Here is a 230,686-nt window from a genome sequence, read left to right on the forward strand (position 1 = left end):
GCCTGCGCGAATTCATCCTGACGCTGCGGCGGCTGGCCGAGCCGCATGGCCAGACCTTCCGCTACCGCTCGCCCAATTCCGACCTGCTCGGCATCCTGCTCGAGCGGGCGTCCGGCCAGCGCTTCAACGACCTGATGCGCGAGAAGCTGTGGCTGCCGCTCGGCGCCTTCAGCGAAGCCTCGATCGGCGTCGACATGGAAGGCACGGCGCGTACCGCCGGCGGCATTTCGGTGACGCCGCGCGATCTGGCCCGTGTCGGCGAAATGATGCGGCAAGGCGGCATGGCCAATGGCCAGCGCATCGTGCCGGAGGCCTGGGTGCGCGACACGACCAGCACCGGCGGCAGTTCCGAAGCCTGGCAGCGCGGCACGATGGCGCTGCTGTTTCCCAAGGGCCGCTATCGCAACAAATGGTACCAGACCGGTGCCGAGAACGGCGCCTATTGCGGCATCGGCATACATGGCCAATGGCTCTATGTCGATCCGAAGGCCGAAGTGGTGATCGCCAAGATGTCGTCGCAGCCGGAGCCGGTCGACGATCCGCTCGATGTCGAGATCGTCGCCTTTTTCGAGGCCCTGAGCCGGATGGTCTAAGGTGTGCTGATATTCAGGTGATGCCGGCCTGCAAACGACGGCTTTCTGCGCTTCCGGTGCTCACGGACCTGAATGTCCGCTCCGCTCCGGTTCTCGAAAGCCATCGTTTTCGCCTCGGCCTAACCTGAATCTCAACACACCTTAAGACCGCGCCTGAGCGCCAAGTCAGCCCGTGCTTTCCTGTGGACCGCCGGACTGATGGAAACGCGGCGGTTGGCGGACTGGAAGTCTGCGCCTATGGTCGCCGCTCTTTTCGACGAGAGCAGGAACGACATGGCATCCGACATCAAGCGCATCGCAGCCATCATCGCGGCCGAGATCGCCGCGCGGCCCGAACAGGCGGCCGCGGCGATCGAACTGCTCGACGAGGGCGCGACGGTTCCGTTCGTGGCGCGTTACCGCAAGGAGGTGACCGGCGGGCTGGACGATACGCAGCTGCGGCTGCTTTCCGAGCGTCTTGCCTATCTGCGCGAACTCGACGCGCGCCGCGACACCATCCTCGGTTCCATCCGCGAGCAGGGCAAGCTGACCACGGAGCTTGAAGGCAAGATCATCGCCGCCACCACCAAGGCGGAACTGGAAGACATCTATCTGCCTTACAAGCCGAAGCGGCGCACCAAGGCCGAGATTGCCAGGGAGCGTGGGCTGGGGCCACTGGCGGAGGCCATCCTCGCGAACCGCGCATTGGTGCCTGCCGAGCTGGCGCTCACCTATGTCACCGAGGAGGTGGCCGACGCCAAGGCGGCGCTCGACGGTGCGCGCGATATCCTGTCGGAACAATTCGCCGAGAATGCCGACCTGGTCGGCAAATTGCGGACCTACATGAAGGAGCGCGCCTTCATGCGCGCCAGGGTGGTCGACGGCAAGCAGGAGGCTGGCGCGAAGTTCTCCGACTATTTCGACCATGTCGAGCGCTGGGCAAATGTGCCGAGCCACCGGGCGCTGGCAATGCTGCGCGGCCGCAACGAGGAAGTGCTGTCGCTCGATATCGAGGTCGATGCCGATGACACCTCGCCGGTGAAGCCGGTCGAGCGGATGATCGCCAATGCCTATGCCATCGGCGGCAGCCTGCCGGGCGATCGCTGGTTGATGGAGGTCGCCGGTTGGACCTGGCGGATCAAACTGTCGCTGCACCTGACGCTCGACCTGATGCGCGACCTGCGCGAGCGGGCCGAGGAGGAAGCGATCCACGTCTTTGCCCGCAACCTCAAGGATCTGTTGTTGGCCGCGCCCGCCGGTTCGCGTGCCACGATGGGCCTGGATCCCGGCATCCGCACCGGCATCAAGGTGGCTGTGGTGGACGGCACCGGCAAGGTGCTGACAACGACGACGGTCTATCCGTTTCCGCCGAAGAACGATGTGCGTGGCACGCAGGCGGAACTCGCCAAGCTCATTCGCCTGCACAAGGTCGAGCTGATTTCGATCGGCAACGGCACCGGCAGCCGCGAGACGGAAAAGCTGGTGGCGGACATGCTGTCCGACATGCCGTCGGATTCAGGGCCGAAGCCGCTCAAGGTGATCGTCAGCGAAGCGGGCGCCTCGGTCTATTCGGCATCGGCGACGGCGGCAGCGGAATTCCCCGGCCTCGACGTGTCGCTGCGCGGCGCGGTGTCGATCGCGCGGCGCCTGCAGGATCCGCTCGCCGAACTGGTCAAGATCGAGCCCAAGTCGATCGGCGTCGGCCAGTACCAGCATGATGTCGACCAGTACCGGCTCGGCCGTTCGCTGGAAGCGGTGGTCGAGGACGCGGTCAACGCGGTTGGCGTCGATCTCAACACCGCTTCGGCGCCGTTGCTGGCGCGAGTCTCGGGTCTCGGCGCATCGCTGGCCGACGCCATCGTCGCGCATCGCGATGCGACCGGACCCTTCGCCAGCCGGCGCGACCTGTTGAAGGTGCCGCGCCTTGGACCGCGCGCGTTCGAACAATCCGCCGGCTTCCTGCGCATTGCCAATGGCAGCGAGCCGCTCGATGCCTCGTCGGTGCATCCGGAGGCCTATGGCGTGGCCAAGAAGATCGTTGCCGCCTGCGGGCGCGATGTCCGCTCATTGATGGGCGACAGTGCCGCGCTCAAAGCGCTCGACCCGCGTGTCTTCGTCGATGAGCGTTTCGGCCTGCCGACGGTGCGCGACATCCTGGCGGAGCTGGAAAAGCCTGGCCGCGATCCGCGACCCGGTTTCAAGACCGCGACATTCGCCGACGGCATCGACGACATCAAGGATTTGAAGCCCGGCATGCTGCTGGAAGGCACCGTCACCAATGTCGCCGCCTTCGGCGCCTTCGTCGATATTGGCGTGCACCAGGACGGACTGGTGCACGTCTCGCAACTCGCCGACCGGTTCATCAAGGACGCGCATGAGGTGGTCAAGGCTGGCGACGTGGTCAAGGTGCGCGTCGTCGACGTTGACATCAAGCGCAAGCGCATCGCGCTCTCCATGCGCAAGGATGGTGGCGAGGGTGGCGCACCGAAAGGCGGGCCGCGCGACAATGGCGGCGGCAGGCCAGCGCCACGTTCGCCGGCGCCACAGCGCCAGCCGGAACGCCCGGCCCAGCAAGGCGCGTTCGGTGCGGCGCTGGCCGATGCGCTGAAGCGGAAGTAGCTACCACGCCAGAACGGCCGGCTCTTTCTCAACCTGGCCCAGCAGCCAGTCACGAAAGCTGGCGACGGGCGGATGGCCGCGCTTGTCGTGGGGGACGACGAGATAATAGGCGCTGCGGCTCTGCATGGGCTGGCCGGGTGCCGGCACCAGCTGGCCGCGCTGCAATTCGCCAGCGATGAGGATCAGCGGCAACAGCGCCACGCCGAGTCCCGCCATGCAGGCCTGGGCGGCGGTGCCGAACTGTTCGAACTGCATGCCCGGCCCGGTCGGCGCGCTCAGGCCCTGATGCTCGAACCATTCGGTCCAGGCGCCAGGACGCGTCGCCATGTGCAGCAGCGGCAAGCGGCCGATATCGGCCGGGGTGGCGATGGCGCGGCCGGCGAGGAATTCGGGTGATGCGACAGGCGCCACCGTCTCGCGCACCAGCAGCGTCGAGTCGGCCTCGGGCCAGTCGGGCAAGCCATAGTGGATGGCGGCATCCAGCCGCTCGCGAGCGAAGTCGAAGCGGCCAACGCGAGTGACGAAGTTGATGGTGATATCAGGGTTGTTTTCGACAAAATTGGGGATCATCGGCATCAGCCAGCGCGTGCCGAAGGTCGGCAGGATGGCCAGGTTCAGGATGCCACTATGCCGATTGCTCATCAATCCGAGCGCTGCATCACGCAATTGGCCAAGCGCCGAACGCACCGCCTCGGCGTAGATTTCACCCGGTGCCGACAGCCTGACATTGCGGCTGTCGCGCTCGAACAGCCGGCGGCCGAATTGATCCTCCAGCAATCTTATCTGCCGGCTGACGGCGCCCTGGGTGAGGTCCAGTTCCTGGGCGGCGGCGGTGAAGCTGCCAAGACGAGCCACCGCCTCGAAGGCGGCAAGAGCGCTGATGTTGGGCAAAAGGCGGCGCTGGACATTCATCATCCATTACTAACGCTCATTGATCGGTGAAGCAATTTCGTTTGATTTTTTCAGGCCGCGGGCCGATAAGCCGGGCCAAGATTTTGCTTCACGCGTGTCGTTGTTCCCAAAGCCACTGAGCACTTTGGTCGGCATGCACGAGTCTGGGAGAACGCCATGGCCGCCGACAAGAATACATTCGTCTGGGAAGACCCGTTCCTGATCGAGGACCAGCTTTCGGAAGACGAGCGCATGGTGCGCGACGGTGCGGCGGCTTTCGCCGCCGACAAGCTGGCGCCCAGGATCGAGGACGCCTATCTCAATGAAAAGACCGATGCCGGCATCTTTCGCGAGATGGGCGAGGCCGGCCTGCTCGGCATCACCATCCCGGAAGAGTATGGTGGTCTCGGCGCCAATTATGTGACTTACGGGCTGGTGGCGCGCGAGGTCGAGCGCGTCGATTCCGGCTACCGCTCGATGATGAGCGTCCAGTCCTCGCTGGTGATGTACCCGATTCACGCCTATGGCTCCGAAGAGCAGCGCAAGAAGTACCTGCCCAAGCTCGCCAGCGGTGAGTGGATTGGCTGCTTCGGCCTGACCGAGCCGGATGCAGGCTCGGACCCAGGCGGCATGAAGACGCGCGCCGAGAAGACGGCGAACGGCTACAAGCTCAGCGGCTCCAAGATGTGGATTTCCAACGCGCCGATCGCCGACGTGTTCGTCGTCTGGGCGAAGTTGAAGGGCGAGAACGGCAAGGACGAGATTCGCGGCTTCGTGCTGGAAAAGGGCATGAAGGGGCTTTCGGCGCCGAAGATCGGCGGCAAGCTGTCGCTGCGGGCGTCGATCACCGGCGAAGTGGTGATGGAAGGCGTCGAAGTCGGCGAGGATGCGCTGCTGCCCAACGCCAGGGGCCTTGGCGGCCCGTTCGGCTGCCTCAACCGGGCTCGCTACGGCATCTCCTGGGGCTCGATGGGAGCCGCGGAAGATTGCTGGCACCGCGCCCGCCAGTACGGCCTCGACCGCAAGCAGTTCGGCAAGCCGCTGGCCGGCACGCAGCTTTACCAGAAGAAGCTCGCCGACATGCAGACCGAGATTGCCCTGGCGCTGCAGGCGTCGTTGCGGGTCGGGCGGCTGATGGACGAAGGCAAGATGGCGCCGGAAATGATCTCGATCGTCAAGCGCAACAATTGCGGTAAGGCGCTCGACATCGCCCGCCAGGCCCGCGACATGCATGGCGGCAACGGCATCCAGATCGGCTACCACGTCATGCGCCACGCGCAGAACCTGGAGACGGTCAACACCTATGAGGGCACGCACGACGTGCATGCGCTGATCCTCGGCAGGGCGCAGACAGGCATCCAGGCGTTCTTCTAAGCTGTGTCGATATTCAGGTGATGCCGGCCTGCAAATGGCGGTTTCCTGCGCTTCCGGTGCTCACGTCCGAAAAGTACGCTCCGCTCCGGTTCTCGGTATCAACCATTTTCGACAGGGCCTGACCTGAATCTCAACACGCCTTAAGCCGGCTTCGGCTGCTTAAATTAGGTGCACCGCAACATCTCTGCTTGGAGAATGGCCGGCAGATGTGTCAGGGTTCGGCGATCGAAACGCCGACTTCCGGGGCACCATGGCAATTCTGGCAGCCGTCTACCACCTGACCCACTACAAATATGACCGGCCGGTGGTTCTCGGCCCTCAGGTCATCAGGCTGCAGCCGGCGCCGCACTCCCGCACCAAGGTGTTGAGCCATTCGCTCAAGGTCGAGCCGGCAAACCACTTCGTCAACCTGCAGCAGGACCCCTACGGCAACTTCCTCGCCCGCTTCGTCTTTCCCGAGCCGGTGACGGAGCTGAAGATCGAGGTCGACCTCGTCGCCGACATGACGGTCTACAATCCGTTCGATTTCTTCGTCGAACCGTCGGCCGAGACATTTCCGTTCGAGTACCCGGAAGAGATACGCGACGATCTCACCATCTACCGGACACCCGAACCGGCGGGACCGCTGCTCTCGGCATTCCTGAAAACCATCGACACCAGCCCGAAGAACACGGTCAATTTCCTCGTCGACCTCAATGCCCGGCTGCAGCGCGAGATCGCCTATATCGTGCGCATGGAGACCGGCGTGTTCTCGCCGGAGGAAACGCTGGCCGCGGCCAAGGGATCGTGCCGCGATTCGAGCTGGCTGCTGGTGCAGATCCTGCGCAGTCTCGGCATCGCCGCGCGCTTCGTCTCCGGCTACCTGATCCAGCTCAAGCCCGATCTCGTCGCGCTCGATGGACCGCCGGGAACCGCTGTCGACTTCACCGATCTGCATGCCTGGTGCGAGGTCTATCTTCCCGGCGCCGGCTGGATCGGCTTCGACCCGACCTCCGGCCTGCTCACCGGCGAAAGCCATGTGCCGCTCGCCGCCACGCCGCATTTCCGCAATGCGGCCCCTATTTCCGGCATGGCGAGCTTCGCCAACGTGGAGTTCGGTTTCGAGATGCGGGTCGACCGCATCGCCGAGCATCCGCGCATCACCAAGCCGTTCTCGGACGAAAGCTGGCAGGCGCTCGATGCGCTCGGCAACAAGGTCGATGCGGCACTTGCGGCCGGAGACGTGCGGCTGACGATGGGCGGCGAGCCGACCTTCGTGTCTATCGATGATTTCGAGTCTGCCGAATGGAACACCGCCGCCGTCGGTCCGACCAAGCGCGAAAAGGCCGACGCGCTGATCCGCAAACTGCGCGAACGGTTCGCGCCCGGCGGCTTCCTGCATTACGGCCAGGGCAAATGGTATCCCGGCGAGAGCCTGCCGCGCTGGACCTTCTCGCTTTACTGGCGCGCCGACGGCGAGCCGGTATGGAGCGATCCGTCGCTGATCGCGCGTGAAAAGAGCGAAGCCGATATCGGGCCGAAGCAGGCCGAGAGCCTGCTCACCGCGATCGCCGGCGAACTCGGCATCGACAAGACCATGGTCAGCGAAGCCTATGAGGACCCGGCCGAGTGGCTGCTCAAGGAAGGCAAGCTGCCTGATAATGTCGATCCGTCCAATTCCAAGCTCGAAGACCCGGAAGAGCGCAGCCGCATGGCGAAAGTGTTCGAACGCGGGCTGACCAAGCCGTCGGGCTATGTGCTGCCGGTGCAGCGCTGGAACAGCCAGGCGTCCGGACCGCGCTGGCGCTCGGAAAAATGGAAGACGCGGCGCGGCCGGCTGTTCCTGGTGCCGGGCGATTCACCGGTCGGCTACCGCTTGCCGCTCGGCACGCTGCCCTATGTGCCGCCGGCGCAGTTCCCCTATATCGTGCCGGTCGATCCCTCGCTGCCGCGCGGGCCGCTGCTGGCACGCGAGGCTATTTTGCCCACCGTTGCTCCGGCAGGGCTGGAAGGCGCCGATGAAATGGCGCACCGCCAGCAGGCGGCGTCGTTCACGCCGGCGACCGGCCAGCAGGACCGGGTCGAGCAGGAGATCACCGAGATCGGCGGCGCGGTGCGCACCGCGCTTTCGGTTGAACCGCGCGACGGGCGGCTCTGCGTGTTCATGCCGCCGGTCGAGGCGCTGGAGGACTATCTGGAGCTGGTCGCGGCGGCCGAAAACGCGGCAAAGGCGATCGGCCTGCCCGTGCATATCGAGGGCTATGGACCGCCGCACGATCCGCGCCTCAACGTCATCCGCGTCGCCCCCGACCCCGGCGTCATCGAGGTCAACATCCATCCGGCTTCCAACTGGCAGGATTGCGTGGCGACGACGACGGCGATCTACGAGGAGGCGCGGTTGACGCGGCTCGGCGCCGACAAGTTCATGATCGACGGCCGCCACACCGGCACAGGCGGCGGCAACCATGTCGTGGTCGGCGGTGCAACGCCCAATGACAGCCCGTTCCTGCGCCGGCCCGATTTGTTGAAGAGCCTGGTGCTGCAATGGCAGCGGCATCCGTCGCTGTCCTACCTGTTCTCCGGCCTGTTCATCGGCCCGACCAGCCAGGCACCGCGCTTCGACGAAGCCCGTCACGATTCGCTCTACGAGCTCGAGATCGCCATGGCGCAGGTGCCGCATCCGGACAAGGGCGCGGCACCCCTGCCGTGGCTGGTCGACAGGCTGTTCCGCAACCTGTTGACCGACGTCACCGGCAACACGCACCGCTCGGAAATCTGCATCGACAAACTGTTCTCGCCGGATGGCCCGACCGGCCGGCTCGGCCTGGTCGAATTCCGCGGCTTCGAGATGCCGCCCAATTCGCGCATGTCGCTGGCGCAGCAGCTTCTGGTCCGTGCCATTATTGCCCGCGCGTGGAAGAACCCGCTCGACGGCCGCTTCGTGCGCTGGGGCACGTCGCTGCACGATCGTTTCATGCTGCCACATTATGTCTGGGCCGATTTTCTCGACGTGCTCGACGATCTCAAGCTCAACGGTTTCGAGTTCCGTCCGGAATGGTTCGACGCCCAGCTCGAGTTCCGCTTCCCGTATTGCGGCGAGGTGCAGCATGCCGGCATCAAGCTGGAGTTGCGGCAGGCGCTGGAGCCGTGGCATGTCATGGGCGAGCAAGGCGCCATCGGCGGCACCGTGCGTTTCGTCGATTCCTCGGTCGAGCGGCTGCAGGTCAAGACCGAAGGCCTCAATCCGGAACGCCATGCCATCGTCTGCAACGGCCGCATCGTGCCGATGAAGGTCACCGACAACCGCGAGGTGGCGGTGGCCGGTGTGCGCTTCAAGGCCTGGCAGCCAGCTTCGGGCCTGCATCCGGCGCTGCCGGTCAACACGCCGCTGGTCTTCGACATCTATGACCGCTGGTCGGGCCGTGCGGTCGGTGGCTGCGTCTACCATGTCGCGCATCCCGGCGGGCGCAACTACGACACCTTCCCGGTCAACGGCAACGAGGCGGAGGCACGGCGGCTCGCCCGCTTCGAACCGCGCGGCCACACGCCGTCCGGCTATGTGCTGCGCGAGGAACAACCGGCGGAAGATTTCCCGATGACCCTTGACCTTCGGCGGCCGGCAAGACTCTGATCAGCGATGGCAAAGGGGAATCACAAGAGGATACGCGGCAAGCCGCAGATCCACAGCCTGCTGGAACACTACCAGCCGATCGACGGCGTCGTCGACGAGATGGTCGATGCTTCAGGCAACCCCCGTCCGGTCTGGAAGGACTTCATCGAGGCGCTCGACGAATTGGGGCCTGAAACGCTCGGCCAGCGCTTCGCCCGCGCCGATCAGTATCTGCGCGACGCCGGTGTCTATTACCGTGTCTACGACAAGGCCGGCGCCAATGAGCGCGAATGGCCGCTGGCGCATGTGCCGCTGCTGATCGAGGACAAGGAATGGGCCGACATCAGTGCCGGCCTCGTGCAGCGCGCCGAGCTGTTCGAGGAAACCATCGCCGATATTTACGGGCCGAACCGGCTTGTCGAAAAAGGCATCCTGCCGGCTGGGTTGATCGCCGCCAGCCCGGAATATCTGCGTCCCGTTGTCGGCACCGTGCCGGCCAGCGGCCATTTCCTGCATTTCTGCGCCTTCGAACTCGGCCGCGGGCCCGACGGCCAGTGGTGGGTGCTTGGCGACCGCACCCAGGCCCCGTCCGGCGCCGGCTTCGCGCTCGAGAACCGCGTCGCCACCACGCGCGCGCTGTCCGACATCTATGGCGAGATGCATGTGCATCGTCTTGCCGGCTTCTTCCGCCGCTTTCGCGACGCGCTGATCGGCATGGCCGAGGAGACCGGCGGCCGGGTCGCCATCCTGACGCCGGGGCCGCTCAACGAGACCTACTACGAACACGCCTATATCGCCCGCTATCTCGGCATCATGCTGCTCGAAGGCGAGGACCTGACTGTTTCCGGCGGCAAGCTGATGGTGCGCACGGTTTCCGGCCTGATGCCAATCAGCGTGTTGTGGCGGCGGCTCGATGCTGCCTTCGCCGATCCGCTCGAACTGCGCCCGGATTCGCAGATCGGCACGCCGGGGCTGGTCGAGGCGATCCGCCAGGGCGCGGTTGCCACCGTCAACGCGCTGGGCTCGGGTCTGATGGAAACGCGGGCGCTGCTCGCCTTCCTGCCCAAGATTTCACGCGCCTTGCGGGGCGAGGAGCTTCTCTTGCCAAGCGTCGCCACGTGGTGGTGTGGCCAGGAGACGGAGCGTGCGCATGTGCTGGCCAATATCGACCGCATGGTGATTGGCCCGGCGCTGTCGACCCGGCTTGCCTTCGAGGATGACGATTCGACCAAGCTGGGCTCGGCGCTGTCCGCCGGCGAGCGGGCGGAGTTGGTGGCGCGCATCGAACGCGGCGGCGGTGACTTCGTCGGCCAGGAAGCGGTGACGCTTTCAACGACCCCCGTTTTTGTCGGCGGCTGGCTGGAGCCGCGTCCGGCGAGCCTGCGCGTCTATCTGGCACGAACCCCTGAGGGCTGGACGGTGATGCCGGGCGGCTTTGCCCGCGTCGGTCTGTCGCTCGATCCGACGGCGATCGCCATGCAGCGCGGCGGCCAGGCGGCGGATGTCTGGGTGGTCAGCGATAGGCCGGTGGAGCGCGAGACGCTGCTGCCGCAAGAGAGCGACAGCTTCACCCGCACCAGGCCGGGCAGCCTGCCCAGCCGGGCGGCGGAAAACCTGACCTGGCTCGGCCGCTACATCGAGCGCTCCGAAGACACGGTGCGCATCCTGCGCGCCTACCATGTGCGGCTGGCCGAAACGTCCGATCCCGACATGCCGCTGCTCGCCGACATCAGGGACTATCTCGAGCCGTTCGGCATCGATGTCGAGACGGCGATCCCACCAGGGCTGATCGGCACGCTCGATAGCGCCGTCTACAGCGCCGGGCAGATCCGCGACCGCTTCTCGCCCGATGGCTGGCTGGCGCTCAAGGACCTGTCGAAGACCATCCATCAGTTCGCGACGACGGTGGCACCGGGTGACGATGCGACCCGGGCGATGACGGTGATCCTGCGCAAGCTCGCCGGTTTCTCCGGCCTGCTGCACGAGAACATGTACCGCTTCGCCGGCTGGCGTTTCCTCGAGATCGGCCGGCGGCTGGAGCGCGGCATCCAGATCGCCCGCACGCTGTCCCGGCTGACCAGTGCCAAGGCGCCGGATGGCGCGCTCGACATGATGCTGGAGATCGGCGACAGCGTGATGACCCACCGCCGGCAGTATCCGGTGCAGACCGGCCGGCGCACGGTGATCGATCTTCTGGCACTCGACCCGCTCAATCCGCGTTCCATCCTGTTCCAGCTCGAAAGGCTGAAGGCCGAGATCGGCCTTTTGCCTTCGGTTGGCGGCGAGGGGCACATGTCGCCTGCGGCCAAGGAAATCCTGCAGCTCAACACGCAGATCGCCATCAAGGAGCCTTCGGACATGACGGCAAAGGCTCTGGACGATCTCGCCTATGAAATCGGCGGCCTCTACAACAGCCTCGCCAAGGCCTACTTCGGATAGCGCATGCTCTACGACATCAGGCTTCATCTCCACTATGATTATGCGGCGGCGGCCGGCGGCGGTCGCCATCAGATTCGCGTGTTGCCGTCGACGATTTCCGGCGTGCAGCGCGTCATCGCCGCATCCTTGTCCTTTGCGCCGGCACCCAATGAACGTTCTGACTTTTCCGACTTCTTCGGCAACAACGTCACCTCGATCGCCTTTCGCGACGCGCATGACGCGCTCGACATCAGGATGAGCGCGCGCGTATCGGTGTCGCGGCCCGAGCCCGGGCTCGACGTATCGCCCGATATCGGCCGGCTCAGGCAGGAGCTCGCCGCTGTGCGGTCGCTGGCGCCGTCCTCGCCTCACCATTTTCTGGCCGGCAGCGCTCATTCCGGCATCGACGGAGCGATCACCGGCTACGCGCAAGACAGCATTGCCAGCTCGGCCGCCGGCACGGCAATGAAGCTCTGCAATCGCATCCATCGCGATTTCACCTATGATGGCGAGGCGACGACGGTGCGAACCCGGGCCAGCGATGCCTTCCGGCTGAAACGCGGCGTCTGCCAGGACTTTTCGCACATCATGATCGCCGGCCTGCGCGGGCTCGGCATTCCAGCCGGCTATGTCAGCGGCTTCCTGCGCACCATCCCGCCGAAGGGCAAGCCCCGGCTGGAGGGCGCCGATGCCATGCATGCCTGGGTCAAGGTCTGGTGCGGGCGCGATGCCGGCTGGCAGGAGTTCGACCCGACCAATGGCATGCGGGCGAGCAACGACCATATCACCGTCGGCTATGGGCGCGACTATTCGGACGTGGCGCCGATCGTCGGCGTTCTCAAGACCACCGGCGGACAAGTCGGCGAGCAGGCTGTCGACGTCATTCCGGTCGTGCTCGAAAAGGCGTAGAACCGAACCCAACGGCCCCACCGGTACAATTCTAGGTGGATAAGACCGCTTCTCAAACATCGATGTGACCGCTAGTCTACATCCGTTTCGAGGTCGACAGTAATTGTATGTTCTTGGAACACATCAATGCGGGGTTTTGTAATTGAGAGCGGTCAGCGTCGTCATTCCTGCCTACAACGCGGCGACCACCATCGCGACAACGCTGGCGTCGCTTGGTAGCGAGGCCGTGGTCATCGGCGAGATCCTGCTGGTCGACGATGCATCGACGGACAGCACGGTGGCTGTCGCGCAGCAGGCCGCGGCGCAACTGTCCCTGCCGCTGCGCGTGCTGCCGGCCGATTGCCGCGATGCCGGCGGCGCCCGCAATGTGGCGCTGGCGGAGGCGCGCTATCCCTGGGTATACCTGATCGACGCCGATGACCTGCATCTTCAGGGTGGATTGCGCGCGCTGCTGCGGCAGGCGGAGAATCAACCGAAGGCCGATATGATCGTTGGCGCCTATCGGCGCCGGGTGAACGGCCAGAATCGGCAGATCAAGGTGCCGAACGGCTATCAGGCCGCCTGCCACGCAAACGCTTCGGCCTATGTCAAAGGCGATATACGGTCGGTCGCCGTTGGCAGCGTGCTGGCTTCGCGGCGCCTGATCGGCGAGACGCGGTTCCCGGTCGGACTGGCCTTTGACGAAGACACGTTGTTCTGGGCACGGCTGATGAGCAGGGCATCCCTGGCCATGATTCCCGACCCGGTCATGGTCTATGAGGTTTCGGTGGCGCGTTCCGACGACCGCTTTGCCATGAATCCGGTGCGGCGCTTCCTGGATTGGCGCCGTGAACTGCACACACTCACCGATTGCAATATCCCGGTATCGGCGCTCAAGACCAGGGAAGGGCTTGTCGCCCTCAAAATCGCCCGCGTCCACTATGCGCGCGGCGACCTGGACACCGCGGCGCGCTTCCTGGCGGTGGCCGCGGCCGCGCCGAAGCGACGGTCGGAGGCCTGGCGCTGCCTGCGCTACAAGTTCAAGCTCGCCGCGCGGCGACGCTTGTCCGCGCCATCGACCCAGCTGCAAGGCGCTCTGTAGGCGTTAGGCTCGTCAGCACCGCCGCTCCCGGCCGCCGACTTTTCGGACGATATGTGGAACCAGCAATCAGCCAGCGGCTTATCTACGGATATTTGCGTGGAGCGGACATGTTGCAAAGATCCGGGCTGTCGCACGGCCGGTCGGCTGACGAAGATGCCGTGGCGAAAAATGATGCGCTGAACAGTGGGGCGCAAACTTCGGCCGATCATGCCGCCCTGACCTATGTCAGTGATGCCGAGCCCGGTATCCGCCGGGTGAAGACGGGCAAGGGATTTTCCTACAAGGGACCAGATGGACGCGCAGTCTCGGACGCCAACAGGGCACGCATCGAGGCGATCGCCATTCCACCGGCCTGGACGGATGTCTGGATTTCGCCCGATGCCGATGGCCATATCCAGGCGACCGGCAGGGACCAGCGTGGACGCAAGCAATACCGCTATCATCCACAATGGGCCGACGAGCGTGATGGCGCCAAATATTCGAGCCTTGCCGGATTCGCCGAAAGCCTGCCCGAACTGCGGCGCCGGGTCGACGCCGATCTGCGCCGTCGCGGCTTGCCGCTCGAGCGCGTCGTCGCGGCGGTCGTCTGGCTGCTCGACAATACGATGATACGGGTGGGCAATGCCGCCTACGCCCGCGACAACAAGAGTTTCGGGCTGACGACCTTGCGCGACCGCCATGTCGATATCGTCGGCTCAAGCCTGCGTTTCGCTTTCAAGGGCAAGTCCGGCAAGCAATGGAAACTGAAGCTGGTCGACCGCCGCATTGCCAGGATCGTTCGCGGGGCGCAGGAACTGCCAGGTCAGAAACTGTTCCAGTATCTCGATGAAGACGGCAACAGGCGGCCGGTCCATTCCGAGGACGTCAATTGGTTTATCCGGGAGGCCGTGGGCACCGATTTCAGCTCCAAGCATTTCCGGACATGGGGCGGCACCATCCGTGCGGCGTCCCTGTTTGCACGGACGGAATTGCCAGAAAGCCGCTCGCAGCAAAAGCAGGTGATGAACGGCGTCATCGACAAGGTCGCCGAGCGGCTGGGCAACACGCGCGCCGTCTGCCGCAAATGCTATATCCACCCGCAGATCTTCGAGGCCTGGGCGCAAGGCCGGCTACTCGACGAAATGATGGAGGCCAACAAGCGCAAGCGCTCGATTGACGGTCTCGATGACGAGGAAGCGCTGGTGCTGAGGTGGCTGAAGACGCACGAGCGCTGACGCACGGCACGGCGGTCACCAATTCCGCGGCGCCCGGATTTTTTTATCGACGCACTGTCGGGATCGGTCCTAGTGTTTCGTCCTTTGACAGAGAAAAGGACCAGCAATGCTCTACGCAATCCTCTGCTATGCTTCCGAAGATGTCGTCAGCTCGTGGAGCAAGGCGCAGGACGACGACGTCATGGCCAAGCTCCTCGATGTCCAGGACAAGTACGCCAAGGCCGGCCGGCTTGGCCCGGTGGCACGGCTGCTGCCGACCACGGCGGCAACGACGCTGAGGAAGGTCAAGGGCGAAGCGGTCGTCATCGACGGTCCGTTCGCCGAGACCAAGGAGCAGTTCCTCGGCTTCTACACGCTCGAATGCGCCGATCTCGACGAGGCCGTGGAGTTCGCGCGCGAGCTTTCCGAGGTCAATCCGAGCGGTGGCTCCTATGAGATCCGGCCGGTGTCGGTCTTCAATCCCCGCAAGGTTCCCGCATGACCGAGCTCGCCTGGATCAGCTCGGCGATCAGCGCCGCCCGCCCGCAAGCGATGGGCGCGCTGCTGCGTTACTTCCGCGACCTCGATACCGCGGAGGAAGCTTTCCAGGACGCGTGTCTCAGGGCGCTGAAGAACTGGCCGCAAAACGGGCCGCCGCGCGATCCGGCGGCCTGGCTGATCTTCGTCGGCCGCAACAGCGGCATCGATGCGGTGCGCAAGCGTGCCAAGCAGGCGCCGATGCCGGAAGAGGACCAGATCTCCGATCTGGAAGACGCCGAAAGCGACATAGCCGAGCGGCTGGACGGGGCGCATTACCGCGACGACATCTTGCGGCTGCTGTTCATCTGCTGTCATCCCGATCTTCCGCCGACGCAGCAGATCGCGGTTGCGCTGCGCGTTGTCTCCGGCCTCACCGTCAAACAGATCGCGCGCGCCTTCCTGGTCGGCGAAAGCGCCATGGAGCAGCGCATCACCCGCGCCAAGGCGCGCATCGCCGATGCCGGCGTGCCGTTCGAGACGCCGGACGCTGTCGAGCGCTCCGAGCGGCTCGCCGCCGTCGCGGCAATGGTCTACCTGATCTTCAACGAGGGCTATTCGACCAACAGCGGCGAGGCACCGGCCCGCGCGCCGCTGTGCGAGGAGGCGATCCGGCTGGCCCGGCTGTTGCTGCGGCTGTTCCAGACCGAGCCGGAGGTCATGGGGCTGACGGCGCTGCTGCTTCTGCAGCATGCGCGCGCACCGGCCCGTTTCGACGAGAACGGCGAGATTGTCCTGCTCGAGGACCAGGATCGCAGCCTGTGGAGCCGCAAGATGATCGACGAGGGGCTGGCGCTGGTCGACAAGGCGCTGCGCCATCGCAAGCCTGGCCCCTACCAGGTGCAGGCGGCGATCGGCGCGCTGCATGCGCGAGCCGAGAAGGCCGAGGATACCGACTGGGTGGAGATCGATCTGCTGTACGGTCTGCTCGAACAGATGCAGCCGTCGCCGGTGGTCACGCTCAACCGTGCGGTCGCGGTCTCCAAGGTGCGCGGCCCGGAAGCGGCGCTTGCCATGATCGAGCCGCTCGAACAGAGGCTTTCCGGCTATTTCCACTTCTTCGGCCTCAAGGGCGGCCTGCTGATGCAACTCGACCGGGGCGAAGAGGCGCGCGTTGCCTTCGACCGCGCCATTTCGCTTGCCAACACGGCGGCGGAGGCCGCCCATATCCGCATGCATATCGACCGCTTGATGAAAGACGGTGCGGTGCGGGGGGCTGCCCGCTCGGCAAAATGACGCGGCTGCCTCTGGTTCAACGGTCTGCGTCCGGCTTGGACCATGCCGGGGTGGCGATTTTGCCCTGAAACGAGTAATGCCACGCCATGACAGCGCTGATGTGCCCGTCGGCACACAGAGCGCAAGGCTTTGACCGGAGCCATATGATGGCGAACGGATCTGAAAGGGACAAAAATGACGATTGCGAAGGAAACGACCGAACTGCTGGCGAAACTGGGCGTTGCCAGGGAGGCGCTTGTTGGTGGCGACCTCGTCGTGCGCAGCCCGGTGACGGGCGAACAGATCGCGGCGCTGAAGACCATCTCGCCGGCTGACGCGGCCAAGACCATCGATGCCGCGCACAAGGCGTTCCAGTCCTGGCGGCTGGTGCCGGGTCCGCGTCGCGGCGAGCTGGTACGCCTGCTCGGCGAGGAACTGCGCGCGCACAAGGCCGAGCTTGGCCGGCTGGTGTCGATCGAGGTCGGCAAGATCCCGTCCGAGGGCCTCGGCGAAGTGCAGGAGATGATCGACATCTGTGATTTCGCCGTCGGTCTTTCCCGGCAATTATACGGCCTGACCATCGCCACCGAACGTCCGGGCCACCGCATGATGGAAACCTGGCATCCGCTGGGCGTCGTCGGTGTCATTTCCGCCTTCAACTTCCCGGTCGCGGTATGGTCGTGGAACGCGGCGCTGGCGCTGGTCTGTGGCGACGCGGTGGTGTGGAAGCCGTCCGAGAAGACGCCGCTGACGGCGCTCGCGTGCGAGGCGATTTTCGCGCGCGCGGTCAAGCGTTTCGGCACGGATGCGCCGCAGGGGCTGGCGCCGGTGCTGCTCGGCGATCGCGCCGTCGGCGAAATCCTGGTCGACCATCCCAAGGTGCCGCTGGTCTCGGCCACCGGCTCGACCCGCATGGGCCGCGATGTCGGCCCGCGCCTGGCCAAGCGCTTTGCCCGCGCCGTGCTGGAACTCGGCGGCAACAATGCCGGCATCGTCTGTCCGACCGCCGATCTCGACATGGCGCTGCGCGCCATCGCCTTCGGCGCCATGGGTACGGCCGGACAGCGCTGCACGACGCTGCGGCGCCTGTTCGTGCATGACAGCGTCTATGACGCCCTGGTTCCACGTCTCAAGAAGGCTTACGAAAGCGTGTCGGTCGGCAATCCGCTGGAGACCTCCTCGCTGGTCGGGCCGCTGATCGACAAGGCTGCCTTCGACGCTATGCAGAAGGCGCTGAAGGAAGCCAGCGCCCATGGCGGCAAGGTGACTGGCGGCACGCGGGTCGAGAATGGTCATCCGGATGCCTACTATGTGCATCCGGCGCTGGTTGAAATGCCGAAGCAGGTGGCCCCGGTGACGGAAGAGACCTTCGCGCCGATCCTCTATGTGATGAAATATTCGGATTTCGACGCCGTGCTCGATGAGCACAATGCGGTGGGCGCTGGCCTGTCGTCGTCGATCTTCACCCGCGACCTGCAGGAATCCGAGCGCTTCCTCGGTGTCGACGGTTCGGATTGCGGCATCGCCAACGTCAACATCGGCACGTCGGGAGCCGAAATCGGCGGTGCCTTCGGTGGCGAAAAGGAAACCGGTGGCGGCCGCGAGAGCGGCTCGGATGCATGGAAGGCCTATATGCGCCGCGCCACCAACACGGTGAACTATTCCAAGGCGCTGCCGCTCGCCCAGGGCGTCTCCTTCGACATCGATTGAGAACGCCGACGCCTGCTCGTCGCTAGTGCGTGACTAATCGCCGAGCGATCAGCTCTGTGCATCCCCCGCATGGGGGATGCCGCACCGATCAACTGCCTGCGCTGACCGAGCCAGCCGCCACTGCCGAGGTCTTTCGGCATGGGTTCGCGACAGCTTGAGCCATGTGGCGAATTGCCGATTGGCGCCGCCGCCAGCCGCAGTCAGAGGGAACGTTCAGCCGATCCGGGATGCCGGAAAACAGGCGTCGAAAGCGGCATCGACAATGGCCAGCTTGGCGGCCTGGACGGTCATGTATTCCTGGAAGAAGGTGTTCGAGACCCACATCACCGAATGGCCGCGCTGGCCGAGCCAGCCGATGCTGCCGAGATTCTCGGCATCGCGCAACTTGCGGGCAAGATGGGTCCGCGAGAGCTTGAGCCATCTTGCGAAGTCGCCGATCGAAACCACGCTGGTCGGGATCCGGTCCAGGCCGGCATCATCGGGATCGATGCCCGACATCAGCCAGTCCATGACGATGCCGCCATTGTTGAGCCAGATGAACAGCGAAAAGGTCTGGTTGGGTTCGCGCACCGGCTTGGAGGCAAGCAGGCCGTCCGCCACCATGGGCTGCAGCCTGGAAACCATGTCGGGCCGCTCCAGGAACCTGGCCAGCCGGTCGCCACCATCGAGATGATCCAGCGTCCGCAGATGGGCAAGAACCCAGCCCGTGAATGTCTGCACGGTCGCCGCAGTCGGCTGCAAGGGGTGCGTGCGCCCGTCCCCGCCCGATACATACTCGGCGATGTTGTAGTGCAGCATCTCCTTGATGAAAGCGTCCGCCGTGTTGCGGCTGGCCACCGCGTGCTGGTGCACGAACTCGATGAAACGCGATACCGTCAGGTCCTTGCGGCGGTCGTTCGGGTCCCGCCTGAAATGCATGGCAAGGCCGACATGACCCATCAGCCAACGTTGCTGCGTGGCAAAAATAGAAGCGAGCCGCGGGCTATCTTCATAAATTCGGATCAGCGCCAGCGACTGTTCCTGAACGCAACGGTGCAAGGCCGGATGGCCGGCAATGTCTTCCAGATTCAGCGCTATGCTCCTCGTGTTTCTCTTCAACTCCGACAACGGAGTCGTGTTCCCCATTTTTCAGCCTTCAAAACGTGTGTCCATACGTACCAAATGCGGAGAACAGGCATTGTCGATCACGACCGGTTGATGGCCGGTGCGCTTGACGGCGCTGCCGGCGACCGCGACTCGGGCGAGGCTGTTGGAGTCTATGCGATCGGGCAGGTCACCACCACCGATGCGGCCAATTCGAACCACGACACCGGCGTCGTCGCTTCGGATTTCATGGCGGATGCACAAAGCCGAACGCAAGGCATGCCCATTCCGCCGCCCATCGATGCGATTGGCGGTCTGGGGCTGGTCAATGGCGGCACAGTTGGTGTCGCGCCGTCCACGCTGGCGACGCCGGTGAACGGACCCGGCAACCCATGCCATCGCGCAAGGCAGCCTGATCATCCCGGCCATCGCGGCGAGTGGACGGATTCAGCCTGGCCTTGCCGGCCGGCCATTCGTCTCGGTTGCCGCTATCACGACCCTTTGGCGGGCATGCCGGCTACATGCGCATCAGCAAGCCGCCATCGACAGCAAGCTCGATGCCGGTGATGTAGCTCGCCGCGTCGGAAAGCAGGAACAGTGCCGCGTTGGCCATGTCCTGCGGCGTGCCGATGCGGCCGAGCGGTGCGTAGCTCGCCACGGCCGAGCGCTTTTCCTCGGTGTCCCAGCGCGCCTGCAGCGGGGTCAGCGCCATGCCGGGGCAGATGGCGTTGGAGCGGATGCGCTCGCCGGCGAGCTGCATGGCGAGCGATTTCGAGAGCGCGCAGACGCCGGCTTTCGATGCCTGGTAGGCGTCCTGCGGGTTGGCATCGCCGCGATACCACTGGATGGTCGAGAAGTGCACCATGGCACCACCGCGGCCGCCCGAGCGCATATGGGGGACGACCGACCGCGCGGTGTGCACGAACGACTTCAGATTGATCCTGAACACCTCGTCCCACACGTCGAGATCCATCTCGAGAGCCGACTTGTCGCGACCGAACCACAGCACGCCAGCGACATTGGCGAGATAGTCGATGCCACCGCGCTCGCGGCCAGCCGTGCCGACGACCTGTTCGACGAAGGCGGCGTCGGTGAGATCGCCCTGCGCGAAGGCGACCCTGTCGTCATAGGAGGCAAGCGACGAAGGACGTGGCTTCACGTCGATGGCGGTGACGGAGGCGCCGGCATCGAGCAGCGCCAGCGTGATGGCTTCGCCCATGCCGCCGCCTGCCCCGGCGACGACCGCATGCCTGCCGGTGAAATCATAAACGATCATCTGCAACCCCTCATGTGCTCCGCCAACGCGCGATGTCGGGACAATAGGGGCGGATAAAAATTCCATCAAGCGGTATTAGAAAAAATTTGCCAAAATGGAAAATAGCGATATCGTACCGGGATCGATCCTCTCTCAGCTCGAATGGATTTCACGACCATGGACCTGCATTCCGGCGCGCGGACCTTCTCCGTGACCTCTCCCGTCGACGGTTCGACCTACACGACGCGTGCCTATGCCGACGGCGCCGCAATCGAGGCGGCGCTCATCCGCGCCCGTGCCGCCTTGCCGTCCTGGCGGCGGATAAAGCTGGCCGACAGGCTGGCGATCCTGCTGCGCTTCGGCGAGGAGATGAAGGCGCGGGCAACGCCGCTGGCCGAGATGGTGGCATGGCAGATCGGCCGGCCCTTGTGGCAGGCCGACGAGACGCCGCGCCTGGCGCTGGTCGGGCAACTGCTTGCCGACATCGCGCCGGAGACGCTGGCCGACGTGCCTTACCCCTCGGACGAAACCCTCCGCCGCTATGCCCGGCCGACGGCGGGGGGCCTGCATCTGTCGATCTGCGCCTGGAATTACCCGACCGCCATGCTCGGCTATCTCGTCACGGCGCCGCTTGCGGCCGGCAATGTCGTGATCTTCAAGCATTCGCCGCAGACGCCGCTGATTGCCGAGCAGGCTGAGGAAGCCTTCCGTGCCGCCGGCGGTCCCGAGGGCGTGTTCCAGAGCCTGCATCTCGATCATGCCGATGCCGAGCGCCTGATCGCATCGGGCGCCTTCAACGCGGTGAACTTCATCGGTTCGGTCAATGGCGGCCGGCGCGTTCATGCCGCCGCCGCCGGCACCTTCACCCAGGTGCATCTCGAACTCGGCGGCAAGGATCCGACCTATGTCCGGGCCGACGCCGACCTCGAGGCGACGATCCCGCAGATCGCCGAAGGCACCTATTCCAATGCCGGGCAGTCCTGCTGCTCGGTCGAGCGCATCTATGTCGACAAGGCCATCCATGACCGCTTTGTCGAAGCCCTGGTTGCCGAGACGGCGAAATGGACCATCGGCCATCCCTTTGACGAGAAGCCGATGATCGGCCCGGTGGTGCGCGCGAGCGCCGCCGACACGATCCGCGATCTCACCGAACAGGCGGTGCGGGCAGGGGCCCGGCGCCTGATGCCGCAGGACGGCATCGCCAAGGCTTCTGGCCTCGGGACCGCCTATGTCGCGCCGGAGGTGCTGGTCGGCGTCGACCACAGCATGCAGATCATGCGCGACGAGCTGTTCGGGCCGGTGGCCTGCGTCCAGTCCGTCAGCGGCGACGAGCAGGCGATCGGCCTGATGAACGACAGCGATTTCGGCCTCAGCGCCAGTATCTGGACCAGGGATGTCGAGCGCGGCGTGGCGCTGCTCGACGACGTCGAGGCCGGCACCGTCTATCTCAACCGCTGCGACCACGCCGACCTGCACCTGCCCTGGGGCGGCATCAAGAATTCCGGCCTCGGCCGCACCAATGGCCGCGCCGGCCTGGCGGAAGCGACAGCGGCGAAGGCCTATCATGTCCGCTCCGTCATCGGTTGATCCGGGGAGTGGCAAGATGAACGTGGCGAGCCTTGCAGGGCTTGATGATGCGACCATCACCACGCTGGCCGCGGCCGGCGTCGAGCGGCTGCGCACGGAGGCGGCCAGCCCCTATCTGCTGATCGCCGAACATGCCGGCAATCTGGTGCCCGCGCCATGGCATGATCTCGGCCTGGCAGTGCCCTATCTCGGCACGCATTTCGCCGTCGACATCGGCGTCGACGCCTTGACGCGCCGGCTCTCGCAAACGTTGCGGGCGCCGGCCGTGGTCGCGCATTATTCGCGGCTGTTCCTCGACTACAACCGCCCGGCCAGCGAGTGGGACTTCATGCGCCCGGATCTCGGCGGCATTCCGGTGCCCGGCAATCTGGCGCCCGACGCGACCGACCGCCGGCTGCGCACCCTTGTTGCCTGGGAGCCGGTCGAACAGGCGGTCATCGAGGCGGCGGCGGGCAGGCAGGCGCTGATCTCGGTGCATTCCTTCACCCCGGTGATGGGCGGCGTGCGGCGTAACGTCGACATTGGCGTGCTGTGGCGGGAGCCGTCCCCCTTCGTCACCTCGGTGCTGAAAACCCTTGGCGCGCAGGGCGCGGAGGCCGGGTTGAGGATCGGCGACAACGAGCCGTACGACTGGCGTCAGGCCGTCGGCTACACGCTGAACCGGCACGGGCTCGCGCAAGGCAGGCCCTGCCTCTATCTCGAAGTCCGCAACGACCTGCTTTCCGATCCGGAAACATTCGAACTCGTCAGCCGCACCCTGGAGGGTGTCTTTGCCACCGTAGCGATGTCGTTATGGCCGAAACCAGCCATAGCCGTCTAAAGGCTGGACGCCCCCATGCCACGCCGCTAGAGCTTGTCGAATTGGAAACACGACAGCCAAGGGCGTGGGCGATGCAGGGCAGTGTGGGCAGCAAGATCCGTGATGCGCGCAAGGAACGCAACATCACGCTGCGCGACCTCAGCGAACGCTCCGGCCTTTCGGTGTCGCAACTGTCGAAGCTGGAGAACGGCAAGGCCCGCCTGACGGTCGACGTCGCGCTGATGATCGCCGGCGTGCTGCATGTGCCGGTGGCATCCTTCCTGTTCAGCCCGAAGCCGGGCATGCAGGCGCGTCGCTCGATCACGCGCGCCGGCAGCGGCATCCTACATCAGGGCAATGCAATGGAATTCGAGGTCCTGTGCAGCGATTTTCGCGACAAGACCAACATTTTCTGGCGCGTCACGCTGCGGGCGAAGAGCTTCGAGGAAAATGGCGGCTGGCGCAGCCATTCCGGCGAAGAGTTCATCCACGTGCTCAGCGGCAACCTGGAACTGCACACCATCCACTATGATCCGACGGTGCTGCAGCCGGGCGACAGCATCCTGTTCGACGGCGAAATGCAGCATGCCTATGTCGCCCTGGGCGGCGAGCCGGTCGTCATGCTGATGTCGAACACGGTGCCACGCGACGGGCTTCCCGCCGGCGCTGGGGCCTGATCCTGGTCGGTCGGACCGGGTGGAATTCCGGTCGGAACAGGCAGTGCCTCAAGAATATTTTCTAAAATGGAAAAAAATACTTGTTATGGAAAAGTCGGAGGTCTAGCATCCTGTTGACCGGCCGACAGGAGAAATAGCCATCGGCCGGGATGGGAGATGTGACCGATGCTGTCGGTTGAGTCAGTCAGCAAGACCTTTGGCGGCGTGCAGGCGTTGCGCGGTGCCTCGCTGTCCTGCGAGGCCGGCGAAATCCTCGGCCTTATCGGCCCCAACGGCGCCGGCAAATCCACCCTGATTAATGCCATCTCCGGCGTGCTCAAGCCCGACACCGGCAGTGTCCGACTGGCAGGCAGGGAAATCACCGGTCATGGTCCCGAATATTGCGCACGGGCGGGAGTCGCGCGCACGTTCCAGACCATTCGGCTGTTCAGGGAATTGACCGTCCGGCAGAATGTCGAGGTCGCCCATATCACCTGCCAGTCCGTTCGGCCGGATGCCGCGGCACGCATCGGCGTCGACCAGTTGCTTGCCCAATATCAACTGGACGGCTTCGCCGACGTTCCGGCCGGCACGCTGTCCTATGGCAGCCAGCGCCGGCTCGAAATCGCCCGCGCGCTGGCGCTCGGTCCGTCGCTGCTGCTGCTCGACGAGCCGGCCGCCGGCCTCAATGAAGGCGAGTCCGAGACGCTGGCGCTGGCGATCGAGGGCATCCGCCGCGATGTCGGCTGCGCCACCATCGTCATCGATCACGATCTGCGCTTCATCAACCGGCTTTGCGACCGGCTCTGCGTCATGGACCAGGGCCAGGTGATCGCCTCCGGGCAGACCGAAGCAGTGTGGCGCGATCCGCGCGTCATCGAGGTTTATGTCGGGCAGTCCGAGACATCGTGACGGCGCCCCGGAACGGCAACAACAAGGGAGAAGGAGGGGTTCAATGGACAAGATGATTCTGGGAGCCGCGGTCGTCGCGGCGGGACTTTCGCAGGTGGCGCATGCCGGTGCCGCCGACCTGAAGATCGGGCTCGCGGTGGCGATGACCGGCACCTACGCACCCTACAGCGAGGCCGAAGGCGCGCGCTGCATGGCCGACGGACTGAACAAGGCCGCGGGCGCCGGTGATCCCAAGATCGAGCTGATGATCGAGGACAATCGTTCCGATCCGCAGCTTTCGGTTTCGCTCGGCCAGAAATTCCTCGATGCCGGCGCGCAGATCATCACCGGCGTGCCATTCCCCGACGCGCTGATCCCGACCGCGCAGATCGCGGCGCCTTATGGCGCCACGGTCTTCTCCGCGCCGAACACGCAGCTCGAGATGCAGCAGGCCGGCCTCGACAATTTCATCGCCGGCGCGGTGCCGGATCCGATCAACGGGGCGGCCACAGCCAACGCGCTCTACGGCAAGGGCGCGCGCAGCGTGGCGCTGATGGTCTCGCCCGATGCCGGTTCCTATTCGGAAAAGCTGCCGGAATGGTTCGGCGAGGTGTTCGAGCATCTCGGCGGCAAGGTTGTCTCCAAGCTCAACTATTCCTGGGGCACCACCGACTGGTCGCCGCAGATCGCCAGCATCAAGGCCTTGCCGCAGAAGCCGGACGCCATCCACATCTGCGGCGTGCTGCCGGATGTCGGCATTTTCATCCGCCAGTTGCGCGCCAATGGCTATGACGGCTGGGTCGCCGGCTGCGACGCCTTCGACGACAAATCGCTGGAAGGCACCGTTGGCGATCCGGCGTCGCTGGAAAAGGTGATGTTCGCCACCCATGGCGCGACCGGCGTCGACAGCCCGATCGACAAGTTCCTGGCCCAGTGCAAGGCCGATGGCTACAAGATCAACGGCATCTTCGACGCACTCGGCGCCGACATGGTGCAGATCAGCTACGAAGCGGCGAAGAAATCAGGCACCGTCGAGCCCGCCGCCTTGCGCGAGGCGATCCGTGCACCGGGTGGCTATCCCGGCACCACGGCGCCGGTCATTTCTTTCGCCGAGAAGAAGGGCTACCCGGTCAAGGCGGTGCCTGTGATGGGCTTCTCGAACGGCAAGCGGGTGCTGATCTCCGATACGCCACCGACCTTCGTTCCGGCGCTGAACTGAGGCAGGCAGGTCAAGTGATGATGGATCGAGCCTTCGCAGCGCAGGCCCAGTCGTGCTGACGGTCGACAATCTGATCGTTCGCTACGGCGCGGTGACGGCGGTGCGTGACCTCAGCCTGAAGGTTGGGCGGGGCGAGCTTGTCGCCCTGCTCGGTCCCAACGGTGCCGGCAAGAGCTCGACCATCAACGCACTGACTGGTCTGGTCACGCCGGCCTCCGGCCGCATCGTTCTCGACGGCCAGGACATCTCGCGGGTCCGCACCGAGGACCGCATTCGCGCTGGGCTGACCTCGACGCCGGAGGGCCGGCACATCTTCGCCAATCTGACGGTCGGCGAGAACCTGCGGCTCGGTGCGGCGACACGGCGTGACCCGAAGGGCGTACGCCAGGACATCGAGCGCTTCCTGGCGCTGTTTCCGGTGCTTTCAGAACGCTACGGCCAAGCGGCCGGCACGCTTTCGGGCGGCGAGCAGCAGATGCTGGCCATCGCCCGGTCGCTGATGTCGCGGCCGAAGCTGCTTCTGCTCGACGAACCGTCGCTCGGGCTGGCGCCGAAGATCGTGGTGCAGATCTTCGATTTCATCGGCGAGCTCAAGGCGGAGGGGCTGACGCTGCTGGTGGTCGAGCAGAACGCCAAGCAGGCGCTTCGTTTCGCGGACCGCGTCTATGTCGTCAGCGCCGGTACGCTTCGCCACAGCGGCCCGCCGGCAGGCCTCGCCGACGAACACGGCCTCTTCAATCTCTATATTGGCGGGTAGGCGGCGACATGGACTATGCCTTGCAGCAGCTTCTCAACGCGCTGGCTTTCGGCGCGGAATATTCGCTGGTCGCGCTCGGCCTCGCCGTGGTGTTCTCGATCATGGGCCTGGTCAATTTCGCGCATGGCGAAATCATCGGCGTCTCCGCCTACAGCGTGCTCCTGGCGGCGGCCCTTGGGCTGACGTCGCCAATCGTCGCCGTACTCCTCGCCGTTGCCGCCGCCGCACTGGCGGCGATAGCCTTCGAGCGGGTGGCGTTCCGGCCGGTGCGCTACGCGCCGACGACGACAGGGTTGCTGACCGCTTTCGGCGTCAGCATCGTCGTGCAGAACCTGTTCATGCTGCTGATCTCGCCAAAGCCGCAGTCAGTCTCGATCCTCAACGGGTTGAACCAGATGTGGTTCTTCGGCCCGTTCGCGGTGTCGTCATTGCAGGTGATGGAACTGGTCGTTTCCGGCCTCACCATTCTGGCGCTGGTGCTCTTCCTCAACCGCTCGACGCTTGGTCTGGCCATCCGCGCGGCATCGCGCGATTTCGCCACCGTGCGGCTGATGGGGATCAGGGCTAACCGGGTGATCGCAACGGCCTTCGCGATTTCGGGCGCGCTGGCAGGCATCGCCGCCGTGTTCATCATCGCGCGGCGTGGCAGCGTCTCGCCCGATCTCGGCTTCAGCCTGGTGCTGAAGGCATTCGTCGCTTGTGTCATCGGCGGCTTCGGCTCGCTGCCGGGAGCGGCGGCTGGCGGCATGCTGCTCGGCTTCATCGAGGTTGGCCTGCTAGTCGCGCTGCCGCAGGAATATGGGGGCTTCAAGGATGCGCTCACCTACGTGATCATCGTCGCGCTGCTTGTCTACCGGCCGGAAGGCCTGCTCGGCCAGCGGGTCGAACTCGGCGACAAGGAGATTTGAGGGTGGCGAGATTTGAAGTGTCGCAGGCAATCGAAAGTACCGCGCCTCCTGCCGCCGCCGTCGCGCAACCCGGCGGTTCCCTCACGCGGTCGCTGATCGGCGGGCTGGTGACGTCGCTGCCGGTGCTGATGGTCGGGTTGCTGATCCTGAATTTCGCACCGACCTATTACACCTATCTGGCGCTCGGTGCCTTCGTGAACCTGATCGTGGTCGTTGGCCTGCAAGTGTTCATGGGCAACAGCAACATCGCCAATCTCGGCCATAGCGCCTTTGTCGGTCTCGGCGCCTATGGCGTCGCCATCCTCTCCACGCCGCTGGCGATGAAGAAGCTGTCGATCCCCAATGCACCTTTCGGCTTCGCGACGCTGCAGCTCGATCCGGTATCGTCGGCGCTCATCGCGCTTGTCGTGGTCGGCATCCTTGCCGCCGTCAGCGGCAAGGTCATCAGCCGCCTGTCGGGCGTCGCGGCGACCATCGTCAGCTTGGCGCTGCTGATCATCGTCCATTCGGTGTTTCTCAACTGGACCGATCTGTTCAAGGGCAATCAGGCCTTCTTCGGCATTCCAAAGGTGGTTGGCCTGCCGTGGATGATGGTGTTCTCGGTCGTGGTGATCGTGCTGGCGCGGCTGTTCAAGGACAGCCGCTGGGGCCTGCAGCTGAGGGCCAGCGCCCAGAGCCCGCAGGCCGCCGCCGCACTTGGCATCGACGCCCGGCGCCTGCGGCTGATGTCATGGGTGCTGTCGGCGCTGATCTGCGGCCTGGCTGGAGTGCTCTACGCCTATTTCGCCGGCACGATCAGCCCCAAGCTGTTCTACTTCCAGATGATTTTCAACACGCTGGCGATGCTCATCCTGGGCGGCATGGCGACGGTGACAGGTGCCGTGACCGGCGTCATTGTGCTTTCGGTCGGGCTCGAATTCATCCGCAGCATCGAATCGGGCGTGACGATCGCCGGCATCCAGCTGCCGCAACTGCTCGGACTGTCGGGCGTGGCGCTCGGCGTCGTCATCGTGCTTTGCATGGCCTTCCGGCCAAGCGGCATCAGCGGGCGCTACGAACTCGACGAACTCTTGTCGCGATTTTTCAGGCGCAGCGCGAAATAGCGCAGCCCCTTGGTTTTCCTGGTGGAGGTTTGAACGTGGAATTTGAGGACAAGGCCGCGGAATACGCGCCGAAGCTTGAGGCGTTGCAGCGCGAATTGGCATCGAGCGGGGTCGAGTTTATCGAGGTGCACACGGTCGACACATCAGGAGCGTTCCGCTCGAAGATCGCGCCGCTGAAACTCTCGACCTATGGGGAATCGATCAACGCCATCCTCTATTGTGTCACCCATGGCGACGGCCAGCCGATGGGCGATGTCGCCTTCGCATCGCCGAGCGCCAATGAGGAGAACGGCTTTCCCAACATCAAAGGGATCATCGATCCGGCGACCGTCGTCCGCCACGGCTGGAAGCCGAAATTCGCCTCGGCCATCACGCGCTCCTACATGCTCGACGGAGCGGTCTGTCCGTTCGATCCGCGCGGCGTGCTGGCTCGCGTCGAGGAACGCGCCAAGGCGCTTGGCTACGAGCCGATGTTCGCGCTCGAATACGAGTTCGGCATCTTCCACGCCGACCACGACCTGATGCGCGCCGGGCGCTACCGCGAGCTGAAGCCGTGGGGGCATTCGCTGATCAACTATGATCTGGTGCGCAGCGGCGAGTACCAGGATTTTGCCGCTGAATTCATCACCCGCATGAAGAGCATCGGCATCGGCGTCGCCTCGCTGGTCACCGAATATGGCTATGGCATGTATGAATATGCACTGACGCCGAAGAGTGCGCTGCAGGCGGCCGACGACGCCATGCGCGCCAAGCTGCATCTGCGCGAACTCTGTGCCGAACGTGGCCTGGTCGCCACTTTCATGACGCGCTTCCAGCCGCCGGGCAAGGAAAGCGCCTGCGGCGCGCATCACCATGTCAGCCTGTGGCGCGACGGCAAGCCGGCCTTCGCCGCCGGCCCGAACCGGCTGACGCCGGTCGCCCAGAAATTCCTCGCCGGCGTGCTGAACCGGATGAAGGAGACGCATCTCCTGTTCCGGCCGACGGTCAATTCCTACCGCCGCTTCGACCGTGGCGCCTGGTCGCCGGAAGACGTCGCATGGGGTTTCGAGAACCGCACCGCGCCGATCCGCGCCATCACCACGCCGAACGACGGCGCCTGCCGGCTGGAGCACCGTGCGCCGGGAGCCGACATCAACCCTTATCTGTCGATCGCGGCGATTCTGGCGGCGGGCTGCGAGGGTATCGAGAAGGAGCTGCCGCTCGAAGCGCCAGTGACATCGAACCTCGCCAATCTCGACAAGCCGAAACTGCCGCGCACGTTGAACGCCTCGATCGAGGCGTTCGCCGCATCAGACTTCTGCGCCGACGCTTTCGGCGAGACCTTCCGCGACAATTACGCCGAGAGCCGGCGGGCCGAGCAGGCGGCTTTCGATGCCTGGCAGGCGTCGCATATCACCGACTTCGAGTGGCAGCGCTACTTCTGCTCGAGATGCAAAACGAAACCGGCCAGCTTTCACCGGCCGGTCTGGCTGGAGCCTGATCAGATCAGCCGCAGACGCGGACCTGCTCGATCACCCTGTGATGGTGGCGCCAATGCTTGATCAGCTCGATATGGCAGCGGTGATGCCGGTGATGGCGACGGTACTGGCCGTCATTGTAGTCGCCGTATTGCACATCGCTGTTCTGATCGTTGCCATACTGGTTGTCCTGGTTGTCATAGATCCGCCGGTCATGATGGCGGCGAATGACGATCTGGCCGTTGTCGGACTGGTCGTCCGGTGAATACTGGTTATTGTCGTCGGACTGGATAATCACGCTTGCGGCCTGCGTTGGCGCTATGACGGCGGCTGTGGCGGCCAATGCCACCATGGAAGCCAGGAATAACTTTTTCATGTCTCGTCCTCTCGCGGTTTCAGCTACATCAACTCGCGGAAGGACTTAGCGTTCCAATAGCGACCCATAAGCTTTTCAGGGCGGAGGGCGTCAAGCTCGTCATCAACGGCTGGGGCCATGGCCCTACAAGCGAACAAACGCTGTCAGCGGCAAGTGATCCGAGGCAACCCGCGAAAGCGGCGTGTCGTGCGCTTCCACGGCCGAGATCATCCCGTGCCGGTTGGCCATGATGCGGTCGAGCGCCAGCAGTGGCAGGTTCGACGGGAAAGTGGGTACCGCCGGCGGCAGCGGTCCGAAGGTCACATGCAGCGTCTTCAGTGACGAGCGATTGCCAAGCCGCCATTCATTCAGATCGCCGAGCAGCAGCGTTGGCGTCTCGTCGGGGCTGTTCATGATATCCAGCACGACCTGGGCCTGCTGCGATCGCGACCGGCGCAGCAATCCGAGATGGGCCGCAATGACCCGCAAGGTCCGGTTTCCGTCAAGATCGATTTCCGCCACCACGGCGCCGCGCGGTTCCAGCCCCGGGAGCCTGATCTGATGCACGTCGCGAACGACGCCCTTCTTGAACAGCAGGACATTGCCGTGCCAGCCGTGCCCTTTGCCATTGGCCGCGATCGGCACCGGCACCAGGCCGGTTTCCAGTTCGAGACGGGACAGGTCGAGAAGCCCGACGCGGTCGCCAAAGCGGTTGTCCGCTTCCTGCAGTGCAATGACATCCGGGTCGATTTCGCGGATGACGCGGCTGGTCCGCTCGGGATCGAACTTCCTGTCGATGCCGATGCATTTGTGGACATTGTAGGAGGCAACCAGCGTTCCGGTCGTACCCGCCCTCTTGGGGGCGCTGGCGTTTGCCTTCTGCATCCGCCTGTCGCGGATGGACAGAAGCATGCTTGCCGGGAGGCTGCGTCCAGTTCTCTGCATGTCTGTGCTGCTCGTCCTTGCTGGCTTCAATTCAGAACCTGGATACCGTCAAAATAGAATCCGTCGGCGTATGTTCAATGACGGCGGGCTCCCGAACAAGCCAATCTTGCCTAGAGATAGGGTGAGCCGAGCCACAATACCCGGTCAAACAGTCGAATGAGGAACGGCCGGGCCCGCAAGGAGTCCAGCGTGACCGGCACTGCGGAGGCGATTGCCGACCCGATCCGCGTCTCGATCTCGCTGGCAAAGCCGGTGTCGAGGATCTCGAGGTCGATCTCGAAATTCAGCCGGAGCGACCGGGCGTCAAGATTGGAGGAGCCGACATAGGCCCACACGCCGTCGATCGAAAGCAGCTTCGAATGGTCGAAGGGCCCCTCCTTGCGCCAGACGCGGCAGTAGTGCTTGAGGACCTGATCGAGCTGCGCGGTCATCGCGCGATCGACCAGGAAGAGGTTGTTCACCGCCGGCACCACGATGTCGATCTCGACGCCGCGCCTTGCCGCGGTCGTCAAGGCGCTGATCAGTTCGCGGTCCGGCAGGAAATAGGGCGACATCAGGCGGATCGATTTGCGGGCGACTGAGAATGCGCCGATCAGCAGCTTGTGGTTGGTCTCGATGCTGGCGTCCGGACCGGACGCCACCGCCCGCACCAGCATCGGCAGGCCGGGGGCCGGCGTCAGCGGGGCAATTCGCCAGGCATCGCCCTTCAGCGCCTCGTTGCCGGCGAAGCGCCAGTCCTCGGCGGCGACCGAGAAGAGATCGGCGACAACCGGGCCGGTGACCCGAAAATGCGTGTCCCTGGCGCTGCTGGAGCCGGCGAACTCGGCAGAGAAGCTCTTGCGGATGTTCATGCCGCCGGTAAAGGCAATCGTGCCGTCGACGACGAGGATTTTCCGGTGCGTCCTCAGATTGGCGTAGGGCAGGCGCAGGCCCATGACGATGTTGCCGTTGAAGACATCGGCGGTGATGTTGGAATCGCGCAGATGCCCCAGGATGCTTGGCACGGAGTAGCGGGCGCCGACGGCATCGATCAGCACGCGGACGGTGACGCCGCGCTGGACTGCGCCGGCGAGCGCTTCGACGAAGCGCAGGCCGACGGCGTCATTGTCGAAAATATAGGTCTCGAGCAGGATGCTGCGCTCGGCTCCATCGATCGCGGCGCACATGGCGGCATAGGCCTCGTCGCCCGTCTCCAGCACCGTGATCGCATTTCCCGGCTTGAGCGGGCGCCGCGCCACCCTGTCGCCCAGTGTCCTCAAGCCGGTGAACCGTGGCCCGTATCGCTCTATGATCAGGGCCTCTTCAGCGGCGATGTCGCGGTCTTGCTTGGCGGATGCGGCGTCGTTGGCCAGCGGGCGCTGCGCGCTGATCGAGGCGCGACGAATGCGGTTTATGCCGGCCACGGCATAGATCAGCACGCCAAGGATCGGCGACAGCACCATCACGCCGACCCAGCCGGTGGCCGCGCGGACATCCTCCTTAGTCATGACGGCGTGGATAATGCCGACGGTCGCCATCACCACGGAGATGATCGCGAGGATTTGCGGCCAGTGAGTCGCCAGGGTCTGCAACATTGCCGGGACTATCCAGCGAGCGGTTGCAGAACGCAATGCGGCCGATCATGCCCAGCATGCTTGCCGCCGGCCTGGCCAGCGTCTCAGGCCGGAATCGGTGGCGCAGGATTTGATGATATCGGACAGGCGGCGATAAATACCCCAGCGCAGAGCCGCGTACCGGACAACTGGTCCCAGTGGGTCGGCGCGGAATCGGCGATCACGATGCCGAGGCCGGTGAAGACCCCGCCCAGGTTTCCGCGATGGCGACGATCGCGGCGTTGATCGGTCCGCTCGGGATCGTCGGCATCACCGACGCGTCGACGACAAAGATGTTGTCGAAGCCGTTCAGCCGCAAGTCGGGGTCGACGACGGCGTCGGCATCCTTGCCCATCCGGCACGTGCCGGCGGGGTGATGATGCGTGGAGGCTGCCTTGGCGATGAAAGCGTCGAGATCGTCGTCCGATTGCACGGATGATCCCGGCAGAACCTCCACGTCGCGCCATTCGTCCAGTGCCGCATGATGGCCGACCATGCGCGCGGTCTTCAAGGCCATCCGGAAAACCGTGCGGTCGTGTTCGGTTTCGAGATAATGCGGGTCGATGACCGGCGCATCTTTACGGCCCGCCCCGCCCGGTGCGATGCGCCCACGGCTCGTTGGATGGGTGACGCCGCACAGGATCGTGAAAGCGGATCCGTAGGACGGGGCATTCAGGCCCTCGGCCGCTGAGGGAGCGACGACGCAGCCGAGCACGATGTCGGGACTTCCCGCGGCACGTGTCAGGTCGTCGCTGTGCAGGTACATCAGCGATTCGGAGTGCTGCAGGCGGGATGGTGGCACCGGCTTTTTCGCGGCGTAGACATTGCCGAGCGCCAGCAGATGGTCCTGCAGGTTGCGGCCGACATCGCGCCGGTCGGCAAGGCAGCGGATCCCCGCCTGCTTCAGCGCGTCTGGATCGCCGATGCCCGACCGCATGAGGACAAGCGGCGAGGACACCGCGCCGGCACAAAGAACGATCTTGTCGGCGCAGACCGTCATGGGATCTCCATTGCAGACGACGGCCACGCCGGTGGCCCGGTGACCATCCAGCACCAAGTGCTCGACCTCGTGGGCCGTGAGCAAGGTCAGGTTCGGTCGCGCCATGACCTCCGGGGACAGATAGGCGTCGGCGACGCTCAGGCGCTTGCCGTCGCGGATGTTGAGTGAATTGGGGCTGGTGCCGACCAGTTCGCCGCTGTTGTGGTCGGTCAAAGTGGGGACCCCCATGGCTCGCCCGGCGGCGATGTAGGCACGCACGACCGGACTGACCTCGGCGTCCGGCAGATACACGTCCAGCGGTCCGTTCCGGCCGCGCGTCGGCGCGTCGAAGGCCGTGAAGGCTTCGCTGCGGACAAAGCCCGGCAACAGTCCTCGATAAGACCAACGTTCGCCGCCGGCTTGCGCCCAGGTTTCGAAATCATCGGGATGGCCACGCACATAGGCCATGGCATGCAGGCAACTCGAACCGCCGACGATTTTTCCGCGCGGCCATTCATGGACGCGGTTGGCGGTAAACGGTTGCGGCACGGTCCGGTAGGCCCAGTCGTAGGCGCGGCCTTGCAGCATCGTCCATTTCAGAGGGTCGGCGATATCCGGATCGGACGGCATGACGCCGGCCTCGATGAGGCCAACCTGGCACGAGCTGTCCTCGCTCAGCCGGCTGGCCACCACCGCCCCGGCGGATCCCGCGCCGACGACCAGCACATCGAAATGACGCGTCAATTTGAAAGTCCCCGCGAGCAGGCTGATTGGCTAGAACGTGCAACGATCACGCGGCAAAAGCGCCGGCATTCGACCGTTCCGTGATCTGTCTTTGCACGGACAGCAAATGCGCGCGCATGGCGGCTTCCGCCGCCTCGGGATCGCGCTGCGAGATCGCCTCGGCAATCAGACGATGTTCGCCATCGCGCTCGGCGATCCGCTTGGGGCAGGTGGGTGCGGCGGTACGTGCGATCTTCACCCGTGCATCGACCCCGACCTGACGCAGCATCTTGTAGAATTCCGCGGCGAGATGGTTGCGGGCAGCGGCGACGATGGCGAGATGGAAGGCGAAGTCGACCGCGCCCGAGGGGGCGTTCTCCGGCGTGGTTGCGGCGTCCATGATCCGCGCCGTCTCGAAGGAGGAGGCGCGCAGCGATGCCAGCCGGGCGAGACCGGGCTCCATGAGCAGGCGCAATTCCAGAACCTCGATCGGGTTGGTTACCCTGACCAGTTCCTCCCCATATCTTGGCAGGGCGGTCGGCGCCCGCCTGGCGCGCGCCGGCTTGAGGTCGCCTGAATGGCGCAGCACCTCAAGCGCCTTGCGAAGCTGATGGCGCTTCACGCTCAGATGTTCCGCAAGATCGCGCTCGGACGGAAGTTTGCCGCCGCCTTGTTGCAACTGGCGGACCGCGGCAATGATGTCGTCGAGATCCGATGGTTCGACCTGCGGCTCGAATGCGCTCAAAACCAAATCTCCTGTCCGATCGGCAGGTGCCGACTCAACGTCCGGTTATCATATTGTGACACGAAACCTGATGGAAACGGCACTCAACCAATTCAACCAATCTACATCTGCATGCGATGGTTGACAACACCAGTTGCGCGATGGTTGACTGACTTCGTTGACGGCCGCCATCGCGGCTGTCCTTCTCCCGAGGATCACGCATGCCGGCTGGCGAAACCTTTGACTACGTCATTGTCGGCGCGGGTTCGGCCGGCTGCGTGCTGGCAAACCGGCTGAGCGAGGACCCCGCGATTTCCGTGCTGCTGCTGGAGGCAGGGGAATGGGACCGCGATCCGATGATCCACATCCCGCTCGGCTGGGGCAAGATCCTGACCGAGCGCCGTCACGACTGGATGTATTTCTGCGAGCCCGAGGCCAATGTCGGCGGGCGCAAGGTCGAATGCGCGCGCGGCAAGGTCATCGGCGGCTCTTCATCCACCAATGCCATGGCTTACGTGCGCGGCAATCGCGGCGATTACGATCGCTGGGCGGCAAGCGGACTGACCGATTGGTCGTTCGACAAGGTGCTGCCCTACTTCAAGAAGCAGGAACGCTGGGAAAAGGGCGAAAGCCGCTATCGCGGCGGCAGCGGGCCGCTGAGCACCCAGTTCTGCCGCTACAAGGATGAACTGATCGATGCCTTCGCCACGGCCAGTCGGGATGCCGGATATCCGCAGACCGACGACTACAACGGCGCCATACAGGAGGGGTTCGGCCGCCTGCAGATGACCATTGCGAACGGCCGCCGCTGCTCGACCGCGTCCGCCTATCTGCGTCCAGCCATGCGCCGCGGCAACGTCAAGGTGCTGACCGGCGCGATGGCGACGAGGATTCTCCTGAGGGACGGGCGTGCGACGGGCATCGCCTACACCAGGGGTGGCGCGACACACGAGGTTGTGGCACGGCGTGAGGTCCTGCTTGCCGGTGGCGTCATCAATACGCCGCAGCTCATGATGCTGTCGGGAATCGGTGACAGCGCCGAACTTGCGGCACATGGCATCGAGACCAAGGTCGATCGCCGGCAGGTCGGCAAGAACCTGCAGGACCACGTTTCTGTCATCCTGATGTATCGGCGCAAGCAGCCGGGACCGTTTCTCAAGATGATGCGGGCCGATCGCATCGGGCTCGATTTCGTCAAGACCTATCTCACCGGAAAGGGCTTTTCGGGAGATGTGCCTGGCGGGGTCGTGGCGTTCCTGAAAAGCGATGCAAGCCGGCCGTTGCCGGATGTCCAGCTGCTTTTCACCGCGGCACCTCTTGCCGCGTGGCCCTATATGCCGCCGTTCAAGGCACCCTTCGCCGATGGCTTCGCGACACGCATCGTCGCCGTGCAGCCGGAAAGCCGCGGCAGCGTCAACCTGGCGTCGAGCGATCCGCTCGCCGCTCCGCTGATCCATCAGAACTTCCTGTCTTCGCAGCGCGACTGGCAGTCGCTTCGCGCCGGCTTTCGTGTCGCGCGCAACCTTGCCAGCCAGCCGTCCATGGCTCCGTTTGTTGGCGCGGAATTCTTCCCCGGTCCGAAATGCGAGAGCGACGACGAAATCGACGAGCATATCCGCAAGACATCGATCACCGTGCATCATCCGGCCGGCACCTGCCGCATGGGCGTCGATGCGGATTCGGTGGTCGATCCGGAATTGCGGGTGCGCGGCGTTGCCGGACTTCGTGCCGTGGACGCTTCCGTGATGCCGGATCTCGTCTGCGGCAACATCAATGCGGCGGTCATCATGATCGCCGAAAAGGCCGCGGATCTGATCCGCAGCCGCGCTCAACAGAGCGTAGCGGCCTGACAATGGCGGCTGGAATGCAACCAAAATCTTTTGGTTGAGATTAAAATCTGTATTGGTTGAGCTGCCATGTGATCGTGCATGGCCGTAGCGGGGTGGTCGCAACTCGCATCCACTAGCTTGTTTTGTGCGCTCTTTAGCCATTTTCTGCCTATTTTCGGGCATTTGCCTCTCGAAAACGCACCTCAACCAAAAACTTCAAAATTTCGCAATTTGGGGATTGTCGAGCAAAACCAATGCGAATACGGTTGAGTTGGTTAGAAGCATTTTCTTCGCGATGAGAGGTGTCCGATATGTCCCTGGCGCAACCAGCTAACGATGGGCTGACCAACAAGAAGGCGGCCCTCAAGGGCCTCTATGACGCTCTCTACGAAAAGAACATGTTTCCGTTCTGGGCGACGTCGGAAGGCGTCGACCATGACGAGATCAAACAGCTGATGGCGACGTCGAAGGCCATTCCCTTCGTTTGGTCCTATTCGGACATCGAGCCGCTGCTGCAGCGCGCCGCCGAACTGGTGACCATGGACGACAGCGAGCGCCGTTCGCTGATCCTGGTCAATCCTGGCCTTGCGCCCAAGCGTGCATCGGTCAGCACCATGTACACCGCCTACCGCCTGAATGATCCGGACGAGATCATGCCACCGCACAAGCATTCGCCGAGCGCCATCCGCTTCGGCCTGACCGGCAAGGGCAACTTCACCGGCGTCGAAGGCGAGGACGTGGTCTTCGGCCCGGGCGACATGGTGCTGACGCCCAACGACGCCTGGCACAATCATGGCACCGTCGGCGGTGAGCAGGCGGTCAACCTGTCGGTGCTCGACCTGCCGCTGGTCGAGACGCTGCACGCCGTCCATTTCGACCACAAATACACCGAGATGGTCGATGGCAAGGAAATCGAGAAGAAGGTGCAGACCGCGCGCTATCCGAACGACTACTCACAGCGCATCTATGGCGAGGGTGGCCTGATGCCGCGCTTCGTCGACCACAAGCGCGGCGGCGGCCTGTCGTCGCCGATGTATGTCTATCGCTGGGAGAAGATGGAAGCGGTCCTCGACGCCCACAAGGATTGGGATGGCGACCCCCATGAGGGCATCGTCGTCGACTACATCGATCCGACCACCGGCGGACCGGTCTTCCGCACCATCAATTTCTACGTTCAGATGCTGCGTCCAGGTGAGAAGACGCTGCCGCAGCGGGAGACCGCCAGCCTGCTTTTGGCGCCGTTCCGCGGCAGCGGCCATTCGATCATCGACGGCAAGCGCTACGACTGGAACCAGTTCGACACCATCGCCATTCCGGGTGGCTCGTGGGTCGAGCACGTCAATGGCTCCGCGACGGAGCCGGTGATCTTCTTCGGCGCGACCGACGCGCCGACCCAGAAGGCGCTGCTTCTCTACAAGCGCTGGGGCCGCAACCAGGCCGGCGATCTGCTTCGCCTCGCCTGATCCCGGTCCTCCGGCAAGCAATGTCCGCGCCGCCAATGGCGGCGCGGACATCGAAAAAGACGTTTCAGCAGCAAGGGCGTATGCATTTGGTTTCGGCGTTCAACACCAAGCAGATCGGCCATGTCGACTGCCCAGGCGGCGGCCAGGTCTGGGTCGACGGCAACATCCTCTATATCGGCCACATGCGGCCGCCGAGCGGCACGACGCTGGTCGACATTTCCGACCCGCGCAATCCGCGCAAGATAACGACGATCGATGTCCCCCCCGGCTGGCACTCACACAAGGTGCGCGCCAAGGACGGGCTGATGATCATCAACCACGAGCGCTTCGGCAGCGAAGGCCCGGCCGACTTCGGCGGCGGACTGGCGCTTTACGACACCACCAAGCCAGCACAGCCCAAGCTCATCTCGAAATGGGTAACCGGCGGCAAGGGCGTCCACCGCTACGACTTCGACGGCCGTTACGCTTACATCTCGCCGACCGCCGACGGCTATGTCGGCAACATCGTGATGATCCTCGACCTGATCGATCCCACGAAGCCGGTCGAGGTCGGACGCTGGTGGATTCCCGGCCAGTGGACCGGCGGTGGCGAAGAATACCCCTGGCATGACTATGTCACGCCGCGTTGCCACCATCCGCTGCGCATGGGCGACCGACTCTATGTCAGCTACTGGCATCACGGCCTGTTCATCCTCGACATTTCGGACATCACGAAGCCGAAGCTGGTCTCGCACGTCAATTCAAGCCCGAGCTTTCCGCATCCCACGCACACATGCCTGCCCATCCCGCAGTTGCTCAAGGGTCGTAACATCATGGTGGTGGCAGACGAGGATGTCGCCAAACTCCGACCCTCGGCGCCGGCCTTTACCTGGATCTACGATATCACCGACGAGACGAACCCCTTGCCGATCTCGACCTTCCAGGTGCCGGGCCTCGACCCGGACGGCGCACCGCAACCGCCGATGACGGGATGCCATCAGCCTTCCGAACGGTTCAAGGGCACGGTCATTCCGTTTGCATGGTTCGCGCAGGGGCTGCGGCTCGTCGACATCGCCGACCCATTCGCGCCAAAGGAGGTCGGCCATTTCATGCCCGACGCGCCGGAAGGTGCGGAGCGGTCCTCGTCCAACGACGTGACCATCGATGACCGGGGCATCGTCTATCTGATCGACCGCATCCGTGGCGTCGACATCATCGAAACCAGCGTTCTCTAGGAGCAGGCATTGAGCGACAGCACGCGAAAATCCGCCAGCCACTACGCCATCGGCAACAAGAATCCGAACCTGCCGTTTCATCCGGCGGTGCGTGCCGGCGATTTCATCTTCGTCTCCGGCCAGGTGCCGAAGGACGAGAACAACAACATGATCAGCGGCACGATCGAGGAAGAGACGCTGGCCACGCTGAAGACCATCGCGCGCGTCATCGCGCATGAAGGCGCAACGCTGTCGGATGTCGTGCGGATCACCACCTATCTCGAGGATACGCGCGATTTCGGCCGCTACAACAAGGCGTTCCTCGAAGGGATCGGCGACGCGGTGCTGGCGCGCACGACCGTCGAGGCAAAGGCGGTCATCAACACCAAGATCGAAATGGACGCCATCGTCTACAAGCCGCTGCCGGCGGGCAAGTAGGCCCTGGACACAATCGAGGAGACGATATGTACAAGCTCTTAGGCCGCCAGACATCAGGCAACGTTCAAAAGGTGCTCTTCATGCTCGAGGAGCTTGGCGCCGCGTACACGCGTGAGGACTACGGCCGCCAGTTCGAGAACACGCAGACGGCGGAATACAAGGCGCTCAACCCGACCTCTAAGGTCCCGACGCTGGTCGACGGCGACACCGTGATCTGGGAATCCAACACCATCCTGCGCTATCTCGCGGCATCCGGCGGCGAACACTTGAATGGGGCCACGCCGGCGGAAAAGACCGAAGTCGAGCGTTGGATGGATTTCCTGCTGGCTGCTGTCAATCCTGGCTATCTGGCTGCCTTCAAGGGCGCGAAGCTCACGCCCGAGGAACAGACCGCCGAATACAAGGAACAGGTGAAGGACCTTGTGGCGCAGCTCAAGATCATCGACGGCCACCTGGCCGGCAAGGATTTTCTGGCGCTCGGCAAGCTGACCCTTGCCGACATCGCCTGCGCGCCGATCCTGAAGCGCTGCGTCGACTTCAAGATAGACCGGCCATCGATGCCCAATCTGGAGCGTTGGGTGGCCGCGATCGCCGCTCGCCCGGCCTTCAAGGCGGCGACCGCCGCGGCCCCGGCAAAGGCCGCATGATGATCAGGCGCGCCGCCCTCATCGGATTGGGTACGATGGGTCCGGGCATTGCCGCGCGGCTTTCGCGTGGCGGGCTCGATGTCACGGCGTATGATGTTTCGCCGGGGGCAGTCGAGCGTGCCCGGGGCATGCTTGATCTTGCCGGCGGCGTGCTCGACCGTCTCGACATCAAATCGCCAGGGACAGGCGCCGGCAGCGTGCGCTTCGTCGAGACGATCGCCGAGGCCGTCGATGGCGCCGAGCTGGTCATTGAGAACGTGCCGGAGACTATCGACATCAAGGCGCAGACCTATCGCGACATCGATCCGTTGATCGGCCCGTCGGTCATCGTCGCGTCCGACACGTCGGGCATCCCAATCACCAAACTGCAGGCGCATATCTCGCATCCCGAGCGGATGGTGGGCATGCACTGGTCGAACCCGCCGCACATCATTCCGATGATCGAGGTGATCGGCGGCGAAAAGACCGCGCCTGAAACCGTGGCGACGATCCGAGACCTTATCCGCTCGATCGGCCTGCTGCCGGTGGTGGTGAAAAAGGATGTTCCGGGCTTCGTCGAGAACCGCGTGCTGTATGCGCTGCTGCGCGAGGCGGTCGATCTGGTCGAGCGCGGCGTCATCGAGCCGGAAGATCTCGACACCTGCGTATCCTGGGGCATCGGTTACAAGATCGCCGTCATCGGACCCATGGCGCTGCTCGATATGGCGGGGCTGGATATCTACAAGTCCGTCTCGTCCTTCCTGAATGCCGACCTCTCCAACCGCGACGATGTCGCGCCGATGGTGCTGGAGAAGACCGGCGCGTCGAAGTTCGGCATCAAGTCGGGCGAGGGGATGTTCTCCTACACACCCGAGCAGACAAAGGCGCTGCAAGGCGAACGGGCACGCAAGCTCGTCGCGGTGCGGCGCATCCTGGAAGGCCGAGAGTAGCCAATGTCACACAGCGCGCGGAGGGCCGGCCGGTTTGGTGAGTTCCGCCGTTCGGCCGTTTGTGCGAAAGCCGTCTTCGCAATCAGGACGGCACCGGCACGGCCGGGAACAGCGCGCGAGGCGACCAGCCATGCGCATTGAAACCATCCGGGCCGCCGGCGACAGACCATCCCACATCCGCCATGACGACCTCATCTCGACCAAGGGCGTTTCGGTGGTCATGGGCCGGCAACTGGTCCTCCAGAACATCGATCTTTCGGTGCCGAAGGGATCGTTCGTATCCCTCATAGGTCCTTCCGGTTGCGGGAAAAGCACTTTGCTGAAGGTGCTGGCCGGGCTGGTGCCGCCGAGCCAGGGCAGCGTTTCGATCGCCGGGCTCGCGCCGGCCGAGGCGACGCGTAAGCGGATGATCGGCCTCGTCTTTCAGGACGCCAACCTGCTGCCGTGGAAGAACGCCGTCGACAATGCCTCGATGCTGCTGGGCATCGCCGACAGGTCGCTGTCGCGCTCGCAGTTGCGGGCGCGCGGGCAGGAGATGCTGGAGCTGGTGGGGCTGGGCGATTCCGCCCACAAGCGCCCAAACGAACTGTCGGGCGGCATGCGGCAGCGCGTCGCCATCGCCCGAGCCCTGGCGCTCGACCCGGCGGTGCTGCTGATGGACGAGCCGTTCGGTGCGCTCGACGCCATCACCCGCGATTCCATGGGCCAATCGCTGCTGGAGATCTGGCAGCGCACCGGGAAGACGATCGTGCTCGTGACCCATTCCATCGACGAGGCCATTCACCTGTCGCGCCATGTTCATGTGCTGGGGATCAAGCCGGGGCGGATCACCGAGAGCCTCGATATCGCGCTGCCCTATCCGCGCGACCTGTCGGTCACCGAAGATCCGGAGTTCGTCAGGCTGGTGGTGCAACTGCGCACGATGCTGCGCTCCAGCCATCAGCCGGGAGGCGCGTCTTGAGCGAGCAACCCATCACCAATCTTTCCGAACCGCGGCTCGTCTCGGGCTGGAGTGCCGCGACGGGCAGCTGGCTTCCGGCAGTCATCCTCCTGCTGGTGACGATCGTGATGTGGGAAGCCGCGGTGCGGATCTTTGCCATATCCTCCTTCGTCGTTCCCGCCCCGACCGAGATCGCGCAATCGCTTGTCGCGCAATGGGGTACGCTGATGCAGGCGACGCTGGTGACGGCAGGCGAGATCCTGTTCGGCTTCCTGGTATCGGTCGTGGTCGGCATTGCCATCGCGCTGGTCATCGTGCGTTTCGATTGGCTGGGTCGAGCGCTCTATCCACTGGTGGTGCTGTTCCAGAATGTGCCCAAGGTGGCGCTCGCGCCGATCTTCATCCTGTGGTTCGGGTATGGGCTCGCGCCCAAGATCGGCCTGATCCTCGTCATTGCCTTTTTCCCGGTGACATTGTCGATGCTGGCCGGCATGCAGTCGGTCGACCGCTCGCTGCTGTCGCTGATGAATTCGGTCGGCGCCAGTCCGACGCAAATCCTGTTCAGGATCCGCGTTCCGCACTCGCTGCCAAACCTGATGGCCGGAACCAAGATCGCCGCGACCTTGAGTGTGATCGGCGCCATTGTCGGCGAATTCGCCGGCGCCTCGGACGGTCTCGGCTACGTCATCCAGTTCGCTTCGACCCAGCTCGATACGGCGCTGGTCTTTGCGGCGCTGCTGCTCGTTTCCGTGCTCGGCATCGCCTTCTACTACGCAGCCGAAATTCTCGAACGCATCGTGGTGCCGTGGGCGCCGAAATTCAGCCAGGCCTAGGCCCTCGAACAACCAACGCCACATAAGGGGAAAAAAAATGCTGAGACGCTCATTTATCAAGGCCGCTGCCTTCGCGGCGTTTGTCGGAGCCATCGGCTTCTCCAGTGCGGCCCTGGCGGCCGACAAGGTCAACGTCCAGCTCGACTGGGTCGTGCGCGGCAATCACGCCATGTTCTTCGTCGGCAAGGAAAAAGGCTTCTTCGCCAAGAACGACATCGATGTGGCCGAGATCCGCAAGGGGTCGGGCTCGCCCGACGCAATGCGGCTGGTGGGCAACGGGAACGCGGATTTCGGATTCGGCGATCTTCCCACGCTTGCCGTCGCACGGTCGCAGAATGTTCCGGTCGTGGCGCTGGCGGCCGTCAACCAGCACTCGCCGCTGGCAGTCATTTCGCTGGCCAAGACGGTGAAGCTCGCAAAGCCGTCCGATCTCAAGGGGCTGACCATCGGCATTCACCCCGCCGGCTCCACCTACATTTTCTTCAAGGGCTTCCTGGCCGCCAACGGCCTGACCGAAAAGGATATGACGCTGAACAGCGTCTCGCCGCCCTATGAGAGCTACCTGCTGCTCGGTCGTGTCCAGACCGTGGTCGGCTATGTCGATGCCGAGGTTCCCGAACTGGAGGCCAAGGCCGGCGGTCCCGGTTCGCTCAGCATCATGATGGGCTCGGATTACGGCTGGAAGGCCTATGGCTCTGGCCTGTTCACCTCGCAGAAGATGATCAAGGACAAGCCCGAAATCGTGCAGCGCTTCGTCAAGGCCTACAAGGAAGCCTTCGACTATGTCGTTGCTCATCCCGAAGAGGCCGCCGAGATCACGGCCAAGGCCGCCCCGGGTTATGCGGACAAGAAGGACGTCTTGCTGGCGCAGATCAAGGCCGACATCGCATCGACGTTCACCAGCCCCGATACCAAGGAACACGGTCTCGGCTGGATGACGAAGACGCAGTGGGAGGAAACCTTGAAGACGCTCATGGATCAGGGCGTGCTCAAGGCAGCCCTGTCCGCGGACGACGTCTTCACCGATACATTCCTGGCGAAAGAATAGGGGCGCGTGGTGTTCGAGCGGACAGATCGATGACCGCCTACCGGCAGACCAGGCTGTCCTGCGCCATGGCGCAGGACACGGCACGCTCGCCTCTGGCGGCGTCGGCGCGATCCAGTGTGATCTGCACGCGGGTGGCATATGCGCGGCCCGACAGGCCGCACCAAAGCCGCTCGACGGGCAGGTTTTCGCGCTTGTCGTTGAGAAGCGTAAACGTGCCGGTCTTCGCATCGAACCAGAGTTCGACGCGGGCGCTCTTGCCCGGTTCGACCGTCGCGATCCCGGCTGAATACCAGTGGGCGAAGTCGGCGTTGCAGGACAGGCCTTCGCCGCCCGCATTCGAAATCGTCAACGGCATCATGTCGAGCCCGTCAGTGCCGGTGCGGACGGTGACATGGTGCAACTCAACCGCGTTGGCGGAGGACGAGAACGCCAGCATCACCGGAAGGACATGACGGATTTTCACTTTGCCTGAGCTCCATATGTAATTTTCTTGGGCAGTCTATCTCGCTTTCGCGCAATAACAATAAGAATATTGATTGGTAGATCAAACAGAGAGGGTAACATGTTAAAGCTTCTTAAGAGCAGTGTAAGTGCGGTTATATTGAGCAGCGTCCTGATGAGCGGTGCGCTTGCCGCCGAGATCAAGTCGATTGCTATCCTGACGCCTGAAGAAGGCACGGATTATGGCTGGAACCAGCAAGGCATCGACGCCGCCAAGGCGGCGGGCAAGGCCGCCGGCGTCGAAGTGGTCGTGGCCCAGGGCCTCGGCTATGGCGATGTTCGTCCGACATTGCGCGAACTTGCCTCCGACGGCGCCAGCCTGCTGATTGCCCACGCCAGCGGCTACAACACCTCGGCGCCCGAGATCGCCAAGGAATTGAAAGTTCCGGTGGCGATCGTCGACACGCCGAATGGCCTGGAGAAGGGTCTCGTCGCCGACTACACGCTGAGCGGCCACCAGGGCGCCTATCTCGCCGGCCGTCTCGCCGCCAAGATGTCGCGCTCCAAGTCGGTCGGCATCGTGGTGTCGGGTGAGCCGCCATCGTGGAATTCGCAGTCGGCGGCGTTCGCGCAGGGCGTGAAGGCGGAAAACCCGGCCGTCAAGATCACCTATGCGGTGATCGGACCGGCCGCCTACAGCGATGCGGCCGGTGGCAAGCGCGTTACCGAAAGCGTGATTGCATCGGGCGCCGACATCATCTTCGGGCAGGGCAACGGTTCGAGCTTCGGCATGCTGCAGGCGGTCGAGACGACCAAGGCAGCCGATGGCGGCAAGGTCTATTTCATCGACGTCATCGGTGACAAGTCGCCGATCGACAAGGGCTTCCTGCTGTCGTCGGTGGTGTGGAACATCGAGCCGGTCTACGCGGCGATGATCGCCGACCTGAAGGCCGACACGTTCGGCACCAAACACTATACGATCGGCCTCAAGGACGACTCGGTCAAGCTTCTCAAAACCGCCGCGATCCCGGATAATGTCTGGGCAGAAATCCAGGCGCTGCGCGAAGACGTCATTTCCGGCAAGATCGCGGTCGATCCGGTCTATGACGCGGCGGCCGTCAGGGCGCTGATGACAAGCGTCGCCCAGTAAGGCGACCAAGGTCGGCTGCCGGAGGGGTGATCCATTCACCCCTCCGGACGATTCCCATTTTCTGGTGCTGGGTTTTCATGAGCGGTTTTTCTTCATCGTCTGCTTCCGGGCGCGACATCGTCGCGCTCGAAGGCGTGACCAAACGGTTCCCCGGCATCGTCGCCAATGACAGCATCGACCTGGCGATCCGTCCGGGCGAGGTGCATGTGCTGCTTGGCGAGAACGGCGCCGGAAAATCGACGTTGATCGGCATGCTGTCGGGCCTGCAGCAGCCGGATGAGGGACGCATACTGGTCGATGGCAAACCGACCCCGATCACCTCGCCACGCCATGCGCTGGCACTCGGCATCGGGACCGTATTCCAGCACATGATGCTGGTGCCAACGCTGACGGTGGCGGAAAACCTCCTGCTTGGCGGACCGTGGTGGCAGCGCCCCAGGACGGAGGAACTGGCGGCGCGCGTCGCCGAGATCACGAGCACGCTCGGCATCACCATCAAGCTGCATGCCAAGGTATCGGAGCTTTCGCTGGGCGAGCAGCAGCAGGTCGAGATCCTGCGTGCGATGGTGCGCAACAGCCGTCTGCTCATTCTTGACGAGTCCACCTCCATGCTCACGCCGAAGGGCATCGACGAACTGGGCGCGCTGATGCGCCGCCTCGTCGAGCAGGGCCTGGCGATCGTCTTCATCACCCACAAGCTGAAGGAGGCGGCGGCTTTCGGCGACCGCATCTCGGTGCTGAAGCTCGGCCGCAAGGTCGGCGAGATCCCGCCTGAGCGGTTTCGGGCACTGGGCGAGCAGGAGATCATCTCGGAGATCGTGGAGTTGATGTTCGGCAAGCAGAAGGATGATCCGGAAGCTGTTGAGCGTCCGGTCCGTACAGTCCACGCCGAAGCGGCTCCGCTGCTTCAGGTCGCGGATCTGGCGATCGCGCCGACGGACAATGCACCAGGCCTGTCGTCGATCTCCTTCGACATCCGCCCAGGCGAGATCCTGGGCATAGCCGGCATCGACGGCAACGGCCAGAAACAGCTGGCGGAAGCGCTGGCCGGCCAGCGCGCGACCACCGGCGGTTCGGTGCGGCTGGACGGCGCCGCCATCGAGACGCTGAGTGTCGGTGAACGCCGCCAGCGCGGCCTTCGCTACCTGACCGACGACCGGCTGGGCGAGGGCACTGTCGGCACCTTCCCGGTCTCGATCAACTTCTTCCTCAAGCAGGTCGGCGCGGCCCCGTTGTGGCGCAACGGCGTCGAGCAACGCGCGGAGATCGACAAGCGCGCCGCCCAGCTCGTGCGCGAATACGACGTGCGCACGCCAAGCCTGAAGACGCCGGTCGCCCGGCTGTCGGGCGGCAACATCCAGAAGGTGCTTCTGGCGCGCGAACTGGCAGAGGGCGCCAAGGTGGTGATCTTCAACAAGCCAACCTATGGGCTCGATCTCGCCAACACACTCGCGTCGCGCCAGCGTATCCGCGACACGGCGGCGCGTGGCCTTGCCGTGCTGCTCATTTCCACCGACCTCGAGGAATTGCTGAGCATGTGCGACCGCATCGCCGTCATCGCGAACGGAGCGCTGGTCGGTATCGTCGACAATGCCGACGACGCCCGCACCAAGGTCGGTCGCCTGATGATCGGACTTGCCGCATGAGCATCGACACCGCGCCCACAGTCAGTGCGACCGCACTCGATGCCACGAGCGGGGCGGCGACGCGCCGCGACATCCTGCATCGGTTGCTGATGACGCTCGGCCCGATCCTTGCCGCTCTCGTCATCGCCGGCTGCATCCTGCTTGCCGTCGGCGTCGACCCGCTCGCCTATTATGGCTACGTGCTGGAGAAAGGTCTGTTCTCGCCGCTCGGCATCCAGCAGACGCTGACGCGCATGGCGCCACTGCTGTTTCTTGCCGCCGGCCTCATCGTGGCCTTTCGCGCCGGCATGTGGAATCTCGGCGGCGACGGCCAGTTCCTGCTCGGCGCGGTGACGGCGGCGGCCAGCGCCCCAGTGTTCGTTCAGATCATGCCGGCCTGGCTGGCGCTGTTCTGCTCGTTCCTCATTGCCATGGTGGTGGCGATGACCTGGTCCCTGGTGCCAGCGCTGCTGCGTGCCTACCAGGGCGTCAACGAGATCATCACCACGCTGATGATGACGTTCCTCGGTACGTCGCTCGCCAATGTACTGGTCAAGCTGGTGTTTCGCGATCCAGGCACGACCGTGCCGCAGACCCGGACGCTGCCGGTGGAAGACCGGCTGCCGCGCCTGTTCGAAACGACCGTCACCAGCGGCCTGCTGCTTGGGTTGGCGGCGATCATCATCGTGCATCTGGTGATGACGCGCACGGCGTTCGGGCTGAAGCTGAGGATCGTCGGCGCCAACCCACGCGCGGCGGTTCACTCAGGGCTTGGCGTTCCCGGCCTGACCATCGCTGTCTTCGCCATTTCGGCCGGGCTGGCAGGCCTTGCCGGCGCCGTCGACATCATCGGCGTGCAGGGCAATGTCCGCGCCGACTGGAATCCCGCCTACGGGCTTGCCGTGATCCCCGCCGTGTTTCTCGCCCGCATGAACGGCTTTGCGGCCATCGGTTTCGTGTTCCTGCTTTCGGTGCTGTCGATCGGCGGCGAGAGCGCGGCGCGGCGGCTTGGCGTGCCCAATCATTTCACCCTGGTGCTGGTCTCCATCGTGCTGATCGTGCTCGCTCTCGCCGAGTATGTCGATCACCGCTACAGCCAATCGAGAAAGGCCTGAGGCATGACCGGGCTGTTCAGCGAAGTCTTTCTCAGCGCGCTGCTGTTTGGCGCGGTCACCGCGGCAATCCCGCTGCTGCTTGCCGGACTTGGCGAGCAGATGTCGGAAAAGGCGGGCGTGCTCAACATTGGCATCGAAGGCATGATGCTTGCCGGCGCCTATCTCGGTTTTGTCGGCGCCTTCTATTCCGGGTCGCTGTGGCTGGGCTTTCTCACCGGTGCGGCCGGCGGCGTCGCGGTCGCGCTCATCATGGCGCTGCTTTGCGTGCGCATCGGGCTGAACCAGATCGTCATTGGTATCGCGTTGACGTTGGGGCTGGAAGGCCTGACGGCACTGCTCCACCATTTCCAGTTTTCGCGGAGCTATCCGCGCCTGCCGGCGGCTGAAGTGACGGTCATCCCGCTGCTATCGGACATTCCGGTGATAGGGCCAGCGCTCTTCAAGCAGCATCTCATCGTCTATCTGGCGGTCGCGCTGGTTTTCGGCATGGGGTATGTCTACCGGCGCACGCAGCTGGGCCTCAACCTGCAGGCCGCGGGCGACAAGCCGGCAGCGCTCGATGTGGCCGGCATCGACGTCGTGCGAACCCGCACCGTCGCCGTGTTGACGACCGGAGCGCTGGCCGGGCTTGGCGGCGCCTATCTGGCCAATGTCGGGGCCGGGCTGTTCATTCCTTTCATCACCAATGGGGCGGGCTTTCTCGGCATCGTGCTGGCCATGCTGGCGCGCGGTCGCCCGATATGGGTGCTGTTCGGCGCGTTGCTGTTCGGCGTCTGCCTGTCGTTGACGACGGCGATGCAGGTGGCCGGCATCAACATACCGACCGACATCATCCAGATGCTGCCGTTCCTGGCGGTGATGATCATGCTGGTGCTGTTTGGCCGGCGTGCCAGCCTGCCGGCGGCGCTTGGCATTCCATACGAGCGCGGCGCGCGCTGACGACAATTCATGCGCGGACGGGACCCGCGCCAAAACAGGAGGCAAGAATGTCGGATACCAAGGTCTACCTGCTCGACGGCGGCTCGCTCGTTCTCGACGGGTATCACGTGTTCTGGAACCGGGGCCCTGGCGGCGAAGTGCGCTTCCCCGTCTATTCGATCCTGATCGAGCATGCCGAGGGCCGGTTTCTCATCGACACCGGCTATGACTACGATCACGTGATGAAGGTGCTGCCCTTCGAAAAGCCGATCCAGGAAAAGCACCAGACCATCCCCGGCGCCCTGGCGCTGCTCGGCCTCGAACCGAAGGACATCGACGTCGTCGTCAATTCGCATTTCCACTTCGACCATTGCGGCGGCAACAAGTATTTTCCGCATGCCAAGAAGATCTGCCACCGGAGCGAGGTGCCACAGGCCTGCAATCCGCAGCCTTTCGAACATCTTGGCTATTCCGACCTGAGCTTCTCGGCGGAAGCGGCGGAGGCGCGTGGCGCGACCGCGCAGTTGCTGGAGGGCACGACGCGGGCCAACTCGACCTTCGAGGGCATCGACGGCGACGCCGACCTCGCCAGGGGCGTCAAGCTGATCTCGACGCCCGGCCACTCGATCGGCCATTACAGCCTGCTGGTGGAGTTCCCCAAACGCAAGCCGATCATGTTCACCATCGATGCCGCCTACACGCAGAAGAGCCTTGAAACGCTGTGCCAGGCATCCTTCCACATCGATCCGGTGGCGGGCGTCAATTCGATGCGCAGGGTGAAGAAGCTCGCCGAGGACCATGGCGCCGAGCTGATGTATTCGCACGACATGGACAACTTCAAGACCTACCGGACCGGCACGCAATTCTACGGCTGACCGTCACCAATGCGGAGACAAGACCATGCGCTATTCCGACCATGCCGAACCGGTCATCACACTCACCTCTGGGCCGGTGAACGCCTATCCTGATGTACTGCGCGGCCTCGGTCGCACGGTGCTCTACGACTACGACCCAGCGTTCCAGCTGTTCTACGAGAAGGTGATCGACAAGGCGCAGAAGGCGATGCGGCTGTCGAACAGGCCGGTCATCCTGCATGGTGAGCCGGTGCTTGGCCTGGAGGCCGCCGCCGCCTCCCTGATCGCGCCCGACGACGTCGTGCTCAACCTTGCCTCCGGCGTCTACGGCAAGGGTTTTGGCTATTGGGCGAAGCGCTATTCGCCACACCTGCTCGAGATCGAAGTGCCCTACAACGAGGCGATCGACCCGCTGGCGGTCGCGGCAATGCTGAAGGCGCATCCGGAAATCACCGTCGTTTCCGTCTGTCACCACGACACGCCGTCCGGCACCATCAATCCGATCGACGCCATCGGCGCGCTGGTTTCGGCGCATGGCGGTTATCTCATCGTCGACGCCGTCTCGTCGTTTGGCGGCATGAAGACGCATCCGGAGGATTGCAAGGCCGATATCTATGTCACCGGCCCGAACAAATGCCTGGGCGCGCCTCCCGGCCTCACGATGATGGGCGTCAGCGAGCGGGCCTGGGCCAAGATGAAGGCCAATCCCCTGGCGCCGCGCGCGTCGATGCTGAGCATCGTGGACTGGGAAAATGCGTGGTCGAGGGACGAGCCGTTTCCGTTCACACCGTCCGTCTCCGAGATGAGCGGGCTCGACGTCGCGCTCGACCTCTACCTTGGTGAGGGGCCGGAGGCGGTGTGGGCGCGCCACGCGCTCACCGCCAAGGCCATGCGTGCGGGCGTCGCCGCGATGGGCCTGTCGATCTGGGCCGCCAGCGAAGAGATCGCGTCGCCAACCACGACCGCCGTCCGCACGCCCGAAGGCGTCGACGAGAAGGCGCTTCGCCAGGCCGCGCGGGCCCGCTACGGCGTGGTGTTTTCGTCGGGGCGCGGCGAAACATTGGGCAAGCTGACGCGCATCGGCCATATGGGACCGACCGCCCAGCCGATCTACGCGATAGCGGCGCTGACAGCACTTGGCGGCGCCATGAAAGCGGCAGGGCAGAATCTCGCGATCGGCCAAGGCATTGATGCGGCGCTCGCCGTGATCGACGCCGACGCCTGAACAGACATCACCAGATCACGGATTGAGGGAGTATTTTCATGACTGAACGGCTCGCGGGAAAGACGGCCCTAGTTACGGGCGCCGCGCAGGGTATAGGCAAGGCGATCGCGGCGCGGCTTGCCGCCGACGGGGCAACCGTCATCGTCAGCGACATCAATGCCGAAGGCGCGAAGGCGGCCGCCGCAGCGATCGGCGGAAAGGCGAAGGCGATCGCCGCCGACATTTCCGATCCGGCATCCGTCAAGGCACTCTTTGCTGAAATCTTGGCCCTGACCGGGGGCATCGACATTCTGGTCAACAATGCCAGCATCGTGCCGTTCGTCGCTTGGGACGATGTCGATCTCGACCATTGGCGCAAGATCATCGACGTCAATCTGACAGGCACCTTCATCGTCAGCCGCGCTGGCACGGACCAGATGCGTGCGGTGGGCAAGGCGGGACGGGTGATCAGCATCGCCTCCAACACCTTCTTTGCCGGCACGCCAAACATGGCGGCCTATGTCGCGGCCAAGGGCGGCGTCATCGGCTTCACCAGGGCGCTCGCCACGGAGCTCGGCAAATACAACATCACCGCCAACGCGGTAACGCCTGGCCTGATCGAGAGCGACGGCGTCAAGGCGAGCCCGCACAATGAAGCGTTCGGCTTCGTCGAGATGCTTCAGGCGATGAAAGGCAAGGGCCAGCCGGAACATATCGCCGATGTGGTTTCGTTCCTGGCCTCCGACGATGCGCGCTGGATCACCGGCCAGACGCTCAATGTCGACGCCGGCATGGTGCGCCACTAGAGCGCGCCGCGTCCCAATACCGCTGCACATTTTTGGGCGACCTGCATCGGGTCGCAACGGCGGATGGGCTTGGCCAAAAGCCTACCCGCAAGGCCTGACATGGACGGCCAATCAAGGGGAATATCATCGTGAATTTCGGGTTCGACACGTCGATGTTCGACGGGCTGACGATTGCCATGCTGGTCGCCGGCATGGCTGTGACCGGGGTGGCGTCCGGCGTGCTGGCCGGCCTGCTCGGGGTCGGCGGTGGCATCGTCATCGTCCCCGTGCTGTTCTGGGTGCTTACGTTGTTTCACTTTTCGCCGACGGTGATCAGTCACCTGGCGGTCGCGACGTCGCTTGCGGTCATTATCCCGACCTCGATCTCATCGATGCGGTCGCACAACAAGCGCGGCAATGTCGATCGGCCTCTGCTCGATCTGTGGGGGCCGGCTATTTTCATCAGTGCGCTCATCGGCGGCATCATGTCGAAATTCATCCCGGGCGCCGGCTTGCGGCTGGTTTTCGGCGTCGTCGGCCTGCTGGTGGCCGTCAACATGGCGCTGCCGAAGAACCTCGTGATCTCCGATCACTTGCCGCAAAGCGGGTGGATCAACCGTGCGGTTGCCTCTGTCATCGGCTTTGTTTCTTCGCTGATGGGAATTGGCGGCGGCACGCTCTCGGTGCCGACGCTTTCCAGCTTTTCCTTTCCGGTCCATCGGGCTGTCGGCACCTCGTCGGCGCTTGGCCTTCTTATCGCGCTTCCAGCGGTGGCCGGTTTCATCTGGTCGGGTCTCGCGGTTGCTGGCAGGCCTCCGCTCAGTCTGGGTTACGTCAGCCTGCCAGCGGTAGCCATCATAGCGCCCGTGAGCTTTTTGTTCGCTCCCCTGGGCGCGAGGCTCGCCCACGCGCTCAACCCGCGCTACCTGAAACTTGCCTTTGCGTTCTTCCTGGCGATCACGGCCGGGCGGATGTTGCTTACCTGAATCCTGGCCTTGGTTCGGGAGCGCAAGCTGGTCTCAATCGACGCACAACGGAGCCCGAGCGTGATGCCGTCCGGCTTGGAGGCGAGCACGGTTCCGCCTGAATCAGGCCAACTCCGCCTTGGGTGTTTCCGTTCGAGACCCGGCTTCAGATCGAAGGGGCGGCCTGCCAGCCGGGCTTGCCATGGGCGTATCCATCGACGAGCGTGCTGGGCAGATCGAGGCACGAGAGGATGAAGCGGGCAGCCTTGGGATCCTCTCTCCCATCGGCAAGCGCTCTATAGGTCTTTGCCACCTCGACCATGTCGCATGTGTGCGGAGACAGGCGGATACGCCGGACGCTCCTGGAAGTGAGATCCGCCGGTGCCGGGCAGAAGGCCTGCACCCGGTTGGAGAGCGTCTGCACGCCATTGATCGCGAGAAACTGCTGGTCGTCGAGCGTGTCCACGGCAAGACCATCTGGGTCTCGTTCGCAGGTAAACTGGCAGGAATCCTTGTGCAGGCCGTGGATGCGCGCGTGATAGCATCGGCCGGAAAGCGCCAGCGGCAGCCGACCGAAGACGAAAATCTCGAATTCCGCCTCGCGACATGCGCCGGCCATGGCGCCGACGGCGGCGAGCGACAATTCCACGGGCGGGCATATCGTTGTGGCACCGCGCTGGATCAGGAACCGCGCGGAAGCCTCATTGTAGACGTTCAGGAACGGACCGGTCACGAAGGGCTTGCCGGAGCGTGAGGGCAGGGCGGTGACATCGTTGATCTCCACCAGCCGTTCGTCGGTGCAGAGGTCCGCAATGCTTCTGCGTTCTCGAACGGTTGCCGGGGCCGCCAGCGTGGACAGCACCACTTCCTTTCCCGCACGCTCGAGGCGATCGATGATCTCGGGCCATGCCGGGTCGGAAAACGGCATCCGCTTGCCGCATACGACTTCGCCGACATGGACGCGGTCGATCGGAGCCTCGTCTGCTATCCTGCGGTAGAAGTCCAAGAGGCGGTCGGGCGACCAGTGGAAGAAGACCGGCCCAAGCGTCAACGCAATTGCGGACAAGATGCTATCTCCACTTCTTGCTGTACGCTCCTGCCGTCTGCCGGGAACCTTCCGACTGGCCAGCAAGAATCCGATCGATCTCGATCGCGTCGCCACCTTGCTCGACGGCGTCAACGGCCTTCCGGAAGGCACGGACCACTTCCGTCACGTAACCTTTGCCACGCTGGCGTCCTTCGATCTTCAAGGCGGTTACGCCGGCGGCTTTCAGCCCGGCAATCATCCCGCCGGCGTTCAGGCTGACGGGATCCTCGAACAGATAGGAGGTCTTGCCGCCGGCCTTGAATTTGCCCTTACACAAAGTGGGGTAGCCCACCGGCTCGCCTGGCTCGTAGCGGTCGATCGTGAACCCTGAGAGCCGCGCAGCCGTGCTGTTCGGCTCGTCGTCGTAACTCACCATTTCGGGTGGCGAACAGACGCCATTCAGATTTGGCGATCTTCCTGTCGCGTATGAAGAGAGATAGCAGCGGCCTTCGATCATCACGCAAAGGCCGCCGAATACGAATGCTTCCGTTTCCACGTCGATCGCACGGTTGAGCGCCGCGATCTCCTGAACCGAAAGCACCCGCGGCAGGACGACGCGACGGATGCCGAAACTGGTCGCGTAGAATCCGATTGCCTCCGGCGTCGCGGCCGCGGCTTGCACAGAGAGATGAAGACGAACTTGCTTGTGGTTTTTCGCGACGTGATCGAGGACGGCGATGTCCGCCGCGATGATCGCGTTTGCGCCGCATTCGGCCGCCGTGTCCGCGGCCTTCTTCCAGAGGTCGACATCATTGACCCGCGCGAAGGTGTTGATAGCGACCAGAACCTTGCTGCCGTGGTCATGCGCGAAGCGGACGCCCTCGGCCAGTTCTTCCCCAGAGAAGTTGAGTCCCGGGAAATTCCGGGCATTCGTTTCGTCGCGAAATCCGCAATAGACGGCGTCCGCGCCTGCCTGAACGGCTGCCCTCAACGTAGCGGGGGTTCCGGCCGGGCAGACAAGTTCCATGCGTCCGCTTGTCATGCCTCTGGTGCCTTGCGTCTGGAGTTGCGATCGGCCATTTGGCGCGCGACATCCAGCGCACCGAGAATTCCCGTATCGACAAGACGTGCCAGTGCGCCGCGCAAGCCGAGCAGATCCGCCGGGCGAAGCTCGGCATCCTCGATCGTGTTCCTCAGCGCGAGCACCGCCTCCGTGCGGCCGCTGATCGAGATGATCCGGCTGAAGAAAAGCGCGTCGCCATCAAGCGTGCCGTCGAGCAGGCTCAACAGTGTCAGAATAGGTCCCCTGATCTGGACGCTTGATGTCGCGGCCTCACTTTTCCCGACGACACGAACGATCGAGCGCTCCGCGTCCGGTACCACGGTAAATGCGAAGGCGAGGTCGATCGGGTCGATGAAATAGCAAGCTGTTCGATGTTCGCCGAGGCGATCGAACAATCGAGGCTGTCGCCCGGCCAAAGAGCGCAAGGACAGCGTGAGCAGCGGCCCGAGTGGCAGGCCGGCGAAGGCCGGGAAAAGATAGCGAACGACCGCCGGCAATCTCGGTTCCGTGTTTCCGGTCACCATTCAGTGCATCCTTCCGATATGGGGGGCGCTCAAGCGGATTTCGCGGCGGATTACGTGCTGCGTCCGTTCTCGAGCAGATCTGCAAAATTCTGGCTGTTCGGACAGAAATCCTGATAGTGGCTTTCGAAATCGAAGGCGGCCAGGTGATCATGACACTGGCGGCGATGCGGGCAGGTGATGCAGGTGCGTGCCATGAAACCGTGCGCTTGCAGCGATTGAAAACTGTCCGGATCGATGCCGGCTGAACGCATCGCCGAAGAAAGCAGGTCTTCCGAGGCGTATGGCAACCGCATGGCATCGTCGAATTCGCTTGGCGACAGACCGATGTCATTCAGAATGCCCGTGCACTCATCCATACCCATTGCCCAGAATTCCCTTGTCGCTGCCCTGCTCCGCCGGCGGTCCGCGAGAAGGGAAATTACGGACCGCCAAGCTTCGACAGTTTCACTGATGAGATTGCCGGCCATGTAAATCCCTCATTATTGCCCGGCGCCGCCAACGATGGTCTGCCCGCCTTCGCTGTCGGGGGGCGACCGCTTCCGTACGGCACCAAGTTCGAAAATTAGCGCGGACGGATCGATCGCTCTTTGCGCTAGCGCAAAGTTTCTCGTCAGCGCGCATGGCAGAATTGTCGGCCCGACGATCCGGTCGAGCCGGAATTCACGATGCATCACCGCTGCCTCCCGTCGTTTTCGGACCTCGGCTCATTCCTTTCGTACCTGGATGGGAATGGACAACTGCAGGAGGTCGGGGTGCCTGTTTCGACACGGCTCGAACTGACCGAGATCCACAGGCGGGTGATCGCCGCGAAAGGCCCGGCGCTGCGCCTGACCACGCCCATCGACGACCGCGGCGTCAGGTCGGCCTTTCCGGTCGTCGCGAATCTTTTCGGTACCCGGGAACGCGTCGCTTGGGGCCTTGGCACCGACCTTCCTGGGCTGGAAACCCTCGGCGCGCTTCTTGCGTGGATGAGATCGCCTCGGGCCCCACGGAACCTTCACCAGGCCCGACAGATGTTGCCGGTGGCGCGCGGGGCCTTCGCGGCGCGGCCGAAGATCGTTGCCCCGCCCGGAGGGTGGCGGGACGCCGATCCGGATTTTTCGCTTCTTCCCGTCCAGACTTGTTGGCCGGGAGACGCCGGCCCTCTCATAACCTGGCCCGTGGTTGTCACTCGCCCACCTGGTGAGGACGATCCGAGCACATACAATCTGGGCGTATATCGCATGCAGGTGCTTGCTCGTAATCGCGCCATCATACGATGGCTGCCCATGCGCGGTGGCGCCGCCCACCATCGCATGTGGCAGGCGCGAGGCCTCGAGATGCCGGTGGCGGTTGTCATCGGGGCGGACCCCGCCACGTTGATCGCGTCGGTGATGCCGGCGCCCGAAGGCGTGTCGGAGCTGGCACTGTCCGGGATGATCAACAATCGCCGAGTCGGATTGGCGCCCTGCAAGAGCATCATGCTTCACGCGCCAATCAGTGCGGAAATCGTGCTCGAAGGTGTCGTCTCTCCAACCGAGACAGCGCTGGAGGGGCCCTTCGGCGACCACACCGGATATTACAACGCGCCGGAACGATACCCCGTATTCAACCTCAAGCGCGTTCGCGTCCGTGACGGGGCAAATTACCTGACCACCTTCACCGGGCGCGCGCCCGACGAGCCCTCGGTCCTCGGCGAGGCGCTGCTCGATGTCTACAGGCCGCTCCTGCGCCAACAGATACCGGAAATCGTCGACGTGTGGCTTCCGCCGGAAGCCTGCTCCTACAGGATTGCCGTTATCTCGATCGCCAAGAAATATGCCGGGCAGGCCAGGCGCGTGATGATGGGGTTCTGGTCCCTGCTGCCGCAGTTCTCGATGACCAAGATGATCGTCGTGGTGGATGACGACATCGATATTCGATCATGGCCGGACGTGATGTGGGCGGTCGCCACCCGCATGGATCCCTCGCGCGATCTGATGCAGGTGGATCGGACCCCCATCGACCAGCTCGATTTCGCGTCACCGCTCGAGGGGCTTGGAGGCAAGATCGGGCTCGATGCGACGCGCAAGATTGGATCGGAGACCTCTCGCGAATGGGGAAAGGAGCTGACGATGTCAGCCGATATCGAGGAGCAGGTATCCCAACGATGGAACGAGTTTTTTTCGCAAACGACCGCTCGGAGGCAAGAATGACCAAACGGCTGATAATCGGTGTCACCGGTGCATCCGGCTCCGTGCTCGCGCTGGAGACCATTCGTCAACTGGTCAGGGCCGGGGTGGAGACGCATCTCGTCGTTTCCAAGGGCGCGCGATTGACCGTCGCGCATGAGCTCGGCGCCGACGGCCTTGCCCAACTGACGTCTGTCGCAAACCACGCATATTCCTATCAGGACCTGGCCGCACCCATTGCCAGCGGCTCTTTCAGAACGGATGGCATGATTGTCGTTCCCTGTTCGATGCGTACCTTGGCGGCGATGGCGCATGGGTTGGGCGACAACCTTCTTACAAGGGCCGCCGATGTCGTGCTGAAGGAAAAGCGCCGGCTGGTCATCGTGCCGCGCGAGGCGCCGCTCCACGAAGGGCACCTTGACGCGATGCTCAGGCTGGCCCGGATGGGGGCGATCATCGCGCCGCCAGTGCCGCCATTCTATGTCAAGCTTGCCTCGGTCGAGGAAATGGTGGTCGAGATGGCTGCCCGGCTGGTTGGCTGGGCGGGCGTGGACCCTGGCAACAAGCTGACACGGTGGGGTGAAGATAACGTCAGCGTCGGATAAGCTCTATGGATGCGCACTTTGGGGCCTCCTCATGCGAGCCTATTTCAGGAATTGACGAAAGCGGCGAAGCGAAAAGGCAAATAATCCAGTGCCAATGGCCAGCAACGCCGCAAGCTGCGGCCAGACGACGTCCAGGCCAGCGCCGCGGAACAGGACGGCCTGGGCCAGTATGACAAAGTGCGTGTTCGGCGCGGCGAACATGATGGCCTGGATGATCTGGGGCATGCTCTCACGCGGCGTGACGCCGCCGGACAGCAACTGAAGCGGCAGAAGCACCATCATCAGCAGCAACCCGAATTGCGGCATCGAGCCCGCGATGGTCGCAAGGAAGATCCCCAGACAGGTCATGGCGAATATGTCCAGGGCCGCTCCGGTCATGAACAGCAGCGCGGATCCGTTCGTGGGCACGGAGAGCAGGCCCTGCACGACTAAGACCAGCGACAGGCCGGAAGCCACCAGCACGACGAGACCCATCGACCAGACCTTGCTCATCATGATTTCGAACGGCTTTACCGGCATGACCAGCAAATGCTCGATCGTTCCATGCTCGCGCTCGCGGATGAGTGCCGCGCCGGTCAGGATGATGGAGAGCATGGTGATCGAGGAAATCACGTCGGTGATGGCGCCAAACCATCCCTTGTTGAGTTCGGGATTGAAACGCGCGCGCAAGTCAAGATTGACAGGCAGCACGGTCTCGGCGCGATAGCGATCCAGAAATTCACTCACTTCCCCCGATACGATCGACTGGACATATCCCCCGCCGGTGAAGGCCTGCGACATGCGGGTCGCGTCGATATTGAGCTGGATCGTGGGCGATCTGCCGGCCAGGAGATCGCGCTGGAAGTTCGGAGGGATATCGAGCGCGAATGTGTCCATGCCGGAATCCATGCGCCTGTCCATTTCGGGCTGGGAGATGAGCCGGGGCGCCGTGAAGAAGGGAGGGTAGAACGCGGTTACGATGCGCGAGGACAGCGGCGACTGATCTTCGTCGACGATCGCGATCGGCGCGCGATTGAGGGTTTCCGGCATCGCCTTGGACGCTGTGTAGATCGCCAAGGTGAAGGCATAGGCGATCAGCACGAGCAGCATCGGATCCCGCGCAAGGCCGCGCAGTTCCTTGATGCCGAGCTGGAAGATGTTGGCGAAACGCATTTCAGCGGGCCTGTTTCCTGAGAAGTGCCGCTCCGAGGCCGAGCAACACGGGGATGGCGATGAGGAGTGGCAAAAACGCGCTGGAAAGGTCGTCAAAGCCGAGTGCCTTCGAGAAGGCGCCACGCGAGATGATGACAAAATAGGTCATCGGATAGATCTGGCCAATGAAGGCACCCACGCCCTGGAGCGACGAGACCGGATCGATCATGCCCGAATATTGCGAGGCCGGGATCATCGTGATCAGCGCCGTTCCGAAGATCGCCGCGATCTGGCTGCTCATGAAGGTCGAGAGCAGCAGCCCCATTCCCGTCGTGACGATGACATAGAGAAACGCGGCGGCGGCGAAGGTTGCAAAACTGCCGGTGAACGGCACGCCAAAGATGAAGACGGCAAAGGCTGTCAGCAGCAGGAAGTTCAGCATCGCGAGCACGACATAGGGAATCTGCTTGCCGAGCAGGAACTCGAACCGCGTGACCGGCGTGACGTAGAAATTGATGATCGAGCCGAGTTCCTTTTCGCGCACGACGCTCAGCACGGCCAGCATGGACGGTATCAACAGGAGAAGCATCGGGATCACTGCCGGAACAATAGCATCGAGGCTCCGGACATCGGGGTTGTAGCGGTAGCGGATCGCCAGCTGAAAATCGCTGACCGTGGCCGCGTCGCCATAGATTTCGCGTGCCTTCTGGGCAAGCCAGCCTGCGTGCATGCCCTGCACGTAACCGCGCACGGTCTCGGCACGCGTAGGCATGGCGCCGTCGATCCACGCGCCGATGGCAACGTTGCGGCCGCGCGCCAGGTCGCGACCAAAGCCGGGCGGAATCTCGATCGCCAGGCTGAGCTCGCCGTCTCCCATGCGTCGGTCAAGATCGGCGTAGTCCGAGATAGGCGCCTTTTCGGTGAAATATCGCGAGCCGGCGATTTGCTGCACGTAGTCGCGGCTGATTGCCGTATCGTCGTGATCGAGGACGGCGAAGGTCATATTCTCCACGTCCATGTTGATGCCGTACCCCACGACGAGCATCAGGATGAGCGTGCCGACGATGGCGAGCGTGGCGCGGATCGGATCGTGCACGAGTTCGAGCGCCTCGCGCCGCGTATAGGCGAACATACGGCGGGGATCGAAGACGCGATTGCCACGCTTTTCCCGCGAATGCCTAGTCCACCCTTGCGGCGCGCCGGTGGCGTGTGCCGGTTCAGTCCCGGTATCTGGCGGTGCGGTCTCCGTCGCGGCGGCCGCGCTTTCCAGATAGCGGATGAAAGCCTCTTCAAGCGTCGGCGCCGCGCGATTCTGGACGATCATTGCCGGCGTATCGGTGACAAGAACCCTGCCGGCATGCATCAACGAAACACGGTCGCAACGTTCCGCCTCGTTCATGAAGTGCGTCGAGACGAAGATCGTCACGTTCTGCTTGCGCGATAGCTCGGACAGGATCTGCCAGAACCCGTCGCGGGCGACCGGGTCCACGCCGGATGTCGGCTCGTCGAGGATCAGGATATCGGGGGAGTGGATCATCGCCACGGCAAGCGACAGGCGCTGCCGGATTCCGAGCGGCAGGGCATCGGGAAGCGCGTCCACATGGCCGGCGAGATCGAAGCGCTGCGCCATCTCCGCGATCCTTTGCGGGATGGCGTCTGGAGCCAGGCCGAAGAGCCGGGCATGAAGCTCGAGGTTCTGACGGACCGTCAGCTCGGAATAGAGCGAGAATCCCTGCGACATGTAGCCGACGCGCCGCCGAACTTCGATGTCGTTCGGGTCTATCTCGCGTCCGAAGAGCCGGGCCTTGCCTTCGCTGGCCTGAAGCAGACCGGTCAGCATCTTCATGGTGGTCGTCTTGCCGCAGCCATTCGAGCCCAGGAAGCCGAAGATCTCGCCACGCTCGATACGGAAACTCACGTCGTCGACGGCGGTGAAATCGCCGAACCGCATGGTGAGATGTTCCGCCTCGATGGCAGTTTCGCCATCGGTGCCCGCGGATCGGGGCGGGATCACCACCTGCTGATGGCCGTCCCGCCTTTCCCGCGGAAGGAGTGCGATAAAGGCCTCGTCGAGGTCAGGCGCGCCAGTCCGCTCAAGCAGCTCCGACGGCGATCCAGAGGCCAGCACGCGGCCCCCGTCCATTGCGACCAGCCAGTCGAATCGGGCGGCTTCCTCCATGTAGGCGGTTGCAACAATGACGCTCATTCCAGTGCGACCGCGGCGGATCTGGTCAATCAGCTCCCAGAACTGGCGACGCGACAAAGGATCGACACCGGTCGTTGGCTCGTCCAGGATGAGGAGGTCGGGATCATGGATAAGGGCGCAGCAGAGGCCGAGCTTCTGCTTCATGCCACCGGAAAGCTTGCCTGCCTGCCGGGCAGCGAAGGGCGCCAGCCCCGTGCTCTCCAGAAGCTCGCCGATGCGGCGCTCCCGCTCATCCCGATCGTGCCCGAACAAGCGGCCGAAGAAGTCGATGTTGTCGAAGACGGACAGCGTCGGATAGAGGTTCTTGCCGAGGCCTTGCGGCATATAAGCAATCCTCGGGTACGTGGTCTGTCGATGGCGGACGTCGGCCATGTTGCCGCCAAGCACCGCGATGCTCCCTTGCTGTATTGCCCGCGCTCCCGCGATCAAGGAAAGCAGGCTGGACTTGCCGACGCCGTCGGGCCCGATCAGGCCAACCATGCAGCCGGCAGGTATGTCCAATGTGATGCCGTCGAGCGCCCGGGTCCTGCCATAGGAATGGCCAACTCCCTCCAGCCGTGCGACCAGCTGTGAAGGAGGACTTGCGGTGGCGCCCGGCCACGCGCTCATTGAGCGAGCTTTCCCTGGAGCTTGGCCGGCCACGGAACCTGCGGATCCAACCGGATATAGGCCACGCCCGGCAAGCCGGTCTTCACCTGCTGGATGTACTTACGCAGCAGGTCCGGTGAAATCTGCGCCTTGATCCGGAACATCAGCTTCAGGCGCTCTTCCTCGGTCTCGACCGTCTTTGGCGTGAACTGGGCGACATCAGCGACGTAGATGGCCTTGGCAGGGATCACATATTGCGGGGCGGCGTCGAGCACGAGGCGGACCTCCGTGCCGATCGCCACACGGCCTGCCTGCGCCGTCGGCAGGAAGAAGGTCATGTAGACGTCGCCGAGATCGACGAGATTGAGCACGCGCCCACCGGCGGACAGGACTTCTCCAGGCTCCGCCACCCGGTACTGTACCCGTCCGTCGCGCGGAGACTTGAGCGTGGAATCGTCGATGTCGGCGTCGATGCTCTCGATCGCGGCCTGGGCCGCGTCGACGGCCGCCTTGGCGTCGATGACCTGAGCCTTTGCCGCGTTGATGGCGGCATCGCTTGCGGCTTGCTGAGCTTGTGCCGCCGCCACCGCAGCCTTTGCCCCCTGCGCGGTTGCCCGGTCGTTGTCGAGAACCTGCTGGGAAATGGTGTTGTTGGTGGCAAGCTGCTCGGTGCGCACCAGCGTGCGCTCGGCGGCATCCAATTGGGCTTCGCGCTGCGCGACGACCGCGGCCGCGGCCGTTCTTTCGGCTTCTCGCTGCGTTACCAGGCTATTGGCGGTCTCCACGCCGATCACAGCGCGTTGCAACTGCGCTTCGGCCTGACGGCGCTGGGCCTCCAGCTGCACCGTGTCCATGCGGGCAAGCACTTCGCCAGCTTTGACGAAATCGCCTTCATCGACAAGGATGTCCTTGATCCGGCCCGCCGCTTTCGTCGACACGTCGATCTCGACCGCTTCTATGCGGCCATTCCCGCTCGCGATGCCTTCCGGCAGATCGCCATCCTTGGATTTCTGCCATGCGTAGTAACCACCCGCGCCAAGAACGATCAGAAGGCCGGCGATCAGCCATGTCCGCCGAGAGTTCATCACCGCAGGACTCCCGTAGCACCTGCCGGCTTCGGAAAAACTCTTCCCGGATTCGGGGCCTGTTCCTCGACAAGGGCGCGCGCGATCTCGTTCCCCAGCCATCGCCGCAGTTGGGGCGAAGCGGATCTGATTTGTTCAGGGCTTGATGTGATATCGACCATGGCGAGGGACTCCGCTTGGGGTGGCTGATTTTCACGAAGCCAAAACAGAGAGCCGCCGCGACGGCCTTGATCCGCGTCAATCGTGGGGGGCCTGAACTGCCTGGGCGCGGACATCGTTCGCCGCGGCGCTTCGATGTTGCCTCAAGCCGGCCGATTTGAGCCATATCAAAGGCTCGCGGCCGATAAGGCCTAACTGTGGGTCTTCGACGGCGCCACGCACTCGTTGCCGTCGATCCAATCAAGGTTTGACCCGTGAAATTGCAGGCGTTTCTCCCTCTTGTCACATACCCTGACAGCAACTCGGATGCGATCGCATCCAACGCGACGGCGATTGCGGCATATTTGGGCGCTGAACTTCATGCCGAAGTTATCAGCGCCCATATCTCAAACGCCTCGACCGTCATGTCGCGGCTACTGCCCAAATTGCCGGAGCTCATCCGCGAGGCCGAAGCGGCGAGCCGCCGGCGCGGCGAGCACCTGCTTGAGAAGATTCGTGAAGAAGCCGCGAAGAAACCGGTGAAGCTGACGACTGGCGTGTCGTCGGCCGCGCTGTTGCTGACTGGCGAAGCCGCGGCGATGGAGGCACGGTATTACGATATCTCGCTGCACGGATGGGAAACCGGCAACTCGACTTCACGGGCGACGGCGGAAGCCGTCATGTTCGGTTCCGGCCGTCCCGCCATCCTCTTGCCGGAGGCACTGACCATCGGAACGATCGGTCATGTTGCCATCGCCTGGGATGGGAGCCGCGTTGCGGCGCGCGCGGTCGCGGACGCAAAGCCCTTCCTTGAAAGGGCGTCCAGGATCACCGTGTTCACCATCGTCGACGAGAAGCCGCTTACGGAAGAAGATGGCGCCGAGCGCCTGGCCGGGGGGCTCAGGAGGAGAGGGCTGGCCGCCGAAGCGGCCGCCATCGACATTGAAGACCGCCCGGTCGGGATCGGCCTGCAGGTGCAGGCGCTTGAGCGCGGGGCCAATCTGTTGGTGATGGGCGGTTATGGCCATTCTGTCATTCGCGACTTCGTGTTGGGTGGGGCAACCGAGGATGTGCTCGATGATCTCAGGCTGCCGGTGCTCTTCTCACACTGAACCGAGCGTGCTGACGCGTTGTTCATGGTCGTTTGTCGGTTTCCGTGGTCGATACATTGGCCTGCCCGCCGACGGCAGCTCCGCCGTGAGGCATGGAAGTTGCCCCTTTGTTGGGAAACCCGGTAGGCTCGCTTACCTGCGAGACGGCGAGAGATGCCAAAGCTGAGACAGATGTCCGACATGAAACAGATACCCGACAGGAAGCAATTGAGATTGCTCGGTGTCCTGGCCGCGACGGCGATCTGCCTGTATGTCTGCTACCTGCTGGCTCTGCCGTTCTTGCCCGCACTGACCTGGGCGCTCGTGCTGGCAATCGTCCTTTATCCGGCCCATCGATGGGTCGAGGGACGGCTCGGAAATCGAACCCTGGCCGCACTCATATCAGTAAGCGTTGCGGCGGTCGCCGTGGGCTTGCCGCTGGTCTTCGTAGCGCAGCAGATTGTTCGAGAGGCGATAAACGGAGCCACCTATCTCGAGGGGGTCATTCGTGGTTGGAACGCGGATGGCTTCGTGTCGAACTATCCCACGCTTTCGGCCATTGTCGTGTGGATCGAGGACCGGCTCGATCCGGCCGGATCGGTCGCCGCGTTCGCACAATGGCTGACGGGACAAAGCACGTCGCTGTTGCGCGGTTCGATCAATCAGGTCGTGATGTTTGTCCTGACATTCTACCTGTTGTTCTATTTTCTGCGGGATCGCCAACAGGCCCTTCGAGGCGTCGAGAGCCTCTCACCCCTGGACGCGCCGGAGACGGCCTATATCTTGTCCCGCTTTGCCGAAACCGTACATGCGACCCTTCTCGGCACTGTGTTCGTCGCCGCCGTGCAGGGGACTCTGGGCGGCCTGATGTTCTGGTGGCTCGGCTTGCCCACTCCGGTCTTCTGGGGCTTGGTGATGGGACTTCTGGCCATCGTGCCTGTACTGGGCGCGTTCGTGATCTGGGTGCCGGCGGCTATCTATCTCGCGCTGGAGGGGGCTTGGGCCAGCGCCGTGACACTGGCCCTGTGGGGCGGCGTCATCGTCGCCGGCATCGACAATCTGCTCTATCCGATGCTTGTCGGGAACCGGTTGCGGCTCCACACGGTGGTAGCCTTCATTGGCGCGGTCGGCGGCGTCGTCCTGTTCGGAGCATCCGGGCTCGTCCTCGGCCCCGCGGCAATAGCCGTCGCCAGCAGCCTCATCGACATCCTCAAGAAGCGATTGAACGACCAACCCAAGACCGGGTCGGTCTCAGGAGGCGACACAGAGCTATCGCATCAGGCTGGAGCCGACTGAGCGCCCGTTGCATCCCAAGCTGCATGGAAGCCGATGCGTGGGCGATGGCTTCACGGTTCTCGGAGCGGCGGAAGGAAAGGCCCTCGCTTGGAAGCAAGGCCTCGACGCGTTTTTTTATCCGGCGTACTGGCGAGGAACTTGTCCAGATAGGCCCCGTCTTCGGGCCTGCCCACGCAGGGTCGAAACAGATCGTTCGGCAGTCGCGCATGCCAGCCGTGGCGGCGCTTGATCGATGTCAATGACACCTGCTCTGTACGGCGCGAGACGTAAGCTCTGACCTGCCGGGAAAGACGTCGAGCGCCATGCGGCACATCAAGATTGCATTCTGGGGCCTGCTGGCATTGCTGAGCGTTCTATGGCTGGCTGCCGAACCTTCGGTATTCCAACCGGAGAGTTTCATGGCTCTTCGCGGTGCAATGGTCCAGTACAGCGGTGTCATCGCCATGGGCGTGATGAGCGTCGCGATGGTCCTGGCGCTGCGTCCGCGCTGGCCGGAACGGTGGTTCGGCGGGTTGGACAAGATGTACCGCTTGCACAAGTGGCTCGGCATCGCGGCATTGGTTGGCTCCGTGGTGCACTGGCTCTGGAGCCAGGGGCCGAAATGGGCGGTCGGGTGGGGCTGGCTGGAGCGTCCGGCACGCGGCGAAAGGCCAGCCGTCGAAAACCCGGTCGAGGCGTTCTTCATGAGCTTGCGCGGTTCCGCGGAAGGGCTGGGCGAATGGGTATTTTATGCCGCCGTGCTGCTGATCGCCTTGGCGCTGATCAAGTATTTTCCCTACCGGCTCTTCTACAAGACACACCGCCTTCTCGCTGTCGCCTATCTTGTTCTGGTTTTCCACGCGGTCGTGCTGACCGAGTTCAGCTACTGGACCTCGCCGATTGGCGTGGTGATGGCGCTGCTCCTGGCGGCGGGCACCTATGCGGCGGCGATCGTGTTGCTTCGTCGCGTCGGTGCCAGCCGGAAGGTTCAGGGCAGGATCGCCTCGCTTCACTACTATCCTGGCGTACGAGCTCTCGAGACCGAGATCGAGGTGCCGCACGGATGGCCCGGCCACAGGCCCGGTCAGTTCGCCTTCGCGACATCGGACAGTTCCGAAGGCGCGCACCCCTACACCATCGCCTCGGGCTGGAACGACAAGGATCGCAGGATCACCTTTGTTACCAAGGAACTGGGAGACCACACCAGCCGGTTGCGCGAAAAGCTGCACATCGGGCAAGCTGTAAAGATCGAGGGGCCATATGGCTGTTTCGACTTCGACAACGGCCAGCCCCGACAAATCTGGATCGGTGGCGGCATCGGCATCACGCCGTTCATTGCCGGCATGAAGCACATCGCGCTGGAGCGGCATGCGAAGCCGGATCGGCCCTCACTGGCGATCGACCTGTTTCATACGACCGCCGACTATGACGAGACAGCCATCGCCAAGCTGAAAGCAGACGCCGAGGCCGCGAACATCAGCCTGCATGTCCTGGTCGACACTCGCGACGGGCTCCTGACTGGCGACCGCATCCGGGCCGAAGTGCCGGAATGGCACGCGGCCAGCATCTGGTTCTGCGGTCCCACGGGCTTCGGCGAGGCCCTGCGCAAGGATTTTGCCGCGCACGGGTTGCCCGTGGAGGAACGGTTTCATCAGGAACTGTTCGCCATGAGATAAGGGTGATCGCAAGCTTCTCTCCAGTCCGGCAGAAGCGGTATTCTTGACGGTCTGTCGGGGAGGAGGGGCTGTTCGCATACCGCATGAACTCACGACCATCCGTCGGTGACCTGACCGCCGCAGGGACGCATTTTTGCGGTGGATCAAAGCCCGACTCGTCCATGGCGGCTAGGAATGTTGCGAACGGTGGCCGTTTGGCCCTGCGGCAACGGAGGCGAAATCCAATGAAGCTTATGGCAACCCTCTGTCTGGCGACCTATCCAGATGCGAACTCCCCGGCCATTGCCGCGAACTCGGTTGCCGTCGTGAAGCAGCTTGACGCGACGCTTCATGCAATCGCCGTCAACGTCGATATTCCCGACGTCTCGAACGCGTTGTCACGCTATTTGCTCGATCTCCCTAGCAAGATCCGGGAGGTCGAGGCGACCAGCCGCAACAATGGCAAGACCTTGCTGGAGGCCGTGGCCAAGGAGGCCTCACAAGGCGCGGTGGCCCTGACCACGCAAGAGATCGCGGCGGCGCCGGCCCTGATGGGCGATGTTGCCGCAAACCAGTGCCGCTACTTCGATCTCTGTCTTGTCGGCCTGGCAGCTGACAATCCGGCGGCGCGCATGACCGCCGAGGCCATACTGTTCGGTGCCGGCCGGCCGACGCTCCTTCTTCCCGACGCAACGGATGTCGGTGTGCTTGGCCATGTCGTCATCGCCTGGGACGGCAGCCGCGTGGCGGCAAGGGCCGTCGCCGACGCACGGCCGTTCCTGGAGCGGGCCTCGAGGGTAACCATCGTCAGCGCGACCGACGAAAAGCCGCTGCCTGGAAAGGATATCGGCGAACGCCTTGCCGAGGGCCTGAGGATGCGCGGGCTGACGGTCGATGCCGCGTCGATCCAGGCTGGCGATCGTTCGATCGGCGTCGCTCTCCAGGAGCATGCTCTCAAGATCGGCGGCAAGCTGCTCGTCATGGGTGGATATGGCCATTCGCGGGTCAGGGACTTCGTGCTCGGCGGCGCAACGGAGGGTGTCCTAGCCGACCTGCGCCTGCCTGTCCTGCTGTCGCATTAGGGATCGGTGGCATGAATCCCATTCTACGCTGCCACGGCGCCGCCCACGGCGTTACCGGCTCTTGCTATGAGATCGAAACGCCGCGCGCGCGGATTCTCATCGACTGCGGCCTCTTCCAGGGGTCGAAGTCCGAGCGGGCATTGAACTATGGCGCGTTCCCGTTCCCGCCGGAGGCGGTTGACGCCGTCATCCTGACGCATGCGCATATCGACCACAGCGGACTTCTGCCGAAGCTGGTCAAGCAGGGTTTTTCTGGTCCGATCCATACGACCAGGGCCACGATCGACCTTTGCTCGGTCATGCTGCCGGATGCCGCCCATATCCAGGAGACGGAGGTGGAACATCTGAACCGTCGCAACGCGCAGCGCGGGCTGCCGCAGGTCGAGCCGATCTACAGGCTCCAGGATGCCGCCGCATGCATGACCTTGTTCCGGGCCCTGGAATATGGCGAATGGACCGCTGTCGCCGAGGGCCTTCGCGCCCGCTTCTGGAACGCCGGCCATCTGCTCGGTTCCGCCTCGGTCGAGCTTGAGATCGATCTCGATCCTCAGGACACACCGATGCGCCTGTTGTTTTCAGGCGATATTGGACCCGGGCACAAGCTGCTGCAAACCGATCCGGAGGGTCCGGCTGGTGTCGACTATCTCGTCTGCAGAATCGACCTATGGCGACCGGGACCGCCCGGATGTCTCGCCGGAACAGCGGCGATCCATGCTCGGCGACGTGGTGCGCGGCGCTGCCGAGGCGAGCGGCCCCCTTATCGTTCCCTCCTTCGCCGTCGAGCGGACACAGGAACTGCTGGTGGACCTCTACCAGCTCATGAAGTCAGGAGAGGTGCCCACAGCCTCGATCTTCGTCGACTCGCCGCTGGCGACCCGGGCCAGCGCGATATTCGAGCGGCATGCCGACGACATCGAACAGGGCGACGTGCTGCGTCAGGCTCTCGGTTCACCCCAACTGCGCTTCACCGAAACCGTCGAACAAAGCAAGGCGATCAACCGCCTGACCGGCTTCTTCGTGGTGATCGCCGCCAGCGGCATGTGCGACGCGGGGCGCATTCGTCATCATCTCAAGGCAAACCTGTGGCGCAGGAACGCCACGGTGATGATGGCCGGGTACCAGGCCCAGGGGTCGCTTGGCAGGATCCTGCTCGACGGCGCGCGGCGCGTGCGCATTCAGGGCGAGGAGGTCGAGGTCAAGGCGCGTATCAGCCTGTTCGACCTTTATTCCGGCCACGCCGACGCCGGCGAACTGGTCGCTTGGGTCAAGGCCCGAAGTCCGGTGAAGCAGGCGGTGTTCCTGACGCATGGCGAGGAAGCTGGACTCGGTGGCCTGCGCGCAGGGCTCGCAGGCTTGATCCCCGACGACAGGATCATCACGCCGAGGCTGGACGATGCTTTCCAATTGACACCCGGAGGCTGTTTGCCGATCGACGTCAATGAGCCGCGCCGCCTGAAGCCGGAGAAGATTGCCCGCCTTGACTGGCACAATGATCTCTCAAAGCTTCTCCTCGACGTCACCGAGGTGGTCAATGCCGCGGCCGACGACCGAGGGCGCGCCGCCGTCATCAGACGAATGCGGCGCGCGCTTGAAACCGACGGTCCGTAGAGGCTGCTCGAACATGAACCGATTGGCGCGCGAGATCATCGGCCTCAGTCGCGGCCTAGAAGCTTGGCGCTGGCAAGCCAGAAGGGTGGCAAGCAGAGCGGGACGGCGGACAGCAGCAGGATATCCTCCTTCACCATGATGCCGATCCGCTCGGCGACAAACCGGCGGCGCGCCTCGAACCGCTTCGCCAGCGCCGGATGACGCCGTGTGATTTCGGCACGCAGACCGGCATCGGCGAAGGTCACCGCGTCCTCGCAATTGAGCGTCCATCCATCGGGCATCGGCACGGGTATGATGTCGACCTGGAACGGCATGCCGGAGACGATGCGTTCGGTCGAACCGGGACGGATCGGCGAGTTCATCCACTCGTCGAGACCGACGAGATGGCCGGGATTGAGGGCTGGGCGCAACTTGCCACGTGCCAGGGTCGAAATCACCGCCTCATGGATCGCGCCGCCCTCGGCACCAATGCCAGCCGTCTCGTACCAGGCGATCAGGCCGCGGAAATAGGCCTTGGCCACCTCCAGGAATGTGTCGTCATGCTCGGCGATCAGGCCGCCTCGGGCGGTCAGCCCGCCCCAGTAGCCGACCGCCGTGGTGGCGCCGTCACCACGCTTAGGCACCCGGGCCGTAGGACTGCGCAAGCCCATCACCTGGCCGGATGCATCATTGGTCGCAAGCATCGGATGGCAGCTCATCGGCTCGCCGGCATAACCCATGCGCGAGGCCGCCATCATCTCGGTGTCGCCGAGCGTGAATCCGCTCAGGATACGCCACACGGCCATTGAAGAGCGGGCCGCACCCCATTCGGCCTCGGCGATTTGATCGGCATCGACGACGGCGCGCAGCCCGTCGGTCTGGTGCATCAGTACCGGCGTCGCGTCGGTGATCGACGACGCGGGCACGATCGAAGCGATCGCGTCGACGATGAAGGCCGGCACGAGGAAGGTCGGTCGCTGCGCGGACCATTCTTGCCTCTCGAGATATTTCCAGCCCACCAGGCCGACACTGTCGCCCGACGCGATGCCAGCCTCGCGCAGCACGGCCACGAGGTCCGGCTTCTGCATGCGGTCCTGCGCCATCAGGCTCAGGGACTGCGCCAGCATGGTGATGATCCCAGGCAGTCCGGCGATAGGCGTATAGCCGAGATTCTCGTTGCCGGTGACGACGATGCGCTGGCCCGATTTGCCGAGCAGCAGGATTGCCTCCTCGAAACGCGGCTCGAAACCGGTCAGGAAGGCGATATTGGCGGCATGCTCGCGATCGGCATAGACGGCGAGCCAGTCCGTGCCGGCGCGCTCAAGCGCCTTGACGCAACGTGCCTCGTAAGTCGCGGCCGGAATGGCGGGACGCTCGACAGGGATGCCGAAGTCGGGGATGTCGACGGTGCGAAGGCTGATGGTCATCATGTCGCTCGATCTGTCAGGGAATGCGGATTTCGGCCGAAGCCGACAGTCAACTTGAGTATGCCGGCGACGGATGCCGTCCTATTCATCGGCAAGAAAGCCGATGCTCGCGGGCAGCACGCTGCAGGTGACCTTGCCACCGGCGGCGATGTCGCGAGCCGCCGTCGAGGATGCCAGGACCAGGAGTTCCTGGCCGTCCGGGGTGGATACGGTCACGCGCTCGGACGAGCCGACGAAGGACACGTCGGCGACAACAGCGGGAAAGGCGATGGCCCCAGGCCGCGGCTCGCCAATGGCGATGTCTTCCGGCCGCATCCAGACCGTGAGCACCGATCGGCCATGCCGTGACGCATCGTATCCCGCGGGCATCGGCGCCCGGCTCCCGAACAGCTCGATCCCGCCATCAACAGCACGCGCCGAAACGATGTTGTTGCCGCCGAGGAAGCCCGCGACGAAGCGCGAGGCGGGCGCGCGGTAGATGTCGCGCGGGGTGCCGACCTGGACGATTGCGCCATTATGGAAGACGGCTATGCGGTCCGACATGGCATAGGCTTCCTCCTGGTCATGGGTAACATAGACGAAAGTCACGCCGGTTTGCCGATGCAACCGCTTGAGTTCGCGTTGCATGGTGTCGCGCAACGTACGGTCGAGCGCCGACAGCGGTTCGTCGAGCAGCAGTATCTTCGGCCCGAAGGCCAGCGCGCGGCCGATCGCCACGCGCTGCTGCTGACCGCCCGACAGTTCGCGCGGCTTGCGCGCGGCCAGCGTGTCGAGGCCTACAAGGGTCAGGATCTCTTCCACCCTCGCGGCGATCCTGGCCTTGTCCCATTTGCGGACCCGCAAGGGGAAGGCGATGTTGTCCGCGACGTTCAGGTGGGGAAACAGCGCATAGCCCTGAAAGACCAGCCCGAAATTCCTCTCCTCCGGGTCGACGCGCGTGATGTCGACGCCATCCAGCAGGATGGCGCCTTCGTCCGGCTTGGTGAACCCGGCGACCGACATCAGCAGCGTCGTCTTGCCCGACCCCGAAGGGCCGAGCAGGGTCACGAACTCCCCCGCCTCGATCGACAGGTCGATACCGTCGAGCGCGACGGCGGAGCCGTAGGTCTTGCGGAGGTTCCGGACGTCGAGAAAGGACATTCAGATCGGATCCCGGGCGAGTGGACCCGTCGAGCAGTGAATGCCACCCCCGTTCAGCTCGATGCATTCATAGTCCAGCGTCAAGATCTCGATGCCGGCGGCATCGAGCCGGTCAGCCAATCGCGGCGAGCGTGTGGCGTGCATGACGACCCTTCCGGGGGCGATCGCCAGGCAGTTCAAAGAGAAGGCGTTGTCCTCCGGCGGCAACTCGATCAGCTTCATGCCGCGCTTGTTCAGATAGTCGATGAAGACATAGGGCAACTCGTTGATGTTGATGATCGCCGTCTCCCGGTCGATCATCATGAAGCTGCCGTCAATGTGGATGCGATAGCCGGGCATCGGCACCTTGATCAGCTCGACGCCCAGACTGTTGAGGATCATCTCGACCTGTCGCACGCCCTCGGCGTTGCAGGCGACGGAGACGGAACAGACGGCCGTCTTGTCGTCGAGGAGCGCGAACCCGCCGCCTTCGAACACCGCCTCGCCATGCAGCGTGCCGAGGATCGGGCAGCCGGCCTTGGCTAGCGCTTGGGTGACCATCAATTCCTCGCCGCGGCGCGCGCGGCGGGCAAGCCGGGTGACGATCGCGCCGCCCTTCACGCCGATGACGCTGTCGCGGCAGAAGGTCGACTTGAGGGCGCCGGGCGCAGCCTTCTCGGTGAGAATGACGTCGACGCCCTCGGACCGCAACAGCTTGGTGAAGGCATCATGGGCGGCCTGCATTGCGGCGAGATCCGGCGGCGTCTTGCCCATGAAGTACCAGCCCTTTTCCGGATCGCCGAAGCCGCCGATCTCGGGCATCGGCTTGTTCTTGTCGACGACATTGATCTCGTCGCCCGGCCGGTGCATCAGCACGGCGCGCAGCTTGCCGACATCATTGCTGCAACCCCAGGGGCGCCCCCAGACGCGGGTCTGCTCTTCCGGGTCGTGGAAAGCCGGCGTTGGGACGGAACCGAAGGTCTGGAAGAACTTGGCCTCGCGGTATTCGTGCTCGCTCATTGCGGCGCTGTGGGCAGTCATGTGTTCGATTTCCTTTCTGAAACAAGCGAAGCTGTTGAAGGTCGTGTCATGACCGGCGCTGGGCAATTCGGTCCCAGATGGTCATGCGCAGGATGAGGCCGACGATGGTGACCGCCAGCATGACGGTAGCGATCGCGGCCAGCGCGGGGTCGACGGCATCGGCGATGCTCGTCCAGATCTTGCGCGGCAGGGTGACGATGCCCCGGCTGGTGATGAACAACGTCACCGTGATCTCGTCCCAGGAGACGATGAAGGCGAGGATAGCTCCGGCAACCGTGCCCGGCACGATGTTGGGCAGGATGACGCGGCCGAAGATCGTCGCCGGGCGCGCGCCGAGCGAGCGGGCCGCCTGAACCAGCCTCGGATCGAGGTTCGACAGCGAAGCGCCTATCGCCAGGACCGCGAGCGGCATCGCGAGGATCACATGGACGATCGAGACACCAAGCCATGTGTCGAGAAGCCCCAGTTTCGACCACAGGCGCACCATGCCGACTGCGTAGATGATCGGCGGCACGATCAGCGGCGAAAGCAGAATGACGCGCAGAATCGACGGCCAGCGCCCGACATAGACCCAGGCCCCTATGGCAAAGGCCGCCGAAACGGTCGTCGCTATGACGCTTGAGGCCACGGCGATGCCGAGGCTCGTGAGTATGCTCGGCATCCAGCCCGCGCGCCAATTGGCCAGGGTCGCGAAATGATCGAATGAAATGCCGTTGTTGGGCAGGGACAGATAGTCCCGGTCGGTCAACGCCACGGGAATGACGACGAGCACGGGAACGAACAGGAAGGCGAGCAGCAGCCAGGCGAAGAGCTTCGGCAGCGCGCGTTCGAGCATATGGCGCGCGCGCGGCGTCATTTGTGGCCACCTTCGAAGGCAGAGCGCAACGCCGGGCTGCGCATGGCCAGTGCGACAAGGATGCCGACGACGAGCAGGAGCATCGTCGACAGGGCCGTCGCCACGCCCCAGCGCAGCGTCGAGGATATCTGCACGGAGATGTATTCGGCGACCATCAGCACCCTACCGGCGCCCAGGATCGCCGGCGTGACGAGGAAGCCGAGCGAGAAGATGACGATGAACAGGCCGGCGATGGCCAGGCCGGGCATGCTGAGCGGCACCCAGACACGAAAGAAGATGGTGACCGGGCGCGCGCCAAGCGATCGCGCCGCCTGGATGATCCTGAGATCGATCTCCGACAGGTTCGCGTAGAGCAGCATGATGGCGAAGGGCATCATGTAATGCACCATGCCCACGACCACGCCGAACTGGTTGTAGACGAGGTCGAGAGGCTCGCTGACGGCTCCACTGGCGACGAGGGCCGAATTGAGCACGCCATTCCGGCGCAGGATGGTGATCCAGGCAAAGGCGCGCACCAGCACCGATATCCAGAACGGCACCATGACCATGAACAGCGCGACGCGGCGTGTCGCCGGCGGCATATGGACCAGCGCGAAGGCGACCGCATAGCTCGTGACGATCGTAAGCACTGTCGTCACCGCCGCGATGAAGACGGTCGTGCGCACGACACGGCCGATCGCGGCGTTCTGAAACAGAGCCACATAATTGCCGACGCCGAGGGTCGGCTCGGTGAAACTGAGCGCCAGCACCTGAAGGATGGGCAGCACGTAGAGACACAGGGTCAAAAGCGCTGCCGGCACCGTCAGGCAGAAGGCCCAACGCTGGAATGACGTCATGATGTTTCGAACCACCACCGGCCGTTGGCCGGTGGTGGTTTCCGATGGTTAGCGTGAGATGAAGTCGAGGAACTTGTTCTGCAGTTCGGCCTCGTTGTCGGCATAGTATTGCGCCGAGACCGGCAGACCCGTCTTGGCGTTCTCGGGGGCCAGCGAATAGACCGCCTTGTCCTCATCTGTCATCAGCGCCAACGCCTTCGGGTTCGATGGGCCGTTGCCCATGAGGCGCAACAGCGTCACCTGGCCTTCCGGGTCCATCGACGAATTGATGAAATCGAAGACCTTCTTGCCGGCGGGATTGCCCTTCGGCACCGACCAGGCGCTGGCGAACATCAGGTTCTGGTTCCAGGTCCAGGTGTAGTTCGGGTTCTCCTTGCGCAGCAGGTTGGCGCGCGTATGCCAGATATTGCCCATCACCACCTCTCCGTCGCGGAAGAGTTGCTGGCTCTGCGCGCCCGAGTCCCAGAAAATCAGATTGGGCAGCAGCGGTTCGAGCTTCTTGAAGGCGCGGTCGACGTCGAGCGGATATATCTCTTCCGGCTTGACGCCATCGGCGAGCAGTACGGCTTCGAGCTGCCCCTGGATCCACTTGCACATGGTGCGCTTGCCGGGAAACTTCTCAAGATCGAAGAAGTCGTTCCAGCTTGAAGGGGGAGTGGCGCCGACCTTCTTGGCGTCATAGGCCAACACGTTGGAGTAGGTGTAGTTGCAGATACCGAACTCGGCCGCGAGACCCTCGCCGACAAGAGACTTGTCGACGATGGTATAGTCAATCGGCTCGACATAACCGCCCTTGCCGAGCACGACGGCGTCCGTCATGCCGCCATCCGTGGCGTCCCAGGTGACATTCTTGGAATCGACCATGGCGCGGATCGCGCCGGTCGCCGGGCCGGTGCCGTCGATGACGACGTCAATGCCGGACTTGGCCTTGAACGGCGCGCCATAGGCCTTCTGAAAGGCTTCGAGGGCAGCGCCGCCCCAGTTGCAGACGACGATTTCCGACACCTCGGCGGAAGCCCGGCCCGGCTTGAACGCGACTGCGATGCCAAGTCCAGCCATGGCGGTCATGAAGCCTCGGCGGTCGATCTTCCCAGTTCTGAATTTATCAAGCGCAATCAACGCTGCGTCTTGACCAAAGCGATTGATGGACATGTTTGTTCCCCTTTCACGTCCGCGGAAGCGGCTAACTATCTTGCTCTTCCTCCCTGGCCGACACCGGCAGCCCATCAGGGCTTCCAGGGTCGGTATGCGCTATCGAACGTCCTGACGGACGGCCGTGTGGCGGTGCCACCGAACTGCGTATGACGAGTTCGACACCGACCCTTTCGATCACCGTTTCGGATTTCCTGCCGGCGATGAAATCGAGCAGCATGTTGACGCCGCGCGTACCGAACTCGGCCGCCGACTGACGCACCGTGGTCAGCGCCGGCGCGAGCAGGTCCGCATTGTGGATATCGTCGAAGCTGACGAGCGAAACGTCGTCCGGAATGCGGATGCCGGCCTGCCGCGCGGCCCGCATGGCGCCGGTGGCCAGCATGTCGCCGAAGGTGAAGATCGCGGTGGGCGGCTCGTCCTGCTCCAGAAGGTCGAGAAACGCGATCGAGGCTGGCGCCTCCTCGTATTCGCAGAACCTCAGCAGCGCGGGATCGGCATCGAGACCGGCCTCCGCGAGCGCCCGCCTGAAACCGTCGAGACGTTCGGTGGTGCTGAGAAGCCCTCTCGGCCCTCCGATAGCGGCGATGCGGGTGTGGCCGCGCGATATCAGATGGCGTGTCGCCAGGAGGCCGCCATGGACGTTGTCGGCGAACAGGCGCGGCGCCTTGGCGCCCGGCACGTCCTCGTCGAGAAGCACGACGCTTCCGGTCTCGTTGATCCGGCGCAAAAGCCGCCCGTCATCATGATGGTTGGTGAGCAGCAGGATGCCGTCGACCTGTCGGTCCTCGATGCGCGACAGGAAGGAGACTTCCTTCTCCGCCAGGTTCCGGCTGTTGAACATCAGGAGATTGTAGCCATGCCTCGCGGCCTCGGCCTCCGACGCGCTGGCGATCTCGGCAAACAGCGGATAGGCGATGTCGGCGGTGATGAGACCGAGTGTCTCGCTCCTGCCGCTGCTGAGCCTGCGGGCGATCGCATTGGGACGGTAGCCGAGGCGCATCGCCGCCTGCTCGATGCGGCCCGCCGTCGGCTCGGGCAGGCTGATCAGCCCGTTGAGATGACGGGAAACGGACGTGACGGACACGCCGGCTGCCCGGGCGACGTTGCGAATGGTGACTTTCAATCTTCCCGACAAGCGGCCGAACTCCCGCGAGACATGTGCAGATAACCGGTTAAGTAAACCGGTTTCATAAACGGCCCAAAAAAATCTCGCGCGCCTTCCGCAACGGTACGGGAGCGAATGACGGTGGCGCTCACGAGAGGTCTCCGGCCCGGAAGAATTCCTGATGATCGCGCTTCAAGTCCACCTGATCCAGGTCGGCATTTCGGATGTGCGCCGCCATGAGCCGTGCGGCCTCGCCCATATTGCCGGCCCGGACCTGGTCGAAAATGGCACGGTGCTCGGCTATGATCGAGCGGATATGATCCGGCTTCATGCCGATCAGGAACTGGACGCGCATCATGTCGGCCGAAACGTGCTGGCACGCCGTCCACGCCCGAGGATGCGCGAAAGCGCCAAGCAGGCCTGCATGGAAGGCCATGTCGGCGCGGTGCAGGGCGCCCATGTCGTCGCCGTGGAGGAGGCGCTCTTGCGCCCGAAGCGACAGTTCGATCTCATCCAGCAAGGCCGGATCGGGCCTGATGCCGCTGTTGGCAATGACCGCACTTTCGAGCGTGGCGCGAATGAACACCGCCTCGCGGACGCGCGCCATGTCGATCAGCGAGACGCGGGTGCCGGTCTGGGGTGAAATCTCGATCAGGCCCTCGTCGAAAAGCCGCGTGAAAGCCTCATGCACAGGGGTACGACTGATGCCGAGCGACTGAGCGACGTCCGTCTCCGAAAAACTGGCACCGGGCGCGACGCGCGCGGTGATGATCGCCTCACGCAGCTCGACATAAGCCTTGGACGAGATCCTGTTCCGACGCTCGTTCTGATCTGCAAGGAGTGAGGTGCCAAGGTTCAGCATGGCAGTATGCTGGCATTCAGGGTCATTTCGAGTCAAGCACATTCTTTGTGCAGCTGCGAGATCAGCTCAATTTTCGGCCAGCCTTCCAGGCCGGACCAGGCCTGGAAGCCTGCGACCCTCTTCAAGCGCCGTAATGACGGCGGCAATAGACGCCGCGGCGCCCTGCGGTGTAGGCAGGCCGGCACGATGAGGCGTCATTCGGATGCGTTCGTGCCGCCAGAACCAGTGCTCGGGCGGCAGGGGCTCGACGGCAAAGACGTCCAGCCATGCGGCGCCGAGCCGACCCCGGTCGAGAGCGGCACGTAGCGCCTCCTCGTCGAGGTGATCGCCGCGGCCGAGATTTACGACATAAGCACCGTGTGCGAGGCGGGAAAAAAGCCGGTCCGACAGGATGCCCTTCGTTTCCTGCCTCGAGGGCAGGAGATTGACCACCACGTCGGCGCCGTCGACGCAAGCGCCGAGCCCGTCGTCGCCATGCAGGCAAGCGACGCCTTCGACCCGACGAGGGTTTCTCGACCAGGCAGACACCGGGAAGCCGGCGGCCGAGAGTCCTCGCGCGACATGCAGGCCGAGCGGACCCAGCCCAAGGACAGCCGTCCGCAGCGACCCGCGTGTCCGGTTCTGGCGATCAGGCGGGCGCCACAGGCGAGCATGCTGGTCGGCTCTGGTGACGACGTCGTCATGCAGGCGCGCCAAGACCGCATGCATCGCATAGTCCAGCAGTTGCTCGGCCTGGCCTTGGTCCTGCAGGCGCGCGATCGGGAGGTCGGCGGGGATGCGGGGGTCATCGAGAAGCTGATCCGTTCCCGCACCGAAACAGAAGATGGCACGCAGCGACGGCGGCAGCGCGATCATGTCCTTCGGCAGATGCCAGGCGACCAGAAGATCGTATTCCGCGCCGACCGCCAGGTCGGGCCAGCGTACGAAGTCTGCCGACGGAAGAGCGTCGCGCAGGGCGCGATCGAAGGGGACGCTGTAGGCAAGCGGATCGGCGATGACGATCCGCATGGATCAATGCCTGTCGATGGGCATTCCCGCAAGCCGGCGCAGCGCCAGCCATTCCAGTTCCGCGGCGCCGTCTGGGTCCGCTTCATACTGCCGGGCGGTGCGCTCGCACACTTCCTTGCTCGGCAGGCGGATGGGACGCCCGCTGCCCATGGCGGAAAGCTGGATGCGACACGCCTGCTCGAGGTTGTACATCAGGGCGAAAGCCTCCCCGACGGATCGCCCGACGGTCAACAGCCCGTGGTTTCTCAGGATCATGGCACGATTGGCGCCGAGATCGGCGACCAGGCGCTCCTGCTCCCCGGGGTCGAGCGCGATGCCCTCGAACTCATGATAACCGACCTGTCCGTAGAAGAGCAGCGACGTCTGGTTCAGCGGCAGGAGTCCTTCCTCAAGGCAACTGACCGCAACACCGGCGACGGTATGCGTATGCATGACGCAGACCGCATCAGGGCGGGCGGCGTGGACCGCTGTGTGAATGACGATGCCCGCCGTGTTGATCGGCACCTGCTGGCCGCGCATCTGCTGGCCATGGTGATCGATCACCGCCAGCGATTCCGGCGTCACCTCTGCAAAGAGATCGCCGTAGCGGTTGATCAGCAGGAGTTCCGGCTCTTCGGGCAGACGCGCGGATATGTGCGTGTGGATAATGTCGTCCATCCCGAACCGGGCGATCAGCCGATAAGCCGCCGCCAGATCCTCGCGCATGGCCATTTCAGCTGTCGATATCATACCGGATCGCCTTTTCGTTGACCCTGGCGCATACTTGAATTCCTGTATGCAGTCAACAAACCGAATGCGTTGGCGGACGGCAATTGGCCAGACTATCGCGGCGCATCGCTGCGCCAAGCGTCAGGTCGCGGCGCGTCGAACTGACGTCGGTTCAGCTGCTGATCTCAGGAAGGCTCGCAAACCGCGGTCACCGCGGCCAACTTTGTTGGCTATCGCAGCCATGCCTCAACCGACCTCTCGATGGCCTGGGACCGTGTAAGGGCACTGGAGACAGCAACGGCTAAGGCGACCCAGATGCGCATGAGGCGCCTAAACCTTTGATTTTAATGAAATAAATTTTGTGGTGGGAGACAGCTGCAGTGCACGACCCATTACTGAGGGGGGGTCCTTTTCTATCGTCGGCATGCAGCATGACAGCTCGTCGGAATCGATTGGAGGCTCGAACGTTCTGTTGCGCCGTAAGGCGCGGGGTTGACGAATGTCCAACTTAATGAAGGAGGGGCGGTGGTGCTAACCACCGCCCCTATCTGGACCTCAGTTCCGGCAGTCGGGACTGACGGGGTCGTACATTCTCGGGCTGACCCCGAGGCACTTGGACGTGTTGATAGCGCCGACGCTCCCGCCGTATCCCGTCTGGACGGGATCCACCATTCCGAATGAATGCTGGCTTTTGACCGTACCCGCACCCCAGGTATCGAAATCACCATTGTCGGCACGAAGGCTGTGGACGTTAGCGAAGGGGTTGGGCGAGTCCGCAGCAAGCGCCAACGAAGGCGCAGTGAGGGCAAAAAACGCCGACGCCACGATGATGGCTCCATTTGCATTTTTTGCAAGGCTGTAGAGAGTCTTCATGGTTATTCTCCTTCTGGTTATGTTTCGTCAGTATTATGCCGGATATTTTGATGTGCGTAGAAGAACAAGTTCATCACTTGGTTCTATATACGCTGCATCAATCTACGACACTGTCGAGCTTTTGAGAGTGAGTTCGCTCACCTTGCCAAATTTATTTGGATTTCTGATTTTCTGGCCGCAGCGAATTCTCTTTCTTGCGCCACTCGGCCACGAGAAGAAGCTCTGGGCAGACGGCTCAGGTGGAGCCGTTGGCGCTTGGCGGTTCACATCCTTGGATTGCCTAGCCGAAGCCCTCGATAAATAAGGTTGCCTATAAGGGGCTCGGGTGACTTAAGAGCGCATACGCTGAGTATCGCGACAATTACGAACGGAAAAGTGGACGGTAAAGCTTCCGAAGCGACGGAGATTTCCACGTGCGACTAAATAGAGAAACCGAATTACGGAAGGGATTGCTTCCGTCCTTTGCCAAAAAAACGAAGTTCCATCTAATTCACCGGATAACTATTTTCTCTAACTTTTCCAGATTCAAAATTGTAATCTCTTCTCGAGAAAGTCTGACCACCCGCCCCTTCGACCAGATTCGCAACTGCTTGTTTACCATCTCCCGGGAAAGTCCCGCGATTTGTGCCAACTGCCGCTGTGTCATCTGGACCCTGAAGGGAATTTCGGAATCGCCGACCAGTTTCAGAATTGTTCTGGCAAGCCTGCCTGCCAAATCGAGAAACATGAGATCCTCCACCTGCTCGGTGGTTTGGCGAAGACGCCCACAAATGATCTCCAGCAGCCTTTTCATCAATTGAGGTTGATCCAGAAGGATGGGAACAAAATCCCGTCTTTCAATGACAATGAGGTGACAGTCAGTTAGAGCGGTTGCATTCGCGGTACGCGGCTTGCCGTCAAGAAGGGAAATTTCTCCGAAAAACTCTCCAGCTTTGATCAGGTTGAAAACTGCGTCTTTTCCGTCTGGCGATTGCGAGTCAATTCTCACGGTCCCATCAACAACCAGAAATAAGCGCGAATCGGCATCGTCTTTTCTAAATAATGTTTTTCCGACATGACAGCTTACATTCTTGATATACGGGTCTAACTGCTTCCAGGCTCGCTCCGAAAGATTCTGGAAGAACGGGTGATGAGCTAATAAGGACTTTGCATCCGGCTCTAAATTGCGTGGTCGGGTCGCGCCGGCAGAAATGTCCGTTGTTGCTTTAGGCATTTATGCGGCTCCGGAGGTTCCCGAATGGCGCGATGCAAGGGTTCATTTGACAAAGTATACGCCTGAATACGGGTGCGGAAAGGGCCTCTCGACCGGCCACAAGTTTGGGCCGTCTGGATGCTCTTAGCCGATCGAGCTCACCCCCAACGCCATCCTCGCCTGGGCGGATCGGAGCCGCGTCAAGCCAATGCAGAATGGCCTCATCTAGAGCTTCAACGGCCGATCGCGCGATGAGCCGCTCAACGAAACGCTGTTTACCTCGCTGGCTCAGCCGCGCGGAGCCACCGCCCTGTGGCACGCCGACCACAGCACCGCGCGGCCGCCCGAGTTCAGCGACGGTCGTCGCGCTGCGCTATGCCAAAGGCTCAGCGCCAGCGACCTCGCTTCACTCGCCCAGCAGGGCACAGCCCGCGCCGGAAACGACTCAAACCTGGAAAGAAACTGAGGGCAACGTCAGTTACTATATCGGTCGGCTCCTCCGGGAGGCCGTGAGTTATGCGTGTCTCCCAGGGGGGGCGTCTCCAAAGGTCGCTGGGCATCAGATTTTGAGAAGCGTATACTTACTTTCGGACTGCGGTAGGTAGACCAACGCCTGGTTTGGCGAAGGAGGATCATCGTGTGCGGAACGAGACCCTACGCCCTCAAGCGAAAAACTTGGGCGGTTATCGTGGCGTTATTGACATTGGGTATAAATTTCGGCTTGGCGGAAGATTTAAACTCAGTTCGTATCATGAATTCGAATGTCTCTTGCAAGTCAACAAATGTTGCATTTTTGACAATCCGACGAAACGTTAACATCGAAGACTATGATTGTATAAATACTCCAGATGACTTACAAGTTACATCAGACGGAAAGTACATTGCATTTGTTCTAGCAAGCAAAGTCGTCGTAATTTCTTCGAAGAACAAATCGGTTCTCAATGAGACCGAGGTGAGCTGGTCCCCGCGCTGGCATGCCCAAGGCCACCAATTAAGTTACCTAATCGTAGATAAAAATAACGATGTACATATTATATATCGAGACATAGTAAATCTTACGTCATTCGTAGTCAAGCGCATAGCGGTAGGTAGTTATTTCGGTGATCTAAACCTCTCACCGGACGGCAATAGCTTGCTATTTTCCGGGGAAAAATTGGCGGCGGCCATAAACAAGAGGACCGGGGAAAGGGAGGCCAGCAATCCCTGCATGTGTGGCTCTCGATGCCCACAAGCACCTGAGGCTGCCAACGTGCGACCGAACCAAGATTGCGATCCAAGCACCGAGCCCGGGCCTATTGTAATAAACGCGCTTCAATTCAAGGACGGCGACGGTTACGTATCGGAGAATTCGCGGGATCGTATCTTCACGCAAGTCCTCGGATCTGACGCTCCGGTTCAGCTTACTGGCGACATGCCGGATGGCAAGGCAGGTATGAATGAAGACTCGCAGCCGACCTGGTCGCCTGATGGAAGCCAAGTTGCGTTTATTCGCGAATACCCGAATGAACTGAGATATCGCAGCGAAATCTGGGTCACGCCCGCAAAGGGCGGAAAGGATAGCTCTGCGATACGCCTGACGCGCGATTCGGCGGACAGGCGTTCCCCCGCCTGGAGCAACGATGGAAAAAGCCTAGCCTATCTGTCAGCGGCCGAGCGCCACGGTCCATACGCTGTCAGGCGATTGGCGATGGTATCGGTTGCCACTCAAAAGGAAATAATCCTCACGCACGGTTCTCGACAGAACGTGCTGGGATTTCGCTTCTCGCGCGACGGAAAGTTTTTATACTATCTTTACGCAAAATCGGGAGGCCAATATCTCGCGCGTGTCTCACTCGAGACCAACAATTCCGAGGACCTGCTAAGCGGCGACCTCTTCCTTACAAGCTTCGATGTGAGTTATGACAACCAGCCTGTCGTGGTGATGAGCGGGCTCAACACCGCCGCCGATGTCTACACCATGCTATCCCCCGGAAAGTTCGATGCTGTCACAAATTTCTATGGAGCTTATCTCAATGGGCTCAACGTCGCATCCAAGACGCACATGTCGGCGCGTGCGGCAGACGGGACAACATTCGACATGTTCGTCACAAAGCCCGCGGATTTGGATCCGAAGCGGAAGTATCCGGCTATACTGAATATCCATGGGGGGCCTCAGGACGAGCAATTTCACTTCGGCTTTGATATCGTATCGCAGCTGTACGCCGCGAGCGGCTATATAGTGATCGAGCCGAACCCGCCTGGTTCCCTCGGACAGCCACAGGCGGTTGTGTCGCAGATCTTTCGCAACTGGGGTTGCACTAACAGGCCTGCTGTCCTCTCTGCCCTTGACCAGGTGATAGCTCAAGGTCAGGTCGATCCTAAAAAGTTGTTCGTTACCGGCTATTCCTACGGAGGCTATATGACGAACTGCGTCATCGGACGGGCACCGACGCGGTTTCGCGCAGCGGCATCGGGGGCGGGCCACAGTTTTGTGGCCGCGAATTTCGGGCCCGACATGTGGCTAAAATGGTATGTGCGGGAACTCGGGCCGCCTTGGCGCCATTCTCAATTCTACGATGCGCTTTCTCCAATGCGTTTCGTGAATAACATGCGGACGCCCACTATATTTCTGGGAGGAGATGCCGACTGGGACGTCCCTATTTACAACTCTGAACTGATGTATCAGGCACTTAAGCTGAAAGGTGTTGAAAGCCAGCTCGTTGTATTTCCGCGCCAGGATCATACCAACTGGAGCTCAGCGAGAAGCAAGTATTACTATTCCGCAGTGCTGAATTGGTTTCGAAAGTACCTCTAGTGCATTTCTGTTTTCCGCGACCTTCTGGCACGTCACTAGGTGTGGATCGGCACCGACCGTTAAGACTGGAAAGTTTATATGGAAATTAATACAGCTTTACGGCATAGCGACCGAATCGAAATGAGATGGACACATGGCAAGGGTCGGGGAGTCTTTGCGTGCAAAGAGATAAAAAAAGATCTATTATCGAGGTGGTTCCTGTGATTACAATGCCGGCGGCAGAGGTACATGCGTGGAACTCTAATTTTGGACTTTATGATTATGTATTTAAATGGGAGGAGGGGACAATGGCTATTGCTCTCGGATATGGATCGTTATACAATCACAGCTTCCTTCCGAATGCAGAATTTAGTGTGGGGACGGGGCTCACTATAATATTCAGCGCCATTCGGCGTATTTGTGCCGGCGATGAAATCACCATTAACTACAACGGACCACCTAGTAGCCGGGCGGGAATGGATTTCCCGGTTCTGGGATAAGCGGCAAAAATGGGAGTCCTAATACCTCAGGGCCAAGTTCGTTAAGAAATCGATTATCTGTCTTCCGTTTCAACGGGGCCGATATCAACTGACCCTAGCTGAAACGCCACCGGCAGATCGTTCGAAAATGGCCAAGGCGCAGCTATATTTTCAGCGATATTCCGAAATCGCGGATCGGACCATAACATCGCCATTTGGTTCCGTGGCATGCGTCGGATCACATTTTGTGCCGACAAGTTAAGAAAATCGTATCCAAGAGCCTCACCTACAGCGGAACTGGAATTTTGCAGGCATAAGATTGTTTTTTGTGCGGCCAAAGATATGTCGCCGATGAGCATTGCGTTGCGGCTATCTTTGTCGAGCTTGGACCACAATGGGCCTCTATAGATCCAATCTGCTATCAGAGAAAGGCAGTTCGGCAGAGATACGTAAAACCCACCTACGCCCACGTAGTGTTCGAGGGTGATGACCTTATGCGTGAAGTTGGCCGGAAGAAACAGGGTGTCGTTGGGACCGACAATGCACCAACCCGCGCTCGGCATGGAAAGCCAAGCCTTTATGTCGAACCGCGGGATTGTTGTCAGCAGCAAGCGCTCTGCGTCCTGAAGGCCGGCCGCCAAGCCGGTGTAAGTATCCCAGAAGATCCACAGCTTCGTTCCCTCTAGGCAAAAATTGCTACTGTCAGGATCGTCCGAGTGAGAGTCTGTAACCATGCCCTCGGCACTAATGACAAAGCTAAACATCTCCTGGCTTCTTGCGCGGCGTGAAGCTTTGAGCAGCAAATTAAAATTGCTGAGCCCCGAAGGGTCGATAAGCTCCTCCATAAACGTATTTCGAATGTATAAATCCGTAATGCCGAAGACTTCGGTCTGCTGGTACCACAACTTCGCAATCTCGCATGGCCGAAGTTGTACCTTGCGCCCATCGGCACGCATCGTAACGGTATAGGTCGCCTCATCGCTGCTGTCAGCGATACGTTTAACAATGCGGCTGGCGGCATCGCGTAAGCTGAGCACATCGAGAGGAGACCTCACAGGCGACGGATGGCCCACTAGAACCGCCGGTTCGCGGTCCGCCATAGCCTTGAATAGACGCTCTCTGGAATACGCGCGAGGGGGCACATACCGCGCCATCATCTGATCAAAATCTATACGGGAAAGATCTATACTGGCATCAAACGAGCGCGCCTTCGAGAGGCTTTCCCACAACGCTTCCTGGCCCTCGTCCCGCACATTAATTCCCCCAAAACGCCGCCTGAGAGCGCAGCGATTCAAACAAGACGCAAGCTTGTTAGCGGTGCCCTATCACGCGGATCCATCGCTATCCGGCCTTGTAGCCCTTGTCGCCCTTGCTGCCACCCTTGCCGCCCTTGTCGCCACCCTTGCCGCCCTTGTCGCCACCCTTGCCGCCCTTGTCGCCACCCTTGCCGCCCTTGCCTGCTAAGCGAATAGGCGCGGATTTGAGCTCAAGATCCATCTTGCCACTTAATATCAACTCAAGGTCATGCAAGCGTGAACTCATCGAGATGATCTGCTGCGCTTGTTTGCTGAGCAGTCTGCCCAGTCGATTGACTTCCGCACTTACGGTCTCAATAGTTTCGCCCTTATCGCCAACCATCGCTTTCCTCCACCGAGAGCTGATTAGTACATCCTCTGGTCTCGACATAAATAGAACGAATTGGCCTGCTGCCGGTTTCGTGGACACCGAGATAAGGTGTTTAACGGAACTGGAGAGTGGGAATGCAGAGAAGGAAGTTCAGCCGCGAGTTCAAGCTTGAGGCGGTGAGATTGATCGAGGATCGGGGCGTTGCGGTGGCCCAGGCTGCCCGCGACCTCGATGTCCACGAGAATGTGCTGCGCAAATGGGTGCGCGAGCTATCGGCCGATCCGCAGCGTGCGTTTCCCGGTCATGGGCAGATGAAGCCGGAGCAGCAGGAGATTGACCGGCTGCGTAAGGAAGTCGCGAAGCTGAAGGCGGAGCGCGACATCCTAAAAAAGGCCGCAGCCTACTTCGCGAGGGAAGTGACATGAGGTTCGCTTTCATCGCGAGGCACCGGAACATCTGGCCGGTGGCATGGCTGTGCAGTGCGCTGGATGTGTCCCGCTCGGGCTTCCATGCCTGGCTCAACCGCAGCCCTAGCGTTCGCTCCCAGCATGACGAGATCCTCGTTTCCAGGATCGACCGAAGCTTCAAGAGCAGCGACCGCACCTACGGCGCGCGTCGGGTCTGGCACGACGTTCTGGCAGAGGGGCTTTCCTGCGGACTGCATCGCATCGAACGCCTCATGCGGGAGAACGGCCTCCGGGCACGTCCACGCCGGCGCGGACTGCCGAAGGATACCGGCGAGCGAGCCGCCGTGTCGGACAACCTCCTCGATCGCGCCTTCGAGGCATCGGCCCCGAACCAGAAGTGGGTCGCCGACTTCACCTATATCTGGACTGCGGAAGGATGGATCTACGTTGCCGCCGTCGTCGATCTGTTCTCCCGCCGTGTCGTCGGCTGGGCGATGAAGGCCGAGATGACCGCGCAGCTCGTCACCGACGCTCTCATCATGGCGATCTGGAGGAGAGGCAAGCCCGACAGCCTGCTGCACCACTCCGACCAGGGATCGCAATATACGAGCGAGCAGTTCCAGCGACTGATGGCCGACCACGGCATCACCTGCTCGATGAGCCGGTCGGGCAACGTCTGGGACAACGCTGCGATGGAGAGCTTTTTCTCGTCGCTCAAGACCGAGCGGACAGCCCGCAAGGTCTACAGGACGAGAGATGATGCGAGGGCGGATGTGTTCGATTACATCGAGCGCTTCTATAACCCTCGGCGAAGGCACTCGACGCTGGGCTATCTGAGCCCCGTGGAGTTCGAGGAACAAGCTATGTTAGCTTAACCTCGTGTCCGAAAAACCGGCAGCAGGCCAAATAGCGCACTCTTGGTCGCGTCGATGCTATGATAGAATATGAGCTTGCGCCTAGCTCACTGACGCATCCGCCTACCGGGATCTATGTACACGCGATCATCGACACTGGCCTCAACACCGGTAACACAGATCGACAATTTCACAAAGTATACAAAGGTCGAGGCGACAACCCACAAAAGGCGTGACAAGCCGTCGCCGGCGTCGAGAAGTCAGTGGAGACAACCGTCGATGGCCCAATGGCTTCGGATTGTGTCGGCGGCGGTTCATTGCGGCGAGCGCCCGGGATATGCTGACTAGAAGCGTGACCTCAACGAGCGGTGAAGGCCGGCTTGCCAGCGCTGTACAGGGCTCAGATCCTCATCGATAATTTAAGTTGGCATGTATTCAAACGTTGAGCTAGCTTTCACTCCCATGTGACGCGAGCTATGACAACTTTGCGAAATGGTAAACGCACCTCTCAATCAGCGCCGTGTCATCTCGATTCTCCACGTCGACATCGTTAACTCGACCTCCTTCGTAGAGAAGCGGGACCCAGAGCGTATTCGTGAGATCCTGCAGGCCTATTTTCGTCGTTGCGATGCGCTCGTTGAACGTTATCGGGGGACGATAGGTCACCATACGGGCGACGGGTTTCAGGCTTTTTTTGGCTACCCTTCCGCATCCGAAGATTCGGCATTCATGGCTTTAAGTGCAGCACTAGCTTTGCGGGAAATGCTGGACTCTTTTAGCTCGGTCGACCGGTTCACTTGCAGATTGGGGGTCGCGACTGGGAAAGTGATCGTCGATGCTCCTTCCGACGGAGAGGGGAAGAAGGGCCTGATGGCGTTCGGCACAACGGCACACATGGCGGCTCGCCTCGAAGAAGCCGGTCTTCCGGGCCAGATTCTCGTGGACGATTCAACGATGCGACTTTGCTCGTCAAGATTTTCCTTTCAATCGTTCGGGACTCTCAGCTTGAAGGGATTCTCTCAAAGTTTCACCGTTTGGGAAGTGAAACATCCACTTCCACATGCTTCACGCTTCGTTCCGCTGCATCTCAGCCCCTATGTGGGGCGAGTCGAAGAGCTAAACCTGCTCAGAAGCCGCTTGAAGGCGGTCAGCGACGGCCAGGGACAGGTGGTAACGATCATCGGCGAGCCTGGAATTGGAAAATCACGTCTCGTCTATGAATTCGTCAGGGATTTGCCGAAATCGAGAGTTGTAGCTCTGAAATTTCAGTGTGACAGCCAGTATAGTTCTACGCCGCTACATCCTTGGATCCACAGTATAGAGCGCTTGGCAGGTATTGGGTATGCCGATGACGTCTCCGCTCGCACCGCCAAGCTACACGCCTACTTGCGCAAGGTCCTCCTGTTTGACGAGCTACTTACAGAATATGTCTGCAATTTGATGGGGGCGAGCCAAAATTCTGTTAGTGACCACCCGCCACGGCAGCAGCTAGCAGAGCTCCAAAGGCGGTTGATCAATATAATTCTGCAAGCGGCTAGAAATTACGCGTTGGTGCTTATTGTGGAAGACATCCAGTGGAGCGACGAATCAACGCTGGAAACCATACAAAAGCTGATCGACCTTATAGAAACTGAAAAAGTCTTTGTATTGTTGACAAGCCGGCCAACGGTTAATCCACTGCGTAGTGTGTCGATGACGCTCCTTTCCCTCACACGTTTGGATTCGGAGTCGACACGATATCTGATCTCCAAGTTGAGCAATCGCGGATCAGGGATATCAGACGCCACGCTCGAACGGATCCAACGAGCCAGCAGCGGCAATCCGCTGTTTATTGAACAATTGACCGAGCATTGTGTCGTCACAAGCGATTTGCGCGAGGCGCAACCTCAAGCGAACGGAGCGTTGCCGATTCCAAACCCGCTCCAAGGAATATTGATGGGTCGATTTGATGCGTCGGGAGATTGCAAACTCGTCGCTCAGCTTGCATCGGTTCTGGGCGATCGCTTCAGCGAGAACATTCTCGCTGAAATCATCGGGGCCGAGCTCGACTATGTGAAACGCCGAATCGAAACGCTGATTGAAATGAGAATATTCAGGAGAGTTTACAGTGAGGGTGTATATTCCTACGAATTCTGCCACGCTCTTGTGCGCGATGCCGTATATTCTAGCCTACTCAAATCGGACTCGCAGCATATGCACCAAACCATTGCAGAGCATTTGGCTATGCATTGGGACGGCATTGTTCCCGATGAAATAGTTGCGCATCATTATGAATGTGCCCATGATACTGTCAATGCCCTGCGCAAGTGGCTCTCGGCAGGCCGCCGCGCCTTACGGACTGGCGCCACTAGCGAGGCATCGGCGCTGCTTAGAAGAGCGCTTTCGCTGGCCGAGCAATCGCCCAACGAGGAGCCGATCTTGGCCGATTTGCAACTTATCTACCTATCATATGGCGTTGCACTGAACGCGTCCCAAGGCATTGCGGCGAACCCGCTCGCCTACATGGTGCGAGCTGAAGAAGTCAGCACCCGCCTCGGAAATGACACTGAGACGTTTGAGGCGCTCACTTGGCAGTTTGGTTTGCATTTCAACGCCGGCGACATCGTCCAATCGATCCGGCCATGTGAAAAGATGAAAACCCTAGCGGCAAAGGTCAATGATCAGATTGCAATGGCGAGTGCATGTCAAGGAATGGGAATGGCCGAGTTCATGTTAGGCAACTTTCAAAACGCCCAAGCCGAATTTGATCAGGCCTTGGCAGTCGCGGCAGGCATGAAATCTGACGTGCACTGCTTTCCCAGCATGACGCTCAGCTATCTTGCATGGACACTCCTGCTATTGGGCTTCGACAAGATGGCGACAGATTGTGCAGAGAACGCAGTTTTAAGCGCGCGAACCGAATCCTCCCACGCCCTGGCGACCGCTCTCAGCAACTGCTGCTATGTGTTCCAGTGCATGGGCCGGATTGATAAGATATACGAATTGAATTCCGAACTCGTCGAACACACACGGAAGTACGGAGAGCACATCTATCTAAGGCGGGCGATCATAATGCGAAACTGGGCGGACGCGATAAGCGGCAACGACATGGGCGCGCTCGATGAGATGTCCAGCCACATACTGTTCCTTGTGCAGTCAAAAGAAGAGATTGAAACGACGTTTCTATATTCTCTTCTAGCACAGGCTCAGCTTAAGTTCGGAAATTGTGATGACGCCAAGCGAAATCTTCATATCGCGATGGCCATCTCCGAGAAAAACCATGAGCGATTTTACCTACCTGAAATCTATAGACTGATGTTCGAGGCAGAAAACATGAAGTCGTCCGACGCAGGCCGGGATGCGGGGCTTCACTACCTGCAGCTGGCCAAAGAGACGGCATTGTCTCAGGGCGCCCGTTGGTGGCTCGCGAAAGAACATATGGAATAGGTCGCCTGAGCCACCACCTTGCGCCCCGAGGTGCGCGTGTCTTGCACAACGTCGACCTCTGCCGCTCCTGAAGCTATGAGCGAGGCCGCCATCAAGGTGATGTTGCTAGGAAACTGAGCCTCACGTTGCAGCCGTGTCGCAGTCTTCGTCAGGAAAGCGATCGAGCCTCGATCTCAGCGACTGGCGGTATCGTCCTCGAAAAGAGGCCATACGTGTCGAACGTAATCATAATCGAGCTGTGCCCCCATGAGTCTGAACACGCTTCGTCGAGAGCTTCTGTTCGATGAAGAGGCTCGGTGCCGCATGACGCAACGCATGAAAGGCGGCCGCCACAATGCGGCCACTACGCACGATAGTGGGTTTGAAGTGGTAGCGGGAGAGCGCTACCGCCTTTCCCCCCATCCTGAAACCCTGCGATATTTTCTACGATGTTGGGCATGATGGACCTGTCTCGGTGCTGGAAAGACCGATGGAGAACGGAAAGTCTGACCCGAAGCCGACTTACGCCTGCCGCGACGTGAACGGCTGCTTTGCGCCTATGTCGGTCGTTGAGATCAGACGGGTCAAAGCCTGGAAGCAGATGAAGTGATGGCTCCCGCTTCGCAGACCTTAGGAAACAGCACTTATTGATCGGGACAGTCGCGAGCGCGAGGTTTATAGTCTCGCCAGAAACCGTTTGTGTGCTTGGCGTCGTCTAGATTTGACTGGCAAGCAAGTCTCTAATCGCCTTTTTGGCAACCTTTCCATAACCAGACTTTGGCAGTTCGCTCCAGAACAGATACCGCTTCGGCAGCTTGTAGCGCGCAATCTTGTCCATCAGCCAAGCATCGATGTCCAAAGTTGCGACGTCGATGCCAGGCGCACGGACACAAACGGCGATCCCAACTTCGCCCCAAATTGGGTCCGGGAACCCGAGCACCGCCACCTCGCTGATGCCGGGATGGGTGAGGATCTTCTCCTCGATTTCGCGCGGGTAGATGTTCGAGCCACCGGAAATATACATATCCGATACCCGGCCGGTTATGTACAAAAAGCCTTCGGGATCCATGTGCCCGACGTCACCGGTGCGGAACCAGCCATCCCTAAATGCCTTCGAATTCGCTTCTGGATTGTTGAAGTATCCAGGAAAGACGGCGGGGCCGATCACGCAAATTTCTCCCGTTTCGCCGAGTTCGAGCTCTTTGCCCTCGGATGATTTGATGGCAACCTGCATCCCTGTTCGCTCAAAGCCACACGTGCCGATCCTCGCATCGGGACCGTCACCCAGTCGATGGTGGTTGGGCGGGAGAACTGTGATGTTGCCCGTCACCTCGCCGAGCCCGAAATATTGAACCAGAACAGGCCCGAGCTTCGTCAGGGCCTGCTCTTGATCCGTGCGATACATAGGGGCTCCGGCATAGATGACATGGCGAAGCGATGAGTGATCATACCGATCCACAGCAGGATGCTCGACCAGCATCTTGAGGATTGTCGGGACGGTGAAGACGTTGGTGATGCGCCACTTTTCGATCAGAGCCCATGCCGCTTCGATGTCGAAGCGATCTGTCGCCAGCAGCACTGTCTTAGCGCCTCGCGCCACTTGTGTCAGCTGGTGGACACCTGCGCCGTGAGACAGTGGCGCCACCACGAGCGATGCGTCGTCTTCTGTCGTCCCTGGCATGAGATCGCAGAGATGGTTGGTGATGACGAACGACATCTGGCCATGCGTCAGCGCCGCCGCCTTTGGCCGACCCGTCGTGCCTGATGTGAAGAGGAACCAGCAGGGGTCGTCCCGCTCAACTGCTGCCGTTTCGACCTGCTTGCCGTCGTGCTGCGAAACCACCTTGTCGTAATCTGCACCGAAGGCAGCTTCGCCTATGGATATAAAGAAGCGGAGAGGTGCGGAGGAGGCCGCACAAGCGGTCTGATGCTGCGCAAACATGTTGCCGCAGATCATCCCTACGGCACCGCTTACCTCTGCCTGGTAGGCTACTTCTTCCGGTGTCTGCCGAAAATTGGTTGGCACCCACACCGCGCCAATGCGGAAGCAGGCGAACATGGACTCGAACATCTGATTGCAGTTTTGCGACTGCACGAGAACGCGATCGCCTTTCTTTACCCCGTAAGTTTCAGCAAGGGCGCAGGACATCGCATCGATCCGCCGATCGATCTCCCGCCATGTCCAGCATTTGTCTCCCCAGACAAATGCGACTTTTTCGGGAAATCGCCGGGCTGCCTGGGTGACGAACTGCGACAGGTTCATCACGCGCTTGGACACAGGCTCGATTGAATGCTCAGTCGCCCCGTTCATCGTGACCGCTCCAGGATTGAGACGTAGTTGGTGACGGCAGCACCCCCCATGTTGAAGACACCGGCAAGGCTCGCATTCGAAACCTGCATTCCGCCGGCCTCGTTCATCAGTTGTTGTGCCGCCATCACATGCATGGAGACGCCGGTGGCGCCGAGCGGATGGCCGCGCGCCTTCAGGCCGCCAGAGGGATTCACCGGCAGCCGGCCGGAGCGTTCCGCGACCCCTTCGCGAACGATGCGAAACCCCTGGCCGGGCAGCGCCAGGCCCATCGCCTCGTATTCGATCAGTTCCGCGATGGTGAAGCAGTCATGTGTCTCGACAAGGTCGAGATCGTCGATGGCCAACAGGGAGGTCCCGAGCGCCGTTGCCCAGGCCCGCCGCGCGCCATCAAAGGCGATCGGATCGCGCTGGCTCAGCGCCATGAAGTCATTGGCATGGCTTCTGGCGCGAAATGCGATCGCACGAGACATGTGGGCCGCGGTCTCCTCGTCCGCTATGACGATGGCGACAGCCCCGTCCGACACCAGGGAGCAATCGGTTCGCCGCAGAGGGGCGGCGACATAGGGGTTGCGCTCCGATACCGTGTTGCAGAAATCGAAGCCCAGATCCTTGCGCATATGCGCAACCGGGTTGGCGACTCCGTTGCGATGGTTCTTCGCGGCGATAATCGCCAGTTCCTCGGATCTGTCGCCATAGCGCTGGAAATAGGTCTTCGCGATGCGCCCGAATACGCCCGCGAAGCCGCCTTCCACATCCGCCTCTTCCTTGCGATAGCAGCCGGACATCAGGACATCGCCAACCTCGCTGGAGGGCAGGCCGGTCATCTTTTCGGCGCCGATCACCAAAGCGATGCGTCCGCGGCCGGCCTCGATGAAATCGAGTGCGCCAAAAAGCGCGGCTGAACCGGTCGCGCAGGCATTTTCAAAGCGCACAGCAGGTGTCGTGGCAAGGCCGTGATGACTCATGCCGACAAGTGCGGCCTGAAAATCCTGACGGGAAAAGCCGTTATTGTAGACGCCAACGAAGATGCCATCGACATCCGCTGGTCCGACGCCGGCATGGTCGAGCGCCGGGCCAGCGACCTCCGCCATCAACGTTTCGGTGTCGACAGCGGCGGACTTGCCGAAATTGCTATGAGCCCATCCGATCATCTGTGCTCTGGCCATATCAGTTCCTTTCGGCACTCGAAGAGCGCCGTCCAATCAGCCCGTTCTTTGCTCGCGGCATCCATTGCCGCCATTGCGGTCAGGCCCTTGCGCACCGTTCCGGCTTCGCCGAAATCTCCCTCTCGAAAGCGCGGATGCCGGCCGTGAACGATTCTATCAGTTCCTCGATTTCCGCTTCGCTGATCGTCAGGGGAGGACAGACCATCAGCCATTCTCCAAACGAACCGCCGGCGGTGCGCCGCGAGAACAGCAGCAGTCCGTGGTCGCGGCAGATCATTCCAATCCGCTCGCTCGCCCGCATCTCTGCCGGGAACGGTTCCTTGCTTACCTGGTCTGCGACGATCTCCACGGCCATGTGCAGCCCAAGCCCGCGAATGTCGCCGATGATGCCGGTCTTGCCTTTGATGTCCTTCAATCGGATTTTGATCAGCGCGCCCAGGTTCCGCGCCCGCTCCATCAGACCGTCTTCCTCGACAACCCTCAGAACCATGTCGGATGCAGCGCAACTGACGGGATTGGCTGAGTAGGTATGACCGTGCTTGAAGCCGCCCGAACGGCGCACATCGCTCACCATGTCTGCCGACGCCAAGACCACGCCGAGTGGTGCATACGAGCCGCTGACGCCCTTTGCCAGCGTGACGATATCGGGCCGGCAATCCGGCCAATGATGGCCGGCGAGAAACTTGCCCGTCCTGCCGGCGCCGCTCATGATCTCGTCGTAGATCAGCATGACGCCAAAACGGTCGCAAATCTCGCGGATGCGGGTGGAATAGCTGTCTGGTGAGACCAGGGCCCCCGTCGACACGCCACCGACCGGTTCGATCATGAAGGCGAGGATGGTTTCAGGGCCTTCCCTGAGGATCGTTTCTTCCAGCTGCCGCACACAACGGTCGACGACATCCTGCTCAGTTTCGCCGGCCGGGCGCCGATACATAAGCGGCGCCTCGATCTTTGGCATGTCGACAAACATCGGCTTGTAGGCTGCCGCATAGTCGGGGTCACCGGTAATGCCCAGAAGAGCCGTTGTCGCACCATGATAGGAAGGGATGCGGCTGATGATCTTGAAGCGTGATGCCTGACCCCGCGCCACCGCGACCTGACGGGCGAATTTGATCGCGGCCTCATTGGCCTCCGAACCGCCGGAGACAAAGAAGGCGGCGCCATAATTCCAGTTGCTCAAGCGCTCAAGCCTCGCAGCCAGCCGCTCGTTGGGGTCGTTGTCCCATCTCATGCTGTGCGCGTAGATGATGCGCCCCATCTGGTCGCGCATCGCGTCCAACACTCTGGGATGGGCATGGCCGACATTGACCGAAATGGCGCCAGACGATCCATCCAGCAGACGGCGACCAGTGCTATCCCAGATATAGACGCCTTCACCGCGGACGACTTTCGGAAATTCCTTCGTGCCTTCGGGCGTGATGAAATGTTGATAGCGTAGTGTCATGAGAGTCCTCGCACGTTGCCTGCGGGGCGGGTCTTTTCAGGACCGCTAGGCAGGAAAAGAGAAACCATTGAGTGGGGAATTCGCTGTCAGGAGCTTGGGGTCGGGGTCAGAACCAAACAGCATCCGATGGCGGGTAAAGGCCAAGAGTTCCGCTACGTGCTCGTCATTGCGCGGATCGTCGGGGAACGCCGTCCCAAAAATCTCGTCGACATAGATACGGATCATGATCTCGTCGGCGAATGCACTGGTTGCGTGCCCGATGAACCGATCAAAGGCTGCGGGAACCGGCTGCTTGGAGTGATCCCTGGCGATGGTCGAAAGTATTTCCGCCCACTGCGCCGTCAGCCTCAGCCAGACGGCGTTGGCTTCAGCGTCCTGCCGTTTCATCTGGAACAGCGACCGAAAGAACATCCGGCGGCGGCGGAACGCTCCCACGATTTCGATGAATGTCGCCTTCATCTGGGAGAAGAGGTCGACAAATTCGTCGCCCTCGGGAATCGCCGGCGCAATGTCGACCGCGGCGAACTCCGAAAAGACCTCAAGCACCAGGTCGCGGATGCTGTCGAAATGCAGGTAGAATGTTCCCGCCGCGACCTTTGCCTTTCCGGTGATCGAGCCAATCGTGAGGCTGGCAAGGTCGCTTTCCGTCAAGCAATCGAACGCCGCCCGCTTCAGTTTTGCGCGTGTCCGCGCGCTCTTGCCTTCGCCACCCGCGCCCTTGATCTGCGCATTGAGCGCGGAGACGTAGCGATCACCCAATGCCAAATGCGCTCCGGCGGAGGCCGTCTGGCTCCGGCCTGACGAGGTTCGAGCCGGCGAGGCATTTGGCGCGTTCCGATCCGTCATCTTGTCCCTCATCAGGAAGCCGCCGCGAGGAGCGTGCGGTCAGGCAGTGCCTCGCCGACCAGTCGCTCGAATTGGCCGGCCAACTCGGCCAGGTCGAGCGCTGCTTTTTTCTCGCCCGACAGATCCATCACCACCTTGCCGCGATGCATCATCAGCACTCGATCCGTGTGGCTGAGCGCATGGCCAAGATCATGGGTGACCATGACCGTCGTAATGTCTTGCGCGCGCACGATCTCCCCGGTTACGTCAGCCACGATTTTCGCGCGCTTGGGGTCGAGCGCCGACACGTGCTCATCCAGCAGCAAAACGCGCGGATTGCGGACCGCGGCCATCGCCATCGCCACCGCCTGGCGCTGCCCCCCGGAGAGAGTGCCTGTGGATTCGCCAAGCCGGTCTTCCAGTCCCATGCCAAATCGCTGGAGAGCGCTTCTCGCGGCCAGCCTCACGCTATCGCGGTCATAGCGGCGAAGGCGGAAGGCACGCTCCCTTCCCATCACGGCCAGTGCAAAATTCTCCTCGATACTGAGCGAGGAAAGCACGTTGTGCTCAGGGTTCTGGCGAACGAGCGCAATCTTGGAAGCCCTCTGCCACGAGGGCTTCTCGCTCATGTCCTCCTCGTCAATGTGCAGGGACCCCTCATCAAGGAGCAGTGTGCCCATGAGGATTGAAAGCAGGGTGGACTTGCCAGCGCCGTTGGAGCCGATCAGCGCAACGTACGAGCCGCGTGCGATATCAAGGGTCAGATCATCCAGCGCGGTGAAGACTTCCTTTTTGCCAAGGCCCGCAAAACGCTTCGTCGCGTGGCCAAGCCGGATGGCTGCTGGAGGGCTGGCGTTGCATCGCTCAGAGAAGGGTGGTGACACGATCGTTCTCCAGGAATTGCACATGTTTGCGCCGGCGGGCCCGCCAGCTTTCGAACCCGGAAATCGTGAGCGTGCCCTTTCCGTGGATGCGGGCTGCGATGAAGGCGAACACCAGGAGCGCGGTGATCAACCGAACGGAGTTTGGCGGAATGCCCATTCTGAGGCTGAGCGCCACGATGCAGCGATAAATGATGACGCCGATGATAACAGAGGTCACCCCAACCGCGACTTTGTCGGAACGAATGACGCTGGTTCCGATCGTCAATGCTGCCAGGCCGACCACGATCACGCCGCCCTGGATAGAGACATCCATGAAACCCTGGCTCTGCGCCACCAGCGCCCCCGATGCAGCCGCCAATGAATTGGCCAGCATGAGGCCGAGAACCTGATGCATCTCTGTGCGGATGCCGAGACTTCGTGCGGTCTGTATGTTCAGCCCACTTGCGCGTGTCGCGAGGCCGTATCCGGTATGCAAGAGCCAGACCAGGAACGTCGCGAAGATCAGGGTCACACCGCCCGCCACAAGGATCGAAGCGGACTGATTGCGGAGCCCCGAATTCTCGGCCCAGGTGAACAACGTATCCACCCGGACGAGAGAAACATTACCTGTGCCCATCACCGCGATGCTGACGGACCAGGCTGCCGTGGTCATCAGAATGCCCGCGAGCAGAACGTTCATCTGAAGGAACACGTGCAGCAGGGCTGTGACAAGTCCTGCAAGCGCGCCGGCACACATGCCGAGCAATAAGGAGCTGATCGGATCGAAGCCCATGAGAAGGCTGCTCGCCGCGGCCGCACCACCAAGGCCGAACGAGCCTTCAAGTGTGAGATCCGGCAGGCTGAGCACGTTGATCGCCAGGTAAATGCCCAGCGCCAACGGTCCATAGAGGAGCCCAATCTGGGCTCCGATCACGAGCACATCGATCAACATCAGCATCCGCCTCAGTAGGTTTTGACTGCGGAGGTCATCATAGTCTCGGGAATCTTGAGCCCCAAGGCGCCCGCTTCGGTCTTGTTGATCTCGAAGCCGGCAATCTTGGGAATGATGACCGGTGTCGTGGCGGGGTTAGCACCCTTCAGCACCGCCACCACAAGGTCGGCCGCCCTCGTTCCAACAGTCACATAACTGTAGCTGCCTGCCAGGATCGCCCCACCCTTGACCGCGTCGGACGTGCAGCCGAACACTGGAAGCTTGGCGTCCTTGGCAACCTTCAGCGCTCCTGCCATGCCAGAGATCGTTGTCGTGTCACAGGGGAACTCGATCGCCTGAACGCGTCCGACAAGCGACTGCGCCGCCTGGGTGGTTTCGCCAGCATTGGCGATACCCGCGGTGACGTGCTTCAAACCCTTGCTTTCGATATGCGCGACAGCGCGCGCCGCCAGAGGATCGCCCGCAGGATCACCAACCTTGTAGATAAGACCGATCGTCTCGATAGTGGGCAGGATACTCAACATGCCGTCGATTTCCGATTCAACGGGAAGGGGATCCGAGACTCCCGTCATGTTGCCGCCTGGCTTTTCGAGGGACTGAACGATGCCCGCCTCGACGGGTGTTGACACGCCGACGAACACCACAGGCACAGTCTTGGTTGCCTGCTGTATGGACTGGGCGGCGGCGGTGCCAATGACCACGATGAGATCGCAACCACCATTGGCAAATTGCTGCGCTATGGTTTGCTGTGTTGCGGCGTCAGCCTCGGGGTTTTGGATGTTCTGGACGATCTTTTCGCCGCCCGACGCCTTCAGGCCATCGCTCATCCCTCTCAGAATATCGTCGATGACGGGTGCCGACGCATATCTGTTCACACAGACTGTCTTGCCGGAAAGCGCTGCATCCTCCGCCTTCGCAATTCCAGAGCAGGCGAGAGTCAAACCTGCAACCGTCGACAGTGCGATCATTGCCTTCATGTCAGTTCCCCATGTTTGGCCGCCTTGCCAGCAGCGCTTGTCAGTTCCAATTATGAAACTGAATGCAGTTTCATAATTTGTCAATCCACACAGCGAAGGATTTGCCAGTTGAGATCCTCTGCTTCCAGCGGCGTTGCCGCCGCGCAATCATGTTTCCTTTCGAGCGCGCGCGTTCGACACGGCATCGATGCGGTCAAGGCGCAATTGAACTGAGCGGCTGATTGCGGTTGCGACCTGTAGACAGGACAATCCCGAGGGCTCGCAGTTTCTGATGATAGCTATGGGATCGCTATCTCCGACATTGCAATGTCGCCGGCTCGTTTCGAAAGAGCGCTACACCCGCAGTCCAAGAACTCAATACTGATCTATCGTTTCATTTGCCCAACCAATGGGCAAGTTGGCCATCTCTTTGGTCACTTTGCTCCCTTCAACCCTTCAAGCAGCTCGTCAACATTCCCTCATCGCTGGTGAGAGGACGTTGCTATGACACAATATAATATCGCACTCATAGGTTTCGGTGGGGTCAACCGAGCCCTGACGCAGTTGATAGCGGACCAAAACGAGAGTTGGTACGCCGAGCTTGGATTCCGACTGAACATTGTCGCCGTCACGGATCTTTTCCTCGGGTCAGTGATCTCTCCAAACGGCATCGACGCCCGTATGCTGGTGGAAACCAAATTCGCCAAGGGCGGGTTCGGGCAGTTATCCGGCGGGAGCACAGAAGCTGACAGTGAAAGGGTCATCAAGCGAGCACCAGCGGATATCGTCGCCGAAGCAACCTTCACAAACTCCGTGGACGGAGAGCCTGCTGTTTCCCACTGCCGCTGGGCATTATCCAGTGGCAAGCATGTCGTCACAACGAACAAAGGCCCTGTGGCTCTGGCATGCGCTGAATTGAAGGCGCTTGCAGCGCAGAACGGCGTGATGTTTGAATACGAGGGAGTGGTGATGAGCGGCACTCCCGTCATCCGCATGGTGCAAAAAACGCTTGCCGGCGTCGGCGTTCACGGGTTCGAGGGCATTCTGAACGGTACGTCGAACTTTGTGCTTGGCCGAATGGAAGGCGGGTTGGGCTTTGCCGAGGCCGTGAAGGAAGCTCAACACCTCGGTTATGCTGAAGCCGATCCAGCCGCCGACGTCGATGGGCATGATGTCCGGCTGAAAGTCGTCATCCTGGCAAATGAGCTGCTTGGCGGAAAGCTGACACCACAAGATGTATCCTGTGAGGGCATATCAGGTCTGAGCAGGGCCGATATCGATAAAGCCTCCCGCGAGGGTCATCGCTGGAAGTTGATTGGTTCAGCGTCCAGGGCCGAAGACGGACGCATTGTCGCGGAGGTCGCTCCGCAACGCATATCGATCGACCATCCGCTTGCAGCGGTTGGCGGAGCAACCAACGCTGTCTCATTCAAGACCGATCTCCTGGGCGCCGTTACCGTTGCCGGACCTGGTGCCGGAAGAGTTGAGACCGCATATGCGCTGCTTTCGGACATCATCGCCATCCACCAATGCCCGCTAGAGGCCAACAAGAAGGAGGCTGCATAGTGACCGTTGCAAAGCTCCATCTTGCATGTGACGCCAATGACGTCGACGTGTGCAACCCCTATAACGGCGCTATCGTAGGCAGGGTGCCGACGACAAATGCCGACAAGGTCAGTGCGCTCGTTGAGCGCGCCAGAGCCGGAGCCGCATTATCGCGAGCGTTGCCGAGACACCAGCGCGCGACGATCCTCGAAAGAGCGGCCCGGGCTGTCGAGTATCGGCGCGAGGAATTCGCCAAGCTCATTGTCCTGGAAGCCGGAAAAACCATTGTGCAGGCGCGCAAGGAAGCGTCGCGCTGTGTCAACACACTGAAACTCTCTGCAGAGGAAGCAAAGAGGAACGCAGGCGAAGTGATCCCGTTCGACGCTTATGCAGGCTCCGAGAGTCGGCAGGGCTGGTTCACGCGGGAACCTCTTGGGATCATCGCGGCAATCACGCCATACAACGACCCGCTAAACCTGGTCGCCCATAAACTCGGTCCCGCGATTGCCGGCGGCAATGCGGTCTTGCTGAAACCGTCCGAATTGGCTCCTCTTTCGGCAATCCGCCTGGTCGAAACGCTGGTCGGTTCCGGCTTGCCCGAGGAGATTGTTACGGTCGCGATCGGCGGCGCCGACTTAGGCAGGGCGATCGTTTCGGCCCGAGACATTCGTATGGTCTCGTTTACCGGAGGATTTGCGACTGGCGAAGCGATCGCGAAATCTGCCGGTCTCAAGAAGCTCGTCATGGATCTCGGTGGCAACGCGCCGGTCATGGTGATGAATGACTGCAATTTCCAGAAAGCCGTGAATGCTTGCGTCTCCGGTGCCTATTGGGCCTCGGGCCAAAACTGCATAGGAACCCAGCGCATCCTGATCCAGGCGCCGCTCTATAAACGGTTCCGTGAAGCGTTCGTCGCGGGCACGCAAAAGCTCTTGGTTGGAAATCCGGAACATGAAGATACCGACGTCGGGCCAATGATATCGGGGCGAACGGCCGAACGGGCAGAGACGATGGTCAACGACGCGCTCGCAGCCGGCGCGACGCTTCTGTGCGGCCATAGCCGGCAAGGAACGCTCTATCAACCTACCGTGCTGGAGGGCGTGCCGCCGACCTGCAAACTTTGGATGGAGGAAGTCTTCGCGCCCATCGTCGTACTCCAGCCCTTCGACGCTCTGGGTGACGCGATCGCGATGGCCAATAGCCCCGAATACAGCCTGCACGCTGGCATCTTTACCACCAATATCGACGACGCATTTCATGCCGCAGCAGGCATAGAAGCGGGCGGCATAATGATCAACGACTCGTCTGACTACCGCGTCGACGCCATGCCGTTTGGAGGATTCAAATACGGGAGTATGGGCCGGGAGGGTATACGCTTCGCCTACGAGGATATGACGCAGCCGAAGGTTGTCTGCATCAATCGTGGTTAGCTTGCCCACTTCTCCGCGCAATTGGCCGACTTTCGCGAAAATGCCGCGCGAGAGAGAGAAATTGCGCGGGGAAACCGCGTTTGGGAGCGATACAATCGGTCCCAAGCAACCATGAAAATGCGATGGATCCAGAGGACATGACGAAACAGGCTCCTCCCGCGCTGTCGCAAGGCGGCACTGTTGGCCCAAACGGCATTTGCCTCGGACACGCAAGTCTCAGCGAGGTTGCGGAAGCTTATGGATCGTTCGACAGTACCCAGCTTGATCGGATTTTCGTCACCCCGCAATTGGTCGCATCTGGGTTGCAGCGCGACTGAAAGCGGGAATCTCCGGCATGGCTGTGTTCACGGATCTTTCAGATGATGATCGCAACGAGATCGCGGTCGCCTACGGCTTGGGCTCGCTGACGTCGGTAATCGGCATAGCCGATGGCGACACCGAGACGACCTATCTGTTTCAATCCTATGGCAAGGAATTTATTGTCACCCTGTTCGAGAGCGACGTCGAGCCCTTGGAGCTTGAGCGCGCATTTCGCACCATGGAAATGTTGTTCGCTGCCGGTATCCCTTGCCCCCGGACGTTCCGCACGAAAACCGGAGATGCCACCATTTCCGTTTCAGGAAAATTGGTAGCGGTCGTCAGTTTTGTGGAGGGCTCGCAGTCCGAACTGGCAAATGCCGCGAAGTGCGCTGATCTCGGGCGGCGTGTCGCGCAAATTCATAGAACATTGATGCGTCCCAACGGCCTAGCCATGCATAGCTTGCCCCGAGGCCCCATCCACGGCGCTCTTTGGCGAAACAACGTGTTCTTCATTGGTGACGAGATTAGCGGCCTTATAAATTTCAGGCTTCGCCACGATGATGTTCTGATTGATGAACTGGCGGAAGTGCTCGTTCATTGGACCATGCGTGAGGACGGAGAGCTTGACGAGGGACGTGCGACAGCCGTCCTTTCCGGCTACGTTAGCGTCAGGACACTGCAGCAGAACGAATGCACATGTCTGCCGGCTTTTGTTCTCTCCGCTGCCGCAAAGCACCTCGCCACTTTAGGAGGTGAAGCCGTTCTTTTGGAACGCGTCCAGAAGGCGTTGCTCTCGGCCCAGAAGCTGATGGCGCCCTGGATGGAGGGTGGTCCTTGAAGCGCGTTCTAGATCGTTCGGATGAACGCATTCTCGCCGAGTTGACCAAGAATGCGCGCATTGCCCATGCCGAGCTTGCCGCAAAGGTAAGCCTCTCGCGCAATGCCGTGCGTCAACGAATCGAGCGCCTCGAGCGCGACGGCGTTATACAAGGATATACGATAATCTTAGGTGAGGGACGTCCGGCGCCCTCGATGATGGCTGCGATGATGTTTGTTTATCGCCGAGACCGGATGCGCGGCAGTGATGTGATCCAGGCCTTGCGGCGTATCCCTGAGGTCGTCTCTTGTGACGTAATGAGTGGTGAATTCGATCTGGTCGTACGCGTGGAAGCTGCTGCGGCAGATCGTATCCGACAGATTTGGCAGGAGATTTCCTCACTATCCGGTGTCCAAGACACGCTAACGGCATTTGCCTTGTCGTCAATGATCCGGCGATGAAACGAACCCGCTGGCCACTATCCGTGTTGCGCTGATGCAAACCGCGCCAGACTTAGGGGGCAAGAATGATCGGCGAGCCGTCGTAAAGGCAATCAAGACGGAAGTCGCGCAGGTCCATTGGGTCACAAATCCTATGTCCAGTGGAAGGGGTGTGAAATACAGGCGCCCGTCTCGGCGCCTGTATTGCTGCCGGTTTCGCAATTAGGTGCGAAGCGCGTTGTCCAAGTCCTCGATAATGTCTTCTACGGATTCGAGGCCGACAGACATCCGAAACACGCCATCGCCGGCGAAGGAGACGTAGTCGGACAACTGCGCACCCTTTAATTCGTAGGTCGCAGTGTTCATGTCCTCGGTGCCAAGGAACGCAACCAAACTCCGCTGATGCCCCAATGAGACCGCGTAGTGAACCAGCCGCGTGTTCTCGGACAACTGTCTTGCGGTGGCTTGAGGATTATCGACCTGGAAGGTGAGCATTCCACCGAAAACGGCCATCTGGCGCCGCGCCAGATCGTGTTGCGGATGCGTTTCCAGGCCTGGATAAATGACCGATCTGACCTGCGGGTGTTTCGCAAGAAAGGATGCAATCTTCCCGGCCGAGTCCGAGATTGTACGGACGCGTGGGTAAAGCGTATCTATCCCGCGCATAATCAACCATGCGCTGTGTGCTGAAAGGGATGCACCGAGATAGACCCCGGCCCGCGAGCGAATGGCTTCAACCAGGTCCTTCCGGCCGCACACGATTCCACCCAGCGCGTCTCCATGCCCATTGATGTATTTGGTGAGGGAATGAATGATAAGATCGGCGCCGAGCTCGATCGGTCTTGTGGCGACCGGGGTGGCCAGCGTGGAGTCAACCACGAGCAACGTTCCATTGTCACGCGTCAGTGTTGAAAGTGCGCGGATGTCGCTTAGTCGGAGTATTGGATTGCAGGGGCTTTCGCATAGAAGTAGTTTCGTGTTCGACCGCAAGGCATTTTTTACTTCGTCAATATTCGATGTATTCACGGCGGTCACTTCAATACCGTATTCAGGCAAGAGCCTGCGCGTAAGCTCATTGGCGCCTGGATAGCAAACGTCGCTAACGATGGCATGGTCGCCACTGCGGAGAAAGGTGAAGCATGCGGCAGCTATCGCGGCGATACCGGTCGCTGTGGACACGGCATCTTCGGTACCCTCAATGCTGGCCATTCGCAGTTCGAGTTGCCGTGCGGTAGGATTGGTCCATCGTGCGTAGAGGTAGGGCAGTGTTGTGAGATCGCCGTTGGCTGCCGCAGAAAATGATCCGGCATCTGGTGCCAGAGCGTAGTTCACAGACATCGAGATGTTCGGAGCAATTGCCCTCGTTATTGGGTCGATTATCAATCCACCATCGACGGATAGCGTTTCTGGGCGAAACGCGCGGTTCGTTAAGTTGTTTGGAACACCATGAATATTCGAGGTCATACTATTGCATCTCCGGAGCATCACGCAGACAATTTATCCGGTGGGATAGATTATTGGCCGCGAAATTAGCCGATAATTGCCGCCAAGGCGCGCGCGAAGGCGCTCGCTTGCGCTTTGGCGGCGAGTTTGAACGTCACAGAAATAAAGAATTGTTCCGTCCGCATGATGCAGAATCTCCCGAGATTCATCGATCTAAGGCTGATGAGCCTTCCATGCACGCCGGCGGAGGCGCACGTGGTCAGACTTGGGCTCAATCCCTTACCGAATACTATGAGGTCGGGCATTGCCCCCAATCAGGGGCGTCGACGCCATCGATCGGGACGAAGAGGCTGGACTTCAACGTCCGAAGAACAACATTTGTGCTGATGCGACGGATGTGCGGATTATTGTGCATTATGCGCGCGGCAATAGCATCATATGCGTCCGTATCTTCGGCTATTATTACGAGGATGAGATCAACGTCCCCGGTGACGTAATATATTTGTTGTATCTCATCCCGAGTGCTCGCCCATTTTTGCAGTCGAGGGATGGCATCGTAGTTATCCCGCTCAAGCTCGACACCCGCAACAAACGTGATGGCCTTCGAAAATGTCTTCGCATTAACGACTGCCGTTTCGGAAACGATGATCCCCTCGGATTTCATCCTCTTGACGCGTCGCTGAACTGCCGAAGCTGAGAGGCCAACCATTTCACCGATGATTTCCGCCTTCAGCTGACAGTTCCTCTGAACGAGGTCGAGGATTTTCCTATCGAAGCTGTCTAGGTCGCTGATCATTACCACACGATATCAATGTGAAAGTGGAACTGGCTGCATATTCGTCCCATAAAACGCCGAAAACAAGCGCATTTGCAGCCCTCTGTGCGGCAAATCCGCATCGATGGTCGACTGGCTCCGATCCTTTATGCACCTTGGGGACGCTAGGAAAGGATCAAGATCCCGCATGTGCAGCGTCCGATTTCAAGGGACAGAACCGATGCCATCCGTTGCAACGCGCGGATGGCATCGGTCGTCATTCCAGCCATGAAGAAAAAGGAGGAGGCGGGGAGCCGACCGGCTTCTACTGTGTTTCGGCGTGGAATAAGGACCCCGTTTCAGGGGTGATCGGCGTCCAAAAAGGACCCCTGTAACGCGGGGTTGTCACACTGCCTCCGGGTTCATCGGAGGCATTTGTTTTGGATGTTGGTTGTGGAGACGATTGCGAAGATACGCCGGCTGTCGCTGGTTCATGGGAAGTCGATCAAGGAGATTTGCCGCGAGTTGCGGATCTCCCGGAAGGTCGTCCGCAAGGTTCTGCGATCTGATGCGACTGAGTTCCGTTACGAGCGCGAGCGGCAGCCGATGCCGAAGATCGGTCCCTGGCAGGGTCAGCTCGATGGATTTTTGAACGGCAATCACAGCAAGGTTGGGCGCGAGCGGCTAACGCTGATCCGGATCTTTGAGGAGCTTCGCGGTCTCGGATACGACGGCAGCTACGATGCGGTTCGCCGATACGCCAAGAGCTGGTCGAAGGCGCAGGGATCAGCGACGGCGGAAGCCTATGTGCCGTTGTTCTTCCCGCCGGGCGAGGCCTACCAGTTCGACTGGAGCCACGAGATCGTCCTGATCAATGGCGTGACTGTGACCGTGAAGGTCGCCCATGTCCGGCTCTGCCACAGCCGCATGATGTTCGTCAGGGCCTATCCGCGCGAGACGCAGGAGATGGTGTTCGACGCGCACGACCGCGCTTTTGCCTTCTTCGGTGGTGCCTGCACGCGCGGCATCTACGACAACATGAAGACCGCGGTGGAGACGGTGTTCGTCGGCAAGGACCGCCAATACAATCGCCGCTTCCTGCAGATGTGCAGCCATTATCTGGTGCAGCCGGTCGCCTGCACGCCGGCGTCGGGCTGGGAGAAGGGTCAGGTCGAGAATCAGGTCGGGCTGGTGCGCGAGCGCTTCTTCACGCCGCGGCTACGCTTCAAATCCTATGACGAACTCAACGCCTGGCTGCTCGACAAATGCATCGCCTACACCAAGGCGCACCGTCATATTGACCAGCCGGAGCGCACGATCTGGAACGTGTTCGAGGAAGAGCGCGGCAAGCTTGTCGAGTATCGTGGGCCCTTCGATGGATTCCACACGGTCCCCGCCTCGGTGTCGAAGACCTGCACGGTGCGCTTCGACAACAACAAATACTCGGTGCTCTCGACGGCCGTCGGCCGCCCCGTCGAGGTCCAGGCCTATGCCGATCGCATCGTCATCCGTCAGGACGGCAGCCTCGTCGCCGAACATGTCCGCTCGTTCGGGCGCGGCGAGACGATCTACGACCCCTGGCACTATGTCCCAGTGCTTGCCCGCAAGCCCGGAGCGTTGCGCAATGGCGCGCCGTTCCAGGGCTGGGTTCTGCCATCGGCAATGGAGCGGGTCCGGCGCAGATTGAAGTCCGCGGACGACGGCGATCGGCAGATGGTGGCGATCCTGGCTACCGTTCTCAGTGACGGTCTCGACGCGGTCGAGGCGGCCTGCCAAGAGGCACTCGACCAGAACGTCTGCTCGTCAGCCGTCATCATCAACATCCTGGCACGGCAGCGCGATCCGGCGCCGGCAATCACCGTTCTTACTCCGGACGCGCTCCGCCTGCAGCATGAGCCGCAGGCCGACTGCGCCCGCTACGACAGCCTCAGGAGGGCAAGCTGATGGAACGCACCCAGGTTCTGGATCTTATGGGGACGCTGAAGCTCTATGGCATGCGCAGCGCCTACGACGAGGTCATGGCGACAGGCATCAAGCGCCAGCACGAGCCGCCGAGGATCGTCGGCGATCTGCTGTCGGCCGAGATCGCCGAGAAGCAGGCCCGCTCCATCAAATACCAGCTCACTGTCGCCAAGCTGCCGATCGCCAAGGACATCGATGAGTTCGACTTTGACGGCACGCCAGTCAACGAGGTGCTGGTCCGGGACCTTGCCAACGGCACCTTCGTTGCCGATCAGCGCAATGCCGTTCTCATCGGCGGCACCGGAACCGGCAAGTCGCATCTGGCAATCGCCATTGCCCGCGCCCTGATCCGCAACGGCTCACGTGGCCGCTTCTTCAACGTCGTCGATCTCGTCAACCGGCTCGAGATCGAGCACCGTGGCGGCAAGCAAGGCCGCATCGCCGACTACCTCACCCGGCTCGACTTCGTCGTGCTCGACGAGCTCGGCTATCTCCCGTTCGCCCAGGCCGGTGGGCAGTTGCTCTTCCATCTGATCAGCCGGCTCTACGAGCGCACATCGATCATCGTCACCACCAACCTGGCATTCGGCGAATGGCCCGCCGTCTTCGGCGACCCCAAGATGACCACCGCGCTGCTCGACCGTCTCACCCATCACTGCGAGATCATCGAGACCGGAAACGAATCCTGGCGCTTCAAGAACCGCGCCTGATCACCCCATCACGCCGATCCGCACTCGCCGGGCTGCGCAACCCAGACCAGCTCCGCCCGGCGAGCGCTGACCATTGTGCCTCAAAAAAGGGGTCCCTTTTGCGAGCCGATCCAGGGTCCCAATTGCGGGCCGATTGACAGCGGACGAGGCGTGCAAGAGGGTCTGGGCGGAAAGCCGCCGACGTTTCCTGAGGCCATCCCGCCCCGTGGCACCCTACGCGGTTCCATCTGCAGACAAAGACCAGAGCCGGTTGCTGCCCCTGCAGCCGGCGACACCGCAGGGTACGGAAGACCAACTTCGCCCAAACACGGTGTCGCCATGAATGACACCGGCGTCATCGACCGTTTCCTGGATACCTTTACCCGCTACATCGATAGCGGATTCGGCCTTCTCGGCGGCGAGGTGGCATTTCTCACTTCCACGCTGATTGTCATCGACATCACTATCGCTGGCCTGTTCTGGGCATGGGGCGGTGACGAGGACGTCCTGCATCGGCTGGTGAAAAAGACGCTCTACATCGGCTTCTTCGCCTTCATCATCGGCAACTTCAATCGTCTCGCCGGCATTGTGTTTGAGAGTTTTTCCGGGCTTGGCTTGAAGGCTGGGGGATCCGCCCTTTCAGGTTCCGCGCTTTTGCAACCGGGCCGCGTCGCGCAGGTCGGCATCGACGCGGGCAACCCGATCCTGGAGGCCGCCAGCCAGTTGATGGGCTACGTCTCCTTCTTTGAGAATTTTGTTCAGATCGCCGTGCTCATGATTGCGTGGGCGATCGTGTTGATCGCTTTTTTCATTCTGGCAGTGCAGATTTTCGTCACCCTGATTGAGTTCAAGCTGACGACGCTTGCCGGCTTCGTGCTGATCCCCTTCGCGCTGTTCAACAGGACCGCTTTCCTCGCGGAAAAAGTGCTCGGCAACATTGTTGCTTCGGGGGTGAAGATCCTCGTGCTTGCCGTCATCGTCGGCATCGGCTCAGGCCTTTTCGGCGAGTTCACGCAAGGTTTCGGCGCGGACCAGCCGACGATCACCGATGCGCTGTCACTTGTGCTGGGTGCTCTTTCCCTGATGGGGCTTTCGATCTTCGGTCCCGGCATCGCGACGGGTCTTGTTTCCGGCGCGCCGCAGCTCGGCGCGGGTGCTGCCGTCGGCACCAGCCTCGCCGCCGTTGGCCTTGGTGCTGCCGGCGCCATGGGCGCGCGCGGCGCGGCGAGCGTCGTCAGCGCAGGCGGAGGAATGACCGCGGCGGCGATGCGCGGAGGCGCGCATCTTGCCGGCAGTACCTCGACTGCTTGGGGACTTGCCACAGCCACGTCCGGAGCGAGCGGTGCCGGTTCGGTGGCGGCTGGCATCGCCGGTGTCGCCAAGGCCGGTGCCGGCGCCGCCGCCCAACCGGTGAAGCAGGCAACGGCGCGCGCAGCTTCAGCGCTGTCTTCCAGCCGGCAGGCTGGTCGCTCTGCCGCATGGACCGCGACTGGAGGCGGGCAGCCGTCATCAGCAACCTCCCCAGGAACGGCCCCGACCACCGACTCCAGTGCTGGTTCGCCGCCGGAATGGGCCAATCGCATGAAGCGCGGTCAGGCCATGAGCCATGGTGCGAGCATGGCCGCGCATTCAGTCCGCTCAGGCGACCACGGCGGCGGTTCGATGAATGTTTCCCTCAATCAGGACGATCGCCGATGAACCTCTTCAAACGATCCTCCGTTCGTTACGGAACGACGCCTCAGCCGGAGACGCCATATCAGCGTGCCGCCCAGGTCTGGGATGAGCGTATCGGCTCGGCTCGTGCGCAGGCGAGAAACTGGCGGCTAATGGCCTTCGGCTCCCTTGTGCTGGCCGGCGGCTTCGCTTCCGCCTTGGTCTGGCAGTCGACGCGCGGCTCCGTTGTTCCCTGGGTCGTTCAGGTCGACAAGCTCGGCGAAGCTCAGGCGGTTGCTCCTGCTGTTGCGGACTATCGGCCGACCGATCCGCAGATCGCCTGGCATCTCGCTCGCTTCATTGAGCAGGTGAGAAGTATCCCGGATGACCCCGTCATCGTCCGCCAGAACTGGCTGCGCGCCTACGACTACACCACCGACCGCGGCGCTGTTTCTCTGAACGACTACGCCCGTGTGAACGACCCTTTTGCCAAGGTCGGCAAGATCCAGATCGCGACCGAGGTCTCCAGCGTCATCCGTGCCTCGCAAGACTCGTTCCGCGTCGCCTGGACCGAGCGCCGCTATGAGAACGGCAGCTTGGCCAGCACCGAACGTTGGACCGCCATCCTCACCATCGTCATTCAACAACCCCGCGATGCCGACCGGCTGAAGGCCAATCCGCTCGGGGTCTACGTCAACGCCATCAACTGGTCGAAGGAGCTTTCATGATGTGTGCGGCACGAACATGCAGAACGGCGAGACAGACCGGCCGCGACATCACAACGATTCGCGTGCTTGTGCTGGCATTGCTGTCGGCGACGGCGTTAGCCGGCTGCGCCTCGAAAAAATACATTCCACCCGAGATCGAATACGACGATGCTGCTTTGCCTGCCGTGCGAAAGGTCGATCCGCCTGGTCCGGTGAAGGTGGTGGAACTGCCGAAGCCGCTTCCGCTGCCGGGTCAATTGAAGCCCGTTGAGATCAGCAGGGCGAAGGCAGAGCCGACCGATCCCAAACAGCGGATCAGCCAGGCGAATGAGGCAGCCCGAATGCAGCCGGTCCGCGACGGTTTCATCAACGCGATCCAGCTCTATCCCTGGAGCGAGGGCGCGCTGTATCAGATTTATGCCGCGCCCGGCCAGGTCACCGACATCGCCCTGCAACCCGGCGAGCAGCTCGTTGGCTCTGGGCCCGTCGCCGCCGGCGACACCGTGCGCTGGATCATCGGCGACACGCAGAGTGGGGCAGGGGACCGGCTTCAGGTGCACATCCTCGTCAAGCCGACGCGTCCCGATCTGCAGACCAATCTCGTCATCAACAGCGACCGTCGCACTTATCATCTCGAACTACGCTCGACCGAAAAGACCTACATGGCCTCTGTCTCCTGGCAATACCCGCAAGACCAGTTGATCGCGCTCCGACGCCAGAACGTACAAGCTTCGGCCGCGCAACCGGTCGCTTCCGGCATCGACATCCAGAAACTCAATTTCCGCTACCGCATCGAGGGCGACGCGGCACCGTGGAAGCCGCTCCGCGCGTTCGATGACGGCTCAAAAGTCTACATCGAGTTTCGGTCCGGTATCGGTCAGGGCGAGATGCCGCCGCTCTTCGTCATCGGCCCATCGGGCGGCTCGGAACTGGTCAACTACCGCGCCCGGCAGAATTATTACGTTGTCGACCGGCTGTTTCCCGCCGCCGAACTGAGGCTAGGCGACAAGACGAGCGAGAAGCGTGTCAGAATCGTGCGCACTGACGGGAAAAAACCACAGCGCAGCACGGGGCTGTTCCGATGAGCGACGTTGCAAATCCCCCGAACGCGGACATCAGGGCCGAACTACGTCTGAGGCCCGAGCCCGCCAGGGTCACGCGCCTTTCGCGCAAGGTGCTGATCGGTCTTGGTGGAGTGGCCAGCGCTGCGATCCTTGGCACACTGATCTGGGCGCTCGACACCAGGCGGCGCGGCAACGATGGGCCGTCCGAACTCTTCACCACTGAAAATCGATCGACCGCCGACGGGCTACAAACCTTGCCGAAGGATTATGCCGGCGTTCCAAAACTCGGCGCGCCTTTGCCCGGCGATCTCGGCCGCCCAATCCTGCGTGCGCAGGAGCGCGGCCAGTCGATCGAGGTGCCCAACGTCAGTACGCCGCGCGCCGATCCGGACGAGCAGCGTCGCTTGGCAGAGATTGAGGCCGCGCGTGTCGCAAAGCTCTTTACCGACACCAACACGCGAGCGAATCCTGCGCGGCAGGATACTGGTGCAGGAAATGCCGTGGCGAACGCCATGTCCGGCTTGACACCACCGACCGAACAGCCGCCGCTCGATCCTGGCGCTACGCAAAACATGCAGGATCGCAAGCTCGCCTTCGTCAACGCCGAACCGGATCGACGCACCGTCAGTCCTGATCGTCTCGCCGGGAAGGCCTCGCGCTATGTCGTTCAGGCCGGCACGGTCATTCCGGCTGCACTCATTACTGGTATCCGTTCCGACCTTCCCGGTCAGATCACCGCTCAGGTCACGGAGAACGTTTACGACAGTCCATCAGGATCGTATCTGCTGATTCCGCAGGGTGCGAGGCTGATCGGTCAGTATGACAGCCAGGTCGCCTTCGGTCAGTCACGCGTGCTGCTGGTCTGGAACCGACTGATCATGCCGGACGGCACCTCGATCGTGCTGGAGCGCCAGCAGGGCGCTGACGCAGAGGGGTTTTCCGGGCTGGAAGACGAGGTCGACCATCACTGGGGTCGGCTCTTCCGGGCGGCGGCGCTCTCGACCCTCCTCGGCGTGGGGACCTCGCTTGGTTCCGGCGACGGTGAAAGCGATATCGCTAAGGCCATCCGCGAAAGCGCACAGGATTCGGCTTCCAATGTCGGTCAGCAGATCGTGCGCGACCAGCTGAACGTCCAGCCGACGCTTACCATCCGCCCCGGTTTTCCGGTTCGGGTCATCGTCAATCGTGACCTTGTGCTGGCGCCCTATGGCACGGCAAAGGAGCCGTCATGATCAAGCTGAAGCTTTCCGCCATTCCTGATGATCGGCCGGTCAAGATCACGATCGAAGTGCCCGCCGCCGTTCACCGCGATCTCGTCGCCTATGCTGAGGTGCTCGGCCGCGAAACCGGACGGACCGTCGCCGATCCGGCAAAGCTGATTGCACCGATGCTGGCGCGGTTCATGGCGACAGATCGGGCGTTCAGCCGAGCCCGAAACGATCCTAAAGGCGGCTGATTTCGTGCGCGGATGATGAAGGGTGTCAGGACGCAGGAGACCGCGTCCGGAGCAACGCGATGAAGGGAGCCACGTTGGGATCGCTGCCCATCGATCCAACGACAGCGTTGAGAAACGCGCAATGGCAAAGGGACGCACCCACCCCGGTCGATGGCTGGACACTCCGCCCCGACCCTGTTGCGTCAACCTGCTCGAGCGCTTCATCCAGATCGTTCAGAATGCGGCGGAGGTTGGCCAGGAAGCGTTCGCCGGCAGCCGTCGTGGTGACCCCGCCCGGATGGCGTTCGAACAAGGCCACGCCCAAGGTCAACTCGAGATGCCTGGTGCGCCTGCTGAGCGCGGAATGATGAATTCGCAGTCGCCGGGAGGCACCGAGAAAGCTGCCTTCCTCGGCGATAACGATCGTACAGTAAAGCGTGATCAGCTGAATGGAGCGCCACATTGCAACTCCTTTTTGCGGAAACGATGTCTCCATCTCACGAGATTGAGCTTTTGATGCCTGGGCTGCGCGTCTCGCGAAGCCTTTGCAGCGTGCGCTCATCGAAACGCGCCGTCACCGCGACTGTCTCTTCACCGCCGATGAGCCTCGGAAGCCCCAGCGGTGTCACTCTGAAATGCAATTGAACCAGGCGCAGCAGCCAAAGCGGGTTCATTTCGATGATGATTGTGTCGACGCCGCTGCCCAGGCCCCACTCGACAATGCCGGACAAAAGCGCATTCGCGACAGGACTGAGCATGCGTCCGCGTTCGCGAAATTGCGGTTCGACGCAGTAGCGCGTCCATTCCCAGATGTTTGCGCCAACCGGCCGCTCGCCTTCGCAAAGATCCAACAGGACCTCCGACAAAAGGTGCGGTCGCGTCGAAGGCAGCATGCGTTGGTAGCCGACAACGTGATTTTCGGTGAGAAAGAGCATGTGAACTGCGTGCTCATCGTCGAAGCGGTCGATCTCACGACCGTCTTCGCGGCGCAGATCAGTCCAGCCCTTTTCTTCGACAAATACCGTGTGGCGCAGGCGAAATGCCTGATCCAACTCCGCTTGATATTCTTCCGCATTCTGCGCTGTAACGATAAGAAGCACCTTAGTTGTCCTCCAGTTTCGAGGTCAACCAATGGTCGTTTCCGGTAGAAGGCGGCATCACGCAATTGCGTGAGTTAGGCGATCAAACCGTGGCGAAAAGCTTCCGCGACAGCGTGTACGGTGTTTGCTACTCCGAGCCTCTCCCGCGCCGATCGCAGATGAGTATCTGCCGTATTGCGGCTGATGCTGAGGCGATCAGCGATTTCGTCCACGGTGAAGCCTTCCGAGGCCCAGTGCAGGACGTCCCTCTGTCGCGGGGACAGGCGCACCGGTTTCGAATCCCATTTTCTATCCGCGAGAGTAACCGCGCAGCCGAAAGAGCAGGCGGCAACGAACTGAAAAGCGAGACGGTCGTGAGGGTCGGGATCCAGCTTTTCACCGGCGACGGAAAAGCCAACCGCCTGTCGTTCCAATGTCGCGAACGGTATAGTGAAACCTTCGCACAATTTGAACTCGGTTGCTTCGTCCATGACCCGCCGACCGACAGGACCCACCCTGCACATCTCATCCATTTCGCTCCAGCGGAAAGGGCTGCTACCACGACTTACGAGTTGAATGGTTGGATCACGATAAAGATAGCCCTTTGAAAAATAGCGCTCGGACCATTGTTCTGGCCAAGCGTCGAGCAGGACATGTGAAACCTGCTCACGCCTTAAGGCACGAGGTGGAGGAATTGGTCCTGCCAGCAAGTTCGTAGCGCCAAATCGTTCGGCGTAGCAAAGCAGGTGCCGACATATTTCTTGTTGGGTTGAACTCCGCCGAATTCTACACAGAAACTCGAGCGTATCATCAAGACGTCTGCGCCAAACTGCAGTTTCTCTCATAACGATCAGATGTCATCCCTGCGAGACGGGAGCGACAACCTCAGTCGTCGCGTGTCGCCCTCCGGCCCTGTAATTTCCCACAGACCCCAGTGGTCTCTCTCAGTCACACCGGCCGTCTCGCTCCGCCGGGATTACGCCAGTACACATAGCCAGTTCCACATCCGGTTCTCCTCTTCTTGCATCGCCAATCGGGGCGGAATCACATGACGGGTAGGCTATGCGATGGCATCGTTTTGCGCTCGAATGGGGTGCCGGTGGGCAATCAGGGAGGTTTTATGCCCACCGGCGTCCTGGCTCGGCCGCCGCGCTGCCAGGATAGCGGAATGACGATCGACCGAGGCGCATACGGCTACAGTCCACAGTTCTTCCAATAACCCTTTAGGCCCTCCAGGTGTTCGATCTTCGGGCTTGCCCGCGCAAACTGCGCGGATGTGCCAATCGGCGGTCGGCCCGTACGCCTACACACGTTGGTCACGGTGCGAAACTCGAGTGACATTTTGATCCGCGCGATCGCGCGCCTATAGACAATCTGCCAATAGCGGCGGTAGCGCACTGACATTCAGTCAAATTCTGCTTGAGTGCATCAATTGGCTTCTCTCGGAGCCGTCTGAATTCACTCAGATTGTCACCTTTGCGTATTCGCGTTCGCTGTCGGCACACCAGTTCCCAACATTCCAGGATCCATAGGAGCCGAGATTGCTCACGTCGCTCCCGGCATCCCAATATACCGGGACATGCACCAGCGACAGGCCGTCGTAGGAATGTGCCGCCTTGAGCGCGTTGAGCAGTTCCTCGCGGCTATAGCCACCGAAATGCGTGGACAGTCCCGGGATGACCTTGGCCAGTGCCACATAGTCCACGGCAACGGCGTCATTGGTGGCGTAGATGTTGCCGAACTGCGCCGCCTGCAGGCCGCTGATGGCGCCCATCCTGCGGTTGTCGAGCAGAACGATCATGCCGCGCACGCCATGTTCTATCCCATCGGTCAGCACTTGCGGATTCATCCAGAAGGCACCGTCGCCCGACACGGCAATGCTGTAGCGCGGCTTGTCCGCGATGGCTGAGGCCACCAGAGAACTGACGGCAAAGCCCATATAAGAGGCCCCGCCTTCACTCATGGTGTCGAACGGCCGGTCGTCCTCGCAGATCTGCAGCGCGTTGCATTGCACGTCACCGGAATCGAAGAATTTAACCGCATCCACCGCCTTGGCGAAATCCACGATCTGCTTGATCGCCACTGGCTGGGTCAGAACCGTCCTCTGCCAGACCCGGTCATATTGCGGCTCGACCGCGTAGCGTGTCTCGCGCAGCTCGCGCCATTCCTTCTTTTTGGCCTGGCAAGCTTGGGTCCAGGTCGCCCGCCCGGCGAGGTCGAGGTCATCCAGTCGCTTCAGTAGCGCTTCGATGCTGGCTGCAAGATCGCCCACCAGCGCGACTGTCTTGTTGTAATGGTTCACATCCGACCAGTCCGCATTGATGTTGATGACCGCCTTGGCGTTCCTGTAGCCAAGCCCCGAGCAATCCGCCTGACAGACCGAGCGCGAGCCCGCGACGATTACCAGGTCAGCCTCCGACATGGCGAAATTGCCTGAAAGCGAGCCCTTGGTGCCGCCCACATGCAGGTTGTTAGGGTGCAGATCCGGTAAGATGCCGGAACTGACGGGAGATGTAATAACCGCGGCGCCCGTGCGTTCGGCGAGGTTGCGGATAGACTCGCCGTGGCGCCGGCTGCCGCCGCCGGCCTTGATGACGATACGGTCGAATTTCCGAATCAAAGCGGCGGCGTCGTCCAGATCCGGCTCGGAGGCCGCGCCAAGTCTCGCCGACATTCGCTGCGGCAGCGCCAGCAGATTCAGCCCATGGATTGTGCGCGGCTGGATGTTCATCGGCACATGGACGAAGAATGGGCCGGCGTGGAAGGGATGGAACACCCGCGCGCTGCCGCGCCTCATCATATCGCGCAGAGCCTCGGGCGTGTGCAGGAGATAGGATTCGGAGGCCAAAGCTGTCATGCGGCTGAAGATATGTTGCTCTGTCGGTTTCGGGATGCCCTGGAAGTTCTGTCCTTCGCCATGGGTCGTTTCGTCCCCGTAGATATGATAGAGGCCAACCCCGTTGGTGATCGATGTAAGCGCCCCAGCCATGGCCTGCAGTGGTCCGGGCCCGATTGAGGCCACCAGCGCAACCGGCTCGTCGTAAAGCCAGCGCATCGTGGTGGCGGCATGCGCCATCGAGACCTCGTTGTGGAAGGCGTAGGTTTTCACCAGCCCCGCCTCCTCGTAGATTCGCAGCATATCCCCAATCGAGGTCGAGCCATGGCCGAAGATCGCCAGGTATTTCCTCACGCCCTGGCGCAGCAGCCCGAGCACGATCCCCTCCGACACCGACGCGTCCACAAATTGCTCTAACGTGCCCGCCTCTATGGCCGCCTCGATGCCACCGGCAGCGGCGATGGCGGCAGCACGCGTCTCCGCCGAGAGACCAGATCCATCCATGACATTCATTGTAATGATCCTCCCACGTCGCTCGATCCACGATCCGAATCCGACGCTATTATGACAACACATATTTCAATATAAGAAACGGTCAACAGCTGTCAGTCAAGAAAGTTCTGGATTTGCGGTTCAGTTTATGCATTTCTAAAATCAGAATTGTGACTATGACAACTGACGAAAAGGGAGGGAAGCGAAATGAAGCTGTTATCGAGAGCAATCGGAATGACCGCGGTTCTGGTCGGGCTGGCTGGCGTGACGCCGGTGCCTGCGATGGCTGAGGACGCGATTGGTATCGCGAGTTCCGGCGGGATAATGCTTGAGGCAGGCCGGGCTGCGCTTTGGGGTCCCGCGACCGAAAAGCTCGGCCTGAAGTACCTTGAGGATACAATCGATGAAGGTCTGAACGCCGTCCGGCTGCAGGTGAATGCCAACAACGTCACCTATGATCTGGTGCAGATGGCAAACTATGAGGCAGCGCTCGGCGGCAAGGAGGGGATCCTTACGCCCATCGACTATTCGGTGGTCAACAAGAATGGCTTCAACGGAACCGCCACCGACTACTGTGTGGGTTACCAGACCTATACATTCTCGCTAGCCTGGAACACCAAAACCTATGGAAAGAAGGGTCCGCAGAGTTGGGCGGACTTCTGGGACGTGAAAAAGTTCCCGGGAACCCGCGCCATGCGCGCCAATGCCGAAGCGCAGCTTGAGGCAGCACTTATGGCCGACGGCGTCGCGCCCGAGAATGTCTACAAAGTACTCGCGGAGAAAGGCGGGGTGGAACGCGCCATCGCAAAGCTTGAGGAACTCAAGCCTCACGTCGCGGTCTGGTGGACGAGCGGCGCACAGGTGGCGCAGCTATTGCGGGACGGCGAGGTTGACATGACAACCGGCTGGAATGGTCGCTTCCAGGCCGTCCAGAAAGACGGCGGGCCGGCAGACTTTACCTGGAACCAGGGCATCCTGGGGGTGGACTGTTTCGCCATACCGAAAGGCGCGCCGCATCTCGAGAAGGCCATGCAAATGCTGGCCTACATGGCTGAGCCCGAACCTCAGGCCAGGATGGCAACCCGCACGAACTATGGGCCTGGAAACAGCAAGGCTTTTGACACCGGGATCATATCCCAAGATACCGTCAAGCTGCTGCCCAATTATCCCGAGAACTCAAAGACACAGATTACGCTGGATCCGGACTGGTGGGCGGCGAACAACAACCGCGCTCAGAAGCTTTTCGACGAAATGCTGACCCGATGAGCTCGAGGCATCGATGACGAAACCGGCAACGATTTCCATTGAAGCGCTGGGCAAGACTTACGGGTCGTTCCATGCCCTTCGCAATGTCTCCCTGGAGGTCGGGGCCGGCGAATTCCTGACCCTGCTCGGCCCATCGGGGTCTGGCAAGAGCACCTTGCTGATGGCGTTGGCGGGCTTTGTCATTCCGGACCGCGGTGCCATCCGCATCTCCGATAAGAACGTCGTGGATCGCCCCGCCAACAAGCGCAACATCGGAATCGTCTTCCAAAGCTACGCGCTGTTTCCCCACATGAGCGTCTTCGAGAACGTCGCGTTTCCGCTGCGGTTGCGCAAATGCAACCGCGCGGAGATCGAAGCGCGTGTAGCCGCCACGCTGCAGCAGGTCCAACTGGCGGACCTGGGCGGACGGCGTATCTCCGAGCTCTCGGGTGGCCAGCGTCAGCGCGTGGCGCTGGCGCGTGCGATCGTGTTCGAGCCGAGAGTGATGCTCATGGATGAGCCTCTCTCGGCGCTCGACAAGAAATTGCGCGAAGAGATGCAGATCGAAATCCGAGAACTCCACCAGCGCCTGGGCGTGACCACAGTTTACGTTACGCACGACCAGCGTGAGGCGCTCACGCTCTCGGACCGGATCGCGATCATGAACAAGGGCGAGATCGTGCAGATTGGCACCGCCCGGCAGATCTACAACGAGCCAAAAGACGACTTCGTGGCCGATTTCATCGGCGAGGCGATTGTTCTAGAAGCTGGGCTTCTGGCTTTCTCGGGAGCGAGGGGTTTCGATCCCTCGGTGCGGCTCGCCATTCGCGCGGAGGACCTGCGGTTGTGTGCCGCTGAGACAATGGAGGAGCATGCCACGCTGCAGGGGAAACTGGAGACGGTTGTGTTTCAAGGCGACAGTTGGCTGCTCAGATTGTGCTTGCCGGGCGGAAGGCAGATTTACTCGCGCGTGCAGAAACCCGATGAGCATCTCATTTCGCTAGTCTCTGTAGGCGATTCCATCACCCTGCATGTCCCCCAGCGCAAGCTGCGCGCGCTGCAATAGGCAGAATGGTGCGTTGATCGAGTTGATCGACGGGCGCCTGTCAGAATTGCGGGTGAATTTCGCCGATTCTCTGTTGATAGTAGGTTTGCCATGTCGGCAATAGAAAATACGGTGCAAGAGCGAGCATTTATGCGGGCACCTAGCCGTGCATACAGAGCCGAGCGGCGTAGTCACCTTGTGCATATTGCCCTTGTGGCGCCTAGCCTCGTGCTTGTTGCGGTGCTGGTGCTGGTGCCTTGCTTCTGGCTCTTCTGGCTCTCCGCCTTCGACCTAGACGGTAACCTCAGCTTTGAGAACTACCGTACGGTGTTTGAGTCAGCCGGCTATCGAAGCGTTTTCCTGACTACGTTTCTGGTTGCCTTCGCAACCGTGCTGGTCACGATACTGGTCGGGGGTCCTTTTTCGTTGTTCTTGGTCAATATCCAGGAGCGGAAGGCGCGCCTGCTGTTGACGGCCGTGATGCTGTCCTTCTGGACCTCGGTTCTCGTGCGGGCATATGCCTGGCTGGTGCTCCTGCAACGAAACGGGGTCGTCAACTCACTCCTGATCGACCTCGGGGTGATTGGTGATCCGCTGCGTCTCGTCTTCAATTTTTCCGCGGCGGTGCTGGGCATGGTCCACATCATGTTGCCGGTCTTCATCTTGCCAGTCTATGGCGTGATGTCGCGGATCGACCCTGACTTGATGCGCGCGGCAGCGAGCTTTGGAGCTTCCCGGGGGCAGGCGCTGCGGCAGGTGTTCCTGCCGCTTGCCATGCCCGGCATTGCTGCTGGCGGCGTCCTGGTCTTCGTGATGAGTCTGGGATTCTACGTCACGCCGGCCATTCTGGGTGGTGGACGCGTCTATATGATAGCAATGCGCATCGAGCGTTCGCTGTCCAATTTCACCAGCTACGGGGCCGCGAGTGCCCTGGGTGTCCTGTTGCTTGTCGCCACGGCGATCATCCTGGGCCTGAGTTATCTCGCAACGCGCACGGTATTGAAGGTCAGATAGAATGAACGACGGATTCCCCCAGAACCGGACGCTCCGCATCCTGTCCTGGGCGTTCGCGGTACTGACCACCTGCTTTCTCGCCGCGCCGTCCTTCATCGTTGTTCTGATGTCCTTCTCGGGCAGCAATTTTCTCGAACTGCCGCCCCGTACCTGGTCGCTCCGCTGGTATGAGGCATTCATGTCCTCTGAGCGTTGGCTTGGCGCCGCGGCAACCTCCTTTTTGCTGGCAGGACTGGTGGTGATAGTTGCCGTGCCCATCGGGGTGCTGGGCGCCTATGGTGCCATGAAGATGAGCCAAGGATGGCGCTCCTTTGTGCAGGCCTTTATGCTGATGCCCGCCGTGGTGCCGGCGATCCTGATTGCCGTCGGACTTTTCTTTTTCTATTCCCGGATCGGGCTCGTGGGGACCCTGACGGGGCTGGTGTTTGGACACGCGGTGCTTGCGCTGCCAGTCGTGTTCCTGGTGATGAGTGCCGCATTCGCCAATTTCGATTTCGATCAAGTCCGTGCCGCGCACAGTCTTGGGGCCGGAGAGGTGACGGTCTGGCGAATCATTATTCTTCCGCAGATGATCTACAATATCCTCGTCTCCTCGCTTCTGGCGTTCCTCACATCTCTCGATGAAGTCGTGATCGCGATGCTGTTGTCGGTGGGGCGGCGCACCACAATGCCCAAGCTCATGTTCACGTCCTTGCGCGATCAGATCGACCCCGTCATCGCCGTGGTATCGACCCTGCTGCTCGTCCTTGCGACAGTGGTGGTGATTGTTCTTCAGCTACGTGGGAACGCCGTTCGGAACCGATGAAGAAACTCTGATCAGTCAAAAAACGTCATAGAGCGCTTGGGATTTGCTATTTGCCCAATCGTTGATCTCGCGGGTTTGATGAGATTGAGAACTGGGATCGATATCGAAGGCTGTTTTGAAGTGTGTTGAGGCGCGGATCAGCGTCTTTGGCTATCCCGATCACCCGCAGCCTTTCCACGATTATCGCTGTGGGCGTGTTGAAAATATCAACCCGTATTGCGATATAAGCTATACTATCGGAGAGCGAAGCAGATATAACGGGAACGGCTAGGCCCCGTCATGGGACTCCGGCGATTGATTTCTGCAGGCGGATCGAAGGCGATATGGACAAGATACCGGACCGAAAGGGTGCCGTCGATATAGTTGAGGGCTCCGTAGACGAGCAGCCGGGCGTCAAGACCCTCGACAAGGGTTTGCGGATCCTGGATTTCATCATCGGAAGGCAGCGCAGTTTCGGCGTCAGCGAGATTGCCAACGAATTCGGGATGGACAAGGGCTCGGCCTACAGGTTTCTGACGACATTCGATCGCTACGGCGTGCTGCGTCAGGACAAGCAGACCCGCAAATATGGTCTTGGCACGAAATTCTTGGTCTGGGCCTCGCGGGCGAACTCGCTGACCACCATTGTAACCGTGGCGCGTCCCTCGCTGGAGGAACTGGCGCGCCAGACCGGCCTTGAGGCGCATCTGGCGTTGATGTCGCATCGCACCGCGGTGCTCGTCGATACCGCCTTCCCGAATACGCCAATGTCGACACGCAGCCTGATCGGGCTCGAAGAGCCATTGCACAACACCGCTCTCGGCAAGGCACTGCTTGCCTTTCTCCCCGAGGACGAAATGAACGCTTTGGCGGAAACCATTCCCCTGACCAGGTCGACAGACAGGACGATCGTCGATCGTGCCGTACTGGCCGAGTCCCTCATGGAAATCCGGCGAACCGGCGTGGCAACCGACCGCGGCGAGTTCTTCGCGTTCCTGACCTGCTTTGCAGCACCGGTCTTTGACGAAACGGAGCGGGTCGTGGCGTCAATCGGAGTGTCCGCCGTGGCCGATTCGCTGACGGAGAAGGCAGAGCGCGAGATTTACAAGAAGCTCCTCCAGATTTCGGATGGTCTTAGCCGGCAGTTGTCTGGCTGATACGTGCACCGGGACGAACTAGAGTCGCCCTGCCTCAATGATCCGCTGCAGGAAAGCACGGGTTCTGTCTTGTTTCGGATTGCCGAAAATCTCCGACGGCGGGCCCTCTTCATGCACCTTGCCGTCGGACAGGAAACAGACCTTACTGGCCACCTCTCGCGCAAATCCCATCTCGTGCGTGGCAAGCAGCATGGTCATACCTTCGGCTGCGAGGTCACGCACAATGTTGAGGACTTCCGAGACAAGTTCCGGGTCGAGAGCCGAGGTAATCTCGTCGAGCAGCAACACCATCGGGTTCATGGCTAGCGACCGGACGATGGCGACGCGTTGCTGCTGACCCCCGGAAAGGCGATCCGGGTACTCCTTGGCTTTGTGTTCTAGGCCGATGGGTCTCAGGAGGTTCATCGCGTTCGCCTCCGCTTCAGCGCGGCTCTCCCCCAGGACCTTGATAGGTGCAAGGGTGACATTTTCCAGTACGGTCATATGTGGGAATAGGTTGAAGCTCTGGAAGACAATACCGACATCACGGCGCAGTGCATTGACGTCAACACCTGGACCGGTCACGCGATCGCCGTGGATGCAGATCTCGCCGCCTTGAATGTTTTCCAACCCGTTCATACAGCGAAGTAGCGTCGACTTTCCACAACCGGAAGCGCCTATCAGGCAAACCACCTGATGTTCATCGACTTCAAGGTTCAAGCCGTCGAAGACCTTGTGGCTACCGTAGCTCTTGGAGATGCTGCGAATTTCGATCATCGCCATGATGTGGCTAACCTTAACTGCCGCCGCGGATACGGCGCTGGTCGCGTTCCAGCACCTTATCGACGAAACGCGCCTGGGGAATGGTGATCAAGATGAACAGGATGGCGACGGTGGTCACCGGTGACAGGTTGAAGTGATTGCTGGCGACGATTTTCGCCTGGTTGAAGGCATCGATCGAGCCGATGACATTGACGAGGGCGGTATCCTTCTGGAGACCGATAAAGTCGTTAAGGAGCGGTGGGATGATGCGCCGGATCGCTTGCGGAACGATTACGTAGCGCAACGTCTGCAAGTAGCTGAGGCCAAGCGAACGCGCTGCCGCCACCTGGCTCCAATGAATGCCTTCGATGCCGGAACGATACACTTCGGCGACATAGGCGCCATAGGTCAGGGTAAGCGCAAAAATGGCGAAGGACTCTCCCGAAAAGTCCTTGACCCACGGCAGCCCGGTCAGTGGGAGGCCGAAGCCTATCAGGTAGATATTGATGATCGCCGGTGAGCCGCGAAATATGTCCGTATAGATGGTTGCCATAACGCGCACAGGCCGCCCGGCCTTGCCCGGAACAAGCCTGGCTATGGCTACGACCAGGCCCCAGATCAGCACCAGAATCTCCGCCACGACGAAGATGTAGATATTGGTCCAGAAGGCTTTGAGTATCAGCCAGAAGGAACTGCCGATCAGCGGCAGCAGCATGAAGGTCCGACTGACAGCGAGGTCGTTGGCGATGAAGAACTGGACGACAATAAGCAGCGTGGCTAAGGCCGCGGAGAGACCCAAAGTATAATAGGCGTGATCGCGCGCGGCCGCCGTGAAGACCCTGGCATCGACCAGTTTGTCCTCGGCAAATGCTGCCTTCGCCAAATGCGACTGGCGAAGGCTCTGGATCGCTGGCCATGTAGGCAACAGCAGGCAAAGGCCACAGATCACCAGGATCGCATCGGCCAGGAGCCCGTCGACTTGCAGATTGACGGTGGCCGCCCGGGCATCCAAAAGCGTCTTCCAACTGCCGGCAACAACGAGGAAACTGATGACGAGGACCGTTGCCGCCAGGTTGGTGACATCTTTCGGCGGCGTCCCCGCGCTCCAGCGACGCTCACCCCCGAGAAGGCCGAGTGTCTGGCCTTCTCGGTTACCGATGATAGATGACATCAGGTGATCCCAAGTTGCTCGATTAAGGCTTCAGGTAGGGAACTTTGGCCGGATCGGCGCCCCAGGCTGCGGCCAGATACTTGGCTGAGATTTGCTGCAGGGTGCCGTCCTTGATCAGCGCGTCGATGATTTTATCGATGGTCGCGGCGTTGGGGGAATTCTTCGGATAGATGGCGCCATAGGTTTCGCCGGTTGAATATTGGCCGGCTGCTACAAGCGTGCCATTTGATTGCGAGGCCACGGCCAGCACATTTGCCGTGTCAGTCATGGCTGCATCGACTTGACCAGCTGCCAACGCCGCCCACATGCTGGGCCCGTCCGGGTAGACCTTGGACTCAGCTGGCTTGAGAGTGTTGGCGACGAAGTCGGCCCCAGTAGAAGCCTGTTGCACGCCAATCCGCATCTTCTTGATGGAGTCGCTATCGACGGACACACCTTTTTTGACAAGAACTCCGATATCAGAGTTGAAATAGGGGATCGAGAAATCAACGACCTTCTTGCGCTCATCGGTGATGGAAATCCCCGACAAGGAGAGATCGAAGTCCTTGGTCTGACCCGCGACCAATGCATCCCACGCGACATTAACGACCTTGACTTTATCCAGGCCCCCGCGATGGGCGATATTGGCGGCCATGCAATATTCATAGCCGTCTTTGATGAGCTCTGGTGCATCCCCGTTCCACCAACCGGGCGCCGGAAGACTGACTTCGACAGTCAACTCCCCAGCCTCGACGGGAGTGAAGGGAATGGAACCTCTGGTTCCGGTGACTTCGCAATTGCCTATCATATCGGCAGCGTCAACCGGTGAGATGGAAAGAGAAATAATTGCTGCGGCAATAGCAGGCCGAACGCGAACAAGAATGGATTCTAGGTGCGGTGTAATCATGCTTTTACTCCCACTAAAGCTTTAAGGTGATTTTTATCCGTATTGAAATACTATGAGCTGACATGGTCTCTCCGGCCTCCCGAAAACACTGCTCTCTTTTTCTGTTCGCTATTGACTACTCTCGCCGAAGGCCGGCGACAGATTCACATTGCAGTAGCGTTGCGCCTCGCTCATTTCACACCCCGAGGTCGCGCAGAAAGGCACGCGAACGTGTCAGAACGGTCATGGGGTCAATTTCCCAGCCGAAGTAGTTCGCCTCGTATTCGATGGTTAGTGCGCCGGCATAGCCAATGTCGCCCAGCGCGGCGATCAGCTTCGGGAAGTCGATCTCGCCCTCACCCAATGGCGGGAAGCTGAATTCGGGATAGCGGCCTTTGGCGTCCTTGATGTGGACGTGGCGGATCAGTGGAGCCAGCCGGTGAACGGCCTCAACAGGGTCCTCGCCGATGGCCTGGAAATGGCTCGGGTCAAAATTGACGGCCAGTTCCAGCGGCCTGAGCGCTTCGGCTAGTTCAAGATAGCGGCCGCACTGAGGGTACATGTGCGGCGCGGCTGATTCGAGGCCCACGCTCACGCCCTTTTCGCCAGCCTTCCTCAAGACCGCCTGCATGGTTTCGATGAACAGCGGCATCATCGCCATTTCGTCCTGCCCGGGCGTCGGCCGGCCGGAGCAGAGATGGACATAGTCCACCCCGATGGCCGCAGCGCGGTCGATCATCGCACTGACATGGGAAAGGCCCCGCTGCCGTTCCGCCTCGTCCTTGGCGAAGAAATAGAAGTTGACGCTCATCGCAGGGATTGAAAGCCCTGCGGCACACACGGCTCCGGCCAGTTCGCGGCATTGATCGAGGCTCATCTCCGGCGTCACGTGCGGCGCGAACTTCGACGGAATGCCGTCGCCGTTGATCGCAAGATCGGTATAGCCCGCATCGGCAACGACCGTTGCTGCCTCTGGCAAGGAAAGGTGCGAGAGCATCGTGCTGTAATATCCGGGGCGCATGGGATGGTCCTTCGTAGAAGCCGGAATGCCAGTGTCCGGAGTGTCGCCGGCAGGATGGTTTTGCCTTGATGTTGCGTATTTTGCAATAGAGATTTTTTATATGAGGCAGCCGATGCCTGCCAATTTGTGGCATTTGACGATGAATCGGCACCAAAATGTTTGCTATTTAGCAAAACGGTTCTTTACTAATAACAACGCTTGGCGCTACAAACGTTCGGAACGCGGCCAGCAAAGGGAGGGGTCGAAGCGGCGCGCGGCCAGCGCACTCCGACGACCCGGATAGACATGAAAATTACCGGTATCAGTTCGATTGTCGTGAACGCGAAGATGCGCAACTGGGTGTTTGTTCGGGTCGATACGTCCGTGCCGGGCCTTTATGGCTGGGGTGAAGCGACGCTGAACTGGAAGACCCGCGCCGTGACCGGCGCGGTCGAGGATCTGGCGCAACTGATGCTCGGCACCGATCCGCGAGACATCGAACAGGCCGTGCGGCGGATGAACAAGCACAGCTACTACCGCCTGGGCATCATCGGCGCCTCGGCGATCAGCGGGATCGAGCACGCGCTCTGGGACATCTCGGCCAAGGAGCTGGGTGTGCCGGTCTGGCGGTTGCTGGGTGGAAAAGTGCGCGAGCGCGTGGATCTCTACTCGCATCCGGGCCTTGGCGAGATGAAGACGCTCTACGAAGACACCTTCGACCCCAGCAAGCTGGTCGAAGCCTCGCAGAAGGTGCTTGAAAAGGGGTTCCGTGCGGTCAAGGTCGTCTGCATTCCCTATTCCCACGCGACAACCACGCGCGCCGCCTGCCGCAACCTCGAGCGGTTGGGCATCGCGCTTCGCCAAGGTCTGGGGGACGACGCGGCGATCATGGTGGATTTCCACGGCCGCGCCGCCACCGTCAGCGCAACGCTCGAATATATCAAGGCGCTGGAGCCCATGGGCCCGATGTTTGTCGAAGAGCCCGTTCAGCCCGGCGACACCAAGGCCATGCGGGAAATCGTCGAACGCTCGCCGGTGCCGATTGCTACTGGCGAGCGCCTGGTCGGGCTGCGTGAATTCGACGAGCTGTTGAGCGCGCGGGCCTGTCACATCGTACAGCCCGATCTCAATCATTGCGGCGGCCTGCTTGAGGCGAAGAAGATCGCCACCCTGGCCGAGATCGCACAGGCAGGCGTTGCGCCGCACAATCCCAACGGCCCCTTGGCGGCCGTGGCTTCGCTCCATTACGGCATCTCGACGCCGAACTTCGTCATCCTCGAGGCGATGCCGGGCGCCGTGCCCTGGTATCACGACGTTGTCGAAGGTCTGCCCGAGATGGTCGATGGTCGTTGGGGTGCACCCGACAAACCCGGCTTTGGCATCGAGGTGAACGAAAAGGAAGCTGCCAAGCATCCTTTCCAGCAAGAGGTTCTGCACACTCAGACCGCGGTGCTGGACGACGGCACACTGGTGGATTGGTAAGATGCGGAGCGGCGAGACCATGGCCTATCCGGTGCTTGGCCCGATCATCGGCGGTGTCCGTCTTTCTCCGCCGGGCCGCAAAGTCATCCCGGTCGAGAACCCGGCGACGCTGGAAAGCCTCGGCGATCTGGCGCTGGCCACGGACGCCGATCTCGAGGCGGCGCTGGCCGCTGCGGACAGAGGTTTCGCGATATGGCGCCGCACTTCGCCGCTGGAACGTTCGCGCGTCCTGCGGCGAACGGCTGCGCTGCTACGCGAGCGGGTCGAGGACATCGCGCGTGTCATGACGATGGAGCAGGGCAAGGTGCTGGCGGAATCGCGCGCCGAGATATTGGCCTCCGCCGAGATCTTCGAATGGAGCGCCGAAGAGGGTCGCCGCACTTATGGTCGCGTGATTCCGGCGCGAGAGGCGGGCCAGCATTTCGAGGTGCGGCACGAACCTATCGGCCCGGTAGCCGCCTTCAGCGCCTGGAACTTCCCGATGGTTCTCCCAGCCCGCAAGGTTGCGGCGGCGCTCGCGGCGGGCTGTTCGGTGATCCTCAAGCCCTCCGAGGAGACACCAGGCGTCGGCTCCATGATGGTCCAGGCGATCCTCGACGCGGGGCTGCCGCCGGATGTGCTTTCGCTGGTTTTCGGCGATCCGCCGCATGTTTCGGCAAAACTCATTGCCTCGAATGTGATCCGCAAGGCGTCAATCACCGGGTCGATCCCGGCAGGGCGAGCGGTGGCAGGGCTGTGCGGGCAACATCTCAAGCGCTGCACGCTTGAACTGGGCGGGCACGCCGCGATCGGCGTGTTTGCGGACGTCGATATGGCGAGCGTCGTTGCCAAGCTCGCAGCCACCAAGTTCCGCAACAGCGGGCAGGTCTGCGTCTCGCCCACGCGGTTCTTCGTGCAGAAGGCCATCTATGACGATTTCGTCGACGGCTTCGCGCGCTACGCGAAGGGCCTGAAGGTCGGCAACGGGCTCGACCCCGAAAGCCAGATGGGTCCGCTTGCCAATGCGCGGCGGCTCGAGTCGGTTGAGCGGATGATTTCCGACGCGGTTCAGAGGGGGGCAACCGTGGCCGCAGGCGGCAATCGGATCGGCAATGTCGGCTATTTCCACGAACCAACCGTGCTGGTGGACGTGGCGGACGATGCCGTCGTGCTCACCGAGGAGCCCTTTGGCCCTGTCGCCACGATCCTGCGGTTTTCCGAGGCTGAGGAATTCGTGACCCGCGCCAATTCGCTGGAATTCGGATTGGCATCGTCGGTCTTCTCCAACGACCTCAAGATCACCCGCTATGTCTCCGAAGGGCTGCAGGTCGGCATGGTCGGCGTCAACGAAGTGGCGTATGGCCTGGCCGAAACGCCGGTCTGTGGCGTCAAGTCCAGCGGTATGGGCCACGAGGGCGGAATTGAAGGCGTGGCCGATCACATGGTCACGAAATTCATCACAGAGCGCAGCTGAATGGCCAAATATACCGCCGCCCATTGGGGGGTCTATGAGATCGACGCGAAGGGGACGCCGGTCCCCCTGCGCGACGATCCGGACCCTTCCCGGATCGGCAGCGGCTGGCTGAGCGCGGCGCGGGATACCGCCAGTCGCATTGCGGCGCCGGTGGCACGCAAGGGCTGGCTTGCCGGCGACCGTGGCAAGCAGCGTTGTGATGACAGTTTCGTGGAGGTCGGTTGGGCCCGCGCTATTGAACTCGTGGCCGGTGAGCTGGAGCGCGTCCGCGGCACATATGGCAACAACGCTATTTTTGCGGGCTCTTACGGCTGGGCGAGCGCGGGGCGCTTTCATCATCCACAAGGGCAGATGCGCCGCTTTCTCAACCTGATCGGCGGGCATGTCGGTAAGCGGGATTCCTATTCCTTTGCCGCCGCCGAGGTGCTTTTGCCGCGCATTTTGGGTCTGTCGAGAGAGGCGCATGAGGACAACATGACCGGCCTGGAGCTGGTGGCGAAGGAATGTTCGCTGCTGGTGGCCTTTGGCGGGTTCTCCGGGCGCACCGCGCAGGTGGATTCAGGCGGTACTTCTAACCACCGGTTGCGGAACCTGCACGCGCAGATGGCCGCGCGCGGGGCGGAACTTGTTTCTATTTCGCCCCGGCGGGACGATTTTCCAGGCGCTGAACGAGTGTCCATTCGACCCGGCTGCGATACGGCGATGATGCTTGCCCTGTCATACGAGATTCTGGCGGCGGGCAGGCAGAACGAAGCATTCCTGGCACGCTACACCAGTGGCTGGCCGGAATACCGCGCCTATTTGCTGGGCGGCCACGACGGGCAGAAAAAGTCCGCTGACTGGGCGGCGCCGCTTTGCGATGTGCCGGCGCAGTATATCCGCCGCCTCGCTCTGCGCATGACTGAGGCTCGCACGATGATCTCGATAACTTGGTCGTTGCAGCGGGCAGAGCATGGCGAGCAACCGCTATGGGCGGCGCTGGCGCTGGCGACGATCCTTGGCCAGATGGATCAACCAGGGCTGGGATTCGGCTTTGGTTATGGGTCCAGTAACGCGGTCGGCCGCACACAACGGGGGTTCCGCTGGCCCGCCTTTCCGCAAGGGCCGAATCCGGTGAAGGATTTCATTCCCGTGGCGCGGATCACGGACATGCTGCTTTCGCCAGGGGCAGAGTATACCTATGACGGCGAGACGCGCCGCTACCCCGACATCCGGCTGGTCTACTGGGCCGGGGGCAATCCCTTTCATCACCATCAGGATCTGATCCGGCTTGAAGGCGCGTGGACGCTGCCAGAAACGGTGATCGTGAACGAACACAGCTGGACCGCGACCGCGCGGCGGGCGGACCTGGTGCTGCCCTGCACCACGCCTCTGGAGCGCACGGACATGATGATCAACAAGCGCGATCCGGCGCTGTTTTTCATGTCTCCGGCTCGGGCGCCCTATGGTCAGGCCAAGGACGACCACGAAATATTCCGCCTTCTTGCCCGCCATTTCGGGGTGGAGGAGGCATTCACGGAAAAGCGCGATATCGAGGGATGGCTTCGGGCGCTGTGGGACGGGACGCGCCGCGAGGCCGACCGGCACGGCATCGCATTGCCGGATTTCGACGCGTTCCGCCGAGAGGGACGGATCGACATACCCCCTCCTGAAAAATCGCAAGTGCTTCTGGGGGATTTCTTCGCCAACCCGGCGGCGGCGCCGTTGAAGACGGAAAGCGGTCGGATAACTCTGTTCAACCGCGCCATTGCCGATCTGGGGCTGGCCAATTGTCCGGGCCATCCGGCCTGGATTATGCCGACCGAAAGCCTGCTGACCGCCGAAGCAGGCGAGCTTCATCTGATCTCGGGCCAGCCTGATACTCGGCTGCACGGTCAGAATGATCGTGGAAAAGAGTCCCTGTCTGAAAAAATCAAGGGCCGGGAGCCCTGTGAGTTGCATCCCGAAACGGCTGCCGAGCTTGGACTGGCAGCAGGCGATATCGTGCGGATCTACAATGATCGTGGAGCTTGCCTCGCAGGATTGAAATTGGACGCAGGGCTGCGACGCGACTGCGTTTTTCTGGCAGCGGGCGCCTGGTTCGACATGCAGACCATAGACGGCAGCCGGATCGATGTGCATGGCAACCCCAATACCTTGACCCGAGACAAAGGCTGTTCGGATCTGACCCAAGGTACGTCCAGCCACAGCTGCGTGGTGCGGCTTGAGCGTTGGACTGGCGATCTGCCGCGTCTTTCGATCGACAGCCTCCCGCTGATCGAGCCCTCCTCGAAGAATTCTGGGTCCGCTTCGTCCTATGGCAGCGTTGCCACTTCGCAACAACCACATTCTTAGTTAGGAAAAGCTGAGCGCTGGGGATTTCTTGCGACAACGCAACGATCTTCATGCTCGCGGTGTCGAAGGTTTCCTAATATTTCGACCGTCCGCCGACCCGAGCTGGCCTGCATGACGTCAACACCTTCAGGGTTTTCGCCGAAGTGCGCAGGATTTCGCAGCGGTTGGCCTGCCTTGATCGTGCTCCTCACCGATTACCTCAGAGTCAACGCCACCGGCCGGAGCGATTCGTCGGTTCACGGAAAATCGAAACCGCAAGGTCTTCAAGAGCGGGGGCCGGTGGCTCCGCCCGGATCAGCTATATTTGGGCAGTATCCACGGTGCGCCGTCGGGCTGTGGCAGATCCACCCAGCGACGCTCGTTTTGTGCAGTGTAGGCAGCGTGCATCACCTCGATATTGTGCACCCCGTCCTCCAGCGTGCAGAGGGCGATCTCTGGCGTCTCGCCCCGCAGGAGCTGGGCAAAGGCCCGAATCTGGTTCACATAAGAACTGCGCCGCGGTGGGTAGAGAAGATACCAGCCGTCGGTCTTGCGCTGGTTGTGATAGGCAGCAAAGCGCGGCCGTGCGTTTTCCTGTAGCACGCGCGGCAGTTCCTCGAGCGGACGATCCGAGAAGACCGCGAGCGGCGCCACAGTCGTGCCGCTCATCACGAGCTGAGACAAATGAAGCGAACCCTCGGTGCCGTAAAGATCGGTGGTGAAATGATGCGTGGGCGAAAAGCGATCGGAGGAGAACGTGCCCGACGTCCCATTATTCATCTCGGCCATGAGGTGCACATTGTCGTCCACTGCCTTGGGCATCACGCTATGGCGCAAGCTTGAAGCGACGGAAGCATAGTCGCCGCCGATCAGATAGCGCACCAGATCCACCGAATGGCTGGTAATATCCATCATCGTCGCGCCCCCGGAGAGTTCCAGGTTCCAGCGGTAATCGTCGATCGAGACCACCTTCCAGCTATGCGAGAACACATTGCGGAAGGAATGCACTTCGCCAAGCGCGCCGCTCCGGACGATCTCCCGGGCCAGGATGCTCGCGTCCTGGCACCGCTCGTTATGGCCGACCCGCACGATCTGTTTCGTGGCGGAAAAGGCGTTCAGCACCTCGCGCGCGGTCGCGAAATCATGCGATACGGGTTTTTCCAGCAGCATGTGCTTGCCGGCCTGAGCCGTCGCAATAGCCACGTCGCGATGGAAGCGGTTAGGCACCGCCACGATCACCGCGTCGATGGCGCTGTCCGACAGCACTTTTTCGGGATCGTCCGAGACCTCGGCGATACCGTGCTTCGCGGCCGCCTGTTCGGCCTTGTCACGCACCACGTCGCAAACCGTCTTGACAGTCAAACCGTCTACTTGGGCGATTGCAGCGATGTGAGTGGCTCCGATCAATCCTGTGCCAATCACGGCGACATTGATGTTGTCTTTCGACATTAGTACCCTTTCCGAGTTGATCTGATTGCAAAAGAAGCAATTTGGCCGCGGGAAATCGCTCTCATGCTTCGCTGCCCAAGCCAGGGCGAGGCTCATTTGATTTGAGCAACTGCCTGATCGCGAGGAAACTAACCGCAGTTGCCGTTGCGAGCACTATTACGACGATCGCGTTCACAGATGGCGCGAAACCAAGGCGCATCATCGCCCAAAGTCTCATTGGGAAAGTCGGCTCGCCGCCGGAGATCAGAATGGTCACAAGCGTTTCGTCGAAGGACAGCGCGAAACATAGTATGAACGCGGCCGCAATGGCGCTTTTAAGGTTGGGTAGAACAACCATGTAAAAGGCTTGAAAATGCGATGCGCCCAGATCTAGTGCCGCCTCGGTCAGCGATGCGCTCAACTCGGTCAGACGGACGACAATGAGCCGATGAGCGATTGCCAGCAACAGGATGACGTGGCCGATTACCACGGTTAGCAAAGACCGATCAATCCCGATGTCTCGGAAGAAAATCAACAGCGCCAACCCGGTGATCATTGGCGGCATTACGAAGGGGACGAAGATCAGAAACTGCAGAACCGAGCGATCGAGGCTCTTGCCCGACGCGTAGTACAGGCTGGTGAGAATGCCGATGATGACGGCTAGGCTGGATGCCGTAAAACCGACCAAAAGCGTGTTGCCGAGGGCGTGTGCCACAGATTTGTCGGAACCCAGCGAGAAGAATGACTCCAATGAGGGTTCGGACAAAATGATCGAGCCGGCATTGGTCTCGAAAAACGCGCCAGCGATAGTCACGGCTATCGGTCCATATATAACCGCCATGACGAGGGCAGCCAGACCGATGAGCAAGACCCAGGTGATTACGGGGGTTTTCATCGCTTTGCCCGCCTTGGGGAGAAAAGGGCCGGGACCGCAAGCGCAGCGAGCACAAGGACCATCAGCACGATCGCCAGTGCAGAACCGAAAGGCCAGTTGAAGGCTAGGCCAAACTGGCTGTACACGACCCGTCCAAGTGTGAAGCCGTTGGGACCGCCCACCATTTGCGGTGTAACGAAATCGCCGATCGAAAAAACGAATGCAAACGCAAATCCAACCGCCACGCCCGACATGCTGAGCGGGAGGACGACCCGTAAAAAAGTCTGGAGTCGAGTTGCTCCGAGATCGTAGGCTGCGCTGAGCAGGGAGTTCGGGATACGCTCCAATGCGATGTAGATCGGCAAAACCGCGAACGGCAGAAGGATGGAGACGAGAACCAGGAACACAGCGTTGAGATTGAACACGAATAGCGTCGTAGGCGTATCCGACAACCCGAGCGCCATTATCAGCTGATTAAGAAGTCCTTTTTGCCCCAGTATCGACCGCATTGCGTAGATTTTGATGACGTAGTTCAACAACAGGGGGATCACGACAAGGCACATTAACACATATCGTTTTCCGCCGCTCAGTATCGCGAGCAAGTAGGCAATCGGATAGCCGAAGAGCACGCAAACCAACGCTATCGATATGCAGAGAAACAATGTCGTCCAGATGACATCGAAGTAAAGCGGATCCGTGGCAATCCGGGTAAAGTTCTTGCCCGTAATGGTCATGACGATATCGGGGCCGTTCACCTCGCCAAGACTTAGATAGAGGAAGGACGCGAACGGTATCGCAACAAAAAAGATCGGAACGAAGAAGACGGCAAGCGTGAAGGCAAATCTGGCGAAAACAGCGCGTAACCGCGTTCTCGGTTGCGTGTCGATCGAGACGCTCATTGCTTTATCACCCAAGCCTCGCAGTCAGCCCAGGAAACGCCAACCTTAGCTCCCGGACGAATGCCTGCGCCGTTGACCCCGCTGAGACTTTTGGCCTCAATCGATACATTGGAGTCTCTGCATGAGCGGATCTTGAAAGCCGTCGTCGATCCGACAAACTCAATCTGCTCGACGTGTCCGCAGGCCGGACCGCCTGTGGCAGGGATTACCTTTATGGCTTCCGGCCGCACAGCCAGATTAACTGCATCGCCCTTACGAAAAGAATGTCCCGACGGTACCGCGACGCGGCATTGGCAAAAGGGCGTGTCCAGCAGAACGTCGGAATTCAGGGCATCCGCGACGACGCCAGGGATAAGATTATTGTCGCCGAAGAATTGGGCGACGTAGCGATCGGCCGGCCGGTAGTAGAGTTCCCTCGGCGTCGCCACCTGGCGGATGTGGCCATGGTCCATGACGACGATTCTGTCGGCCATCGTAATCGCCTCTTCCTGATCATGGGTAATGAACAGGAAAGACACACCGACTTCGCGTTGCAGTTCCTTCAGGAACCGCTGCATCTGATGTCGCAGCGATGCATCCAATGCCGCGAGTGGTTCGTCCAATAGTACAAGCCTAGGCTTGCAGACAATCGCGCGTGCGAGCGCTACCCGCTGGCACTGCCCGCCAGATAATTCCGATGGATATCGTGATCCCAAGCCGTCGAGTTCAACCAGACTGAGAACGCGATTTGTTTCGCGATCAATTTCCTTTCCTGGCACTCCGCCAACCTTCAGGCCAAATCCGATGTTTTTGGCGACGGTCATGTGTGGAAAGAGAGCGTAATCCTGAAAGACCGTATTGAAGGGTCTCCTGTTGATCGGGATGTCAGACAAGGGCTGGTTGCCATCTAGAAAAATTTCACCGTCCGTGGGACGCGTGAAGCCACCAATCATTCTGAGGATAGTGGTCTTACCTGAGCCGCTCGGCCCCAGGATGACGAGAAATTCGTTGCGCCCAACGCTCAGGTCGATCCTTTTCAGGACTTCGACGGCACCATAGCGCTTCGTCACTCCGCGCAATTCGACGAGGCTTTCACTCATGAAATCGATCCGCTGACCTTTAGGTTGAGGAGTGACGCGCAGGCGCCACTCCATATTCTCATTGCGCAGCCTTGATCTCGTTCCAAAGGTCACTGCGGCGGGTCGGATCTTCGACCGATTTGACCCAGAAGACCTTGTCGTTAGGGGAAAGTACCCCGGTATCGATAATTGTTGAGCCGAAGTGCATGCGGTCGACCATCGCTTGAGCGATCTTCTTATTGAGAATGAAGTTGATCCACTTGTGCGCAAGCTCGACCCGCTCCGGTGATGCGCCGGCGGTGATTGCCATGGCGTCCAGCCAGACTGGCGCACCCTCCTTTGGGAAGACGGGCTCAACATTCGCGCCGGCGTCCCGGATGGCCTTGATCATCTGCGGGCCATAGCCGGCGATCATTACAGCTACATCGTTGTTCTTGTACTGCTGCACGGCCTCGTCCGAGTATGAGTAGAACGATAGAAGCTGCCGCTTTAGCTCGATCAGTTTCTCTTTATATTTTTGCAGCTGCTCTTCCGAAAGCTTGTATGGATCCTTTGCTCCGTCCAAGATCGCAGCAATGGTGAAGTTGTATTCGTAAGAGTCGTGAGTCAGCACCTTTCCCTTGTACTTAGGGTCCCAAAGCACGCTCCAGGACGTCGGAGCCGGACTGACGAGGTCAGGGTTATAGGCCAGCAAGTAGGGGCCGTAGAGGAATGGGATCATGAATACCTTCTTGTCATGAACCACTCCCGGAACATTGCTTAGATCGCGGAACCTCCCCAGGAACGCAGCCTGGTTCGGCACCTTGTTCAAGTCGATGGGCGCGAGCAAATTCGCTTCGACGTAGCGCTGAAGCTGGCCCACATTGGTGCAGATGATGTCGGCATCCTGGCCGTTGGAGCCACGGACCTTTGCCCAAATCTCAGCGTCGTCTCCTACGAAGGTGACCTCAACCTTCGCGCCCGTCTCAGCTTCGAACTCCTTAATGTAGTCTGGGTCGGCATATCCCTCCCAGGTCATGATACGCAGCGTTTCGGCGGATGCAGGACCGGCCCACATCACCGCAGCCAACGCCATTATTAGCGTCGATTTGATCGCGGTTCGCAACATTTCTCTCTCTCCTCCACTGGGGCCGCCCTGCGTAAGCGCAGGACAGCACCGAGCAAGAGGTAACCTTATCGTTTGCAATGTGTCAATCGGTGTGTTTGTATTAGCAACGATTTCGGGCGGAGCATACGATGAGGGCGGCTTAGCGCCGAAGGAAAGTGGAGACGTGCATGAGCGTGAGGATTGCGATTATCGGCGCCGGATTGATTTCAAACTGGCATATTCCTGCCGTCCAGGCTGCGACAGGCGCTGAACTGGCCGGGATATGCGACAAGGTCCAGGAAAGGGCCCGCGCCGCCGCTGAGAAGTTTCGGATCAACAAGGTCTATGCCGATACCGACGAGGTTTTTGCGGACCCCAACGTCGATGCTGTCGTCATCTCCGTGCCCAATCGTTTTCATCACGATCTTGCGATCGCTGCGGCGCGAGCCGGAAAGCATATTCTGCTTGAAAAACCAGTGGCTCATGATCTTGACGCAGCGAAATCAGTTCTGGCTGCGTGCCGCAAAGCCGGCGTAAAAGTCGCGGTCGGGCATCAGGCCCGCTTCCTGGACGTAGCGGGAATTGCGCGGTCGCTTGTCGCCCAAGGCGTGATTGGCAAGGTGCACTCTTTTCGGAGTGTCTTTTCGGAAATCTGGGACGTTGTTTCCATCGATGATTACAGATGGAATCTTGCCTTGTCCGGTGGTGCGACGCTCATGGACTTGACGGTTCACCGCATGGATATCGTCCAATATCTTTTGGGCGGCGCCTACACATCTGTCGCAGCGAGCCTGCGTCACAAGGCAATGCCAAAACCGGTTGACGATAATGTTCACCTGATTGTCGATATGTCCAACGGCGCGACTGGCACTTTCACATCCGATCGGTTCACGCCTTCCTTCAATGACGTCACCGACTTTTATGGGACCGAAGGGTCACTGCATTTCACACTCGAGTCCGTAGGCGCTTTCAATACGTCGCCGCTGTCGGTTTACTCCAAAAAGCCCCTTGAAGAGTTGCCGCAATCGCTGGCTGAAATGGCGCGCATCCCCGCCCACTATCATAAGAAAAATGTTCAGCACGATGGCTGGTTTGTCCTGATGCCGGCCAACGCCGACCCTTACAACAGGCAGATGCAAGGGTTCGTCGACTTGATCTCCGGCGGCGTGCCCCAGATCGAGATGGCATCGCTGGAGGATGGCGTCCATCTGCTCGAAGTGGTTAAGGCGGCATACCTTGCCCAGAGAGAACGCAAGTGGGTCGATATCCCGCTTTCGAGCGACGCGCCCTGGACCATTGTCGACTTCGCTTAAACGCCGGCTTTTGGGCTTTGGCGGCCGATCTCATCCGTAAGACGACTAGAAAGACCGTTTGAACCATGTCCATGCAAGCAAGCTACTACTCGACAATGCTCTCCAGGCATCCGCTGAGGGAGGTTGCGGAGATGGTCAAGGCGGCCGGATACGGCGCGTTGGCTATCAACTGCGACGGTATCCCGTCGCCTGCGACGCCCCATATTACCCCGGAAAATTCGATCAGCGAGTCCGTCGCGCTCATCGATGGTGTACGCAAGGCCGGATTGTCGGTTCCTGCGCTCAGTACCAACTACTTCTTCTTCGCCCAAGATGCCGACGATGACGCGCGCGGCATTCGCTATGTCAAAGCCATGATCGATCGGGCTGCGGCAGCAGAGGTCGCGTATGTCCACCTTTGTTCGCCGTACTTACCCTCGTCAAAGGGCGACGACGTGTTTGCCGACTTTGTCGACATTCTGCGAACCATTCTTCTGCATGGCAAAGCCAAGGGCGTTGCTGTTGGTCTGGAGTCCCCCGCACCATTCCTTTACCCGCGGATCGCGGATTACCAACGGATCATCGACGCTCTGGGCGATCTCGATTTGATGGTGAACTACGACCCCAGCCATTTCGCTGCTCATGGAGAGGATCCTGTTGCCGCGGTTTGGGCCTTTGCCAATCGCATCCGGCATGTACACATGAAGGACGCGGCGGGTCTTTATCCGAACTTTACCTTTCCGCCCCTCGGCAAAGGCGTGGTCGATTTCGAGGCGGTTTTGAGCGCGTTGAAGGCTGTCGGATATGACGGTTCGCTCACCGTCGAATACGAGGCCAATGAATTCGGCTGGAATATCGGAGAAGCCGAAGTGCTCGCTTCAAGTCGGGCATTTCTAAGCGGCCTCGGCATTTCGGAAAGCACGCAAAAGAAGCCCTGACCCAGAAGCCGCTCAAGCGAGGCGCTTTATCCTCGCCCTTACCTTTGCCGGTTGCGTGGCTCGGTATCACCTATGACGGCGGGGAGGAAACATGGCACGGAGATTTACCGCATCTCACTGGGGCAACTACGCTCTAACCGATGGCGACAGACCGGAATTGGTGCCCGATCCGTCTGATCCACAGCCATCCCGCATTGGGCGGGGGTGGGTCAGTGCGGCGCGCGATCCAGCCTTACGCATCGCGCGGCCTGCTATCCGCAAGGGCTGGCTCGAAGGAGACAACGGGGCTCGCCGTAACAATGACAGCTATATTGAAGTCAACTGGGATCGCGCAACCTACTTGGCTTCTTCTGAGCTAAGGCGCGTTATCAATCGGTATGGCAACGGGGCTATATTCGGCGGGTCATATGGATGGGCGAGCGCGGGTAGGTTCCATCACGCACAATCTCAGCTTAAGCGATTTCTGAACCTGATCGGCGGTTATACAACACACCGCAATACCTATTCACACGGAGCGGCCGAGGTAATACTGCCCCGCATAGTCGGGGTTTCCAATGAGGATTTTCTGGACGGTGCGACCAGCTGGCCGCTCATCCTCGAAAATTGCACCCTTCTCTTGGCCTTTGGTGGCATTTCTCCGAGAACCGCGCAGATCGAGCCAGGTGGAACGTCCCAACATGAAGTGGCTTCGCAACTGAATGCAATCGCCCAACGCGGCATAAAAGCGATAAACATTTCGCCCATTCAGGGCGATCTGGCTGCAGTCTCGAATGCCCGTTGGATGCGGATACGTCCAGGTACGGATACAGCGCTGATGCTGGCGCTGGCATTCGAGCTCCATGCCAATGGCTGGCACGACGCCGGATTTCTGGATCGCTACACAAGTGGGTGGCCGAAGTTCAAAGCCTATCTAACCGGTGACGTCGACGGGCTGCCGAAAACATCCGACTGGGCCGCGCATATTTGCGGAATATCGGCGCAAGAGATCCGCGATCTTGCGGCTGAGATGGCGCGAGAGCGGGTCATGATCTCAGTGTCTTTTGGCGTTCAGAGGGGGGACCATGGGGAGCAACCGGTATGGGCGGGTATGGCTCTAGCCGCGATGCTGGGTCAGGTGGGGCGGCCGGGCACCGGGTTTGGATTCGGCTATGGCTCGCTGACCGCGGTGGGCCGGCCGCAGCGCATCGTACGATGGCCGTCTTTTCCGCAAGGATCGAATCCGGTCCGAGACTTTATTCCGGTGGCCCGCATAACCGACATGTTTCTCAATCCCGGAGCGCCCTATCAATATGATGGAGGAACGCGGACTTATCCCGATATTCGGCTCGTATATTGGGCGGGCGGGAACCCGTTTCACCACCAGCAGGATCTGAATCGGCTCAGCGAGGCCTGGACGCAACCGGAGACCGTTATCGTCAATGAACATTCATGGACTGCGACCGCGCGGCGGGCCGATATCGTGCTCCCCTGTACGACACCGCTGGAGCGCGAAGACATGATGGTCAACAGGCGAGATTCATCGCTCGTCTACATGAGCCGTGTGTTCGAGCCGTTTGCCGAAGCGCGCGACGATCACGCAATCTTCCGCGACCTGGCAAATCAAATGGATGTCGGCCCGGATTTTCATGAGAACCGCGACACGGAAGCATGGCTCAGGTGGATGTGGAACCGGTGCCGCGAGGTGGCCGAGAGAGAAGGCTTCGCTCTTCCATTTTTCGACCAGTTCCGAGAGATCGGCAAATTCGATATCCCCCTCGAAAACGAGCCAAGGACTTCACTCGGAGAGTTTGTGCGTGATCCTGAAGGGAAACCACTGCAGACGGAGAGCGGCAAGATAACCCTTTATAATGAGGCGATCGCGCACATGAACGCCGAAGATTGCCCGGGCCACCCAGCGTGGATGGAACCGGCGGAATGGCTCGGTAATGCGCAAGCAGGTCAATTGCACCTGATTTCGGGTCAACCGGACACTCGGTTGCACGGCCAGCTTGACAATGGAAGCGAAGCGCAAGCCACCAAGATTCACGGCAGGGAACCTTGCACGCTTCACCCGCAGACCGCCAAAAACCTGGGGGTCGAACATGGCGACATCGTCAGGCTTCACAACGGACGAGGCGCGTGTCTCGCAGGGGTGACGGTGAGCGAAGGCATTCATCCAGATTGCGTCTCACTTGCGACAGGCGCCTGGTTTGATCCGCAGTCTATATCAGGCGAGGTCCTCGAGGTGCATGGCAATCCCAATGTGCTCACCCTCGATAAAGGCACCTCGTCCTTAGCCCAGGGAACGATAGGCCACACCTGCTTGGTCTACGTTGAAAAATGGACGGCTGCTCTTCCAGAGCTCAGCGTAAATGTTTCTCCACACTTCTACCATTCCCAGGACATGGGCGAGTGACCCTGAAGCGTTGATTAGGCCTCTATCATGACAAGGGCAACGCGAGCTCGCTGGCGCAGGGCGCTTATCGCGCTGCCCGTCGAAATCAGTCTTGGGATTTGTCGTTTCGCTTTTTGCAACGCGGGTGGCGTCTGCCTCACGATGTTGATAGCGAATGTGTCGCCGCCCGCTACCTAGCAACGATTTTTTTTAGCCTTGTGTGTCAAAATCGTCGAACTGGCTAGCAAAATCCGCAAAACCAATTGACATATTTGAAACAAATGTGGCAAATTTCCAGGCACGGAACGATTGATTGGCCGGGTAGAGCCAACTGACTGCAAAGCAAACGAATGGGAGAAATCGATGAACAACTATCGTAATGACGTCTTGATGAAGGGGCTGTCGGAAGCAGCCCGCACCGGAAAAATCTCGCGCCGCTCATTCATGCATTACGCGATGGCTGCCGGGTTGACGGCTACCGTTGCAACCGGCGCGTGGACCCGCTCTGCCAGCGCGGAGCCGAAGCGGGGAGGCACGTTTCGCGTCGCATCGCACGACGGCAGCGCATCGGATTCACATGACCCGGGAGCATATTTGAATTTTTCGGTCTATCTGCTTGCCAACGCATACCGCTCCTACGTGACCGCAATCCAATCCGACTCGTCGTTGGGGCCTGACATCGCCAAGGAATGGCATGCGTCCCCTGATGCAACGGAATGGACTTTCCAACTTGACCCGCGTGCCGTTTTTCACAGCGGCAAAAAGGTGATGGCCGACGACGTCATCGCCTCGTTGAACCATCACCGTGGTGACAAATCCACGTCAGCGGCGAAGTCAATGCTCGCCGCCGTGAAGGACATAGTCAAAAACGACGATCATTCGATCACCATTAGAATGAATTCCGGCATGGCAGATTTGCCATGGTTGTTGACGGACGTTCATCTGGCAATTTGCCCTGCCAATCCGGATGGAACACTCAACTGGCAATCGGGTGACGGTTCCGGCCCCTACAAACTGGTCAGCGGCGATTTCGGCAGGAATTTCGAACTGCAACGCCATGACGGCTGGCATCTGGAGGGCGCCTATTTCGATGCCGTGTCGATCGTTGTCGTCAACGATCCGAGTGCCCGCCAGGCGGCGCTGATTTCAGGCGAAGTCGATGCTGTAACGCAACTCGAGCTGAAAACCCTGGCATTGCTGAAGCGGGATCCCAACATCAATGTCCACAATCTTCCGTCGGGATCGGCAATCACGATGCCGATGCATACGAACGTCGCACCGTTTGACAATGTCGACGTCCGAAACGCCTTGAAATATGCCATCAACCGCAAGGACCTCGTCGACAAGATCGAATTCGGTGCGGCTTCGATTGGCAATGATTTTCATCATTCTCCGGAGATGCCATATTACCCGAAGGATATTCCCCAGCGGGAATATGATCCCGATCAGGCGCGCTCATTGCTGAAGAAGGCCGGTGCCGAGGGGCTGAAAGTGAATCTCAGCACCGCGGACAGCGTGACATCCGGAGCCGTCGACATGGCTGTCCTGTTCGCCGAACATGCAAAGGCTGCGGGCATCGAGATAAACGTCGTTCGCGAGCCCAACGACGGATATTGGTCAGATGTCTGGCTCAAGAAGCCGTTCTGTGTTGCGCAATGGGGTGCGCGCCCCACACCAGACGTCATGTACAGCACGGCCTATAAGGATGACGCCGCCTGGAATGAATCGAAATGGAACAACCCCCGTTTCAATGAACTTCTTCTGAAGGCGAGAGCTGAACTGGACAACAGCAGGCGTGCCGAAATGTACCATGAAATGGCGATGCTTTCGCGGGATCAGGGCGGAACCATTCTGCCCATGTTCCTGAATGTGGTGTTCGCGTCCAGATCGAATGTGGCGCATTCGGATCAGATGGCAGTCAACTGGACGTTCGATGGTGCCCGTGGCACCAGCCGTTGGTGGTTTGCCTGAAGCAATTCCGGAATTGCTTTCAAAACAAAGAGATGGAGCGGCTCTGCGTTTCTGTGGAACGCTGAGCCGCTCGATCATAAATAGCAGCACTCCTCCCCAACTTGGCGACAGACTTGTTCTGTCGCCAGTTTCTGATTTCGTAAAAACAAGTTTCCGAACGACCCCGTGTCTGATGGGTGTCGCCCAAGATGCGCAGCCGCTTTGACATAGCGGCGTGCATAAAAATAAAGACTGCGACGGGCCTCAAATCAGAGGAAATGCCGTCCTGGACAACCCGCCATCCACCAGCAGATTTTGACCGGTCATGTAGCCATTGGCGTCGCTTGCGAGCCATGCAACGATTTCGGCAATCTCTTCGGGTTTGCCGTAGCGGCCCAACGGGATGACTGCGGCGTCTTTGGCGATGCGTTCTTGCGAGAACCGCTTCGCAACGGTGTCTGTCAGAATATAGCCGGGCGCGACCGCGTTCACGAGAATCCCGTGTGGTGCGAGCTCCGCCGCCAGCGAAGCCGTCAGCCCATCCAAACCGAATTTTGAGGCGCAATAGGCAGCATCATTGCGCTGGGCACGCACGGACCAAAGCGATGTAATGTTTACGATCCGGCCCCAGCCGCGCTGTTTCATGTAAGGAACTGCCGCTCGAGACAGCGAGAAGGGCGCCTTCAGGTTGATGGTCATCAGCGCATCGAAATCGGCGTCGGCAAACTCATCCGTGGGGCCGCCAATGTTGATCCCCGCATTGTTCACAAGGATGTCGATCTGCAACGCCGAGATCGTATCGGCCAGCCGTGCCACGTCAGCGGGCAGGGTCAAGTCAGCGACCAGGGTCTCTGCGCCTTCGGGAGCACTTTCGCCGGATGATTCCGTCGTGCCGGTGACAATACATTCAATACCCGACTGTATCAGGCGTAGTGCAATCGCGCGTCCCATGCCGCGCGTGCCTGCGGTGACCAGTGCCTTCATGAGTTCTGCCTCTTGTCTCTGGCCTGCGCGAGGCCTCCGGTTTCCACCAATAGATCAATCCGCTAAGGCATTCGCGCACGGAGGCGGAGTGCGGCGCACGGCAAATAGCGTCCGCCACTTAACCGATGTTTGTGTATTTTGACAATCCCGTTGCCATATTGCCAAAAACATTATAGCGTTTTTTACGGATTGCCGACCCAGATACCTTGTCAGCGGTCATTAAAGGCACGAGCCGCTCGACCACTTTCCGGTGATCGCGACAAGAGGGCGACGGCAGGGCAAACCGGGCGGAACATCGGCCAGGAGACACTGGAGAGGCTATTGTCTGACATCCTATCCCTCATCATCAGGCGGCTGGGCTTGGGGTTGCTGACGATGTTGATCGTGTCGTTCCTGATATTTTTTGCCCTTGAGTTGCTTCCGGGAGATTTGGCGCACGCCGTTTTGGGCCAAATGGCGACCGACGAGACGGTAGCGGCCATGCGAAAGCAACTGGGTCTCGATGTTCCCGCCATCATTCGTTACTTTTATTGGCTGGAGGGCGCTGTGCACGGCGACTTCGGCACGTCGCTGATAAACAAAGCCGACGTTGGCCATGCGATTTTTGGCCGGCTTGCCAATTCGTTTTTCCTGGCTGGTTTCGCCGCGCTCTTTGCCATCCCGCTGGCAGTCTCGCTGGGTATTGCAGCGGCCCTGTTTCGGGACACGCTTTTCGACAAGGCCATCAATGTCGCATCGCTGACGGCCGTTTCCGTGCCTGAATTCCTGTTGGGGTATATCCTGGTTCTGTTTTTTGCGGTGTGGGCGCATGTGTTTCCCCCGATGGCGGACATCAAGGATCACACGGAGTTCGGCGAGCGCGTCTATCGCAGTTTCCTGCCGGCAATGACCCTTGTCCTGGTCGTCACGCCTCACATGATGCGCATGACACGCGCCGCGATCATCAACCTCCTTGCGAGCCCCTACATCGAGATGGCTCGCCTGAAGGGGACACCGCCGTGGCGGGTGATTGTCTGGCATGCGCTGCCAAACGCATTGGCCCCAATCATCAACGTGGTGACGCTTAACCTGGCATATCTGATCACGGGTGTAGTGCTGGTCGAGGTGGTCTTCGTCTATCCCGGGATCGGTCAACTGCTGGTCGATTCCGTCGCCAAACGGGATTTCCCGATCGTCCAGGCTTGTTGCCTGATCTTCGCGGCGACATTCATCGTGTTGAATATCGCCGCCGACGTCGGTTCGATCATGACAAATCCCCGCCTCAGGCACCCGAAATGAGTGACTTTGTATCTGGGGATTTCCTGGTGGAATTTATCGCCCTGATTTGTCTCGCGACAGGTTGGTACATTTACCGTGGAGAAAAAGGCAGGTGGTCGATCGCGGTGCTGCTTGCGGCAGCAACCGCGATAATCTGGTTTGCGGCTGGCAGGGGTGGGGTCCATACGCTTGCTGTCCTCGTCGTCCTGATGAGCGTAGCGATAACGGTCTGCCACGCCTTGCGATGGCTTCTCGTCAGGCTGGCACCGTCATCTCTTGCCCCAACATTTCGCTCGGCGCCTCTTACGGCCATGTTCGGTTTCATTGTGATCGGTGCTTGCCTTCTGATGGTTATTTTCGCGCCGCACATCGCACCGTTCAGCGAGTCCGAAGTCGTATCGGCGCCCTACGCGCCGACTGACGCAACCTATTGGCTGGGTACCGATCAACTCGGGCGCGACATGTTCTCACGCATGGTGTTTGGTGGGCGACACTCGATCCTTTTGTCTTTGATCGCGACCGTCGTGGCCTTCTCGCTGGGCATGTTTTCAGGCCTCTTCGCCGCTATCAGAGGCGGCATCATTGATCAGCTTTTAGGGCGTCTGGCCGATATCTTCATGTCGGTGCCCGCGCTGATCCTGGCGCTGTTGCTCCTGTCGATCCTGGGCACGAATCTGGTCGTCTTGGTTGGTGTGGTAGCGGCCATCTACGTCCCTCGGATCTTCCGGCTGACCCGCTCCGTTGCCGCCGGGGTGGTGGTAACCGACTTTGTCGAAGCCTCGCGTGTGAGAGGCGAGGGCGACTGGTACCTCATCCGAAGGGAAATTCTGCCAAACACGGCAGCGCCGCTGATCGCGGAGTTCGGACTGGAATTCTGCTATGTGTTCCTGCTCATCGCTGGACTGTCATTTCTTGGCCTGGGGATACAGCCGCCCATGGCTGACTGGGGTTCCATGGTGCGAGAAAACGCGGTGTTGATCTCATTTGGCGACATCACACCTTTGATCCCCGCGATGGCAATCGCGCTGCTGACGGTTGGGGTGAATTTCATCGTCGACTGGATGTTGAAAATCACCGCTGGACTGAAGGACAATTCGTGATGGAGATTGGCGACAAGCGGCTGCTCGAGATCCGGGGTCTGCGCATCGAAGCCGTGGCCGGCGATGCTATTTCCGAGATTGTCAAAGGCATCGACCTCGACCTCAATCGCGGCGAGGTGCTTGGGCTTATTGGTGAATCTGGTGCGGGAAAGTCCACGATCGGGCTCGCTGCGATGGGATTTGCCCGCGCCGGTACACGCATTTCCGGCGGCCGGATCCTGTTTGACGGACAGGACTTGCGGGCGGCGAGCGATGCACAATTGCGCGCCTTGCGCGGCGCACGAATTGCCTATGTCGCGCAATCAGCGGCCGCCAGCTTCAACCCGGCCCACACGATAATCGATCAGCATGTCGAAGCGCCCGTGTTGCACGGATACCAGTCCCGCTCCGCGGCGCAGGATGATGGGATCAAGCTTTATGCCAAGCTCCGTTTGCCGGAGCCGGACGTTATCGGATTCCGGTATCCGCATCAGTTGTCGGGTGGGCAATTGCAGCGCGCAATGACAGCCATGGCGATGGCCTGCCGTCCGGACCTCATAATATTCGACGAACCGACGACCGCGCTTGATGTCACCACGCAGGTCGAGGTCCTTTCCGCGATACGCGATGTCGTCGAACAGTTTCGCACCGCCGCCATCTACATCACCCATGATCTGGCGGTGGTCGCCCAGATGGCCGACCGGATCAAGGTTCTTTTGAAGGGCGAGGAGGTTGAAGAGGCGTCGACCGAGCAGATGCTGGCTCATCCCAAGGGGAGCTATACCAAGAAGCTCTGGGCCGTGCGGAGTTACGAACGGCCTGAAAAGTCGCGGGTCTCGGACACCGCTCAGCCGGAACTGTCGATACGCGGACTCGAGGCCGGCTATCATCACGGGCCAAAGGTTCTGCACAACGTCAGTTTCGATCTTCATCGCGGTATGACTGTCGCCGTGGTTGGAGAATCCGGTTCTGGCAAATCGACCACGGCGCGGGTGATCATGGGGTTGTTGCCAGCCGCCAGCGGTGAAATCCGACTCCGGGATGAAGCTCTGCCGCCGAGTTTTCGCGCGCGAAGCAAGGATCAGCTGCGCCGCATTCAAATGATCTATCAATCCGCCGAGACCGCACTTAATCCCAGAATGCGCGTCAGCGAGATCATCGGCAGGCCAGCGCAGTTTTACAGGAACCTAAAGGGCTCTGTCCTGCGCAACCGCGTCGAGGAACTGTTATCGCTGATCGAGCTTGACCCGGCAATATTCTATGATCGTCTCCCATCGGAGTTGTCCGGCGGTCAAAAGCAACGCGTCGGGATTGCCCGCGCGTTGGCAGCCGACCCCGACATCGTCATCTGTGACGAGGTTACCAGTGCCCTTGATCAGATTGTGGCAGAGGGCATTTTACGACTGCTGGACCGGCTGCAAAGCGAGATCGGCCTCACCTACATGTTTGTCACGCATGACCTATCCACGGTCCGTGCGATCGCGGACGAAGTCGTGGTCATGCAGCGCGGATGCGTGGTGGACAGCGGCCGGAAGAGCAAGATCTTTGCGCCTCCGCACCACCCCTATACCGCCCAGTTGCTCGCATCCGAACCGAAAATGGACCCGCACTGGCTGGATGCGCACAAAAAGATCCAGACTTTGACAGATACATTTGCGAAGCCGACCGGTACTTTGAGCGCAACGAATTTTCGTTAGGCTCTTCCTCGTTCGCGCGACTCAACATCCGTCTATTCGTTTGATGGCAAGGCATTTGTTAGAATTCCCAACGATTGGACCGGTTCTAGGTCCCGAACTTTCCAGCGTTCGATGAATGCAGACAAATCTGGCGTGGGCGAACTCGACCAAAAATGCTCGGCCCGGAGGAGGGCCGCATCCGAACCGAACGCACCCAAGCCATAGGCCGGGAAATTCAGGACCTGGGCCGAGACCCGAACACGCCCCTGGCATACGCGGATTTTGAAGTCCGGCTCCGGGCCCTACAGGAGCTCGGGTTCTATCCCGATAGGTGCCTGGACTCCATTGTGGCGTAGGCCATCAAAGCCTTGCGGCGGATCAGGCCCGAGACAGCCCTGCCCCTCCCTGAACTGCGTCTCCATGTCGAACGCCATCAACATCCACGCCGTTTACCTAGGTGAAGATGGACATCTTCCTGTGCGTTTCTGGACTTTCTGAGTGAGAAAGTCTCGATTTCTTGATCGCTGCTTTCGCCCTTTCGTCTCCGGGAGCGTTGGCAAGCGAGAACGAAGTGCGGTGGACCAGCTCAGCGCCGCCGCAACTTACCGTCGGTCGAGTGGTGCCGATCAAGCCGGAATGGATTTCTCAAATCCCCTGATTAGGAGACGATTCAAAACGAGGCGTACTCTGGCAAGATCAGAGTTCCCGGTTGGGTATCGAGCGGGATTATTCGTGGAGACGAATTGGCCCTTCATATCGCTACCATCAGCGAGTGTCGGTATCGGTGGTTGCGCCTCCGCGATTTGAACCTGCGGTTTTTTGCCAACAAGGCTGAACGGAGAGCAACCGATCAGGCTCGCGGATTTCCGAAAAGCACGCCTTGCTATCCCTTTCTGCGACCGATCGATTTGATGGCTTCTCTCATCTCCCGCATGTGCACATCTTGGGAGACATGGACCAAGATCATGATCTCGCCAGGATTGAAGGAGGCCACGCATCCTGCGGACTGCTATTTTCCGCAGGAGCACAGCCGAGCCGTAGCGAGCGCTACTCGCAATGGTTGTGAAATCCCGAAAACAGGCCTTGCTCCGAGCGCCTGACAGAGCGATTCTGCGCCTTGCACACGCACTCGCGCGCCAAGCGGCCCGCGAAGATCACGAGCGTGAACAGGCCGAGAAAACTCACCATGAATCGAACCGCGATCTACGCACGCTTCTCAACCGACCTCCAGAATGAGCGATCGATAGACGATCAACTCGCTTTATGCCGAGCGTACTCAGAACGTGAGGGGTTGAACGTTGTCGCAACGTTTGACGACCGAGCGCGCTCCGGCGGCTCCGTCATGGGCCGTGACGGTTTGCTTCACCTCATGGACAAAGCTCGTGAGCACGAATTTGATGTTCTCGTTGTGGAGGCCCTTGATCGGCTCTCGCGTGACATGGAAGACCTTGCCGGCATTCACAAACGCCTTTCGTTTCTTGGCATCGAAATTCGTGCCGTCCACGAGGGCGTGGTGAACACAGTCTTGGTCGGGCTTCGCGGTCTTGTTGGGCAACTCTATCGAGAGGACATTGCTCACAAAGTCCGTCGGGGCCAGGCCGGTCGAGTCGGCAAGGGGCTCCATGCCGGTGGATTGACCTACGGCTACTCCTACGTGCTAGGCGACCCTGGGAAGCGACTGATCGCTGGGAAGGAAGCGGACATCGTGCGTCGTATCTTCAGGGAGTATGTCGATGGACAGACCCCGCGTGATATCGCGCACAATCTAAATAGAGACCGCATACCGCCGCCTCGTGGTCGAGCCTGGAATGCCTCTACTATCAATGGAAATGCGCAGAGAGGGACGGGTCTGCTTCATAATGAGCTTTATGCTGGCCGCTTGATCTGGAACAGGGTCAGAATGATCAAGGATCCTGATACGGGGAAACGTGTCTCGCGTCCGAATCCCAAGGGTGAATGGCGAACAGTCGAAGTACCCGATCTTGCCATTGTTTCGTCCGACCTGTTCGACGCAGCACACGCGCGGAAGAAGGCGCGCGCAACCACCCATCCAAGCCACCAGCGCCGACCACGGCATATGTTGACCGGACTCCTGAGGTGCGGTGCCTGCGGTGCGGGAATGTCGTCAAAAGGCATGGACAAGTCCAAGCGCATTCGCATCCGCTGTTCGGCCGCGACAGAAAGCGGAACATGCGCTGATCCTAAAACCTTTTATTTGGATACGGTCGAAACTGCAGTTCTGAACGGGCTTGCCGCCGAGTTGCGCCATCCTGAAGTGATTGCCCGGTACGTGCAGACGTACCACGAAGAACGGAAGCGCTTGGCAGCCGATACCGATGCCAGGCGCACTCGTTTGGAGCGACGGCTTGGAGAACTATCTCGGGAGATCGAGCGGCTGGTCAACGCCATTGCCAAGGGTCACGGCGACCCAGCCGTACTGGGACCGCAATCAACAACGCTGAATGAAGAGCGTAAGGGCATTTTGGCCGAGTTGGATCGGGTGCCCGCCGCGACCGGAGTGATCGCGCTGCATCCTGCGGTGCTGGCACGCTACGAGGAACAACTGAACCAACTTCAGACAGGACTTGCCAAGGGCATTGCTGCTGGCGACTCCGAATGTGCCGAGGCGATGCGGGACTTGGTCGAAACCGTCACGGTGTTTCGAGATCCATCGAGGATCGGCGGGGTCGAAGTCGAAATCGCTGGGCGGCTAACGGCACTCTTGGGCGAGGGTGCCTTCCCCCACGGCGTCAAAGGAGTGGGGGGAATGGTGGTAGCGGGAGAGGGACTTGAACCCCCGACCCCAGGATTATGATTCCCGTGCTCTAACCAACTGAGCTACCCCGCCAGGGCGGCGAAAAGCCCGAAATCCGCCTCAAATCGAAAGGCATGTCCGGGCGTTCGCCAAGGTCGCGCGGATATAAGGTTGGGAGGGTGAGCCTGTCAAGCTTCGAAGCAACCGCCGCGCCGGCTTATTGTCGCCGCCGAAAAGCTTTGCCGCGCAGACATTTGAGCGCGGCCGTCGGGGTTGAGTTCAAGGGGACACGTCGCTATGTCTCGGCCACGACTTCTTAGAGTTTTGAAAAACAGATGAAACCGCGCATTGCAGTCCTCGGTTGCGGATACTGGGGCAGCAACCACATCCGCACCCTGAAGGCGCTTGGCGCGCTGCACGCGGTCTCCGACCTCAACCGTGCCCGCGCCGAAGGTTTCGCCAGCGAGCAGGACTGTCTGGCGATCGAGCCCGACCAGCTGTTCATCCGTGACGACATCGACGCCATCGTCATGGCGCTGCCGCCGCAGTTCCATGCCGACCTTGCCGTGCGCGCCGTCGAGGGCGGCAAGGATGTGCTGGTGGAAAAGCCGATCGCGCTGACGGTGGCGGACGCCGAGCGCGCGGTGCAAGCCGCCAAGGACAATGGCCGCGTCTTCATGGTCGGGCATGTCTTGCGGTTCCATCCCGCCTTCGAGACCCTCAAAGGGTTGATCGACAATGGCGAACTCGGCGAAGTCCGCTATATCCACTCTCACCGGCTCGGCCTGGGCAAGTTTCACACCGAGAATGATGCATTGTGGGACCTGGCGCCGCACGATTTGTCGATGATCCTGGCGATCACCGGCACGGAACCGATCGAGGTGCGCGGCGAGGGCGCCGCCCTGCTCGACAATCTCAGCGACTTCGCGCACCTGCACATGCGTTTTCCCAACGGCCTGCGCAGCCATCTCTTCGCCTCGCGGCTCAATCCCTATCGCGAGCGGCGGCTGACCGTTGTCGGCACCAAGGCGATGGCGGTGTTCGACGATGTCGAGCCATGGGAACGCAAGCTTGCCGTCTATCGCCACGCGGTGTGGCAGGACAGCGGCCAATGGGCCTTCACCACCAACGAGCCGTCCTATGTCGCGGTAGCGCAAGGCATGCCGCTGACGCGCGAGCTGGAGCATTTCATCCAATGCATCGAGACGCGGGCCGAGCCGCGCACCAGCGGCGAGGAAGCGATCAGGGTGCTGCGCATCCTGACGGCCGGCACCGTCACGCACACCAAATCCTGAGCGAGCGCCTGGAAATACTATTCTGGCGGCCAGAGCGAATTTCGAAACGGTCTCTGAGAGGGTAGCGTTTTATTCGGCGGGAATCTGCGCCGGCCTGGCGGCAAGCCGGGTCAGCATGGCCTCGGCCTCGGCGCCACGCTCGGAACGCTCGATGAAGCCGCCGCCGAACACGCGCGCCTCGTTGCCGTCATCGGAATAGAGCACGCAGGCCTGTCCGGGCGCGATGCCGGACTCACCATCGACCAGTTCCACCCATGTCGCGCCATCGCGGTGATGCAATACGGCCGGGCGGGGCGGGCGCGTCGAGCGGACCTTGGCGAACAGCTCCAGGCCGGCGGCAGGAACATCGGCCAGCGGCCCGTCGCCCAGCCAGTTCATGTTGCGCAGATAGATCTTGTGCGTCTCCAGCGCCTCGCGCGGACCGACGACGACACGGGCGCGGTCGGCATCGAGATGGACGACATAGAGCGGCTCGCCCGAAGCGATGCCGATGCCGCGGCGCTGGCCGATCGTGTAGCGCAGGATGCCCTCGTGGCGGCCGAGCACGCGGCCGTCGATATGGACGATGTCGCCGGGATTGGCCGCAGTTGGCCTCAGCTTGGCGATGATGTCGGAATATTTGCCTTGCGGCACGAAACAGATGTCCTGGCTGTCCTGCTTGGCGGCGACCGTCAGTCCCATTTCCTCGGCGATGGCACGAACCTGCGGCTTCGACAGGCCGCCGAGCGGAAAGCGCAGATAGTCGATCTGCGCCTGCGTGGTGGCGAACAGGAAATAGCTTTGGTCGCGGTCGGCGTCGACCGGCCGGTAGAGCGCGCGGTGGGCGCCATTGGCGCCGGAACGGATATAGTGGCCGGTGGCCAGCGCTTCTGCGCCAAGCTCCTTGGCGGTGGCCAGAAGATCGGCGAACTTCACCGTCTGGTTGCAGGAAACGCAAGGGATAGGCGTCTCGCCGGCGACGTAGCTTTCGGCGAAGGGATCGATGACCGCCTTGCGAAAGCGTTCCTCGTAGTCGAGCACATAGTGGGGAATGCCGAGCGTCTCGGAGACGCGGCGGGCATCATCGATGTCCTGCCCGGCGCAGCATGAGCCGGCCCGGTGTGTCGCCGCGCCATGGTCGTAGAGCTGCAAGGTGACGCCGACGACATCATAGCCCTCGCGCTTCAGCAGGCCAGCGACGACCGATGAATCGACGCCGCCCGACATGGCGACGACGATACGGGTGTTTTCGGGACGTCCGGGAAGATCGAGGCTGTTCATGGTTCTTTCATTCCGCCCGGCGCTGAATGCCAGTGGCTGGAATATAGGTCAAGCACCACGGCTGCGCCAGCTTTGAGGGCCTGCCGATTTTGTGTCCGAATCCGAACCAGCCGCGAGGTGTTTAAAATGCTGACCAAAAGACTAACGCGGCGTTCATGATCCTTACCTAGTCATTAGGGTCTGCTTAGGCAAATTTTAAAGCTGTGGCGGTAACGTGGCGGGGATTGGGTCTTTGAGTTTTTTGTAGAGAGTACGATGACCGATCTGGTTAGACCGAGAGTCAAATATGTTATCGGGCCTGACGGCAGCCCTCTTACGATTGCCGATCTGCCGCCGACGAACACACGTCGCTGGGTTATCCGGCGCAAGGCGGAAGTGGTTGCGGCGGTGCGCGGCGGGCTTTTGAGCCTCGACGAGGCATGCCAGCGCTACAAGCTGACCACCGAGGAATTCCTGTCCTGGCAGGCGTCGATCGACGAATATGGCCTTGCCGGGCTGCGCACCACGCGCATCCAGCAATACCGGCATTAGCAAGTTTGCTTCCGGAACGGCGATCGTGGGTCAAGGGGCGGCGCAAGCCGTCCTTTTTTTCGCGAGCGGGCACGCTGATTGATCGCCCACTACTACGTAAAGTCGCGTGCCGACCTGCGGGTGCGAGCCATGGGGCGGCGCGCCCTCCTTCGGAGTCCCACAGGGCGAGGCTAGGGCCGCTTCCCGGTCGGCATGACCGGACTCTAGCTCACAAACGAGCCAAGAAAGTCGTTGACCAAATCCTCCCTCGTCTCCGAAAAAAGACTTTCGATGGTCAGGTCCATCTCTTTTTGGGCGATGATGGCGTCGATCTGCGCGGTTGGGAGGGGATTGCTGAATCGGCAACTCAGCGTGTGCTGTGTTCTTTGAACCAGATAGCAGCTCACGAGTTCGGATTTTTCGTCACCAAATTGCAGGTAAAAGTAATCCGGACTGCCTGAAAAGCCGCCGACATACAGCGCCGCTCCGCCTTCAGACAGGTCCAGCATGCGGAAATTGGCGCTCTGGACCTCCCGCAGGCCGTGTGACGGGAAGATGAGGCGAACAAGGAAATTGACGTCCCTTCGAACCCATCTGCGTTTTTCCTTCGTGTTCTCAGAATACTTCACGGGTTTTCCCCAAAAAGACTTAGATGTCCAAGTATTCCTCAGCACCCACTTTGGGAGCATGGAGTGAAAAGGCTTAAGGATCGATAAGAGGTTCCGTTCGAATTGGTTCTTCCTATGTGACGTTGGGAGAGCCCATCCGCTTCTTCAACATCATTGATCGCGCCTTGTGGCCGGGCCGAGGCGAGACGCTCGCGCCGCAGCAGGTTTCGTCCGCGTCCGCGCGCCTGAAACAAGGGCGGCGAGGGCGCGGCGATCCTAGGAGCGAGTCTTTTGACGCTCAGGCTGTCAACACCACTTTGCCGATCGGCTTGGTGGCGAGAAAGGCGTGAGCGGCGCCTGCCTGCTCGAGCGGGAAGCTTTTCGCCACATGGACGGCGAGCTTTTTGGCATCGATCAACTGGGCGAGTTTCAGCAAGCCCTCACGGTCCGGCATGACGGACATGCGCTCGACCCGGACGCCCTGCGCGCTGGCCTGCGTCTTCGTCGCATCGCTGACATTGAGCAATGACACCAGCACGCCGCCACGCTTGAGCACCTTCAGCGAATGTTCTGCATGGTCGCCGCCAACAGTCTCCAGCACGAGATCGATGTCGCGAAGCTTGTCCGCGAAATCGCCCTGGGTGTAGTCGAGAACCTCATCGGCGCCGAGCGAGCGGGCGAAATCGAGCTTCTGCGGGCTGGTGGTGGCGATGACGTAGGCGCCGTGCGCCTTGGCGATCTGCACCGCCAGATGGCCAACGCCGCCGGCTGCCGCGTGGATCAGCACGCGCTGGCCCGATTTCAATCCGCCATGGCGGACGAGGCCCTGCCAGGCGGTGAGGCCGGCCAGCGGCAATGCGGCCGCCTGGATGTGGTCGGCGCCGCTGGGCTTCGGCGCGATTTCGTCAGCGGGCACCGCGGCCAACTCGGCGTAAGCCGCCGCCTGCTTGGGGAAGCGCGGCATGCCGAACACCTCGTCGCCGATCTCGAAGCCCGAGACCCCGGCGCCCAGCGCCTCGACCGTTCCCGAGATATCCCAGCCGAGAATGAAGGGCGGCTCACCGAGAAGCTTATAGTGGCCGGCGCGGACGGCGCCATCGACTGGATTGATACCGGCGGCCTTGACCCGGACCAGCACTTCGCCGGCCTTCGGCGTGGGGTCGGGCTGATCGGAGATGACAAGGACGTCGGGTCCGCCGACGGAATTCTGGATAACGGCACGCATGGGATGTCTCCTGCTTGGTTCGTGCCACTATCATTTGGATAGTAGTAGTCTATTGTCTAGTATGTACCTTTTCGATATATAGGTACCTCATGGATAGTGATAGCGACTCCCCCTTCGGCTATGATGCGTTCCGGCGAACGTGTCCTTCGCACACCGTGCTGGAGATGCTGGCCAGCAAATGGGTTTATCTGGTGGTCTGCGCGCTGCGCAAAGGCCGGCTGCGCAATGGCGAGCTTGCCCGCAAGCTCGAAGGCATTACGCCGAAGATGCTGACGCAGACGTTGCGCGTGCTCGAGCGCGACGGCCTGGTGCGGCGCGAGATCTTCCCGGTCATTCCGCCGCGCGTCGAATATGAACTGACCGAGCTCGGCCAGAATCTGGCGGGGCTGCTCACCCAGATCAGGTCTTGGGCGGAGCAACATGCACCCGACATCAAGGATGCGCGGGCACGGGCAACCGCCGAAAATGAGGGGAATTGGGCCGCTTAAGGGCAGTCTTCAGGTCTGCTCGATCGAGCTTTTCGTGACCTTCGGCCAAGACCGGCACAGGGAGCAAGACTGGCGCCGGGATATCGCGCCCGCCTGGGTGGCAGGCGCCGACGCCACGGACAGGCCGGGCTTCAGCCGATCATCGCACTGCGGCCGCCGATTTCGGCTTCGCGAATCTTGGTGTCGCGTGATTCGAGCATTTCCGCCTTGGAAAGCTCCGCTTCAGCTTCGCCGAGTAGTGATTCGGCAGCGCTTCGCTGCTGGGCGAGGTCGCTTTGCGAGTTTCTGAGATTGTCGCGGCGCAAGCGCGCCGCCTTGGCAAAGGTCGGATAGGCGAAATGGTTGATGTCGGTGATGCCGGCCTTCTTTTCCTCGGCGGTGATCTGAAGCTCAAGCTCGACGGCCATGCGTTCGAACTCGGCGATCATCATGTCGAGCTGCAGCAGCTGCCGCCGCTTCTCATTCACCCGAAACTGCTTCAGCCGAACGAGGTTTTCACGTGACTTCATGATTCGGTACTCCCGGAAACGCACACCCGCACATATCGTCGATCCACCTGGAAAGGCTCAGGCGTTGCCCGTTTCCACTGGCTTTCCCGGAACTATGGGAAACAAAACCCTAAAGTTTTTTGCCGGCGGTAACCATTCGTTTACGGGCATTGTTAATCATACGTGTCAGGGCTTAAGGCCGGGTAAAAATTCCGGCCGCCGATACGGAAGCGCGTCGATGAGTCCCTGGAGTCACTTAGTCCAGGTTATTAATGTGTCGCATTAGGAATTTTGGTCTGTGATTCGTTATTAGATTCAAGAGGGTGTAGAAAGGGGTTAAAAAATCTGGTACCGTCATGGACGGGAAATTAGGTTTTGTTAACCATTCGATGGCAGCCTCTGCAAAGGCAACCACTGCTCCGGTCCAGGACGGGTCGTGAAATGGTCCGGCGGCAGAAAAGGGGAATGAAATGCGTGTTCTGCTGATAGAAGATGACAGTGCAACCGCACAAAGCATCGAACTGATGCTGAAATCGGAAAGTTTCAATGTCTATACGACGGACCTCGGTGAAGAGGGGGTCGATCTGGGCAAGCTCTACGACTACGACATCATCCTTCTCGACCTCAACCTGCCTGACATGTCGGGTTATGAGGTCTTGAGAACCCTTCGCCTTTCCAAGGTAAAGACGCCGATCCTTATCCTGTCCGGCATGGCCGGTATCGAGGACAAGGTACGCGGCCTCGGCTTCGGCGCCGACGACTACATGACCAAGCCGTTCCACAAGGACGAGCTGGTCGCCCGTATTCACGCCATCGTGCGGCGCTCCAAGGGGCATGCCCAGTCGGTCATCACCACCGGCGACCTGGTGGTCAATCTCGATGCCAAGACTGTTGAAGTCGGCGGCCAGCGCGTGCATCTCACCGGCAAGGAATATCAGATGCTGGAGTTGCTCTCGCTGCGCAAGGGCACCACGCTGACCAAGGAAATGTTCCTCAACCACCTCTATGGCGGCATGGACGAGCCCGAGCTGAAGATCATCGACGTCTTCATCTGCAAGTTGCGCAAGAAGCTCGACGCGGCATCCGGCGGCCAGAACTACATCGAGACGGTCTGGGGCCGCGGCTACGTGTTGCGCGAACCGGAAGACATCCGCGTTAGCGCCTGAGCGAAAAGCACCGTCCGAACCTGTCTTTCTCGAAAAAAAACCCGGCTCTGGCCGGGTTTTTGCTTGATGCGCCGACGATCGGCAAGAACGGTAAGACGCTCTGCCATTCTAACGTGCTGTCTTCACGCAATTTTGGACGGGAGACCGTCACACTTCCTGGAACTGCTCCGGTTGGCCGGCCGAATCAGGCGGCGATCTTCAAGGTGCGAAAACGCTCGAGCAGTTGCGGCCGGTTGAACGGCTTCAGCAGATAGCCCTGGGCGCCGGCGCGCTTGGCCCGCATGATCGAAGCGATATCGAGTTCGACCAGCGAAATCAGGATCTGCGGCCTGATCAGGCTGTCCATGGCGCGCACGCGACGAATGAGATCGACAGCGGCTACATCCGGCAAGGCGCCGTCGACGATGATGATGTCGGGCATGTCGGCCGCGCACATCTCCAGCGCGTCAAGTCCGCTGGCGGCTTCTATGACCACCATGTCGGAGCCGCCCAGGATGCGTTTTGCAACCTTCCTGATGACGCTTGAATCGTCGACGAACATGCAGCGTGTCATTTCCGGGTCCTCTTTGCCTTCTGGCAATCCGGTAGCGTCGGGGCATCCGGACTGCACCATAGGCCGATCTGGTAAAGAAGCCGAAAAGCCATTAGGTAAAATTTTTGAAAAGATGCATTCGCAGGCTGTTCTTCACAATGCTTCGCAACGGCCGCTTGGCGAAGCTCGTCTCACTTCAATTGAAAAGCCGCCGCGGATATTGCCGCTTGGAATACTTCGGTTTCTCTGAGGTCAGGCGCGAATTTCAGGCAGCTGATTTCAGGCAGCTGAAAGGACGATTTCTTCCGGCGTGGCGTGGATCGAAATCGTCATGTTGGCCTCACGCGCCAGAAGCAGCGTGTAATAAGGCTGTACCGAATGCGCGTCGATCGGTTCCTCCGGCTTGTGGCCGGAATGCAGTTCGAGGAATTTTGGCGGCACGCGCAGCATCGGGCCGCTCGCCGCGAGCGCAAAGCGTGGCTCGGTTTCGAGGTTTTCAAGGGTCACGGAAAGCCTGCCGCCGCGCGGAATGGCGGCGTTGGCGATGAGGAGCAGGTTGAGCAGCAGCTTGACCTTGTTCTTGGGCAGCAGCGCGCGGGTTCCGTTCCAGCTCAGTTCCGGCTTCTCGTTCTTGAGGAAAGCGATGGCGACGGCTTCGGCGTCGCCGGTGTCGATCAGCATGCCGGCCGAGCCGGCGGCGCCGAAAGCGATACGGGCGAATTGCAGCCGCGCCGAAGCGTTGCGGGCGCTCTGGCGGATCAGCTTCATGGCGTCTTCGTCGGCGCCGCCTTCGTCGAGCAGTTCGAGCCCATTGTTGATCGCGCCGACCGGCGAGATGATGTCGTGACAGACCCGGCTGCACAGAAGCGCTGCCAGATCGGGTGCGGAAAGGGTGAACAGATCGGCCATCGGCGAAAATCCCTGCAAAATTTCACAAACTACGGCCGAGCGATCGATCGTCGCCTGCCCACACGAATCACGCGCTCTCTCCCCGGGCTCCTGAATACACAGCGCCCGTGCGTGCGGCAACAAATCCAAAATTGTGGTCATGGCAAATGGCGTGTTCACGCAGGCTGCCGATGAGCGATCCGAAACAGCCTTTGAACCGCCATGTTCATGTGGGAGCTTAATGGTTGAAAAAGGATTACGGCATAGTTTGCCCGTAACAGTTACCCTTAACGGCCGGCTAAAAGAGCCGTACGGGTGCGAGGCGTCGGCGAAGGTGCTCCCTGACGGAGATTGGAAGCATGTTTTCCCGATTCTACGACCGGAGGTTTTTCCGTGTCACCTCTGACCGGACCCTGTTCCGTGTCATCTCTGACCGGATTTCGTTCCGTGTCATCCCAGACCGGGCATTTGTCCGTGTCGTATCAATGACGATCGCGCTCATGGGCGTTCTCGTCTTCTCGACTTCAGCCCTGCGGGCCCAGGAATATACCGCTCAGGAGATAGTCGATTCCGGTCACAAGTTCTTCGGCGCGACATCGGGCGGGCTCGCCACGGTCGTCGAGAAGATCTTTGCTTCCTACGGCCTGCCCAACGGTTATCTGCTGGGCGAAGAGGGCTCGGGCGCGCTGATCGGCGGCCTGACCTATGGCGAAGGCACGCTCTACACCAAGAATGCCGGTGATCACAAAGTGTTCTGGCAAGGCCCATCGCTCGGCTGGGATTTCGGCGGCGAGGGGTCGCGGGTGATGATGCTGGTCTACAATCTCGACGATGTGAGCAGCCTCTACAACCGCTATGGCGGCGTTGCCGGTTCGGCCTATGTGGTGGCGGGCGTCGGCTTCAACGTGCTGAAGAACAACAATGTGCTGCTGGTGCCGATCCGCACCGGCGTCGGCGCTCGACTCGGCGTCAATCTCGGCTACCTGAAGCTTACCGAGCGTGCCACGTGGAATCCGTTCTGAGGTGAACCCATCCAGTTGCGGCAAAAGCTTGCCGCAACGCTGGATTTCCGCCATGCCAACGTGGCACAGTCCAGCTTTCGTCCATAACGGGTGGTCACTTGGTTCAGTCGTTCCTGTTCTTTGCCCTCGGCTTCCTCTGCGCTGGATTTCTGTCGCTGATGGTTGCCCCGGCCATATGGCGGCGGGCCGTCGCCCTGACGCGCAAGCGCATCGAAGCCTCGATACCGTTGACGCAAACCGAGATCCAGGCCGACAAGGACCGTATCCGGGCTGAGTTCGCCATGTCGGCTCGTCGTCTCGAAATGAGCGTCAAGGCGTTGCGCGAGAAGACGGCGGAGCAGCTGGTCGAGATCAACCGTGGCCGCGAGGCCCTGAAGGGCCTGGCGGTCGAGCGCATGGACAAGAACCAGGCGCTTAGCGAACTGGGGGTCAAGGGTGAAATGCTGCGGCAGCGCGAGGGCGAGCTGCAGCTTCTGTCGGACCGGCTCAAGGAAACCGAACGCAAGCTGGAAAAGCGCGCACTCGAGCTCGAAAAGCTGGAGCGTATGTATGATGACGCCAGTTTTTCCTCCAGCAGCCGACAGATCGAGCTCGTGGCGCGCGAATCCGAATTGCAGAAACTCGCCAGCGACATCGCGCTGCTGCGCGGCCAGCGCAAGGAGGCGGACAGGCGCAACCAGGAGATCGCCGCCGAAAGCAAGGCCGCGCGCGATGCCCTGAAAGCCGAGAAGAAAAGGACCGCCGAGCTCGACAAGAAGCTCGAACGGCTGCTTGCCACGCTCGCCGATCGCGAGGAAAAGCTCGACCGCCGCGAAAAGGAACTGGCGCGGCTCCGTGAAAAGTCGAAAGCCGAGGACAGCGCACCGGCCGTGCGGCTGGTCGGCAAGGCCGGTGAAGTTGCCAAGGGCGATGAGGTCGACAAGGCAATCGCCAAGCTCGACAGCGAACGTGAACGGCTCGAGGCCAGGCTGACGGCGCTGGCGCGCGAGAACAAGCGGTTGAAAGCGGATCTCGATGCGATGGCCGCGTCCGGCCCCACGGATGGCAGCTCCGCATTGCGCGAGCAGATGAATGAACTGGCGGCGGAGGTCGTCCACCTGACGGCCAAGCTCGAGGGGCCTGATTCGCCGATCGCCAGGGCGCTGGCGGCACCCTCGGATGCGCGCTCCGGCAGTGGCGGCCGCAGCCTTGCGGATCGCGTGCGGGCGCTGCAGAAGGCCGTCACGGCAAACTGAGGTCAGTCCCTGTTTGCAGAAAAATGATGCAGCGCGATGGCTGACGCCGCGGCGACGTTCAGGCTGTCGAAGCCTTGCGCCATGCCAATGCGCACCGTGTGCAGGCGGGCAAGCAGGCTTTCGGGCAGGCCTTCGCCCTCGGTGCCGAGATAGAGCGCCAGGCGCTCGCTCGGCCGCGCATCGCGTATGTCGGTCTGCCCGCGTGGCGACAGCGCAAACTGGCGATAGAAGCGGCGGTCAAGCGATGCCGTGAAGTCGGCGACGTCCGTGAATGACGCGAAGGGGATTTTGAGCGCGGCGCCGACCGAAACGCGGATCGCCTTGCGGTAGAGCGGATCGCAGCATGTCGCATCCAGCAATACCGCGTCGGCGCCAAAGGCGGCGGCGTTGCGGAAGATCGCACCCATATTGTCATGATTGGCGATGCCGACGAGCACCACGATCAGCGCGCGGGCCGGCAAGGTATCGAGAAGGACCTTTGCCGGTTGCGGCGCACCCTTGCGGCCTATGGCCAGGATGCCGCGATGCATGTGAAACCCGGCGATCGCGTCCATCACCGCGCTGGTGGCGACATAGACCGGCAGGTCCGCCGGCGCCTTGCGCAGGATGCCCTCGAGGCCAGCCAGCCGGTTTTCCAGAACCAGCACCGATTCGGCTGCAAAACGTCCTGTCGACAGCAGCAGGTCGAGCACCACCTTGCCTTCGGCAACGAAGCGGCCTTGCCGGCCGGCGAGGTCACGCTCGCGGATATCGAGATAGGCGGCAACACGCGGGTCTTGCGGGTCGTCGATACGAATGGGATCCATGCGTTCCTCGCGGCCATCGCACGCGTCCGAAAAGCCGATCGGCTCCCAGCGCATACCCCTGGGTTCGAAAAGCACGATGCGACAATCCAGGACTGTCGGCTATCCCCGTGCGTCCGGATGGACGCACGTCGCCGCGAAGGCATTATCACCGACTACAAGGCCGGCCGGTCAGGTCCCGGCGCGCCGCAAGCGTTGCGCCATGTGGGACAACTCATCCTGGCCGCTGCCGAAAATGCCGTCCAGCATGCCGAGCAGTTCACGCACGGCGTCGGACTTGCAGGAATAGTAGATCATCTGACGATCGCGACGGGTTTCCACGAGGTCGAGAGCCCGCAACTTGGCCAGATGTTGCGACAGGGCGGATTGGCTGAGCATTACCTTCTCGGCGATGGCGCCGACCGACATTTCGCCGTCGGTCAGGTAGCTCATGATCAACAGCCGTTTTTCATTGCCCATCAGCATCAGAAATTCGGCTGCCGATTCGGCGTTGGCTATTAGCTTAGTCGAGACCATCGATCCCCCGTGCCTTTTGCTCATCCCGACGCCATGGGGGCAATGGCATCTGATTCCATAAACTCACTTGTGAATAGGGGCTGGCGAGTCAGCTCCACTAGCAAAGGTAGAACATTTCGTTCAAATCTCAAGCATTGCTTTTGATCCAACACGATTAAGTGTCAGTTTTTGTGTTGGTGCCGGTTCTGGCAATCCTGGCCATCTCGACCAGAACTTGTCGCAATTCCCATGCCGCCGCCAAAGGTTGCGGGAAGAAGACCCGGCAAACATTGTCGCCCGACACCAGATCCATGCCATCGGCATCGAATCCGGCAATGGTCCAGCCGTCGCCGGACGCCTTGGCGAAATGACGCGCATAAACTGCGATCGCGTCGAGATGGTCGGCGTTCATGTGGTCGACGGCGGATTGTTCGCTTTCGGCCAACTCCTCGACGATCGGTCCGTTGGTGAGCAGGCTGGATCGATCGAGCTGATAAGCCTTGCCGAAGCCGCCATTCAGGCTGGCGTGTCGCGGTTCGAGTCGAAAAATCGAAAAGTCGCCGAGCCCGGCGTAGAGGCTCGCCTTGGGATTGCGGTTGAGATAACGGCGCTCGGCGCGTGTGTGCGCGTTCGATCCACGCTCGAGGCGTGCCGCCCGGCAGACGAGCGTCAGGCGTGGGTGCGCCAGCGGGTCGCCCTTGCCGGGCTCGCCGACCAGCAGGGAACAGCGCGGATCGGCAAGCAGGGCGCCGGTGTGCGCCGAGAGCATTGAAACCAGGATCAGTGGCGCGCCGTCGGTGTCCGTGGCCACGCCGACCCTGCTGGCCAGCGGCGAGCCGGTTTGCGGCTCGATCACCGCCAGCGCTCCGAAACGGGCGCGGCGCAGGAGCGTCTTCGCCAGGCGGATCGCCTCGGCGTCAGTCTCGCGGATCACTGCTTTCTTCTGGTCCGTCAAAACGCCCATCGCAATAAGCTGATTTTTCTTCTCTAGTTATTGGCCAGCATGCCTAATTTGACAAGGTCGTCGATCTCGGTTTTCGCAAAGCCGAAACGCGCCAGCACTGTCGACGGTGACAGATCCTCGTCGCCAGGCATCGTTGCCGGTGTCGGCCGTGAGCCCGAGAAACGCGGTGCCGGTGCAGGGCGCTCAAACGCGCCCGTCGTCACGAAGGCATCGCGCGACCGATTGTGCGGATGGCGCTTCGCTTCACGCAGCGACAGGACCGGAGCAACGCAGGCATCGGTTTCGGCGAACAGCCGGTCCCAGTCGTCGCGTGATTTCCGCCTGATCCGGTCGGCAATGGCGGCGCGCATCGGTGGCCACAGCGATTTGTCATACTGGCCGGGCACAAACCGCTCATCGAGTGGCAGCAGCCTGGCGAATTCGGCGAAGAATTGCGGTTCCAGGCAGCCTATGGCGATGTACCGGCCATCCGCCGTCTCATAGGTGTCGTAGAAGGGAGCGCCGGAATCGAGCAGGTTCGCGCCGCGCCTTTCGTCCCAAAGGCCAGCCGCCGTCAAGGCGTGCAGGGGCGTCGCCAGCATCGAGGCGCCCTCAACCATCGCGGCGTCGATTACCTGGCCCTTGCCCGTGCGCGAGCGTTGGAACAGGGCGGCCAGCACGCCGGCAACCAGCATCATGGTGCCGCCGCCATAGTCGGCGACGAGGTTGAGCGGCGGCACGGGGCGGCTGTCCGCGTGGCCAATTGCGTGCAGCAGGCCCGAATAGGCAAGGTAGGTGATGTCGTGGCCGGCGCGGCCCGCGAGCGGTCCATTCTGGCCGAAGCCGGTCATGCGGCCGTAGATCAGAGCCGGATTGCGCGCCAGAACGATATCCGGACCGAGGCCAAGCTGCTCCATGACGCCCGGGCGAAAGCCTTCGACCAGAAGGTCGGCCTTTTCGGCAAGACGCAGCGCCAGTTCGGTGCCTTCGTGGCGCTTCAGGTCGATCCGCAGGATGGAGCGGCCGTGACGATCGATGTTGTGTTCATCCGTTAGCGACAGAAACGGCCGGTCCGAACCAGCCCGTTCGATGCGCAGCACCTGCGCGCCCATCTCCGAAAGCATCAGGCCCGCCAACGGCACGGGACCGAGCCCGGCCATCTCGATCACCTTCAGCCCGGCAAGCGGACCGGTCTTTCCGGCGGTGGATATGCCGGTGTTCATGACCAGCTATTTCGGGGCCATGCGGATGGCGCCGTCGAGGCGGATGGTTTCGCCGTTCAGCATCTGGTTCTCGATGATGTGCAACGCAAGGGCCGCATATTCGGATGGCTCGCCCAGACGCGACGGGAAGGGCACTGCGGCACCCAGCGAATCCTGCACCTCCTGCGGCATGCCGGCCACCATCGGTGTCTTGAAGATACCGGGCGCGATGGTGCAGACCCGGATACCGGAACGGGCAAGGTCGCGCGCCACCGGCAACGTCATGCCGACGACGCCACCCTTGGAGGCTGAATAGGCGGCCTGGCCGATCTGGCCGTCATAGGCGGCGACAGAAGCGGTGTTGACGATGACACCACGCTCGCCGCCTTGCAGCGGCTCGAGCCTGGCGGCACGGTCGGCGACGAGACGGATCATGTTGAAAGTGCCGATCAAATTGACTTCGATGACCTTGCGGTACTGATCGAGGGGATGGGGACCATCCTTGCCGATCGTCTTCACGCCGATGGCGATGCCGGCGCAATTGACCAGGATACGTGGCTCGCCAAGCTTGGCGGCGACCTCGGCGAGAGCGGTAGTGCCACCGTCAGCGCTGCTGACATCGCATTGGACGGCAATGCCGCCGATCTCGGCCGCAACCTTTGCCGCGCGGTCAATGCCAATGTCGAAGATGGCGACGCGGGCGCCCTTGGCGGCAAGCGCGCGCGCCGTTGCCTCGCCAAGACCGGAACCGCCGCCGGTAACGATCGCGATCTGGCCATTCGGGTTCATGGCGTCATCCTTCTAGATGAGAACAGGGACTGATCAGGCGCCAGGTCGGCTCGCAAGGTCAAGCCATCGCCGTGATGTGATCGGCAACCCTGGCCTGATCGGCGTGGCAGACTTCGCCCGCGAGCCTGGCGACCGCGCCCGGCTTGATCTCATGCGACAGCAGCCGGTCGAGATCGACAGGGCGTGGCATCGAAATCTGGCCGCGCGGGATCCTCTTGAAGCCGAGCGGTCCGTAATAGGGCTCGTCACCGACCAGCATGACGGCGGGCGCACCGGCCTTGGCGGCCGCTTCCAACGCGATCGCCACCAGCCGGCGGCCGATGCCGAGATTCTTGAAGGCCGGCCGCACCGCAAGCGGCCCGAGCATCAGGGCGCGGCCAGCGCCGGCGGCGATACGGGTCATGCGCACCGAAGCGACAACTGTATCGCCATCGACGGCGACAAAGGACAGCGACCGCTCGTGCCCTCCGGCCTCGCGGATCTTGTAGGCGGCCAGCACGAAACGGCCGGGCCCGAAGGCTTCGTCATTGATGGCTTCGATCTGAAGGTCATGCGCCGGGGTTTCCGGCAGGTATTTCACGTCGGCAAGGCTCATGGTCTTTGCGTTCCGGTATAGGAGGAAAGGTTTGCTGCAAACGGCAGCATTCGCCAGTCAGCGCTTCATCAAGCGCGGGCGCCCTTTCGTCGTCGGTCAAACCGGATCAAGGCAAAGTCGAACATGCGGATTGTCCGCTAGCATCAATTTCCCGCCGCTGCAATCGGAGGCTTCTTGGGCCACGCCGTCGCTTGACGGTCTGTTCAGCGTCAGGCGATTCCGCGCGGGCGCCTGGTGTCCTACATGGAGGGCAAGCAGGAAAGGAACATGCGATGGGATTGCTGGTCGACGGCAAATGGCAGGACCGCTGGTATGACACCAAGGACAGCGGCGGCAAGTTCGTGCGGGCGCAATCGCATTGGCGCGACTGGATCACCCGCGATGGAACGCCAGCCGAAGGCCGCAGCCGCGGCTTCAAGGCGGAGCCCGGCCGCTATCACCTCTATGTCTCGCTTGCTTGTCCGTGGGCGCACCGGACGCTGATCTTTCGCGCGCTGAAGAAGCTCGAAGGCATCATATCGGTGTCGGTGGTGCATCATTTCATGGGTGCCAACGGCTGGACGTTCCTGGCCGAGGACGGCGCCACCGGCGACACGCTCTATGGTCTCGACTTCCTGCACCAGATCTACACCAAGGCCGATCCGGCCTATTCGGGCCGGGTAACGGTGCCGGTGCTGTGGGACAAAAAGGAGCAGACCATCGTCTCCAACGAATCCTCCGAGATCATCCGCATGCTGAATTCAGCCTTCGATGAATGGGGGGACGCCAGCCTCGATTTCTATCCGCAGGCGCTGCGCGGCGAGATCGATGCGATCAACGCGCTGGTCTATCCCGCAGTCAACAACGGCGTCTATCGTGCAGGCTTCGCAACCACGCAAGGCGCCTATGAGGAAGCATTCGGTGAGCTGTTCTCGGCGCTCGACACGCTGGAGGACCGCCTCTCGGGACAACGCTATCTGATCGGCGATCGCATCACCGAGGCCGACTGGCGGCTGTTTACCACTCTGGTGCGCTTCGACCCGGTCTATGTCGGCCACTTCAAATGCAATCTGCGCCGCATCGCCGACTATCCGAACCTGTCGAACTATCTGCGCGATCTCTATCAGGTGCCTGGCGTCGCGGAGACCGTGAACCTGCATCACATCAAGGCGCATTATTACGGCAGCCACGAGACGATCAATCCGACCCGGATCGTGCCGGTTGGCCCTGCACTCGACTATGCCCGACCGCATGACCGGGCGCGGTTCCGCAAGGCGGCTTGATCTACCAGTAAGGCGATGCGGGCTCGCCGCCAAAAATCTCGGCGATCCGGCGTAGCGTTGCCGGTGTCGTGCCTTCCGGCAGGCGGTCGAGCGGGAAGAAGCCTGCCTCGGCGATCTCGTGATCCGGCAGCTTCGGCGCGGTCTGGCTGAAGTGCTCGATCAGGTAGAGGCCGACATGGTCGCGGCGGCTGGAGCGGCGGTTGAAATGCATCGACCTCAGCACCGGCGGGGCGTTCAGCGCGATGTTGCCTTCCTCGGCAAGTTCGCGCGTCAGCGCCTCGGCAAGCGTCTCGCCCACCTCGACCCCGCCACCGGGAAGTTGCCAGCCCGGAACATAGGTATGGCGAATGAGGAAGACTGAATTGGTTGCCTTGTCTTGAACGAGGGCGCGCACGCCAAGCGTCATCGGTCGCCGCAGCACGAAATAGAGATGGAACAGCCTTGCCCTGAGCCCTGGCCAGCCGGTCTGGCGGAAAACGTCCTGCGAGCCGGTCGTCATCAGTAGAGAAACCGTGGGTGGAAAGCGGGAAGCGCGTCGCTTATGAAAGACGGATGTTCAGGCTCGCGCATATTTCCGATGTCCATCTGGGGCCGCTTCCCGATGTAACCTATCGCGATCTCGCCTCCAAGCGGGTGCTCGGTTACGTCAACTGGCAGCGCAATCGCCGCCGCCACATGCATGACGCCGTCATCGACACGATCGTCGCCGACATCAAGGCGAGGAGCCCCGATCACCTCGCCGTCACCGGCGACCTGGTCAATCTGGCGCTCGACGCCGAGATCGAAATGGCCAGGCACTGGCTGGAGACGCTGGGATCGCCGCATGACGTTTCGGTCGTTCCGGGAAACCACGACGCCTATGTTCCCGGGGCCTTCGACAAGGTCTGCCGGTCATGGGCGGCGTGGATGAGCGGCGACGGCATCAACACGCCGGTCGACCGCAACGCCTTCCCCTATCTGCGCGAGCGCGGCGATGTCGCGCTGATCGGCGTCTCGACGGCGCGCGCCACCGCGCCGTTCATGGCCAACGGTTTCTTCATGGAAGGGCAGGCGGGGCGGCTGGGCAAGATTCTCGACGCGACGGGCAAGCAAGGACTGTTTCGCGTGATCATGATCCATCATCCGCCGGTGCGCGGCGCGGTCGCGCAGCAAAAGCGGCTGTTCGGCATTGCCCGTTTCCACAAGATCATTCGGCGCCATGGCGCCGAGCTCGTCCTGCACGGCCATTCGCACCTGCCGTCACTGTTCTTCATCGGCATCCGGGGCACCCGGGTTCCGGTGGTCGGCGTCGCCGCCGCCGGCCAGGCGCCGGGCAGCAAGCACCCGGCGGCGCAGTACAATCTGTTCGACATCGACGGCGAAAAGGGCAATTGGCGGATCCAGCTTACCCGGCGTGGCCTGACCGGGCCAGCAATACCGCCATCCGATCTGCAGACGCTGGAACTGGGTGCTCCAGCCGCTACGGTCGCAAGCTGAGGACCATGGCCACGATGCGGTCCCAGAACAAGGCGACCGACACCGCCAGCCCGACCAGCGCGCCAGCGGCGATCAGGCCAAGGCCGGACAGGAACGCCGACCAGCCCGCGCCGCGCGTCGTCGACCGCAATGGTGGCTCGGCTTCCCGAACGTCGGCGCGTTTCAGGCCGGCGACGGCCGGCTCGACGCCACCTTCCATCATCCTCTGACGCTCGACGACACGTTCGGCGACGTAGCGCGTCACGGAATCCGCAACGGGCTTCATCTCGGTCGATTCAGCAAGCACCACACGGCCGATGCGGGTGTCCCTGAGGAAGCGATAGGTGCGGCGGTCCCGTCCCATCGCGACATGGCTGACGGCGTCGATCCACAGCCGCGGCTGCAAGCCGGACGAGACGACGAAGTCGAAATTGTCCATGTCGGCGGGAACATCGGCAAAAACCGGCGCCAGTTCCGCGGCAAGCAGATCTAGACGCATGCGATGAGCTTCGCGCATATCGACGACGACGTCGTCACGGTCGGCAAAGGCATTCTTCACATCACGGATGGCGTCGGACAGTGTTTTCGACGGATCGTTTATCTTCTCGCCTGCTTCCTTCATTGGCGTTCGCCTCGCGGGTTTGGTTAACACGGAGTTAACACAGACGCCGGCAAAATGCACTGGCGAGATCGGTGGATCAGGACGTTCCGGAAGGTATCGCGCCCGACAGAGTCAGCTGGCCGCGGCGGCGAATTTCAAGCGATGTCGCCTGGCGCGGCGGTTGATGTTGCGGCGAATGATCTCGGCGACGAGATCGGGGGCTTCCTCGGTCAGCATATGGCCGGCCTCCAGCACATGATGCACATGAAAATGCGGCGGCAGACCATCCGCCTGGGTAAAGGGCAGCACCGTGTCATCGGTTCCCCACACCACCATCACCGGCATGTTCAGCCCTTCGAGGCGGTCGCGCGGGATGACGCCTTGCCGATCGTCCGCGGTCATGGCGGCCGCGATCTCGACAAGCTTCGGCAACTGGCCGGAACGCTTGCGCATGTCGCAAAGCACGTCGACGATGCGCTCCGCAGGCAGGCTGTGGGGGCCGGACATGGCGGCAAGGCAAGCGTGGATCTCGGCTTTGTCGGCGGCGCCGGCATAGCGGCGCAACAGTGGGCCGTTGATCTCGGGGCCAAAGCCGCCCGGAGCCAGAAGCGTCAGCGAGGCCACTTTTCCGGGCTCGGCCAACGCCATCAGCGTCGCCACCGCGCCGCCCATCGAGTGGCCGACGAGATGAACGCGTTTCAGCCCACGCGCCGACAGATCGGCGAGAATGGCCTTTGCCGCCACCTTGGCTGGACCGGCCGCGGGAAAATCGAGCGACAGCCCGTGCCCCGGCAGATCATAGGCCAGCGTGCGCGCGGAAGGCGCCAGCGAGGAGATCACCTCGCGCCAGACGTCGTGGCAGCCACCGAAACCATGCAGCAGGACGATGGTCTTCGAGCCAACACCCTGTTCAGCGGCAAAAAGCGATGAGGTCATGAAAGCTGAAGGCTTTGAATTATTTATTATTGCAGGATGCGCGAGATCGAATGTGGCTGAATTGCTCCTTGTCCAGGGCGATAGCCAGTAAAATCTTCGCGAGTGGCAGCGGTTGCCGGCAGAACCCCAAGGCCAATTGACACTTGGTGATCGGAGCGCACCGTATTCTTCGTGGCGTGGTGCGTCATGCTACGATCCTGCATGTCGTTCGTGCTAGCTGGCGTTGCCGAGCCCGGCGGCGTGCAAGGCATTGACCAGCCGATCGGTCAGGTCGGCCGGGTATTTCCTGTCGACGAAGGTTGCGCGTGGATTGGCGGCAAAATTCGGAAATTTGGCGGTCAGTTCATCGATCAACTTGCGCGCCTGATTGTCATGGCCAGCGATCTTGGCGCCGATCAGCTGGGCGGCGAGATAATGCGATTTTGTTGCAGTCGTTCTCAACGCGTTGCTGGCTATGGTGGCCTTGTCCATGTCGCCAAGCATGAATTCGCCGGCGAAGAGTCCGAAATCCCACCATGTCGGATGGCCACTGGAGACATCCACGGCATGGGCCAGAAGCGGTGTTCCCTCGGCGTAGCGGCCGGCGAAAACCAACCCATAGCCATAGGCGGCGGCCATTGCGACATCGTAGGGATTGAGGTCATAGGCCTTGCGCATCCAACGCAGCGCCTCGTCGGCATTGCCAAGGCGCGAATAGATGTAGCCATAGGCGCGATGCGCTGAAGGGCTGGTCGGCCCCATCTGCACTGCGCGGTGGGCAAATGTCAGCGCCCTCTCGATCGTCGCATCCGGCGGATAGGCGTAGTGGTCGTTCACTGCCTCGAGGTGCAGCGAGGCGAGTTCGGAATAAACCAGCGATGATTTTGCACCGCTGTTGGCCAGGGTTTCCAGGCAGCGATAAGCGGCCTCGTGGGTTCTGACGTTCTGGTCGAGATAGTATTTGCCGTTGAGCAGCAGGCACTGCGTCAGGCCGTTCTGAATGCCGCTTTGCTCGATATAACTGTAGATCGTGCCGGAAGCGGGAAGGGCCGAACTCAGGATGCCGGCGATACTGTCCTCGACTGTGGCCGGAGTGCTGTCGTCGGCAGTCAGGTTGCGCGACAAAAGCACCCGTCCGGTTGCCACGCTCTGCAATTCGATCGTGACATCGCCCGCGTCAGGTCCAGGCAGCACCTCGAAGAGGAAGCTGGTTGCATTGGTAGCCGGATCGGTCGTGTTGACGGCGTCGCGACCGATGAAATCGATCGTATCGAAGCTGCTCAGGCCGGCGCGCAGCGACGCGGCGACGCGGTTGCCTTCGGGGCCATCGGCCTTGACGGCGATATAGACGAGCGGCAGTGCCTCACTCACCGGTGACGGCACGATGCTGCTGGTTTGGCCGGTGGTCTCAAGCGATGCCGGCATCTCGCCTCCCGCCAGCAAGGCGCCATCGCCCTGACGCAGGATGAGAATGCCGAGCATGGCGATGACCAGGGCGATCGCCATCCAGAAGAACTGGAGATGGCGCGCCACCGAGGGGGCCGGTGCGGCCGCCGGTGCCAGCAATGCAGCGGCGGGAACAGCGTCTCCCGCGTCGCTGGATCGTTCGGATGGAGCCGCCGCCTCCACTTGCCCGGCAGGCTCCAGGGCTTCCGGCAGGCGGATCGCATTGAGCTCATAGGCTGGAACATAGCCGCCGCGTGGAATGGCGATGCGGACGGGCTCGGCGACGCCTTCGTTGGCGAAATAGTGTTGCAGCAGGTCGCGCAACCTGCCCGCCTGCACCCGGACCACGGCATCGGTCGACGGATCGAAATCGCCGTCCTTGCCGAAGACGTCCATGGCGATGGAGAAGCCCTTCAGCCTGTCGGCTTCCCCTGCCTGCTCGCGCTCGACAAGATAGCGAAGCAGTTTACGCGCGCGCTCGGATCTCCCGAACGTTTCGCTGGCAAGCAGTCGCTCCAGTGTCTCGCGCACTGCGGGGGCGGCAGGCGTCGCATGCTGCAAGTGTCGATCCTTTCGAAGTCGGCACAGGTTGAGGCGCGATCATATCGTTCCCGCACCACCACACAAGTATACACCCATTATGCGATCACGTACCCCACCGGATAATTCAGCGGTGGTTAATGATGCGAAGGATCGGAACCGATCACCAGATGGGGATAGTCCCGACCTTCGTTCTGGTCGCGCCTCAACCGGCCCTTTTGCCGACGATACGGTTGGCGGCGGACGTCACCGCTTCCAGCGAAGCGGCAACGATGTTGGTGTTGATGCCGGCACCGAACAGCTTGCCATCAGGATATTCCATCTCGACATAGGAGATGGCCGAGGCGTTCGAGCCACGCTGCATCGAGTGCTCGGAATAGTCGAGAACCGACATCTCGACGCCGAGATGACGCGACAGTGCATCGACGAAACCGTCGATCGGACCCGTGCCGGTGCCTGATATCGTCACTTCCTTGCCGTTGTCGAGGATGGTCGCCTCGACCACGCGTCGGCCCTTGACCGCAGTGTCCGGATAGGTGTGGTGATCGAGGAATTTCAGCCGCGCGCCGGGCTGGTCGACATAGGTCTCGAGAAAGCGCTCGTAGATGCGCCTGGCCGGCACTTCCTTGCCCTCGGCATCGGTGATCGCCTGGATTTCCTGGCTGAATTCGATCTGCAGGTTGCGCGGCAGGTTGAGGCCGTAATCGGCCTGCAGCACATAGGCGATGCCGCCTTTGCCCGACTGCGAGTTGATGCGGATGATCGCTTCGTAGCTACGGCCCACATCGGCCGGATCGATCGGCAGATAAGGCACTTCCCACAGGCTCTTGTTGGCCTTCTTCAGCGCCTTCATGCCCTTGTTGATGGCATCCTGGTGCGAACCGGAAAAGGCCGTGTAGACGAGCTCGCCGACATAGGGGTGGCGCTCGGGGATCTTCAGCTGGTTCGAATATTCATAGACGTCCTTCATCCGGTTGATGTCGGAGCAGTCGATCCCCGGATCGACACCTTGCGTGTACATGTTGAGCGCCAAGGTGACGATGTCGACGTTGCCGGTGCGCTCGCCATTGCCGAACAGCGTGCCTTCGACGCGGTCGGCGCCAGCCATCAGGCCGAGTTCGGTGGTGGCGACGCCGGTGCCGCGGTCATTGTGCGGATGCAGCGAGATCAGCAGGTTCTCACGGTTGTCGAGGTTGCGGCACATCCATTCGATGCGGTCGGCATAGATGTTGGGCGTCGACATCTCGACCGTCGACGGCAGATTGATGATCAGCTTGTTGTCGGGGGTCGGCCTGACGATCTCGGTGACGGCGTTGCAGATCTCCAGCGCTACTTCGAGTTCGGTGCCGGTGAAGCTTTCCGGCGAATATTCGAAGCGAAAGCCGCCGCCAGCCTTGGCAGCCATGTCGGTGATCATCTTGGCGGCGTCGGTCGCGATGCGCTTGATGCCGCCGATGTCTTTTTCGAAGACGACGCGGCGCTGCAATTCGCTGGTCGAATTGTAAAAATGGACGATCGGGTTGGTGGCGCCCTTGAGCGCCTCGAAGGTGCGGGTGATCAGTTCCGGCCGACACTGCACCAGCACTTGCAGCGAGACATCGGCGGGCACGTTGCCCTCTTCGATGCACCAACGGGCAAAATCGAAATCGGTCTGCGATGCGGAGGGGAAACCGATCTCGATCTCCTTGAAGCCCATGTCGAGCAGCAACGCGAACATGCGCGCCTTGCGATCGTGGCCCATCGGATCGATCAGCGCCTGGTTGCCGTCGCGCAGGTCGACGGAGCACCAGATCGGCGCCTTGTCGATGACCTTCGAGGGCCATGTGCGGTCGGTGAGGCCAACGGTCGGATAGGGTTGATATTTGCGGGCCGCATCAGGCATGCCCCGGCTCTTCATGCTCTTTGCGGTGTCCTTGCCGGCTACCGCGGCATCAGGGCGGATTTCTTCTCGTGCGTTCATCGTCGTTTCTCCCGGCGGCCCGCGGATCCGCCTTCAGACGGAGTGCTGGCGAGTGGCGCCTTTACCAGATTTTCGTTCGCTTGATGTGAGTGCCAAGGAGCATGCGCTTGCGCGGCGGTTCGACCGCCGGGCGCTCCTTCAGCGAACCCGGCGATCGCCGATAAGGCCGAGAAGCAGCAGGGTGGAAGCCAGCGCGCGCACGGTCTCACCGGGAAAACCGGTCGGACGGGTAGCGTTGGTGGCGCGCGTGTTCATGGCGGCTCTCATACAGGAGCGGCTCGTGAGAGGCAAGTGGGACCGCATGGCGGGCCCGTGTTTGTCGAGCAATATCCCCAACGCGAGTGCTCTTCCCCGCGCGCTGCAAATGCGCCAGACTTGGACGTCGATGGGGCCGCGATGTCCTGTCGTCGGGAGGGGTCATCCATGAATTTCGTGTTCTTCTCGCCGCATTTTCCCACCAACGGCGCCGATTTTTGCGATCGGCTGAAGAAGGCCGGGGCCACGGTGCTCGGCATCGGCGATGCACCCTATGACGCGCTGGACGGCAAGCTGAAGGCAGCGCTTTCGGAATACTACCGTGTCGCCGACATGGAGGACTATGAGCCCGTGTTCCGGGCGATGGGTCATTTCATCCACAAATGGGGCCGCATCGACCGGTTTGAATCGCTCAACGAGCATTGGCTGGAGCTGGAAGCCAACATCCGCACCGACTTCAACATCTACGGCACCAAGCTCGATTTCGTGAAGAACCTGAAACGCAAGAGCCGCATGCGCGCCTTCTTCCGCAAGAGCGGGGTGGACACCATCGCGCAGCGCAAATGCTCCGACCGAACCGGGGCCATGACCTTCATCCGCCGCGTCGGCTATCCGGTGGTGGTCAAGCCCGACACCGGCTCCGGCGCCTCGAACACCTTCAAGATCTCCAACGCCAGGGAACTCGATCAGTTCTTCAAGGACAAGCCCGAGGATGTGACCTTCGTCATGGAGCAGTTCATCGAGGGGCTGGTGGTGACGTTCGACGGGCTGGTCAACCGCGACGGCGAGGTGGTGCTGGCCGCCAGCCACCGCTACGACCAGAGCGTCATGGAGGTGGTCAACAAGGACCGCCACATGAGCTACACCTGCTTCCCCCGGATCAGCCCGGCGGTCGAGGAGGCTGGCCGCAAGATCCTGAAGGCGTTCGACGTGCGCGAGCGCTTCTTCCACATCGAGCTGTTCGAGACCAGCGACGACCGTGTCATCGCGCTGGAGGTCAACATGCGACCGCCCGGCGCCTGGATGACCGATGCGATCAACTACACGTTCGACATCGACGTCTATGCGGCCTGGGCCGACATGGTGGTCAAGGACGCCGCCAGTGGCCCCTATGAGGGCAAGTATTTCACCGCCTACGCCAGCCGCAAGCGCCACCTCCACTATTTGCACAGCCATGAGGACGTGCTAGCGGCGCACCGCGACAAGATCGTCCACCATCAGGCCATCGAAGAGGTTTTCAGCCGCGCCATGGGAAATTACGCCTACCAGATGCGCTCGAAGGACGCGGCGGCGCTGCGCGAGGCGGTCGCCTACATCCACGCGGAAAAGGCGTGAGGCGATGGACATATCCTATCACAAGGATTTCTCGCGCAATCTCGGCCGCGACATGGAATACAAGCGCTATGGCCATGCCGGCCGGCCAGTTGTGGTCTTCCCGACCTCGCAAGGACGGTTTTACCAGTTCGAGGATTCGGGCGGGGTGGGCGCTCTGGCCGAGTTCATCGACACCGGCCGTATCCAGCTGTTCACGGTCGACGGCATCGATTCGGAGTCCTTCTTCGACAAGCATGCCGAGGCCGCGCATCGCATCGCCCGTCACGAGGCCTATTTCCGCTATCTGCGCGAGGAGGCACTGCCGGAGTTCCTGTCCATGGCCGCGCAAGCCAATGGCGGGCGCAAGCTGAAGCCACTGTTCTCAGGCTGTTCGATGGGCGCCTACCACTCGTCGAACTTCGTTTTCCGCTTTCCGGAACTGGCCATCGGCGTCATCGCGCTGTCGGGCGTCTATTCGGCCCGCGACTTCTTCGGCAAGGCGCTGGACGGCGACATCTTCTACAATTCGCCGCTCGACTATCTGCCCGGCATCGTCGACCAGAAGCTGCTTGGCCGCCTGAAGGCGCTGCGGCTGATCTTCTGCTGCGGGCAAGGCGCCTGGGAAGAGCGGATGCTGGTCGAGACGCGCAAGCTAGAACAGATCCTGCGCGACAAGTCCATTCCCGCCTGGGTCGACTATTGGGGTGGCGACGTCAGCCATGACTGGCCGTGGTGGCACAAGCAACTGGTCTATTTCTTTGGTCGCTGGCTGGATGATGACCTGATGCATCGGCTTGACTGATGACCACACCAGAACCCATCCGCCGCTTTGTCGAGGCCACCAATGAAAGCGATACCGAAGCTTTTCTTGGCGCCTTTGCCGACGACGCGTTTTTGAGCGACTGGGGACGATCGTTCCAGGGCCGCGAGCAGATCGCCCGCTGGAACCAGTCGGACAATATCGGCGTGAAGTCCCATCTTCGCATCATCCGCATCGCGCCGGTTGAAGGCAGCTACCGCGTCCGCATCGCCGTCGCAGGCGACGGCTTCAACGGCGAGGGCGACATGACCTTCACGCTGGACGGCGATCGCATAGCGAGCCTCGTCATCGCCTGACGTCACCCTTCCTGGCACACAGGGAGAGGGACAGCATCCTGTTCCGCTGCCGATCCTCGACGCAGGCCGAGGAAGACGACAAGGGCGGTCATGACGGTGATGGCCGCCAGCACGATCAGCAGCCTGTCGAATGCCGCTTCGTAGGCATGGACCAGAACGGTGGCGTTGGTCGTCGGCAAATGCTGCGCCGTTTCACTGAGGCTGCCGGTCACCAGAAACCGCGCCGCCGCGGCCGCATCCCTGGAAGTCGTTCCCTGAGCGGCGAGTTGTGCCGCGGTGAAGCCCGACAGGGTCGCCATGACGATGGCCAGCGCCACGCCCTCGCAAGCGACGCGGGTGGTGTTGAAAATGCCGACCGCCATGCCGGCGCGTTCCCTTGGCACGACGCTGACGGCAAGCCCGTCCATCAGCCCCCAGGGCAGGGCGATACCGACGCCGATCAACATCAGCGGCGCCACCAGCGCGGTGTCGACCGGTGGTGTCATGCTCAGCCAGCCAAGCCCAGCGGCGGCGGTGAGAAGGCCCGCGCCGCAGATTGTGGCCGGCGCGACCCAGCGCGCCAGCTGGCCGGCGAGCAGGGGCAGGATCAGCAATGGCCCCGAGAGGCAGATCATCAATTGCCCCGCCTTGATCTCGCTCATCCCTTCGATGCCGATGAAGCGGATCGGCAAGAGCACGAGCAGCACGACGAAGCCATAGGCGGGCGCCGCTGCCAGGAACTGGACGCCGACGAAGCGGGGAAAGCGAAACAAGGTGAGATCGAGCATCGGCCGCCGCACACGCCGCTCGACGATCACGAACGCGGCGAAGAAGAGGACCGCCGTTGCAAGCAGGGCGATGACGAGGGGATCGGCCCAACCGCTCTGTGGCGCCTGCAAGACACCATAAGTCAGCGAAGCCAGCGCGACGATGAAAGTGCCGGCTCCCGCCCAGTCGAGGCCGGTCGCTTCCGGGTCGCGGGATTCGCTGATGGTGCGCAGGCCCAGCCCCGCGGCTGCGATCGCGAGCGCGGCGACCAGAACAAAGATTGACCGCCAGCCAAATGCGGAGATGAGCAGGCCGGAGGCGATCGGGCCGAAGGCGAGGCCGATGCCGAAACTGGTGCCGAGGAAACTGAAGGCACGCAGCCGCAACGGTCCCTCGAATTCCTGGGCAAGTGCCGAGGCGCCGCCGGCGAAGGCCAAGGCACCGCCGATCCCTTGCGCCGCCCTGAACATGTCGAACCAGACGATGTCGGGCGCCAGCATCGCGCCCAGTGATGCGGCGACATAGAGGCAGAGGCCGGAGAGGAAAATCCGCTTGCGGCCGTGGTTGTCGGCCAGCGCTCCGGCCGCCATCAGGCTGGCGCCGAAAGTCAGCATGAAGGCGTTGGTCACCCAGTTGAGCGCGATCGGGCTGCCGCCGAGATCGGCCGCGATGCGGGAGAGCGCGACGGCCGGGCCGGTGAAGGTCAAGGGCATCGTCATCGCGGCAAGGCATACCGACAAGAGCACGAGCCATCTCTCGGCCGAGCCGGTTCTCGTCTTCAAGGTCATGGATTTTCCTATCTGAAGCAGAATCCGCCGGCACGTTGTGGTCGCGGCGCCGGTATCAACGACAAGATAGGTCGACGACATTTGCGGAAAAATGGTATTTTATCTCCAGATATACCGGACTGAAACGCTCGAATGAATTGATGCTATGGATCGTCTCAGCGGCCTGATGGCCTTTGCCCGCACCGCCGAGCTCGGCAGTTTCGTCGCCGCCGGCCGAGCGCTCGGCATCTCGGCTTCCGCTGTCGGCAAGAGCGTGGCCCGGCTCGAACAGGAGCTCGGGGTGCGGCTCCTGCAGCGCAGCACGCGGCGGATCGGACTGACCGAGGAGGGCGGGCTGTTCAACGAGCGGGTGCGCCGCATCCTCGACGACATCGACGATGCCGAGGCGATGCTGTCGCGGACACGCGAAACGCCGCACGGGCGGCTGCGCGTCTCGACCCCGATTGTCACCTATCACCTGCTGCTGCCGGTGTTGTCGGAGTTCATGGAGCGCTATCCCGAGATCGAGCTTGATATCGATTTCAACGATCGCATTGTGGATGTGATCGACGAAGGCATCGATGTCGCGATCCGAAGTGGCGAACTGCCCGATTCACGCTTGGTGTCGAGACCCGTTGCGCCCTTTCGTATGCTGTTGTGCGCGGCGCCCTCCTACCTCGACCGCCACGGCAGCCCCGGCGTGCCGGCGGATCTCATCAGGCATTTCGGCATAAACTTCCGCTTTCTCAACAGCGGCAGGTTGCTCGACTGGCCGTTCATTGCCGGGGGTGCTGAACCGCGGATACGCTCGAGGCTGACCTGCAACAACATGGAAGCGTTGAAGGGCGCCACCATCGCCGGCCTCGGCATCGGCTGCATGCCCGATTTCCTGGTGCGCGAGGCGCTGCACGACGGCAGGCTGCGCACCGTCCTCGATGATCATGTCGATGGGCGTGGCCAGTTCCGGCTGCTGTGGCCCTCTAATCGCCATCTGTCGCCGAAGGTTCGTGTGTTCGTCGATTTCCTTCCCGAGCGGCTGGCTGAAGGGCGGTAGGCCAAGGTGAGCCGAGCGGCTCACGGCCTTGTGATTTTCACATACAAAGGAAAACTTTGAAGCTTACCTTCGTATGTGCCACAAGGCGAGGATGAAAGATCAATTGCCTCCGCAGAACGACCCCGAAGCCGCGCGTGCTCTGGCGCTGGCGGCGGAGCTTCGGGTTGTAGCCGGCAGGCTGATCCGGCGTCTGCGCGAACAGGCTGATACCGGCGACCTCACCACGTCGCAGAAGTCGGCGCTGCTGCATCTTGACCGAGAGGGTCCGGCGACGGTCACGACGCTGGCGCGCGCTCAGGATATGCGTCCGCAATCGATGGGCGCCATTATTTCAGCACTGCAAGTGGCCGGTCTGGTGCAAGGTACGCCGGATCCGGCCGATGGCCGGCAGACCATCCTGTCGCTCACACCCGCCTGCCGGGAGATGATCGCGACCGGGCGGGCAGCCCGGCAGGATTGGTTGTTCCGCGCCGTCCAGATGAAGCTTGACCGCGAGGAGCAGGAGCAACTCGCAGGCGCCGTCGAACTGCTTAGACGTCTCGCGGACTTTTAATCAATCGTCCGGCTCCAACCATCGGAAGGAAAACACGGATGGCAGTCACCACGCTTGACCAGAAAACGGCACTCGTCGTCATCGACCTGCAGAAAGGCATCGTCTCCTTGCCTTCTGTCCATTCGATGGCCGAGGTCGTGAAGCAGGCCTGCACGCTCGCCGAAGCGTTCCGGGCTCGTGAGTTGCCGGTCGTGCTCGTCAATGTTGCCGGCGCGCCTCCTGGCCGGACGGAGCAGGCCCCTCGCCTGGGAGCCCGTCCCGCCGGCTGGACCGATCTTGTCGCCGAATTGAGGCAGCAGCCGACAGACCACACGGTGACAAAGCGGACGGCGGGTGCCTTCGTCAACACTGATCTCGAAGCGTGGCTGAAGGGCGAGGGCGTAACCCAGGTGGTGATCGCCGGCGTCGCCACCAGCATGGGTGTTGAGGCGACAGCCCGCCATGCCCGCGATCTGGGGTTCAACGTTACGCTCGCCCTCGACGCCATGACCGATACCAACCTTGATGCCCACACCAACAGCATCGCGCATATCTTCCCGAGGCTGGGCGAAAGCGGCACGACGCGGGACATCCTCGATCTCCTGGCCAAGGGGAGTGCCTGACGATGCAATGGATCGACTGTGCGTCCTATTTCTTCGGCGGCGCTGTGCTGACTAATGCCGTGCCGCATTTCGTCAGTGGCGTGATGGGGCGGCCTTTTCAAAGTCCCTTCGCCAAGCCGCGCGGCGAGGGACGCTCCTCCTCGACGGTGAACGTGCTGTGGGGGTTTCTGAACCTGGCGATCGGTTATCTCCTGGTGCTCCGCGTCGGAGATTTCGACCTGCGATCCACGGCTAATGTCGTCGCGCTGGGGCTGGGCACCCTCCTCATGGGCGTGGTGATGGCACGCATGTTCGGCCTCTTCAACGGCGGCAATTTCCCGGCCGACGGATGAGCGCTCCGGCAAAAGGCACGTTCCGTTCACTGGCCAATTTCAACTATCGGATATGGGCTGGCGGCGCGATCGTGTCCAATGTGGGAACATGGATGCAGCGCACCGCGCAGGACTGGCTGGTGCTGACCCAGCTGACCCACAACAACGCGACCGCGATGGGCGTGGTGATGGCGCTGCAGTTCGCGCCGCAGGTCCTCCTGCTGCCATGGACGGGTTTTGCCGCCGATCGTCTCGACCGGCGCAAGCTGTTGCTCGCCACGCAAGGCACCATGGGCCTGCTTGCGCTTGGCCTCGGCCTGCTCACCGTCTCCGGCCTCGTTCAGTTGTGGCAGGTCTATGTGTTCGCGCTCCTGCTCGGCTCCGCCGCCGCGTTCGACGCGCCGGCGCGGCAGACATTCGTCTCGGATCTGGTCGGCGAGACCGATCTGTCGAACGCGGTGGCGCTGAACTCGACATCCTTCAACGCGGCGCGGATGATCGGCCCGGCGGTAGCCGGGGTCCTGATCGCTTCCGTCGGCTCAGGCTGGGTCTTCCTGATCAACGCGGCGTCGTTTGCCGCCGTGCTCGGCTCGCTTTGCCTGCTGCGCATCGGTGAGCTGCATCTCAAGGACAAGGCGCAGCGGGGCCGTGGAAGCCTTGTTGAGGGTTTTCGCTATGTCTGGAAACGCCCCGATCTAAGAGCCATCCTTCTCATGCTTTTCCTGATCGGTACGTTCGGCTTCAACTTCCCAATCTTCATCTCGACCATGTCAGTCACCGTCTTTCACGCCGGTGCCAGCCAATACGGGCTGCTGACGTCGACCATGGCGATTGGATCGGTCGTCGGCGCGCTGCTGGCCGCCAGGCGCGAGCAGCCGCGCCTGGTGTTTCTTCTGGCCGGGATCGCGATCTTCAGCCTTGGCTTCGGCCTGGCCGCGATCATGCCCAATTACTGGCTGTTCGGCCTCGCACTCGTCGTCATCGGCGTCTCCGCCCAGACGATCACCACCTCGACGCTCAGCCTAGTGCAGCTCTCAACCGAGCCTGCCATGCGCGGGCGCGTGATGGCGATCCTGATGGCCATTGCGCTTGGCGGCACCCCCATTGGCGCGCCGATCGTCGGCTGGGTGGCCGACAGTTTCAGCCCGCGCTGGGCGCTTGGCGTTGGAGCGCTGGCCGGTTTGTCCGCGGTTGTCGTAGGGGTTCGCTACTTCGTGCGGTATCGTCGGCTGCGTCTGCGCTTCGACGCCGGGCGCTTCCATTTCGTGATGGATGGCGAGACGATCGAAGCCTAGATGCATGTCCCGGCATTCGCGGAGCCAGATCCTTTCACTCCCTCACGTTCCTCGCCACCAACCGCGCCACGCTCGGGCCGAGCAGCAGCACGATCAGGAAGCGTGCCGATTGCAATGCCATGACGAAGGAGATGTCGACGTTGTGCGCGGCGGCGGCGATGATGGCGATGCTGTCCATGCCGCCGGGGCTGGTCGCCAGATAGGCGGTCAGCGGATCGATGCCGAGCAGATGGCTGATCATGAAGGCGAGGCCGCCGCAAAAGGCGATCAAGGCCACGATCGAGGCAATGATCTGCGGCAAGGCGCGCGCCGCATGGCGCAGGATCGGCCGGGTGAAGTTCAGGCCGATCGACCAGCCGACCAAGGCGTAGCTGACGGCCAGCAGCCATGGCGGCAACTGCATTTCCACGCCAAGGCCGAGATGGGTGATGGAGCCGAGGATGAAGGTGCCGAGGAAGAAGGGCGAGGGCAGCCTGAGCAGTTTTCCCGACAGGCCGCCGACAAGCGCGATGCCGATGGTGGCGGCGAAGGCATGCGGATCGATCGGCGGAAACCAGATGATGGCGGGGACTTCAACGCCTGACGTGTCGACCCACATCTTGGCAACGAGAGCCGCGGTCATCGACACGAAGATGACGCGCAGATATTGCATGAAGGCGACGAGGCGCTGGTCGGCGCCGAAGGCGCCGGCCATCAGCACCATGGCGGTGGAGGCACCTGGCGACGAGCCCCAGACGGCGGTGGTGCCGGGCAGGATGCGCCAGCGGCTGATCAGCCAACCGAGCAGGCTGGAGGCTGTGACGGTGGCAATCACCACACCGAGGAACAGCGGCCATTCCCGGTAGAAAACGGGAAAGATGCCAGTCGAGATCGACGCAGCGACGAGGCAGCCGACGACTGCCTGGGCGGCGCCGAACAGAAGGCGCGGTACGCGCACCCTGGCGCCGTTGGTGCCGGCGACGATCGCCGCCAGCATCGGTCCGATCAGCAACGCCGCCGGCAGCGCGGCGAGTTCCAGCGCACCGGCAAACAGCGTCGAGACGACCAGCAGGGCCAGCCATTGCCAGAGCTTGTGCAGGCGCGCCATGCGCTCGACGCCGGGCTGGTCTGGGGGCTGTTCGGCCGAGGAATCCATTCTTTGGTCTTAGACTCGAAGCGGGACGATGCGAACCCCGCCGCGCCGAAAAAGGATGCCTGCCTTGGAGCGGTTCATCGTTTCGCGGAAACGCAGAACCGCTTCATCTCAGCGAACTCCAGGCAAAGGTCCACAATTCACAGTTGATCACTTCGACCGGAGCCTAACGATGCAGGCCGTCATGGTAGGGCTGAACCATCGTTTCTGAGGCGCGCTTGTTTTAAGCTTTCGCCATAAAATCTTGTTTGGGTAGCGGGAGGACTCGCTCCTTGCCGGGCTGTGCACCATACAGCCACGCGTAGGTGATGCGCTCTTGGCTCTTCTTAGCCACCGTCTTCCTTGTCATCCACCCCCGGAAACTTGCTGCGCGCAGCTATCATGAAGAATCGCAGCGCAAATCTATGACCGCCTACAGGCATCAGTCGTCATGAACAGTTCTATTTCGCTCAGTTGTGACAAAAATGGGACTGCGTAGGACCGCGCTTGCTGTTAGGAGAAAAGTCAGGCGGTAACTCTGAATTTTGCTGGGGCTGAGTAGTATGCGGACTTCGATTTTTGGTTGGACCTTTGTTGCGACCCTGATGACCAGCGCCGCATTCGCCGCCGACCCGATGGCGGTAGCTCCAGTCGCTTCGACATTCAACTGGAGCGGCGGCTATTTGGGCGTGCAGGGTGGCTATGGTTGGGGTGATTCCGACCATCTGCTTGGCGGCACGAACGAGACCGCGCACAACAACGCCGACGGCGGGGTTTTCGGCGGGTACGCCGGTTATAACTACCAGTTTTCGAACAACATGGTCCTTGGCGTCGAGGGTGACATCGCCTGGAGCGGTCAAAACGGCGGGCCGGATATCATCGTGTCGGCGGCAGGGGTTCCCAATCCCCCGAACGCTGTGTCTACCGATGTCGAATGGACAGGCGCGCTACGCGGTCGACTCGGCTATGCCGTTGACCGGTGGCTCCCTTACGTCACGGGCGGCTTGGCGTTCGCGCAGGTTAAGGGAACCTACGATTATGTAGGGGCCGACGGTGAAATCAACGAAGTGATGACGGGCTGGACGATTGGCGCTGGCGTGGACTACGCCTTCACGGACAACCTGATATTCCGCGCCGAATATCGGTATGCTGACTTCGGCAGCGAGACCCAACAACCGTTCCTGCCGGGGTTCTCCAACGACCAAGAAATCGAGCTCACGTCGCAGGATGTGCGAATTGGTCTGGCCTACAAATTTTGATCTCTGGTACCGATCCCGCACGACGCCGCAATCTATCGCGTGCGCCACAGCGAACATGTTCGGCAGGCAAGGATTGGGGGCGTATCCTATTCGCTATGACCGCGGTGTGTGCACCTTCATGTCTGCCATCTGCATCGCCGCCAACGCCACCTTCTGGATCAATCAGTGAGTCCTGAGCCTAGCCGGTTTTGCCGTCGGCGAGCCCGAAGCCGCCGACTGGGTGGGTTTCGACCTGGAATTCAAAGCCGGCGATGAACGGCCGCGCCTTGGCGATCGCCGCCTGGACTTCGGGAAGCTGCAGCGAGGCCTTGTGGCTTTCGGCGTCGGTCCACACTTCGGTGACCCAGATCGCATCGGCATCGGCGGGGTCGCGGGCGATGATATAGCTCAGGCAACCCGGCAGGGCACGGGTGCTGGCGCGCAGGAGGTCCATGACCGCGTCACGCTGGCCGCGCGCCGCCCGCATCTTGCCGATCAGTCCGTACATTCCATTGTCTCCCTTCAAGGTTTTCGACAAGAATATGCAGATCGCCAGTATGCAGGCCGCCGCTCAAGGCATCAACTGGCCGCCATTCACCTCGATCACCTGGCCGGTGATATAGCCGCTCAGAAGATCGGAAGAGAGAAACAGATAGGCGCCGACGCAATCCTGCGCGGTGCCGGCGCGCCCCTGGGGAATGGTGGCGACCATGCCCCTTATCTGCTCCTCGGTCGAATAGCGCTCATGGAAGGGTGTGAGTATGACGCCCGGCGCCACCGCGTTGACGCGGATGCCGAAGCCGATCAGTTCCTTGGCCATGCCGCGCGTGACATTGGAGACGAACGCCTTGGCCGAACCATACAGCCCGGCGCCGCCGGCGGCGCCGTTGCGGGCGGCGATCGACGATGTGTTGATGATGAATCCGCCCTGCTTCTTCAGCCATGGGATTGCCTTGCGCGACGCGGTCAGCACCGAACGCGCGTTGAGGTCCATCACCGCGTCGTAATGCGCTTCGGTCTGCTCGGCATAGGGCACGCGGCCAAGCATGCCGCCGGCGTTGTTGACCAGCCCATCGAGCCGGCCGAAATGCCGCGCGCTGTCCTCGACGACGCGTTCGACATCGGCGGGAACGGAAAAGTCACCCTGGACGAGGAACACCTCGCCGCCCTTGTCGGCAATCGTCTTGCCGAGCTTTTCGGCGGCGTCGCGGCTGGAATTGTAGTGCAGCGCCACCCTGGATTTCTGCTCGGCATAGGCCAGCGCGAGTGCCGCCCCGATGCCGGTCGAGGCACCGGTGACCAGTACCGCCTTGCCGGCGAGATCGGGGATGCTGAGTGTGGTGGTGGCTGGCACGGCTGTTCCTCCGGGATGGTTGCCGTCCTTCGTAGGCCTTTGCCCCCCGGATGTTCAAGCCTCAGGGACGCAGATAGGCGTAGCCCTGGCCTTGCAGTTCGGCGAGCTTGACGACACCGCCCTTGTCGGCGGCATGGAAACCCGCGAGCAGGTCGGCGAGCGAAATGTCCATGCCTTGCATGGTGTTGGCACAGGCCTGCGGCTCAAGCCCCTGCCGCACCAGGCCGGCGAAGCGGCCGGAGACCGCGGCCGATATGCCTTTCGACTTGAAGGCGGCAAGCGCTGGACCATGCACGACCAGCACGATGTCGACATTGCCGCCGGTGCCGTCATAGTGGTTCTTGATGTTGCCGAGCACGAAATTGACCTTGTCGAGATCGCTGAGGTGGTAGGCGACCTTCTGCCTGGCGGGCTCCGTGGCCGCTGCCTGCTCCACGCGCAGGCCGAAAAACGCTCCGGTTCCGGCAAGAACCGCGCGGAACATATCACGCCGGCGCATCGCATCCTCCTCCGCTTGGCGGCCACCGCAAGTTGCGTGGCTGTGGCTACAATACTAGCATAAAATGACGTTGCATCCTGTCGATGGGAGGAGAGGTTACATGGCATTAAGGGGATGGGCGTTTTCGGAATGGAAGACAGTTGCTCGCGCCGGATTTGGCGCCGCGCTGCTTGGCGTGCTTGCCGGATCGGCCTTGGCCGATGATGCGCTCAAGCTCACCGAACTCAGCCCGAACGGTGCCGATGCCTGTTTCGGCCGTGTCTATGATGCCGCCCATCTGAAGGCACACCCGAAGCAGAAGGTAGCGCGGATCTTCTTCTACTACGGCCATGATCCGGTCAGCCGTCCGAACGAGGAACCGGCCCCCTCCGACACGTCCTACAATGCCTTCGTCACCACCACCGTGCGCGGCGCCAAGGCGCCGGAATGGGCAGGGGGCTGGTGCAACCACGAGTCCGAGGACGGCAAGACCGGCCCGATCCATTGCGGCATGGACTGCGACCGCACGCTGGCGTCGCTGAAGGTCGACGAGAACGGACGGCTGCTGCTGTCCGACCTGTCGCCCGATATCTACCTGGATCCGGATTCGGAGGAGCAACTCGGCAAGGCGGAATATGACAGGCAGGCGCTGGGCAAGGAGGACGACAATTTCCGCCTCGACCCGATGCCGGCCGCGACCTGCAAGGCGGAGTTCGCGCGCATCGATCCCATCGATCCGGCGCTCGGGCCCCCGTTGCGCGAGCGGCTGAAGCCCGACCAGGCGTTCTGCTACGGCCGCGACTATGACGCAGCGCATCTCAGCTCGCATCCCAACCAGCTGACGCAGTCGATCAGGGTTTTCCGCGGGCCGGTGGAACTGGCGTCCTTCGCTTCGGGCGGCGATGCCTCCAACTGGCCTGACGGCGCCGATATCGCCGTCTCGGTCACCACGCGGCAGAAATCGGGCAAGGTCACGCAGACCTATTCCTGCCAAGGCGAGGCCGACCAGTGGCGCTGCGCGGCAAGTTCGAAGATGAGCGATTTCTCCTGCGACATCGCGCGGAAGGAGATTTTCCTCAAACGCGGCGCCAATGGCACGATGATGCTGGCCAATCCCAACAGCAGCCTGGCGATCGTCGATCTGTGTTCGAAGGCCGCCGACGGCAAGACGAAATCCGACGACAAGGTCTACCGGCTGCAGCCGATGCCGCAATCGGCCTGCGCGCCTTGAACAGCAGTGCTTCGTCATCCTATGGCGGAGCAAGGAGCGAGGCGACGCGGCGCAGACCATAGGATCCATGCCGTGACTTCTGAGCGCTGCTGCGGTGCAGATTCTGTTTCGCTGCATGCTTCGTCCCAGGTCGCGGCATGGATCCTCGGGTCTCCGCGACGGAGCTTCGCTCTTGCTCCGCCCGTGGATGACGAGGTCGAGAGGCTTCGGCTAATTTTCCAAGGTCGTGACGGAGGATCGCCTTACGCGAAGGGCACGGCCGTCGTGCCCTTCGGCAGCTTCGCCTCATCGTCGGGCTCGACATGGATGGTGACGCGCACCGAGGGGATCTCGGCCTTCAGCGCATCCTCGATGCGGTCGCAGATGACATGGCTGGCGCCGACCGTCATGTCGGCATCGACGACCAGATGGAACTCGATGAAGGTGGCGCGGCCGGCGATGCGCGTCTTCAGGTCGTGCACCTCGAGCGCGCCCTTGCAATTGGCCGAGATGACGTCGCGAATGCGCATGTGCGCCTGCGTATCGACGGCGCGGTCCATCAGGCCGTTCATCGACGAGCCGATCACGTGCCAGCCCTGCCACAGGATGTTCAGCGCCACGATGACGGCGAGTGCCGGATCGAGGATCTGCCAGCCGGTCAATATCGCGCCGACCAGACCGCCGAAGACGCCGATCGAGGTGACGACATCGGTCATGATATGATTGCCGTCGGCGACCAGCGCCGGCGATTTCTCCGCCCTGCCGGCGCGGATCAGCGTCCACGCCCAGAAGGCGTTGATGACGGTGGCGACACCGTTGATGGCAAGGCCTTTCCAGGGCTGGTCGAGCGGCGCGGGCGCCTGCCAGGAGCGCCAGACCTCATTGAGGATCAAAAGGGCGGCGAGCACGATCAGCACGCCTTCCAAAACCGCCGAAAAGTATTCCGCCTTGTGGTGGCCGAAGGGATGATCCTGGTCGGCCGGCTTGTAGCTGACCTGGATCGCCCAGAAGGCGGCGACCGAGGCAATGACGTTGACGATTGATTCCAGCGCGTCCGAGTAGAGGGCGACGGAGCCAGTGACGTACCAGGCGGCAAGCTTCAGGCCGAGCACGACAAAGGCGACCACGATCGACCAGAAGGCAAGGTTGGCGACCTTGCGCTTCGCTGCGGCCTTGGCCGCGATCGCCATCGTGCTTTCGGTTTCGGCCATCGACGTCAGGCGGCCTTTTCCTTGGCCTTGCGCGGCAGATGGGCGACGATGTTCTCGATGATGCGCATGCCGGCATTGTGGCCGAGCGTCATGATCGATTCCGGGTGGAACTGCACCGCGGCGATCGGCTCCTTGCGGTGCTCGAAAGCCATGATGATGCCGTCCTCGGTCTCCGCCGTGACGATGAAATCGTCGGGCAGGCGCACCGGATCGGCGAAGATTGAGTGGTAGCGGCCGACGGTGACTTCCTTGGGCAGGCCGGAGAAGATGATGCCAGGCTTGGAGACGCGGATGCGCGACGGCTTGCCGTGCATCGGTATGTGCAGTTGCCTGAGTTCACCGCCATAGGCCTCGGCCAGGGCCTGCAGGCCAAGGCAGACGCCGAAGATCGGCAGGTCGCGGGCACGCGCCTTCTTGATGGTCGCGGCGCAGTCGAAGTCCTTCGGTGTGCCGGGGCCGGGCGACAGCACGACGAGATCGGGCTTCAGCCGGTCGAAGACCTCCTCCGGAACCGGAGAGCGCACGGTCGAGACATTGGCGCCGGTCTGGCGGAAATAGTTGGCCAGCGTGTGGACGAAACTGTCCTCGTGGTCGACGAGCAGGATGTTGACGCCGTCGCCGACGCGCGCGGTGGTGCGCTCGGTGCTGGCGGAATTGCCTGCCTTGGCGTCGCGAATGGCGGAGAGCATGGCGGATGCCTTCAGTTCGGTTTCGGCTTCTTCTTCCTCGGGAATGCTGTCGAACAGCAATGTGGCGCCGGCGCGCACTTCGGCGATGCCGTCCTTGATGCGGATGGTGCGAAGGGTGAGGCCTGTATTCATGTCGCCGTTGAAGTTGACCATGCCGATCGCGCCGCCATACCAGGCGCGCGGACTCTTCTCGTTCTGCTCGATGAAGCGCATGGCCCACAGTTTCGGCGCGCCGGTGACGGTGACCGCCCAGGCATGCGACAGGAAGGCGTCGAAGGCATCCATGCCTTCGCGCAGACGGCCCTCTATGTGGTCCACGGTGTGGATCAGGCGCGAATACATCTCGATCTGGCGGCGGCCGATGACGCGCACCGAACCCGGCTCGCAGACCCGCGATTTGTCGTTGCGGTCGACGTCCGAGCACATGGTGAGCTCGGATTCGTCCTTCTTGGAGTTGAGCAGCTTCAGGATCTGCTCCGAGTCGGAGATGGCGTCGTCGCCGCGCTTGATGGTGCCCGAGATCGGGCAGGTCTCGACACGGCGGCCATTGACGCGCACGAACATTTCCGGCGAGGCGCCGATCAGATATTCGCCTTCGCCCAGATTGATGAAGAAGGAATAGGGCGAGGGGTTGATCGACTTCAGCTTGCGCGAAATCTCGGACGGCTGCGTCTCGCAACGCTCGTAGAACATCTGACCGGGCACGACCTCGAACAGGTCGCCACGCTTGAAGCTCTCCATGGCGCGGCGCACCAGGTTGGCGTATTCGCCCGGCTCGTGGTCGCCGCGCGGCGGGATGCGGTCGGCGATCTTGAACGGCTCGGCGATTTCATCGCGCGGCAGGCCTTCGGTCGAAAATCCTTCGCCCGCATAGTCGTAACGATCGGTCCAGGCCTTGGCCGAATAGTGGTCGACGACCAGGATCTCATCGGGCAGGAACAGCACAAGGTCGCGCTGGCTCGGCTTGCGCTCGAGCTTGTAGTCGACCGGGTCGAACTGGAAAGCGAGGTCGTAGCCGAAGGCGCCGTAGAGACCAAGGTTGGCGTCTTCCTCGGTCTTGAACAGGGCAGTGATGGCGCGCAGCACTGCGAAGACGGAAGGGACGCGGCTGCGCTCCTCCTCGGTGAAGACACGGCCGGGTTTGGCGACGTCGAGGCGGATCAGTTTCTTCGACGTCTCGACGACGGTGACATCGGCCAGGCTGTCCAGCGCCTTGCCGATGACCGGCAACAGCACTTCGCCACGGCCGTTCAACGCCTCGATGCGCATGGCGCGGCCGCGTGCCGAGATCACCAGCGGCGGATCGATGATGGCCGTGTCCCAGCGCGTGTAGCGGCCGGGATATTCGTAGTTCGAGGAAAACACCGCGCCCCGGCGCGCATTCAAGCCATCGACATAGCTGTCGATCGCGCCCTCATAAGGCCGGTCGTGGCGCTCGCGGGTGATGGTTACGCCACCCGCCGTCACGAAGCGTTCAGCGCCGTTTTCCAGAACCTTCATCGTCATTGCCGTCTCCATCAGCGTCTTGGGTATGTCAGCTTCTTGGGGCAACGGACCCGGGAATGGCTTGAAAAAACAAATGGCCGCCCGGACTTTCCGTTGCGGCCACCCTCTATTTTCACGCGCACGCGTTCGAACAGGCCGCTGTCAGCAGGCCCACCACCAAATGGTCTTGGTCGAACGCATGTTCATGCGGATTCCCATAGCGGCGATTGAACAGCCGCGCAACTGGATTCCATGATGGCGGTGAAGTTCAGTCCTCCAGCGTGCCTGATCTGGCGTCGGCGCTCTTCCTGTCGCCGACCAGTTTCAAGAGGTCCTCGCCGGCGCGGATGATGCGGCGCGAGCGGCGCGTCAGGATGAGACCGTCCTGGGGCGCGAACACTTCGGTGCGGCCGTCGGCTTCGCCCGGCGCATGGACGATGGTGGCGAGGCGATCGCCCCTGGCGACGCGGTCGCCGGCTTTCACGTCGTAAAGCACAGCGCCAGCCCGTGGCGCCGGCATCATGTCGATGTTCTCCAGCGGGGCAACGACGCCGGTGAAGGGGCCGGGCGTGGGCAGGGCGCTATCGACGATCACGCCACGCGCCACCAGCAGCCGATAGAGCCCGTCGGCGTCGGCGGCGGCCAGGGCGCCGTCGACATCGAGAATGCCGCGATATTCGACCGTGGTGGCGACGCGCCGGTCGAGCTTGGCCACATCGGCGGGAACGTTCTGGTAGGGCATGATCGAGGCGCCTTCGAAGGTGCCGTCGGTGTCTTCGCCCCACAGCACGACCGCCTCGACGCCCATGGCGGCGGCGCAATCGGCCATGGCCGGCCACAGGCTGGTGTGGACGTAGAGATAGGCGAGGCCTTCATCGTCGCAATGCAGGTCGAGCACGATGTCGTGGCCGAGCGAAAGCTGCAGCAACCGGCTTTTCAGCCGCTGGTCGGCGCCGCCAAGGCTGGTGTTGGGCAAGAGTGCCGGGTCGGGGGCGGCGAGCAGCGGAAAGCCGCGGTTGAAGTTGGTGCGGGTGCCCAGATGAAAGCGGCCCTGATGTTCGCCGAAGTGATATTGTGCCCGGCCGATCGGGTTGGCCCAGGGCACGATGGTGATGTTGCCCTTGATGCGGCCCTCGGCCTCGGCCTTGTTGAGCATCGGCATCAGCGCGTCGATGGCGACGACGCCCGGCAACTCGCCGGCATGGAGTGCGGCCTGCAGATAGGCGGATGGGGCGGCCTTGTCGGCACCGGCAAAGCGGAACACCGGGAATTCGTAGGAAACGCCTTCGCTTTCGCCGGCGATGCGTTCGATCGATTTCTGCATGGGATGTCTCCGAAAAGTCAGCGGAAGACATGCATCTTTGTTGCTACGCTGTCGATTGGTCCAGCATCCGGCGCGATGGGCGCAAGCTACTCGGCAGGGGCCTGAAGGGTCGCAACTGGTGCCGACCGGTCGAGCGCCTGCGACAGCACCGCGACGGCAACCGCCAGCAGGGCCAGCGCCGCGCCGACCAGCGGCAGATTGGCATAGGAAACGCCCGCGGAAAGGGCCACGCCGCCAATCCACGCGCCACTGGCGTTGCCGACATTGAAGGCGCCCTGGTTCAGCGTCGCGGCAAGGTTCGGTCCCTCGGAAGCCGCTTCGACGACGCGGATCTGCAGCGGCGGCACGACGACGAAGATGAGCAGGCCCCACAGAAAGACGATGCCGATGGCGACGCTGGCTATGGCGCCGAACTGCATGAAGCCGACAAACAGCAGCGCCAGCAACAGCAGCGTGCCGATGACCGTTGGCATCAGTTTCCAGTCGGCCAGCCTGCCGCCGATGATGTTGCCGATGGTCATGCCGGCGCCGAACAGCAGCAGCACCCAGGTGACCGCTGAGGTGGACAGGCCCGTTACGTCGGTCAGATACGGCTTGATGTAGGTGAAGACGGCGAACAGGCTGGCCGAGGCAAGGGCCGCGATCAGCATCGCCAGCCAGACCTGCAGCTTGCCAAGCACGCGCAACTCGCCGCGCAGTCCGCCACCGCTCGGCTCGGTCACGTCAGATGGCACCAGCCAGGCGATGGCGGCGACCGAGATCAGGCCGATGCCGACCACGGCCACAAAGGTGGCGCGCCAGCCGAAGGCTTCGCCAAGCGCGGTGCCGGCGGGAACACCGAGGATGTTGGAAAGCGTCAGTCCGGCGAACATCAGCGCCATGGCGCTGGCGCGCTTGTTGCGTGGCACCAGGCTGGCGGCAACGACCGAGCCGATGCCGAAGAAGGCGCCGTGGCCGAAGGCGGTGAAGACGCGCGCGGCCATCAGCGTCCAATAGTCAGGTGCGATGGCGCAGAACAGATTGCCGACGACAAACGAAGTGGTCAGCCCGACCAGCACCGGCTTGCGCGGCAGGTGCGCCGTGGCCATGGCGACGACAGGCGCGCCGAAGACGACGCCGAGCGCATAGCCGGTGACCAGCAGGCCCGCCGAAGGGATGGACACGCCCAGATCGGCGGCGACCTCCGGCAACAAGCCCATGATGACGAATTCGGTAGTGCCGATGCAGAAGGACGCAATGGCAAGCGCAAGAATCGGCAAGGGCATCGGGCGTCCAGACTGAATCGGTTCAAATGGAGACTGCGCGGAGGATGATGCCGTGCGCAAGCGGCGTTGCTGCATTGCAGCAATGCAGAAAAGGAAGGGCTGGGCCGCAGGCCATCAGGCCAGCGGCTTCAACTCCTGGGCGATGGTGGGCAGCAGTTCCGAGACATTGGGGTGGATGTGCACGGCGCGCGCCAGCGTGTCGACAGGCGCCTTGGCGTACATCAGGTCGAGTACGCAATGCACCGCCTCGTCGCCACCGGGGCCGAGCACCGAACAGCCGAGGATCTCCCGCGTGTCGGCATCGACCAGGATCTTCATGAAGCCCTGCGTTTCGCCCTTTTCGACGGCGCGGCCGACGCGGGTCATCGGCCGCTGGCCAACCAGCGCGCGGCGGCCGGATTTCTTGACCGCTGCCTCGGTCATGCCGCAGCGGCCGAGCGGCGGGTCGATGTAGAGCGCATAGGCCTCGATGCGATCGCTGACCTTGCGCGGATCATTGTCGAGCAGGTTGGCGGCGACGATCTCGTAGTCGTTGTAGGAGGTATGGGTGAAGGCGCCCTTGCCGTTGCAATCGCCCATCGCCCAGATGCCGGGCACGCTGGTGCGCAACTGGTCGTCGACAGTGACGAAGCCGCGCTTGTCGACCCCGACACCGGCCTTGTCGAGGCCGAGGTCGTCGGTGTTGGGCACCCGTCCCAGCGCCAGCAGCACATGCGAGCCGACCGCAGGCGCCTTGCCGGCGGAGAAGGTGACGGCGATGTCCTTGCCTTGTCTGGCGAAGCCGATGTCGTCGGCGCCGACATGGACGGATATGCCTTCGTTTTCGAGGATCGACAGGATGGCGGCGGAGACGTCCTCGTCTTCGCGGCCGGTCAGGCGCGGGCTCTTTTCGATGACGGTGACTTCGCTACCGAAGCGGCGGAACATCTGCGCGAATTCGAGCGAGATGTAGCTGCCGCCGACGACGATCAGATGGCGCGGCAACACGTCGAGATCCATCATCGAGGAATTGGTCAGATAGTCGATGTCGTGGATGCCCGGCAAATCGGGCACCGAGGCGCGGCCGCCGGTGTTGAGGAAGATCTTTCCGGCAGTCAGAAGATCATCGCCGATGCGCACCGTGTTGGCGGATTCGAAGCGCGCATGGCCGCGATAGAGCGTGCACTTGTCCATGCCGGCGATCCAGGTTTCCAGCCCGGTGCGGGAGGCGCCCGAAACCTTGTCCTTGCGCGCCTTGATCGCCTTATAGTCGACGCCGACAGGGCCGCCGATCGTCACGCCATAATCGGCGGCGCGGCGGGCGAGATGCGCGGCATAGGCGCTCGCCACCATCGTCTTGGTTGGGATGCAACCGGTGTTGACGCAGGTGCCGCCGACCAGCTTGCGCTCGATCAGCGCCACGCTCATGCCGGCTGCGTTCAGCCTGCCGGCGAGCGGTGTGCCGGCCTGGCCGGCGCCAATGATGATGGCGTCGAAGGTCTTCGCCGTCATGCGACCGCCGCTACGATCAGCAGGCCGCCGATGATCGCCACCGCGTCCTCGATGAAGGCGGCGGGCGGATCCTTGCCGAAGCTTGCCGCCAGCCGGCCGCGCGCCTCGGCGCCGCCCAGCGTGCCGATGACAGCGCCTATGGCGCCGGCGATCAGGCCGCCGATGGTGGCGCCGCCAGTCGCGCCGATCACAGCGCCGGTAAAGGCACCCATGATGATGCGGGCGCCGAACTGCTGCGGCACTTTGCGGCTCGGCGTCGACGGCAGCTGGTCGGTGACCAGCTCGACGATGGCCAGGATGGTGAAGATGCCGACAGCGGCCCAATGGCTCATGAAGCTCGCCCAGGTGCCGGCGACCGGCAGCCAACCGAGATAAGCGCCCCAGGCGACGGCGGCCGGCGCGGTCATGGCGCGAAGACCGGCAATGACGCCGATCAGGAGTGCGAGAATATACAACATGGTTGATCCCCTCGATCCCGGGCCAGGACAGCCCGGCAAGAGCAGGCTAGCATAGGCTTTGGATTTGACCAGCGCATGACTGCGAAAATCGGAATGGATTCTGCGCTCGATGTTGCAGTCACGCCGGCACTTTCCCGTTCACTGCAATTGTGCTTTGGCAATCACGTCAAATGGAGACACCGCCATGGCTGGAACCGAGCGCGTGAAAATGGCGACCGGGGAATGGTACACATGCCTCGATGACGAATTGGAGGCACTACGCGTCTTAGCGCGCGACGCGGTTTTCGAGCACAATTCGCTGCCGCCACGACAGCGCGGAAACCTCGGGCCGGGCCTGCAAGCCCTGCTCGGCAAGGTGGGTGAGGGCGCTCGCATCGAGGCGCCTTTCCACTGCGCCTATGGCTTCAACATCTTTCTCGGCGACGGCGTCTTTCTCAATGCCGGTTGCATTATCCTCGACACGGCGACGGTGCGCATCGGCAACGGAACCCTGCTTGGCCCGAATGTGCAGATCTATTGCGCCGAGCATCACAGGGAGGCCGCGGGCCGGCAAGCCGGGCTGGAAATCGCCAGGTCGGTCGACATCGGCGCCAATGCCTGGATCGGCGGCAGCGCCGTCATCCTCGGCGGCGTCAGCATCGGGGAGGGCGCCATCGTCGGTGCCGGTGCCGTGGTGACGCGCGACGTGCCCGACAACACCACCGTGGTCGGCAATCCGGCGCGGGCGATCAAGCGGAACTGAGCGGATCAGGACGAAAGGGCGTGCGCCATGCGCTCGTCCTGATCGGCGCGCTGCGAGAATTCGCGCCGGTACTGCGCCGGCGACGTCCTGAGCCGGGCGGCGAAATGCTGGCGCAGCGACGTGGCGCTGCCGAAGCCGGCCTCGAAGGCCACGATGTCCACCGATTTCTCGGTTGCCTCCAGCAGGCGCTGCGCCAGTTCGATCCGCTGGCTGGTCAGCCATTCGCCGAAACTGGTGCCGATCGATTTCTGGAAGCGGCGGGTGAAGGTCCGCCGTGTCAGGCCGGCGGCTTCGGCGATGCGGTCCAGACTGTGCGTTTCGCCAAGCGTTGCGCGAACCGCGTCGAGGGCCTGGGTGAAACGGTCGGCGTCCGCGCTCCTCGCCACCGGGTGCTCGATGAATTGCGCCTGCCCGCCCTGCCGATGCGGGGACAGGACAATCTGGCGGGCGAGCCGAAGTGCGGCTTCCGCGCCGTAACGGGCCCGCACGATGTGGAGACAGCAGTCGAGGCCGGCGGCGACGCCGGCCGAGGTCACAACGTCGCCATTATCGACATAGAGCACCGAGGCATCGACAGCGATGTCGGGATGGAGTTTCTGCAGCCGCTCGGCATAGGCCCAGTGCGTCGCCGCACCGCGCCCCGAAAGCAGCCCGGCCGCGGCAATGGCAAAGGTTCCCAGACACAGGCCGACAATCAATGCGCCGCGCCGGTGCGCCTGGCGCAGCGCCTCCATCAGCAGCGGTGCCGGTGGCTCGCCGAGATGATGCCAGCTGGGGATGATGACGATGTCGGCGCCGTCGAACCCTTCGAGCCCATGCGGCGCGGCAACGGTCAGTCCTGCCTCGGTATGAATCGGGCCTGCCTTGACCGCGCAGATGCGGAAGTCGAAGCGCGGCAGGCCAAGTGCCGTCCTGTCCTCGCCGAACACCAGGCACGGCAGGGAAAGATGGAACGGGCTGATGCCATCAAAGGCGAGGACGGCGATGATCGGGTCGGTCATGGGCGCTTCCGGCACTTGAATGCGGATTGTCCCAATTCTTGCGAATGATGTCAATCGGGACACTTTCGACTATCCGATGATCCGCCTATTTTCGACCCATCGCATTCAAGCCGGAAAGGAAAGCACCATGTCTGACCCAGTCAACACCACGCCGCGCCGGGCGCTGATCGTCGTCGATGTCCAGAACGACTATGATGGCGGCAACCTGGCCATCCAGCACCCACCATTCCGCGACAGCGTCGTCAATGTGGCGCGCGCCATGGACGCGGCGGCGGCGGCCGGCGTCAAGGTGGTGGTCGTCAAGCAGATGGCGCCCGAGACGTCGCCGATCTTCGCCAAGGGCAGCCATGGCGGCGAACTGCACACCGAGATCGCCAGGCGCGGCCGCGACCATTATGTGGAGAAGATGCTGCCCTCCGCCTTCACCGGCACCGACCTCGAGGACTGGCTGCGCGCCAACGCCATCGATACGATCACGGTCGTCGGCTACATGACGCATAATTGCGACCTGTCGACCATCATCCACGCCGTGCATATGGGCTTTGCGGTGGAATTCCTGTCCGACGCCACCGGCTCGGTGCCTTACGCCAACAGCGCCGGTTACGCCTCGGCCGAGGAGATCCACCGCGTGGTGACGATCATCCTGCACTCGCGCTTCGCCGCGGTACTGAAGACCGCCGAATGGATCGAGTGCCTGAACACCGGCACGCTGCCGGAGCGCGACACCATCTTCGGTTCCAACCAGCGGGCACTGGCGCGGAACGCCGCGTAGAATCCCTGGAAACAGAAAGGGCACCGCAGCGATGCGGCGCCCTTTTCCTTTGGCAGTGAAGGATTTTAGAACAGGCCTTCGATCTGGCCGGCCTCGTTGAGGAAGATCTTTTCCGAGGACGGCGCCTTGGGCAGGCCGGGCATGGTCATGACTTCGCCGCAGATGATGACAACGAAACCGGCGCCTGCCGACAGTCGGACCTCGCGCACCGGCACGGTGTGGCCGGTCGGCGCGCCGCGCAAGTTCGGGTCGGTCGAGAAGGAGTACTGCGTCTTGGCCATGCAGACCGGCAGGTGGCCATAGCCGGCCTCTTCCCAGGCCTTGAGCTGGTCGCGCACCGACTTGTCGGCGATCGCCTCGGAGCCGCGATAGATGCGCTGGACGATGGTGTTGATCTTCTCGAACAGCGGCATGGCGTCGGGATAGAGCGGCGCGAACTGCGAAGCGCCGGATTCGGCCAGCGCCACCACCTTGTTGGCGAGTTCCTCGATGCCGGCCGAGCCCTTGGCCCAGTGCTTGCACAGGATCGCCTCTTCGCCCATCGAGGCGACGTAGTCCTTCATCGCCTGGATTTCGGCGTCAGTGTCGGAATAGAAGTGGTTGATGGCAACCACCGCCGGCACGCCGAACTGCCTGATGTTCTCGATGTGGCGGCCAAGGTTGGCGCAGCCCTTCTTCACCGCCTCGACGTTTTCCTTGCCGAGGTCTTCCTTCTTGACGCCGCCATTCATCTTCATGGCGCGCACGGTGGCGACGATGACCGCCGCCGCTGGCTTCAGGCCCGCCTTGCGGCACTTGATGTCGAAGAACTTTTCAGCACCGAGGTCGGCGCCGAAGCCGGCTTCAGTGACGACATAGTCCGCCAATTTCAACGCCGTCGTGGTGGCGACGACCGAGTTGCAGCCATGCGCGATGTTGGCGAACGGGCCGCCATGCACGAAGGCCGGGTTGTTCTCCAGCGTCTGCACCAGATTGGGCTGCATGGCGTCTTTCAAGAGCACGGCCATGGCGCCGTCGGCCTTGAGGTCGCGGGCGTAGACCGGCGACTTGTCGCGGCGATAGGCGACGATGATGTCACCGAGGCGCTTCTCGAGGTCCTTCAGGTCGGTGGACAGGCACAGGATTGCCATGACTTCCGAGGCGACAGTGATGTCGAAGCCGGCCTCGCGCGGGAAGCCGTTGGCGACGCCGCCGAGCGAGCAGATGATCTCGCGCAAAGCGCGGTCGTTCATGTCCATGACGCGGCGCCAGACGACGCGGCGGGTGTCGATGCCGAGCTCATTGCCCCAGTAGATGTGGTTGTCGATCAGGGCCGACAAAAGATTGTGCGCCGTGGTGATGGCGTGGAAGTCGCCGGTGAAGTGGAGGTTCATGTCCTCCATCGGCACGACCTGCGCGTAACCGCCGCCGGCGGCACCACCCTTGACGCCAAAATTCGGCCCGAGCGAGGCCTCGCGAATGCAGACGATCGCCTTCTTGCCGATGCGGTTGAGGCCGTCACCGAGGCCGACCGTGGTGGTCGTCTTGCCTTCGCCAGCGGGCGTCGGGTTGATGGCGGTGACGAGGATCAGCTTGCCGTCCTTGTTGCCCTTCACCGACTTGATGAACTCGGCGGAGATCTTCGCCTTGTCGTGGCCATAGGGCAAAAGGTGTTCGGTCGGGATACCGATCTTCTGGCCGATCTCCTGGATCTGCTTCTTCTTGGCGCCGCGCGCGATCTCGATGTCGGACTTCACTTCGGCCATGACGGCTTTCCTCTGGATTGGACGGTGGAGGGGACGGGTTTGATCTCACTCGCAGGCATGTTGAACCCGGGCGCGGGCATGTTCTAACCCTGTCGCTGCCGCGGCGTCAACTTGCATGCAACTATGTTTCCTGTGAAGAAAATTCCTCTGCGGCGACCGACCTGCCATCGGTTCTTTCTGCTCCGCTTGCCGCGCCGTATAGAAGCCAGAGCGGAGGCGCTTCCGCCGTCTCAAAACAGCCGCACAATGCACGGAATGCGACAGAGGCGACGGCGCAAATTCGCCATTGCCCGAGCCTGAAGCGCATCGCGCTTGATCGGGTTCAGGCGATGCGCTTCAGGTCTTTGTTCTAGGCATGTCTTTCGCCCAAAGCCGAGGCCGCTTTGGGCGCATGCATTGGGCTGAACAGCGTTACTGCGACAGCACGTTGCTGATTTCGACCATGTTGGAGCGCACCCTGAGCACGTAGAAGCCCATCGTCGTCAGGTGCGTCGGCAACAGCCAGCCATCCTCGCGGCCATTGGCGATGATGAAGGGCTGGATCTTCAGCGCCGAGACGAACTGCGAGTCCATCGTATCCCACAGGTTCTGCAGGTGCTTTTCCTTGATGACGTCCTCGAAATCGGCCTGGGCGCCTTTCATCAGGCCGTAATAGGCATAGAGCTGGCCATATGCGAACCAGTAGCGGTCGTCGGCGCGGAAATCGAACCAGCCATTGTTGTGGTTCTCGGCGCGCTCCTTGAGGATCGCCGACGTCGAACCGATGTCCGACGAGATGCGATCGATATACTGCTTCAGATTGTCGGCGCGGGCATCGAAGGTGGCCTGGCAGGTGGCGAGCCGGGCGTTGAAGGAACGCAGCATGCGCACGGCGTCGCGATAATAGCTCGGCGTCGGCGTCTTGGGGCCGAACGGGTTCAGGCCGAAATACCAGGTCTCCTCGTCGAACTGCAGATTGCCGCGGGCATTCTGCAGATCGCTGTCGATCTGCGAGGTGGTGCGCACGCGGCCAAGATTGTCGGCAAGCTCGGTCGCCGTGCGCCGCACCGCCTGGTTGATGCCGCGCTGGAACGAAGCCTTGTTGTCCATCCACGGCGTGTGGTCCCAGTCGATGCCGAACAGGCCGACCTTGTAGAGGATCATCGACGAGATCCAGGCATTCTGGTTGACATTGAAGTCGGTGAGGTCGGCCGCCACCTGGGCGATACCGGAGTTTCCGCAGGTCTTGGCGGTGTCGGTGCCGGCGCCGGCGGCGACTTGTTCGCCAGCGGAAATGTTGCGCTTCTCGAAGGTGTAAGTGTCGGGATAGTTCGGGTTGAAATTGTTCCACCACTGGGTGGCGTAGAAGAAATTGGCGTAGAGGCCGATCAGCACCAGCAGAGCCACGCCGACCGCGGCCTTCAGGATCCAGCCGCGCTGCGTGTACCAGCGCCCGGCCCACAGGAACGGCCACAGGATAACGCCGATGAGCAGGCCGATGCCGCGGCCGATCCATTGGAAAATCCGGGTGAAGAAGTTCACGATCGGATCAAGCATGGCGATGTCACCCCTCAAAGCATGATGCCAAAAAGTTGCAGACTTTCTGGATAACATCATGCGCCAAAACAACAAGTTAGAACGAAATGACGGCTCATTTCGTCCTAGTCAGTCAGGCCGTAGAGGCGTGTGCGAAACGCCACCTTGTCCTTCAAATATGTGGTTTTCAGAACGTCCACAACATGCGATCGCCAGGCGTCGCTGAAGCCGTCATAGTCCTTGTAGAAGCCCTGCTTGTTGAAGATGTAGCGTGAGACGAAGTCCGACGGCACGAAATCCGAGATCAGCCGGTTGGTCAGCCAGGCGTCGGGATGATCGGGCTTGGCGCGGACGACCAGGAAACGCTGCTGCGGGAAGACATCGTCGATCTTGAGGTGGCCAAGCTGGGCGATCTCGCGCTTGGCGGCGTTGAGGAAGGGAAAATTGCCGTCCCTGGTGATCAGGTCGGCATGGCTCTGGATCCAGGTCTGCAGCCAGACCTTGTCGACATCGGTCAGATTGCGGTCAGGTTCGGCGTCGCGGATCAACGCGCGCACCACCATCTCGGCACGGTGCTCGAGATAGCCCGATGCCTCGACCCAGGACGCGCGCGGCAGTTCGATGCGTCCGGTGGAAGCGAGGAACTTGAACACCTTGTCGGCATCGTTGATCGAGATATAGCTCACCTGCCACGGCCGCGAGCGGCGGAAGCCGGGGGCCGCCGGATCACTGATCACCGTCGTCATGTCCGGATCGACGAACACGTAGAGCCCACCGAAATGGCTGGTCCAGTAGGCATTGTGGCGGAAGATGACCTGGTCCGGCACCAGCGCGTTCTCGCGGATGTCGCCGCAGACCTTGGCCAGTTCCACCATGCGGGTCAGCATGGCGTTGTCGCGCCACGCGTCGGGCTCCTGCTTCAGCCGGTCGACGAGCTTGCCGAGTTCGGCGGCCTTGCCCAGCACGTCCTCCGCCGACAGCACCTTGAACTCGACCTGGTTGATCGACAACAGGTCCTCGATGTCGTTGACCTTGGGAACGGCATCCTCGATCTCGCCATAGATGACGTCCTTGATCGTCAGCGCGTCGATGGCGCGCTGGTTCTTGGACATGAACTCGAACATCAACTGCGAGGTGTTGGAGAAAGCGGTGTGCACCACCGGCAGGTCGATCTGTGACGGCGTCAGGATGATGAAGCGGCGATTGACCTCGTTGGGATCGAGATAGTCAGGGTCGCCGTATTCGTCCGCCACCTCGGGCGAGAAGCCGGTGCGGTCGATCTGGAAGCTCTTCAGCTTGGTGGGCTTGAGGCCGAATGCGGCCAGCGCCTTGTTGTAGCGCTGGATGAGATGCGGCTCGTCGACCATCAGCAGCCGGCCATAGATCAGCTCGTTGTCGCGCAGAAGGTCGGGTTTCTTGCTCATCTTCCCTTCTCCCCGTTCACGGGGAGAAGGTGCCCGAAGGGCGGATGAGGGACGCGGACTTTCCTTCTCCCCTTGTGGGAGAAGGTGGATCGGCGCGACAGCGCCGAGACGGATGAGGGGTGTTCCAGCGGAATGAGACGCTGGCGCTCCCTGGAACACCCCTCATCCGTCGCCTTCGGCGAAACCTTCTCCCACAAGGGGAGAAGGGAAGGCTTGCGCTGCTCACGCATTCCACAACCCCTTCTTCTTCATCTCCTCCATTTCGCGTGCCGCCCGTTCGCGCAGTCGGGCGTCGCGCAGCAGCTTCTCCACCGCGGCGTCGTCGGACTTGTCGGAATAGCGGAACTCGCTGTCGGCGTAGCGGTTGATCTCCTGCATGACCATGTCCATCGAGAATGGGCCGCGCAGTTCCTCGATCATCGCCTTCTTCTCATCATAGCCCTTGTGCATGAAGGCTTCCGGCTTCTCGAACCAGTCGTCGGGCAGCTCGATGTCCATGGCTCGCATCTTGATGGCGTCGGTGACATTCTTGATGGCGCGGCCGGTGAAGCGAGGCTCGGCATCCTTGATCAGGTGCAGATAAGTGCCGATGTCGGCCATCGATTTCGGCGCGCCATTCTCCTTCATGTAGCGCTCATAGACCTTCATCAGCCCGTCTTCCTGCGGCTTCTCATGCTCTTCATAGGCCTCGGTCACGGCGCGCTGGATTTCCTGCGCGGCGTAGAGCTTGTGGTCGCCGAGCGGGATCTTGTGGTTCTTGCCGGCAAGCAGCACGAAGATGTCGATGTAGTCGTCGCGCGTCTGCGGACCGTCGACCAGCCAGCGGGCGCCGGCGCGCTGGCGCAGCGCGTCGTCGACATTTTCGGGGTAGTTGGAGAACATGCCGAACGAGCAGTTGCCGCGCACCACGGTGCCCGCACCGGCGAAGGCATCCATCAAGACGCCGGTGATCTCCTGCTGGCCGGCCGAGGCGCGGTCGTCGGAGCGTCTGGCGGCCACCTGGTCGATGTCGTCGATGGTGCCGAAGCCGATGACGCGCGGGTTGAGCACATTGTTGATGAACTGGCGGCAGTTCTGGCCTGACTTGCCCTGGTAGGACGAGATCTGGTCAACGCCGAAATTCTCATAGGCGAAGGGATAACCGGCGACCTGGCAGTAACCGTTTACGAGACCGGCGATCATCTGGATCAGCGTCGTCTTGCCGGTGCCGGGCGCGCCATCGCCGATGAAGGTGAACAGGAAGCCGCCGAGCTCGACGAACGGGTTCAGCTCGCGCTCGAAATCGTAGGCCATCAGCATCTTGGCGAGCTTGACCGACTGGTATTTGGCGATGTGGTTGCCGACGACCTCTTCCGGCGTCTTGAAGGTCATCACCAGGGGCTTCGACCGCTTACCCGGCGCGACGTCGAAACCGTCGAGGGTGAAATCGTCGACGTCGATGCGGATATGGGTGTTCTCGAACGGGCCGATGCCGTCGAAGCGGCCCTTGCGCGCCAGCAGGCCGTCGATGGCGACGCGGGCGAAGGCGCGTGCCCTGGTCATCAGGTCGGCGTCGTCGGAGGCTCCCGATATCGCCTTGTCGAGGCCGGCCAGGATCGACTTCACCGCATCCTGCGGCGTGTCGAACAGGAAGTCCGGCTCGGGACTATCGTTGGGCGCTTCGCCGTCGCTGTCGATCAGCTGGAACAGATAGGAGGCGAGGCTGAAGGCCGAGATGTAAGCCGAGGCCGACAGAAGCTTCTTGAAGGTAGCGGCCTCGTCGCCTTCGAGGGGCGCGCGAGTGTTCTTCGCCTGCAGGCTTTCGAGATCGGAGCCTTCGGCGAAAACGTCCGATATGGCCAACGCAATGGCCGTGCCGCGCCGGGCGCGAAACAAAAGCGTGTGCTGGGGGATGGTCAGCAGCTGATCGTCGGGATGTACGGCGCCGACGGTTTTCGACAGCTCGACCTCGCGCGTGCGGCGCACCGAGCCGACCGAGACGGTGGAGACGAAGCGGCGGTTGGTGCCGGCAAGGGCGGTGCCGGATTCGCGTGAGGGATCCTCCAGCACGACGATGCGGGTGATGAAGCTCTGCGCGGTGGCGCGGTGCTTCTCGATCGCCGCTTCCGGAATTGTGGTCAGGCCGGTGTCCATGAAGGGTGCTCCGTGGTGTGACGGTCAGACGTCTGAGATGACCTGTCCGTTGGACAGGATATGGACCTTGTAACCGGAAAAGATCTTCTGCGCCTCGCCGGCGGCATAGAGCGCCTGATAGGCCTCGTGCGGGATCAGTGCATGGTTTTCGTAGCTCGACACGCCCTGGCGCGCGGCCTCGAGGTCGTCGGTGTTGATGAAGAATTCCTGCGTCGTCTTCTCGCTCGAAAACAGCCCCTTGCGGCCGGGCTTCTCGCCCTTGGAATAGACCTCCTGTATGGTCCAGGTCAGGAGCCAGGCATTTTCCGGCTTGCGGACCTTGGCGAGCACCTCGGTCACCGTCGAGTTGTTCTCGGTAATCCCAGCCGAATAGAACGGGCCAAGCACGACGCGGCGCAGCTGCTTGGGATGCAACGGCTCGAAATCCTTGTCGAGGTTGACGGCAATGGTCGCCGGCGACAGCGTGTAGGCTGAGTTCTTCTCGGTGAAATCGTCGAAACGGTGGGCAAGCTCGGGATTAAGCAGGCCATCGACCGGCAGCGGAATGTCGACTGTCTCGTTGAGCTTGCCATTTCTGTCGACGAGCTGGCGGATCATCGCTTCGGAGGAGTCCTCGACCGTCACCATGTAGACCAGCGGCAGGTTGGCGCTGCCGTCGAACGTCGCCCAGTGGACGAGATAATACGGCCGCGCCGTCTTCGGATTGACCGAGACCTTGGCCGTCTGCGCCAGCGTGAACGGGCCGAACGTGGTCTCGCTTTTCACGTCCTCGAGGTAGAGCCGCTCCGCCATGGACTTCTGCAGCGCCTCGGGGAATTCCTTGTGGCGCAGGATGAAGTCGGCCATTTCCTCGCGCAGCTCGCCGGCCAGCGGGATGTTGGCAAGCCGCGCGTCGGCCTGGCGGCGATCGTTCTCCAGTTCCAGCAGGTTCTGGAAGACCGGGAAGCCGCTTTCGGCGCGCGAAATGCGGAACGTGTCCATGAAGCCCAGCCGGTTGCGCCAGCAGGAAAAGGACTTGTCGAGCCGGGCGATGTATTCGGCGACAATCTTGGCGACGATGCCATGCCGGTAGAGCGGCGAGCGGTCGTCGCGCATGAACACTTCGAGCCCGCGGAGTGCTGCCGTTATCGCCGAGAAATATCGCGCCGCCGCTTCGTTTTCGGGGGTCATGCTGTCAGCCCTGGGATTGTCGCACCGGTGCGTGCGGCAATTACTGCTGCACGTAGTTGGCCGAATTGTGCTTCTTCAGCACCTCGTCGAAGCGGCGCGCGAACGCATCGTCGGCCAGCTTCTTGCGGCGCTGGATGTCGGCGCTGGCGACCATGTTCTTCTCGTGCATCTCCAAGAGGTCGCCGATGTGCTTCTGCGAGGCAGCACCAATGCCGGCCATGGTTTCCTCGGCGGTGTTGTCGACCTGGCTGCCCAGCGTGTTGATCTTGTGGGCGACGTCCTGCTGGGCGGCGGTCTTCAGCGAATCTTCCAGCGCCTTATAGAGCACGATGCGCTGCTCGGTATCGATGGTCAGCTTGTTGATCAGCGTCGATTGCGCGGCGATCTGGTTGTTGAGCGAATCGACGAAGGTCTGGAACATCGAGGTGTAGCGCTCGAGCGTCTGGCTCTCGGCCAGCAGCTCCTGTTCCTTGGCCTGCTTCTCGTTGTATTCGGTGGCGAGCTTGGAGCGCTCGCCTTCGAGCTGCGTGCGGTCCTTCTGGCTGGTCGAGGCCGCGATCTTGTTCTCGATGTCGAGCAGCATCGGATTGAGTTCCTCGATGCGCTTCTGCACGGCTTCGAGGTTGGACATCGTGGTCTTGCGGCGCTCGATCACCTGCGACAGGCTGGCCTCGGAGGTCTTGTAGCGCTGGTCGAGAACCTCTTTCTGCGCCTTGAGGATGCCGACGATGGTGTCGGACTTGGCCAGCAGTTCCTGCAGATTGCCGGCCAGCGACATGTTGCGGACACGGTCGGTGCGCATGCGCTGCTTGCTCTGGCTGGAGAAGATGCCGATGAAACTCTCCCAGCCGGTGTAGTTCTTCATGCTCTCGAACTCGGCGCCGAAGACGTTGGTGGCATCCTCAAGCCCGATGATCAGGTCGGCGATGTTGCCTTCCATCACCTTCTGCTGCTTCAGCACGTCCTCGATGCGGGCATTCTCGATGTCGAAATTGGCGTCGCCGATCTTCTTGTCGGCGGTGGCGAGCGTATCCAGAACGGTACTGGACTGCTCGATCTTGGTGCGCATGTCCTGGACGACCTGCTTGGTCTTGGCAATTTCGGCATCGAAATTCTGCAATGTCGCCATTAGGGCCTCCCGCTTCGGCATCAGGTCGCTGGTTGCGAACAGCGGCGAATATATGTGGGGCATCCGGGGATTGAAAGACGCAAGACAGGGCCGGCCCGAAAACAAAAGAATTCGTCACGGTCTTGAAAGACAGTGAAGGCATGGTCATGGCGTGATTACCGCGTCACGCGAGCGTAGTTCAGCTGTCATTGAACTTTCATGCCGCCAAAGCGACTGGGAAAGCGTTCAATCTCCGCCGATGCGGATGCCTCGAAATTCGACACAGCACTGAACCGGTCGAGGGTCTCGACAAACAGCCGGATCGAGCACTGTCGCCAAGCGCGCCGACGGTTGCTAGGGCTTCGGATCGGCCCTCAGATAGGCGATGACATTGGCGATGTCGTCGTCGCTGGTCAGGCCGCCGAAGGCCATCTTGTTGCCAGGCACCTTCAGCTTCGGGGCCTTGAGATATTCGGCAAGGTTCGCCTCGTCCCAGACAAGGCCGGCGGCGCCGGCGCTCTTCATCGCCTCGGAGTAGTGGCCAAGGAAGCTCTCGGCGCTGCCGGCGGTGCGGCCGACCACACCCATCAGATGCGGGCCGACCTTGTCGCGATCGGTGGCCGCTTCGTGGCAGGCGATGCATCGGTTGAAGACGCGCTTGCCCAGCGCCGGATCGCCTCCGGCATGGGCGGCAAGGGCACTGGCAAGGAGAAGGAGACCGGCGGACGAAGCGGCTCGAAACATGGCTGACCCCGACGAGTTCTGGCTGGAACGAGATGACGCAAAAATAGGACCGAGGCCTTAACAAACGCTGCATCGTGGCGGGATTACGGAAGACGGGCCAGCCTGATCTCGTATGCGCGGACGATGACCTCCGCAAGTCAGGCCTGCTGGGCCAGATCGCGGCGCAGGAAATCATTCAGCCGTTCGACCGCCGGCGTTGTCGATAGGGGGTTGCGCAGGATACCGATTTCGAGATCGGGCAGCACGGGAAGCCCTTCATTGCCGCCGATGATGCGCAGCGACGGCGGCACACTGCGCTGGGCCAGGCCGGCAACCGCAAGCCCGGCTTGCACGACCGCGACAAGGCCAAGCAGGGAGGCGCTGGAATAGGTGCAGCGGTAGGACCGGTCGGCATCGCCAAGCGCCTGCAGGACATTCATCCTGGCGGCACAGCCAGGCTCGAACAGGGCGACGGGCAAGGGATCGCTCTCCCAGGCGACATGGTTGGGCGAGGCGACCCAGACGAAGCGTTCCAGTCGGATCACATCGAGCGCCTGCTCCGGCAGACGGGTGACGATCGCCAGGTCCAGCCGTCCCTCCGCCAGCGTCTTCACCAGCGCGGTCGATTGTTCGCAGATCAGTTCCACCGTCACCAGGGGATGCTCCGCCGCGAAGCGCGACAGCACCGGCGGCAAGAGGAACGCCGCATAGTCATCCGGTACGCCAAGGCGCACGCTGCCCGTTTCTTTGGGTCGGGTGACGCTTGCCCACGCCTCGTCCGACAGCTTCAGCAGCCGGCGGGCATAGATCAGGAAGTCCTCGCCGATCGCATTGGGCGTGACCGTTCTCGGCCCCCGCACCAGCAACTGGGTGCCGACCATCTCCTCCAGCCGCTGCATCTGCATGCTGACGGCCGACTGGCTGCGGCCGACGCGCGGCGCCGCATTGGAAAGGCTGCCGCTCTCGACGACGGCGACAAAGGTCTTCAGCAAATTGAGGTCAAGGGGAGCGGCCATACTGCTATCAGAATATCGAATAGCTGGTCACAAATCTATTCGCTTGTTTGAAGGCTTCGTTGCTGTCCAGATGGCCGTCCCAGCGCTGGAAAAACCACGCATGACGGACACATCGAAAGCTCGCTTTCCGGCCGCCAACCTTGCCCTGGCGATGGTGATTGCCGGTACGGTCGGCGCCTTCGTCACGGAATCGGGGCTGCATCCCGTGACCGTCGTCTTCTGGCGTTGCGTGTTCGGCGCGGTATTTCTTTTCGCATGGTGCCTGCTGCGCGGTTATCTGCCGGACCGCACCCTGTCCTTGTCCCGGCTGGCGCTGGCCGCGCTTGCCGGCATCTGCATGGTGCTCAGCTGGACGGCCTTCTTCGCCGGCTTCACCCTGACGTCGATCGCCACGACGACGATCGTCTACCATGTGCAGCCGTTCTTCGTGGTGCTGATCGGCGTGATCTTTCTCAAGGAGCGCATCTCGCTCGACCAGGTCCTGTGGATGCTGGCGGCGTTTCTGGGCGTCGTGCTGGCCAGCGGCCTCACCATTTCGCACGGCCATGCCGATGCCAACTGGGCAATGGGCATTGGACTGACGCTGGGAGCAGCCATGCTCTATGCCGTGGCGACCATCCTGGCCAAAGGCCTTGGCCGGCAGCGCGCGGAAATCACCGTGCTTTGCCAGACGGTGGTGGGTGTCGTCATGCTCGCCCCGTTCGCGGCGGTTGGCCAGCACATCCCACCGGCGTCATGGGGTTGGCTGGCCGGCATCGGCGTCCTGCATACCGGCATTGCCTATGTGCTGATGAATTCAGCCTTTCCGCGCCTGACGACACCGGTGATCGGCGTCATCACCTTCATCTACCCGATCGTCGCCATCATCATCGACTGGGCAATCTACGGGCATCCGCTTGGATTGGCACAGGCTGCCGGCATGGTGCTTATCGCGCTGGCAACACTTGGCGTGCGGCTCGGCTGGCGGTTCTCGAGATGGCATGTCTCGGCCGCGTGAGCTTGCTCAGGCCCTGACAAAGCCGATGAAATCGTCGGGCGCCGCACGCCCCATCTCTTCTTCCCAGTGGCGGCGGCAGAGCGAGACATAGACGTCCTTGCCGATCGCCACCTGCTCGCCCTGCCGGGCGACCTTGCCGTCGGCGCCGAGGCGCACCACCATCGTCGCCTTGCGGCCGCAGCGGCAGATGGTGCGCACCTCGCGCAGATCGTCCGCGATGGCCAGCAGCGCGCGCGAGCCGGAAAACAGCTTGCCCTGGAAATCGGTGCGCAAGCCGTAGCACATGACCGGGATGTTCAGTCGGTCGGCGATGCGGGCGAGTTGCCAGACCTGCTCTTCCTCGAGGAACTGCGCCTCGTCGACGAAGACGCAGTGCACCGTCGTATGCCCGTGGTGCTCGGCGACGCGGGCGAACAAATCATCGCCGTCGCGGAACATCTCGGCTTCCGTCTCCAGTCCGATGCGCGACGAGATCAGGCCGCTGTCGCCCTTGCGGTAGTGGCCGGCGACGAACAGCATCGTCGTCATGCCGCGCTCGCGATAATTGTACGACGCCTGCAGGAGCATCGTCGTCTTGCCGGCATTCATCGTCGCGTAGTGGAAGTAAAGCTTGGCCATGCCGCCCTAAAGGTCTGTTGACATCCAGGTGATGCCGGCGTGCAAAGGGCGGTTCCCGCGCTTCCCCGTTCTACTGCGTCGCAGCAGAACTGAGCTCACGTACCCGAAAGTACGCTCCGCTCCGGTTCTCGGAACCCACCATTTTCGGCGCGGCCTGACCTGAATCTTGACGGACCTTAAGCCGACTTGCCCCGGCACGGGGAGGGGCGCCGTCGCGTTCCCCCCAAAAAACACCACCCTCGCATCGCAAAAGCAGGAAGCGTGTCGCTGATTGGCCAGCCCGCGCCGTTGATCGTGATTGCCTTGACGCTTGAAACCGCACGAGAATGGTGTTTGGCTGACGAAACAAGGCGGGCAGAGAAACCGTAACTTCGCTTCGCCAAAGAATCGCAATGGGAGAATATCTATGTCGCGTATGAATTCCTTCGTCGCCGGCCTCGGGCTGGCGGCTTTGTTGTCCACGAGCGCTGCCTTCGCCGGCGATCCGGCAAGCTGCAAGGCGGTGCGCCTTTCCGATGTCGGCTGGACCGATATCCAGGCGACGACCGGGGTCGCTTCCGTTCTGCTCACCGCGCTCGGCTACGAGCCGCAGGTGATCCAGCTGTCGGTGCCGGTGACCATGGCGTCGCTGAAGAACAAGGATCTCGATGTCTTCCTCGGCAACTGGATGCCGTCGATGACCAACGACATCAAGGACTACACCGCCGACGGCTCGGTCGAGACGATCAGCACCAACCTGACCGGCGCCGGCTATGGCATCGTCGTGCCGACCTATGTGGCGGATGCCGGCGTCAAGACGCTGACCGACCTTGGCAAGTTCAAGGACAAGTTCAACGGCAAGATCTACGGCATCGAGGCCGGCAATGACGGCAATCGTATCATCCTCGACATGATCAAGAACCCGAAGGACAATCTCGAAGGCTTCGAACTGGTCGAATCCTCGGAGGCCGGCATGCTGACGCAGGCCGAGCAGTCGATAAAGAACAATGAGTGGATCGCCTTCCTCGGCTGGACGCCGCATCCGGTGATGGGCGCCATGAAGATCACCTATCTCGACGGCATGGGTGACAGCGGGTTCGGCGCCGCCACCGTGTTTACCAATGTGCGCAAGGGCTACACCACCGAGTGCCCGAATGCCGGCAAGTTCATCGCCAACCTGAAGTTCAACCTCGACATGGAAGGTGAGATGATGGACGCGATCCTGAAGGGCGGCGACGCCAACACGGTCGCGACCGACTGGCTGAAGAAGCATCCGGACGCGGTTGCTCCATGGATCGCCGGCGTGACCACCTTCGATGGCGGCGACGCCGCGGCGGCGGTCAAGACCGCGCTTGGAAGCTGAGCCGACTGTGATTTCGGCATGACCGAAATTGAGGGCAGCCATTTTAGAAAAGGCTGCCCTTTTTCATATCCTGTGACAAGATGACGTTGCGACAGTAGAGGCCGAGGGCGGGGCGGTCTCCGGCATGAGAGGGGCGATATGGATCCGATTTCGAAATTCATGGTCGATCACAAGATTCCGATCGGCGCCTGGGGAAAGGCGTTCTTCGGCTTCCTCACCGACAATTTCGATACTGTGTTCAGGGCCTTCTCCAATGGCCTCAATTTCCTGCTCGACGGGCTGGTCGACATCCTGCTGGTGGTGCCGCCGGTGCTGCTGGCGCTGATTATCGCGGCCATCGCCTGGCTGCTGCAGCGCTCGCGGCCACTCGCCATCGGCGTCTTCCTCGGGCTCATCTTCATCATCAACCAGAACCTCTGGAAGCAGACGGTGCAGACGCTGGTGCTGGTCGTCGCGGCGGCGGCGATGGCGATGGCCATCGGCGTGCCGCTCGGCATCTGGGCGGCGCACAAGCCGAAGGTCTACCGCGTCATGCTGCCCGTGCTTGACCTGATGCAGACGCTGCCGACCTTCGTCTACCTGATTCCGGTGCTGACCCTGTTCGGTCTCGGCAATGCGCCCGGCCTCATCGTCACCATCATCTTCGTCATCCCGACCGCGGTCAGGCTCACGCATCTTGGCGTCGTCTCGGTGCCGAAGTCGATCATCGAAGCGGGCGAGGCGTTCGGTGCCACCAAGAGCCAGCTGTTGTGGAAGGTGGAACTGCCCTCGGCGTTGCCGACCATCATGGCCGGTCTCACCCAGTCGATCATGCTGTCGCTGTCGATGGTGGTGTTCGCGGCGCTCATCGGCGCCGGCGGCCTCGGTACCGAGATCAACCGGGCGCTCGGTTCGCGCCGCATCGACCTCGGGCTTGAGGCTGGCCTGGCCATCGTCGTGCTCGCCATCGTGCTCGACCGAATGACCCGCATCGGTGTTGGAGGCAAGAAATGACCGTCGCCGTCGATTTCAGAAACGTCGATATCGTCTTCGGCGCCGACCAGGCTGGCTCGCTGGCGATGATCGACGCCGGCGCGACGCGCGCCGAGATTCTCGAGAAGACCGGCAACGTGCTGGGCTGCGCCGGCGCCAGCCTGACCGTCAACGAGGGCGAGATTTCGGTGCTGATGGGCCTTTCTGGCTCCGGCAAGTCGACGCTGCTGCGGGCCGTCAACCGGCTGAACGTGGTGTCGCGCGGTCAGGTGCTGGTCAAGGACGGCGACAAGATCGTCGATGTCGTCACCTGCGACCAGGCCACCTTGCGGCGCCTGCGTCAGAAGCAGGTGGCGATGGTGTTCCAGCAGTTCGGCCTGTTGCCTTGGCGCACGGTGGAGGAGAATGTCGGTCTTGGCCTCGAACTTGCCGGCGTGCCGGAGGCCGAGCGCAAGGAGCGCGTGCACCGTCAGCTCAAGCTGGTCAATCTCGACCAGTGGTCGAAGAAATACGCGCATGAGCTTTCGGGCGGCATGCAGCAGCGTGTCGGCCTGGCCCGCGCCTTCGCCACCGAGGCACCGATCCTGTTGATGGACGAGCCGTTCTCGGCGCTCGATCCGCTGATCCGCACCAAGCTGCAGGATGAATTGCTGCAGCTGCAGGCCGAACTGAAGAAGACCATCATCTTCGTCAGCCACGATCTCGAGGAGGCGCTGAAGATAGGCAGCCACATCACCATCATGGAGGGTGGCCGCATCGTGCAGACCGGCGCTCCGGAAGACATCGTGCTGCGGCCCGCCAACGATTACGTCCGCGACTTCATCGCCAATGTGAACCCGCTGTCGGTGCTGACCGCCTGGAACGTCATGCGCGACCGGCGCGACCTCGAACAGGGCAAGGACGGCTGGGTGTGGCTCGACCGGCGCAAGACGACGCGCTTCAAGATCGACGACCACGGGCTGGTGGCGGCGGCCGAGCGCGACGGCAAGCCCGCGGTCTGGGTGTCATGCGCCGACGTCGAGGCCCAGCCGGAGGAGATGGCGCAAGTGTTCTGGGCCAATCCCGGCACCTCGCTGAAAACGGTGATGCTGGCCATGCATCGCTCGCAGACCGCACCCGTGGCGCTGTTCGACGACCAGTCGCGCTTTGTCGGCGCCATCGGCATCCGCGACGTGCTGTCGGCGGTGCTGCGGCGGTAGTTTTTCCCAGGAACCCGAAGTCGACGAGGCGAAGCGATCGAGCGCGCCTCGTTCTACGCCGCCAGCGGCAGGCGCAGTTGCGTCAGCAGGCCGCCGCCCGGGTTGTTGGACAGGCTGATCTCGCCGCCGGCGGCGCGCGCGATGTTGCGGGCAATGGTCAGGCCCAGCCCGAGCCCGCCGGTCTGGCGGTTGCGGGATTGTTCGAGCCGCACGAAAGAGCCGAACACGGCGTCGATCTGGGCCTGCGGTATGCCAGGCCCTTCGTCGCGGATGGTGAGCAGGATCATGTTGTCCGACCGGCGCAGGCTGAGATGCGCCTTCTTGCCGTAGGTGACGGCGTTCTGGACCAGATTGGTGACGCAGCGCCTGAGCGCGACCGGCCGCGCCATGCAGATGAGGCCGCGCGAGCGGGTATCGTCGTCGAACGAGACGTCGTCGTAGCTGTCGGCGATCGATTCCACGAGCGACCAGAAGTCGATGCGCTCGCTCTTTTCCTCGGTCACCTCGAAGGTGGCGAAGTCGATCACCGAACTGGCGATGCTCTCGACATCGGCGAGATCGTGCGCCAACGCCTCGCGGACCGCCGATTTGCGCAGCAGCTCCAGGCGCAGACGCATCCGTGTCATCGGCGTCCGCAAGTCATGCGCCAACGCCGCCGCAAGATGTTCGCGGTCCTCGACATATTCACGCAACCTGGCCTGCATGGCGTTGATAGCCTTGGCGGCGGCACGGACCTCGCGGCTGCCCGACTCGGCGATCGGTGGGCTCTTCAGATCCTTGCCGATCCTGTTCACGGCGGTTTCCATCATCCGGTAGGGTGCCGTCAGCCGGCGCAGCGACCAGATCGACATGATCACCACAAGCCCGGCGATCAGCGAATAGAGCGGCAGGCTATCGAAGCTCAGGATAGGGCCGACGGGCGTGATCGGCTCGGTGAAGTTCAGCCATTGGCCGTCGGCGAAGCGCAGCGAGGCCGTCAGTTTGTCGCTCTGGGCGAAGTCGGCGGCCAGCACCAGAAGGTCGCGCTCCACCTGGCCGATATCGGGTCCCGGCGCCGTGCCGCTGGCGTCGTCGGCCTCGCGCGTCGCCGGATCGCGACGCACGCGTGCGTCGGTGATGCCGAACTTCGACAGCCGGCCAACGAGGATGTCTTCGAGTTCGGCCAGTTCGTCGTCGCCGGCGATCGACGAGGTGACCGCGGGCGTGTCTGAGACGGTGAGCGCGTAGGTGGAATTGAACAGGCCGGTCGCCGTCGTCTTGCGTTCCTCCGGCGTGGCGTCATGCATCAGCTGCACCAGCGAGAAGGCACGATCGTTGAGGCGATAAAGGTCGACAATGTCATTGGCGGCGGCGCGGTCGCGCGACACGATATAAAGGGTTGCGACCTGGCTGATCAGCAGGCCGGCAATGACGATCAGCAGCACCCAGACGGGCAGGGTCTGCGGCAGGAAACGTCTCATTCGGAAGTCGTCTCGGGCAGGAACTGGTAGCCGCCGCTGCGCACGGTCAGGATGAGCTTGGGCGTTTTGGGATCGTCTTCCATCTTGCGCCGCAGCCGGCTGACCAGGATGTCGATGCTGCGGTCGAAGGAATAGTCGCTGTCGCCGCCGGAGAGTTCGATGAGCTGGTCGCGGGTCAGCACGCGTCCGGCGCTCTTGACGAAGGTCTGCAGCAGGTTGAACTCCGCCATGGTCAGCTCGACCCTGACATCGTCGGGCGCGGTCAGCCGCCGCCGCGAACAGTCCATCGTCCAGCCGGCGAAGCGGTAGACCTGCTTGGTGGTGGCGCGCTTCGGCTCGGCGGCGCCGTTGCGCCGCAGCACCGCGCGGATGCGGGCCAGCAGCTCGCGCGGGTCGAAGGGTTTGGGCACATAGTCGTCGGCGCCCATTTCCAGGCCGACCACGCGGTCGGTCGTCTCGGTGACGGCGGTCAGCATGATGATCGGTGTCGAATACTGGGCGCGCAGGTCGCGGCACAGTTCCAGCCCGCTCTTGCCGGGCAGCATCACGTCGAGCACGATGAGATCCACATGCGAGCGGCGCAGGATGGTCTCCATCTCGGTGCCGTCGGCGGCAACCGAGGTGTGCAGGCCGCGCTTCTGGAAGAACTCCTGCAGCAGGTCGCGGATGCCCTTGTCGTCGTCGACGATCAGTATGTGTGCGTCGGATTTCACAGGTGCCCCGTCTCTGTTGCCGGCCAAGCTATCCTTGGTTGGTGAGCCACACGATAGAATTCGGGCCATATGTTGGCCAGTGCCTTGCATTTCAAGGTGGAGCGAAGCATCGGCGCCTTCGCCGGCCATGCAGAAACAATCCAGAAACAAAATTCTACAATCCGGAAAAACTCCTGAAAAGGTAGGACGGCATAACGGTGCCGTAGCGGTCAGGCCATTGGCTGCGACGCCAGTCTGCGGGTTCACGGATAAACCGATGCCAAGGTTGTCGATCAGTTTGTTGGGTGCGTTGCTGGGCGTTTGCCTGGTCACCGCCGCTGCCGGACAATCGGATGCAAAGGTGACGCCCACCACCCGGGCCGAACGTTGCGCCAATCTCAGCCGCCAATTCGACGAAGCCCTCGAAACCCACGCCACGGCAACGCAGGTCACCGCGGCAAAGGCACTCCAAAGAAAGGGAAACCGGTACTGCGCCGCCAAGAAACAGGCACAGGGCATCCGGATGCTCGCAAACGCTTTGAAGCTGCTTGGAGTGACGCCGAACGACCCGGTTCAGTGACACTCGAAACTCGACCCGCATAAAAAGGAAACGAAGCCATGAAAAAGTCCCTCCTGTCCGCCCTCGGTCTCGCCGTTGCTCTCGCCTTCTCGATGCCGGTCCTCGGCAACGCTGCTGCCACCACGACCGCTGCTCCGGCTGCTACCACGACCGCTCCGGCTGCCGCCGCGACGACCACTGCCGCTCCGATGAAGGCTGCCCCGAAGAAGGTCGCCAAGAAGGTCTGCAAGGTGACCAAGAAGCACAAGTGCCCGGTCAAGAAAGCCCCCGCGAAGGCCGCCCCGAAGGCTGCTCCGAAGAAGCCCTGATCGGTCCAAAGCCTGCTTTCTACAAGGCCGTTCCAGCTGCAAGCCGGCTGGGGCGGCCTTCTGCAAGCGCATCGTCGAAGGGCGGTGCACCGGCGACGAAGCGGGTCGGCGAACCCGGCCCGATGGCGGCGAGGGCTGAAAACCGGCAGCTTCCAGCCAAGCACTTCGATCATGTTTAACCCGTTCGCAACGCCGGCCGTGTAGGACAATCCGCATGAAAAAGCGGCTTTCGTCCATTCTGCGTTCGATGGTGCTCGGTGGCCTGGTCGCCAGCGGCGTGGCCAGGGTGCTGATCCTGCTCACCGCCAGCCCGGTGCCGGATCCGGCGAGCGGGCGTACCGAGCCTTCGCTGTTCGCGCCGGCAATCTCCAGCAACTGGGACTACATCACGCCGCTACAGGCCTGGCTGCTGATCATACTCACCGGCGTGACGCTGAGCTGCGTTGTCGCGTGGCCGATCGCTGCGTGGATGGAACGGCGGGCGGATGCGGGCGGAAACCGCCGCATCTTTGGCCGTCAGGGCCGTTGAACCGCTACCAACAATTCCCACATGATCGTCAATGACAGCGCTCACCCGCTGCCGGTCCGCGTGCCAATCAAAATGGACCATCGCTTTCGCCCGTGGCAAAATGCGGGGCGAAACTGTCGATGGCGAGACTGTCGGTTCCGATGCCTGAAATCACCACAAAACCGCGCGTCCAGGTCAAGCCGCAGGTCGAACGGCCGAAGCTCTACAAGGTCATCCTCATCAATGACGATTTCACGCCGCGCGAGTTCGTGGTGACGGTGCTGAAGGGCGAGTTCAAGCTCAGCGAGGACCAGGCGCACAGGATCATGATCACCGCGCATCGGCGTGGCGTCTGCGTCGTCGCGGTGTTCACCAAGGATGTCGCCGAGACCAAGGCGACACGGGCCACCGATGCCGGCAAGGCCAAGGGTTACCCGCTGCTGTTCACGACCGAACCGGAAGAGTGAGGAGTGGTCGCCCGTAGGGCGATCAATCGACAATGATTTGTCGATTGAAACGACGAACGCCCGGAGCCATAGCGGATGGCAGCGGCCGCAGGGCGGTTTTCCCTTCTCCCACAGGGGGAGAAGGAAGAGCGGCCACTACCGTCCTTCGCGATACCACATCGAACCCATTGCCAGAAGCAGCAGGCCGAGGCCGAGGAAACCGCCGAACAGCGGCACGCGCGAGACGGCCTTGAGCACGCTGTCGTCGGTGGTGCGCAGGCCGATCCAGTCGCTGCCGGACGCGGCGCCCGCCGACCGCACCGGCACGATGGAAGGCAGCGTCACGTCGCTGCCAAGGGCCGCGGATGGCGTCAGCCGGCGCACGCTGCCGCCGGTCGTTTCCGCCGGTGCCTTCAGGCGGTTCTCGGTGGAGATGACGTCGGCGAATTCCGGCGCATTGACCGGTCCGACATGGGCAAGTGCGGTGAGGTCGCCATTGGCGACCTGGTAGAGGCCGATTTCACTGGTCTCGACACTGCCGAGGAAGACGCCGGGTTCGGATTTCTGGAGCTTGACGGTCATTGTCTTGCCGGACGGAGTGATGATCTGCGCTGTGCCAGGATCGTCGGCCATGGTCTGGCGCCGGATTTCCAGGACCATGCCACGACCATCAGCGGTCAGCCGCTCCTCCTCGAGCTCGGGTTCCTTCATCAGCCAGTGCGCAATGCGCCGATAGAGCTGGACATGCGGACCGCCGCCCTCGAAGCCGCGCGCCCACAGCCATCCCTGATCGGACAGAAGCATGCCGACGCGGCCTTCTCCCTTGTGGTCGAGCAACAGCAGGGGCCGGTTGTCGGCACCCTTCATCACCACTTCGCCTTCCGGGTTCTGCACGCCGATGGTGCGGAACCAGCGGCTCCAGTGCGGCGGCTCGGTGGCGGAGCCATCCAGCCCGCGCGTCACCGGGTGACGCTGGCCGAGATCGGTGAGGCGCGGATAGAAGGCCTTGTCGACCACCTCGCCGGTCGGCATCGCCGGCAAGGCCGACATTAGCGGCGTGCGCGCGATCGAGCTTTCGCCGGCATATTCGGGGCCGGCCGCGATCAGCAGCGCGCCGCCCTTTTCGACATATTCGGAGATGTAGTCGTAATAGAGGATCGGCAGCACGTCACGGTGCTGGTAGCGATCGAAGATGATGAGGTCGAAATCCTTGATCTTCTCGACGAACAACTCACGCGTCGGGAACGCGATCAGCGACAATTCATTGATCGGCGTGCCGTCCTGCTTTTCCGGCGGCCGCAGAATGGTGAAATGGACGAGATCGACAGAGGCGTCGGACTTCAGCAGATTGCGCCAGGTGCGCTCACCCGCATGCGGCTCGCCCGAGACGAGCAGCACGCGCAGGTTCTCGCGGATGCCGTCGATCAGCGCGATGGCGCGGTTGTTGGTGTCGGTCAGTTCGCCCGGCTCGCGATCGATGGCAAGTTCGACGATGTTGCGGCCGGCGCCCGGAATGGTCACCTGCAGCGGCATGGCCTGGCCGACGGTGGCATGCTCGACCGCGACCTGCTCGCCATTGACCGAGACGCGCACGTCGACCGGGCCGGTCTCGTTTTCCGTTGAAATGACCCGGTATGTCATGTCGAGCGGCTTGCCGACGATGCCGAAGCGGGGCGCGTTCTCGAAGCGGATGCGGCGATCCTTTTCGTGGTCGTTGCCGGTAATCAGGGCATGCAGCGGGGCGTTGAAATCGGGTGCGCCGGCCGGTACGTCATGCACCTCGCCGTCGGTGATCATGATGGCGCCGCCGATGCGCGACGGCGGCACGTCGCGGAAGGCACCCTCGAGCGCGCCGAAGAGCCGCGTTTCGGTGCGCTCCTCGGCGGCTTCGGACTTGCCTGCCTCGACAACGCGCACGTCGAACTGCTTGAAGCGGCCAAGACGCTGTTGCAGCCCGGCCAGCGCCTCGTCCGTCTGCCTAGTGCGGTCGCCTATATCCTGGCTCTGGCTGCGGTCGACGATCAGGGCGACGACGCTTTTCAGCGGCTCGCGCTCCTCATTGAGGAACACCGGGTTGAACAGGGCGGCGGCCAGCGCCAGCAGGGCGACGAAGCGGAAGATCGCGCCGCGCTGGCGAAACCAAAGGCCGACGAGCGCGAGCGTCAGCAGCGGCACCAACACCAGGGCCAGCCAAGGCCAGGAGATCAGCGGTTCGAAGGAGATCGACCAGTTCATGCGTTACCCTCCTCCCTGTGGGGAGGGTCGATCCGCGTGGGAGGTGCAAGAAAGAACGTCATTCTACTGCCCCAGCCGTTCGAGCAGTATGGGCACGTGCACCTGGTCGGATTTGTAGTTTCCGGTCAGCATGTACATCATAATGTTGACGCCGGCGCGCAGCGCGTAGATGCGCTGCATCGGGTCCGCGGGCACTGTCGGCAGCAACGGATCGCCATTCTCGTCGACCGCCCAGGCGCCGGCGAAATCATTGGCGGTGATCATGATCGGCGAGACGCCGTCGCCGGTGCGCACGGGCCGGTTCTCGGCGTTGCTGGCATCGAGCGACGCCTCGACCCAGAGCGGGCTGCCGGCGAAGCGGCCAGGAAATTCCGGCAGGATGAAGAAGGATTTGGTCAGCACGTGGTCGGACGGCACCGGCTCCAGCGGCGGCACGTTGAGGTTGCCGAGGATGTCGCGCAGCCGCTCCGTCGCCGGGCTGGCCGAATCGGCGCCGATGCCGTTGGCGAACTGGTCGCGCGTGTCGAACAGCACCGTCCCGCCCTGCTGCATATAGGCGTCGATGCGGGCGATCGCGACCTGGCTCGGCATCGGTGCCGCCGGATCGATCGGCCAGTAGATCAGGGGATAGAACGACAGCTCGTCCTTCGAGATGTCGACACCCGCAGGTGCGCCCGGTTCCAATGCGGTCTTCTCGATCAGGAAGCGGGTCAGGCCCTCCATGCCAGCGCGGCTGATCGAGTCGTCGCCCGGCACGCCGGTCAGCACATAGGCAATGCGGGTCTTCGAAATCGCCTCGACTGCGGCCTGGTCGCCCGGTTTGGCGTCGTCGGCACGGGCAAGGTCGGCATGGCCGAACAGCGCGCCGAGCGCAATCAGGATCGCGGCGGCGGTTGTCACGGCACCGGCACGGCGCGGCCGGCGCGAAAACAGTCCGCCCATCCACAACACCACCAGCGTATCGAGCAGCATCAGCGCCAGGGCGGCCACCACCAGCGCGCCCTTCAGGTTACGCGATTCATCAAACGCATACTGGATTGACGTGACGGGAACAGTGATTTGCGGGCGCGCCAGCGGCGCGAAGGTGCTTGTTGCCTCGAGCAGGTTGTGGGCGAAGACGCCGGTCTCGGAGCCGTAGAGGCCAGGCGGGTTCTCGAAAGTCACCGGCAACGAGCCGGCGGCCGGCACCAGCGGCCGCGCATCCGGCGTCGGCGGCACCAGCGAGCCGTCGGCCGATATCATGCGATAGGGCGCCAGCGAGGTGGCGGCGGCTTCGGCACTGGCGACCGCCGCGCCCTGGTTGCGCGACAGCTGCACGAGGCGGCGCAGCATCTCGACGAAGCTGCCCGAGATCGGCAGGTTCGACCATGTCGCCTCGGGCGTGACGTGGAACAGCACCAGCGTGCCCTTGCCTTTCTTCAAACCGGTGACCAGCGGCGTGCCGTCGGCGAGAGCCGCCCAGGTGCGCTCGACGATATCGGGCGTCGGCTCGGCCAGCACCTGTCTGGTGACGGTGACCTCGGTGGGTGGGGCAAGATCGGCGAACGGACCGGCCTTGGGAAATTCGGTGACCGGCTGCGGCGATGTCCATGACAGCGCGCCGCCGAGCGAACGCTCGCCGGTGCGCAGGCGGACCGGCAAAAGGTCATCGTCATTGCCGGCGGCGGCCAGCCGCGAGCCGGCGAAACGCACCAGCGTGCCGCCATTGTCGACCCAGTCGACCAGCCTTTGCCGGACCTGTGCGGGAATGGTGCCGATGTCGGCCATGACGATCATCGCCGGCTTCTGGTCGAGGATCTGCGGGATGGCGTCGGCGAGGTCGGCGCTGGAGGGCTCGACGAGATCGGCGAAGGGCTGCAGCGCGCGCCTGATGTAGTAGAGCGGCGACAGAAGCGGCTGTGCCTGGTCGGCCTCGGCCTGCGACAACAGTCCGACGCGGCGGCGCTTGGAGCTTTCGTCGAGGACGTGCACGGCGCCAGCCTGGCGCTCGCCGTCGAGCGCGATCGAGGCGAAGTCGTTACGCAGTTCGAACGGCACCGCCATGGTGCCGGTGGCGGTGGATTCGCCTGGCGCAAAGGTCAGCGTCGCATCGGCGATGCGGCGGCCCTTGTCGTCGAAGGCACCGGCGGTGACCTGAGCCGGGGCTGGGTCGCCTGGTGCGCGGATGGCGGTCAGCGCAAAGCCGTCGACCTGGTTCTCGGCGGCGGTAAGGCCGGTCAGCGAAAGCCGGTCGGCGGTCGCCCAGACGACGCGGGCGGCATTTCTGGACAACAGCGTGTTGAAGGCGGCCTCGTCACCCTTTGCCGCCAGGCCATCGGCGAGCACGGCGACGCTGGCGCCAGGCAAGGTGGCTAACGCGCCGGCGACGCGGGCATAGACAGCGGGCCGGTCGGTCGGGATCGGTCGCGGCTTGGCGGCGCGCAGCCGGTCAAGAGCCGTGGCGGCATCGAAGGGGCCGATTTCCGAATTGGGCTTTTCGGCGGTGAAAGCGATGATGACCGGCACGCCGTTCGAGCCGGCGTCGGCTATCAGCCGCTCCGCGGTGGCGACGCGCTTGCCCCAATCGGCGGCACTTGCCCAATCATTGTCGATGACCAGCGCAAGGGCCGCCCCCTCGGCAGGCAGCTTTTCGCGCGGATTGAACACCGGTTCGGCGAGTGCCGCGACGATGAGGGCCGCCATCAAGAGCCTGAGCAGGGTCAGCCACCACGGGCTTTGCTGCGGCGTCTCCTCGCGCTTCAGCACGCGCGCCAGGATCTTCAGCGGCGGGAAGATCTCGGTCTGCGGCTTGGGCGGTGTCAGCCGCAACAGCCACCAGATCACCGGCAGCGCCAGCAGGCCCCACAGCACCATGGGAGCGCCAAAGGAGAGCGGCAGCCAGCTCATGCGCCGACCTTTCCGGCATGGTCGCCACCAGCGATCAGCCCGGCATGACTGGCGGTCGGCCCGGCATAACCGCCATCGGCGGTCATCGCCATGTGCAGGCGGACCAGCGCGTCGGAAGCGAGCCGATCTGTATGGTTGACGGTAAAGCTCCAGCCGAGGCGCTTGCACCAGGCGGCCAGTTCCTGGCGCCGGGCGGTGTAGAGCAGGCGGTACTCATCGCCGAGCATTTCGGCGCGACCGGCGGTCAGCTTGTCGCCGGTCTCGGGATCGGTGAACTCGGTGCGGCCGGCATAGGGGAAGGTTTCCTCGGCCGGGTCGGCGACCTCGATCAGGTGGGCGCGCACGCCGTGGCGGGCGAGCACATCAAGCCAGGCCATCGTTTCCTCGACCGGGTCGAGGAAATCGCTGGCGATGACGATGTCGCAGAAGCGGCGGATGCCGGACAGGTCGGGTTTTGCCGGCAACTCACCGGCATGCATGAGCTGGGCGGCGATGCGCTCGGCACCGTTGCGGGCGGTGAACGGATCAGTGAGATCCGGCCAGGCGATGCGCTCGCCGCTACGCGATAACAACTCGGCCATGGCCAGCGCCAGCACCAGCGCGCGCGATTGCTTGGAAACGCTGGCGCCGGTCGACTTGTAGAGCATGGACGGCGAGGGGTCGGCCCACAGCCAGACCGTATGGGCGGCTTCCCATTCGCGATCGCGCACATAGGTATGATCGTCGCGGGCCGAGCGGCGCCAGTCGATGCGCGATGCATCGCCTTCGACATAGGGCCGGAACTGCCAGAAATTCTCGCCGATGCCGCGCTTGCGGCGGCCGTGCCAGCCGGCGATCACGGTGTTGACGATGCGGCGCGCCTCAACCAGCAGGTCAGGCACAAGCGAGGCCCGCAACCGGCCACGGGCGAGCGCGTCGCGCGTCGCTGCCGGAGCCTGGACTTCGCCGATGCGCGCCATCAGATGCCTTTTGCCAGCTTCGCCACCACGTCACGCACACTGGTGCCTTCGGCGCGAGCGGCGAAGGTCAGCGCCATGCGATGCTGCAGCACCGGCTCGGCCAGTGCACGGACGTCGTCGATCGAGGGCGCCAGCCGTCCTTCATAAAGCGCGCGCGCCCTTGTGCACAGCATCAGCGCCTGGCTGGCGCGCGGGCCAGGGCCCCAGGCGACATGCTTGTCGGTCTCGGCGTTGCCCTGGCCCGGACGCGCCGAGCGCACCAGCGTCAGGATCGCCTCGACGACGCTTTCAGGCACCGGCATGCGGCGGATCAGCGTCTGGATTTCCTTCAGCCGCACCGGCTGCAACACGTTCTGCGCTTTCGCATCCTCGATGCCGGTGGTTTCCAAAAGGATGCGGCGCTCGGCCTCGATTTCGGGATAGAGGATGTCGACCTGCATCAGGAAACGGTCGAGCTGCGCCTCGGGCAGCGGATAGGTGCCTTCCTGCTCCAGTGGATTCTGCGTTGCCAGCACATGGAAGGGCGCCGGCAGGTCATAACGGGCACCGGCAATGGTCACGTGGTATTCCTGCATCGCCTGCAGCAGCGCCGACTGGGTGCGTGGCGAGGCGCGATTGATCTCGTCGGCCATCAGCAATTGCGCGAAGATCGGCCCGGAGATGAAGCGGAAGGAGCGCTTGCCGAATTCATCCTGCTCCATCACTTCCGAGCCGAGGATATCGGACGGCATCAGGTCGGGCGTGAACTGAATGCGGCGCGAATCGAGGCCGAGCACGATGCCCAGCGTCTCGACCAGCTTGGTCTTGGCGAGGCCCGGCACGCCGACCAAAAGCGCATGGCCGCCGGCCAAAAGCGCCACCAGCGTGCGCTCGACGACGCTCTCCTGGCCGAAGATGACCCGGCCGACCCCGTCGCGGACCCTGGAGATATCGGCCAGCGCCTTCTCGGCCTCGGCGATCATGTCCTTTTCGCTGATCGGGCTTTCCTTGACCATCACGCTCATGCCGCATCGATCCTTGTGGTTGGAAATACCGGCCCGCACCATAGCACAGGTTGCCGCGATTCGGCCTCGCGTGGCGCCTATGCCGAAACTTAAATCACAGACCTAGGCTGACAAGCGGAACAACAGTGACTATTTCGTGACCATGACGGAACACTCCGAACATCGCGAACAAAGCCTTACGAGCGCCACCGAGGCGCGCGGTCTCGAGGCGCTGATCTCGCGTGCCGCCCGCGCCGGCAAGGGCGCGGCGCCGGTGGAACGCTGGAATCCCGACTTCTGCGGCGATCTCGACATGGAGATCAAGGCCGACGGCACCTGGTTCTACCTGGGCACGCCGATCGGCCGCATGCCGCTGGTGCAGCTTTTCTCCTCCGTGCTGCGCAAGGACGCGGACGGCAGGACCTATCTGGTAACGCCTGTGGAAAAGGTCGGCATCCGCGTTGCCGATGCGCCGTTCATCGCCGTCGAAATGGACGTTTCGGGCAGCGGTGACGCGCAAGCCATCACCTTTCGCACCAATGTCGGCGATGTCGTGGAAGCCGGGCCGGAGCGGCCGCTGCGCTTCGTCGACGAGAGCAAAACCGGCGGGTTGAAGCCCTACGTGCTGGTGCGCGGCCGGTTGGAGGCGCTGGTGGCGCGGCCGGTGATGTACGAGCTGGTCGGGCATGGCGAGGAAATCGAGATCGGCGGCAAAGCCATGTTTGCCGTGCGCTCGAAGGGCGCGGTGTTTCCGATCATGCCGGCGGACCAGCTGAAGCGGCTGAGTACGTGATGGACCAGACGAAGCCGAGGCCGTTTTCGTCAGCCGATTTTCGCGCGCGCTTTGCCGCGCAGCCGGATGCGCATGCCGGCGACGATTATGGCGATCACCGCTTCAATCCCGGCCATCCGCGCCTTAGCCAGGCCAAGGCGCTGCGCGATGCCGCGGTGTTGATCCCGGTGGTCGATCACGACGGCGACGCGACGGTTCTTTTGACCAAACGGGCCGAAAAGCTGCGCAGCCATTCGGGGCAGGTGGCCTTTCCCGGCGGCACGATCGATGCCGCCGATGCCAGCCCGGAAGCGGCGGCGCTGCGCGAGACCTTCGAGGAGATCGGCCTTGGCCCGGATCGCATCGAGATCATCGGCCGCATGCCCGATTACGTCGCCGGCAGCGGCTATCGCATCGCACCGGTGCTGGGCATCGTGCGGCCCAGTTTCCAGCTGACGCTCAACGCCGACGAGGTCGACGCCGCCTTCGAAGTGCCGCTGCGCTTCCTGATGGACCCGGCCAATCACAAGCGCGACAGCCGCATGTGGAACGATCTCGAATGGTTCTTCTACGACATGCCTTATGGCGACCGGCGCATCTGGGGCGTCACCGCCGGCATCATCCGCACGCTCTATGAAAGGCTCTATGCGTGAATGTCTCTATCGCGGGCAGGGCCGACTGGCTCGGCAATATGCATCTGCAGCGACTGCTGGCCGTTCTGGCGGAGGTCGGTGAAGAAGCACGTGTCGCCGGCGGCGCCGTGCGCAACGCGCTGATGGGCCAGCCGGTCGCCGACATCGACATCGCCACCACTTGCCTGCCGCAGGAAACCATCCGCCGCGCCGAGGCGGCAGGCTTCAAAGCGGTGCCGACCGGCATCGAGCACGGCACGGTCACGGTGATCGCCGGCGGCAAGCCTTATGAGACCACCACCTTGCGCGCCGACATCGAGACCGACGGCCGCCGCGCCAAGGTGTCGTTCGGGCGCGACTGGAAACTTGACGCCGAGCGGCGCGATTTCACCATCAACGCGCTCTATGCGCAGGCCGACGGCACGGTTGTCGACCTGATCGGTGGCGTCGCCGACATCGAGGCGCGCCGGCTGCGCTTCATCGGCGATCCGGAAGCGCGCATCCGCGAGGATTATCTGCGCATCCTGCGGTTCTTCCGCTTCTTCGCCTGGTACGGCGACGGCCGGCCGGACGCCGAAGGGCTGAAAGCCTGTGCCCGGCTGAAGGATGGGCTGGTCCAGCTTTCGGCCGAGCGCATCTGGGCCGAACTGAAGAAGCTTCTGTCGGCGCCCGATCCGTCGCGGGCGCTGCTGTGGATGCGCCAGGCCGGCGTGCTGACCAGCGCGCTGCCCGAGAGCGAGAAATGGGGCATCGATGCCATCCATGGAGTGACCAAGGCCGAGAAGGATCTGGGCTGGGCGGCGGATCCGCTGCTCAGGCTGGAGGCGATCGTGCCCCCGGATGCGGCGCGCATGAAGACGCTCGCCGACAGGCTGAGACTGTCGACGGCGGAGGCCGAACGCCTGCGCCAATGGGCGCTTGCCACTATCGTCGAGCCGAAGACGACCGAGAGCGAGCTGGCGAAAAGGCTCTATCGCGGCGACCGGCAGGGCTTCGTCGATCGTCTGCGGCTATCGCTGGCCGCAGCCCGGGTGCGTGCCGTCGAGGACAATGACGCTCTGCTCGAAGCCGGCGGCTTTACGCGCCTGCTGGCCTTTGCGCTCAAATGGGCAAAACCGCTGTTTCCGCTGAAAGGTGCCGATTTGACCGCGCTCGGCGCCGT

At 62.0% G+C, this 230,686-nt stretch carries 205 protein-coding genes, 1 tRNA gene and 3 pseudogenes (2 of these 209 cut by a window edge); 111 read left to right on the forward strand and 98 right to left on the reverse strand.

All coding sequences use genetic code 11. The annotated features are described in order from the left end of the window. Both AC56QP_RS25040 and AC56QP_RS25045 read left to right on the forward strand, forming a co-directional pair. Positions 1–593: the 3' portion of a serine hydrolase domain-containing protein gene (locus AC56QP_RS25040; RefSeq protein WP_489863033.1), read on the forward strand. Its footprint begins 589 nt before the window's first position; only the last 593 of its 1,182 coding nucleotides appear in the window; its start codon lies beyond the left edge, outside the window; it ends in the stop codon at positions 591–593. Between the two features lie 273 nt (positions 594–866). Next, positions 867–3,191, forward strand: coding sequence for a Tex family protein (locus AC56QP_RS25045; protein WP_489863523.1), 2,325 nt, complete (start codon positions 867–869; stop codon positions 3,189–3,191). Here the strand turns inward: AC56QP_RS25045 and AC56QP_RS25050 are convergent, their stop codons facing one another. Beyond that, positions 3,192–4,103: a LysR family transcriptional regulator gene (locus tag AC56QP_RS25050; protein WP_489863522.1), complete on the reverse strand. Its 912-nt coding sequence runs from the start codon at positions 4,101–4,103 to the stop codon at positions 3,192–3,194. Positions 4,104–4,259: 156 nt separating this feature from the next. On the opposite strand from AC56QP_RS25050, the gene AC56QP_RS25055 reads away from it, so the two are divergent. The 9 genes from AC56QP_RS25055 to amaB all read left to right on the forward strand — a co-directional run bounded on the left by AC56QP_RS25055 (position 4,260) and on the right by amaB (position 18,108). Further along, the gene (locus tag AC56QP_RS25055) at positions 4,260–5,456 is read left to right on the forward strand and encodes an acyl-CoA dehydrogenase (RefSeq protein ID WP_489863032.1); all 1,197 of its coding nucleotides are present in this window, start codon (positions 4,260–4,262) and stop codon (positions 5,454–5,456) included. Between the two features lie 250 nt (positions 5,457–5,706). After that, the gene (locus tag AC56QP_RS25060) at positions 5,707–9,066 is read left to right on the forward strand and encodes a transglutaminase family protein (RefSeq protein WP_497103680.1); all 3,360 of its coding nucleotides are present in this window, start codon (positions 5,707–5,709) and stop codon (positions 9,064–9,066) included. Positions 9,067–9,072: 6 nt separating this feature from the next. Beyond that, entirely contained in the window at positions 9,073–11,484 is a 2,412-nt protein-coding gene (locus tag AC56QP_RS25065; protein WP_489863031.1) for a circularly permuted type 2 ATP-grasp protein, read from the forward strand. Positions 11,485–11,487: 3 nt separating this feature from the next. Beyond that, positions 11,488–12,372, forward strand: coding sequence for a transglutaminase family protein (locus AC56QP_RS25070; RefSeq protein ID WP_489863030.1), 885 nt, complete (start codon positions 11,488–11,490; stop codon positions 12,370–12,372). 142 nt (positions 12,373–12,514) lie between these two features. After that, positions 12,515–13,453 carry a glycosyltransferase family 2 protein gene (locus AC56QP_RS25075; protein ID WP_489863029.1) on the forward strand — a complete coding sequence of 313 codons (939 nt, stop codon included), beginning with the start codon at positions 12,515–12,517 and terminating at the stop codon, positions 13,451–13,453. A gap of 107 nt (positions 13,454–13,560) precedes the next feature. Next, positions 13,561–14,667, forward strand: a complete 1,107-nt coding sequence (locus AC56QP_RS25080) for a DNA topoisomerase IB (protein ID WP_489863028.1) — start codon at positions 13,561–13,563, stop codon at positions 14,665–14,667. 106 nt (positions 14,668–14,773) lie between these two features. Next, positions 14,774–15,148, forward strand: a complete 375-nt coding sequence (locus tag AC56QP_RS25085) for a YciI family protein (protein WP_091577722.1) — start codon at positions 14,774–14,776, stop codon at positions 15,146–15,148. Beyond that, positions 15,145–16,419 carry an RNA polymerase sigma factor gene (locus AC56QP_RS25090; RefSeq protein WP_489863027.1) on the forward strand — a complete coding sequence of 425 codons (1,275 nt, stop codon included), beginning with the start codon at positions 15,145–15,147 and terminating at the stop codon, positions 16,417–16,419. Before AC56QP_RS25085 ends, AC56QP_RS25090 begins: the two co-directional genes overlap by 4 nt. Before the next feature lie 174 nt (positions 16,420–16,593). Next, positions 16,594–18,108: an L-piperidine-6-carboxylate dehydrogenase gene (gene amaB / locus AC56QP_RS25095; protein WP_489863026.1), complete on the forward strand. Its 1,515-nt coding sequence runs from the start codon at positions 16,594–16,596 to the stop codon at positions 18,106–18,108. A gap of 213 nt (positions 18,109–18,321) precedes the next feature. Here the strand turns inward: amaB and AC56QP_RS25100 are convergent, their stop codons facing one another. After that, entirely contained in the window at positions 18,322–19,047 is a 726-nt protein-coding gene (locus AC56QP_RS25100; RefSeq protein ID WP_497100999.1) for a hypothetical protein, read from the reverse strand. On the opposite strand from AC56QP_RS25100, the gene AC56QP_RS25105 reads away from it, so the two are divergent. Then, entirely contained in the window at positions 19,039–19,758 is a 720-nt protein-coding gene (locus tag AC56QP_RS25105) for a hypothetical protein (protein ID WP_497100998.1), read from the forward strand. The genes AC56QP_RS25100 and AC56QP_RS25105 overlap by 9 nt on opposite strands. Here AC56QP_RS25105 and AC56QP_RS25110 read toward each other — a convergent pair. After that, positions 19,709–20,467, reverse strand: coding sequence for an SDR family NAD(P)-dependent oxidoreductase (locus AC56QP_RS25110; RefSeq protein WP_489863023.1), 759 nt, complete (start codon positions 20,465–20,467; stop codon positions 19,709–19,711). The genes AC56QP_RS25105 and AC56QP_RS25110 overlap by 50 nt on opposite strands. A 156-nt stretch (positions 20,468–20,623) precedes the next feature. Between AC56QP_RS25110 and AC56QP_RS25115 the strand changes: the two genes are divergently transcribed. The 9 genes from AC56QP_RS25115 (at position 20,624) to AC56QP_RS25155 (ending at position 29,907) form a co-directional block, all read left to right on the forward strand. Further along, positions 20,624–22,033: an aldehyde dehydrogenase family protein gene (locus tag AC56QP_RS25115; protein ID WP_489863022.1), complete on the forward strand. Its 1,410-nt coding sequence runs from the start codon at positions 20,624–20,626 to the stop codon at positions 22,031–22,033. A 16-nt stretch (positions 22,034–22,049) separates the two neighbouring features. Continuing rightward, entirely contained in the window at positions 22,050–22,853 is an 804-nt protein-coding gene (locus AC56QP_RS25120) for an N-formylglutamate amidohydrolase (protein ID WP_489863021.1), read from the forward strand. A 71-nt stretch (positions 22,854–22,924) separates the two neighbouring features. After that, a complete protein-coding gene (locus AC56QP_RS25125; RefSeq protein WP_489863020.1) occupies positions 22,925–23,509 on the forward strand; it encodes a helix-turn-helix domain-containing protein in 585 nt (194 codons plus the stop codon). Between the two features lie 165 nt (positions 23,510–23,674). Beyond that, a complete protein-coding gene (locus AC56QP_RS25130; protein ID WP_489863019.1) occupies positions 23,675–24,400 on the forward strand; it encodes an ABC transporter ATP-binding protein in 726 nt (241 codons plus the stop codon). 43 nt (positions 24,401–24,443) lie between these two features. Continuing rightward, positions 24,444–25,598 carry an ABC transporter substrate-binding protein gene (locus tag AC56QP_RS25135; RefSeq protein ID WP_489863018.1) on the forward strand — a complete coding sequence of 385 codons (1,155 nt, stop codon included), beginning with the start codon at positions 24,444–24,446 and terminating at the stop codon, positions 25,596–25,598. A 52-nt stretch (positions 25,599–25,650) separates the two neighbouring features. Then, positions 25,651–26,355, forward strand: a complete 705-nt coding sequence (locus AC56QP_RS25140; RefSeq protein WP_489863017.1) for an ABC transporter ATP-binding protein — start codon at positions 25,651–25,653, stop codon at positions 26,353–26,355. Between the two features lie 8 nt (positions 26,356–26,363). After that, the gene (locus AC56QP_RS25145) at positions 26,364–27,263 is read left to right on the forward strand and encodes a branched-chain amino acid ABC transporter permease (RefSeq protein ID WP_489863016.1); all 900 of its coding nucleotides are present in this window, start codon (positions 26,364–26,366) and stop codon (positions 27,261–27,263) included. 2 nt (positions 27,264–27,265) lie between these two features. Then, complete coding sequence (locus AC56QP_RS25150; protein ID WP_489863015.1) at positions 27,266–28,366, forward strand: branched-chain amino acid ABC transporter permease; 1,101 nt, start codon at positions 27,266–27,268, stop codon at positions 28,364–28,366. Between the two features lie 35 nt (positions 28,367–28,401). Then, complete coding sequence (locus tag AC56QP_RS25155; protein ID WP_489863014.1) at positions 28,402–29,907, forward strand: glutamine synthetase family protein; 1,506 nt, start codon at positions 28,402–28,404, stop codon at positions 29,905–29,907. Here the strand turns inward: AC56QP_RS25155 and AC56QP_RS25160 are convergent. From AC56QP_RS25160 to AC56QP_RS25180, 5 genes are all read right to left on the reverse strand, one after another. Next, on the reverse strand, positions 29,852–30,199 hold the full coding sequence (locus AC56QP_RS25160; protein ID WP_489863013.1) for a hypothetical protein: 348 nt from the start codon (positions 30,197–30,199) through the stop codon (positions 29,852–29,854). The genes AC56QP_RS25155 and AC56QP_RS25160 overlap by 56 nt on opposite strands. 123 nt (positions 30,200–30,322) lie before the next feature. Further along, positions 30,323–31,123 (reverse strand): endonuclease/exonuclease/phosphatase family protein, encoded by an 801-nt coding sequence (locus tag AC56QP_RS25165; RefSeq protein ID WP_489863012.1) that lies wholly within the window; start codon positions 31,121–31,123, stop codon positions 30,323–30,325. Positions 31,124–31,233: 110 nt separating this feature from the next. Then, on the reverse strand, positions 31,234–32,697 hold the full coding sequence (locus AC56QP_RS25170) for a phospholipase D-like domain-containing protein (protein ID WP_489863011.1): 1,464 nt from the start codon (positions 32,695–32,697) through the stop codon (positions 31,234–31,236). Positions 32,698–32,896: 199 nt separating this feature from the next. Continuing rightward, the gene (locus tag AC56QP_RS25175; protein WP_489863010.1) at positions 32,897–34,438 is read right to left on the reverse strand and encodes a GMC family oxidoreductase; all 1,542 of its coding nucleotides are present in this window, start codon (positions 34,436–34,438) and stop codon (positions 32,897–32,899) included. A 46-nt stretch (positions 34,439–34,484) separates the two neighbouring features. Beyond that, positions 34,485–35,162, reverse strand: coding sequence for a FadR/GntR family transcriptional regulator (locus AC56QP_RS25180; protein WP_256751587.1), 678 nt, complete (start codon positions 35,160–35,162; stop codon positions 34,485–34,487). A gap of 200 nt (positions 35,163–35,362) precedes the next feature. Here AC56QP_RS25180 and AC56QP_RS25185 point away from each other — a divergent pair, with 200 nt between their 5' ends. The 9 genes from AC56QP_RS25185 (at position 35,363) to AC56QP_RS25225 (ending at position 44,461) form a co-directional block, all read left to right on the forward strand. Then, positions 35,363–36,991 (forward strand): GMC family oxidoreductase, encoded by a 1,629-nt coding sequence (locus tag AC56QP_RS25185; RefSeq protein WP_489863008.1) that lies wholly within the window; start codon positions 35,363–35,365, stop codon positions 36,989–36,991. 290 nt (positions 36,992–37,281) lie between these two features. After that, a complete protein-coding gene (locus AC56QP_RS25190; RefSeq protein ID WP_489863007.1) occupies positions 37,282–38,433 on the forward strand; it encodes a cupin domain-containing protein in 1,152 nt (383 codons plus the stop codon). Positions 38,434–38,513: 80 nt separating this feature from the next. After that, positions 38,514–39,647, forward strand: coding sequence for an LVIVD repeat-containing protein (locus AC56QP_RS25195; RefSeq protein WP_497100997.1), 1,134 nt, complete (start codon positions 38,514–38,516; stop codon positions 39,645–39,647). A gap of 9 nt (positions 39,648–39,656) precedes the next feature. Continuing rightward, entirely contained in the window at positions 39,657–40,064 is a 408-nt protein-coding gene (locus AC56QP_RS25200) for a RidA family protein (protein WP_056582478.1), read from the forward strand. A gap of 26 nt (positions 40,065–40,090) precedes the next feature. Continuing rightward, positions 40,091–40,711 carry a glutathione S-transferase family protein gene (locus tag AC56QP_RS25205; protein WP_489863005.1) on the forward strand — a complete coding sequence of 207 codons (621 nt, stop codon included), beginning with the start codon at positions 40,091–40,093 and terminating at the stop codon, positions 40,709–40,711. Continuing rightward, positions 40,711–41,640 (forward strand): 5-formyl-3-hydroxy-2-methylpyridine 4-carboxylate 5-dehydrogenase, encoded by a 930-nt coding sequence (gene fhmpcd1 / locus AC56QP_RS25210; RefSeq protein WP_489863520.1) that lies wholly within the window; start codon positions 40,711–40,713, stop codon positions 41,638–41,640. Before AC56QP_RS25205 ends, fhmpcd1 begins: the two co-directional genes overlap by 1 nt. A gap of 130 nt (positions 41,641–41,770) precedes the next feature. Next, a complete protein-coding gene (locus tag AC56QP_RS25215) occupies positions 41,771–42,601 on the forward strand; it encodes an ABC transporter ATP-binding protein (protein WP_489863004.1) in 831 nt (276 codons plus the stop codon). Then, positions 42,598–43,413: an ABC transporter permease gene (locus tag AC56QP_RS25220; protein WP_489863003.1), complete on the forward strand. Its 816-nt coding sequence runs from the start codon at positions 42,598–42,600 to the stop codon at positions 43,411–43,413. The genes AC56QP_RS25215 and AC56QP_RS25220 overlap by 4 nt, the downstream gene beginning before the upstream one ends. Positions 43,414–43,450: 37 nt before the next feature. Next, on the forward strand, positions 43,451–44,461 hold the full coding sequence (locus AC56QP_RS25225) for an ABC transporter substrate-binding protein (RefSeq protein WP_489863002.1): 1,011 nt from the start codon (positions 43,451–43,453) through the stop codon (positions 44,459–44,461). 37 nt (positions 44,462–44,498) lie between these two features. Here the strand turns inward: AC56QP_RS25225 and AC56QP_RS25230 are convergent, their stop codons facing one another. Continuing rightward, positions 44,499–44,924 carry a hypothetical protein gene (locus tag AC56QP_RS25230; protein ID WP_489863001.1) on the reverse strand — a complete coding sequence of 142 codons (426 nt, stop codon included), beginning with the start codon at positions 44,922–44,924 and terminating at the stop codon, positions 44,499–44,501. Positions 44,925–45,077: 153 nt separating this feature from the next. Here AC56QP_RS25230 and AC56QP_RS25235 point away from each other — a divergent pair, with 153 nt between their 5' ends. From AC56QP_RS25235 to AC56QP_RS25270, 8 genes are all read left to right on the forward strand, one after another. Next, positions 45,078–46,052, forward strand: a complete 975-nt coding sequence (locus AC56QP_RS25235) for a putative B6 ABC transporter substrate-binding protein (protein WP_244529561.1) — start codon at positions 45,078–45,080, stop codon at positions 46,050–46,052. Between the two features lie 77 nt (positions 46,053–46,129). Beyond that, entirely contained in the window at positions 46,130–47,698 is a 1,569-nt protein-coding gene (locus AC56QP_RS25240) for a putative B6 ABC transporter ATP-binding protein (protein ID WP_489863000.1), read from the forward strand. After that, positions 47,695–48,792: a putative B6 ABC transporter permease subunit 2 gene (locus AC56QP_RS25245; RefSeq protein WP_489862999.1), complete on the forward strand. Its 1,098-nt coding sequence runs from the start codon at positions 47,695–47,697 to the stop codon at positions 48,790–48,792. The genes AC56QP_RS25240 and AC56QP_RS25245 overlap by 4 nt, the downstream gene beginning before the upstream one ends. Before the next feature lie 3 nt (positions 48,793–48,795). After that, entirely contained in the window at positions 48,796–49,731 is a 936-nt protein-coding gene (locus AC56QP_RS25250; RefSeq protein WP_489862998.1) for a putative B6 ABC transporter permease subunit 1, read from the forward strand. A gap of 47 nt (positions 49,732–49,778) precedes the next feature. Then, on the forward strand, positions 49,779–50,585 hold the full coding sequence (gene pldA, locus AC56QP_RS25255) for a 4-pyridoxolactonase (protein WP_269905073.1): 807 nt from the start codon (positions 49,779–49,781) through the stop codon (positions 50,583–50,585). A gap of 25 nt (positions 50,586–50,610) precedes the next feature. Then, entirely contained in the window at positions 50,611–51,789 is a 1,179-nt protein-coding gene (gene ppaT / locus AC56QP_RS25260) for a pyridoxamine--pyruvate transaminase (RefSeq protein ID WP_489862997.1), read from the forward strand. A 38-nt stretch (positions 51,790–51,827) separates the two neighbouring features. Then, positions 51,828–52,574 (forward strand): pyridoxal 4-dehydrogenase, SDR-type, encoded by a 747-nt coding sequence (gene pldH / locus AC56QP_RS25265; protein WP_489862996.1) that lies wholly within the window; start codon positions 51,828–51,830, stop codon positions 52,572–52,574. Between the two features lie 128 nt (positions 52,575–52,702). Beyond that, positions 52,703–53,539 carry a sulfite exporter TauE/SafE family protein gene (locus AC56QP_RS25270; protein WP_489862995.1) on the forward strand — a complete coding sequence of 279 codons (837 nt, stop codon included), beginning with the start codon at positions 52,703–52,705 and terminating at the stop codon, positions 53,537–53,539. A gap of 145 nt (positions 53,540–53,684) precedes the next feature. On the opposite strand, the gene ubiV is transcribed toward AC56QP_RS25270, so the two are convergent. From ubiV to AC56QP_RS25290, 4 genes are read right to left on the reverse strand one after another with little or no spacing between them, the layout of a single operon-like run. Continuing rightward, entirely contained in the window at positions 53,685–54,584 is a 900-nt protein-coding gene (gene ubiV / locus AC56QP_RS25275; protein ID WP_489862994.1) for a ubiquinone anaerobic biosynthesis protein UbiV, read from the reverse strand. Between the two features lie 4 nt (positions 54,585–54,588). After that, complete coding sequence (gene ubiU / locus AC56QP_RS25280) at positions 54,589–55,572, reverse strand: ubiquinone anaerobic biosynthesis protein UbiU (RefSeq protein WP_489862993.1); 984 nt, start codon at positions 55,570–55,572, stop codon at positions 54,589–54,591. 11 nt (positions 55,573–55,583) lie between these two features. After that, complete coding sequence (ubiT, locus tag AC56QP_RS25285) at positions 55,584–56,132, reverse strand: ubiquinone anaerobic biosynthesis accessory factor UbiT (RefSeq protein WP_489862992.1); 549 nt, start codon at positions 56,130–56,132, stop codon at positions 55,584–55,586. A gap of 50 nt (positions 56,133–56,182) precedes the next feature. Beyond that, positions 56,183–56,599: a hypothetical protein gene (locus AC56QP_RS25290; RefSeq protein ID WP_489862991.1), complete on the reverse strand. Its 417-nt coding sequence runs from the start codon at positions 56,597–56,599 to the stop codon at positions 56,183–56,185. Between the two features lie 198 nt (positions 56,600–56,797). On the opposite strand from AC56QP_RS25290, the gene AC56QP_RS25295 reads away from it, so the two are divergent. Both AC56QP_RS25295 and AC56QP_RS25300 read left to right on the forward strand, forming a co-directional pair. Continuing rightward, on the forward strand, positions 56,798–58,306 hold the full coding sequence (locus tag AC56QP_RS25295) for a UbiD family decarboxylase (RefSeq protein ID WP_489862990.1): 1,509 nt from the start codon (positions 56,798–56,800) through the stop codon (positions 58,304–58,306). Then, on the forward strand, positions 58,303–58,887 hold the full coding sequence (locus AC56QP_RS25300) for a UbiX family flavin prenyltransferase (protein WP_489862989.1): 585 nt from the start codon (positions 58,303–58,305) through the stop codon (positions 58,885–58,887). Before AC56QP_RS25295 ends, AC56QP_RS25300 begins: the two co-directional genes overlap by 4 nt. A 39-nt stretch (positions 58,888–58,926) precedes the next feature. Here the strand turns inward: AC56QP_RS25300 and AC56QP_RS25305 are convergent, their stop codons facing one another. From AC56QP_RS25305 to AC56QP_RS25315, 3 genes are read right to left on the reverse strand one after another with little or no spacing between them, the layout of a single operon-like run. Then, on the reverse strand, positions 58,927–60,039 hold the full coding sequence (locus tag AC56QP_RS25305; RefSeq protein ID WP_489862988.1) for an ABC transporter permease: 1,113 nt from the start codon (positions 60,037–60,039) through the stop codon (positions 58,927–58,929). A gap of 1 nt (position 60,040) precedes the next feature. Continuing rightward, positions 60,041–62,833 (reverse strand): ribosome-associated ATPase/putative transporter RbbA, encoded by a 2,793-nt coding sequence (rbbA, locus tag AC56QP_RS25310; RefSeq protein WP_489862987.1) that lies wholly within the window; start codon positions 62,831–62,833, stop codon positions 60,041–60,043. Next, entirely contained in the window at positions 62,830–63,897 is a 1,068-nt protein-coding gene (locus AC56QP_RS25315; RefSeq protein ID WP_489862986.1) for an HlyD family secretion protein, read from the reverse strand. Before AC56QP_RS25315 ends, rbbA begins: the two co-directional genes overlap by 4 nt. Before the next feature lie 413 nt (positions 63,898–64,310). Here AC56QP_RS25315 and AC56QP_RS25320 point away from each other — a divergent pair, with 413 nt between their 5' ends. From AC56QP_RS25320 to AC56QP_RS25340, 5 genes and pseudogenes are all read left to right on the forward strand, one after another. Beyond that, a complete protein-coding gene (locus tag AC56QP_RS25320) occupies positions 64,311–65,147 on the forward strand; it encodes a universal stress protein (RefSeq protein ID WP_497103682.1) in 837 nt (278 codons plus the stop codon). 171 nt (positions 65,148–65,318) lie between these two features. Beyond that, positions 65,319–66,422 carry an AI-2E family transporter gene (locus AC56QP_RS25325; RefSeq protein WP_497108996.1) on the forward strand — a complete coding sequence of 368 codons (1,104 nt, stop codon included), beginning with the start codon at positions 65,319–65,321 and terminating at the stop codon, positions 66,420–66,422. 302 nt (positions 66,423–66,724) lie between these two features. Beyond that, complete coding sequence (locus tag AC56QP_RS25330) at positions 66,725–68,077, forward strand: ferredoxin reductase family protein (protein ID WP_489862982.1); 1,353 nt, start codon at positions 66,725–66,727, stop codon at positions 68,075–68,077. Between the two features lie 224 nt (positions 68,078–68,301). Further along, positions 68,302–69,138: a universal stress protein gene (locus AC56QP_RS25335; protein ID WP_489862981.1), complete on the forward strand. Its 837-nt coding sequence runs from the start codon at positions 68,302–68,304 to the stop codon at positions 69,136–69,138. A gap of 11 nt (positions 69,139–69,149) precedes the next feature. Next, positions 69,150–70,746: pseudogene (locus tag AC56QP_RS25340) on the forward strand (MBL fold metallo-hydrolase). Between the two features lie 44 nt (positions 70,747–70,790). On the opposite strand, the gene AC56QP_RS25345 reads toward AC56QP_RS25340, so the two are convergent. The 11 genes from AC56QP_RS25345 to AC56QP_RS25395 all read right to left on the reverse strand — a co-directional run bounded on the left by AC56QP_RS25345 (position 70,791) and on the right by AC56QP_RS25395 (position 81,715). Further along, the gene (locus AC56QP_RS25345; protein ID WP_489862979.1) at positions 70,791–72,152 is read right to left on the reverse strand and encodes a Xaa-Pro aminopeptidase; all 1,362 of its coding nucleotides are present in this window, start codon (positions 72,150–72,152) and stop codon (positions 70,791–70,793) included. Positions 72,153–72,233: 81 nt separating this feature from the next. Continuing rightward, positions 72,234–73,292 carry an ABC transporter ATP-binding protein gene (locus AC56QP_RS25350; protein WP_489862978.1) on the reverse strand — a complete coding sequence of 353 codons (1,059 nt, stop codon included), beginning with the start codon at positions 73,290–73,292 and terminating at the stop codon, positions 72,234–72,236. Further along, positions 73,293–74,312, reverse strand: a complete 1,020-nt coding sequence (locus tag AC56QP_RS25355) for a dimethylarginine dimethylaminohydrolase family protein (RefSeq protein WP_489862977.1) — start codon at positions 74,310–74,312, stop codon at positions 73,293–73,295. A gap of 46 nt (positions 74,313–74,358) precedes the next feature. Further along, positions 74,359–75,168 carry an ABC transporter permease gene (locus tag AC56QP_RS25360; RefSeq protein WP_489862976.1) on the reverse strand — a complete coding sequence of 270 codons (810 nt, stop codon included), beginning with the start codon at positions 75,166–75,168 and terminating at the stop codon, positions 74,359–74,361. Then, positions 75,165–76,004 carry an ABC transporter permease gene (locus tag AC56QP_RS25365; RefSeq protein WP_489862975.1) on the reverse strand — a complete coding sequence of 280 codons (840 nt, stop codon included), beginning with the start codon at positions 76,002–76,004 and terminating at the stop codon, positions 75,165–75,167. The genes AC56QP_RS25360 and AC56QP_RS25365 overlap by 4 nt, the downstream gene beginning before the upstream one ends. A 48-nt stretch (positions 76,005–76,052) precedes the next feature. Beyond that, positions 76,053–77,072, reverse strand: coding sequence for an ABC transporter substrate-binding protein (locus tag AC56QP_RS25370; protein WP_489862974.1), 1,020 nt, complete (start codon positions 77,070–77,072; stop codon positions 76,053–76,055). A 115-nt stretch (positions 77,073–77,187) separates the two neighbouring features. Beyond that, the gene (locus AC56QP_RS25375; protein ID WP_489862973.1) at positions 77,188–78,294 is read right to left on the reverse strand and encodes a LacI family DNA-binding transcriptional regulator; all 1,107 of its coding nucleotides are present in this window, start codon (positions 78,292–78,294) and stop codon (positions 77,188–77,190) included. Between the two features lie 118 nt (positions 78,295–78,412). Beyond that, positions 78,413–79,126, reverse strand: coding sequence for a GntR family transcriptional regulator (locus tag AC56QP_RS25380; RefSeq protein ID WP_489862972.1), 714 nt, complete (start codon positions 79,124–79,126; stop codon positions 78,413–78,415). Between the two features lie 66 nt (positions 79,127–79,192). After that, positions 79,193–80,134, reverse strand: a complete 942-nt coding sequence (locus tag AC56QP_RS25385; RefSeq protein WP_489862971.1) for a 2-hydroxyacid dehydrogenase — start codon at positions 80,132–80,134, stop codon at positions 79,193–79,195. A gap of 3 nt (positions 80,135–80,137) precedes the next feature. Continuing rightward, positions 80,138–80,839 carry a class II aldolase/adducin family protein gene (locus AC56QP_RS25390; protein WP_489862970.1) on the reverse strand — a complete coding sequence of 234 codons (702 nt, stop codon included), beginning with the start codon at positions 80,837–80,839 and terminating at the stop codon, positions 80,138–80,140. A 558-nt stretch (positions 80,840–81,397) separates the two neighbouring features. Further along, on the reverse strand, positions 81,398–81,715 hold the full coding sequence (locus AC56QP_RS25395; RefSeq protein WP_489862969.1) for a hypothetical protein: 318 nt from the start codon (positions 81,713–81,715) through the stop codon (positions 81,398–81,400). Between AC56QP_RS25395 and AC56QP_RS25400 the strand changes: the two genes are divergently transcribed. After that, positions 81,714–82,019, forward strand: coding sequence for a hypothetical protein (locus AC56QP_RS25400; protein ID WP_489862968.1), 306 nt, complete (start codon positions 81,714–81,716; stop codon positions 82,017–82,019). The genes AC56QP_RS25395 and AC56QP_RS25400 overlap by 2 nt on opposite strands. A 186-nt stretch (positions 82,020–82,205) precedes the next feature. Here AC56QP_RS25400 and AC56QP_RS25405 read toward each other — a convergent pair whose 3' ends face one another. Next, positions 82,206–82,928: a Crp/Fnr family transcriptional regulator gene (locus tag AC56QP_RS25405; RefSeq protein ID WP_489862967.1), complete on the reverse strand. Its 723-nt coding sequence runs from the start codon at positions 82,926–82,928 to the stop codon at positions 82,206–82,208. 133 nt (positions 82,929–83,061) lie between these two features. Here AC56QP_RS25405 and AC56QP_RS25410 point away from each other — a divergent pair. The 3 genes and pseudogenes from AC56QP_RS25410 to AC56QP_RS25420 form a co-directional block, all read left to right on the forward strand. Continuing rightward, positions 83,062–83,250, forward strand: a pseudogene (locus AC56QP_RS25410) (integrase core domain-containing protein); the annotation flags it as partial. A gap of 1,068 nt (positions 83,251–84,318) precedes the next feature. Beyond that, positions 84,319–85,701 carry a S9 family peptidase gene (locus tag AC56QP_RS25415; protein WP_497108997.1) on the forward strand — a complete coding sequence of 461 codons (1,383 nt, stop codon included), beginning with the start codon at positions 84,319–84,321 and terminating at the stop codon, positions 85,699–85,701. Between the two features lie 158 nt (positions 85,702–85,859). Next, complete coding sequence (locus AC56QP_RS25420; protein ID WP_497108998.1) at positions 85,860–86,180, forward strand: SET domain-containing protein-lysine N-methyltransferase; 321 nt, start codon at positions 85,860–85,862, stop codon at positions 86,178–86,180. Between the two features lie 53 nt (positions 86,181–86,233). Here the strand turns inward: AC56QP_RS25420 and AC56QP_RS25425 are convergent, their stop codons facing one another. Both AC56QP_RS25425 and AC56QP_RS25430 read right to left on the reverse strand, forming a co-directional pair. Then, positions 86,234–87,412 (reverse strand): hypothetical protein, encoded by a 1,179-nt coding sequence (locus AC56QP_RS25425; RefSeq protein WP_489862963.1) that lies wholly within the window; start codon positions 87,410–87,412, stop codon positions 86,234–86,236. A gap of 88 nt (positions 87,413–87,500) precedes the next feature. Continuing rightward, positions 87,501–87,797 (reverse strand): hypothetical protein, encoded by a 297-nt coding sequence (locus AC56QP_RS25430; protein ID WP_489862962.1) that lies wholly within the window; start codon positions 87,795–87,797, stop codon positions 87,501–87,503. Between the two features lie 122 nt (positions 87,798–87,919). Here AC56QP_RS25430 and AC56QP_RS25435 point away from each other — a divergent pair. Further along, positions 87,920–89,067, forward strand: a protein-coding gene (locus tag AC56QP_RS25435; protein ID WP_157866075.1) for an IS3-like element ISMlo4 family transposase whose coding sequence is annotated in 2 segments (ribosomal slippage) — positions 87,920–88,169 and positions 88,169–89,067 — 1,149 coding nt in all. Because the reading frame shifts where the segments join, the coding sequence is not laid out codon by codon here. Between the two features lie 471 nt (positions 89,068–89,538). Next, complete coding sequence (locus tag AC56QP_RS25440; RefSeq protein ID WP_489862961.1) at positions 89,539–92,472, forward strand: ATP-binding protein; 2,934 nt, start codon at positions 89,539–89,541, stop codon at positions 92,470–92,472. A 694-nt stretch (positions 92,473–93,166) separates the two neighbouring features. Here AC56QP_RS25440 and AC56QP_RS25445 read toward each other — a convergent pair. The 7 genes from AC56QP_RS25445 to AC56QP_RS25475 form a co-directional block, all read right to left on the reverse strand. Beyond that, positions 93,167–94,762 carry an acyl-CoA synthetase gene (locus tag AC56QP_RS25445; protein ID WP_489862960.1) on the reverse strand — a complete coding sequence of 532 codons (1,596 nt, stop codon included), beginning with the start codon at positions 94,760–94,762 and terminating at the stop codon, positions 93,167–93,169. Further along, positions 94,759–95,928 carry an acetyl-CoA acetyltransferase gene (locus AC56QP_RS25450; protein ID WP_489862959.1) on the reverse strand — a complete coding sequence of 390 codons (1,170 nt, stop codon included), beginning with the start codon at positions 95,926–95,928 and terminating at the stop codon, positions 94,759–94,761. The genes AC56QP_RS25445 and AC56QP_RS25450 overlap by 4 nt, the downstream gene beginning before the upstream one ends. A 79-nt stretch (positions 95,929–96,007) precedes the next feature. Further along, the gene (locus AC56QP_RS25455; protein ID WP_489862958.1) at positions 96,008–97,372 is read right to left on the reverse strand and encodes an aminotransferase family protein; all 1,365 of its coding nucleotides are present in this window, start codon (positions 97,370–97,372) and stop codon (positions 96,008–96,010) included. Between the two features lie 45 nt (positions 97,373–97,417). Continuing rightward, positions 97,418–98,137: a TetR/AcrR family transcriptional regulator gene (locus AC56QP_RS25460; protein WP_489862957.1), complete on the reverse strand. Its 720-nt coding sequence runs from the start codon at positions 98,135–98,137 to the stop codon at positions 97,418–97,420. A gap of 92 nt (positions 98,138–98,229) precedes the next feature. Next, positions 98,230–99,081, reverse strand: coding sequence for an ABC transporter ATP-binding protein (locus AC56QP_RS25465; protein WP_497100992.1), 852 nt, complete (start codon positions 99,079–99,081; stop codon positions 98,230–98,232). Then, a complete protein-coding gene (locus AC56QP_RS25470) occupies positions 99,062–100,012 on the reverse strand; it encodes an ABC transporter permease (protein ID WP_497100991.1) in 951 nt (316 codons plus the stop codon). The genes AC56QP_RS25465 and AC56QP_RS25470 overlap by 20 nt, the downstream gene beginning before the upstream one ends. An 11-nt stretch (positions 100,013–100,023) precedes the next feature. Then, positions 100,024–100,989, reverse strand: coding sequence for an ABC transporter substrate-binding protein (locus AC56QP_RS25475; RefSeq protein ID WP_489862954.1), 966 nt, complete (start codon positions 100,987–100,989; stop codon positions 100,024–100,026). 483 nt (positions 100,990–101,472) lie between these two features. On the opposite strand from AC56QP_RS25475, the gene AC56QP_RS25480 reads away from it, so the two are divergent. The 5 genes from AC56QP_RS25480 (at position 101,473) to AC56QP_RS25500 (ending at position 105,521) form a co-directional block, all read left to right on the forward strand. After that, on the forward strand, positions 101,473–102,534 hold the full coding sequence (locus AC56QP_RS25480; protein WP_489862953.1) for a homoserine dehydrogenase: 1,062 nt from the start codon (positions 101,473–101,475) through the stop codon (positions 102,532–102,534). Beyond that, positions 102,534–103,943 (forward strand): aldehyde dehydrogenase family protein, encoded by a 1,410-nt coding sequence (locus AC56QP_RS25485; protein ID WP_489862952.1) that lies wholly within the window; start codon positions 102,534–102,536, stop codon positions 103,941–103,943. The genes AC56QP_RS25480 and AC56QP_RS25485 overlap by 1 nt, the downstream gene beginning before the upstream one ends. A 122-nt stretch (positions 103,944–104,065) precedes the next feature. Beyond that, the gene (locus tag AC56QP_RS25490; RefSeq protein WP_489862951.1) at positions 104,066–104,260 is read left to right on the forward strand and encodes a hypothetical protein; all 195 of its coding nucleotides are present in this window, start codon (positions 104,066–104,068) and stop codon (positions 104,258–104,260) included. 17 nt (positions 104,261–104,277) lie between these two features. Beyond that, positions 104,278–105,081, forward strand: a complete 804-nt coding sequence (locus AC56QP_RS25495) for a phosphotransferase (RefSeq protein ID WP_489862950.1) — start codon at positions 104,278–104,280, stop codon at positions 105,079–105,081. After that, the gene (locus tag AC56QP_RS25500; RefSeq protein ID WP_489862949.1) at positions 105,078–105,521 is read left to right on the forward strand and encodes an Lrp/AsnC family transcriptional regulator; all 444 of its coding nucleotides are present in this window, start codon (positions 105,078–105,080) and stop codon (positions 105,519–105,521) included. Before AC56QP_RS25495 ends, AC56QP_RS25500 begins: the two co-directional genes overlap by 4 nt. A 201-nt stretch (positions 105,522–105,722) precedes the next feature. On the opposite strand, the gene AC56QP_RS25505 is transcribed toward AC56QP_RS25500, so the two are convergent. Then, on the reverse strand, positions 105,723–106,964 hold the full coding sequence (locus AC56QP_RS25505) for a trans-sulfuration enzyme family protein (RefSeq protein WP_489862948.1): 1,242 nt from the start codon (positions 106,962–106,964) through the stop codon (positions 105,723–105,725). 268 nt (positions 106,965–107,232) lie between these two features. After that, positions 107,233–107,736, reverse strand: a complete 504-nt coding sequence (locus AC56QP_RS25510; protein WP_489863519.1) for an Lrp/AsnC family transcriptional regulator — start codon at positions 107,734–107,736, stop codon at positions 107,233–107,235. Between the two features lie 405 nt (positions 107,737–108,141). Here AC56QP_RS25510 and istA point away from each other — a divergent pair. From istA to AC56QP_RS25550, 8 genes and pseudogenes are all read left to right on the forward strand, one after another. Next, positions 108,142–109,635: pseudogene (istA, locus tag AC56QP_RS25515) on the forward strand (IS21 family transposase); the annotation flags it as partial. A gap of 5 nt (positions 109,636–109,640) precedes the next feature. Next, positions 109,641–110,369 (forward strand): IS21-like element helper ATPase IstB, encoded by a 729-nt coding sequence (gene istB / locus AC56QP_RS25520; protein ID WP_489858710.1) that lies wholly within the window; start codon positions 109,641–109,643, stop codon positions 110,367–110,369. A 133-nt stretch (positions 110,370–110,502) separates the two neighbouring features. Further along, the gene (locus AC56QP_RS25525; protein ID WP_497103685.1) at positions 110,503–110,691 is read left to right on the forward strand and encodes a hypothetical protein; all 189 of its coding nucleotides are present in this window, start codon (positions 110,503–110,505) and stop codon (positions 110,689–110,691) included. Continuing rightward, entirely contained in the window at positions 110,688–112,046 is a 1,359-nt protein-coding gene (gene trbL / locus AC56QP_RS25530; RefSeq protein WP_489862946.1) for a P-type conjugative transfer protein TrbL, read from the forward strand. Before AC56QP_RS25525 ends, trbL begins: the two co-directional genes overlap by 4 nt. Next, entirely contained in the window at positions 112,043–112,729 is a 687-nt protein-coding gene (gene trbF / locus AC56QP_RS25535) for a conjugal transfer protein TrbF (protein WP_489862945.1), read from the forward strand. The genes trbL and trbF overlap by 4 nt, the downstream gene beginning before the upstream one ends. Then, a complete protein-coding gene (gene trbG / locus AC56QP_RS25540) occupies positions 112,726–113,793 on the forward strand; it encodes a P-type conjugative transfer protein TrbG (RefSeq protein ID WP_489862944.1) in 1,068 nt (355 codons plus the stop codon). The genes trbF and trbG overlap by 4 nt, the downstream gene beginning before the upstream one ends. Beyond that, positions 113,790–115,004, forward strand: coding sequence for a TraB/TrbI/VirB10 family type IV secretion system protein (locus tag AC56QP_RS25545; protein ID WP_489862943.1), 1,215 nt, complete (start codon positions 113,790–113,792; stop codon positions 115,002–115,004). Before trbG ends, AC56QP_RS25545 begins: the two co-directional genes overlap by 4 nt. Beyond that, positions 115,001–115,228 (forward strand): DUF2274 domain-containing protein, encoded by a 228-nt coding sequence (locus tag AC56QP_RS25550; protein WP_489862942.1) that lies wholly within the window; start codon positions 115,001–115,003, stop codon positions 115,226–115,228. The genes AC56QP_RS25545 and AC56QP_RS25550 overlap by 4 nt, the downstream gene beginning before the upstream one ends. 25 nt (positions 115,229–115,253) lie before the next feature. Here the strand turns inward: AC56QP_RS25550 and AC56QP_RS25555 are convergent, their stop codons facing one another. The 4 genes from AC56QP_RS25555 to AC56QP_RS25570 all read right to left on the reverse strand — a co-directional run bounded on the left by AC56QP_RS25555 (position 115,254) and on the right by AC56QP_RS25570 (position 119,635). After that, positions 115,254–115,670 carry a LysR family transcriptional regulator gene (locus tag AC56QP_RS25555; RefSeq protein ID WP_489862941.1) on the reverse strand — a complete coding sequence of 139 codons (417 nt, stop codon included), beginning with the start codon at positions 115,668–115,670 and terminating at the stop codon, positions 115,254–115,256. Between the two features lie 34 nt (positions 115,671–115,704). Then, complete coding sequence (locus AC56QP_RS25560; protein WP_489862940.1) at positions 115,705–116,307, reverse strand: acyl-homoserine-lactone synthase; 603 nt, start codon at positions 116,305–116,307, stop codon at positions 115,705–115,707. A 74-nt stretch (positions 116,308–116,381) separates the two neighbouring features. Then, a complete protein-coding gene (locus AC56QP_RS25565; protein ID WP_489862939.1) occupies positions 116,382–117,131 on the reverse strand; it encodes a helix-turn-helix transcriptional regulator in 750 nt (249 codons plus the stop codon). Between the two features lie 617 nt (positions 117,132–117,748). Next, a complete protein-coding gene (locus AC56QP_RS25570) occupies positions 117,749–119,635 on the reverse strand; it encodes a thiamine pyrophosphate-dependent enzyme (protein ID WP_489862938.1) in 1,887 nt (628 codons plus the stop codon). 186 nt (positions 119,636–119,821) lie between these two features. On the opposite strand from AC56QP_RS25570, the gene AC56QP_RS25575 reads away from it, so the two are divergent. The 5 genes from AC56QP_RS25575 to AC56QP_RS25595 all read left to right on the forward strand — a co-directional run bounded on the left by AC56QP_RS25575 (position 119,822) and on the right by AC56QP_RS25595 (position 124,859). After that, positions 119,822–120,880, forward strand: coding sequence for an ABC transporter substrate-binding protein (locus tag AC56QP_RS25575; protein WP_489862937.1), 1,059 nt, complete (start codon positions 119,822–119,824; stop codon positions 120,878–120,880). 13 nt (positions 120,881–120,893) lie between these two features. Then, positions 120,894–121,925: an ABC transporter ATP-binding protein gene (locus tag AC56QP_RS25580; protein WP_489862936.1), complete on the forward strand. Its 1,032-nt coding sequence runs from the start codon at positions 120,894–120,896 to the stop codon at positions 121,923–121,925. 207 nt (positions 121,926–122,132) lie between these two features. Further along, on the forward strand, positions 122,133–122,918 hold the full coding sequence (locus AC56QP_RS25585; protein ID WP_489862935.1) for an ABC transporter permease: 786 nt from the start codon (positions 122,133–122,135) through the stop codon (positions 122,916–122,918). 1 nt (position 122,919) lies between these two features. Then, the gene (locus tag AC56QP_RS25590) at positions 122,920–123,723 is read left to right on the forward strand and encodes an ABC transporter permease (protein ID WP_489862934.1); all 804 of its coding nucleotides are present in this window, start codon (positions 122,920–122,922) and stop codon (positions 123,721–123,723) included. A 323-nt stretch (positions 123,724–124,046) separates the two neighbouring features. Continuing rightward, positions 124,047–124,859, forward strand: a complete 813-nt coding sequence (locus AC56QP_RS25595; RefSeq protein ID WP_489862933.1) for an IclR family transcriptional regulator — start codon at positions 124,047–124,049, stop codon at positions 124,857–124,859. 18 nt (positions 124,860–124,877) lie between these two features. Here the strand turns inward: AC56QP_RS25595 and AC56QP_RS25600 are convergent, their stop codons facing one another. From AC56QP_RS25600 to AC56QP_RS25615, 4 genes are all read right to left on the reverse strand, one after another. Next, entirely contained in the window at positions 124,878–125,621 is a 744-nt protein-coding gene (locus tag AC56QP_RS25600) for an amino acid ABC transporter ATP-binding protein (protein WP_497100990.1), read from the reverse strand. Between the two features lie 13 nt (positions 125,622–125,634). Next, positions 125,635–126,771: an amino acid ABC transporter permease gene (locus AC56QP_RS25605; RefSeq protein WP_489862932.1), complete on the reverse strand. Its 1,137-nt coding sequence runs from the start codon at positions 126,769–126,771 to the stop codon at positions 125,635–125,637. A 22-nt stretch (positions 126,772–126,793) separates the two neighbouring features. Continuing rightward, positions 126,794–127,657: an ABC transporter substrate-binding protein gene (locus AC56QP_RS25610; RefSeq protein ID WP_489862931.1), complete on the reverse strand. Its 864-nt coding sequence runs from the start codon at positions 127,655–127,657 to the stop codon at positions 126,794–126,796. Positions 127,658–127,832: 175 nt separating this feature from the next. After that, positions 127,833–128,657, reverse strand: coding sequence for a sugar phosphate isomerase/epimerase family protein (locus AC56QP_RS25615; RefSeq protein ID WP_489862930.1), 825 nt, complete (start codon positions 128,655–128,657; stop codon positions 127,833–127,835). A gap of 327 nt (positions 128,658–128,984) precedes the next feature. On the opposite strand from AC56QP_RS25615, the gene AC56QP_RS25620 reads away from it, so the two are divergent. From AC56QP_RS25620 to AC56QP_RS25630, 3 genes are read left to right on the forward strand one after another with little or no spacing between them, the layout of a single operon-like run. After that, positions 128,985–130,118 carry an enolase C-terminal domain-like protein gene (locus AC56QP_RS25620; protein ID WP_497103687.1) on the forward strand — a complete coding sequence of 378 codons (1,134 nt, stop codon included), beginning with the start codon at positions 128,985–128,987 and terminating at the stop codon, positions 130,116–130,118. Between the two features lie 19 nt (positions 130,119–130,137). Next, positions 130,138–131,571: an NAD-dependent succinate-semialdehyde dehydrogenase gene (locus AC56QP_RS25625; protein WP_489863518.1), complete on the forward strand. Its 1,434-nt coding sequence runs from the start codon at positions 130,138–130,140 to the stop codon at positions 131,569–131,571. Beyond that, on the forward strand, positions 131,572–133,905 hold the full coding sequence (locus tag AC56QP_RS25630) for a molybdopterin-dependent oxidoreductase (RefSeq protein ID WP_497100989.1): 2,334 nt from the start codon (positions 131,572–131,574) through the stop codon (positions 133,903–133,905). A gap of 294 nt (positions 133,906–134,199) precedes the next feature. Here AC56QP_RS25630 and AC56QP_RS25635 read toward each other — a convergent pair whose 3' ends face one another. The 5 genes from AC56QP_RS25635 to AC56QP_RS25655 form a co-directional block, all read right to left on the reverse strand. Beyond that, complete coding sequence (locus AC56QP_RS25635; RefSeq protein ID WP_497100988.1) at positions 134,200–135,333, reverse strand: Gfo/Idh/MocA family protein; 1,134 nt, start codon at positions 135,331–135,333, stop codon at positions 134,200–134,202. Between the two features lie 61 nt (positions 135,334–135,394). Beyond that, the gene (locus tag AC56QP_RS25640; protein WP_489862924.1) at positions 135,395–136,207 is read right to left on the reverse strand and encodes an ABC transporter permease; all 813 of its coding nucleotides are present in this window, start codon (positions 136,205–136,207) and stop codon (positions 135,395–135,397) included. Beyond that, positions 136,204–137,085 carry an ABC transporter permease gene (locus tag AC56QP_RS25645; protein WP_489862923.1) on the reverse strand — a complete coding sequence of 294 codons (882 nt, stop codon included), beginning with the start codon at positions 137,083–137,085 and terminating at the stop codon, positions 136,204–136,206. Before AC56QP_RS25645 ends, AC56QP_RS25640 begins: the two co-directional genes overlap by 4 nt. Continuing rightward, the gene (locus AC56QP_RS25650) at positions 137,082–138,164 is read right to left on the reverse strand and encodes an ABC transporter ATP-binding protein (RefSeq protein WP_489862922.1); all 1,083 of its coding nucleotides are present in this window, start codon (positions 138,162–138,164) and stop codon (positions 137,082–137,084) included. The genes AC56QP_RS25645 and AC56QP_RS25650 overlap by 4 nt, the downstream gene beginning before the upstream one ends. 58 nt (positions 138,165–138,222) lie before the next feature. Further along, positions 138,223–139,251 carry an ABC transporter substrate-binding protein gene (locus AC56QP_RS25655; RefSeq protein WP_489862921.1) on the reverse strand — a complete coding sequence of 343 codons (1,029 nt, stop codon included), beginning with the start codon at positions 139,249–139,251 and terminating at the stop codon, positions 138,223–138,225. A gap of 167 nt (positions 139,252–139,418) precedes the next feature. Between AC56QP_RS25655 and AC56QP_RS25660 the strand changes: the two genes are divergently transcribed. From AC56QP_RS25660 to AC56QP_RS25675, 4 genes are all read left to right on the forward strand, one after another. Further along, positions 139,419–140,543 (forward strand): Gfo/Idh/MocA family protein, encoded by a 1,125-nt coding sequence (locus AC56QP_RS25660; RefSeq protein WP_489862920.1) that lies wholly within the window; start codon positions 139,419–139,421, stop codon positions 140,541–140,543. Between the two features lie 131 nt (positions 140,544–140,674). Further along, complete coding sequence (locus AC56QP_RS25665) at positions 140,675–141,460, forward strand: sugar phosphate isomerase/epimerase family protein (RefSeq protein ID WP_489862919.1); 786 nt, start codon at positions 140,675–140,677, stop codon at positions 141,458–141,460. A 91-nt stretch (positions 141,461–141,551) separates the two neighbouring features. Next, on the forward strand, positions 141,552–143,855 hold the full coding sequence (locus AC56QP_RS25670) for a molybdopterin-dependent oxidoreductase (RefSeq protein ID WP_489862918.1): 2,304 nt from the start codon (positions 141,552–141,554) through the stop codon (positions 143,853–143,855). A gap of 342 nt (positions 143,856–144,197) precedes the next feature. Further along, positions 144,198–145,805, forward strand: coding sequence for an ABC transporter substrate-binding protein (locus AC56QP_RS25675; protein WP_489862917.1), 1,608 nt, complete (start codon positions 144,198–144,200; stop codon positions 145,803–145,805). Positions 145,806–146,048: 243 nt separating this feature from the next. Here AC56QP_RS25675 and AC56QP_RS25680 read toward each other — a convergent pair whose 3' ends face one another. Next, positions 146,049–146,768: an SDR family NAD(P)-dependent oxidoreductase gene (locus tag AC56QP_RS25680; protein WP_489862916.1), complete on the reverse strand. Its 720-nt coding sequence runs from the start codon at positions 146,766–146,768 to the stop codon at positions 146,049–146,051. A gap of 321 nt (positions 146,769–147,089) precedes the next feature. On the opposite strand from AC56QP_RS25680, the gene AC56QP_RS25685 reads away from it, so the two are divergent. The 4 genes from AC56QP_RS25685 to AC56QP_RS25700 all read left to right on the forward strand — a co-directional run bounded on the left by AC56QP_RS25685 (position 147,090) and on the right by AC56QP_RS25700 (position 153,595). Continuing rightward, complete coding sequence (locus tag AC56QP_RS25685; RefSeq protein ID WP_497100987.1) at positions 147,090–148,046, forward strand: ABC transporter permease; 957 nt, start codon at positions 147,090–147,092, stop codon at positions 148,044–148,046. After that, positions 148,043–149,125, forward strand: coding sequence for an ABC transporter permease (locus tag AC56QP_RS25690; RefSeq protein ID WP_489862915.1), 1,083 nt, complete (start codon positions 148,043–148,045; stop codon positions 149,123–149,125). Before AC56QP_RS25685 ends, AC56QP_RS25690 begins: the two co-directional genes overlap by 4 nt. Beyond that, entirely contained in the window at positions 149,125–150,801 is a 1,677-nt protein-coding gene (locus AC56QP_RS25695; RefSeq protein ID WP_489862914.1) for an ABC transporter ATP-binding protein, read from the forward strand. Before AC56QP_RS25690 ends, AC56QP_RS25695 begins: the two co-directional genes overlap by 1 nt. Positions 150,802–151,966: 1,165 nt before the next feature. Next, positions 151,967–153,595 (forward strand): recombinase family protein, encoded by a 1,629-nt coding sequence (locus AC56QP_RS25700; RefSeq protein ID WP_489863517.1) that lies wholly within the window; start codon positions 151,967–151,969, stop codon positions 153,593–153,595. On the opposite strand, the gene AC56QP_RS25705 is transcribed toward AC56QP_RS25700, so the two are convergent. Next, a tRNA-Met gene (locus tag AC56QP_RS25705) sits at positions 153,552–153,628 on the reverse strand. The two genes, AC56QP_RS25700 and AC56QP_RS25705, sit on opposite strands and share 44 nt — an antisense overlap. A 242-nt stretch (positions 153,629–153,870) precedes the next feature. Here AC56QP_RS25705 and AC56QP_RS25710 point away from each other — a divergent pair. Continuing rightward, positions 153,871–154,830, forward strand: coding sequence for a Gfo/Idh/MocA family protein (locus AC56QP_RS25710; RefSeq protein ID WP_489862913.1), 960 nt, complete (start codon positions 153,871–153,873; stop codon positions 154,828–154,830). 69 nt (positions 154,831–154,899) lie between these two features. Here the strand turns inward: AC56QP_RS25710 and mnmA are convergent, their stop codons facing one another. Continuing rightward, positions 154,900–156,090 carry a tRNA 2-thiouridine(34) synthase MnmA gene (gene mnmA, locus AC56QP_RS25715; protein WP_489862912.1) on the reverse strand — a complete coding sequence of 397 codons (1,191 nt, stop codon included), beginning with the start codon at positions 156,088–156,090 and terminating at the stop codon, positions 154,900–154,902. 255 nt (positions 156,091–156,345) lie between these two features. Here mnmA and sciP point away from each other — a divergent pair, with 255 nt between their 5' ends. Continuing rightward, positions 156,346–156,621: a CtrA inhibitor SciP gene (sciP, locus tag AC56QP_RS25720; protein ID WP_013529904.1), complete on the forward strand. Its 276-nt coding sequence runs from the start codon at positions 156,346–156,348 to the stop codon at positions 156,619–156,621. A gap of 203 nt (positions 156,622–156,824) precedes the next feature. Here sciP and AC56QP_RS25725 read toward each other — a convergent pair whose 3' ends face one another. Both AC56QP_RS25725 and AC56QP_RS25730 read right to left on the reverse strand, forming a co-directional pair. After that, a complete protein-coding gene (locus tag AC56QP_RS25725) occupies positions 156,825–157,229 on the reverse strand; it encodes a hypothetical protein (RefSeq protein WP_489862911.1) in 405 nt (134 codons plus the stop codon). Positions 157,230–157,506: 277 nt separating this feature from the next. After that, a complete protein-coding gene (locus AC56QP_RS25730; RefSeq protein WP_489862910.1) occupies positions 157,507–158,433 on the reverse strand; it encodes an NADP-dependent oxidoreductase in 927 nt (308 codons plus the stop codon). 89 nt (positions 158,434–158,522) lie between these two features. Between AC56QP_RS25730 and AC56QP_RS25735 the strand changes: the two genes are divergently transcribed. Further along, the gene (locus tag AC56QP_RS25735; RefSeq protein ID WP_489862909.1) at positions 158,523–158,921 is read left to right on the forward strand and encodes a winged helix-turn-helix transcriptional regulator; all 399 of its coding nucleotides are present in this window, start codon (positions 158,523–158,525) and stop codon (positions 158,919–158,921) included. A 131-nt stretch (positions 158,922–159,052) separates the two neighbouring features. Here AC56QP_RS25735 and AC56QP_RS25740 read toward each other — a convergent pair whose 3' ends face one another. Then, the gene (locus tag AC56QP_RS25740; RefSeq protein WP_091578987.1) at positions 159,053–159,430 is read right to left on the reverse strand and encodes a flagellar export protein FliJ; all 378 of its coding nucleotides are present in this window, start codon (positions 159,428–159,430) and stop codon (positions 159,053–159,055) included. Between the two features lie 449 nt (positions 159,431–159,879). On the opposite strand from AC56QP_RS25740, the gene ctrA reads away from it, so the two are divergent. Beyond that, positions 159,880–160,575, forward strand: a complete 696-nt coding sequence (gene ctrA, locus AC56QP_RS25745; protein WP_006203583.1) for a response regulator transcription factor CtrA — start codon at positions 159,880–159,882, stop codon at positions 160,573–160,575. Positions 160,576–160,759: 184 nt separating this feature from the next. Here ctrA and AC56QP_RS25750 read toward each other — a convergent pair whose 3' ends face one another. Then, positions 160,760–161,128, reverse strand: a complete 369-nt coding sequence (locus AC56QP_RS25750; protein ID WP_489862908.1) for a response regulator — start codon at positions 161,126–161,128, stop codon at positions 160,760–160,762. A 258-nt stretch (positions 161,129–161,386) separates the two neighbouring features. Continuing rightward, the gene (chpT, locus tag AC56QP_RS25755; RefSeq protein WP_489862907.1) at positions 161,387–162,016 is read right to left on the reverse strand and encodes a histidine phosphotransferase ChpT; all 630 of its coding nucleotides are present in this window, start codon (positions 162,014–162,016) and stop codon (positions 161,387–161,389) included. A 464-nt stretch (positions 162,017–162,480) separates the two neighbouring features. Here chpT and AC56QP_RS25760 point away from each other — a divergent pair, with 464 nt between their 5' ends. Both AC56QP_RS25760 and AC56QP_RS25765 read left to right on the forward strand, forming a co-directional pair. After that, a complete protein-coding gene (locus tag AC56QP_RS25760; RefSeq protein ID WP_091578993.1) occupies positions 162,481–163,017 on the forward strand; it encodes a DUF1134 domain-containing protein in 537 nt (178 codons plus the stop codon). A gap of 98 nt (positions 163,018–163,115) precedes the next feature. Then, entirely contained in the window at positions 163,116–164,252 is a 1,137-nt protein-coding gene (locus AC56QP_RS25765) for a coiled-coil domain-containing protein (protein WP_489862906.1), read from the forward strand. A 2-nt stretch (positions 164,253–164,254) separates the two neighbouring features. On the opposite strand, the gene AC56QP_RS25770 is transcribed toward AC56QP_RS25765, so the two are convergent. From AC56QP_RS25770 to AC56QP_RS25795, 6 genes are all read right to left on the reverse strand, one after another. After that, complete coding sequence (locus tag AC56QP_RS25770) at positions 164,255–165,058, reverse strand: TrmH family RNA methyltransferase (RefSeq protein ID WP_489863516.1); 804 nt, start codon at positions 165,056–165,058, stop codon at positions 164,255–164,257. 168 nt (positions 165,059–165,226) lie between these two features. Continuing rightward, positions 165,227–165,571: an ArsR/SmtB family transcription factor gene (locus AC56QP_RS25775; protein WP_091578996.1), complete on the reverse strand. Its 345-nt coding sequence runs from the start codon at positions 165,569–165,571 to the stop codon at positions 165,227–165,229. Positions 165,572–165,725: 154 nt separating this feature from the next. After that, positions 165,726–166,514 carry a HugZ family pyridoxamine 5'-phosphate oxidase gene (locus AC56QP_RS25780; protein WP_489862905.1) on the reverse strand — a complete coding sequence of 263 codons (789 nt, stop codon included), beginning with the start codon at positions 166,512–166,514 and terminating at the stop codon, positions 165,726–165,728. Between the two features lie 23 nt (positions 166,515–166,537). Then, positions 166,538–167,716, reverse strand: coding sequence for a CaiB/BaiF CoA transferase family protein (locus AC56QP_RS25785; protein WP_489862904.1), 1,179 nt, complete (start codon positions 167,714–167,716; stop codon positions 166,538–166,540). Positions 167,717–167,722: 6 nt separating this feature from the next. Further along, positions 167,723–168,484 carry a 3-hydroxyacyl-CoA dehydrogenase gene (locus tag AC56QP_RS25790; protein WP_489862903.1) on the reverse strand — a complete coding sequence of 254 codons (762 nt, stop codon included), beginning with the start codon at positions 168,482–168,484 and terminating at the stop codon, positions 167,723–167,725. 58 nt (positions 168,485–168,542) lie between these two features. After that, positions 168,543–169,079, reverse strand: a complete 537-nt coding sequence (locus tag AC56QP_RS25795; RefSeq protein ID WP_489862902.1) for a GNAT family N-acetyltransferase — start codon at positions 169,077–169,079, stop codon at positions 168,543–168,545. 272 nt (positions 169,080–169,351) lie between these two features. On the opposite strand from AC56QP_RS25795, the gene AC56QP_RS25800 reads away from it, so the two are divergent. Then, positions 169,352–170,341 carry a glutathione S-transferase family protein gene (locus AC56QP_RS25800; protein ID WP_489862901.1) on the forward strand — a complete coding sequence of 330 codons (990 nt, stop codon included), beginning with the start codon at positions 169,352–169,354 and terminating at the stop codon, positions 170,339–170,341. A 1-nt stretch (position 170,342) separates the two neighbouring features. Here AC56QP_RS25800 and AC56QP_RS25805 read toward each other — a convergent pair whose 3' ends face one another. Next, positions 170,343–170,840 carry an NUDIX domain-containing protein gene (locus AC56QP_RS25805; RefSeq protein ID WP_489862900.1) on the reverse strand — a complete coding sequence of 166 codons (498 nt, stop codon included), beginning with the start codon at positions 170,838–170,840 and terminating at the stop codon, positions 170,343–170,345. A 53-nt stretch (positions 170,841–170,893) separates the two neighbouring features. On the opposite strand from AC56QP_RS25805, the gene AC56QP_RS25810 reads away from it, so the two are divergent. Further along, positions 170,894–171,817 carry a metallophosphoesterase family protein gene (locus AC56QP_RS25810; RefSeq protein ID WP_489862899.1) on the forward strand — a complete coding sequence of 308 codons (924 nt, stop codon included), beginning with the start codon at positions 170,894–170,896 and terminating at the stop codon, positions 171,815–171,817. Here AC56QP_RS25810 and AC56QP_RS25815 read toward each other — a convergent pair. The 4 genes from AC56QP_RS25815 to leuA form a co-directional block, all read right to left on the reverse strand. Next, entirely contained in the window at positions 171,801–172,418 is a 618-nt protein-coding gene (locus AC56QP_RS25815) for a hypothetical protein (RefSeq protein ID WP_489862898.1), read from the reverse strand. The two genes, AC56QP_RS25810 and AC56QP_RS25815, sit on opposite strands and share 17 nt — an antisense overlap. A 111-nt stretch (positions 172,419–172,529) precedes the next feature. Further along, the gene (locus AC56QP_RS25820; RefSeq protein ID WP_489862897.1) at positions 172,530–173,333 is read right to left on the reverse strand and encodes an alpha/beta fold hydrolase; all 804 of its coding nucleotides are present in this window, start codon (positions 173,331–173,333) and stop codon (positions 172,530–172,532) included. A gap of 213 nt (positions 173,334–173,546) precedes the next feature. Then, on the reverse strand, positions 173,547–175,319 hold the full coding sequence (locus AC56QP_RS25825) for a tetratricopeptide repeat protein (protein ID WP_489862896.1): 1,773 nt from the start codon (positions 175,317–175,319) through the stop codon (positions 173,547–173,549). Positions 175,320–175,503: 184 nt separating this feature from the next. Continuing rightward, positions 175,504–177,258 (reverse strand): 2-isopropylmalate synthase, encoded by a 1,755-nt coding sequence (gene leuA / locus AC56QP_RS25830; RefSeq protein WP_489862895.1) that lies wholly within the window; start codon positions 177,256–177,258, stop codon positions 175,504–175,506. A 423-nt stretch (positions 177,259–177,681) separates the two neighbouring features. Here leuA and AC56QP_RS25835 point away from each other — a divergent pair, with 423 nt between their 5' ends. Genes AC56QP_RS25835 through AC56QP_RS25845 form a run of 3 tightly spaced genes read left to right on the forward strand, consistent with a single transcriptional unit; the run spans position 177,682 to position 179,943 of the window. Then, positions 177,682–178,848: an ATP-grasp domain-containing protein gene (locus AC56QP_RS25835; RefSeq protein ID WP_489862894.1), complete on the forward strand. Its 1,167-nt coding sequence runs from the start codon at positions 177,682–177,684 to the stop codon at positions 178,846–178,848. Between the two features lie 4 nt (positions 178,849–178,852). Beyond that, complete coding sequence (locus AC56QP_RS25840; RefSeq protein ID WP_489862893.1) at positions 178,853–179,629, forward strand: esterase family protein; 777 nt, start codon at positions 178,853–178,855, stop codon at positions 179,627–179,629. After that, positions 179,629–179,943, forward strand: a complete 315-nt coding sequence (locus tag AC56QP_RS25845; RefSeq protein WP_489862892.1) for a nuclear transport factor 2 family protein — start codon at positions 179,629–179,631, stop codon at positions 179,941–179,943. The genes AC56QP_RS25840 and AC56QP_RS25845 overlap by 1 nt, the downstream gene beginning before the upstream one ends. Positions 179,944–179,945: 2 nt before the next feature. Here the strand turns inward: AC56QP_RS25845 and AC56QP_RS25850 are convergent, their stop codons facing one another. Further along, on the reverse strand, positions 179,946–181,478 hold the full coding sequence (locus tag AC56QP_RS25850; protein ID WP_489862891.1) for an MFS transporter: 1,533 nt from the start codon (positions 181,476–181,478) through the stop codon (positions 179,946–179,948). A gap of 145 nt (positions 181,479–181,623) precedes the next feature. Between AC56QP_RS25850 and AC56QP_RS25855 the strand changes: the two genes are divergently transcribed. From AC56QP_RS25855 to AC56QP_RS25875, 5 genes are all read left to right on the forward strand, one after another. Then, on the forward strand, positions 181,624–182,511 hold the full coding sequence (locus AC56QP_RS25855) for a LysR family transcriptional regulator (protein ID WP_489862890.1): 888 nt from the start codon (positions 181,624–181,626) through the stop codon (positions 182,509–182,511). A gap of 91 nt (positions 182,512–182,602) precedes the next feature. Beyond that, a complete protein-coding gene (locus tag AC56QP_RS25860) occupies positions 182,603–183,064 on the forward strand; it encodes a MarR family winged helix-turn-helix transcriptional regulator (protein WP_497100986.1) in 462 nt (153 codons plus the stop codon). A gap of 38 nt (positions 183,065–183,102) precedes the next feature. Then, complete coding sequence (locus AC56QP_RS25865) at positions 183,103–183,666, forward strand: isochorismatase family protein (RefSeq protein WP_489862888.1); 564 nt, start codon at positions 183,103–183,105, stop codon at positions 183,664–183,666. Positions 183,667–183,668: 2 nt separating this feature from the next. Then, on the forward strand, positions 183,669–183,998 hold the full coding sequence (locus tag AC56QP_RS25870; protein WP_489862887.1) for a hypothetical protein: 330 nt from the start codon (positions 183,669–183,671) through the stop codon (positions 183,996–183,998). Further along, positions 183,995–185,272, forward strand: coding sequence for an MFS transporter (locus AC56QP_RS25875; protein WP_489862886.1), 1,278 nt, complete (start codon positions 183,995–183,997; stop codon positions 185,270–185,272). Before AC56QP_RS25870 ends, AC56QP_RS25875 begins: the two co-directional genes overlap by 4 nt. A 34-nt stretch (positions 185,273–185,306) precedes the next feature. On the opposite strand, the gene AC56QP_RS25880 is transcribed toward AC56QP_RS25875, so the two are convergent. Next, on the reverse strand, positions 185,307–186,407 hold the full coding sequence (locus tag AC56QP_RS25880) for an AbrB family transcriptional regulator (protein ID WP_489862885.1): 1,101 nt from the start codon (positions 186,405–186,407) through the stop codon (positions 185,307–185,309). A 539-nt stretch (positions 186,408–186,946) separates the two neighbouring features. Between AC56QP_RS25880 and AC56QP_RS25885 the strand changes: the two genes are divergently transcribed. Further along, on the forward strand, positions 186,947–187,642 hold the full coding sequence (locus tag AC56QP_RS25885) for an outer membrane protein (RefSeq protein ID WP_489862884.1): 696 nt from the start codon (positions 186,947–186,949) through the stop codon (positions 187,640–187,642). A 178-nt stretch (positions 187,643–187,820) separates the two neighbouring features. Here AC56QP_RS25885 and AC56QP_RS25890 read toward each other — a convergent pair whose 3' ends face one another. The 3 genes from AC56QP_RS25890 to AC56QP_RS25900 form a co-directional block, all read right to left on the reverse strand. After that, positions 187,821–188,129: a putative quinol monooxygenase gene (locus tag AC56QP_RS25890; protein WP_489862883.1), complete on the reverse strand. Its 309-nt coding sequence runs from the start codon at positions 188,127–188,129 to the stop codon at positions 187,821–187,823. Positions 188,130–188,192: 63 nt separating this feature from the next. Continuing rightward, positions 188,193–188,975, reverse strand: coding sequence for an SDR family NAD(P)-dependent oxidoreductase (locus AC56QP_RS25895; RefSeq protein ID WP_489862882.1), 783 nt, complete (start codon positions 188,973–188,975; stop codon positions 188,193–188,195). Between the two features lie 61 nt (positions 188,976–189,036). Continuing rightward, entirely contained in the window at positions 189,037–189,474 is a 438-nt protein-coding gene (locus AC56QP_RS25900; RefSeq protein WP_489862881.1) for a DsrE family protein, read from the reverse strand. Positions 189,475–189,574: 100 nt separating this feature from the next. Between AC56QP_RS25900 and AC56QP_RS25905 the strand changes: the two genes are divergently transcribed. Then, complete coding sequence (locus AC56QP_RS25905; protein ID WP_489862880.1) at positions 189,575–190,684, forward strand: hypothetical protein; 1,110 nt, start codon at positions 189,575–189,577, stop codon at positions 190,682–190,684. A gap of 242 nt (positions 190,685–190,926) precedes the next feature. On the opposite strand, the gene AC56QP_RS25910 is transcribed toward AC56QP_RS25905, so the two are convergent. The 6 genes from AC56QP_RS25910 to AC56QP_RS25935 form a co-directional block, all read right to left on the reverse strand. Further along, positions 190,927–191,874, reverse strand: a complete 948-nt coding sequence (locus tag AC56QP_RS25910) for a cation diffusion facilitator family transporter (RefSeq protein WP_489862879.1) — start codon at positions 191,872–191,874, stop codon at positions 190,927–190,929. Positions 191,875–191,879: 5 nt separating this feature from the next. After that, positions 191,880–194,069, reverse strand: coding sequence for an anthranilate synthase (locus AC56QP_RS25915; RefSeq protein ID WP_489862878.1), 2,190 nt, complete (start codon positions 194,067–194,069; stop codon positions 191,880–191,882). 247 nt (positions 194,070–194,316) lie between these two features. Next, entirely contained in the window at positions 194,317–195,372 is a 1,056-nt protein-coding gene (locus AC56QP_RS25920) for a M14 family metallopeptidase (protein WP_489862877.1), read from the reverse strand. A gap of 86 nt (positions 195,373–195,458) precedes the next feature. Beyond that, positions 195,459–196,637, reverse strand: coding sequence for an MFS transporter (locus AC56QP_RS25925; protein WP_489862876.1), 1,179 nt, complete (start codon positions 196,635–196,637; stop codon positions 195,459–195,461). 114 nt (positions 196,638–196,751) lie between these two features. Then, positions 196,752–198,128, reverse strand: a complete 1,377-nt coding sequence (locus AC56QP_RS25930; RefSeq protein ID WP_489862875.1) for an FAD-containing oxidoreductase — start codon at positions 198,126–198,128, stop codon at positions 196,752–196,754. Beyond that, positions 198,125–198,586 carry a DUF4126 domain-containing protein gene (locus AC56QP_RS25935; RefSeq protein ID WP_091579043.1) on the reverse strand — a complete coding sequence of 154 codons (462 nt, stop codon included), beginning with the start codon at positions 198,584–198,586 and terminating at the stop codon, positions 198,125–198,127. The genes AC56QP_RS25930 and AC56QP_RS25935 overlap by 4 nt, the downstream gene beginning before the upstream one ends. A gap of 184 nt (positions 198,587–198,770) precedes the next feature. On the opposite strand from AC56QP_RS25935, the gene AC56QP_RS25940 reads away from it, so the two are divergent. Next, positions 198,771–199,328, forward strand: coding sequence for a sugar O-acetyltransferase (locus tag AC56QP_RS25940; protein ID WP_489862874.1), 558 nt, complete (start codon positions 198,771–198,773; stop codon positions 199,326–199,328). A 5-nt stretch (positions 199,329–199,333) separates the two neighbouring features. On the opposite strand, the gene AC56QP_RS25945 is transcribed toward AC56QP_RS25940, so the two are convergent. Continuing rightward, positions 199,334–200,329 (reverse strand): GlxA family transcriptional regulator, encoded by a 996-nt coding sequence (locus AC56QP_RS25945; protein WP_489862873.1) that lies wholly within the window; start codon positions 200,327–200,329, stop codon positions 199,334–199,336. A 127-nt stretch (positions 200,330–200,456) separates the two neighbouring features. Between AC56QP_RS25945 and AC56QP_RS25950 the strand changes: the two genes are divergently transcribed. Beyond that, complete coding sequence (locus AC56QP_RS25950) at positions 200,457–201,101, forward strand: cysteine hydrolase family protein (RefSeq protein ID WP_489862872.1); 645 nt, start codon at positions 200,457–200,459, stop codon at positions 201,099–201,101. Positions 201,102–201,166: 65 nt separating this feature from the next. On the opposite strand, the gene AC56QP_RS25955 is transcribed toward AC56QP_RS25950, so the two are convergent. The 8 genes from AC56QP_RS25955 to AC56QP_RS25990 all read right to left on the reverse strand — a co-directional run bounded on the left by AC56QP_RS25955 (position 201,167) and on the right by AC56QP_RS25990 (position 211,935). Beyond that, positions 201,167–202,846, reverse strand: coding sequence for a formate--tetrahydrofolate ligase (locus AC56QP_RS25955; protein ID WP_489862871.1), 1,680 nt, complete (start codon positions 202,844–202,846; stop codon positions 201,167–201,169). A 411-nt stretch (positions 202,847–203,257) separates the two neighbouring features. Beyond that, a complete protein-coding gene (locus tag AC56QP_RS25960) occupies positions 203,258–204,382 on the reverse strand; it encodes a DUF2333 family protein (RefSeq protein WP_489862870.1) in 1,125 nt (374 codons plus the stop codon). A gap of 104 nt (positions 204,383–204,486) precedes the next feature. Continuing rightward, positions 204,487–205,785 (reverse strand): DUF6638 family protein, encoded by a 1,299-nt coding sequence (locus AC56QP_RS25965; RefSeq protein WP_489862869.1) that lies wholly within the window; start codon positions 205,783–205,785, stop codon positions 204,487–204,489. Positions 205,786–206,007: 222 nt separating this feature from the next. Beyond that, positions 206,008–207,918: an AAA family ATPase gene (locus AC56QP_RS25970; protein ID WP_489862868.1), complete on the reverse strand. Its 1,911-nt coding sequence runs from the start codon at positions 207,916–207,918 to the stop codon at positions 206,008–206,010. A gap of 24 nt (positions 207,919–207,942) precedes the next feature. Continuing rightward, positions 207,943–209,088, reverse strand: a complete 1,146-nt coding sequence (locus AC56QP_RS25975) for a hypothetical protein (RefSeq protein WP_489862867.1) — start codon at positions 209,086–209,088, stop codon at positions 207,943–207,945. A 40-nt stretch (positions 209,089–209,128) separates the two neighbouring features. After that, positions 209,129–210,217 carry a hypothetical protein gene (locus AC56QP_RS25980; RefSeq protein WP_091579437.1) on the reverse strand — a complete coding sequence of 363 codons (1,089 nt, stop codon included), beginning with the start codon at positions 210,215–210,217 and terminating at the stop codon, positions 209,129–209,131. Positions 210,218–210,550: 333 nt separating this feature from the next. Next, positions 210,551–210,940: a c-type cytochrome gene (locus AC56QP_RS25985; protein ID WP_489862866.1), complete on the reverse strand. Its 390-nt coding sequence runs from the start codon at positions 210,938–210,940 to the stop codon at positions 210,551–210,553. Positions 210,941–211,077: 137 nt separating this feature from the next. After that, positions 211,078–211,935 carry a LysR substrate-binding domain-containing protein gene (locus AC56QP_RS25990; RefSeq protein ID WP_256753145.1) on the reverse strand — a complete coding sequence of 286 codons (858 nt, stop codon included), beginning with the start codon at positions 211,933–211,935 and terminating at the stop codon, positions 211,078–211,080. Positions 211,936–212,035: 100 nt separating this feature from the next. On the opposite strand from AC56QP_RS25990, the gene AC56QP_RS25995 reads away from it, so the two are divergent. Next, a complete protein-coding gene (locus tag AC56QP_RS25995) occupies positions 212,036–212,932 on the forward strand; it encodes a DMT family transporter (protein WP_489862865.1) in 897 nt (298 codons plus the stop codon). A 6-nt stretch (positions 212,933–212,938) separates the two neighbouring features. Here the strand turns inward: AC56QP_RS25995 and AC56QP_RS26000 are convergent, their stop codons facing one another. After that, positions 212,939–213,550 carry a thymidine kinase gene (locus AC56QP_RS26000; protein WP_256753143.1) on the reverse strand — a complete coding sequence of 204 codons (612 nt, stop codon included), beginning with the start codon at positions 213,548–213,550 and terminating at the stop codon, positions 212,939–212,941. Positions 213,551–213,956: 406 nt separating this feature from the next. Between AC56QP_RS26000 and AC56QP_RS26005 the strand changes: the two genes are divergently transcribed. From AC56QP_RS26005 to choV, 3 genes are all read left to right on the forward strand, one after another. Further along, positions 213,957–214,892, forward strand: a complete 936-nt coding sequence (locus AC56QP_RS26005; protein WP_489862864.1) for a choline ABC transporter substrate-binding protein — start codon at positions 213,957–213,959, stop codon at positions 214,890–214,892. A gap of 138 nt (positions 214,893–215,030) precedes the next feature. Further along, positions 215,031–215,885, forward strand: a complete 855-nt coding sequence (gene choW / locus AC56QP_RS26010) for a choline ABC transporter permease subunit (protein WP_489862863.1) — start codon at positions 215,031–215,033, stop codon at positions 215,883–215,885. Then, a complete protein-coding gene (gene choV, locus AC56QP_RS26015) occupies positions 215,882–217,063 on the forward strand; it encodes a choline ABC transporter ATP-binding protein (protein WP_256753140.1) in 1,182 nt (393 codons plus the stop codon). The genes choW and choV overlap by 4 nt, the downstream gene beginning before the upstream one ends. A 53-nt stretch (positions 217,064–217,116) precedes the next feature. Here the strand turns inward: choV and AC56QP_RS26020 are convergent, their stop codons facing one another. Continuing rightward, positions 217,117–218,523 (reverse strand): ATP-binding protein, encoded by a 1,407-nt coding sequence (locus AC56QP_RS26020; RefSeq protein ID WP_489862862.1) that lies wholly within the window; start codon positions 218,521–218,523, stop codon positions 217,117–217,119. After that, complete coding sequence (locus tag AC56QP_RS26025; RefSeq protein WP_489862861.1) at positions 218,520–219,236, reverse strand: response regulator; 717 nt, start codon at positions 219,234–219,236, stop codon at positions 218,520–218,522. The genes AC56QP_RS26020 and AC56QP_RS26025 overlap by 4 nt, the downstream gene beginning before the upstream one ends. 256 nt (positions 219,237–219,492) lie before the next feature. On the opposite strand from AC56QP_RS26025, the gene AC56QP_RS26030 reads away from it, so the two are divergent. The 4 genes from AC56QP_RS26030 (at position 219,493) to clpS (ending at position 221,078) form a co-directional block, all read left to right on the forward strand. Next, positions 219,493–219,795 (forward strand): hypothetical protein, encoded by a 303-nt coding sequence (locus AC56QP_RS26030; protein WP_091579071.1) that lies wholly within the window; start codon positions 219,493–219,495, stop codon positions 219,793–219,795. Positions 219,796–219,833: 38 nt separating this feature from the next. Beyond that, positions 219,834–220,103, forward strand: coding sequence for a hypothetical protein (locus AC56QP_RS26035; RefSeq protein ID WP_489862860.1), 270 nt, complete (start codon positions 219,834–219,836; stop codon positions 220,101–220,103). A 214-nt stretch (positions 220,104–220,317) separates the two neighbouring features. Then, positions 220,318–220,632, forward strand: a complete 315-nt coding sequence (locus AC56QP_RS26040; RefSeq protein WP_489862859.1) for a hypothetical protein — start codon at positions 220,318–220,320, stop codon at positions 220,630–220,632. A gap of 140 nt (positions 220,633–220,772) precedes the next feature. Continuing rightward, on the forward strand, positions 220,773–221,078 hold the full coding sequence (gene clpS, locus AC56QP_RS26045; RefSeq protein WP_489863515.1) for an ATP-dependent Clp protease adapter ClpS: 306 nt from the start codon (positions 220,773–220,775) through the stop codon (positions 221,076–221,078). Positions 221,079–221,213: 135 nt separating this feature from the next. Here the strand turns inward: clpS and AC56QP_RS26050 are convergent, their stop codons facing one another. The 4 genes from AC56QP_RS26050 to AC56QP_RS26065 all read right to left on the reverse strand — a co-directional run bounded on the left by AC56QP_RS26050 (position 221,214) and on the right by AC56QP_RS26065 (position 228,141). Continuing rightward, entirely contained in the window at positions 221,214–223,292 is a 2,079-nt protein-coding gene (locus AC56QP_RS26050; RefSeq protein ID WP_489862858.1) for a hypothetical protein, read from the reverse strand. A 63-nt stretch (positions 223,293–223,355) separates the two neighbouring features. Next, positions 223,356–226,178, reverse strand: a complete 2,823-nt coding sequence (locus AC56QP_RS26055; RefSeq protein WP_489862857.1) for a DUF4159 domain-containing protein — start codon at positions 226,176–226,178, stop codon at positions 223,356–223,358. Then, entirely contained in the window at positions 226,175–227,137 is a 963-nt protein-coding gene (locus tag AC56QP_RS26060; protein WP_489862856.1) for a DUF58 domain-containing protein, read from the reverse strand. Before AC56QP_RS26060 ends, AC56QP_RS26055 begins: the two co-directional genes overlap by 4 nt. Continuing rightward, positions 227,137–228,141, reverse strand: coding sequence for an AAA family ATPase (locus tag AC56QP_RS26065; RefSeq protein ID WP_489862855.1), 1,005 nt, complete (start codon positions 228,139–228,141; stop codon positions 227,137–227,139). The genes AC56QP_RS26060 and AC56QP_RS26065 overlap by 1 nt, the downstream gene beginning before the upstream one ends. A 142-nt stretch (positions 228,142–228,283) precedes the next feature. On the opposite strand from AC56QP_RS26065, the gene AC56QP_RS26070 reads away from it, so the two are divergent. The 3 genes in view from AC56QP_RS26070 to AC56QP_RS26080 are tightly spaced (each overlapping or abutting the next) and all read left to right on the forward strand, a layout consistent with a single transcriptional unit that may run on beyond the window. After that, positions 228,284–228,913, forward strand: coding sequence for a DUF1285 domain-containing protein (locus tag AC56QP_RS26070; RefSeq protein WP_489863514.1), 630 nt, complete (start codon positions 228,284–228,286; stop codon positions 228,911–228,913). After that, positions 228,913–229,545, forward strand: a complete 633-nt coding sequence (locus AC56QP_RS26075; protein WP_489862854.1) for a CoA pyrophosphatase — start codon at positions 228,913–228,915, stop codon at positions 229,543–229,545. The genes AC56QP_RS26070 and AC56QP_RS26075 overlap by 1 nt, the downstream gene beginning before the upstream one ends. Further along, a protein-coding gene (locus AC56QP_RS26080; RefSeq protein ID WP_489862853.1) for a CCA tRNA nucleotidyltransferase crosses the window boundary here: on the forward strand, positions 229,542–230,686 show its 5' portion. It continues 118 nt past the right edge of the window; the window shows 1,145 of its 1,263 coding nt (coding positions 1–1,145); the start codon lies at positions 229,542–229,544; its stop codon lies off the right edge, out of view. Before AC56QP_RS26075 ends, AC56QP_RS26080 begins: the two co-directional genes overlap by 4 nt.

It is taken from the genome of Mesorhizobium sp. RCAM 05104, assembly GCF_059683645.1.

Coding starts and splice junctions, on each gene's coding strand:
- AC56QP_RS26050 (WP_489862858.1), bottom strand. CDS start 223,292: ATGAACTGGTCGATCTCCTTCGAACCGCTGATCTCCTGGCCTTGGCTG.
- AC56QP_RS25370 (WP_489862974.1), bottom strand. CDS start 77,072: ATGACCGCCATGGCTGGACTTGGCATCGCAGTCGCGTTCAAGCCGGGC.
- AC56QP_RS25215 (WP_489863004.1), top strand. CDS start 41,771: ATGCGCATTGAAACCATCCGGGCCGCCGGCGACAGACCATCCCACATC.
- AC56QP_RS25225 (WP_489863002.1), top strand. CDS start 43,451: ATGCTGAGACGCTCATTTATCAAGGCCGCTGCCTTCGCGGCGTTTGTC.
- AC56QP_RS25850 (WP_489862891.1), bottom strand. CDS start 181,478: ATGACCTTGAAGACGAGAACCGGCTCGGCCGAGAGATGGCTCGTGCTC.
- AC56QP_RS25325 (WP_497108996.1), top strand. CDS start 65,319: ATGTCCGACATGAAACAGATACCCGACAGGAAGCAATTGAGATTGCTC.
- sciP (WP_013529904.1), top strand. CDS start 156,346: ATGACCGATCTGGTTAGACCGAGAGTCAAATATGTTATCGGGCCTGAC.
- AC56QP_RS25670 (WP_489862918.1), top strand. CDS start 141,552: ATGGCACGGAGATTTACCGCATCTCACTGGGGCAACTACGCTCTAACC.
- AC56QP_RS25055 (WP_489863032.1), top strand. CDS start 4,260: ATGGCCGCCGACAAGAATACATTCGTCTGGGAAGACCCGTTCCTGATC.
- AC56QP_RS25125 (WP_489863020.1), top strand. CDS start 22,925: ATGCAGGGCAGTGTGGGCAGCAAGATCCGTGATGCGCGCAAGGAACGC.
- AC56QP_RS25575 (WP_489862937.1), top strand. CDS start 119,822: ATGAAGCTGTTATCGAGAGCAATCGGAATGACCGCGGTTCTGGTCGGG.
- AC56QP_RS25250 (WP_489862998.1), top strand. CDS start 48,796: ATGACCGGGCTGTTCAGCGAAGTCTTTCTCAGCGCGCTGCTGTTTGGC.
- ubiT (WP_489862992.1), bottom strand. CDS start 56,132: ATGGTGACCGGAAACACGGAACCGAGATTGCCGGCGGTCGTTCGCTAT.
- AC56QP_RS25930 (WP_489862875.1), bottom strand. CDS start 198,128: ATGACGGCGAAGACCTTCGACGCCATCATCATTGGCGCCGGCCAGGCC.
- AC56QP_RS25120 (WP_489863021.1), top strand. CDS start 22,050: ATGAACGTGGCGAGCCTTGCAGGGCTTGATGATGCGACCATCACCACG.
- AC56QP_RS25945 (WP_489862873.1), bottom strand. CDS start 200,329: ATGACCGACCCGATCATCGCCGTCCTCGCCTTTGATGGCATCAGCCCG.
- AC56QP_RS25920 (WP_489862877.1), bottom strand. CDS start 195,372: ATGCAGAAATCGATCGAACGCATCGCCGGCGAAAGCGAAGGCGTTTCC.
- AC56QP_RS25415 (WP_497108997.1), top strand. CDS start 84,319: ATGCCGGATGGCAAGGCAGGTATGAATGAAGACTCGCAGCCGACCTGG.
- AC56QP_RS25800 (WP_489862901.1), top strand. CDS start 169,352: ATGGGATTGCTGGTCGACGGCAAATGGCAGGACCGCTGGTATGACACC.
- AC56QP_RS25070 (WP_489863030.1), top strand. CDS start 11,488: ATGCTCTACGACATCAGGCTTCATCTCCACTATGATTATGCGGCGGCG.
- AC56QP_RS25910 (WP_489862879.1), bottom strand. CDS start 191,874: ATGGCCGAAACCGAAAGCACGATGGCGATCGCGGCCAAGGCCGCAGCG.
- ppaT (WP_489862997.1), top strand. CDS start 50,611: ATGCGCTATTCCGACCATGCCGAACCGGTCATCACACTCACCTCTGGG.
- AC56QP_RS25365 (WP_489862975.1), bottom strand. CDS start 76,004: ATGACGTCATTCCAGCGTTGGGCCTTCTGCCTGACGGTGCCGGCAGCG.
- AC56QP_RS25900 (WP_489862881.1), bottom strand. CDS start 189,474: ATGCGCCGGCGTGATATGTTCCGCGCGGTTCTTGCCGGAACCGGAGCG.
- AC56QP_RS25785 (WP_489862904.1), bottom strand. CDS start 167,716: ATGAACACCGGCATATCCACCGCCGGAAAGACCGGTCCGCTTGCCGGG.
- leuA (WP_489862895.1), bottom strand. CDS start 177,258: ATGAACGCACGAGAAGAAATCCGCCCTGATGCCGCGGTAGCCGGCAAG.
- AC56QP_RS25990 (WP_256753145.1), bottom strand. CDS start 211,935: ATGGCCGCTCCCCTTGACCTCAATTTGCTGAAGACCTTTGTCGCCGTC.
- AC56QP_RS25680 (WP_489862916.1), bottom strand. CDS start 146,768: ATGAAGGCACTGGTCACCGCAGGCACGCGCGGCATGGGACGCGCGATT.
- AC56QP_RS25315 (WP_489862986.1), bottom strand. CDS start 63,897: ATGAACTCTCGGCGGACATGGCTGATCGCCGGCCTTCTGATCGTTCTT.
- rbbA (WP_489862987.1), bottom strand. CDS start 62,833: ATGAGCGCGTGGCCGGGCGCCACCGCAAGTCCTCCTTCACAGCTGGTC.
- AC56QP_RS25360 (WP_489862976.1), bottom strand. CDS start 75,168: ATGACGCCGCGCGCGCGCCATATGCTCGAACGCGCGCTGCCGAAGCTC.
- AC56QP_RS25450 (WP_489862959.1), bottom strand. CDS start 95,928: ATGGCCAGAGCACAGATGATCGGATGGGCTCATAGCAATTTCGGCAAG.
- AC56QP_RS25045 (WP_489863523.1), top strand. CDS start 867: ATGGCATCCGACATCAAGCGCATCGCAGCCATCATCGCGGCCGAGATC.
- AC56QP_RS25740 (WP_091578987.1), bottom strand. CDS start 159,430: ATGAAGTCACGTGAAAACCTCGTTCGGCTGAAGCAGTTTCGGGTGAAT.
- AC56QP_RS25735 (WP_489862909.1), top strand. CDS start 158,523: ATGGATAGTGATAGCGACTCCCCCTTCGGCTATGATGCGTTCCGGCGA.
- AC56QP_RS25050 (WP_489863522.1), bottom strand. CDS start 4,103: ATGAATGTCCAGCGCCGCCTTTTGCCCAACATCAGCGCTCTTGCCGCC.
- AC56QP_RS25905 (WP_489862880.1), top strand. CDS start 189,575: ATGGCATTAAGGGGATGGGCGTTTTCGGAATGGAAGACAGTTGCTCGC.
- AC56QP_RS26035 (WP_489862860.1), top strand. CDS start 219,834: ATGAAAAAGTCCCTCCTGTCCGCCCTCGGTCTCGCCGTTGCTCTCGCC.
- AC56QP_RS25235 (WP_244529561.1), top strand. CDS start 45,078: ATGAGCGGTGCGCTTGCCGCCGAGATCAAGTCGATTGCTATCCTGACG.
- istB (WP_489858710.1), top strand. CDS start 109,641: ATGGAACGCACCCAGGTTCTGGATCTTATGGGGACGCTGAAGCTCTAT.
- choW (WP_489862863.1), top strand. CDS start 215,031: ATGGATCCGATTTCGAAATTCATGGTCGATCACAAGATTCCGATCGGC.
- AC56QP_RS25555 (WP_489862941.1), bottom strand. CDS start 115,670: ATGTGGCGCTCCATTCAGCTGATCACGCTTTACTGTACGATCGTTATC.
- AC56QP_RS25475 (WP_489862954.1), bottom strand. CDS start 100,989: ATGAAGGCAATGATCGCACTGTCGACGGTTGCAGGTTTGACTCTCGCC.
- AC56QP_RS25165 (WP_489863012.1), bottom strand. CDS start 31,123: ATGCAGAGAACTGGACGCAGCCTCCCGGCAAGCATGCTTCTGTCCATC.
- AC56QP_RS25925 (WP_489862876.1), bottom strand. CDS start 196,637: ATGCCCTTGCCGATTCTTGCGCTTGCCATTGCGTCCTTCTGCATCGGC.
- AC56QP_RS25950 (WP_489862872.1), top strand. CDS start 200,457: ATGTCTGACCCAGTCAACACCACGCCGCGCCGGGCGCTGATCGTCGTC.
- AC56QP_RS25205 (WP_489863005.1), top strand. CDS start 40,091: ATGTACAAGCTCTTAGGCCGCCAGACATCAGGCAACGTTCAAAAGGTG.
- AC56QP_RS25390 (WP_489862970.1), bottom strand. CDS start 80,839: ATGCGCGAGGATCTGGCGGCGGCTTATCGGCTGATCGCCCGGTTCGGG.
- AC56QP_RS25185 (WP_489863008.1), top strand. CDS start 35,363: ATGCCGGCTGGCGAAACCTTTGACTACGTCATTGTCGGCGCGGGTTCG.
- AC56QP_RS25195 (WP_497100997.1), top strand. CDS start 38,514: ATGCATTTGGTTTCGGCGTTCAACACCAAGCAGATCGGCCATGTCGAC.
- AC56QP_RS25750 (WP_489862908.1), bottom strand. CDS start 161,128: ATGACACGCTGCATGTTCGTCGACGATTCAAGCGTCATCAGGAAGGTT.
- AC56QP_RS25835 (WP_489862894.1), top strand. CDS start 177,682: ATGAATTTCGTGTTCTTCTCGCCGCATTTTCCCACCAACGGCGCCGAT.
- AC56QP_RS25490 (WP_489862951.1), top strand. CDS start 104,066: ATGGATCCAGAGGACATGACGAAACAGGCTCCTCCCGCGCTGTCGCAA.
- AC56QP_RS25115 (WP_489863022.1), top strand. CDS start 20,624: ATGGACCTGCATTCCGGCGCGCGGACCTTCTCCGTGACCTCTCCCGTC.
- AC56QP_RS25385 (WP_489862971.1), bottom strand. CDS start 80,134: ATGCGGATCGTCATCGCCGATCCGCTTGCCTACAGCGTCCCCTTCGAT.
- AC56QP_RS25915 (WP_489862878.1), bottom strand. CDS start 194,069: ATGACGATGAAGGTTCTGGAAAACGGCGCTGAACGCTTCGTGACGGCG.
- AC56QP_RS25885 (WP_489862884.1), top strand. CDS start 186,947: ATGCGGACTTCGATTTTTGGTTGGACCTTTGTTGCGACCCTGATGACC.
- AC56QP_RS25880 (WP_489862885.1), bottom strand. CDS start 186,407: ATGGATTCCTCGGCCGAACAGCCCCCAGACCAGCCCGGCGTCGAGCGC.
- AC56QP_RS26040 (WP_489862859.1), top strand. CDS start 220,318: ATGAAAAAGCGGCTTTCGTCCATTCTGCGTTCGATGGTGCTCGGTGGC.
- AC56QP_RS25960 (WP_489862870.1), bottom strand. CDS start 204,382: ATGCTTGATCCGATCGTGAACTTCTTCACCCGGATTTTCCAATGGATC.
- AC56QP_RS26060 (WP_489862856.1), bottom strand. CDS start 227,137: ATGGCGCGCATCGGCGAAGTCCAGGCTCCGGCAGCGACGCGCGACGCG.
- AC56QP_RS25295 (WP_489862990.1), top strand. CDS start 56,798: ATGCATCACCGCTGCCTCCCGTCGTTTTCGGACCTCGGCTCATTCCTT.
- AC56QP_RS25170 (WP_489863011.1), bottom strand. CDS start 32,697: ATGTTGCAGACCCTGGCGACTCACTGGCCGCAAATCCTCGCGATCATC.
- AC56QP_RS25395 (WP_489862969.1), bottom strand. CDS start 81,715: ATGAAGACTCTCTACAGCCTTGCAAAAAATGCAAATGGAGCCATCATC.
- AC56QP_RS25600 (WP_497100990.1), bottom strand. CDS start 125,621: ATGGCGATGATCGAAATTCGCAGCATCTCCAAGAGCTACGGTAGCCAC.
- AC56QP_RS25130 (WP_489863019.1), top strand. CDS start 23,675: ATGCTGTCGGTTGAGTCAGTCAGCAAGACCTTTGGCGGCGTGCAGGCG.
- AC56QP_RS25495 (WP_489862950.1), top strand. CDS start 104,278: ATGGCTGTGTTCACGGATCTTTCAGATGATGATCGCAACGAGATCGCG.
- AC56QP_RS25085 (WP_091577722.1), top strand. CDS start 14,774: ATGCTCTACGCAATCCTCTGCTATGCTTCCGAAGATGTCGTCAGCTCG.
- AC56QP_RS25100 (WP_497100999.1), bottom strand. CDS start 19,047: ATGGGTCATGTCGGCCTTGCCATGCATTTCAGGCGGGACCCGAACGAC.
- AC56QP_RS25695 (WP_489862914.1), top strand. CDS start 149,125: ATGGAGATTGGCGACAAGCGGCTGCTCGAGATCCGGGGTCTGCGCATC.
- AC56QP_RS25985 (WP_489862866.1), bottom strand. CDS start 210,940: ATGTTTCGAGCCGCTTCGTCCGCCGGTCTCCTTCTCCTTGCCAGTGCC.
- AC56QP_RS25610 (WP_489862931.1), bottom strand. CDS start 127,657: ATGATTACACCGCACCTAGAATCCATTCTTGTTCGCGTTCGGCCTGCT.
- AC56QP_RS25345 (WP_489862979.1), bottom strand. CDS start 72,152: ATGACCATCAGCCTTCGCACCGTCGACATCCCCGACTTCGGCATCCCT.
- AC56QP_RS25995 (WP_489862865.1), top strand. CDS start 212,036: ATGACGGACACATCGAAAGCTCGCTTTCCGGCCGCCAACCTTGCCCTG.
- AC56QP_RS25350 (WP_489862978.1), bottom strand. CDS start 73,292: ATGTCCTTTCTCGACGTCCGGAACCTCCGCAAGACCTACGGCTCCGCC.
- AC56QP_RS25330 (WP_489862982.1), top strand. CDS start 66,725: ATGCGGCACATCAAGATTGCATTCTGGGGCCTGCTGGCATTGCTGAGC.
- AC56QP_RS25625 (WP_489863518.1), top strand. CDS start 130,138: ATGGCCTATCCGGTGCTTGGCCCGATCATCGGCGGTGTCCGTCTTTCT.
- trbF (WP_489862945.1), top strand. CDS start 112,043: ATGAACCTCTTCAAACGATCCTCCGTTCGTTACGGAACGACGCCTCAG.
- AC56QP_RS25595 (WP_489862933.1), top strand. CDS start 124,047: ATGGACAAGATACCGGACCGAAAGGGTGCCGTCGATATAGTTGAGGGC.
- clpS (WP_489863515.1), top strand. CDS start 220,773: ATGCCTGAAATCACCACAAAACCGCGCGTCCAGGTCAAGCCGCAGGTC.
- AC56QP_RS25955 (WP_489862871.1), bottom strand. CDS start 202,846: ATGGCCGAAGTGAAGTCCGACATCGAGATCGCGCGCGGCGCCAAGAAG.
- AC56QP_RS25145 (WP_489863016.1), top strand. CDS start 26,364: ATGGACTATGCCTTGCAGCAGCTTCTCAACGCGCTGGCTTTCGGCGCG.
- AC56QP_RS25430 (WP_489862962.1), bottom strand. CDS start 87,797: ATGGTTGGCGATAAGGGCGAAACTATTGAGACCGTAAGTGCGGAAGTC.
- AC56QP_RS25690 (WP_489862915.1), top strand. CDS start 148,043: ATGAGTGACTTTGTATCTGGGGATTTCCTGGTGGAATTTATCGCCCTG.
- AC56QP_RS25865 (WP_489862888.1), top strand. CDS start 183,103: ATGGCAGTCACCACGCTTGACCAGAAAACGGCACTCGTCGTCATCGAC.
- AC56QP_RS25245 (WP_489862999.1), top strand. CDS start 47,695: ATGAGCATCGACACCGCGCCCACAGTCAGTGCGACCGCACTCGATGCC.
- fhmpcd1 (WP_489863520.1), top strand. CDS start 40,711: ATGATCAGGCGCGCCGCCCTCATCGGATTGGGTACGATGGGTCCGGGC.
- AC56QP_RS25135 (WP_489863018.1), top strand. CDS start 24,444: ATGGACAAGATGATTCTGGGAGCCGCGGTCGTCGCGGCGGGACTTTCG.
- AC56QP_RS25820 (WP_489862897.1), bottom strand. CDS start 173,333: ATGACCTCATCGCTTTTTGCCGCTGAACAGGGTGTTGGCTCGAAGACC.
- AC56QP_RS26005 (WP_489862864.1), top strand. CDS start 213,957: ATGTCGCGTATGAATTCCTTCGTCGCCGGCCTCGGGCTGGCGGCTTTG.
- AC56QP_RS25890 (WP_489862883.1), bottom strand. CDS start 188,129: ATGTACGGACTGATCGGCAAGATGCGGGCGGCGCGCGGCCAGCGTGAC.
- AC56QP_RS25060 (WP_497103680.1), top strand. CDS start 5,707: ATGGCAATTCTGGCAGCCGTCTACCACCTGACCCACTACAAATATGAC.
- AC56QP_RS25065 (WP_489863031.1), top strand. CDS start 9,073: ATGGCAAAGGGGAATCACAAGAGGATACGCGGCAAGCCGCAGATCCAC.
- AC56QP_RS25815 (WP_489862898.1), bottom strand. CDS start 172,418: ATGAAGGAAGCAGGCGAGAAGATAAACGATCCGTCGAAAACACTGTCC.
- AC56QP_RS25970 (WP_489862868.1), bottom strand. CDS start 207,918: ATGGACACCGGCCTGACCACAATTCCGGAAGCGGCGATCGAGAAGCAC.
- chpT (WP_489862907.1), bottom strand. CDS start 162,016: ATGGCCGATCTGTTCACCCTTTCCGCACCCGATCTGGCAGCGCTTCTG.
- AC56QP_RS25805 (WP_489862900.1), bottom strand. CDS start 170,840: ATGACGACCGGCTCGCAGGACGTTTTCCGCCAGACCGGCTGGCCAGGG.
- AC56QP_RS25760 (WP_091578993.1), top strand. CDS start 162,481: ATGACGATCGCGCTCATGGGCGTTCTCGTCTTCTCGACTTCAGCCCTG.
- AC56QP_RS25775 (WP_091578996.1), bottom strand. CDS start 165,571: ATGGTCTCGACTAAGCTAATAGCCAACGCCGAATCGGCAGCCGAATTT.
- AC56QP_RS25090 (WP_489863027.1), top strand. CDS start 15,145: ATGACCGAGCTCGCCTGGATCAGCTCGGCGATCAGCGCCGCCCGCCCG.
- AC56QP_RS25665 (WP_489862919.1), top strand. CDS start 140,675: ATGGTCAAGGCGGCCGGATACGGCGCGTTGGCTATCAACTGCGACGGT.
- AC56QP_RS25505 (WP_489862948.1), bottom strand. CDS start 106,964: ATGACCTCGAATATTCATGGTGTTCCAAACAACTTAACGAACCGCGCG.
- trbG (WP_489862944.1), top strand. CDS start 112,726: ATGATGTGTGCGGCACGAACATGCAGAACGGCGAGACAGACCGGCCGC.
- amaB (WP_489863026.1), top strand. CDS start 16,594: ATGACGATTGCGAAGGAAACGACCGAACTGCTGGCGAAACTGGGCGTT.
- AC56QP_RS25855 (WP_489862890.1), top strand. CDS start 181,624: ATGGATCGTCTCAGCGGCCTGATGGCCTTTGCCCGCACCGCCGAGCTC.
- AC56QP_RS25105 (WP_497100998.1), top strand. CDS start 19,039: ATGACCCATCAGCCAACGTTGCTGCGTGGCAAAAATAGAAGCGAGCCG.
- AC56QP_RS25110 (WP_489863023.1), bottom strand. CDS start 20,467: ATGATCGTTTATGATTTCACCGGCAGGCATGCGGTCGTCGCCGGGGCA.
- AC56QP_RS25620 (WP_497103687.1), top strand. CDS start 128,985: ATGCGCAACTGGGTGTTTGTTCGGGTCGATACGTCCGTGCCGGGCCTT.
- AC56QP_RS25840 (WP_489862893.1), top strand. CDS start 178,853: ATGGACATATCCTATCACAAGGATTTCTCGCGCAATCTCGGCCGCGAC.
- AC56QP_RS25700 (WP_489863517.1), top strand. CDS start 151,967: ATGAATCGAACCGCGATCTACGCACGCTTCTCAACCGACCTCCAGAAT.
- AC56QP_RS25545 (WP_489862943.1), top strand. CDS start 113,790: ATGAGCGACGTTGCAAATCCCCCGAACGCGGACATCAGGGCCGAACTA.
- AC56QP_RS25770 (WP_489863516.1), bottom strand. CDS start 165,058: ATGGATCCCATTCGTATCGACGACCCGCAAGACCCGCGTGTTGCCGCC.
- AC56QP_RS25650 (WP_489862922.1), bottom strand. CDS start 138,164: ATGAGTGAAAGCCTCGTCGAATTGCGCGGAGTGACGAAGCGCTATGGT.
- AC56QP_RS25675 (WP_489862917.1), top strand. CDS start 144,198: ATGAACAACTATCGTAATGACGTCTTGATGAAGGGGCTGTCGGAAGCA.
- AC56QP_RS25240 (WP_489863000.1), top strand. CDS start 46,130: ATGAGCGGTTTTTCTTCATCGTCTGCTTCCGGGCGCGACATCGTCGCG.
- AC56QP_RS25710 (WP_489862913.1), top strand. CDS start 153,871: ATGAAACCGCGCATTGCAGTCCTCGGTTGCGGATACTGGGGCAGCAAC.
- AC56QP_RS25550 (WP_489862942.1), top strand. CDS start 115,001: ATGATCAAGCTGAAGCTTTCCGCCATTCCTGATGATCGGCCGGTCAAG.
- AC56QP_RS25630 (WP_497100989.1), top strand. CDS start 131,572: ATGGCCAAATATACCGCCGCCCATTGGGGGGTCTATGAGATCGACGCG.
- AC56QP_RS25160 (WP_489863013.1), bottom strand. CDS start 30,199: ATGAAAAAGTTATTCCTGGCTTCCATGGTGGCATTGGCCGCCACAGCC.
- AC56QP_RS25975 (WP_489862867.1), bottom strand. CDS start 209,088: ATGACCCCCGAAAACGAAGCGGCGGCGCGATATTTCTCGGCGATAACG.
- choV (WP_256753140.1), top strand. CDS start 215,882: ATGACCGTCGCCGTCGATTTCAGAAACGTCGATATCGTCTTCGGCGCC.
- AC56QP_RS25730 (WP_489862910.1), bottom strand. CDS start 158,433: ATGCGTGCCGTTATCCAGAATTCCGTCGGCGGACCCGACGTCCTTGTC.
- AC56QP_RS25635 (WP_497100988.1), bottom strand. CDS start 135,333: ATGTCGAAAGACAACATCAATGTCGCCGTGATTGGCACAGGATTGATC.
- AC56QP_RS25965 (WP_489862869.1), bottom strand. CDS start 205,785: ATGAGCAAGAAACCCGACCTTCTGCGCGACAACGAGCTGATCTATGGC.
- ctrA (WP_006203583.1), top strand. CDS start 159,880: ATGCGTGTTCTGCTGATAGAAGATGACAGTGCAACCGCACAAAGCATC.
- AC56QP_RS25440 (WP_489862961.1), top strand. CDS start 89,539: ATGGTAAACGCACCTCTCAATCAGCGCCGTGTCATCTCGATTCTCCAC.
- AC56QP_RS25875 (WP_489862886.1), top strand. CDS start 183,995: ATGAGCGCTCCGGCAAAAGGCACGTTCCGTTCACTGGCCAATTTCAAC.
- AC56QP_RS25780 (WP_489862905.1), bottom strand. CDS start 166,514: ATGGGCGTTTTGACGGACCAGAAGAAAGCAGTGATCCGCGAGACTGAC.
- AC56QP_RS25380 (WP_489862972.1), bottom strand. CDS start 79,126: ATGCTGAACCTTGGCACCTCACTCCTTGCAGATCAGAACGAGCGTCGG.
- AC56QP_RS25455 (WP_489862958.1), bottom strand. CDS start 97,372: ATGACACTACGCTATCAACATTTCATCACGCCCGAAGGCACGAAGGAA.
- AC56QP_RS25980 (WP_091579437.1), bottom strand. CDS start 210,217: ATGGCGACATTGCAGAATTTCGATGCCGAAATTGCCAAGACCAAGCAG.
- AC56QP_RS26070 (WP_489863514.1), top strand. CDS start 228,284: ATGACGGAACACTCCGAACATCGCGAACAAAGCCTTACGAGCGCCACC.
- AC56QP_RS25335 (WP_489862981.1), top strand. CDS start 68,302: ATGAAGCTTATGGCAACCCTCTGTCTGGCGACCTATCCAGATGCGAAC.
- ubiU (WP_489862993.1), bottom strand. CDS start 55,572: ATGGAACTTGTCTGCCCGGCCGGAACCCCCGCTACGTTGAGGGCAGCC.
- AC56QP_RS25305 (WP_489862988.1), bottom strand. CDS start 60,039: ATGCGTTTCGCCAACATCTTCCAGCTCGGCATCAAGGAACTGCGCGGC.
- AC56QP_RS25615 (WP_489862930.1), bottom strand. CDS start 128,657: ATGCGCCCCGGATATTACAGCACGATGCTCTCGCACCTTTCCTTGCCA.
- AC56QP_RS25640 (WP_489862924.1), bottom strand. CDS start 136,207: ATGAAAACCCCCGTAATCACCTGGGTCTTGCTCATCGGTCTGGCTGCC.
- mnmA (WP_489862912.1), bottom strand. CDS start 156,090: ATGAACAGCCTCGATCTTCCCGGACGTCCCGAAAACACCCGTATCGTC.
- AC56QP_RS25445 (WP_489862960.1), bottom strand. CDS start 94,762: ATGAACGGGGCGACTGAGCATTCAATCGAGCCTGTGTCCAAGCGCGTG.
- AC56QP_RS26020 (WP_489862862.1), bottom strand. CDS start 218,523: ATGAGACGTTTCCTGCCGCAGACCCTGCCCGTCTGGGTGCTGCTGATC.
- AC56QP_RS25480 (WP_489862953.1), top strand. CDS start 101,473: ATGACACAATATAATATCGCACTCATAGGTTTCGGTGGGGTCAACCGA.
- AC56QP_RS25935 (WP_091579043.1), bottom strand. CDS start 198,586: ATGTTGTATATTCTCGCACTCCTGATCGGCGTCATTGCCGGTCTTCGC.
- AC56QP_RS25565 (WP_489862939.1), bottom strand. CDS start 117,131: ATGAGAGAAACTGCAGTTTGGCGCAGACGTCTTGATGATACGCTCGAG.
- AC56QP_RS25470 (WP_497100991.1), bottom strand. CDS start 100,012: ATGTTGATCGATGTGCTCGTGATCGGAGCCCAGATTGGGCTCCTCTAT.
- AC56QP_RS25190 (WP_489863007.1), top strand. CDS start 37,282: ATGTCCCTGGCGCAACCAGCTAACGATGGGCTGACCAACAAGAAGGCG.
- pldA (WP_269905073.1), top strand. CDS start 49,779: ATGTCGGATACCAAGGTCTACCTGCTCGACGGCGGCTCGCTCGTTCTC.
- trbL (WP_489862946.1), top strand. CDS start 110,688: ATGAATGACACCGGCGTCATCGACCGTTTCCTGGATACCTTTACCCGC.
- AC56QP_RS25845 (WP_489862892.1), top strand. CDS start 179,629: ATGACCACACCAGAACCCATCCGCCGCTTTGTCGAGGCCACCAATGAA.
- AC56QP_RS25300 (WP_489862989.1), top strand. CDS start 58,303: ATGACCAAACGGCTGATAATCGGTGTCACCGGTGCATCCGGCTCCGTG.
- AC56QP_RS26000 (WP_256753143.1), bottom strand. CDS start 213,550: ATGGCCAAGCTTTACTTCCACTACGCGACGATGAATGCCGGCAAGACG.
- AC56QP_RS25400 (WP_489862968.1), top strand. CDS start 81,714: ATGGTTATTCTCCTTCTGGTTATGTTTCGTCAGTATTATGCCGGATAT.
- AC56QP_RS25655 (WP_489862921.1), bottom strand. CDS start 139,251: ATGTTGCGAACCGCGATCAAATCGACGCTAATAATGGCGTTGGCTGCG.
- AC56QP_RS25580 (WP_489862936.1), top strand. CDS start 120,894: ATGACGAAACCGGCAACGATTTCCATTGAAGCGCTGGGCAAGACTTAC.
- AC56QP_RS25590 (WP_489862934.1), top strand. CDS start 122,920: ATGAACGACGGATTCCCCCAGAACCGGACGCTCCGCATCCTGTCCTGG.
- AC56QP_RS25940 (WP_489862874.1), top strand. CDS start 198,771: ATGGCTGGAACCGAGCGCGTGAAAATGGCGACCGGGGAATGGTACACA.
- AC56QP_RS26030 (WP_091579071.1), top strand. CDS start 219,493: ATGCCAAGGTTGTCGATCAGTTTGTTGGGTGCGTTGCTGGGCGTTTGC.
- AC56QP_RS25605 (WP_489862932.1), bottom strand. CDS start 126,771: ATGTCATCTATCATCGGTAACCGAGAAGGCCAGACACTCGGCCTTCTC.
- AC56QP_RS25660 (WP_489862920.1), top strand. CDS start 139,419: ATGAGCGTGAGGATTGCGATTATCGGCGCCGGATTGATTTCAAACTGG.
- AC56QP_RS26075 (WP_489862854.1), top strand. CDS start 228,913: ATGGACCAGACGAAGCCGAGGCCGTTTTCGTCAGCCGATTTTCGCGCG.
- AC56QP_RS25080 (WP_489863028.1), top strand. CDS start 13,561: ATGTTGCAAAGATCCGGGCTGTCGCACGGCCGGTCGGCTGACGAAGAT.
- AC56QP_RS25795 (WP_489862902.1), bottom strand. CDS start 169,079: ATGAGCCTTGCCGACGTGAAATACCTGCCGGAAACCCCGGCGCATGAC.
- AC56QP_RS25405 (WP_489862967.1), bottom strand. CDS start 82,928: ATGCCTAAAGCAACAACGGACATTTCTGCCGGCGCGACCCGACCACGC.
- pldH (WP_489862996.1), top strand. CDS start 51,828: ATGACTGAACGGCTCGCGGGAAAGACGGCCCTAGTTACGGGCGCCGCG.
- AC56QP_RS25860 (WP_497100986.1), top strand. CDS start 182,603: ATGAAAGATCAATTGCCTCCGCAGAACGACCCCGAAGCCGCGCGTGCT.
- AC56QP_RS26065 (WP_489862855.1), bottom strand. CDS start 228,141: ATGAGCGTGATGGTCAAGGAAAGCCCGATCAGCGAAAAGGACATGATC.
- AC56QP_RS25355 (WP_489862977.1), bottom strand. CDS start 74,312: ATGACTGCCCACAGCGCCGCAATGAGCGAGCACGAATACCGCGAGGCC.
- AC56QP_RS25290 (WP_489862991.1), bottom strand. CDS start 56,599: ATGGCCGGCAATCTCATCAGTGAAACTGTCGAAGCTTGGCGGTCCGTA.
- AC56QP_RS26055 (WP_489862857.1), bottom strand. CDS start 226,178: ATGAGCTGGCTGCCGCTCTCCTTTGGCGCTCCCATGGTGCTGTGGGGC.
- AC56QP_RS25870 (WP_489862887.1), top strand. CDS start 183,669: ATGCAATGGATCGACTGTGCGTCCTATTTCTTCGGCGGCGCTGTGCTG.
- AC56QP_RS25570 (WP_489862938.1), bottom strand. CDS start 119,635: ATGAATGTCATGGATGGATCTGGTCTCTCGGCGGAGACGCGTGCTGCC.
- AC56QP_RS25810 (WP_489862899.1), top strand. CDS start 170,894: ATGTTCAGGCTCGCGCATATTTCCGATGTCCATCTGGGGCCGCTTCCC.
- AC56QP_RS25645 (WP_489862923.1), bottom strand. CDS start 137,085: ATGAGCGTCTCGATCGACACGCAACCGAGAACGCGGTTACGCGCTGTT.
- AC56QP_RS25790 (WP_489862903.1), bottom strand. CDS start 168,484: ATGAACCCGAATGGCCAGATCGCGATCGTTACCGGCGGCGGTTCCGGT.